The organism is Psychroflexus salinarum (genome assembly GCF_042677225.1).
Taxonomy (GTDB): Bacteria; Bacteroidota; Bacteroidia; order Flavobacteriales; family Flavobacteriaceae; genus Psychroflexus; species Psychroflexus salinarum.
Map to the genome: position 1 here is coordinate 56,519 of NZ_JBHTIV010000010.1, position 230,686 is coordinate 287,204.

Annotated in this window: 232 protein-coding genes and 2 other RNA genes (2 of these 234 cut by a window edge); 115 read left to right on the forward strand and 119 right to left on the reverse strand. The window is 34.2% G+C overall.

The window, feature by feature from the left end; all coding sequences use genetic code 11:
• Window positions 1-305 carry the beginning of a 5'-nucleotidase C-terminal domain-containing protein gene (locus ACFQ0R_RS09480; protein ID WP_379658131.1) on the reverse strand. Its footprint begins 448 nt before the window's first position, so the window shows 305 of its 753 coding nt (coding positions 1-305); its start codon is at window positions 303-305; the stop codon falls past the left edge of the window.
• Window positions 306-468: 163 nt separating this feature from the next.
• On the opposite strand from ACFQ0R_RS09480, the gene ACFQ0R_RS09485 reads away from it, so the two are divergent.
• From ACFQ0R_RS09485 to ACFQ0R_RS09560, 16 genes are all read left to right on the forward strand, one after another.
• Window positions 469-2,472 carry a cation:proton antiporter domain-containing protein gene (locus ACFQ0R_RS09485; RefSeq protein WP_379658132.1) on the forward strand — a complete coding sequence of 668 codons (2,004 nt, stop codon included), beginning with the start codon at window positions 469-471 and terminating at the stop codon, window positions 2,470-2,472.
• Between the two features lie 52 nt (window positions 2,473-2,524).
• Entirely contained in the window at window positions 2,525-4,384 is a 1,860-nt protein-coding gene (locus tag ACFQ0R_RS09490; protein WP_379658133.1) for a M61 family metallopeptidase, read from the forward strand.
• A gap of 53 nt (window positions 4,385-4,437) precedes the next feature.
• Complete coding sequence (locus ACFQ0R_RS09495; protein ID WP_379658134.1) at window positions 4,438-4,935, forward strand: DUF6913 domain-containing protein; 498 nt, start codon at window positions 4,438-4,440, stop codon at window positions 4,933-4,935.
• Between the two features lie 7 nt (window positions 4,936-4,942).
• Window positions 4,943-5,821 carry a 4-hydroxy-tetrahydrodipicolinate synthase gene (dapA, locus tag ACFQ0R_RS09500; RefSeq protein ID WP_379658135.1) on the forward strand — a complete coding sequence of 293 codons (879 nt, stop codon included), beginning with the start codon at window positions 4,943-4,945 and terminating at the stop codon, window positions 5,819-5,821.
• 64 nt (window positions 5,822-5,885) lie between these two features.
• Window positions 5,886-6,704 (forward strand): outer membrane protein assembly factor BamD, encoded by an 819-nt coding sequence (locus ACFQ0R_RS09505; RefSeq protein WP_379658136.1) that lies wholly within the window; start codon window positions 5,886-5,888, stop codon window positions 6,702-6,704.
• Entirely contained in the window at window positions 6,701-7,036 is a 336-nt protein-coding gene (locus ACFQ0R_RS09510; protein WP_379658137.1) for a DNA-directed RNA polymerase subunit omega, read from the forward strand. Before ACFQ0R_RS09505 ends, ACFQ0R_RS09510 begins: the two co-directional genes overlap by 4 nt.
• 12 nt (window positions 7,037-7,048) lie before the next feature.
• Window positions 7,049-8,245, forward strand: a complete 1,197-nt coding sequence (gene coaBC / locus ACFQ0R_RS09515; protein WP_379658138.1) for a bifunctional phosphopantothenoylcysteine decarboxylase/phosphopantothenate--cysteine ligase CoaBC — start codon at window positions 7,049-7,051, stop codon at window positions 8,243-8,245.
• Entirely contained in the window at window positions 8,245-9,132 is an 888-nt protein-coding gene (gene porD / locus ACFQ0R_RS09520; RefSeq protein WP_379658139.1) for a type IX secretion system protein PorD, read from the forward strand. The genes coaBC and porD overlap by 1 nt, the downstream gene beginning before the upstream one ends.
• A 65-nt stretch (window positions 9,133-9,197) precedes the next feature.
• Window positions 9,198-10,850, forward strand: coding sequence for a DNA repair protein RecN (gene recN, locus ACFQ0R_RS09525; RefSeq protein ID WP_379658140.1), 1,653 nt, complete (start codon window positions 9,198-9,200; stop codon window positions 10,848-10,850).
• A gap of 33 nt (window positions 10,851-10,883) precedes the next feature.
• The gene (locus ACFQ0R_RS09530; protein ID WP_379658141.1) at window positions 10,884-11,696 is read left to right on the forward strand and encodes an enoyl-ACP reductase FabI; all 813 of its coding nucleotides are present in this window, start codon (window positions 10,884-10,886) and stop codon (window positions 11,694-11,696) included.
• 192 nt (window positions 11,697-11,888) lie between these two features.
• Complete coding sequence (locus ACFQ0R_RS09535) at window positions 11,889-14,519, forward strand: GEVED domain-containing protein (RefSeq protein ID WP_379658142.1); 2,631 nt, start codon at window positions 11,889-11,891, stop codon at window positions 14,517-14,519.
• Between the two features lie 74 nt (window positions 14,520-14,593).
• Window positions 14,594-15,601 carry a glycosyltransferase gene (locus ACFQ0R_RS09540; RefSeq protein WP_379658143.1) on the forward strand — a complete coding sequence of 336 codons (1,008 nt, stop codon included), beginning with the start codon at window positions 14,594-14,596 and terminating at the stop codon, window positions 15,599-15,601.
• Entirely contained in the window at window positions 15,598-16,548 is a 951-nt protein-coding gene (locus ACFQ0R_RS09545; RefSeq protein ID WP_379658144.1) for a hypothetical protein, read from the forward strand. Before ACFQ0R_RS09540 ends, ACFQ0R_RS09545 begins: the two co-directional genes overlap by 4 nt.
• On the forward strand, window positions 16,545-17,132 hold the full coding sequence (coaE, locus tag ACFQ0R_RS09550) for a dephospho-CoA kinase (RefSeq protein WP_379658145.1): 588 nt from the start codon (window positions 16,545-16,547) through the stop codon (window positions 17,130-17,132). Before ACFQ0R_RS09545 ends, coaE begins: the two co-directional genes overlap by 4 nt.
• 69 nt (window positions 17,133-17,201) lie before the next feature.
• On the forward strand, window positions 17,202-18,767 hold the full coding sequence (locus tag ACFQ0R_RS09555) for a sensor histidine kinase (RefSeq protein ID WP_379658146.1): 1,566 nt from the start codon (window positions 17,202-17,204) through the stop codon (window positions 18,765-18,767).
• Window positions 18,768-18,771: 4 nt separating this feature from the next.
• Window positions 18,772-19,494 (forward strand): response regulator transcription factor, encoded by a 723-nt coding sequence (locus ACFQ0R_RS09560; protein ID WP_379658147.1) that lies wholly within the window; start codon window positions 18,772-18,774, stop codon window positions 19,492-19,494.
• Window positions 19,495-19,558: 64 nt separating this feature from the next.
• Here ACFQ0R_RS09560 and miaA read toward each other — a convergent pair whose 3' ends face one another.
• Genes miaA through ACFQ0R_RS09585 form a run of 5 tightly spaced genes read right to left on the reverse strand, consistent with a single transcriptional unit; the run spans window position 19,559 to window position 25,150 of the window.
• Complete coding sequence (gene miaA / locus ACFQ0R_RS09565; protein ID WP_379658148.1) at window positions 19,559-20,464, reverse strand: tRNA (adenosine(37)-N6)-dimethylallyltransferase MiaA; 906 nt, start codon at window positions 20,462-20,464, stop codon at window positions 19,559-19,561.
• Window positions 20,461-21,291 (reverse strand): ion transporter, encoded by an 831-nt coding sequence (locus tag ACFQ0R_RS09570; protein WP_379658149.1) that lies wholly within the window; start codon window positions 21,289-21,291, stop codon window positions 20,461-20,463. The genes miaA and ACFQ0R_RS09570 overlap by 4 nt, the downstream gene beginning before the upstream one ends.
• 43 nt (window positions 21,292-21,334) lie before the next feature.
• Window positions 21,335-22,045: a potassium channel family protein gene (locus ACFQ0R_RS09575; protein ID WP_379658150.1), complete on the reverse strand. Its 711-nt coding sequence runs from the start codon at window positions 22,043-22,045 to the stop codon at window positions 21,335-21,337.
• A 2-nt stretch (window positions 22,046-22,047) separates the two neighbouring features.
• Complete coding sequence (locus tag ACFQ0R_RS09580) at window positions 22,048-23,784, reverse strand: TrkH family potassium uptake protein (RefSeq protein WP_379658151.1); 1,737 nt, start codon at window positions 23,782-23,784, stop codon at window positions 22,048-22,050.
• Between the two features lies 1 nt (window position 23,785).
• Complete coding sequence (locus ACFQ0R_RS09585; RefSeq protein ID WP_379658152.1) at window positions 23,786-25,150, reverse strand: exonuclease domain-containing protein; 1,365 nt, start codon at window positions 25,148-25,150, stop codon at window positions 23,786-23,788.
• A 313-nt stretch (window positions 25,151-25,463) separates the two neighbouring features.
• Between ACFQ0R_RS09585 and ACFQ0R_RS09590 the strand changes: the two genes are divergently transcribed.
• Window positions 25,464-25,892, forward strand: a complete 429-nt coding sequence (locus ACFQ0R_RS09590; protein WP_379658153.1) for an Hsp20/alpha crystallin family protein — start codon at window positions 25,464-25,466, stop codon at window positions 25,890-25,892.
• Between the two features lie 191 nt (window positions 25,893-26,083).
• Here the strand turns inward: ACFQ0R_RS09590 and ACFQ0R_RS09595 are convergent, their stop codons facing one another.
• From ACFQ0R_RS09595 to ACFQ0R_RS09610, 4 genes are read right to left on the reverse strand one after another with little or no spacing between them, the layout of a single operon-like run.
• Window positions 26,084-26,740 (reverse strand): YggS family pyridoxal phosphate-dependent enzyme, encoded by a 657-nt coding sequence (locus ACFQ0R_RS09595; RefSeq protein ID WP_379658154.1) that lies wholly within the window; start codon window positions 26,738-26,740, stop codon window positions 26,084-26,086.
• Window positions 26,741-26,751: 11 nt separating this feature from the next.
• Window positions 26,752-27,990: a DUF1015 domain-containing protein gene (locus ACFQ0R_RS09600; RefSeq protein ID WP_379658155.1), complete on the reverse strand. Its 1,239-nt coding sequence runs from the start codon at window positions 27,988-27,990 to the stop codon at window positions 26,752-26,754.
• A gap of 3 nt (window positions 27,991-27,993) precedes the next feature.
• Window positions 27,994-28,884: a 3-hydroxybutyryl-CoA dehydrogenase gene (locus ACFQ0R_RS09605; protein WP_379658156.1), complete on the reverse strand. Its 891-nt coding sequence runs from the start codon at window positions 28,882-28,884 to the stop codon at window positions 27,994-27,996.
• 21 nt (window positions 28,885-28,905) lie between these two features.
• Window positions 28,906-29,871, reverse strand: a complete 966-nt coding sequence (locus ACFQ0R_RS09610) for a Gfo/Idh/MocA family protein (protein WP_379658157.1) — start codon at window positions 29,869-29,871, stop codon at window positions 28,906-28,908.
• Between the two features lie 376 nt (window positions 29,872-30,247).
• Here ACFQ0R_RS09610 and ACFQ0R_RS09615 point away from each other — a divergent pair, with 376 nt between their 5' ends.
• The 6 genes from ACFQ0R_RS09615 (at window position 30,248) to ACFQ0R_RS09640 (ending at window position 34,403) form a co-directional block, all read left to right on the forward strand.
• The gene (locus ACFQ0R_RS09615; RefSeq protein ID WP_379658158.1) at window positions 30,248-30,595 is read left to right on the forward strand and encodes a cupin domain-containing protein; all 348 of its coding nucleotides are present in this window, start codon (window positions 30,248-30,250) and stop codon (window positions 30,593-30,595) included.
• Between the two features lie 307 nt (window positions 30,596-30,902).
• A complete protein-coding gene (locus ACFQ0R_RS09620) occupies window positions 30,903-31,394 on the forward strand; it encodes a DUF305 domain-containing protein (protein WP_379658159.1) in 492 nt (163 codons plus the stop codon).
• A 193-nt stretch (window positions 31,395-31,587) separates the two neighbouring features.
• On the forward strand, window positions 31,588-31,977 hold the full coding sequence (locus ACFQ0R_RS09625) for a DUF302 domain-containing protein (protein ID WP_379658160.1): 390 nt from the start codon (window positions 31,588-31,590) through the stop codon (window positions 31,975-31,977).
• 10 nt (window positions 31,978-31,987) lie between these two features.
• On the forward strand, window positions 31,988-32,782 hold the full coding sequence (locus ACFQ0R_RS09630; protein ID WP_379658161.1) for a cation transporter: 795 nt from the start codon (window positions 31,988-31,990) through the stop codon (window positions 32,780-32,782).
• A 1-nt stretch (window position 32,783) separates the two neighbouring features.
• Window positions 32,784-33,671 (forward strand): cation diffusion facilitator family transporter, encoded by an 888-nt coding sequence (locus ACFQ0R_RS09635; RefSeq protein WP_379658162.1) that lies wholly within the window; start codon window positions 32,784-32,786, stop codon window positions 33,669-33,671.
• A gap of 90 nt (window positions 33,672-33,761) precedes the next feature.
• Entirely contained in the window at window positions 33,762-34,403 is a 642-nt protein-coding gene (locus ACFQ0R_RS09640) for a protein-L-isoaspartate(D-aspartate) O-methyltransferase (RefSeq protein WP_379658163.1), read from the forward strand.
• Between the two features lie 6 nt (window positions 34,404-34,409).
• Here ACFQ0R_RS09640 and ACFQ0R_RS09645 read toward each other — a convergent pair whose 3' ends face one another.
• Window positions 34,410-36,884, reverse strand: coding sequence for a DUF5686 and carboxypeptidase regulatory-like domain-containing protein (locus ACFQ0R_RS09645; protein WP_379658164.1), 2,475 nt, complete (start codon window positions 36,882-36,884; stop codon window positions 34,410-34,412).
• 20 nt (window positions 36,885-36,904) lie between these two features.
• On the reverse strand, window positions 36,905-37,369 hold the full coding sequence (smpB, locus tag ACFQ0R_RS09650) for an SsrA-binding protein SmpB (RefSeq protein WP_224486847.1): 465 nt from the start codon (window positions 37,367-37,369) through the stop codon (window positions 36,905-36,907).
• A 79-nt stretch (window positions 37,370-37,448) separates the two neighbouring features.
• Here smpB and ACFQ0R_RS09655 point away from each other — a divergent pair, with 79 nt between their 5' ends.
• Window positions 37,449-38,198, forward strand: coding sequence for a DUF6503 family protein (locus tag ACFQ0R_RS09655; protein ID WP_379658165.1), 750 nt, complete (start codon window positions 37,449-37,451; stop codon window positions 38,196-38,198).
• Here the strand turns inward: ACFQ0R_RS09655 and ACFQ0R_RS09660 are convergent.
• From ACFQ0R_RS09660 to ACFQ0R_RS09670, 3 genes are read right to left on the reverse strand one after another with little or no spacing between them, the layout of a single operon-like run.
• Window positions 38,185-38,412, reverse strand: coding sequence for a hypothetical protein (locus tag ACFQ0R_RS09660; protein ID WP_379658166.1), 228 nt, complete (start codon window positions 38,410-38,412; stop codon window positions 38,185-38,187). The two genes, ACFQ0R_RS09655 and ACFQ0R_RS09660, sit on opposite strands and share 14 nt — an antisense overlap.
• Entirely contained in the window at window positions 38,402-38,761 is a 360-nt protein-coding gene (locus tag ACFQ0R_RS09665; RefSeq protein WP_379658167.1) for a histidine phosphatase family protein, read from the reverse strand. Before ACFQ0R_RS09665 ends, ACFQ0R_RS09660 begins: the two co-directional genes overlap by 11 nt.
• Complete coding sequence (locus tag ACFQ0R_RS09670) at window positions 38,762-39,790, reverse strand: esterase-like activity of phytase family protein (protein WP_379658168.1); 1,029 nt, start codon at window positions 39,788-39,790, stop codon at window positions 38,762-38,764.
• Between the two features lie 135 nt (window positions 39,791-39,925).
• Here ACFQ0R_RS09670 and ACFQ0R_RS09675 point away from each other — a divergent pair, with 135 nt between their 5' ends.
• Window positions 39,926-40,114, forward strand: coding sequence for a CsbD family protein (locus tag ACFQ0R_RS09675; RefSeq protein WP_379658169.1), 189 nt, complete (start codon window positions 39,926-39,928; stop codon window positions 40,112-40,114).
• 108 nt (window positions 40,115-40,222) lie between these two features.
• Here ACFQ0R_RS09675 and ACFQ0R_RS09680 read toward each other — a convergent pair whose 3' ends face one another.
• Genes ACFQ0R_RS09680 through ACFQ0R_RS09690 form a run of 3 tightly spaced genes read right to left on the reverse strand, consistent with a single transcriptional unit; the run spans window position 40,223 to window position 42,834 of the window.
• Entirely contained in the window at window positions 40,223-41,272 is a 1,050-nt protein-coding gene (locus ACFQ0R_RS09680) for a peptidylprolyl isomerase (protein WP_379658170.1), read from the reverse strand.
• Between the two features lie 12 nt (window positions 41,273-41,284).
• On the reverse strand, window positions 41,285-41,821 hold the full coding sequence (gldI, locus tag ACFQ0R_RS09685; protein ID WP_379658171.1) for a gliding motility-associated peptidyl-prolyl isomerase GldI: 537 nt from the start codon (window positions 41,819-41,821) through the stop codon (window positions 41,285-41,287).
• Window positions 41,818-42,834 (reverse strand): DHH family phosphoesterase, encoded by a 1,017-nt coding sequence (locus ACFQ0R_RS09690; protein WP_379658172.1) that lies wholly within the window; start codon window positions 42,832-42,834, stop codon window positions 41,818-41,820. Before ACFQ0R_RS09690 ends, gldI begins: the two co-directional genes overlap by 4 nt.
• A gap of 72 nt (window positions 42,835-42,906) precedes the next feature.
• On the opposite strand from ACFQ0R_RS09690, the gene ACFQ0R_RS09695 reads away from it, so the two are divergent.
• A complete protein-coding gene (locus tag ACFQ0R_RS09695) occupies window positions 42,907-43,962 on the forward strand; it encodes an alkaline phosphatase D family protein (protein ID WP_379658173.1) in 1,056 nt (351 codons plus the stop codon).
• 66 nt (window positions 43,963-44,028) lie between these two features.
• Window positions 44,029-44,448: a nucleoside-diphosphate kinase gene (locus tag ACFQ0R_RS09700; protein ID WP_379658174.1), complete on the forward strand. Its 420-nt coding sequence runs from the start codon at window positions 44,029-44,031 to the stop codon at window positions 44,446-44,448.
• A 67-nt stretch (window positions 44,449-44,515) separates the two neighbouring features.
• On the opposite strand, the gene ACFQ0R_RS09705 is transcribed toward ACFQ0R_RS09700, so the two are convergent.
• The 5 genes from ACFQ0R_RS09705 to ACFQ0R_RS09725 form a co-directional block, all read right to left on the reverse strand.
• The gene (locus ACFQ0R_RS09705; RefSeq protein ID WP_379658175.1) at window positions 44,516-45,013 is read right to left on the reverse strand and encodes an outer membrane beta-barrel protein; all 498 of its coding nucleotides are present in this window, start codon (window positions 45,011-45,013) and stop codon (window positions 44,516-44,518) included.
• Between the two features lie 379 nt (window positions 45,014-45,392).
• Window positions 45,393-46,955, reverse strand: coding sequence for a ribonuclease Y (gene rny / locus ACFQ0R_RS09710; protein ID WP_379658176.1), 1,563 nt, complete (start codon window positions 46,953-46,955; stop codon window positions 45,393-45,395).
• 46 nt (window positions 46,956-47,001) lie between these two features.
• A non-coding RNA gene (gene ssrS, locus ACFQ0R_RS09715) (6S RNA) lies at window positions 47,002-47,115 on the reverse strand.
• Between the two features lie 51 nt (window positions 47,116-47,166).
• A complete protein-coding gene (locus ACFQ0R_RS09720) occupies window positions 47,167-47,460 on the reverse strand; it encodes a cell division protein ZapA (protein ID WP_379658177.1) in 294 nt (97 codons plus the stop codon).
• A gap of 1 nt (window position 47,461) precedes the next feature.
• The gene (locus ACFQ0R_RS09725) at window positions 47,462-47,752 is read right to left on the reverse strand and encodes a hypothetical protein (protein WP_379658178.1); all 291 of its coding nucleotides are present in this window, start codon (window positions 47,750-47,752) and stop codon (window positions 47,462-47,464) included.
• Between the two features lie 145 nt (window positions 47,753-47,897).
• Here ACFQ0R_RS09725 and ACFQ0R_RS09730 point away from each other — a divergent pair, with 145 nt between their 5' ends.
• Genes ACFQ0R_RS09730 through ACFQ0R_RS09745 form a run of 4 tightly spaced genes read left to right on the forward strand, consistent with a single transcriptional unit; the run spans window position 47,898 to window position 53,136 of the window.
• The gene (locus tag ACFQ0R_RS09730) at window positions 47,898-49,136 is read left to right on the forward strand and encodes a M48 family metallopeptidase (RefSeq protein WP_379658179.1); all 1,239 of its coding nucleotides are present in this window, start codon (window positions 47,898-47,900) and stop codon (window positions 49,134-49,136) included.
• Between the two features lie 25 nt (window positions 49,137-49,161).
• The gene (locus ACFQ0R_RS09735) at window positions 49,162-51,381 is read left to right on the forward strand and encodes a RelA/SpoT family protein (RefSeq protein WP_379658180.1); all 2,220 of its coding nucleotides are present in this window, start codon (window positions 49,162-49,164) and stop codon (window positions 51,379-51,381) included.
• Between the two features lie 18 nt (window positions 51,382-51,399).
• Window positions 51,400-51,861 (forward strand): Fur family transcriptional regulator, encoded by a 462-nt coding sequence (locus ACFQ0R_RS09740; protein WP_379658181.1) that lies wholly within the window; start codon window positions 51,400-51,402, stop codon window positions 51,859-51,861.
• A gap of 3 nt (window positions 51,862-51,864) precedes the next feature.
• Complete coding sequence (locus ACFQ0R_RS09745) at window positions 51,865-53,136, forward strand: adenylosuccinate synthase (RefSeq protein ID WP_379658182.1); 1,272 nt, start codon at window positions 51,865-51,867, stop codon at window positions 53,134-53,136.
• 99 nt (window positions 53,137-53,235) lie between these two features.
• On the opposite strand, the gene ACFQ0R_RS09750 is transcribed toward ACFQ0R_RS09745, so the two are convergent.
• From ACFQ0R_RS09750 to ACFQ0R_RS09815, 14 genes are all read right to left on the reverse strand, one after another.
• Window positions 53,236-53,817, reverse strand: coding sequence for a cytochrome b/b6 domain-containing protein (locus tag ACFQ0R_RS09750; RefSeq protein WP_379658183.1), 582 nt, complete (start codon window positions 53,815-53,817; stop codon window positions 53,236-53,238).
• Window positions 53,818-53,863: 46 nt separating this feature from the next.
• A complete protein-coding gene (locus ACFQ0R_RS09755) occupies window positions 53,864-55,477 on the reverse strand; it encodes an ArnT family glycosyltransferase (RefSeq protein WP_379658184.1) in 1,614 nt (537 codons plus the stop codon).
• On the reverse strand, window positions 55,470-56,099 hold the full coding sequence (locus tag ACFQ0R_RS09760; protein ID WP_379658185.1) for a lipid-A-disaccharide synthase N-terminal domain-containing protein: 630 nt from the start codon (window positions 56,097-56,099) through the stop codon (window positions 55,470-55,472). Before ACFQ0R_RS09760 ends, ACFQ0R_RS09755 begins: the two co-directional genes overlap by 8 nt.
• Window positions 56,093-56,815: a glycosyltransferase family 2 protein gene (locus ACFQ0R_RS09765; protein ID WP_379658186.1), complete on the reverse strand. Its 723-nt coding sequence runs from the start codon at window positions 56,813-56,815 to the stop codon at window positions 56,093-56,095. Before ACFQ0R_RS09765 ends, ACFQ0R_RS09760 begins: the two co-directional genes overlap by 7 nt.
• A complete protein-coding gene (locus ACFQ0R_RS09770; RefSeq protein WP_379658187.1) occupies window positions 56,802-57,758 on the reverse strand; it encodes an NAD-dependent epimerase/dehydratase family protein in 957 nt (318 codons plus the stop codon). Before ACFQ0R_RS09770 ends, ACFQ0R_RS09765 begins: the two co-directional genes overlap by 14 nt.
• Before the next feature lie 32 nt (window positions 57,759-57,790).
• The gene (locus ACFQ0R_RS09775; RefSeq protein WP_379658188.1) at window positions 57,791-59,080 is read right to left on the reverse strand and encodes a DUF3570 domain-containing protein; all 1,290 of its coding nucleotides are present in this window, start codon (window positions 59,078-59,080) and stop codon (window positions 57,791-57,793) included.
• A gap of 9 nt (window positions 59,081-59,089) precedes the next feature.
• The gene (locus tag ACFQ0R_RS09780; RefSeq protein ID WP_379658189.1) at window positions 59,090-59,302 is read right to left on the reverse strand and encodes a DUF4266 domain-containing protein; all 213 of its coding nucleotides are present in this window, start codon (window positions 59,300-59,302) and stop codon (window positions 59,090-59,092) included.
• Window positions 59,299-60,282 carry an FAD:protein FMN transferase gene (locus tag ACFQ0R_RS09785; protein WP_379658190.1) on the reverse strand — a complete coding sequence of 328 codons (984 nt, stop codon included), beginning with the start codon at window positions 60,280-60,282 and terminating at the stop codon, window positions 59,299-59,301. Before ACFQ0R_RS09785 ends, ACFQ0R_RS09780 begins: the two co-directional genes overlap by 4 nt.
• Window positions 60,272-60,703: a thioredoxin family protein gene (locus ACFQ0R_RS09790; RefSeq protein WP_379658191.1), complete on the reverse strand. Its 432-nt coding sequence runs from the start codon at window positions 60,701-60,703 to the stop codon at window positions 60,272-60,274. The genes ACFQ0R_RS09785 and ACFQ0R_RS09790 overlap by 11 nt, the downstream gene beginning before the upstream one ends.
• A 74-nt stretch (window positions 60,704-60,777) precedes the next feature.
• On the reverse strand, window positions 60,778-62,160 hold the full coding sequence (locus tag ACFQ0R_RS09795; protein ID WP_379658192.1) for a sensor histidine kinase: 1,383 nt from the start codon (window positions 62,158-62,160) through the stop codon (window positions 60,778-60,780).
• Entirely contained in the window at window positions 62,157-62,840 is a 684-nt protein-coding gene (locus ACFQ0R_RS09800) for a response regulator transcription factor (RefSeq protein ID WP_379658193.1), read from the reverse strand. The genes ACFQ0R_RS09795 and ACFQ0R_RS09800 overlap by 4 nt, the downstream gene beginning before the upstream one ends.
• A 15-nt stretch (window positions 62,841-62,855) precedes the next feature.
• Window positions 62,856-63,986, reverse strand: a complete 1,131-nt coding sequence (locus ACFQ0R_RS09805) for an efflux RND transporter periplasmic adaptor subunit (RefSeq protein ID WP_379658194.1) — start codon at window positions 63,984-63,986, stop codon at window positions 62,856-62,858.
• 4 nt (window positions 63,987-63,990) lie between these two features.
• The gene (locus ACFQ0R_RS09810) at window positions 63,991-68,313 is read right to left on the reverse strand and encodes a CusA/CzcA family heavy metal efflux RND transporter (RefSeq protein ID WP_379658195.1); all 4,323 of its coding nucleotides are present in this window, start codon (window positions 68,311-68,313) and stop codon (window positions 63,991-63,993) included.
• Window positions 68,314-68,364: 51 nt separating this feature from the next.
• A complete protein-coding gene (locus ACFQ0R_RS09815; RefSeq protein ID WP_379658196.1) occupies window positions 68,365-68,745 on the reverse strand; it encodes a hypothetical protein in 381 nt (126 codons plus the stop codon).
• Window positions 68,746-68,915: 170 nt separating this feature from the next.
• Between ACFQ0R_RS09815 and ACFQ0R_RS09820 the strand changes: the two genes are divergently transcribed.
• The 4 genes from ACFQ0R_RS09820 (at window position 68,916) to ACFQ0R_RS09835 (ending at window position 74,916) form a co-directional block, all read left to right on the forward strand.
• Window positions 68,916-70,493 carry an NADP-dependent glyceraldehyde-3-phosphate dehydrogenase gene (locus ACFQ0R_RS09820; protein WP_379658197.1) on the forward strand — a complete coding sequence of 526 codons (1,578 nt, stop codon included), beginning with the start codon at window positions 68,916-68,918 and terminating at the stop codon, window positions 70,491-70,493.
• A 92-nt stretch (window positions 70,494-70,585) separates the two neighbouring features.
• Window positions 70,586-72,289, forward strand: coding sequence for an OstA-like protein (locus ACFQ0R_RS09825; RefSeq protein WP_379658366.1), 1,704 nt, complete (start codon window positions 70,586-70,588; stop codon window positions 72,287-72,289).
• Entirely contained in the window at window positions 72,279-73,475 is a 1,197-nt protein-coding gene (locus ACFQ0R_RS09830) for an aspartate aminotransferase family protein (protein ID WP_379658198.1), read from the forward strand. The genes ACFQ0R_RS09825 and ACFQ0R_RS09830 overlap by 11 nt, the downstream gene beginning before the upstream one ends.
• 79 nt (window positions 73,476-73,554) lie before the next feature.
• The gene (locus ACFQ0R_RS09835) at window positions 73,555-74,916 is read left to right on the forward strand and encodes a tetratricopeptide repeat protein (protein ID WP_379658199.1); all 1,362 of its coding nucleotides are present in this window, start codon (window positions 73,555-73,557) and stop codon (window positions 74,914-74,916) included.
• Between the two features lie 4 nt (window positions 74,917-74,920).
• Here the strand turns inward: ACFQ0R_RS09835 and ACFQ0R_RS09840 are convergent, their stop codons facing one another.
• Together ACFQ0R_RS09840 and ACFQ0R_RS09845 are read right to left on the reverse strand one after the other, a co-directional pair.
• A complete protein-coding gene (locus tag ACFQ0R_RS09840) occupies window positions 74,921-75,589 on the reverse strand; it encodes a class I SAM-dependent methyltransferase (protein ID WP_379658200.1) in 669 nt (222 codons plus the stop codon).
• Window positions 75,589-77,682, reverse strand: coding sequence for a DUF349 domain-containing protein (locus ACFQ0R_RS09845; RefSeq protein ID WP_379658201.1), 2,094 nt, complete (start codon window positions 77,680-77,682; stop codon window positions 75,589-75,591). Before ACFQ0R_RS09845 ends, ACFQ0R_RS09840 begins: the two co-directional genes overlap by 1 nt.
• A 196-nt stretch (window positions 77,683-77,878) precedes the next feature.
• On the opposite strand from ACFQ0R_RS09845, the gene ACFQ0R_RS09850 reads away from it, so the two are divergent.
• Window positions 77,879-80,296: a TonB-dependent receptor domain-containing protein gene (locus ACFQ0R_RS09850; protein ID WP_379658202.1), complete on the forward strand. Its 2,418-nt coding sequence runs from the start codon at window positions 77,879-77,881 to the stop codon at window positions 80,294-80,296.
• A gap of 75 nt (window positions 80,297-80,371) precedes the next feature.
• Here ACFQ0R_RS09850 and ACFQ0R_RS09855 read toward each other — a convergent pair whose 3' ends face one another.
• Window positions 80,372-80,542, reverse strand: coding sequence for a hypothetical protein (locus ACFQ0R_RS09855; protein WP_379658203.1), 171 nt, complete (start codon window positions 80,540-80,542; stop codon window positions 80,372-80,374).
• A 140-nt stretch (window positions 80,543-80,682) separates the two neighbouring features.
• Between ACFQ0R_RS09855 and fumC the strand changes: the two genes are divergently transcribed.
• Complete coding sequence (gene fumC / locus ACFQ0R_RS09860) at window positions 80,683-82,077, forward strand: class II fumarate hydratase (RefSeq protein WP_379658204.1); 1,395 nt, start codon at window positions 80,683-80,685, stop codon at window positions 82,075-82,077.
• Window positions 82,078-82,132: 55 nt separating this feature from the next.
• Here fumC and ACFQ0R_RS09865 read toward each other — a convergent pair whose 3' ends face one another.
• From ACFQ0R_RS09865 to prfB, 3 genes are all read right to left on the reverse strand, one after another.
• Complete coding sequence (locus ACFQ0R_RS09865; protein ID WP_379658205.1) at window positions 82,133-83,113, reverse strand: CTD-interacting factor; 981 nt, start codon at window positions 83,111-83,113, stop codon at window positions 82,133-82,135.
• A gap of 56 nt (window positions 83,114-83,169) precedes the next feature.
• Window positions 83,170-83,511 (reverse strand): arsenate reductase (glutaredoxin), encoded by a 342-nt coding sequence (arsC, locus tag ACFQ0R_RS09870; protein WP_379658206.1) that lies wholly within the window; start codon window positions 83,509-83,511, stop codon window positions 83,170-83,172.
• Window positions 83,508-84,615 (reverse strand): peptide chain release factor 2 gene (prfB, locus tag ACFQ0R_RS09875; protein ID WP_379658207.1). Its coding sequence is split into 2 segments (ribosomal slippage): window positions 83,508-84,551 and window positions 84,553-84,615, totalling 1,107 coding nucleotides; the frame shifts between segments, so codons are not numbered across the junction. Before prfB ends, arsC begins: the two co-directional genes overlap by 4 nt.
• Before the next feature lie 81 nt (window positions 84,616-84,696).
• Here prfB and ACFQ0R_RS09880 point away from each other — a divergent pair.
• Window positions 84,697-85,716: a threonine aldolase family protein gene (locus ACFQ0R_RS09880; protein WP_379658208.1), complete on the forward strand. Its 1,020-nt coding sequence runs from the start codon at window positions 84,697-84,699 to the stop codon at window positions 85,714-85,716.
• A 59-nt stretch (window positions 85,717-85,775) separates the two neighbouring features.
• Here the strand turns inward: ACFQ0R_RS09880 and fsa are convergent, their stop codons facing one another.
• The 3 genes from fsa to ffs form a co-directional block, all read right to left on the reverse strand.
• Entirely contained in the window at window positions 85,776-86,429 is a 654-nt protein-coding gene (fsa, locus tag ACFQ0R_RS09885; RefSeq protein ID WP_379658209.1) for a fructose-6-phosphate aldolase, read from the reverse strand.
• 23 nt (window positions 86,430-86,452) lie between these two features.
• Window positions 86,453-87,256: an SDR family oxidoreductase gene (locus ACFQ0R_RS09890; RefSeq protein ID WP_379658210.1), complete on the reverse strand. Its 804-nt coding sequence runs from the start codon at window positions 87,254-87,256 to the stop codon at window positions 86,453-86,455.
• Window positions 87,257-87,329: 73 nt separating this feature from the next.
• An RNA gene (gene ffs, locus ACFQ0R_RS09895) (signal recognition particle sRNA small type) lies at window positions 87,330-87,429 on the reverse strand.
• Window positions 87,430-87,517: 88 nt separating this feature from the next.
• On the opposite strand from ffs, the gene ACFQ0R_RS09900 reads away from it, so the two are divergent.
• Window positions 87,518-88,564: a glutaminyl-peptide cyclotransferase gene (locus ACFQ0R_RS09900; RefSeq protein WP_379658211.1), complete on the forward strand. Its 1,047-nt coding sequence runs from the start codon at window positions 87,518-87,520 to the stop codon at window positions 88,562-88,564.
• A 40-nt stretch (window positions 88,565-88,604) separates the two neighbouring features.
• Window positions 88,605-90,149 (forward strand): hypothetical protein, encoded by a 1,545-nt coding sequence (locus ACFQ0R_RS09905; protein WP_379658212.1) that lies wholly within the window; start codon window positions 88,605-88,607, stop codon window positions 90,147-90,149.
• 55 nt (window positions 90,150-90,204) lie between these two features.
• Here ACFQ0R_RS09905 and ACFQ0R_RS09910 read toward each other — a convergent pair whose 3' ends face one another.
• Window positions 90,205-91,488, reverse strand: coding sequence for a serine hydroxymethyltransferase (locus ACFQ0R_RS09910; RefSeq protein ID WP_379658213.1), 1,284 nt, complete (start codon window positions 91,486-91,488; stop codon window positions 90,205-90,207).
• A gap of 118 nt (window positions 91,489-91,606) precedes the next feature.
• Between ACFQ0R_RS09910 and fahA the strand changes: the two genes are divergently transcribed.
• Window positions 91,607-92,887 carry a fumarylacetoacetase gene (gene fahA, locus ACFQ0R_RS09915; protein WP_379658214.1) on the forward strand — a complete coding sequence of 427 codons (1,281 nt, stop codon included), beginning with the start codon at window positions 91,607-91,609 and terminating at the stop codon, window positions 92,885-92,887.
• A gap of 71 nt (window positions 92,888-92,958) precedes the next feature.
• On the opposite strand, the gene ACFQ0R_RS09920 is transcribed toward fahA, so the two are convergent.
• Both ACFQ0R_RS09920 and ACFQ0R_RS09925 read right to left on the reverse strand, forming a co-directional pair.
• Complete coding sequence (locus ACFQ0R_RS09920) at window positions 92,959-93,375, reverse strand: thiol-disulfide oxidoreductase DCC family protein (RefSeq protein ID WP_379658215.1); 417 nt, start codon at window positions 93,373-93,375, stop codon at window positions 92,959-92,961.
• Window positions 93,375-95,549, reverse strand: a complete 2,175-nt coding sequence (locus ACFQ0R_RS09925; RefSeq protein WP_379658216.1) for an endonuclease MutS2 — start codon at window positions 95,547-95,549, stop codon at window positions 93,375-93,377. Before ACFQ0R_RS09925 ends, ACFQ0R_RS09920 begins: the two co-directional genes overlap by 1 nt.
• Before the next feature lie 44 nt (window positions 95,550-95,593).
• Here ACFQ0R_RS09925 and ACFQ0R_RS09930 point away from each other — a divergent pair, with 44 nt between their 5' ends.
• A complete protein-coding gene (locus ACFQ0R_RS09930) occupies window positions 95,594-96,259 on the forward strand; it encodes a uracil-DNA glycosylase (RefSeq protein WP_379658217.1) in 666 nt (221 codons plus the stop codon).
• A 253-nt stretch (window positions 96,260-96,512) separates the two neighbouring features.
• On the opposite strand, the gene ACFQ0R_RS09935 is transcribed toward ACFQ0R_RS09930, so the two are convergent.
• From ACFQ0R_RS09935 to ACFQ0R_RS09950, 4 genes are all read right to left on the reverse strand, one after another.
• Window positions 96,513-97,358, reverse strand: a complete 846-nt coding sequence (locus ACFQ0R_RS09935) for a substrate-binding domain-containing protein (protein WP_379658218.1) — start codon at window positions 97,356-97,358, stop codon at window positions 96,513-96,515.
• Between the two features lie 15 nt (window positions 97,359-97,373).
• Complete coding sequence (locus ACFQ0R_RS09940) at window positions 97,374-98,246, reverse strand: nucleoside phosphorylase (protein ID WP_379658219.1); 873 nt, start codon at window positions 98,244-98,246, stop codon at window positions 97,374-97,376.
• A 104-nt stretch (window positions 98,247-98,350) separates the two neighbouring features.
• Window positions 98,351-98,686 carry a translation initiation factor gene (locus ACFQ0R_RS09945; RefSeq protein ID WP_379658220.1) on the reverse strand — a complete coding sequence of 112 codons (336 nt, stop codon included), beginning with the start codon at window positions 98,684-98,686 and terminating at the stop codon, window positions 98,351-98,353.
• Window positions 98,687-98,689: 3 nt separating this feature from the next.
• Window positions 98,690-99,646, reverse strand: coding sequence for an isopenicillin N synthase family dioxygenase (locus ACFQ0R_RS09950; RefSeq protein WP_379658221.1), 957 nt, complete (start codon window positions 99,644-99,646; stop codon window positions 98,690-98,692).
• A 118-nt stretch (window positions 99,647-99,764) separates the two neighbouring features.
• On the opposite strand from ACFQ0R_RS09950, the gene ACFQ0R_RS09955 reads away from it, so the two are divergent.
• From ACFQ0R_RS09955 to ACFQ0R_RS10020, 14 genes are all read left to right on the forward strand, one after another.
• Complete coding sequence (locus ACFQ0R_RS09955) at window positions 99,765-101,741, forward strand: alpha-ketoacid dehydrogenase subunit alpha/beta (protein WP_379658222.1); 1,977 nt, start codon at window positions 99,765-99,767, stop codon at window positions 101,739-101,741.
• A 59-nt stretch (window positions 101,742-101,800) separates the two neighbouring features.
• A complete protein-coding gene (locus ACFQ0R_RS09960; protein WP_379658223.1) occupies window positions 101,801-101,962 on the forward strand; it encodes a DUF1328 domain-containing protein in 162 nt (53 codons plus the stop codon).
• A gap of 72 nt (window positions 101,963-102,034) precedes the next feature.
• The gene (locus ACFQ0R_RS09965; RefSeq protein ID WP_379658224.1) at window positions 102,035-102,508 is read left to right on the forward strand and encodes a hypothetical protein; all 474 of its coding nucleotides are present in this window, start codon (window positions 102,035-102,037) and stop codon (window positions 102,506-102,508) included.
• 2 nt (window positions 102,509-102,510) lie between these two features.
• Window positions 102,511-103,206 carry an OmpA family protein gene (locus ACFQ0R_RS09970; RefSeq protein WP_379658225.1) on the forward strand — a complete coding sequence of 232 codons (696 nt, stop codon included), beginning with the start codon at window positions 102,511-102,513 and terminating at the stop codon, window positions 103,204-103,206.
• A 68-nt stretch (window positions 103,207-103,274) separates the two neighbouring features.
• The gene (locus ACFQ0R_RS09975) at window positions 103,275-104,390 is read left to right on the forward strand and encodes an NAD(P)/FAD-dependent oxidoreductase (RefSeq protein ID WP_379658226.1); all 1,116 of its coding nucleotides are present in this window, start codon (window positions 103,275-103,277) and stop codon (window positions 104,388-104,390) included.
• Entirely contained in the window at window positions 104,387-105,097 is a 711-nt protein-coding gene (locus ACFQ0R_RS09980; RefSeq protein ID WP_379658227.1) for a methyltransferase domain-containing protein, read from the forward strand. Before ACFQ0R_RS09975 ends, ACFQ0R_RS09980 begins: the two co-directional genes overlap by 4 nt.
• Window positions 105,094-106,146 (forward strand): type III polyketide synthase, encoded by a 1,053-nt coding sequence (locus ACFQ0R_RS09985; RefSeq protein ID WP_379658228.1) that lies wholly within the window; start codon window positions 105,094-105,096, stop codon window positions 106,144-106,146. Before ACFQ0R_RS09980 ends, ACFQ0R_RS09985 begins: the two co-directional genes overlap by 4 nt.
• Before the next feature lie 52 nt (window positions 106,147-106,198).
• Complete coding sequence (locus tag ACFQ0R_RS09990; RefSeq protein WP_379658229.1) at window positions 106,199-106,981, forward strand: SDR family oxidoreductase; 783 nt, start codon at window positions 106,199-106,201, stop codon at window positions 106,979-106,981.
• A gap of 13 nt (window positions 106,982-106,994) precedes the next feature.
• Entirely contained in the window at window positions 106,995-107,435 is a 441-nt protein-coding gene (locus ACFQ0R_RS09995) for a 3-hydroxyacyl-ACP dehydratase FabZ family protein (protein ID WP_379658230.1), read from the forward strand.
• Between the two features lie 2 nt (window positions 107,436-107,437).
• The gene (locus ACFQ0R_RS10000; protein ID WP_379658231.1) at window positions 107,438-108,712 is read left to right on the forward strand and encodes a beta-ketoacyl-[acyl-carrier-protein] synthase family protein; all 1,275 of its coding nucleotides are present in this window, start codon (window positions 107,438-107,440) and stop codon (window positions 108,710-108,712) included.
• Window positions 108,702-108,935 carry a hypothetical protein gene (locus ACFQ0R_RS10005; RefSeq protein ID WP_379658232.1) on the forward strand — a complete coding sequence of 78 codons (234 nt, stop codon included), beginning with the start codon at window positions 108,702-108,704 and terminating at the stop codon, window positions 108,933-108,935. The genes ACFQ0R_RS10000 and ACFQ0R_RS10005 overlap by 11 nt, the downstream gene beginning before the upstream one ends.
• Before the next feature lie 98 nt (window positions 108,936-109,033).
• Complete coding sequence (locus ACFQ0R_RS10010) at window positions 109,034-109,288, forward strand: phosphopantetheine-binding protein (RefSeq protein WP_379658233.1); 255 nt, start codon at window positions 109,034-109,036, stop codon at window positions 109,286-109,288.
• Complete coding sequence (locus ACFQ0R_RS10015; protein ID WP_379658234.1) at window positions 109,285-109,806, forward strand: 4'-phosphopantetheinyl transferase family protein; 522 nt, start codon at window positions 109,285-109,287, stop codon at window positions 109,804-109,806. Before ACFQ0R_RS10010 ends, ACFQ0R_RS10015 begins: the two co-directional genes overlap by 4 nt.
• Window positions 109,807-109,941: 135 nt before the next feature.
• The gene (locus tag ACFQ0R_RS10020; RefSeq protein WP_379658235.1) at window positions 109,942-110,535 is read left to right on the forward strand and encodes a hypothetical protein; all 594 of its coding nucleotides are present in this window, start codon (window positions 109,942-109,944) and stop codon (window positions 110,533-110,535) included.
• Here ACFQ0R_RS10020 and recQ read toward each other — a convergent pair whose 3' ends face one another.
• Complete coding sequence (gene recQ / locus ACFQ0R_RS10025) at window positions 110,536-112,623, reverse strand: DNA helicase RecQ (protein WP_379658236.1); 2,088 nt, start codon at window positions 112,621-112,623, stop codon at window positions 110,536-110,538.
• 81 nt (window positions 112,624-112,704) lie between these two features.
• Here recQ and ACFQ0R_RS10030 point away from each other — a divergent pair, with 81 nt between their 5' ends.
• Both ACFQ0R_RS10030 and ACFQ0R_RS10035 read left to right on the forward strand, forming a co-directional pair.
• Entirely contained in the window at window positions 112,705-113,142 is a 438-nt protein-coding gene (locus tag ACFQ0R_RS10030) for an RrF2 family transcriptional regulator (protein ID WP_379658237.1), read from the forward strand.
• A gap of 87 nt (window positions 113,143-113,229) precedes the next feature.
• Window positions 113,230-115,026 (forward strand): SLC13 family permease, encoded by a 1,797-nt coding sequence (locus ACFQ0R_RS10035; protein ID WP_379658238.1) that lies wholly within the window; start codon window positions 113,230-113,232, stop codon window positions 115,024-115,026.
• Here the strand turns inward: ACFQ0R_RS10035 and ACFQ0R_RS10040 are convergent.
• The 6 genes from ACFQ0R_RS10040 to ACFQ0R_RS10065 all read right to left on the reverse strand — a co-directional run bounded on the left by ACFQ0R_RS10040 (window position 115,023) and on the right by ACFQ0R_RS10065 (window position 119,261).
• Window positions 115,023-115,382, reverse strand: a complete 360-nt coding sequence (locus tag ACFQ0R_RS10040) for a DoxX family protein (protein ID WP_379658239.1) — start codon at window positions 115,380-115,382, stop codon at window positions 115,023-115,025. The two genes, ACFQ0R_RS10035 and ACFQ0R_RS10040, sit on opposite strands and share 4 nt — an antisense overlap.
• A 6-nt stretch (window positions 115,383-115,388) precedes the next feature.
• On the reverse strand, window positions 115,389-115,796 hold the full coding sequence (locus tag ACFQ0R_RS10045; RefSeq protein ID WP_379658240.1) for a DUF2752 domain-containing protein: 408 nt from the start codon (window positions 115,794-115,796) through the stop codon (window positions 115,389-115,391).
• A gap of 5 nt (window positions 115,797-115,801) precedes the next feature.
• Window positions 115,802-116,110 (reverse strand): CD225/dispanin family protein, encoded by a 309-nt coding sequence (locus ACFQ0R_RS10050; protein WP_379658241.1) that lies wholly within the window; start codon window positions 116,108-116,110, stop codon window positions 115,802-115,804.
• A gap of 67 nt (window positions 116,111-116,177) precedes the next feature.
• Complete coding sequence (gene hemL / locus ACFQ0R_RS10055; protein WP_379658242.1) at window positions 116,178-117,467, reverse strand: glutamate-1-semialdehyde 2,1-aminomutase; 1,290 nt, start codon at window positions 117,465-117,467, stop codon at window positions 116,178-116,180.
• Between the two features lie 4 nt (window positions 117,468-117,471).
• Entirely contained in the window at window positions 117,472-118,329 is an 858-nt protein-coding gene (locus ACFQ0R_RS10060; protein ID WP_379658243.1) for a glucosaminidase domain-containing protein, read from the reverse strand.
• Entirely contained in the window at window positions 118,326-119,261 is a 936-nt protein-coding gene (locus ACFQ0R_RS10065) for a 1-aminocyclopropane-1-carboxylate deaminase/D-cysteine desulfhydrase (RefSeq protein ID WP_379658244.1), read from the reverse strand. Before ACFQ0R_RS10065 ends, ACFQ0R_RS10060 begins: the two co-directional genes overlap by 4 nt.
• Window positions 119,262-119,335: 74 nt before the next feature.
• Between ACFQ0R_RS10065 and ACFQ0R_RS10070 the strand changes: the two genes are divergently transcribed.
• From ACFQ0R_RS10070 to ACFQ0R_RS10080, 3 genes are all read left to right on the forward strand, one after another.
• On the forward strand, window positions 119,336-119,503 hold the full coding sequence (locus ACFQ0R_RS10070) for a DUF5522 domain-containing protein (RefSeq protein ID WP_379658245.1): 168 nt from the start codon (window positions 119,336-119,338) through the stop codon (window positions 119,501-119,503).
• Window positions 119,504-119,613: 110 nt separating this feature from the next.
• A complete protein-coding gene (locus ACFQ0R_RS10075; RefSeq protein ID WP_379658246.1) occupies window positions 119,614-120,150 on the forward strand; it encodes a DUF4136 domain-containing protein in 537 nt (178 codons plus the stop codon).
• Between the two features lie 95 nt (window positions 120,151-120,245).
• A complete protein-coding gene (locus ACFQ0R_RS10080) occupies window positions 120,246-120,740 on the forward strand; it encodes a GreA/GreB family elongation factor (RefSeq protein WP_379658247.1) in 495 nt (164 codons plus the stop codon).
• Between the two features lie 104 nt (window positions 120,741-120,844).
• Here ACFQ0R_RS10080 and ACFQ0R_RS10085 read toward each other — a convergent pair whose 3' ends face one another.
• A complete protein-coding gene (locus ACFQ0R_RS10085) occupies window positions 120,845-121,486 on the reverse strand; it encodes an alpha/beta hydrolase (protein ID WP_379658248.1) in 642 nt (213 codons plus the stop codon).
• Window positions 121,487-121,690: 204 nt separating this feature from the next.
• Between ACFQ0R_RS10085 and ACFQ0R_RS10090 the strand changes: the two genes are divergently transcribed.
• From ACFQ0R_RS10090 to ACFQ0R_RS10105, 4 genes are read left to right on the forward strand one after another with little or no spacing between them, the layout of a single operon-like run.
• Entirely contained in the window at window positions 121,691-122,110 is a 420-nt protein-coding gene (locus tag ACFQ0R_RS10090) for a PaaI family thioesterase (protein ID WP_379658249.1), read from the forward strand.
• Window positions 122,110-123,210, forward strand: a complete 1,101-nt coding sequence (locus ACFQ0R_RS10095; protein WP_379658250.1) for a chorismate-binding protein — start codon at window positions 122,110-122,112, stop codon at window positions 123,208-123,210. The genes ACFQ0R_RS10090 and ACFQ0R_RS10095 overlap by 1 nt, the downstream gene beginning before the upstream one ends.
• A 51-nt stretch (window positions 123,211-123,261) precedes the next feature.
• Window positions 123,262-125,019, forward strand: coding sequence for a 2-succinyl-5-enolpyruvyl-6-hydroxy-3-cyclohexene-1-carboxylic-acid synthase (menD, locus tag ACFQ0R_RS10100; RefSeq protein ID WP_379658251.1), 1,758 nt, complete (start codon window positions 123,262-123,264; stop codon window positions 125,017-125,019).
• A gap of 51 nt (window positions 125,020-125,070) precedes the next feature.
• On the forward strand, window positions 125,071-125,910 hold the full coding sequence (locus ACFQ0R_RS10105; protein ID WP_379658252.1) for a CvfB family protein: 840 nt from the start codon (window positions 125,071-125,073) through the stop codon (window positions 125,908-125,910).
• A gap of 1 nt (window position 125,911) precedes the next feature.
• Here ACFQ0R_RS10105 and ACFQ0R_RS10110 read toward each other — a convergent pair whose 3' ends face one another.
• Together ACFQ0R_RS10110 and ACFQ0R_RS10115 are read right to left on the reverse strand one after the other, a co-directional pair.
• Window positions 125,912-126,418 (reverse strand): hypothetical protein, encoded by a 507-nt coding sequence (locus tag ACFQ0R_RS10110; RefSeq protein ID WP_379658253.1) that lies wholly within the window; start codon window positions 126,416-126,418, stop codon window positions 125,912-125,914.
• Between the two features lie 19 nt (window positions 126,419-126,437).
• Window positions 126,438-127,340: a tryptophan 2,3-dioxygenase family protein gene (locus ACFQ0R_RS10115; RefSeq protein ID WP_379658254.1), complete on the reverse strand. Its 903-nt coding sequence runs from the start codon at window positions 127,338-127,340 to the stop codon at window positions 126,438-126,440.
• A gap of 205 nt (window positions 127,341-127,545) precedes the next feature.
• Between ACFQ0R_RS10115 and trxB the strand changes: the two genes are divergently transcribed.
• Window positions 127,546-128,529, forward strand: a complete 984-nt coding sequence (gene trxB / locus ACFQ0R_RS10120) for a thioredoxin-disulfide reductase (protein ID WP_379658255.1) — start codon at window positions 127,546-127,548, stop codon at window positions 128,527-128,529.
• Window positions 128,530-128,546: 17 nt separating this feature from the next.
• Here the strand turns inward: trxB and aroB are convergent, their stop codons facing one another.
• Window positions 128,547-129,620: a 3-dehydroquinate synthase gene (aroB, locus tag ACFQ0R_RS10125; protein ID WP_379658256.1), complete on the reverse strand. Its 1,074-nt coding sequence runs from the start codon at window positions 129,618-129,620 to the stop codon at window positions 128,547-128,549.
• A gap of 92 nt (window positions 129,621-129,712) precedes the next feature.
• Between aroB and ACFQ0R_RS10130 the strand changes: the two genes are divergently transcribed.
• The 4 genes from ACFQ0R_RS10130 to xseB are packed head-to-tail and all read left to right on the forward strand — an operon-like array spanning window position 129,713 to window position 133,039.
• Complete coding sequence (locus ACFQ0R_RS10130) at window positions 129,713-130,906, forward strand: proline dehydrogenase family protein (protein WP_379658257.1); 1,194 nt, start codon at window positions 129,713-129,715, stop codon at window positions 130,904-130,906.
• Window positions 130,907-131,431, forward strand: coding sequence for a DinB family protein (locus tag ACFQ0R_RS10135; protein ID WP_379658258.1), 525 nt, complete (start codon window positions 130,907-130,909; stop codon window positions 131,429-131,431).
• A gap of 2 nt (window positions 131,432-131,433) precedes the next feature.
• The gene (gene xseA / locus ACFQ0R_RS10140; protein WP_379658259.1) at window positions 131,434-132,834 is read left to right on the forward strand and encodes an exodeoxyribonuclease VII large subunit; all 1,401 of its coding nucleotides are present in this window, start codon (window positions 131,434-131,436) and stop codon (window positions 132,832-132,834) included.
• A complete protein-coding gene (gene xseB, locus ACFQ0R_RS10145) occupies window positions 132,821-133,039 on the forward strand; it encodes an exodeoxyribonuclease VII small subunit (protein ID WP_379658260.1) in 219 nt (72 codons plus the stop codon). Before xseA ends, xseB begins: the two co-directional genes overlap by 14 nt.
• Here the strand turns inward: xseB and kdsA are convergent.
• Window positions 133,036-133,854 carry a 3-deoxy-8-phosphooctulonate synthase gene (gene kdsA, locus ACFQ0R_RS10150; protein WP_379658261.1) on the reverse strand — a complete coding sequence of 273 codons (819 nt, stop codon included), beginning with the start codon at window positions 133,852-133,854 and terminating at the stop codon, window positions 133,036-133,038. The genes xseB and kdsA overlap by 4 nt on opposite strands.
• A 130-nt stretch (window positions 133,855-133,984) precedes the next feature.
• Between kdsA and ACFQ0R_RS10155 the strand changes: the two genes are divergently transcribed.
• Window positions 133,985-134,827 carry a DUF2911 domain-containing protein gene (locus tag ACFQ0R_RS10155; protein WP_379658262.1) on the forward strand — a complete coding sequence of 281 codons (843 nt, stop codon included), beginning with the start codon at window positions 133,985-133,987 and terminating at the stop codon, window positions 134,825-134,827.
• 20 nt (window positions 134,828-134,847) lie between these two features.
• Here the strand turns inward: ACFQ0R_RS10155 and ACFQ0R_RS10160 are convergent, their stop codons facing one another.
• The 8 genes from ACFQ0R_RS10160 to ACFQ0R_RS10195 all read right to left on the reverse strand — a co-directional run bounded on the left by ACFQ0R_RS10160 (window position 134,848) and on the right by ACFQ0R_RS10195 (window position 143,385).
• Window positions 134,848-136,545: a sodium:solute symporter gene (locus ACFQ0R_RS10160; RefSeq protein WP_379658263.1), complete on the reverse strand. Its 1,698-nt coding sequence runs from the start codon at window positions 136,543-136,545 to the stop codon at window positions 134,848-134,850.
• Window positions 136,546-136,669: 124 nt separating this feature from the next.
• Window positions 136,670-139,150 (reverse strand): PIG-L family deacetylase, encoded by a 2,481-nt coding sequence (locus tag ACFQ0R_RS10165; RefSeq protein ID WP_379658264.1) that lies wholly within the window; start codon window positions 139,148-139,150, stop codon window positions 136,670-136,672.
• 63 nt (window positions 139,151-139,213) lie between these two features.
• Window positions 139,214-139,759, reverse strand: a complete 546-nt coding sequence (locus tag ACFQ0R_RS10170; RefSeq protein ID WP_379658265.1) for a mechanosensitive ion channel domain-containing protein — start codon at window positions 139,757-139,759, stop codon at window positions 139,214-139,216.
• A gap of 4 nt (window positions 139,760-139,763) precedes the next feature.
• Window positions 139,764-140,648, reverse strand: coding sequence for a septum formation inhibitor Maf (locus tag ACFQ0R_RS10175; RefSeq protein WP_379658266.1), 885 nt, complete (start codon window positions 140,646-140,648; stop codon window positions 139,764-139,766).
• A 6-nt stretch (window positions 140,649-140,654) separates the two neighbouring features.
• Window positions 140,655-141,233 carry a Maf family nucleotide pyrophosphatase gene (locus tag ACFQ0R_RS10180; protein ID WP_379658267.1) on the reverse strand — a complete coding sequence of 193 codons (579 nt, stop codon included), beginning with the start codon at window positions 141,231-141,233 and terminating at the stop codon, window positions 140,655-140,657.
• The gene (locus ACFQ0R_RS10185; RefSeq protein ID WP_379658268.1) at window positions 141,230-142,123 is read right to left on the reverse strand and encodes a geranylgeranylglycerol-phosphate geranylgeranyltransferase; all 894 of its coding nucleotides are present in this window, start codon (window positions 142,121-142,123) and stop codon (window positions 141,230-141,232) included. The genes ACFQ0R_RS10180 and ACFQ0R_RS10185 overlap by 4 nt, the downstream gene beginning before the upstream one ends.
• A gap of 19 nt (window positions 142,124-142,142) precedes the next feature.
• Entirely contained in the window at window positions 142,143-142,646 is a 504-nt protein-coding gene (locus ACFQ0R_RS10190) for a KdsC family phosphatase (RefSeq protein WP_379658269.1), read from the reverse strand.
• Window positions 142,633-143,385, reverse strand: a complete 753-nt coding sequence (locus ACFQ0R_RS10195; protein ID WP_379658270.1) for a Rossmann-like and DUF2520 domain-containing protein — start codon at window positions 143,383-143,385, stop codon at window positions 142,633-142,635. The genes ACFQ0R_RS10190 and ACFQ0R_RS10195 overlap by 14 nt, the downstream gene beginning before the upstream one ends.
• A gap of 275 nt (window positions 143,386-143,660) precedes the next feature.
• Between ACFQ0R_RS10195 and ccsA the strand changes: the two genes are divergently transcribed.
• Window positions 143,661-146,882: a cytochrome c biogenesis protein gene (ccsA, locus tag ACFQ0R_RS10200; RefSeq protein WP_379658271.1), complete on the forward strand. Its 3,222-nt coding sequence runs from the start codon at window positions 143,661-143,663 to the stop codon at window positions 146,880-146,882.
• A gap of 206 nt (window positions 146,883-147,088) precedes the next feature.
• Here the strand turns inward: ccsA and ACFQ0R_RS10205 are convergent, their stop codons facing one another.
• The 4 genes from ACFQ0R_RS10205 to gldA are packed head-to-tail and all read right to left on the reverse strand — an operon-like array spanning window position 147,089 to window position 150,715.
• Window positions 147,089-147,817: a shikimate dehydrogenase family protein gene (locus tag ACFQ0R_RS10205; RefSeq protein ID WP_379658272.1), complete on the reverse strand. Its 729-nt coding sequence runs from the start codon at window positions 147,815-147,817 to the stop codon at window positions 147,089-147,091.
• Window positions 147,818-147,820: 3 nt separating this feature from the next.
• A complete protein-coding gene (locus ACFQ0R_RS10210) occupies window positions 147,821-148,837 on the reverse strand; it encodes a DUF368 domain-containing protein (protein ID WP_379658273.1) in 1,017 nt (338 codons plus the stop codon).
• Entirely contained in the window at window positions 148,824-149,759 is a 936-nt protein-coding gene (locus ACFQ0R_RS10215; RefSeq protein WP_379658274.1) for a DUF368 domain-containing protein, read from the reverse strand. Before ACFQ0R_RS10215 ends, ACFQ0R_RS10210 begins: the two co-directional genes overlap by 14 nt.
• 56 nt (window positions 149,760-149,815) lie before the next feature.
• The gene (gene gldA / locus ACFQ0R_RS10220) at window positions 149,816-150,715 is read right to left on the reverse strand and encodes a gliding motility-associated ABC transporter ATP-binding subunit GldA (RefSeq protein WP_379658275.1); all 900 of its coding nucleotides are present in this window, start codon (window positions 150,713-150,715) and stop codon (window positions 149,816-149,818) included.
• A gap of 146 nt (window positions 150,716-150,861) precedes the next feature.
• On the opposite strand from gldA, the gene ACFQ0R_RS10225 reads away from it, so the two are divergent.
• The 7 genes from ACFQ0R_RS10225 to queA all read left to right on the forward strand — a co-directional run bounded on the left by ACFQ0R_RS10225 (window position 150,862) and on the right by queA (window position 156,358).
• On the forward strand, window positions 150,862-151,941 hold the full coding sequence (locus ACFQ0R_RS10225) for a chorismate mutase (RefSeq protein ID WP_379658276.1): 1,080 nt from the start codon (window positions 150,862-150,864) through the stop codon (window positions 151,939-151,941).
• Between the two features lie 31 nt (window positions 151,942-151,972).
• On the forward strand, window positions 151,973-152,929 hold the full coding sequence (rsgA, locus tag ACFQ0R_RS10230) for a ribosome small subunit-dependent GTPase A (protein ID WP_379658277.1): 957 nt from the start codon (window positions 151,973-151,975) through the stop codon (window positions 152,927-152,929).
• Window position 152,930: 1 nt separating this feature from the next.
• Window positions 152,931-153,383, forward strand: a complete 453-nt coding sequence (gene dtd / locus ACFQ0R_RS10235; protein WP_379658278.1) for a D-aminoacyl-tRNA deacylase — start codon at window positions 152,931-152,933, stop codon at window positions 153,381-153,383.
• Window positions 153,384-153,398: 15 nt separating this feature from the next.
• Window positions 153,399-153,725: a nucleotide pyrophosphohydrolase gene (locus tag ACFQ0R_RS10240; RefSeq protein ID WP_379658279.1), complete on the forward strand. Its 327-nt coding sequence runs from the start codon at window positions 153,399-153,401 to the stop codon at window positions 153,723-153,725.
• The gene (locus tag ACFQ0R_RS10245) at window positions 153,726-153,983 is read left to right on the forward strand and encodes a hypothetical protein (protein WP_379658280.1); all 258 of its coding nucleotides are present in this window, start codon (window positions 153,726-153,728) and stop codon (window positions 153,981-153,983) included.
• On the forward strand, window positions 153,980-155,200 hold the full coding sequence (locus ACFQ0R_RS10250; protein WP_379658281.1) for a 3-phosphoshikimate 1-carboxyvinyltransferase: 1,221 nt from the start codon (window positions 153,980-153,982) through the stop codon (window positions 155,198-155,200). Before ACFQ0R_RS10245 ends, ACFQ0R_RS10250 begins: the two co-directional genes overlap by 4 nt.
• Window positions 155,201-155,308: 108 nt before the next feature.
• A complete protein-coding gene (queA, locus tag ACFQ0R_RS10255; protein WP_379658282.1) occupies window positions 155,309-156,358 on the forward strand; it encodes a tRNA preQ1(34) S-adenosylmethionine ribosyltransferase-isomerase QueA in 1,050 nt (349 codons plus the stop codon).
• A 55-nt stretch (window positions 156,359-156,413) separates the two neighbouring features.
• On the opposite strand, the gene rlmH is transcribed toward queA, so the two are convergent.
• Window positions 156,414-156,887 (reverse strand): 23S rRNA (pseudouridine(1915)-N(3))-methyltransferase RlmH, encoded by a 474-nt coding sequence (rlmH, locus tag ACFQ0R_RS10260; RefSeq protein ID WP_379658283.1) that lies wholly within the window; start codon window positions 156,885-156,887, stop codon window positions 156,414-156,416.
• Window positions 156,888-156,934: 47 nt separating this feature from the next.
• Between rlmH and nadC the strand changes: the two genes are divergently transcribed.
• The 7 genes from nadC to ACFQ0R_RS10295 all read left to right on the forward strand — a co-directional run bounded on the left by nadC (window position 156,935) and on the right by ACFQ0R_RS10295 (window position 164,955).
• The gene (gene nadC / locus ACFQ0R_RS10265) at window positions 156,935-157,792 is read left to right on the forward strand and encodes a carboxylating nicotinate-nucleotide diphosphorylase (protein ID WP_379658284.1); all 858 of its coding nucleotides are present in this window, start codon (window positions 156,935-156,937) and stop codon (window positions 157,790-157,792) included.
• A gap of 1 nt (window position 157,793) precedes the next feature.
• The gene (locus ACFQ0R_RS10270; RefSeq protein ID WP_379658285.1) at window positions 157,794-158,720 is read left to right on the forward strand and encodes a YihY/virulence factor BrkB family protein; all 927 of its coding nucleotides are present in this window, start codon (window positions 157,794-157,796) and stop codon (window positions 158,718-158,720) included.
• A 4-nt stretch (window positions 158,721-158,724) separates the two neighbouring features.
• Window positions 158,725-159,285: a chalcone isomerase family protein gene (locus tag ACFQ0R_RS10275; protein ID WP_379658286.1), complete on the forward strand. Its 561-nt coding sequence runs from the start codon at window positions 158,725-158,727 to the stop codon at window positions 159,283-159,285.
• A gap of 4 nt (window positions 159,286-159,289) precedes the next feature.
• Window positions 159,290-159,715 carry a DUF2147 domain-containing protein gene (locus ACFQ0R_RS10280; protein ID WP_379658287.1) on the forward strand — a complete coding sequence of 142 codons (426 nt, stop codon included), beginning with the start codon at window positions 159,290-159,292 and terminating at the stop codon, window positions 159,713-159,715.
• Window positions 159,716-159,732: 17 nt separating this feature from the next.
• Window positions 159,733-162,195 (forward strand): replication restart helicase PriA, encoded by a 2,463-nt coding sequence (gene priA / locus ACFQ0R_RS10285; RefSeq protein ID WP_379658288.1) that lies wholly within the window; start codon window positions 159,733-159,735, stop codon window positions 162,193-162,195.
• An 86-nt stretch (window positions 162,196-162,281) separates the two neighbouring features.
• A complete protein-coding gene (locus ACFQ0R_RS10290; protein ID WP_379658289.1) occupies window positions 162,282-163,238 on the forward strand; it encodes a hydrogen peroxide-inducible genes activator in 957 nt (318 codons plus the stop codon).
• Between the two features lie 193 nt (window positions 163,239-163,431).
• Window positions 163,432-164,955: a SulP family inorganic anion transporter gene (locus ACFQ0R_RS10295; protein ID WP_379658290.1), complete on the forward strand. Its 1,524-nt coding sequence runs from the start codon at window positions 163,432-163,434 to the stop codon at window positions 164,953-164,955.
• Window positions 164,956-165,033: 78 nt separating this feature from the next.
• Here ACFQ0R_RS10295 and rho read toward each other — a convergent pair whose 3' ends face one another.
• Complete coding sequence (rho, locus tag ACFQ0R_RS10300; RefSeq protein WP_379658291.1) at window positions 165,034-166,869, reverse strand: transcription termination factor Rho; 1,836 nt, start codon at window positions 166,867-166,869, stop codon at window positions 165,034-165,036.
• A 170-nt stretch (window positions 166,870-167,039) separates the two neighbouring features.
• On the opposite strand from rho, the gene ACFQ0R_RS10305 reads away from it, so the two are divergent.
• Complete coding sequence (locus ACFQ0R_RS10305) at window positions 167,040-167,450, forward strand: DUF4293 domain-containing protein (protein WP_379658292.1); 411 nt, start codon at window positions 167,040-167,042, stop codon at window positions 167,448-167,450.
• Window positions 167,451-167,756: 306 nt separating this feature from the next.
• On the opposite strand, the gene ACFQ0R_RS10310 is transcribed toward ACFQ0R_RS10305, so the two are convergent.
• Window positions 167,757-168,272 (reverse strand): metallophosphoesterase family protein, encoded by a 516-nt coding sequence (locus tag ACFQ0R_RS10310; RefSeq protein WP_379658293.1) that lies wholly within the window; start codon window positions 168,270-168,272, stop codon window positions 167,757-167,759.
• An 85-nt stretch (window positions 168,273-168,357) separates the two neighbouring features.
• Here ACFQ0R_RS10310 and truA point away from each other — a divergent pair, with 85 nt between their 5' ends.
• Both truA and ACFQ0R_RS10320 read left to right on the forward strand, forming a co-directional pair.
• Window positions 168,358-169,107 carry a tRNA pseudouridine(38-40) synthase TruA gene (gene truA / locus ACFQ0R_RS10315; protein WP_379658294.1) on the forward strand — a complete coding sequence of 250 codons (750 nt, stop codon included), beginning with the start codon at window positions 168,358-168,360 and terminating at the stop codon, window positions 169,105-169,107.
• A gap of 4 nt (window positions 169,108-169,111) precedes the next feature.
• Window positions 169,112-170,881 carry an ABC transporter ATP-binding protein gene (locus ACFQ0R_RS10320; protein WP_379658295.1) on the forward strand — a complete coding sequence of 590 codons (1,770 nt, stop codon included), beginning with the start codon at window positions 169,112-169,114 and terminating at the stop codon, window positions 170,879-170,881.
• Here ACFQ0R_RS10320 and cdaA read toward each other — a convergent pair.
• Both cdaA and folP read right to left on the reverse strand, forming a co-directional pair.
• On the reverse strand, window positions 170,878-171,657 hold the full coding sequence (gene cdaA / locus ACFQ0R_RS10325) for a diadenylate cyclase CdaA (protein ID WP_379658296.1): 780 nt from the start codon (window positions 171,655-171,657) through the stop codon (window positions 170,878-170,880). The genes ACFQ0R_RS10320 and cdaA overlap by 4 nt on opposite strands.
• Before the next feature lie 3 nt (window positions 171,658-171,660).
• Entirely contained in the window at window positions 171,661-172,488 is an 828-nt protein-coding gene (gene folP, locus ACFQ0R_RS10330; protein WP_379658297.1) for a dihydropteroate synthase, read from the reverse strand.
• Window positions 172,489-172,593: 105 nt separating this feature from the next.
• On the opposite strand from folP, the gene ACFQ0R_RS10335 reads away from it, so the two are divergent.
• Window positions 172,594-172,827, forward strand: coding sequence for a DUF5652 family protein (locus ACFQ0R_RS10335; RefSeq protein ID WP_379658298.1), 234 nt, complete (start codon window positions 172,594-172,596; stop codon window positions 172,825-172,827).
• Here the strand turns inward: ACFQ0R_RS10335 and gldG are convergent.
• From gldG to ACFQ0R_RS10355, 4 genes are read right to left on the reverse strand one after another with little or no spacing between them, the layout of a single operon-like run.
• The gene (gene gldG / locus ACFQ0R_RS10340) at window positions 172,824-174,482 is read right to left on the reverse strand and encodes a gliding motility-associated ABC transporter substrate-binding protein GldG (protein ID WP_379658299.1); all 1,659 of its coding nucleotides are present in this window, start codon (window positions 174,480-174,482) and stop codon (window positions 172,824-172,826) included. The genes ACFQ0R_RS10335 and gldG overlap by 4 nt on opposite strands.
• Window positions 174,483-174,493: 11 nt before the next feature.
• Window positions 174,494-175,225, reverse strand: coding sequence for a gliding motility-associated ABC transporter permease subunit GldF (gene gldF, locus ACFQ0R_RS10345; RefSeq protein ID WP_379658300.1), 732 nt, complete (start codon window positions 175,223-175,225; stop codon window positions 174,494-174,496).
• Window position 175,226: 1 nt separating this feature from the next.
• The gene (locus ACFQ0R_RS10350) at window positions 175,227-175,523 is read right to left on the reverse strand and encodes a putative quinol monooxygenase (RefSeq protein WP_379658301.1); all 297 of its coding nucleotides are present in this window, start codon (window positions 175,521-175,523) and stop codon (window positions 175,227-175,229) included.
• Window position 175,524: 1 nt separating this feature from the next.
• The gene (locus tag ACFQ0R_RS10355) at window positions 175,525-176,355 is read right to left on the reverse strand and encodes an SAM hydrolase/SAM-dependent halogenase family protein (protein WP_379658302.1); all 831 of its coding nucleotides are present in this window, start codon (window positions 176,353-176,355) and stop codon (window positions 175,525-175,527) included.
• A gap of 95 nt (window positions 176,356-176,450) precedes the next feature.
• On the opposite strand from ACFQ0R_RS10355, the gene ACFQ0R_RS10360 reads away from it, so the two are divergent.
• Together ACFQ0R_RS10360 and ACFQ0R_RS10365 are read left to right on the forward strand one after the other, a co-directional pair.
• Window positions 176,451-177,404, forward strand: coding sequence for a PhoH family protein (locus ACFQ0R_RS10360; RefSeq protein WP_379658303.1), 954 nt, complete (start codon window positions 176,451-176,453; stop codon window positions 177,402-177,404).
• A 3-nt stretch (window positions 177,405-177,407) separates the two neighbouring features.
• Entirely contained in the window at window positions 177,408-178,358 is a 951-nt protein-coding gene (locus ACFQ0R_RS10365; RefSeq protein WP_379658304.1) for a phosphoribosylaminoimidazolesuccinocarboxamide synthase, read from the forward strand.
• On the opposite strand, the gene ACFQ0R_RS10370 is transcribed toward ACFQ0R_RS10365, so the two are convergent.
• From ACFQ0R_RS10370 to ACFQ0R_RS10400, 7 genes are all read right to left on the reverse strand, one after another.
• The gene (locus tag ACFQ0R_RS10370; protein WP_379658305.1) at window positions 178,355-178,756 is read right to left on the reverse strand and encodes a DUF4174 domain-containing protein; all 402 of its coding nucleotides are present in this window, start codon (window positions 178,754-178,756) and stop codon (window positions 178,355-178,357) included. The genes ACFQ0R_RS10365 and ACFQ0R_RS10370 overlap by 4 nt on opposite strands.
• Window positions 178,757-179,008: 252 nt before the next feature.
• Window positions 179,009-179,227: a hypothetical protein gene (locus ACFQ0R_RS10375; RefSeq protein ID WP_379658306.1), complete on the reverse strand. Its 219-nt coding sequence runs from the start codon at window positions 179,225-179,227 to the stop codon at window positions 179,009-179,011.
• Between the two features lie 32 nt (window positions 179,228-179,259).
• The gene (locus ACFQ0R_RS10380) at window positions 179,260-179,820 is read right to left on the reverse strand and encodes an RNA polymerase sigma factor (RefSeq protein ID WP_379658307.1); all 561 of its coding nucleotides are present in this window, start codon (window positions 179,818-179,820) and stop codon (window positions 179,260-179,262) included.
• Entirely contained in the window at window positions 179,811-180,911 is a 1,101-nt protein-coding gene (locus ACFQ0R_RS10385; protein ID WP_379658308.1) for a glycosyltransferase, read from the reverse strand. Before ACFQ0R_RS10385 ends, ACFQ0R_RS10380 begins: the two co-directional genes overlap by 10 nt.
• Window positions 180,912-180,930: 19 nt before the next feature.
• Entirely contained in the window at window positions 180,931-181,137 is a 207-nt protein-coding gene (locus ACFQ0R_RS10390) for a membrane or secreted protein (RefSeq protein WP_379658309.1), read from the reverse strand.
• 85 nt (window positions 181,138-181,222) lie between these two features.
• A complete protein-coding gene (murB, locus tag ACFQ0R_RS10395) occupies window positions 181,223-182,236 on the reverse strand; it encodes a UDP-N-acetylmuramate dehydrogenase (protein WP_379658310.1) in 1,014 nt (337 codons plus the stop codon).
• Window positions 182,237-183,430, reverse strand: a complete 1,194-nt coding sequence (locus ACFQ0R_RS10400; RefSeq protein ID WP_379658311.1) for a pyridoxal phosphate-dependent aminotransferase — start codon at window positions 183,428-183,430, stop codon at window positions 182,237-182,239.
• 252 nt (window positions 183,431-183,682) lie between these two features.
• Here ACFQ0R_RS10400 and ACFQ0R_RS10405 point away from each other — a divergent pair, with 252 nt between their 5' ends.
• The gene (locus tag ACFQ0R_RS10405; protein WP_379658312.1) at window positions 183,683-184,912 is read left to right on the forward strand and encodes an aspartyl protease family protein; all 1,230 of its coding nucleotides are present in this window, start codon (window positions 183,683-183,685) and stop codon (window positions 184,910-184,912) included.
• Here the strand turns inward: ACFQ0R_RS10405 and ACFQ0R_RS10410 are convergent.
• Window positions 184,909-185,280 (reverse strand): DUF1573 domain-containing protein, encoded by a 372-nt coding sequence (locus ACFQ0R_RS10410; protein ID WP_379658313.1) that lies wholly within the window; start codon window positions 185,278-185,280, stop codon window positions 184,909-184,911. The genes ACFQ0R_RS10405 and ACFQ0R_RS10410 overlap by 4 nt on opposite strands.
• A gap of 114 nt (window positions 185,281-185,394) precedes the next feature.
• Between ACFQ0R_RS10410 and ACFQ0R_RS10415 the strand changes: the two genes are divergently transcribed.
• Window positions 185,395-188,022 carry a valine--tRNA ligase gene (locus tag ACFQ0R_RS10415; RefSeq protein WP_379658314.1) on the forward strand — a complete coding sequence of 876 codons (2,628 nt, stop codon included), beginning with the start codon at window positions 185,395-185,397 and terminating at the stop codon, window positions 188,020-188,022.
• 57 nt (window positions 188,023-188,079) lie between these two features.
• Here ACFQ0R_RS10415 and ACFQ0R_RS10420 read toward each other — a convergent pair whose 3' ends face one another.
• From ACFQ0R_RS10420 to rsfS, 6 genes are all read right to left on the reverse strand, one after another.
• Window positions 188,080-188,385, reverse strand: coding sequence for an acyl-CoA-binding protein (locus ACFQ0R_RS10420; RefSeq protein ID WP_379658315.1), 306 nt, complete (start codon window positions 188,383-188,385; stop codon window positions 188,080-188,082).
• A complete protein-coding gene (locus tag ACFQ0R_RS10425) occupies window positions 188,386-189,045 on the reverse strand; it encodes a phosphatidylserine decarboxylase family protein (RefSeq protein WP_379658316.1) in 660 nt (219 codons plus the stop codon).
• The gene (locus ACFQ0R_RS10430) at window positions 189,035-189,835 is read right to left on the reverse strand and encodes a phosphatidate cytidylyltransferase (RefSeq protein ID WP_379658317.1); all 801 of its coding nucleotides are present in this window, start codon (window positions 189,833-189,835) and stop codon (window positions 189,035-189,037) included. Before ACFQ0R_RS10430 ends, ACFQ0R_RS10425 begins: the two co-directional genes overlap by 11 nt.
• A 3-nt stretch (window positions 189,836-189,838) precedes the next feature.
• Window positions 189,839-190,468: an LUD domain-containing protein gene (locus tag ACFQ0R_RS10435; protein ID WP_379658318.1), complete on the reverse strand. Its 630-nt coding sequence runs from the start codon at window positions 190,466-190,468 to the stop codon at window positions 189,839-189,841.
• An 84-nt stretch (window positions 190,469-190,552) separates the two neighbouring features.
• Window positions 190,553-192,616, reverse strand: a complete 2,064-nt coding sequence (ftsH, locus tag ACFQ0R_RS10440) for an ATP-dependent zinc metalloprotease FtsH (protein WP_379658319.1) — start codon at window positions 192,614-192,616, stop codon at window positions 190,553-190,555.
• Between the two features lie 17 nt (window positions 192,617-192,633).
• Window positions 192,634-193,005 carry a ribosome silencing factor gene (gene rsfS / locus ACFQ0R_RS10445; RefSeq protein ID WP_379658320.1) on the reverse strand — a complete coding sequence of 124 codons (372 nt, stop codon included), beginning with the start codon at window positions 193,003-193,005 and terminating at the stop codon, window positions 192,634-192,636.
• Window positions 193,006-193,094: 89 nt separating this feature from the next.
• Between rsfS and ACFQ0R_RS10450 the strand changes: the two genes are divergently transcribed.
• Window positions 193,095-193,826, forward strand: a complete 732-nt coding sequence (locus ACFQ0R_RS10450; RefSeq protein ID WP_379658321.1) for a biotin--[acetyl-CoA-carboxylase] ligase — start codon at window positions 193,095-193,097, stop codon at window positions 193,824-193,826.
• A 90-nt stretch (window positions 193,827-193,916) separates the two neighbouring features.
• A complete protein-coding gene (rpsU, locus tag ACFQ0R_RS10455; RefSeq protein WP_224453900.1) occupies window positions 193,917-194,111 on the forward strand; it encodes a 30S ribosomal protein S21 in 195 nt (64 codons plus the stop codon).
• A gap of 57 nt (window positions 194,112-194,168) precedes the next feature.
• On the opposite strand, the gene ACFQ0R_RS10460 is transcribed toward rpsU, so the two are convergent.
• The gene (locus tag ACFQ0R_RS10460) at window positions 194,169-194,966 is read right to left on the reverse strand and encodes a DUF2797 domain-containing protein (protein ID WP_379658322.1); all 798 of its coding nucleotides are present in this window, start codon (window positions 194,964-194,966) and stop codon (window positions 194,169-194,171) included.
• Window positions 194,967-195,018: 52 nt separating this feature from the next.
• Here ACFQ0R_RS10460 and ACFQ0R_RS10465 point away from each other — a divergent pair, with 52 nt between their 5' ends.
• The 4 genes from ACFQ0R_RS10465 to ACFQ0R_RS10480 all read left to right on the forward strand — a co-directional run bounded on the left by ACFQ0R_RS10465 (window position 195,019) and on the right by ACFQ0R_RS10480 (window position 198,330).
• Window positions 195,019-196,536, forward strand: a complete 1,518-nt coding sequence (locus ACFQ0R_RS10465; RefSeq protein WP_379658323.1) for a GH3 auxin-responsive promoter family protein — start codon at window positions 195,019-195,021, stop codon at window positions 196,534-196,536.
• A gap of 33 nt (window positions 196,537-196,569) precedes the next feature.
• The gene (locus ACFQ0R_RS10470; RefSeq protein WP_379658324.1) at window positions 196,570-196,773 is read left to right on the forward strand and encodes a hypothetical protein; all 204 of its coding nucleotides are present in this window, start codon (window positions 196,570-196,572) and stop codon (window positions 196,771-196,773) included.
• Entirely contained in the window at window positions 196,770-197,315 is a 546-nt protein-coding gene (locus ACFQ0R_RS10475) for a Smr/MutS family protein (RefSeq protein WP_379658325.1), read from the forward strand. The genes ACFQ0R_RS10470 and ACFQ0R_RS10475 overlap by 4 nt, the downstream gene beginning before the upstream one ends.
• Window positions 197,316-197,397: 82 nt before the next feature.
• Window positions 197,398-198,330 (forward strand): peptidylprolyl isomerase, encoded by a 933-nt coding sequence (locus tag ACFQ0R_RS10480; RefSeq protein WP_379658326.1) that lies wholly within the window; start codon window positions 197,398-197,400, stop codon window positions 198,328-198,330.
• Between the two features lie 61 nt (window positions 198,331-198,391).
• Here ACFQ0R_RS10480 and ACFQ0R_RS10485 read toward each other — a convergent pair whose 3' ends face one another.
• Window positions 198,392-199,831: an L-serine ammonia-lyase gene (locus ACFQ0R_RS10485; RefSeq protein WP_379658327.1), complete on the reverse strand. Its 1,440-nt coding sequence runs from the start codon at window positions 199,829-199,831 to the stop codon at window positions 198,392-198,394.
• 190 nt (window positions 199,832-200,021) lie between these two features.
• On the opposite strand from ACFQ0R_RS10485, the gene dnaK reads away from it, so the two are divergent.
• Window positions 200,022-201,929 (forward strand): molecular chaperone DnaK, encoded by a 1,908-nt coding sequence (gene dnaK, locus ACFQ0R_RS10490; RefSeq protein WP_379658328.1) that lies wholly within the window; start codon window positions 200,022-200,024, stop codon window positions 201,927-201,929.
• A 51-nt stretch (window positions 201,930-201,980) separates the two neighbouring features.
• Here dnaK and ACFQ0R_RS10495 read toward each other — a convergent pair whose 3' ends face one another.
• Entirely contained in the window at window positions 201,981-203,210 is a 1,230-nt protein-coding gene (locus ACFQ0R_RS10495; protein ID WP_379658329.1) for an Nramp family divalent metal transporter, read from the reverse strand.
• A gap of 139 nt (window positions 203,211-203,349) precedes the next feature.
• Between ACFQ0R_RS10495 and pyrR the strand changes: the two genes are divergently transcribed.
• The 8 genes from pyrR to ACFQ0R_RS10535 are packed head-to-tail and all read left to right on the forward strand — an operon-like array spanning window position 203,350 to window position 210,235.
• The gene (gene pyrR / locus ACFQ0R_RS10500; RefSeq protein ID WP_379658330.1) at window positions 203,350-203,889 is read left to right on the forward strand and encodes a bifunctional pyr operon transcriptional regulator/uracil phosphoribosyltransferase PyrR; all 540 of its coding nucleotides are present in this window, start codon (window positions 203,350-203,352) and stop codon (window positions 203,887-203,889) included.
• Window positions 203,890-203,898: 9 nt separating this feature from the next.
• The gene (locus tag ACFQ0R_RS10505) at window positions 203,899-204,837 is read left to right on the forward strand and encodes an aspartate carbamoyltransferase catalytic subunit (RefSeq protein WP_379658331.1); all 939 of its coding nucleotides are present in this window, start codon (window positions 203,899-203,901) and stop codon (window positions 204,835-204,837) included.
• Entirely contained in the window at window positions 204,827-205,159 is a 333-nt protein-coding gene (locus ACFQ0R_RS10510; RefSeq protein WP_379658332.1) for a ribonuclease Z, read from the forward strand. Before ACFQ0R_RS10505 ends, ACFQ0R_RS10510 begins: the two co-directional genes overlap by 11 nt.
• A gap of 4 nt (window positions 205,160-205,163) precedes the next feature.
• The gene (locus tag ACFQ0R_RS10515; RefSeq protein ID WP_379658367.1) at window positions 205,164-206,072 is read left to right on the forward strand and encodes a ribonuclease Z; all 909 of its coding nucleotides are present in this window, start codon (window positions 205,164-205,166) and stop codon (window positions 206,070-206,072) included.
• A gap of 57 nt (window positions 206,073-206,129) precedes the next feature.
• The gene (gene pdxH, locus ACFQ0R_RS10520; RefSeq protein ID WP_379658333.1) at window positions 206,130-206,780 is read left to right on the forward strand and encodes a pyridoxamine 5'-phosphate oxidase; all 651 of its coding nucleotides are present in this window, start codon (window positions 206,130-206,132) and stop codon (window positions 206,778-206,780) included.
• Window position 206,781: 1 nt separating this feature from the next.
• Window positions 206,782-207,267, forward strand: coding sequence for a SixA phosphatase family protein (locus tag ACFQ0R_RS10525; RefSeq protein WP_379658334.1), 486 nt, complete (start codon window positions 206,782-206,784; stop codon window positions 207,265-207,267).
• Entirely contained in the window at window positions 207,267-209,339 is a 2,073-nt protein-coding gene (ppk1, locus tag ACFQ0R_RS10530; protein WP_379658335.1) for a polyphosphate kinase 1, read from the forward strand. Before ACFQ0R_RS10525 ends, ppk1 begins: the two co-directional genes overlap by 1 nt.
• 2 nt (window positions 209,340-209,341) lie before the next feature.
• On the forward strand, window positions 209,342-210,235 hold the full coding sequence (locus ACFQ0R_RS10535) for a Ppx/GppA phosphatase family protein (RefSeq protein WP_379658336.1): 894 nt from the start codon (window positions 209,342-209,344) through the stop codon (window positions 210,233-210,235).
• A 34-nt stretch (window positions 210,236-210,269) separates the two neighbouring features.
• Here the strand turns inward: ACFQ0R_RS10535 and ACFQ0R_RS10540 are convergent, their stop codons facing one another.
• The 3 genes from ACFQ0R_RS10540 to ACFQ0R_RS10550 are packed head-to-tail and all read right to left on the reverse strand — an operon-like array spanning window position 210,270 to window position 212,485.
• Window positions 210,270-210,782 (reverse strand): DUF4136 domain-containing protein, encoded by a 513-nt coding sequence (locus ACFQ0R_RS10540; protein WP_379658337.1) that lies wholly within the window; start codon window positions 210,780-210,782, stop codon window positions 210,270-210,272.
• 57 nt (window positions 210,783-210,839) lie between these two features.
• A complete protein-coding gene (purE, locus tag ACFQ0R_RS10545) occupies window positions 210,840-211,319 on the reverse strand; it encodes a 5-(carboxyamino)imidazole ribonucleotide mutase (RefSeq protein WP_379658338.1) in 480 nt (159 codons plus the stop codon).
• 2 nt (window positions 211,320-211,321) lie between these two features.
• Window positions 211,322-212,485, reverse strand: coding sequence for a 5-(carboxyamino)imidazole ribonucleotide synthase (locus ACFQ0R_RS10550; protein WP_379658339.1), 1,164 nt, complete (start codon window positions 212,483-212,485; stop codon window positions 211,322-211,324).
• A 117-nt stretch (window positions 212,486-212,602) separates the two neighbouring features.
• On the opposite strand from ACFQ0R_RS10550, the gene ACFQ0R_RS10555 reads away from it, so the two are divergent.
• Window positions 212,603-213,754, forward strand: a complete 1,152-nt coding sequence (locus ACFQ0R_RS10555) for a sensor histidine kinase (RefSeq protein ID WP_379658340.1) — start codon at window positions 212,603-212,605, stop codon at window positions 213,752-213,754.
• Here the strand turns inward: ACFQ0R_RS10555 and obgE are convergent.
• From obgE to ACFQ0R_RS10575, 4 genes are all read right to left on the reverse strand, one after another.
• Window positions 213,751-214,773 (reverse strand): GTPase ObgE, encoded by a 1,023-nt coding sequence (obgE, locus tag ACFQ0R_RS10560; RefSeq protein WP_379658341.1) that lies wholly within the window; start codon window positions 214,771-214,773, stop codon window positions 213,751-213,753. The genes ACFQ0R_RS10555 and obgE overlap by 4 nt on opposite strands.
• 23 nt (window positions 214,774-214,796) lie before the next feature.
• Complete coding sequence (locus tag ACFQ0R_RS10565) at window positions 214,797-215,372, reverse strand: adenylate kinase (protein ID WP_379658342.1); 576 nt, start codon at window positions 215,370-215,372, stop codon at window positions 214,797-214,799.
• Window positions 215,365-215,904 carry a hypoxanthine phosphoribosyltransferase gene (gene hpt, locus ACFQ0R_RS10570; protein ID WP_379658343.1) on the reverse strand — a complete coding sequence of 180 codons (540 nt, stop codon included), beginning with the start codon at window positions 215,902-215,904 and terminating at the stop codon, window positions 215,365-215,367. Before hpt ends, ACFQ0R_RS10565 begins: the two co-directional genes overlap by 8 nt.
• A gap of 131 nt (window positions 215,905-216,035) precedes the next feature.
• Window positions 216,036-217,442 (reverse strand): trypsin-like peptidase domain-containing protein, encoded by a 1,407-nt coding sequence (locus ACFQ0R_RS10575; RefSeq protein WP_379658344.1) that lies wholly within the window; start codon window positions 217,440-217,442, stop codon window positions 216,036-216,038.
• Between the two features lie 124 nt (window positions 217,443-217,566).
• Here ACFQ0R_RS10575 and dapF point away from each other — a divergent pair, with 124 nt between their 5' ends.
• From dapF to mltG, 3 genes are read left to right on the forward strand one after another with little or no spacing between them, the layout of a single operon-like run.
• On the forward strand, window positions 217,567-218,358 hold the full coding sequence (gene dapF / locus ACFQ0R_RS10580; RefSeq protein WP_379658345.1) for a diaminopimelate epimerase: 792 nt from the start codon (window positions 217,567-217,569) through the stop codon (window positions 218,356-218,358).
• Window positions 218,345-218,872: a GNAT family N-acetyltransferase gene (locus tag ACFQ0R_RS10585; protein ID WP_379658346.1), complete on the forward strand. Its 528-nt coding sequence runs from the start codon at window positions 218,345-218,347 to the stop codon at window positions 218,870-218,872. The genes dapF and ACFQ0R_RS10585 overlap by 14 nt, the downstream gene beginning before the upstream one ends.
• Complete coding sequence (mltG, locus tag ACFQ0R_RS10590; RefSeq protein ID WP_379658347.1) at window positions 218,862-219,905, forward strand: endolytic transglycosylase MltG; 1,044 nt, start codon at window positions 218,862-218,864, stop codon at window positions 219,903-219,905. The genes ACFQ0R_RS10585 and mltG overlap by 11 nt, the downstream gene beginning before the upstream one ends.
• A gap of 82 nt (window positions 219,906-219,987) precedes the next feature.
• Here the strand turns inward: mltG and ACFQ0R_RS10595 are convergent, their stop codons facing one another.
• Window positions 219,988-221,619 (reverse strand): ABC-F family ATP-binding cassette domain-containing protein, encoded by a 1,632-nt coding sequence (locus ACFQ0R_RS10595; protein WP_379658348.1) that lies wholly within the window; start codon window positions 221,617-221,619, stop codon window positions 219,988-219,990.
• A gap of 134 nt (window positions 221,620-221,753) precedes the next feature.
• Between ACFQ0R_RS10595 and ACFQ0R_RS10600 the strand changes: the two genes are divergently transcribed.
• On the forward strand, window positions 221,754-223,157 hold the full coding sequence (locus ACFQ0R_RS10600; protein WP_379658349.1) for a hypothetical protein: 1,404 nt from the start codon (window positions 221,754-221,756) through the stop codon (window positions 223,155-223,157).
• A 129-nt stretch (window positions 223,158-223,286) separates the two neighbouring features.
• Complete coding sequence (typA, locus tag ACFQ0R_RS10605) at window positions 223,287-225,083, forward strand: translational GTPase TypA (protein WP_379658350.1); 1,797 nt, start codon at window positions 223,287-223,289, stop codon at window positions 225,081-225,083.
• Window positions 225,084-225,180: 97 nt separating this feature from the next.
• On the opposite strand, the gene ACFQ0R_RS10610 is transcribed toward typA, so the two are convergent.
• The 8 genes from ACFQ0R_RS10610 to ACFQ0R_RS10645 all read right to left on the reverse strand — a co-directional run.
• A complete protein-coding gene (locus ACFQ0R_RS10610; RefSeq protein WP_379658351.1) occupies window positions 225,181-225,870 on the reverse strand; it encodes a DUF2490 domain-containing protein in 690 nt (229 codons plus the stop codon).
• A 58-nt stretch (window positions 225,871-225,928) separates the two neighbouring features.
• Window positions 225,929-226,435: an NADPH-dependent FMN reductase gene (locus ACFQ0R_RS10615; RefSeq protein ID WP_379658352.1), complete on the reverse strand. Its 507-nt coding sequence runs from the start codon at window positions 226,433-226,435 to the stop codon at window positions 225,929-225,931.
• Between the two features lie 42 nt (window positions 226,436-226,477).
• Entirely contained in the window at window positions 226,478-227,227 is a 750-nt protein-coding gene (locus ACFQ0R_RS10620; protein ID WP_379658353.1) for a LytR/AlgR family response regulator transcription factor, read from the reverse strand.
• Entirely contained in the window at window positions 227,224-228,258 is a 1,035-nt protein-coding gene (locus ACFQ0R_RS10625; protein ID WP_379658354.1) for a sensor histidine kinase, read from the reverse strand. The genes ACFQ0R_RS10620 and ACFQ0R_RS10625 overlap by 4 nt, the downstream gene beginning before the upstream one ends.
• A gap of 165 nt (window positions 228,259-228,423) precedes the next feature.
• On the reverse strand, window positions 228,424-228,918 hold the full coding sequence (locus ACFQ0R_RS10630; RefSeq protein WP_379658355.1) for a hypothetical protein: 495 nt from the start codon (window positions 228,916-228,918) through the stop codon (window positions 228,424-228,426).
• A 204-nt stretch (window positions 228,919-229,122) separates the two neighbouring features.
• A complete protein-coding gene (locus ACFQ0R_RS10635; RefSeq protein WP_379658356.1) occupies window positions 229,123-229,734 on the reverse strand; it encodes a porin family protein in 612 nt (203 codons plus the stop codon).
• 67 nt (window positions 229,735-229,801) lie between these two features.
• Window positions 229,802-230,116: a hypothetical protein gene (locus ACFQ0R_RS10640; protein WP_379658357.1), complete on the reverse strand. Its 315-nt coding sequence runs from the start codon at window positions 230,114-230,116 to the stop codon at window positions 229,802-229,804.
• A 291-nt stretch (window positions 230,117-230,407) separates the two neighbouring features.
• On the reverse strand, window positions 230,408-230,686 hold the final stretch of the coding sequence (locus tag ACFQ0R_RS10645) for a carboxypeptidase-like regulatory domain-containing protein (RefSeq protein WP_379658358.1). 1,197 nt of this gene lie beyond the right edge of the window; only the last 279 of its 1,476 coding nucleotides appear in the window; the start codon falls outside the window, past its right edge; its stop codon occupies window positions 230,408-230,410.

The following is a 230,686-nucleotide window of genomic DNA, read 5'->3' on the forward strand; positions in this document are numbered from 1 at the left end:
TTCCCTGTTCTTTCTTTGAAAATAGGGTTAGCCATCTCAAGAACAGCATCAGCCATCATGTTCCCTATAGGTGTATTGAATTGAAAATCAGACTTATTCATAGCTTCTGGAGTGAAAGCAAGAGTACCTTCCATTTCTTCTTTGATTCTATTTCGATATGGAGCTATGAAGTTTTCCAGTTCTTCATTCTTTTTGATAGAATCTGATATCCGAACTTGTTTCCCTTCGATTTTGGCAAGTTTTTGTGGTGCATCTGCACAAGACCACAAACTTAAAATCAAAAGGAATATCCCGAGTTTTTTCATTTAAATCAATTTTGGTGTAAATATAAATAAAACCCATAAAGAGTTGATACTATCAAGGCTTAGCCAGGATATAATTTGAAGTTTTGGTATTTTTTTATTTAGCATTAGCAAATGATATTAAGAAGTTTATTTTGGTATTTTTGCAAAACTCTTAAATAATACCATGGAAATACCTCTGCTCAAGGAAATCGTTGTCGTTTTAGGCATTTCAATTGTTATCATTTTAGCTTTTCAAAAGCTGAAAGTGCCTTCTATTCTAGGGTTTTTATTTGCCGGTATTATTGTAGGACCAAGTGCGTTTAATCTTCTAAGTTCAAGACATGAGGTAGAGTTACTTTCAGAAATCGGGATTATTTTTTTGTTGTTTATTATCGGTATCGAATTATCCTTTAGTGGATTGATGAAAATTAAGAAAACCGTATTTATTGGTGGTGGACTGCAAGTAGGGGGAACAATACTTGTTACTGCTTTAGCAGCAATGGCTTTGGGTGTAGAGATTAATACTGCAGTATTTATAGGCTTTTTGATTTCCTTAAGTAGTACAGCGATTGTTTTGAAAATGCTACAAGAGAAAGGGGAGATAAAGTCTCCGCATGGTAGAGTAGCCTTAGGAATTCTTATCTTTCAGGACATCATAGTGGTTCCTATGATGTTGTTGACACCAATATTAGCTGGAAAAGCAGATAATGTTGGGATGACCGTTCTTATACTCTTAGGTAAACTTGTAGGTGTTGGAGTAGTCGTCTTTGTTCTTCAAAAATTCATTGTGCCTTTCATATTTAAATTGGTCGTTAAATCTAAAAATAGAGAGTTATTTATCTTAACGACGATTGTGTTTTGTTTTGGTGTAGCTTGGCTGACTTCTTCTGTTGGACTTTCATTGGCACTGGGCGCATTTTTTGCTGGCTTAATTATATCAGAATCTGAGTATAGTCATCAGGCTACAGCAAATGTGTTGCCGTTTAGAGAGATATTTATCAGTTTCTTTTTTATCTCTGTCGGTTCTCTTTTAGATATTAACTTCTTTATAAAAAACGTAGTTTACATTTTACTTTTTGTTTTAGCTGTTATGGTAATCAAAATGTTAATTGTAGGACTTGTAACCTTGTTCTTGAAAACTCAACCTCGAACTGTTTTTATGTCGGCTTTTAGTATTTTCCAAGTGGGTGAATTTTCATTATTGCTTTCAACCGTTGGTTTACAAAATGATATACTCCCGAATGAAATGTATCAGTATTTTCTTGCCGTTTCTATAATTACTATGGCTTTGACGCCTTTTGTGTTACAGAAATCTCATAGCATGTCAGATTTCCTTTTGAGAGCTGCTATTCCAAAACGTGTGAGAAAACGTATGAACAAACGAAAAATTGATAATAGCAGTCAAGAGGTTGACCAAGATCAAGATTGGAAAGATCATGTTGTAATTGTGGGGTATGGTATAAATGGCCAAAATATTTCTAGGGTGACTTCACATATTGACATTCCTTATGTTATCGTAGATATGGATTATGATGCTATCAAGATGGCAAAACAAAAAAATCAACCTATTGTATTTGGAGATGCTTCGGATCCTGAAATTTTGAAACATATAAATATTCAAAAAGCAAGGGTGGTAGTAATCGCTATTTCAGACCCTAATGCTACTAAAAAGATTATTTCTTCGGTTAGATTATTTTCTCAAACCGTTTATATCATTGTAAGAACCCGTTACGTGAAAGAGATTGAAGAAAACATGAAAGTAGGTGCTGATGAAGTTATTCCTGAAGAATTTGAAACTTCCATTGAAATATTTACCCGAGTTTTGAGACAATATATGGTGACTCAAGGTGATATAGAAAATATTGTGACTAGCATTCGGTCATCAGACTACGAAATGCTGACAAGTATCAAACCAACTTCAACCAATGCTGTGTTCCAACAACTTAATATTCCAGATAAAGAAGTGGCAACGCTTCATGTTCAGCATGGAAATAATAATATTGCAGGCGCAACTATAGGTGAGTCAGGAATTGGAAAAAATTACAATGTGACCGTTTTAGCCATAAAGCGTGGTAGAAAATATATTTCAGACATCCAGCCTGATACCAAGATCGAAATCGATGATTTAGTGTATATTTTTGGAGCTTCAAGTGATATAAATGCATTAAATAAAGTGATAAAATTTTAAGCTTATAGCGTAACAAATTCAGAATAAAGAGTCCAATAATAAATTGAAAATCATGAAAAAAATAATTTTAGCCTTTACAATTTTGATAAGTGTAGTTGGCTGCAAATCGGTTTCTCAAAAAGAGAGTGACCTTATAGTTGTAGATGTTTTTCTCCATGAGGTTGAAAATGACAGAGTAAAAATAACTGTGGATCCAGGATCAATAGCTCAGGATTCAATTAAATTCTATTTGCCAAAAACAGTTCCTGGCACTTATGCTATTAACGATTATGGTCAATTTTCCAGCGATCTTGTTGCTTTAGATTATGATGGAAATAACATGAACGCGACCCGTCAAGATGATAATACATGGGTAATTACTAATTCTTCAGATTTTGATAAACTAAGCTATTACGTAGAAGACACTTATGATATTGAAGGTGAGGGAGGTGTGTTTTCACCAGCAGGAACAAGTTTTGAAGCTGGAGATAATTTTATGCTGAATTTGCATGCGATGGTTGGTTATTTTGAAAATTCTAAGGAAACACCTTATAAAATAAATGTTCACAGACCTTCCAGTCTAGTAGCTTCGGCTTCTTTACCAGTTATCAACCAAACTGATAAAGAAAACTACGTGATAGATGAATTTTCTACAGACCGATATTTTGGTGTTATAGATCATCCTATTTTGTATTCTGAGCCAGACACCACAAGTTTTGATATTGAAGGAATGAAGGTGTTGTTGAGTATTCATTCTCCAAATAATGTTCATTCTACTGAGGATCTAAAGCCTGCTTTAGAGAAAATGGTCCAGGCTCAAAAATCCTTTTTAGGAGAAATTGATAATACCAATGTTTATGCGATTCTTCTGTATTTATCTGATATGGAAGCTGCAGATGCACGCGGGTTTGGAGCTTTGGAGCATCATACTTCTACAAGTGTTGTTTTACCAGAAACTATGACTTTGCAGCAGCTCGATGAATCGATGACAGATGTAGTTTCTCACGAATTTTTCCATATCATCACTCCTTTGAATATTCATTCCAAAGAAGTACATTATTTTGATTACAATGACCCTGAAATGTCTCAGCACTTATGGATGTATGAAGGTGTTACAGAGTATTTTGCAAACTTATTTCAGATTAATCAAGGTTTAATTTCTGAAGAGGAATTCTACCAGAGAATGAATGAGAAGATTCAAACCTCAATGGCGTTTGATGATACGATGTCGTTTACAGAAATGAGCGAGAATATTCTTGATGATAAATACAAAGACAGTTACTATAATGTTTATCAAAAAGGCGCGCTTATAGGAATGGCGCTTGATATTAGGCTTAGAGAACTAAGTGGTGGTGAAATGGGGGTTTTGGATTTGATGAAAAAATTGATTTCAAAATATGGAAAAGACACTCCATTTGAGGATGATGAATTAATCGCAGAAATCGTTGACTTGACTTATCCTGAAATTCAAATCTTTTTTGATAAGCACGTTAGTGGAAATATACCAATACCATATGATGAGTTTTTCGCTAAAGTAGGTGTAGAAAAAACTGAAAGCTTATCTAAAACAGGGTATTTTTTAAACGGTAGAACACCATTTATAGATGCTAACCAAGATAAGGGAACTGTATTTTTTAGAGAAAGTTATCCAATGAATTCTTTTTTCAAAGACTTACGAGTTCAAGGTGGTGATGTTATAAAGTCTATTAATGGCACTAAATATACTTTAGAAAATATAAGACCACTTATCATGACATCTATGGGGTGGCAGGAAGGAGAAGATTTTACTATGACTGTGATAAGAGACGGAGAAGAAATGACTTTTGAAGGAAAAACTTCTCAGCCTTACATCGAGAAAACAACATTACAATCTGTTGAATTGGAAAGTGAAAATCCTAAATTCAAATTAAGACAGGCCTGGTTAAAAGGCTAAGCTTATTTTCTGACAATTTATATAAAAACTTATATTTGATCCAAAATTTAAAGGTGCTTACATCAATTCAAAATTTTTTTCTTAATAAAAAACTGGAGTCTTCAAAATCGTCTAAACTCGACGATTTTGCAGGATCAAAAATTGGGATATTATTCAACGATGATGTTTCAGATAGATATCAATTACAGCAATTAATTGAAAAGAATTTTGATGTTGATCCATCAGAAATTAATTTTTTAGGATTTAGCAGGCATCGGTATGATAGAGTTGAAAAGCCTGGTTTCGTTTTTATTCAGAAAGATTTTTCTCTTTTTGGCCAACCGAAATCAGAAGTGATTAATAATTTTACACGTCACAAATACAAGTTGTTGTTCAATTTTTTTGGAGAAGAGGAGCTTTGCTTAGAGATTGTAGCACAACTTACTGAAGCAAAATTAAAAGTGGGTTTAAGCGAATCAAACGAAAAAATAAATGATCTCTTATTGGCTTTAGATTCCAAAAACCTTGATTTTTTTAAAGAAAGTTCAAAATATATAAAACATATAATATAGTTAATAAATGAAACAATTCATAGGTACGGGAGTTGCTTTAGCAACACCATTTGATAGTGATAAAAAGGTAGATGAAAGTGCTTTACGACGTTTAGTTCAGTTTCAGATTAAAAATGGAGTAGATTATATTGTAGTTTTAGGAACTACAGCAGAAAGTGCTACATTAAATAAGAAAGAAAAAGAACAAGTAAAAGATATTATAAAGGATGAGAATAATGGTAAGCTTTCTTTGGTGCTAGGTGTTGGTGGAAATAATACGTCACAAGTTGTGAAAGATATTTCTGCTGAAAATCTTGATGGTTTTGATGCAATATTGTCAGTTTCTCCTTTTTATAATAAACCAAGTCAAGAAGGAATTTACCAGCATTTTGCCGCGATATCTCAGGCATCACCACTTCCGATTATTCTTTACAATGTTCCAGGTAGAACAGGTTCTAATATGTTGCCACTTACAGTTACCAGATTAGCAAATGATTTTGATAATATCATTGGAATAAAAGAAGCAGCAGGGGATATTGTTCAAGCCATGCAAGTGATACGGGATACACCGTCAGATTTTCTAGTTATTTCTGGGGATGATATGATTACCTTGCCTATGATTCTTTCAGGTGGCGCTGGAGTAATCTCAGTTATGGCACAAGGTTTTCCTTCTGAATTTACTAAGATGGTCAATTTCGGCCTACAGGAAAAAGTGAATGAAGCATACCAAATTCAATTTCATTTGATGGATGGAATTGACCTTATTTTCAAAGAAGGGAATCCGGTCGGGATAAAATCTGTTTTAGAGCTTAAAAAATTAGCTGGAAGTGACGTGAGATTACCATTGGTGAATGCAAGTTCAGAATTAAAGTCTGCTTTGAGTGTTTTCATTAATCAATTGAAATAAGGCAGAATATATTGCGTTTTTATTATCGAAGATTTATCCCTAATTTTGCACGATATTTAAGTTTATGAAGCGATTAATTGTTTTACTTATACTAGCTCTTGGCTTCACTTCATGTAGTGAATATCAAAAGGTCTTAAAAGAGAAAGAAATTCTCCCAAAATACGAACTGTCTAAGGAGTTCTACGAAAAAGGTATTGAGACAGGTAAGAACAAATATTTTCGCAAAGCTATACGTTTGTTCGATCAAATTTTGCCCCAGTATAAGGGTAAGCCTTCTGGAGAAACAGTAAGTTACATGAACGCCAATGCTCATTATTTAGTTGGGGACTACTTCCTGTCAGGTTATCTTTTTGAGCGTTTTTCAAAATCCTATCCTAATAGTGAAAAGGTAGAAGAGTCTTTTTTCAAAAGTGCAAAAAGTTATTACGAAGTATCTCCTATCTACAGTAAAGATCAAGAAGACACTCGTACTGCTATATCTAAACTTCAATTCTACATCAATACATATCCTGACGGTGAGTATTTTGCAACTGCCAATGAGATAATTCAAGAATTGAGTGTTAAAATAGAAAAGAAATTTTATGAGATAGCAAAGCAATACCACCATACAGAGCGATATAAAGCAGCTATACAATCATTTGATAACTTTATACTTAAGTTCCCAGGCTCAAAATTTAGAGAAAAAGCTTTTTTCTATAAATTTGAATCTGCATACTTATTAGCAATTAATAGTATTTCATCTCTCGTTCCAGAACGATTGGCAGAAGCTAAGACTTACTACGAAGATTATATTAAATATTTTAGCGGGACTGAGCTATCAGAGCAAGCTAAGATATACGCAATAGACATAGAAGAACGAACAAATACCTTAACAGAATTATGAATTCAAATATCAAACACACCAATGCTCCGTTAAGCACAACTACTATCAATAAGAATAAAGTTGATGCTGCTACAGGGAACATTTACGAAGCAATTTCAATTATTTCTAAACGTTCCAACCAGATTAATGTCGAGATGAAGAAAGAGCTTTTGGAAAAATTAGATGAATTTGCAACTTACAACGAAAACCTAGATGAGGTTTTTGAAAACAAGGAGCAAATTGAAGTGTCTAAATATTACGAAAGATTACCTAAGCCACATTCTATAGCTATGGATGAATGGTTAGATGATAAAATTTACTATAGAAATACTAAAGAAAATACTGAAGAATAACAAGTATTGCTAATGAGTATTTTAAGCGGCAAAAATATCCTATTAGGAATTACGGGTGGTATTGCCGCCTATAAATCTGCTTTTCTTGTAAGACTTCTCAAGAAAGCTGGAGCTGATGTGAAAGTTGTTATGACTCCAGAATCAGAGCAATTTGTAACTCCACTTACGCTTTCCACACTTTCTGAAAATCCAGTAGTTTCCTCCTTTACAGATGAAGAGAAAAACTGGAATAACCATGTAGATCTTGGATTGTGGGCAGACTTTATGTTGGTTGCTCCTGCAACAGCAAACACTTTGTCCAAAATGGCTTCTGGGAGTGCCAATAACATATTACTTACCACTTATCTATCTGCAAAGTGTCCTGTCTATTTTGCACCTGCAATGGATCTTGATATGTACAAACATGCATCTTCAAAAGCAAGCATTGACAGATTAATAAGTTTTGGAAACAAATTTATAAGACCAGAATCTGGACAACTTGCGAGTGGACTTGTAGGTGAAGGAAGAATGGCTGAGCCAGAAATTATTGTGGAATTTTTGGAAAAGGACATTTTATCCCAGCTACCACTTTCAGGTAAAATGGTTACAATTACAGCGGGTCCAACTTATGAAGCTATAGATCCTGTGCGCTTTATCGGGAATCATTCTAGCGGGAAAATGGGTTTTGAGCTTGCTCACCACGCCTTAATCCTCGGAGCTAAAGTAAACCTTATTACCGGACCTACACATTTAAGCCTGGATCACAGTAACTTGAACAGGATAGATGTAGTTAGCGCTCAAGAAATGTATGAAGCAACAATATCTTATTTTGAAAAATCAAATATAGTCATAGCTGCAGCCGCAGTATCAGATTACAAGCCAAAACAACAATTTGATAAAAAATTAAAGAAAAGTGAAGATACGATGCATATCGATTTGGAGCCGACTCCAGATATTTTGAAGTCTTTAGGTGATAAAAGGACTCATCAAATTTTAGTTGGCTTTGCACTAGAAACCAACAATGAAGAAGAGAATGCAAAAGCTAAACTGGATAATAAAAACTTAGATTTTATTGTTTTAAATTCACTCAATGATAAGGGGGCAGGTTTTAAAAAGGACACCAATAGAATTAAGATCATAACAAAAACTGAAATAATTCGTTTTGAAACTAAGCCTAAATCTGAGGTTGCCATCGATATTATAAATTATATTTTGAAAATTGCTGATTGATGAATTTAAAATATTTAATACTTACAATATTTTTTCCTTTTGTAGTTTTTTCTCAAGCTATTGAAGCTGAAGTTTTTCTTGATGCTCAACAAACAGGAAGAAGTCAATTATCGATTTTTTCAACTTTGGAAAGAGACTTATCCGAATTTATTAATAATACACAATGGACAGATTCCAATTTAAAATCTCATCAACGTATTAAATGTAGTTTTAATATTATTATTCAAGGTTACGATTCAGACAATTTTCAGGCTACTCTTCAGGTACAATCATCGAGACCAGTGTTCGGTTCATCCATGAATTCAATTTTATTGAATATCAAAGACAATGATTTTAATTTTAGATATAAGGAGTTTGAACCCCTAAATTATAACCCAAATGTATTTACTAATAATCTAATTTCTACGATTAGTTTTTATGTGTATACCATTTTAGGATACGATGCAGACTCATTTGTAGAAGATGGTGGAAGTGAATTTTACGAAGAAGCTAGAAAAATTGTGAATGCCGCAAGTCAAAGAGGTGGTAACGGCTGGACAGAGTCTGGAGCATCTCAAAGTAGATTTGGAATAAACAGAGATTTACTCTCTGGAAATTTTTCAAATTTCAGAAAAGCATTGTACGTCTATCACAGAAAAGGTTTGGACGTTATGCATCAAGACGTCGAAGCAGGTAAAGAAAATATTCTTAGTGCTATAAACTTGATTTCTGAAAATTCTAAAAGCAGGCCTAATGCAGCATTGTTCAGAATTTTCTTTGATGCAAAATCAGATGAAATCATGCAAATACTTAATGGTGGACCTGAAATGAATATTGACTCTACTGTGAGTACTTTAAATCAAATAGCTCCAGTCCATAATCGAAAATGGCGAATGATAGCCAACTAATTGTGGTGAAGATCTCTCAATATTTAGTAGATTAGCTACTAAATTAATTTCTAAATTATTTATTTGTGCTAAGAGTTCTTGGGATAAAAAATTTTGCACTTATTGAAGACATAAGTCTTGAGTTTACAGATAATTTTTCGATTATAACTGGTGAGACTGGTGCAGGTAAATCTATTATACTTGGAGCTTTATCCTTGTTATTGGGTAAAAGAGCAGACTTAAATTCTATCAGGAATTCTGATAAAAAATGTGTGATAGAAGGACATTTTTCTGTTGGTGCATTTCATTTGCAATCTCTATTTGAGAGTTTGGATTTAGATTATGAAGAAGAGACTATCATCAGGCGAGAAATATTGCCTTCAGGTAAATCTAGGGCTTTTGTAAATGACACTCCAGTAAGACTTTCAAATTTAAGCGAACTTGGTGTTCACCTCATAGACATTCATAGTCAGCATGAAACTCTGTCAATTGGAAACCAGGATTACCAATATGACGTTTTAGATACAGTAGCCCAAAATTCAGAATTGAAGGTTGATTATTTAAAGAATTATAAACTTCTGAATAGATTCAGAAAAGAATTTGATGAATTAAAATCTAAGCAAGTCAAAGCTGATGAAGCTTACGACTACAATGTGTTTTTGCTTTCAGAATTAGCCGAAGCTAAGCTCAAGCCTGGACTCCAGGAAGAGCTGGAGTCTATGCAAAGCAAGCTAAGTCATGTAGAAGAACTACAAGAGAAATTAGGTCAATCCTACCAACAGCTAGACGATGAATCTATTGGTGTAGTAGCTCAATTGAGAGAAATTAATTTGCAATTGAGAAAAGCCTTTCAATTGGATTCAAGTCTTGAAGAACTTCACCAAAGGGTAGAAAGCATGTTGATAGAAGCAGAAGATATCAGTTCTGAAACTCAAATTCAACTAGAATCTTTGGATGCAGATCCAAAAGCATTGGAAGAGGTGAATGAAAAGCTTCAACTGATTTATACCTTACAAAAAAAGCATCATGTTTCAGACGTTGAAGGCTTGCTTCAAGTTAAAGAGGACCTTGAAATACAGGTTTCAGTAAAAGAAAATGCAGAAAAAGAACTTAAAGAGGCTGAATTACAAATTTCAAAACAACAAGAGAAACTATCAAAACTTGCTAAAGAACTCTACGAAAGCCGATTGAAAACAACATCTACTATATCTAAAGTTGTGGAAGTTATGTTAAGTGAATTGGGAATTCCAGATGCTAAACTTAAAATCCAGGGTAGCTTAAATTCGACTTTCAGTTCTAAAGGCGCAGATGATTTTGAGTGGTTGTTTTCTGCTAACAAAGGTAGCGCGCCTCAGGATATCAAACGAGTGGCTTCTGGTGGGGAGTTGTCGAGAATAACGTTGGCTATAAAAAGCCTTTTGGCACAATACGAAAACTTGCCTAGTATCATTTTTGATGAAATTGATACCGGAGTTTCTGGAGATGTAGCCACAAAAATGGGAGTGATTATGAAAAAAATGTCAGCTTCCTTACAGGTGATTTCGATTACACATCTACCGCAAATTGCTGGTTTGGGACAACAGCATTTCAAAGTATTTAAAACTACACAAAACGAGAAAACGCAATCCAATATAAAAGTTCTTAAAGATCAAGATCGAGTTGTTGAGCTCGCTGAAATGCTTGGAGGTGATAAAACCTCTGAATCTGCTCTTGCTCATGCTCAATCTTTGTTAAAATGATTAACTTTACAGCATTCAAATAAAAATTTAACTATGTCATATAATTTATTGAAAGGAAAACGAGGAATTATCTTTGGAGCTTTAGATGAAAACTCTATAGCATGGAAAACTGCTGAAAGAGCACATGAGGAAGGAGCTCAATTTGTACTTACCAATGCTCCAGTAGCTTTGAGAATGGGAACCATTAACTCACTTGCTGAAAAAACCAATTCTGAAGTGATTCCTGCAGATGCTACCAAGGTTGAGGATTTAGAAAACCTGATTGAAAAATCTCAAGAACTCCTTGGGGGTAAATTAGATTTCGTTTTACATTCTATCGGTATGTCCATCAACGTGAGAAAAGGCAAACACTACACCGATCAAAATTACGATTGGACTCACAAAGGTCTTGACGTTTCTGCAATGTCTTTTCATAAATTGATGCAAACGCTTTATAAAAAAGACGCTATGAATGAGTGGGGAAGTATTGTGGCGCTTACTTATATGGCTGCTCAGCGTGTGTTTCCAGACTATAATGATATGGCTGATAACAAAGCTTATTTAGAATCTGTAGCTAGAAGTTTTGGTTACTTTTTTGGAAAAGATAAAAAGGTGAGAGTTAATACCATTTCTCAATCGCCAACACCAACCTCTGCAGGTCAAGGCGTGAAAGGGTTTACAGGCTTTATGAATTATGCAGAAAAAATGTCACCACTTGGTAATGCTACAGCATTAGAATGTGCAGATTATACCTTGACACTATTTTCAGATTTGACAAAAAAAGTGACTTTACAAAACCTATTTCACGATGGAGGATTCTCAAATATGGGAGTAAGTCAGGAAATCATGGAAGCAATGGAAGAGTAGTGTTTTAACATTTACGGAATTATTTAAAAACCCTCCTAGTGAGGGTTTTTATTTAAGCAAAAATTAATAATATTTAGCATTAATGAGTTAATTTAACAACTTTGTCTGAATGTTTAGTTAAAAATCAAAGTAAATATTTCGTAATTTGATAAATAATTAACTATATTAGTCTTGAACTAAAAATAATAAATTATGAAAAGAATTACAATGACGCTTTTTAGTCTTGTTTTTGCATTATCACTAAATGCGCAGGATTACTCAGTGAAATCAGTCAAGCCTGCAATGGCTCCAGAAATTCCTAAAGAAGTTTTGTTTGATCAATCAAATCCGCCAGATGTTACAAATGGCATAGTCTCTGATTTTTCCAACTTGGATAATGCTGGTGTTTGGTCTGCAGATGATTTTGTATTAACAAGCGAAAATAACATCACCTTTATTTCAGCTTTTGGCTTTAATAACAGTGGAGCTTTTTTAACGGATGCTACAGGTATTAGTGTTTATATTTATGCTAATTCAGCAAGTAATACTCCTGACGGTGATCCTACTCAAGCTGGGTCTGGACTTTTGGAGATTGTTGATTTAGATCCAACTGGTCCTGCAGTAGATGTTACAAATCCAGGGGAAGGTACATTCAATATTAAAATTGATATTGAAGAAGCTTTGGGGACTACTTTTACTTTACCAGCTGGAAATTATTGGCTTGTTGTAGCTCCTAGCATGGACAATATAGGTGGTTTCAACGGAGACAATAGATGGAACTGGTATAGTGCCGGTCCAGGAGCCTTTGGAAATAGTGAGGCGTATTTGATAGATCCAAGTAACGCTTTTGGAGGAGGATTTACAGATTGGACGGCGTTTTCTGTATTAGGCTTAGATTTTCAAAGTACCGCATTTGTAATTGAAGGAGAGACAACTTTAGTATTTCCAGAACCTTACTGTGGTCCATTAGACTTTACTGATGGAGTAGAACCTATTTCCAATGTAGAATTTGCGGGTATTGCTAACGCTTCAGATCCTGTTGTAAACGGATCTCCAGGTCACGAAGATTTCACTTCTGTAAGCGGTGATGTGTTGGCTGGTGAATCCTATGATATTGCTATAGAGGGTAATACAGATGGTGGTACATTTACTAACAGATTTGCTGTCTTTATAGATTGGAACCAGAATGATGTTTTAGATGATGCTGGTGAGGTTTATGAAATTACGCAGACTTTAACTGGTTCTGATGGACAAGATGGTCAACAGGTTGTTCAAACACTAGATGTTCCGATTGACGCTCTAGAAGGTCAAACTAGAATGAGAGTTAAAAAAATATTTGGGACCACAGATTATCTTGACCCATGTCTTGGAACTGAATACGGTCAAGTCGAGGATTACTCAATAAATGTATCTATTCCTACTGCAAGAGCGCAAGTGGTTCATAATTCTCCAGATCCAGCTGCATCAGTTGTTGATGTTTATTTAGGATCAGATTTACTTTTAGATGATTTCGAATTTAGAACTTCTACACCTTTCGTAGATGTGCCAGCTAATCAGGAAGTTACTTTAAGCGTTGCCCCAGGGACAAGTACAGATGTATCTGAAGCTTTATATAGTGTTGATGTGACGCTTGTTGACGGAGAAACTTACATTGTAGTTGCAGATGGAGTTTTAGATCCAAGTCAATTTAATGCTTCAGTAAATGCAATAGATTTCGGATTACAAGTTTATGCGGGCGCTAGAGAAGCTGCTGCAACAGTAGGTAATACAGATGTTTTAGTTCATCATGGTTCTCCAGATGCTCCTACAGTAGATGTTATGAATCAAGCTGATGGTAGTGTATTGGTTGATGATATAAGCTATCCAGAATTTCAAGGCTACTTAGAATTACCAACTTCAAATTACTTTTTAGATATAACTACAGCGGATAATTCAGTAATTGTAGAAAGTTACTTAGCACTTTTAACTAGTTTTGGTCTAGAAGACCAAGCCATTACAGTTTTGGCTAGTGGATTTTTAGATCCTTCGGTAAATCAAGATGGTCCTGATTTTGGACTTTGGGTATCTTTAGCTAGTGGTGGTGCTTTAGTAGAGTTGCCTACAGCAGACGTAGATCCTGGATTCCCAGGTTTTTATTGTGGACCTTTAGAATTTGATTTCAGTGTGGAGCCAATATCTAATGTTGAATTTTCTAACATGGCAAATTCTTCAAACCCTGCTATTGATGGATCTCCTAGTCATGAAGACTTTACAACAATCGTAGCTGATGTTACAGCTGGAGAATCATATGAGATTACATTAGAAGGTAATACAGGTGGTGATTACTCTAATAGTTTTGCAGTTTTTATAGACTGGAACCAGGATTTCTTATTTGATGGCCCAAATGAAGTCTATGAGATTACACAAACGCTTACAAACTCAAATGGACAGGATGGTCAACAAGTAACTCATATTATTGATGTGCCTGCTGGTGCTATGGAAGGACCAACTCGTATGAGAGTTAAAAAGATTTATGGAACAGGAGATCTTTCAAATCCATGTGTAGGAGCTAGTTTTGGACAAGCTGAAGATTACACAGTAAGTGTAGGAACGTTGTCAAGTGATAACTTTGATTCTATAGACTTTAGCTACTATCCAAATCCAGTCAAAGATATACTTTCTATTACAACAGCATCATCTGTTGATAATATCAAAGTATATAATATGATAGGACAATTGGTTAAAGAAACTGCACCAAGATCTGCTAATCCAAAAGTTAATTTAAGTGAATTCAATTCTGGGGTTTACTTAGTGTCTTTGGAAGTAGAAGGACGTGTAGAGACTTTTAAAGTTATGAAGCAGTAAGATATCTTACCATTAATTAAATATCAATCCCGGAGCAAAGCTCCGGGATTTTATATTTATAATATCTTTACCGCATGGTAGAGCTTTATTTTTCATTTATTATCCCCGTCTATAACAGACCTCAAGAAATAAAAGAATTGCTGGAAAGCCTGTCTTTGATTGATAATGCTTTTGAAGTGGTGATTGTAGAAGATGGTTCTCAAAACACTTGTGAAGATGTAGTTGACGAATACAAGGATAAATTAAATATTTCTTATTACTTCAAGGAAAATTCAGGACCAGGAGATTCTAGGAATTTTGGAATGCATAGGGCTAAAGGTAATTATTTTATCATTTTGGACAGTGATGTTATAGTGCCTGAAAAGTATTTGAAAACGGTTAGTACGGCTTTGTCCACCAATTATTTGGATTGTTTTGGTAGTGGTGATAAGGCGCTCGATTCGTTCTCTTCAGTTCAAAAAGCGATAGATTTCTCAATGACATCGTTAATAACTACTGGTGGTATAAGAGGAGGCAAGCAATCTAAAATTTCAAGATCCTACGAGCCTAGAAGTTTTAATATGGGAATCTCAAGAGCTGCTTTTCTTGCGTCTGGAGGTTTTGGCAGGATTCACCCTGGTGAAGATCCAGATCTATCAATTCGATTGAAAAAGCTAAAATTTAAAGTTGGATATATACATGGTGCACATGTTTACCATAAGAGAAGAACAGATTTTAATAAATTTGCTTTACAGGTTTATAAATTTGGTCTGGCAAGACCAATTTTAATATCACGCTATCCTGAAACTTCGAAGCTCACCTATTGGTTTCCTTTTTTTTATACAATAGGTCTACTTATTGGTTTAGTTTTACTTTTATTCAAATTATATTTCATAATATATTTTTATGCTCTTTATAATTTTTTAGTTTTTGTAGACTCTTTTGTAGACTATAAAAACTTGAAAATTGCATTATTAAGCTTAATAGCTACTAATATCCAATTTTCAAGTTATGGCTTAGGATTTATTTCGAGTTACATAAAAATATGTATATTAAAAAAAATACCTGAAAAAACATTTCCGAAATTATTTTTTGATAAATGAGTAAATACAAGCAGATTGACAAACTTAAGACCAATTTCAAAAAAAGAAATTATAAGGCATTTTTCTTTTTTATAGGGTTTACCTTACTTATTTGGATTTTTGTTCAGATGTCAAAAGTATATGATCATGAGGTGAAACTATTATTTCAACTTGAAGAAATACCTCAGCATATTGTAATCGAAAATGAAACGCAAAGTACATTAGTACAGGTAAAGCAAACTGGCTTTAAAATCTTATCAATTAATCTTTTCAACTCAACTCTCAAGCTGGATTTTAATGAATTAGATTCTGTACAAGGTGGTTATATATTCCATCTTGAAAAGAATAAATCTAGAATAGCTAGACCCTTAAATGTTTCGACCAGTGAATTAGAAATTCTTCAAGACAGTCTTTATTTCAATTTTTTTAGGCTGGCAACAAAAAAATTAAAAATTAAACCGAACTTTAAGGTTAGTTTCAGCAGAGGATATGACTCTATCAAAAATTTCAGTTTTGAACCAAGTTATATAGAAATTTCTGGTAATGACTCAATTTTAAAAGATCTCGAGTACATATCAACGGAAAGGAAAAACCTCAAAGAGGTTTCAGATACATTATTTGGTGCTGTTGATATCCAAAAGATAGATAGCATTTCTATTAATTATTCAGTTGAAACCATAAATTACACATTACCTGTAGCAAAATTTACAGAAGGTAGTTTTGAAATTCCAATAGAGGTAATCAATACTAAAGTAAATGAAGAGCTTGTAATTTTTCCTAAGAGTGTGAATGTGAACTTTAAAACAAGTTTATCTAACTATGAGAAGATAGATGAATCTGGCTTCAGGGTGGTTGCTAAGTACGTTCCTGATGAAGATTTTATGATATTAGAACTCGTCAAGCAACCAAAGCTTGTGAAGAATGTTTCTCTCGAGAATTATAAAGTTGATTATTTAATAAAGCGATGATAAAAATTGGACTTACAGGAGGTATTGGAAGCGGTAAAACTACGGTGGCTCAAATGTTTCAGGATAAAAATGTTCCCGTTTTTACTGCTGATATTGAAGCGAAAAAAATACTAGATCGTCCTGATATTGCTTCTGAAGTTTCTCAAGTTTTTGATATAAAGCTGAATTCTGAAGGATTAGTAAACAAGCCTGAGCTTGCTTCATTAGTTTTTAGTGATAATGAAGCTTTACAAAGATTGAATTCTATAATTCATCCTGAAGTACATAAATATTTTGAAAGCTGGCTTTCAAAGCAAACCGCACCTTATATCATCTACGAAGCTGCTATTATATTTGAAAAAGATAGAGCTTCAGATTTTGATTATACAATTCTTGTTACCGCTCCGGAAAAAATTAGGATAGAGCGTGTGATGGCTAGAGATACTGCAAGTGCTGAAGCTGTGAAGTCTAGAATGAAAGCTCAATGGGATGAATCAAAAAAGAAGAAATTAGCTGATTTTATCATAGAAAATATTAATTTAAAAGAAACTCAGCAAGAGGTTGGTAAACTTCATGAAAAGTTTCTAAGCTTTTCAGATAAATAAAGACATTGCCCTGTTAACTTTCGGTTAAACATCAAGAAAGCATTTTGTTAAAACTGTAATTTTGGCAAAATGAACAAACGTATATTTACATTCATAATTGTATTGATGAGTGTTTCCTTAATAGGAATCATCTTCGTTCAAGGCTATTGGATTAAAAACACAGTAGAGAGCAACGAAGAGCAATTTTCTATGGGAGCTAAGCAAATTCTCATAAACGTTGTTCAGCAATTAGAAAAGGAAGAAATCGATAAATATTATTTCAAATTTGCTTCCATTGCAGATTCTGAAACACCAGTAAGAACTCAGCTTAGTGAAATATTTCAACTGCCTGATGATGGTATTTCAACTGAATACTTTATGTATTCCAATCGTTTGTTTCAAGAGGATTACAAAGTAGCTTCTCCTTTCTTAGCAGAAAACCAAGATTCTATTGAATTCAAAAAATTTATTAACCGAAAGGTTACTGCTGTAATGAGAAGAGATGGAGTGGATGGAACTTCTCTTAACGCTATGGAGCGTTTTGAACGCATCAACAATTTAGAGGAAGAGCAAAAGTATCTTTGGTTGGACGCGATTAAAGAAATGGCTTCTAAAATACCTATACATAAACGTGTTGATACTCTAGAAATTAAAAAATTGATTGATGAACAAATGAATAAACGAAATCTGAAATCTGATTATGATTTTGGTATTTATAGCAACGCCTTGTCTACTAAAGTAAGAACATCAAGTTTTGAATTAAACTCACCTTCAACTTATGGTATTCCTGTTTACAGTTACAATGACGAATTTTCAGATTATCAGTTGTTTATCAATTTCAAAGACAAAAATCAGCAGATTTTATCTTCAATTGCTTTAATGGGTGGACTTTCTGTTATGTTTACATTAGTTATAGTTTTAGCATTTTCTTCAGCTATAGGGCAATTGATAAGGCAAAGACAAATATCTCAGATTAAAACTGATTTTATAAATAATATGACGCATGAGTTCAAAACACCTATAGCAACTATTAATTTGGCTCTAGATTCAGTAAAAAATCCTATGATTTCCAAAAACCCTGAAGCAGTTGATAGGTATATGAACATGATAAGAGAGGAAAATAAGAGAATGCATGCACAGGTAGAAAATGTTTTGAGAATTTCTAAACTTGAGAAAAACGAGCTTGATATAGAAAAAAGTAAATTAAATCTTCATGAAATTATTGAAGATTCTATAAGCCACATTAGTTTAATTGTGGAAGACAGAGAAGGTCATATTGAAACTAAATTTGAAGCAAAGCGGGATAGTATTCTTGCCAATGATTCTCATTTTTCTAATGTGATCGTTAATATTTTGGACAACGCAGTTAAGTATTCAACTGAAGCTCCAAAAATAAAAGTAACTACTGAAAATGTAAACAATTACATCATTCTTATCATTTCAGACCAAGGAAACGGAATGACAAAGCAGGTTCAGAAAAAAGTATTTGATAAATTTTACAGAGAGCATACAGGTGATGTACATAATGTAAAAGGTCATGGACTTGGTCTAGCTTATGTGAAACGAATTATTGAAGACCATCACGGTGAAATCTCCGTAAAAAGCGAAAAAGGAAAAGGAAGTTCATTTATAATTAAATTACCATTAATATCATAAATATATGGAAACTGAAAACAAGAAAATTTTATTAGTAGAAGACGATCCAAATTTTGGAATTGTTTTGAAGGACTATTTGTCCATGAATAATTACGATGTAACTCATGCTAAAAATGGCATGGAAGGCTTCGAAAAATTTAAAAAAGGAAATTATGATCTATGCATTTTAGATGTCATGATGCCCTACAAAGATGGTTTTACCTTAGCAAAAGAAATTAGAGCTAAGAATGAAGATATTCCAATCATATTCCTTACAGCAAAGGCTATGAAGGATGATGTATTAAAAGGCTATAAGGTAGGTGCGGATGATTATTTAAACAAGCCATTTGATAGTGAAGTGCTTTTAATGAAAATAAAAGCTATTATGCAACGTAAAAATTCAGATACACTTGCTGATAGTAAGCAATTTGAATTTGCTGTTGGTAATTTCCACCTCAATTCTAAGCTAAGATTCTTAACTTATAAAGATGAGGAGCCAATAAAACTATCTCCTAAGGAGAATGAATTGTTACGTTTACTTGCATTGTATGAGAACGATTTAATGCCAAGAGAACTAGCATTAACTAAGATTTGGAGAGATGACAATTACTTTACTTCAAGAAGTATGGATGTTTACATCGCCAAATTGAGAAAATATCTGAAAAAAGATGATACTGTGGAAATTTTAAACATCCATGGTGAAGGTTTCCGTTTGGTCGTAAAAGGCTCTGATGGGAAAAGTGCTTAATACACTCACTTTTTTCAGTTCCAAATAGATATCAAAAGACTAATCGTCGAGGACGTTTAGTCTTTTATGTTTTTAAATCAGATAGTATATCTTCTAAGGGTGTCTCGAAATGGAACCATTGAATATCTGAATCTTTTTTAAACCACGTCATTTGTCTTTTTGCAAACCTTCTAGTATTCTTTTTTATTTCTGAAATAGCTTCAGCTAGACTTAATATTCCCTCAAAATGAGCGAATAATTCTTTGTAACCAACCGTTTGTAGGGCATTGAGATGTCTGAAAGGATATAACCTTCTCGCTTCTTCTATCAAACCCTGCTCAATCATAAGGTCCACCCGTTGCTCTATTCTGTTGTAAATTACTTCGCGAGGAGCATCCAGGCCAATCTTGGTTATTTCAAATGGGCGTTGTTTTTTATTTTGATTTTGAAAACTGAAGAAAGATTGACCTGATACTTCGATGACTTCCAAAGCTCTTGTTAATCGTCTAGGATTCGAAAGTTTAATAGTCTTATAGGTTTCAGGGTCTTTTTCCTGAAGTAAGGCTTGTAATTTTTCAAGGCCTTCAGTTTTTAAAATAGTATTGTATTTCTGTCTAATTTCTGAAGGGATTTCAGGAAAGGAGTCTAAACCTTCGGTTACTGCTTTTTGATAAAGTCCACTTCCACCCACTAGAATAGCTTTGGAGCTCGATTCAAAAATATGATTTAAAACTTCAATAGCATCTTCTTCAAATTTACCGACATTATAGTCATCCTGAATTGAAATGTGTTGAATAAAATGATGTTTTGCTAGTGATAGTTCATCTTCCGAAGGAACGGCAGTTCCAATAATCATTTCCTTGTAGAACTGTCTGGAGTCTGCCGAAACAATTTCAGTAGAAAAATGAGAAGCCAACTTTATGCTCAAGGCTGTTTTGCCTATGGCTGTGGGGCCGACGATGCAGACTAAGGATGGTTGGTCCGTTTTCATTTTTTAATCTCTTTTTTCTCTTCTTTACCCCTGTTGAGATTATAGCCGCAGTTGTGACAGAATTCTGCTCTATCCTTATGTTCGTCTTCACCGCAATTATAACAAACCTGTGTGTTGGATCGCATGTTTTCTTTAGCCATTTCTGCAGTGACAATACCAGTAGGTACAGCTATAATACCATAACCAAGTAACATAATAAGCGTAGCAATGAACTGACCCAAGGGCGTTACAGGATGTATGTCTCCAAAACCAACTGTAGTAAGGGTAACAATGGTCCAATAAATACCTATGGGGATAGAGGTGTAACCATTTTCAGGGCCTTCTACTAGATACATAATGGTCCCCGCTATAAATGAGATGATGATAACACTGTATAAAAAAATAAGAATTTTTGGTAAACTCTTTTTTAAAGCAACTAAAACGACAGAACCTGCTCCAGTATATCTAGCCAATTTAAAAATTCGAAAAACCCTAAGCAATCGTAAGGCTCTTAAAGATAATAAGGCTGCAGACCCAGCAAAAATCAAAGAAATATAAAGCGGAATTGTAGAGAGAAAATCAACTATGCCATAAAAGCTAAAAATGTAATTCTTAGGGTTTTTTATACTGATGATTCTTAGAATGTATTCAAGGGTGAAAAAGATAGTAATGATCCATTCTAAAGTGATAAATAAGGAATGATATTCGATGCTAATGTGATTAACGGAGTCCAAAACTACTAAAGCTAAACTTACAAGAATAACTATTAATAAAGCAACATCGAAAGCCTTGCCTGCAGTGGTATCTGCTTCGTAGATGACTTCATGAACTTTTTCTCTCCAAGTCATAGGTGCAATTTAAATGGGTTGAGTGTGTTTGTAGACCCTGAGTCTAGTCGTCTTGATTTTCTTCTGATGATTTTTCACCTATAAAAGAATCTATACTGGAGTTTTTTCCAAAAATGACCAAAATATCTTTTTCTTCCAATTCCACATTCGGATCTGCGATTCCTTCAATTTTATCGACTTCCTCTTTCTCACCAATCTGCGTCGTTTTTTCTTCTCTCTGGATAATGGTTAGAATAAGCAGGTCATGTTCTTCTCTGATTTTTAACTCCTTGATGGTTTTTCCCACATATTTTTTGGGAACCTGTGCTTCAATAATGCTAAAGTCGTCGTTGAGTTCAAAGGAATCAATTACGTTTTTTAAATGAAGTTTATTAGACCATCGCTCTGCGGTTTCTGATTCCGGATGTACGATTTCATCGACCCCAATGGCTTCAAGAACTTTTTTATGTAAAGGATTTATGGCTCTGCTTATCAGTCTTTTGGCGCCTAAATTTTTAAAGAGAGCGGTCGCCATAAGATTTGAACCCTGATCTTCCCCGATAGCGATTAAAACAATATCGGTTTCATCGAAAGGCAAATCGGAAACGGCAAGCTCATCGGTAGCATCCATGCGGATGGTGTGGGTTACTTTTTCTTTGAAGTGTTCTACCTTTTCCATGCTATCATCAATGGCAATGACTTCGTTGCCAAGAGCCGTTAATTTCTGAGCCAGAGAAGATCCAAAATTGCCCAAGCCTACTATGATATATTTCATGTTTAGTTGATTGTTATTTCCTCGGTTGGATAATCATAATTCTTTTGTTTTATTTTCTTAAAAATAGCGATTACAACCGTAAGCATACTCACTCGTCCTACAAACATAGTAAAAATGATTACGGCTTTCCCTAAATCGCTTAGCTGTCCGGTGATTCCCAGGCTCAATCCTACTGTAGAATAGGCGGAAATGGTTTCAAATACCAAATCGAAAAGACTTAAGTTTTTATCGCTAATACTTAAGATCAGGACAGAAAAACCTATCACTATCAAAGATAAAGCAATAATGGCATAAGATCTTCTAACCGATACACTGGATATTTCTCTTTTAAATACTTCTATTCTGGATTTGCCTTTAGCTAAGCTCAATATATTTAAAACAGAAATGGCGAGGGTGCTGGTTTTGATACCGCCACCAGTTGAAGCTGGTGAAGCCCCAATCCACATCAGTAATAAAACTAATAACAAGGTCGGCATGCTTAATAAGGCCGTGTCTACCGTATTAAATCCTGCGGTTCGGGGAGTGGCTGCTGTAAATAAGGCAGTCACTATTTTTCCAAAACCAGTGTGTTCAGCAAGGGTGTTTTCATATTCTAAAACATATACGGCGACCAATGCAATTGCCGTTACTGTAAAGGTGGTTATCAATGTAATCCTGCTGTTGATATTCAACACCCAGGGTTTGAAATCTCTTCTTCCGCTAATCAATCTTTTAACGCTGTACTTGAGATACTTATCGATGTTTTCAACAATAGGAAATCCAAGTCCGCCTAGTATAAAAGATATAATGATGATAAGTTGTAGTCCATAATTAAACCGAAAGCCTTCCTCATAAAAGCTGCTGGACAAAGTTGAAAACCCTGCATTACAAAAAGCTGATATCGAATGAAATACGGAGAAAAAGGCTTCCTCTATAAAACCGTCAAAGTCGGCACTATCCAGTGAGGTGTAAATAAGGGTTGCTGAAATCAGTTCTATTCCAAAAGTAATCACAATAATGTACTTCAATGTTTTAAAAACAGTGTTTAAGGATTTAGAGCTGGTAATACTGTTTAAAGTCAGTTGATTTTCATAGGTGGAACCTCCCTTGAAAAAATAACTAAAAAAACTGGTAAAGGTTAGAATTCCAAGACCGCCAATCTGTATCAAACAAAGGATAATGGTTTGACCTAAGCCCGTAAAATAGCTTCCGGTATCTACTACGATAAGCCCTGTGACACAAACTGCACTGGTGGACGTAAATAAGGCATCGATAAAACTGATTCCGGAATGTGTGGCATTGGGAAGCAGGAGAAGCAGGCTGCCCAGAAAAATAATAGTCAGAAAACTCAGTATAAAAAGTTGAGCCGGATTGAGTATGGTGCGATCTACGGAAATTTTAATGTCAGACGATTCTCGGATAAACGTCAAAAGAATGGCAAACTTTAACCAATAGTCGTCAATGGAAAAACTTTCCAGAAACGAAATATCCAGGAGCATAAAATGCCTAACGAGCACAAAAACAGAAAATAAAATCGACAACACATCAAAAATAACAACTTCCTTTTTTGGCAGGCTCTTGTTTTGATAATACCTGATTGAGGTAGAGGTAATTCCCAGGACTAAAACAACTGCATAAAAAACAGTATAGATAGTGGTCAAGTTCACAGGATGCTCGAAGCCTAGATCAAAAATCAGTATTGCTAAACCTAAAAGACTCAGCAAAAATGAAATGCTATGAACAAGGGTGTTTTTACTCATTTTAGAACTTAAGGATCTTTAAGTGGTGATTGCTTTTTCTCAAATAACTCTGTATGATATGTTGAGAATCTCTGTCGTTTTGCATTGGATTAATAATATTTTTGAGGATAGACATATTTTCAATTTGAAAATTTAATTCGGTATATCCTACACCTGTAAGTTCTCCGTTTTCGATTAAAACTACACTTTTCTCACTGGCATGTCTTCCCTTGTCCTGTATAATCATGTTTTTATTTTGGTAATCATAAAAGTCAATAAGCTGTCTGACTCTCTCATTGTAGCTTTCCGGTGATTCCTCATGAACACATGCACCATGACAAAGTTTGATGGTATAGTTAAAACAAGCGCCTTTGGTCTTATGAAGTCCCGTCAGCTTCTGGCAGAGGTCGTAGGTTTCTACTGCCCGTTCCATAAAAGCTTTACCCTGCTGGTAATTGGTAAAACTTGTAATGTAGTTTTCTTTGGATTTTAGTTTTGACACCGAAAGATTGATATAGCCATTTTCATCTTCAGAAGCATAAAGACCATGCGTAAATAAGCTTTTTTTGAGAGCCGAATTAAACTTTGGCTTTAGTTTTTTAATAGACTGATTTTCCTTGAGTAAAGCTAGAAGTTCATTGCCAGTTCTTTCAAAATCTATTGAAGTTACATGCTCCTGTATTTCTCTGGATTTGGGTGCATCGCTCGTAAAATGCTGGTTAGCTCGTTTTTTAATGTCTTTACTTTTGCCTACATAAATTATTTCACCTTTATGATTAGAAAAGTAATATACACCCACAGTATTTGGTAATTCATTTATTAGTCGAATCAATTTTTGATCAACACTACTTATAGAGTTCAGCTTTAAATTTGAACTTATAATCTCTTTATCAGTATCTTTTTCTAGCAATAGCTTAAATAACTTGACAGTAGCCAAAGCATCACCGTTGGCTCGGTGTCGGTCGGTGATAGGAATCCCTAGGTTTTTCACCAATTTACCCAAACTATAAGAGTCGAACCCTGGCAATAATTTTTTAGATAATTTCACGGTACACAAAGTTTCACGCTCAAACGCATAGCCTAACCGGTCAAATTCTAGCCGTAGCATTCTGTAGTCAAACTTCGCATTATGAGCAACGATAATACAGCCTTCGGTAATTTCGACAATACGTTTGGCGACCTCGTAAAACTTAGGCGCTTGATAAAGCATTTCATTATTGATGCCTGTCAGCCCAATTACAAAAGACTGTATTTTTCGTTCAGGATTTACCAGAGAGATGAATTGATCCACAATCTCATGTCCGTCAAATTTATAAACAGCAATTTCCGTAATTCCCTCTTCGTTATATTTCCCTCCCGTGGATTCTATGTCTAGTATGGCGTACAATCTAATTTTTTGAAATATTCTATATAAGCTACAAAAATAAAGATATAATTCTGTTTCAAAGCTTTATAGCTAAAAGTTTAAGCTTGAAAAAACCTGTTTTTTATTCTGATTTTGATACTGCTAAATGAAATTGTTCAAGACAAAATGACATGACATAGCTAAGTGATTCAGAACTGCCAGTTTGACGTAATACTGAATTTAACTTCTTAAATTTCTGCTATTTATAATCAAAAAAACATTATATATGTCTGAAAATCAGTGCGGTACGTATTTTGATTAATTTATATCATATAAACCTTTAAACCATAAGACTATGTTACCAACACGATTCGCAAACCAGGATGTAAGTCTTTTTGATAGACTTTTTAACAACGACATGTTTAACGGAGATTTTTCTGATCCTAACTCAACTCTACCTTCGGTAAACGTGAAGGAAGACGAAAACAAATTTAGTGTAGAAATGGCTGCACCAGGACTCAACAAGAAGGATTTTAATATTGAGCTTAATAATAACGAGCTCAGCATTTCTTCAGAAAAAAAGGAAGAAAAAGAGCACAAAGAAGGTGAACGCTACACACAAAAAGAGTTTAGCTATAGGTCGTTTAAAAGATCTTTTACATTACCAAATATTGTGGATGGCGATAATATTTCTGCTCAATACAAAGACGGAGTGTTGCATGTGGATATTCCAAAACTAGAAGAAGCTAAGCCAAAACCGCCAAAGCAAATTTCAATTAAATAACTGATTTGGTTTCATTTTAAATTAGCTAGATTTTAATTTGACACCCTGAACTTGTTTCAGGGTTTTTTAATTAAAGTTTTTGTCAGATTGAGTATTTGACTTTACTGATAAGGAGAGAGAAATAAAGAGCCTTAACTCTTAATTCATAACAGGAAAACTCATAATACTAATATTGTTCTTTCTGTAATTTATTATCTCGCCCCAAAAATTGAACTTCCTATCCTTACCATATTGGTTCTATGTTCCATAGCGATTTTATAATCACCACTCATGCCCATGGATAAAATGCTGAAATCTGATTGAGTTTTTGAAGTCTCCTCATAAAGATTCTCCAAAACTTTAAATTCTCTATGAATCTGTTCTTCATCATCGGTGAAGGTGGCCATTCCCATCAAGCCTTTTAGTTTGACATTCTTCAATTCTGAGAGTTTTTCGTCTTTCAAAAAGTTTCTTAACTCGTCAGGTGACATACCATATTTAGAATCTTCCTCAGCTATTTTTACTTGTAATAAACAGTTGATGACGCGATCGCTTTCTTTGGCGCGTTTGTTTATTTCTTTCAGCAATTTCATTTTATGAACGGCGTGAACAAGATCCACATAAGGTGCCATGTACTTTACCTTATTGGTTTGAACGTGCCCAACCATATGCCACTTGATGTCTTTGGGAAGGGCTTCCCATTTATCGGTCATTTCTTGAACCTTGTTTTCACCAAAAATCCGTTGACCAGCATCATAAGCTTCCATCAAGTCTTCGTTGGGTTTTGTTTTAGAAACGGCAACCAGGTCGATGTTTTCACCAAGCTCATCTTTGAATGATTTGATATGTTCTTTAATAGTTCCTTCCATGTAGTCTTGTTTTAAAATTCGTAAATTGTAATACCACTCCTTAATCTTGGTTCAATAAACGTCGTTTTCGGTGGCATTTTCATGCCTTCATCGGCAATTGTTTTCATCTCGTCAATTTTAGCAGGATACATACCAAAACCAACTTCAAACTCTCCATTATCAATCATTCCTTTCACGTATGCCATATCTTTTTGCCCTTGACTATACTCAAGCCTTTGATTATTTCTCAAATCATCTATGCCAAGTATTGGCTTTAGAATAGTTTGATACAAAATCTGAGCATCTAATTTTGACAAGGCATCATGAAAATCATAATTCCTGAATCTCAAATTCAATTCGTAAAAGTCTCCATCAAGGTACATACTAAAGTGATGAGGTTTTGAGGGCTTATAATAATTTTGCTTAAGATTTTCAATCTTGAACTGCTCATCGAGCCTAATCAAAAATTCATCTTTGCTTAAACCGTTCAAATCCTTAACAAGTCTGTTGAATTCGTGAATTCTCAAATGACTTTCAGGAATAAAAAAGCCCATAAAATAGTTGTAAGCTTCAGCACCTGTATGTGAATCATTATCCGCCTGAAGCTTTTTCTTTAGATCAATAGAAGATAAACTTCTGTGGTGACCATCAGCGATATAAATATGCTCCATAGCTTCGAATTCAGCTTCAATTTGCTTTTGCAGCTGCTCATCTTCAATCACCCAAAAGTGATGCGTTTCTCTGGACGTTGTGGTAAATTCATATTCTGGTCGTTGTTGCATTAACTTCTGAGAAATACCTTCCAGGACTTTGTTGTCTGGATAGGTAAGAAGTACAGGATCTGCATTAAACCGAACTGTTTTTAAATATTCTGTAAAGATATCTACCTTCTCTTTTAGCGTGTCTTCATGTTTTCTGATGATATTGTTTTCATAATCTTCGGTGCTTGCTGCTCCTACAAAACCCACAAACTGAATTTCATTTCTGTAGATGATTTTGTGTAAATAGTAGCAAGGCTTTTCATCTTGCTGAAAACTTCCATCTTCCTTAAATTCTTCAAATCTATTTTTGACAAGACCAAAACGTTCTTTACCAGAGATTTCTTTGTTGTATTTGTACCCAGGGTTTACAATATGCAAAAATGAAAATGGATTGTTGTCTAACCGAGCCTCAATCTGAGCTTTGGTATAAGTATCGTAGGGTTTTGAAGCTATAAGACCTACTTTATCTCGAGTAGGTCTAGTAGCTTTAAAGGGTTTTACAACAGGCATGTCTTAAGATAAAAATTGTGAAGACACTTTTTCAGCTTTTTTACTTTCGCTGTAATCGTAGAAGCCTTCACCGGATTTTACCCCTAGTTTACCAGCTCTTACCATATTGACTAATAATGGGCAAGGGGCATATTTTGGATTTTTAAATCCATCGTACATAACTTCAAGAATTGATAAGCATACATCTAAACCGATGAAGTCAGCTAATTGGAGTGGCCCCATAGGATGAGCCATTCCCAGTTTCATAACGGTGTCTATTTCCTCAACTCCAGCTACATTGTTGTATAAAGTTTCAACGGCCTCGTTGATCATCGGCATCAAAATACGATTGGCAACAAATCCAGGATAATCATTCACTTCAGTAGGGACTTTACCTAGGTTTTTAGACAATTCCACTATTGTTTTGGTAATCTCATCACTGGTGTTGTAACCTCTTATGATTTCTACCAATTTCATTATTGGCACTGGATTCATAAAGTGCATTCCAATGACCTGCTTTGGTCTATCTGTGACGGCAGCAATTTTAGTAATTGGAATCGAGCTTGTATTTGAAGCTAAAATTGCTTCAGAAGGACATATCTTGTCGAGTTCTCTGAAGATATCTAACTTGATTTTCTCATTTTCCGTAGCTGCCTCCACAACAAGATCAGCGTTTTTAGCGCCATCAGCTATACTCGTATGAGTTGAGATGTTGGCCAATGTCCTTTTTTTATCGTCTTCACTTATTTTTTCCTTGTTCACCATACGGTCTAAGTTTCTGGTGATGGTAGCTATTCCTTTGTCTAAGCTGTCTTTAGAAACATCGATTAAATTGACTTTGTAGTCAAATTGAGCAAAGGTATGTGCGATACCGTTCCCCATTGTTCCAGCTCCTATAATTGAAATATTTTTCATGAAATGTATATTTTAAAGTTATTAATTATCAAATGCTTTTATAATTTGTATTGCAACTCTCAACGCTTCTGAGCCTTGTTCCAGAGTTACTATAGGTCTAGTGTCGTTTTCGATAGCTTCAGCAAAAGTTTCCAATTCGTCTAAAATTGCATTGTTGGTTTCAACTTCAGGATTATCAAAATAGATTTGTTTTTTTACTCCTTCCGCATTTTGAAGAATCATGGCAAAATCATCTGGTTCTTTTGGAGCGTCTTTCATTTTCACAACTTCGGTGACCTTCTCTAGAAAATCTACAGAAACATAAGCATCTCTTTGGAAAAAGCGAGATTTACGCATATTCTTTAAAGAAATTCTGCTAGCGGTTAAGTTGGCGACACAACCATTTTCAAACTGAATTCTTGCATTGGCAATGTCAGGCGTTTCTGAAATAATTGAAACACCACTGGCATTGATGTTTTTGACTTTGGATTTGACTACGCTTAAAATTGCATCGATGTCGTGGATCATCAAGTCTAAAACTACTGGCACATCTGTGCCTCGCGGATTAAATTCAGCTAAACGGTGAGATTCGATAAACATCGGGTTATCTATTTTATCAATCGCTGCTCTAAAGGCAGGATTGAAGCGCTCCACATGACCTACTTGTCCTTTAACTTTGTGTTCTTTTGCTAATTCTATTAAGTGTTCCGCTTCTTCAACAGTAGAAGTAATAGGTTTTTCTATAAAAACATGGACTCCAGCTTTAATAGCTTTTTCTGCCATTTTATGGTGATTGGTGGTAGGGGTGACAATGTCGATCACATCTACTTCCTTAAGTAAGTCATCATAATTTTCAAAATAGCTATAGCCAAACTCTTTTTCTATGGCCAGGGCATGATCTTTATTTGTATCGTGAAATCCAATAAGCGAATATTTTTTGGACTCGTTGAGCAATCTAAGGTGAATTTTACCTAGATGTCCTGCTCCCAAAACACCGACTTTTAGCATAAATATTAAGGTTTTACACAAAAGTAACATTTCTTTTTCAGTAAACTAAACTCCCTGAAGTCTTATAGGATTTCTTTTAGAGTTTGCTAGATGATTTTGATTTTGAAATCTCAAATTTTAATTAGTTACTTTAATATTTCTATTTATGGAGATAAACATTTAAATTAGAGATCTACAAGCTGGTAATTATAAAAATAAAGGCAAGCTTATGGGAGGGAGCAGTAATATTTTTACTTCTTTACAAAACATTTGTGCTGTTCAAGGAAGAGCAAGCTTAATAAAGTCTGATTCGAAAGATGAAAGAACTCAAGTTGAACAAATCTGCTTCAAGACAAGCTAACTAAACTCAACACACTTAAAACTTAAACACCAATCTATGAAAACAGCAAACTTTAACAACGATAAGATTTTTGGAGATAAAATTGTGACGAAAGTCATTCTAGAATCAGATTTTTCCAAAGAAATCCGGATTTTATTAGGTGCTGGGCAAGTTATGAAAGAGCATGAAAGTAAATTCCCAATTGTGATTCATGTATTGAGTGGGTCAATTGATTTAGGCGTGAAAAAAAAGACTCATAAACTTAATAAAGGTGGGATAATTGCTCTGGAAGCTAATGTTCCTCACGATTTGTCCGCTTTAAAAGATAGTGTCATTCGATTGACCTTGTCAAAGTCTGATTCAGTTGAGCGTGTAAATAGTGTAGCAGATAATTCCGTAAAATGATCTATTCAAGTTTTGTTCTGCTGTTTTGATTTTTTGAAATTGAATTGTTCTGGCTTTGTGAACTATTTACTGCTAAAGTTATTTTTCAATAACATATATCTGAGAACTGCTGGTGCATGCAAATAAATTTAAATTTGGATTGATGCTTATTAGGGGTAAAGTTTTTGTGTGATTTATTTATGCCGAAAGGCATTAAAATATCGTTTATATATTGATTATTCCAGGTTTTTTTGATGAAAATTGAATTATATGGAGGTGAAATGAGTTATCTTCAATAAGAATTCAAATTATCTTAAACAATTTAAACATGGATGATCATCGTGAAACAAATCAAAAAAAGGAAAGTAAAAATCACTACGCTAAGTTACTAGGGATGCTGCTAGGGTCTTTTATAGCAATGTATATTACAATGTATTTTAATACTTACGAATTCGGACACGTTTATTTTAGCCTAACCCGATTTTACATGGCTTGCTTAGGAATCTCTGCCATGGCCGTCATAATGCTGTTGTTTATGTTAAATATGTATAAGAATAAAAAGAAAAATATGGCTATTGTTTTAGGCAGTGTAATTCTTTTTGCAAGTGCATTAACTTTAGTAAGAACACAAACTCCTGTTGGCGATATTCTTTATATGAAAGCAATGATTCCACATCATTCAATAGCTATTCTTACAAGTGAAAGAGCAGAGATAAAAGACCCAGAAGTAAGGAAATTGGCTGATGATATTATAAAAGCACAGGAAAAAGAAATTGCAGAAATGAAAGCATTGATCACAAGATTACAGTCAGAAGAATAATTCGCAGATCTTTTACGGTCTCTAAATTAAGACAGAAAGCATTGGCTAAGGAATAGACTTTTTCCTTAATATATTATTTCAAATTATTGAATATAGGTCTTAAATGAGCTTTAAAACTTTTTTGCATTCGGATTGTAATATCTATATTAGAGAATTAGCTAGAAATTTAATAGAAAATCAAAACATATATACCATGCAATATTATCATTCAACCTTGTTGAAAAACAAATCTTTTGATCAAGCCATTGACTTAATTACAGAATCCCTTAAAGAAGAAGGCTTTGGAATTCTCACAGAAATAGATATAAAAGGGACCATGAAGAAAAAGATGGACGTAGATTTTCGTCAATACAAAATTTTAGGAGCTTGCAATCCACCATTTGCTCTCAAAGCACTTATGGCCGAAGATAAAATTGGTACCATGTTGCCTTGCAACGTCATCGTGCAGGAATTGGATGAAGGTATCGAAATTGCAGCTATAGATCCAGTAGCTTCTATGCAGTCTGTAGGTAGTGATAGTTTGTCTGAGATCGCAAATGAAATCAGAGACAAATTGAAAAAAGCTGTTGACAAGCTAAACTAACCCTACTAATTTGAATAAAACGACCTTCCTTATAAGTCAAATGGATTGTTCTTCAGAAGAACAGATGATTCGAATGAAGCTGGAGGAGTTAGATGAGGTCAAGCAACTTTCATTTGATATTTCTCACCGAAAATTAGAAGTCTATCATACAAATAATCTGGAAGGTATTCATCAGGCGATTCATGAGCTTGGTCTCAAAGACGAATTAAAAGGAACAGAAAAAGCAGAGTTGCCTTTTGCCAGTGATAACGATGCTCAACAACGAAAAATTCTTTGGTGGGTATTGGGTATCAATCTCACTTTCTTTGTTGTCGAAATGACTACTGGTTTGATTTCCAACTCTATGGGTTTGATAGCTGATTCTTTAGATATGCTTGCGGATTCAATAGTTTATGGATTAAGTCTGCTGGTGGTTGGTTCAACAGCAATTCGGAAGAAAAAAGTGGCTAAATACAGTGGTTATTTTCAAACGATTTTGGCTTTAATCGGTTTTTCAGAAGTTTTGAGACGGTTTTTTAGCGACAGTGAAGCGCCTTTGTTTCAATTTATGATCATCGTTTCTGTTTTTGCTTTATTAGGAAATCTGATTTCACTTTGGCTTATTAATAAAAGTCAAAGTGATGAAGCTCATATGCAAGCTAGCGCTATATTCACATCAAATGATATTATTGTAAACGGAGGAGTTATACTTGCTGGTGCTTTGGTTTATTTCTTGAATAGCAAATGGCCAGATTTAGTTATAGGCGGAATTGTTTTTGCTTTTGTGCTGAAAGGTGCTATTAGGATTTTAAAATTATCTAAATAAAATGCCACATAACCACGATCATTCTCACGGCACTGGTAACTTAAAAGTTGCCTTTTTTCTGAATCTAGGTTTTACAATTATAGAAATTATTGGTGGACTTTATTTCAATAGTTTAGCTATTCTGTCTGATGCCTTGCATGACTTGGGGGATAGTCTGAGTCTAGGACTTTCTTGGTACTTTCAAAAACTTTCAAATAAAGGGCGAACCAAAAATTATTCATACGGCTATAAGCGTTTTTCTTTACTGGGAGCAATCATTAATGCCGTTGTGCTAGCAGTGGGATCTATATTCATTCTTGCTCATGCAGTACCGCAACTTTTCAATCCAGAAGAAACAAATGCTGAGGGCATGTTTTACTTAGCGATTCTTGGGGTAATTGTGAATGGCGCAGCAGTTTTAAAATTGAGAAAAGGTGAATCCATGAACGAAAAAGTAGTGTCTCTGCACTTACTCGAAGATGTACTCGGATGGGCTGCGGTTTTAGTTGGAAGTATTATAATGATGTATTTTGATGCACCGTTTATCGACCCGCTTTTATCTATTTTGATATCACTATATGTGATTTACAATGTTTATAGAAATCTGAAGAAAAGTATGTTGATTATTTTACAAGCGACACCATCAGAGATTTCGATGGAAGAGGTTAAAAGTCAGCTTTTAGAATTGACTGAAATTATAGAAATTCACGATCTGCATGTTTGGTCATTAGATGGAAACTATAATGTGATGTCTGTACATGTGAGATTAGAACAAGATTATAAACTTTCAGAATTATCAGATTTAAAAGAAAAGATACGTTCCAAACTCCATGATAAATCTATCGAACATGTCACTATTGAAATTGAAGCAAAAGATGAAGACTGTAGTTACCTGGAGTCAAAACTTTAGATACAATCTGGATTTTTAAATTCTTCAATACACTTAATTTACCTAGATTTTTTTCTACTTTTACTTTATTATTAGTCAAAATATAAACTCTTGGAAGACAGTTACAGACAGCAAGGAAAACGCAAATTACTCGTGGAATTGATTCGGGAAAAAGGCATCAAAGATGAAAAAGTCTTGAGTGCCATCAACGCGATTCCAAGGCACTTGTTTATGGACAGTAGTTTTGAAGACCACGCCTACCAAGATAAAGCCTTTCCTATTGCTGCTGGGCAAACTATTTCTCAACCTTACACAGTTGCTTTTCAAACGGAACTACTTCAGGTAAGGCCTGGAGATTTAGTTCTAGAGGTAGGGACGGGCAGTGGTTACCAAGCGGCTGTTTTATGTGAACTGGGGGCCAAAGTCTATACCATAGAGCGTCAACAAAAACTCTATAAGAGAACTAAAAACTTTCTTCATCAATTAGGTTATAGGCCTAAATTTATGAGTTTTGGAGATGGCTATAAGGGCTTGCCAGAGTATGCGCCTTTCGATAAAATCATTGTCACCGCGGGTGCTCCATTTATCCCTAAACCTCTTTTATCTCAACTTAAAGTAGGAGGAAGATTAGTGATTCCAGTTGGTGAAGAATCACAGATTATGACTTTAATAAAAAGAACATCCCCTACAAAGTTTCAGAAGGAAACTTTTGGAGAGTTTCGTTTCGTACCGCTTTTAGAAGATAAAAATTAAGGAAAATCAGAATTGATCCAATAACTTAATACCGAATATAATAGCTCCATTCTGCCACCCATCCTGATAGGGTTTCACATAATCTATTCTGAAAAATCTAAACTGACTAAATCCTAAATTATCTAAGCCTACAGAAAATTCAGAATAAGGTCTATTTGAATCTGTAAACAAGCTTTTGGCACCAATTACCAAATTGAAATTCAGTTGATTAATTAAAGGGATCTTATTCAGAAGATACCCTTTGAAATTGTGTTCTAAATGCATGTCTGCATAATCAGAATTGGTGGAAAGTTCGTAATAAGGTAACAAATTGAATTTGTTGAGGTAAGAATTTGAAGTTCCAACTCTCGTCTGATTTCCATTAAAATGTTTGTAGTCCAAAAAAGAAATATTCTCTGCATTAAAAAACAAACCTCCGTTCAGGCTATATCCCAATTCACCAAATCTTGAAAGTGTTTTGGTTTGGGAAAGTCTGGCTTTTACCAAATCATAATTAAAATCATCAATGTCTGAAGCAAAACCCTTTTCATAACTAAAAGTCAGCACTGGGAATCTATCGCTAAAGGTGTTGTATTTTCCATTGGGAGTCAACACATATTCTTGATCAAAATTTATTCTCCCAGAGATTCTTAGTTTTCCTATATTGTGTGAAGGGAAAAGTAATGAACCGAAGGCTTCTGGGGCTAGTGGGTTATTGGCAGTAAAGCCTCCATTTTTGTTGCTGATAATTGGAGAGTTGGTTGAGTTGGTCAAAGCACGCCTTCTTTCAAACCCTAATGTCGCACTCATTCTGAACCCATTAATTACCTCCTGACTATAATTTGCTTCGCCAAATATCTTTTCATATAATTTGAAATAGTTTCTCTCGAAAAAGATGGATGCTATGGAAGATAACCTCTCATTGATAGGATTGGTAGAATTGATTTCTTCTAGTTTAGATCCACCTGATAGGGTAATGAAAGGCTTTGAAAAATTATTGAATTTTTTTGTAAAACTTCCGTAGACTCGAAGCTTTTCTTCAGAAAAACCATAGTCAAAATATGAGCGAAGTTCCCAGTAATTTCTATAGGTGCCAGTTGTATCTTTCTGTCTGAAATACACATCAGATTTTATGTTAAAACCCTGTACTGTGTTGTAATTGACATCGGTAAGTCCGCTAAATCCAGCTTCTTGATGAGTTGTCGAATTCTGCCAAGAATATCCAAAAACAGGATCTGTAATGCTGAATTTGTTTCTAGCTGCATCTATTGAATCTTTATAAGCTTGAGAATTTTTAAGCGTTTGAATGCTGTCTTTGAAGGTGTAGTCTTTTAATTCTAAACTCGTCAATGGGACTGGTCTGTTTTTGTCCCAAAATAAACTGTCTTTTGTATTAGCTTCTTTGTCAAAAACAATCACCGCATTGCTGAAATCTTTTTTGGTGAGCTGTGGATTGAAATTGTAGTTGTTGTAAGAGGCTACAAAATTACCACTTCCTGAAATTCCAAATATTCCCCAACTGAAAGACACATCTTGAGAAATTAATACCCAAAACTTATTGTCTTCGCTATAGCTGAAGGTTTGGTTAAGGTTGATTTCTTCGACTACCTCAATTTGAAGTGATTTCCCCGTGGTTTTTAGTTCCACGCCAAAAACCTCCCAGGTATCTTCTAGGATATAAATGTGTCCGCTAAAAACTGCGTCATTTGGCCTTTTGGGAATGACTTTAATTTTATTAACGAGAAATCTATCGTTATCATAAAAAGTGCCGACCAATTCATAATCGTAATAATTCATCGCGAAATTAGCGATAGGGGATACCAAGTTGTTTCCAAGATCGAGAGTGTTTTCGTAAACAGAAAAGTTAAAATCTTCAGCAGAATTAAAACTAAAACCCCTGTCGTTTCCACTTACTTTAGAAGCAATTACGTTTTCTTTAAATTGATTTGGTGCTTTGTAAGCAATTTTTGAAACCGTTTCGCTGAGGTAAACCACACCACTTCTTGTAGAATCCAAACCGCCACCTAGATCACCAACCTCTTGGCCGAGTATTTTTTCTGGAGCATTTTGAATTTCCCAAATGCCTTTGGAATAAAAATCAGCCTTAAATTCTTTGATTTTTGCTAGATTTTTTTTGCGTTGAGCAATTGCACTTCTAATGATAGCATAAGCAGGATCTTCGTTATTGGCTATTACCACATCATCCAGACTTGTCACTTTTTCAGTTAATTGAACTTCTAGAAAGGAATTTTTATTATTTACGGTTCTATTTTCAGTTTCAAAGCCTAGAAATTTAAAAACTAAAACTTGTTCTTTAAGAGAATCTATGTTTATTCTGAATTCTCCGTTAGCATTAGTTGTCGTTCCGTTGAAAGTTCCTTCTACATATACATTTACGTTTTGTAAAGGCAAGTTTTCAGTATCAGTTACTTTTCCAGTAATCTGAGCTTGAGTTATACTTGAGAACAGAAAAAAAGTAAAAAGCAGAAGATTAAATTTCATTAAGACGAGCTAAAGGAGAATTAGGTGTTGTAAGTTTTGTTGATTCGGTTGAGTTTCCTTTTCGTATCTCTATCTTTTATGGTTTCACGTTTATCATGAAGTTTTTTACCCTTACAAAGAGCAATTTGCAATTTAGCAAAACCTCTGTCGTTGAGAAATAATCTTAGCGGAATGATAGTAAGCCCAGTGTTTTTGACTTCTTTGTAAAGCTTTTTCAGTTCTTGCTTATTCAGTAAAAGTTTTCTGGCATTCTTAGGCTTATGGTTGAAGTGAGTGGCGTGAGAATACTCCTGAACGTCCATATTAATCACAAATAACTCACCTTTATCATTAAACTCACAAAAACTTTCAGCTATGTTGGCTTTGCCTTCGCGAATGGATTTGATTTCGGTGCCTGCCAAAACAATTCCTGCTGTATATTTGTCAAGAATTTCATATTGAAATCTTGCTTTCTTATTTTTTATGTTGACTTTATTTTTTACCATAGAATTTCAAGTAATTCATTCAAAAATAAGACTTTTGAAAGGATAGAGGTAAGTAGTGACTAATATTTAAACTAATACTATGATAAAATATATTTTTGGTCTTTTAATAATTGCTCTAGTGAGTTGTCAAAATTCTGAGAAGAATTTATCTTCAGAAGAAATTATAGATAAAGCTATAGAGTATTCTGGAAAATCTAAGTTGAATGAAAATATATTGAAATTTACATTTAGAGCTTATGATTATAAAGCAACTCCAACCTGCGATGGATTTAAATTTGAAAGGCTTTCAAAAACAAAACCCATTAGAGATGTTTTAGTGAACGATGAATTGACTCGTTATTATAATGACTCAATCGTAAAGCTAGCAGATACAACAGCTTTCAATTATTATGAGTCAGTAAATTCTGTACATTATTTTACTCAACTTCCTGTTAGACTCAAAGATGAGGCTGTAAATTTATCCAATCTTGGAAAGGAAAAAATCGAAGATAAAACCTATCATAAACTCGAAGTTAAATTTTCTGAAAATGGAGGAGGAGTCGATTTTGAAGATATTTACATCTATTGGTTTGATGTTGAAGATTTTTCTATGGACTACTTAGCTTATAGTTTTATTGTAAATGAAGGTGGTTTGCGTTTCAGAAAAGCGATCAACAGAAGAACAATAGACGGCGTTGTCTTTCAGGATTATGAAAACTATAAACCTAGAGTTAAATCTAAAAAGCTTGAGGATATCGGTAAAATGTTCGAAAATGATCAACTTGAACTTTTATCCTTAATTGAAAATGAAGATATTGAGCTTAGCCCGGTCAAGCTTAATTGTAACTAAAATCTTCAGGAACTTTTTTGGTGATCTTTGTGTCTTTGACAGTTAAGTCTTTATCAATTTCAACTTTGAAAAAGACATCGTAGTTGTTTTCGTCTAATTCTTGATATTTCTTTTCTGCCAAAATTTCGTTTACAAATTTTGGGTTTGTATTGCTATGTCCTATCACTAAAACATTTTTCCCATAAGTTTTCTTCCAAAACTCTTCAGTAAACAATGTTTTTTTTCGCGTCGTAGCTTTGGATATTCCCTTTGTATTTGTGTATGGTTGGGATTAGAGTCTGTATTGTTCTGCTATAATCTGTAGAATAGAATAACTCTAACTCTTTGTCATCAAAATAAGTCGCTAAGTAGTTAGCACGTCGAATTCCTTCCTCAGTAAGTTGCGGGTCGTCGTCTTTAGGATTTGTGGTGTCCTTTTCGGCATGTCTAACAAAATAATAAGTCGTTTTTTCAATGTCTTTCCCTTGAGGAATGTCAAATTGAAAATCATATTCGTTGGATTGATTACAGGAGCTCATCATGACTAATATGAAAATGAATAAGTAAAGGTATGTGGATTTCATCTAATTTGATTTTAATTCTAAAACTATAAACTGATTGAGCTGAAACCCAAAGCTATTAAAATTATCATCTGATGCGATAATAAGAGTTCTATTTCCATTTGGTAGAGTGGGGCCAAAGCACAAGCCTTCCAGATTATCAATAATATTATTTGTCAGTTTAGACTTGATGTTTTTAAAGTCAAAAAGCAGACTTTTTTTGGTATAAATAATTTCTTCTGAAGTGCTTTTGAGCTGCTTTATATCTTTTGTATTTGTAGCATCACTAATGTCCACCAAAAAGAGCTTCACCCTGTTACCCTGACTCTTATGTCCTGCTGAATAAGCTCTTTCCAAAACTAAAAATTTATTGTTTTCTAATTGTAAAATTTCAGTCAAGCCATTAATGGCGAAAGGCAGAAACGGGATTTTTGAGATTCTGTCTAGGTCCATGACGTATTGACGAGTCACCTGATTTTGATCTCTATCAAAATAGCTAATGCGAATTGGTGAATTTGTATTGTAAAGTTTTGGAGCTTTACCGTCATTTTCCAGCGGAAGTTCATTTGCAAACCAAAATCCTTTTGAATTTAAAATCATAGTTAATCCTTCAAAAACACCGTTTTGTCGTGGATAATTATTCCCTTTCGGAAGAAAATAGTCTGGTAATGGATAATTTTCAATAAATTTAGCTTTGTTGCTAATTTTAAAAATTCTTGGCGATAGATTTTTATTGATATTTCCTTCAGTAGAAATTAAGTAGTCCTTCCCGTCAAAACGAATGGACTCCATGTCTAAGGCATTTTCTTTAAAAAACACGTCACCTTTTAGTTTTAAAACAGAAGTAAAAATAAGAGTATCTAGTTTTAAGCCATCGAGATTAAGTTCAGCAGTAAAGATTAAAGGATTTGAAGGTGAATCGTTGACCATGATGAGTTCACCATTTTTAAAATCAATTCCAGAAATCCCTCCAAAGATTTCATTTTTATATTCAAAATTAGTGGGAAGGGTATATTCGTCTATGAATTCTACTTTATAGGTTGGGTTCTTCAAAGTTTTAGTGGTACTACATCCAGCTAATAAAATTAGAACAAAACTCAAACTTAAAAGTTGAGTTAAATAGGAGCGTGTTAACATAAATAAAACAATTGATTAATATATTAGTGTGCAACTTTAAAATTAAACATTATGAACTTAGATCAATTAGAAGGAAAATTTAAAGAAAATAAAGGTAAATTAAAACAAAAATATGCGGAGCATATTTCTGATGACGATTTACAATACTCGGAGGGTAAATTTGAAGAAATGCTTGGTAAACTTCAAGCTAAAACAGGAAAAACAAAAGAGCAACTAGAAGAGGAAATCGATAATTTATAATCGATATTCAAGTATTAAAAAAGCCCCATTTTTAATGAAAATGAGGCTTTTTATTTTACCTAAATAGAGCCTGTAAATATCAAGTTCTAACAGGTTGTATTTGGTTGATTATTTATTTTTTTCAACTTCTAATAATTCAACTTCAAATTTTAAAATTGAGTTCGCAGGAATTGGTCCGGCTTTTCTTGCTCCATAAGCTAATTCCGAAGGAATAACCAATTCAGCTTTTTCTCCAGTTTTCAAAAGCATAATACCTTCATCCCATCCTGGAATCACTCTACCTGTTCCAACTGGAAATTCAATAGGTTGATCTCTATCTAAAGAGGAGTCAAATTTTGTTCCATCTAGAAGATATCCTGTATAGTGAACTTTTACTAGACTTCCTGCTTCTGGAGCTGTCCCGCTTGGGTTTTCTTCGATGATTTTATAACGAAGTCCACTTTCAGTCACATCAAACCCTTTACTGGCTTCATTAAGTCTTTCTTCTCTTCTTGCATAAGCCTCTGCTTCAGCTTCTTCAGCTAATTTTACTCCTTCTTTGAAAGCTTCAACTGCATCAAAATCTTTGGCTTCACTTCCTTTTCTTAGAATATTTATAGTTTCTATAACTACATCTTCAGCAGGCTTATCTCCCGGTGTAGTCTGAGTTTTGCCGATGCTGTCTACAACTTTCTCACCAACGACTAATTTCCCAAATACACTATGCTTACCGTCTAAATGTGGTGTAGGTGCAAGCGTGATGAAAAACTGACTTCCATTTGTGTTTGGTCCAGCATTAGCCATAGAAAGAACTCCTTTTTCATGTCCTAACTTCGGAGTAAACTCATCTGCAAATTTATAACCAGGTCCACCTTGACCAGTGCCATCAGGATCTCCTCCTTGAATCATAAATCCTTCAATCACTCTATGAAAGATAATACTGTCGTAGAATTTTTCACCTTCATATTTTTCGTCGACAAGAGGGTGGTTTCCTTCTGAAAGCGCTACAAAGTTACCAACAGTCATAGGTGCTTCTTTGTAGTATAATTCGGTTACAAATTCACCCTCAGAAGTTTCGAATTCTGCATAAAGCCCATCTTCCAAATCTGGGTATTTGGCAGAACAGCTATAAATAAGTAATCCCAATAATGCAATTAGTGATAATTTTAGTGTTTTCATCTTATTTTAGTTTTAATCGTTTTTAATTTTATTTAAAGTAACAGTGGATTTAAGTGCGATGTGAGTCCCTATTCTATCATTATCTCCATAATAGCCGTAAGCTTGATGAGATGGAAATAAAAAAGTAACTGTTTCACCTTCTTTCATCAATTTTAGCCCTTGGCGCAAACCTGTGAAAATCTCTTCCTTGTCGATGACATAAGCTCTTTCACCGAGCTCTTCTCTGGAATAAATAGTATCACCTTGTAAGGTTAGAATATTGTAGTTGAATTCTACTTCGTCACCGAATTTTGGTGTGATAGAATCTTTTTCATTTTGAGAATTGTAATAATACCAAAATCCGTCTGCAGATGTAATGTATGTGTTTGCAGAATCTTTCCGTATCATATCTTGAATATATGACTCCTCCTTTTCTACAATGGCCTTATTAATTTTTAAAGATTTGTTTGTAAAACTTTTGGAAGCCCTACTAATTGGTTTCCTTGGTTCAGGCGATTTGCAAGCCTGAAATAAGAAGAGACAAAAAACTAGATAAAGTAATTTTTTCATGTAAGTGCTTCTCTGTAATTATTTAAAGTGTTTTCAAATTTTTCCAAAGTTGAATTGAGATCCAGATCACTTTTTCCTCCAGCGGCATTTTTGTGACCACCTCCACTATAATGTTTTCTTGCAAATGTATTGACATCAAAATCTCCAATAGATCTAAAGGATATTTTCACAATATCTTCAGCTTTATTTTCAATAAAAATCACAGCAAATTTAATCCCTTTTAGGGATAAAGCATAATTTACAAAACCTTCTGTATCTCCTTTCTTAAACCCGTTTGCATTAAGGTCTTCCTGGGACAAGAATGTATAAGCTGTGCTGAATTCTCTTATCACTTTTAAGTTTTGAAGGGCTTTGCCCAACAGATGAAGGCGACTTTCAGCATTATTATCATAAGTGTCTTGATGAATCTGACTGTTATTTGCTCCTGCATCAATTAAATCTGCAATTATTCTATGCGTTTTGCTTGTTGTGGAGGGAAATCTAAAAGATCCTGTATCTGTCATGATACCTGTGTAAAGACAACTTGCGATGTCTGCCGTCAATTCAACTTCTGAATATTGTGTCGTTACAAACTCATGCACGAGTTCGCAAGTAGAAGCTACCTGTGTGTCAACAAGCATAAAAGAAGCATAGTCTGCAGGTTCTTGATGATGATCTATCATGATAAATCTCGAGTCTAAATTTTTGAGGAAATTACCAAGACCACTACCAGTTCTGTCTAAATGATTGAAATCTAAAGTAAATATAAAATCAGAGTCCTGTAGGACTTTTTCACATTCGGTTTTATCCGTATCATAGCATAGTATTCCATCAACAGCAGGTAGCCATTTGAGGAAATCCGGGTAACCATTTGGCATAATCACCTGAGAAGAAATTCCGAGTTGTTTTAAAAATAAAGATAGACCCAAAGTCGACCCTAGGGCATCACCATCTGGATTTTTATGACCAATAATGCTTACTTTTGATTTTGTATTTAGTTGGCTTTTGAGACCAGATATTGTATTTTTCCTCATAAGATTCAAATGTACGAATTCTTAATAATGCAATAACACTGGAAGTTATAGATTTGTTGAAAATACTTAATCATGAAAAAAATATACCTGTTTTTAGTTCTAGTTTCATTTTCTCTTTTGTCTTGTAAATCCAAGTCTGATGAAGAAAATCAAGAAAAATCTACTAAAAATGAACAGACAACAAGCTTTAGAATTGCTCTGGGAAGTTGTAATCGCCAGGATATGTCGCAAGAGTTCTGGTCTACAATCGAAAAAGATTCTGCAGATATTTTTATCTGGGGTGGGGATAATATTTACGCCGACACACCAGATATGAAGTTGATGGAAGCTAAGTATGACACGCTCAAGAATAATAACTATTATCAATCTTTTGTGAACCAACTTCCTTATGGGACCATAGGTGTTTGGGATGACCATGATTACGGTAAAAATGACGCAGGTAAAGAATGGAAGTATAGAGATGAAGCGAAGTCGCTTTTTATGGATTTTTTTGATATAGATTCTTCGCATGCCATGGCAAGTAGAGGTGGAACTTATCAGTCTGAAGTTGTTGAGATTGGTGAAAAAAGCATAAAATTTTACTTATTAGATACTCGTTATTTTAGAGATGGATTAAAGGAAGCTGAAGAATCTAATAGGAGATATCAACCTCACAAATCCTCAGATTCCACGCTTCTTGGAAGCGAGCAATGGAAATGGCTGGAACAAGAATTTAAAAATTCTGAATCTGATTTTAATATTATTGTTAGTAGTATTCAGTTTTTATCTAGCGAGCACGGTTTTGAAACATGGGGGAATTTTCCACATGATGTTGAAAAAATGGAAACTTTACTCAAAAAATATCAGCTTGATAATGTTTTGATGTTGAGTGGTGATAGACACATTTCTGAATTTTCTCAGAAGCAGGTTGAAGCCTTAGATTATCCTTTAACTGATTTTACCTCTAGTGGTTTAACGCATTCTTATACTTCTTATGATGGTGAGCCAAATCAATATAGAATAGGAGAGGTTACTGCAGAAACAAGCTATGGAATAGTAGATTTAGACTTGATAGAAGAGAAAGCAGATTTAAAAATAAAATCTACAGAAAACGGACGTATTTTACAAAATTTAAGCCTTGAGTTCTAATATTCTTACTTAATTTTAAAGTCTAAAGAATTGTTTACTTTTGCACTCAAAATAAAAAATATTACAATGGCAGGAACTAAAACATTCACTATGCTTAAGCCAGATGCAGTATCTAAAGGCTATATTGGTGATATCCTAAAACAAATTACTGGCTCAGGTTTCAGAATTGTTGCGCTTAAAATGACGCACATGACAGAAAATGACGCTAAAGCTTTCTACGAAGTACATAAAGAAAGACCATTTTACGGAGAGCTTGTAGACTATATGACAAGCGGACCTATTGTCGCTGCTGTTCTTGAAAAAGAAAATGCAGTAGATGATTTCAGAACTTTAATTGGTGCAACCAATCCAGAAGAAGCTGCTGAAGGAACAATTCGTAAAAAATACGCAACTTCCATCAGCGAAAATGCTATCCACGGAAGTGACAGTGATGAAAATGCGATGATAGAAAGCAACTTTCATTTTTCGGGAAGAGAGCAGTTTTAACTCTAAAACTACTTTTAAAAAATAAAAAGGGCTGTTTTTGATTTGAAACAGCCCTTTTTTATTTGAATCATAATCCAAATTCAAAGCCTAAGGAGAGAGCATCAAAAGAACCTCCGTCTAGGCTTACACCTCTGTAAGAGAGAACAATATCTATTAATGGAGTTAAACCGTATTGAACCTTTGGAGCATAATAAAAGCCGCCATCATTCCCATCAGGATTTAAACCTATAGCATATCCTACATCTGCACCAATGGTAAATTGCTCAGTAGCATTAAAACGAGCTGCCGCAGCAATTGGAAGAAATCCAAAATCTTCTGCCTCTACTGTACCAAAGCCTTCTAAATCAATATCTTCACCAAAATAGTGATGATAACCAGCTGTAAGACCTAGATCAAACTGTTCAGCTACTGCCCATAAATAATTCAAATCTAGGTTAAGACCAAATGTGGTAACGTCTCCAGCATCACCAGTTGGTAAGGCTCCACTTAGACTAACATTAGATTCTTGGGCAGTCATACTTAAAGTTGATATTACAAGTGCTGTAATTAAGATAAACTTTTTCATAATTATTTGATTTTTAAGTTATTACAATCTAAATTATGATTTTATTTTAATTTTAACAAACTTATACACTATATTTTAATATAAATTAAATTATTTGAGTCAAGCTTAATGGAATTATTAATTCTTTACTTGGTGTTATGTGATGTTGTGATTTACTGATACTTTTACTTAGCTTGAGTAATTATCATTTCATCTAAGGCAGACGATTATATATTGAGGAGAAAGAGAGGGCGTAAAAATTAAATTCAGTTTTCACAAAGTGTTATCAATTGGGAGGATGTTACTTAAGTCTTATGTTTTGTAATAATTAAGTATAGATATATAAACAAAAAGGGTTGTTTCGAACGAAACAACCCTTTTAAGTCATTAAAATTTATATCTACTTGGCGATATTAATTGCTCGTGTTTCTCTAATTACAGTCACCTTCACCTGGCCTGGGTAAGTCATATCGGTTTGGATTTTTTGAGAGATTTCGAAAGATAAAGCAGAAGCTTTTTCATCGGTTACTTTTTCACTTTCTACGATGACTCTCAATTCTCTGCCCGCTTGTATGGCGTAAGCTTTTTTTACTCCACCAAACCCAAAGGCAATCTCTTCAAGGTCTTTAAGTCGCTTCACGTAAGAGTCTAGAACTTGTCGTCTTGCGCCTGGTCTTGCGCCACTTATAGCGTCACAAACCTGAACTAGAGGAGAAAGTAGTGAAGTCATTTCAACCTCGTCGTGATGAGCTCCAATCGCATTACAGATTTCAGGTTTTTCACCGTATTTCTCTGCCCACTGCATTCCTAAAATAGCATGTGGAAGTTCAGTTTCATTTTCGGGAACTTTACCGATATCATGAAGTAATCCGGCCCGCTTTGCAAGTTTTGGATTTAGTCCTAACTCTGATGCCATGATCCCGCAAAGGTTTGCTACTTCTCTTGAGTGTTGTAGAAGGTTCTGGCCGTATGAAGATCTGTATTTCATTCTACCAACCATCTTTACCAGCTCAGGGTGTAAGCCGTGAATTCCAAGATCAATGATTGTTCGTTTACCTATATCTATTATTTCTTCGTCAATTGCTTTTCTAGTCTTCTTGACAACTTCTTCGATCCTAGCTGGGTGAATTCTACCGTCTGTGACCAGTTTATGTAAAGATAATCTAGCTACTTCACGTCGAATGGAATCAAAACAAGACAAAATGATAGCCTCTGGAGTATCATCGACTATAATCTCCACTCCGGTAGCAGCTTCAATTGCCCTTATATTACGACCTTCACGGCCTATTATTCTACCTTTTACATCATCGCTTTCTAAATTGAATACAGAAACACAATTATCTATAGCTTCTTCAGTTCCAACTCGCTGGATCGTGTTAATAACTATTTTCTTAGCTTCCTGTTGAGCAGTCAGTTTAGCTTCTTCAACAGTATCTTGGATCATCTGCATAGCTTCTGCTTTTGCGGTTTCACGCAGAGACTCCATGAGTTGAGTTTTAGCTTCTTCTGCACTAAGTCCGCTTAGTACTTCAAGTTGATTAATTTTACGCTGAAGGATTTTATCTATTTCTTCTTGTCTTTTTTCTAAATATTCCGTCCTGTAGTTGTAATCCTTTAATTTTTCTTCAAGGTCAGAATTGAGTTTTTTGTTTTTAGAAAGTTCGTTAGAAACTTGGGACTCTTTGTCTTTAGTTCTTTTTTCGGCTTCGTTTATTTTTTGATCTCTTGAAAGAATAACCTTTTCATGCTCAGACTTCAGTTCAATGAATTTCTCTTTAGCCTGAAGTATTTTGTCTTTTTTAAGGCTTTCTCCTTCTTTTTCAGCTTCTTTAAGAATTTTATCAGCTTCTTTTTCTGCTTTTTTTAAAGTGCCGGTTGCACTTTTACTATCAATCGTTTTTGATATGATAAAACCGATGATAAGTCCAGCTATTGCTGCTATTATAATAAATGTAATCTCCATAGTTGTGTATATATAAAAAAAGCCTGCATTAGCCTAGTTTTGTATAAAACTCCGTGTAAACAGGTTTAGGGATACTCAGTTGATCAAGGATCCGCTGCACCGAAGTGGCGGCTTGCTTTAGCAACTGAAACTCACCCTTTTTAAATAGTAAATGTTGAGTTTATCAAAAAGGTACGACTAATACAGGCAGTGTCGATTTATGTAATGAACGTTAGTTTAATTGTTTTTTGAGCATTTCATCCAATTCTTCAAGTTTAATTTCTGCATTTTTTAACTCCGAAGAAGAAGATAATTGATTTTGTTCAATTTCTGCAGCAAATTGCAAAGCACTCATTGCTAATACATCTTGCTTATCTCTAACTGCATAATCTTGCTCAAATTTTTTAATAACTCCATTTATTCTTTTAGCTGCTTTTCTTAAACCTTCTTCCTGTTCTGGTCTGATGGTTAGTGGATAAACCCTATCTGCAATCGATAATTTTATTTTGAGTTTATCTAAAGCCATTTCATTCTGCTAATTGAATAATACAAGTATCTATTTCCTTAATTAAACTATTTATTTTAAGTTTTGTCTCTCTTTTGTGCTCGGTACTGCCTAGCATTGCGTTGGCTGTTCTGAGTGTTTTATTTTCTTGTCGTAATCGTTCTATTTCCGAATTCAATTCTGAAATAGAATTTGATTTAGAATTAAACTGGTTTTTTAAATCATTATGTTGAATCTTTAGATCTTCATAATTAGAAATCAATTTTTTTAAATTGACTTCTAATGATTCAACGCTTGTTACCAATTTACTCATTTACAACTTCCGCATTGCTTTAAAGCAAATTTAGCATCTATTAATGAATATGACAACCTACTTTGCATAAAATTCAAAATCAATTGTGTTGTTGTTTTATAATCAAATTCCGAAACATGATTTAGATTTGCTCAAAAATTAAAGAATGTCTCCAGAAAATGTTTTCTATCTCATCATAGCTATTATTGTTTTCAATTTCTTGCTTGATAGCTTTTTGGACTATCTTAATTATAAGAGATTTGATTCAAAGCCACCTAAAGAAGTTCAAGACCTCTACGATGAGTCTGAATATAAAAAATCACAGAATTATAAGAAAGATAAATTCAGATTTGGTTTAATTCAATCCACCTTTTCTGTGATTCTGATTCTTGTTTTTTTAAGTTTTGATGGTTTTAAAATTGTGAATTCCATAGCTCATCACTATGTAGATCATTCAGTTTTAGTTTCTCTCCTCTTCTTTGGTATTCTATTTTTAGCTAGTGAACTTCTTAGCTTACCATTCGATTATTATTTCACATTCACTATAGAGGAGCGTTATGATTTCAATACATCTACTCGGCTTTTGTTCTGGAAGGATAAATTAAAGTCATTGCTTTTAACTGTTATCTTAGGGGGGATTATTCTTGGCTTGATTGTAGTTTTCTACAATTATGTGGGAACAGATTTCTGGTGGTATACCTGGATTTTAGTGACAATTATTTCTGTATTGCTGAATATGTTTTATGCCAAATTATTTGTTCCAATATTCAATAAACAAACTCCGTTAAAGGAAGGTGACCTGAGGTCTAAAATTGAAAGGTATGCTCACAAAATGAACTTCAATTTAGAAGATGTTTTTGTTATTGATGGTTCTAAGAGAAGCAAAAAAGCCAATGCTTATTTTTCTGGCTTTGGTAAAGAAAAGAGGATCACTCTTTTTGACACTTTAATTGGTGATTTGGAAGATGAAGAAATTGTTGCCGTTCTTGCACATGAAGTTGGGCATTATGAGAAGAAGCATGTCATTATAAATCTATTTGTTTCAATAATTACTGTGGGTTTTACCTTGTGGTTGCTTTCTTTGTTTGTAAGTGAACCTTTATTGGCTCAGGCTTTAGGTGTTGAAGAACCAAGTTTTCACATTGGTCTAGTTGCATTCAGTTTTTTGTATGCCCCTATTTCCTTGGTATCGGGCATTTTTACAAATATTTTATCACGTAAATTTGAATTTCAAGCAGATAATTTTGCAAAATCTACTTATTCCGGTGGATATTTGAGCTCGGCACTTAAGAAATTATCAAAAAATAGCTTAAGTAATTTGACACCTCACCCTGCATACGTATATTTTTACTTTTCTCACCCACCACTGGCAAAAAGGCTAAGAAATCTGGAAAATAATTCGTAATTTCATTTAAATAAGAGACAAGATTATGGAGATCACCGATGCATATCTAGAGCATGAAAGCAAAGAGATTACAAAAGAATACAAGGAGCTTTTGCGCATCAGTTACAGAACTTTAAGCAATAAAGATAAAAAGCTAATTCGCAAGGCTTTTGAAACCGCAGTAGAAGCCCATAAAGATCAAAGGCGTAAATCTGGAGAAGCTTATATTTTTCATCCTATTGCTGTGGCAAAAATTGTAGCTTACGAAATAGGTCTTGATGCTACTTCCATTGCTTCAGCTTTATTGCATGATGTTGTGGAAGATACTCGCTATAGTTTATCCGATATTGAGCGTATGTTTGGCGAAGTAGTCGCTCGAATTGTTGATGGATTAACGAAAATTTCTAGCCTTAAGAAGGACGGGGACATTTCCATGCAGGCAGAGAATTTCAGGAAGATGCTGTTGACTCTCAATGATGATATACGAGTAATTATTATCAAAATTGCAGATAGACTCCATAACATGCAAACTATGGATGCTATGCGCCCTGATAAGCAGGTGAAAATTGCAAGTGAAACACTTTACATTTACGCACCTCTAGCTCACCGTATAGGCCTTTACAATATAAAAACTGAGTTGGAAGATCTTAGTTTGAAATACACTGAGCCAGAAGTTTATAATGATATTTTAGGAAAAATAAAAGAGAGTAAAGAAGAACAAGATCAATACATTAAAGATTTCTCTAAGATATTATCTACGGCCTTAGAAAAAGAGGATATTAATTTTGAAATTAAGGGGAGACCAAAGTCAATATACTCAATAAGGAAGAAAATTGTAAATCAAAATATATCATTTGATGAGATATATGACAAGTTTGCACTTAGAATTATCTATGAATCTAATCCTGAAAATGAGAAGTTTCTAGCCTGGAAAATTTATTCTATTGTTACTGATTATTTTAGGCCCAATCCTACAAGACTTCGTGATTGGATTTCTTCACCAAAGACTACTGGATATGAAGCATTACATATCACTGTCATGGGACCCAAAGGAAAATGGGTAGAAGTGCAGATCCGTAGCGAGCGGATGAATGAGATAGCAGAAAAAGGCTATGCTGCTCATTACAAATACAAGCATAAGGATGAATCTCAAGACGAGCAAGGTCTAGATTTATGGCTTAATAGGCTTCAGGAAGCTTTAGAGAATAATGAGATGAATGCTGTAGACTTTGTAGAACAATTCAAACTGAACTTGTACTCTAAAGAGATTTTTGTTTTCACTCCGCAAGGGGATTTAAAGTCTTTGCCAAAAGGCGCTACAGTATTAGATTTTGCATTTTCTATTCACACCGATATAGGATATCAAACTCGTGGAGCAAAAGTAAATGGTAAAATTGTGGCTTTAAGTAGAGTGCTAAAAAGTGGTGACCAAGTTGAAATTATAACTTCTTCAAATGCAAAGCCAACCAAAAACTGGCTAGACTATGCAACTACAGCAAGAGCTCGAACTAAAATAAAATCAGCACTTAGAGAAAAACGTAAACTTATTGCTGCTGAAGGCAAAGAAATTTTGAGGCGAAAATTGAAATCACAGCGCATTAGCCTAAACGAAAGAACTGTGAACGAAATGGTTGTTTTCTTTAAATTGAAAACAAGTCTTGATTTATTTTACAGGGTTGGTATTGGTACCATCGACAATAAACAAATAAAAGACTATGCATCTTCAAGAAGTAATGCTTTGGTTTCCTTTTTCAAAAATAAAATTAGGCGTTCACCAACCAAAGACACTACACAAGAAGAGGAGGATGTAACAAGTAATTATGATCAACTCGTATTTGGAGATGACGAGCAAAAATTAGATTATAAACTAGCTGCATGTTGCAATCCAATTCCTGGGGATGAGGTTTTTGGTTTTACTACCATAAAAGAAGGGATTAAAGTACATAAGAAAAATTGTCCAAACGCGATTCAGCTTCAAAGTAATTACGCCTATCGTATATTGAAAGCAAAATGGATTGATTCTTCTCAAGAGGAATTCAGCGCAACCATAAGACTTACAGGAATTGACGACCTTGGCTTGGTAAGTATTATTACTAATGAGATCTCTAAAAACTTGAATGTAAATATTTTAAATATTGCCTTCTCAAGTAATGATGGTGTTTTTGAAGGTAAACTCGTTGTAAAAGTGACAAACAATTCAATATTGACAACACTTATAGAAAGATTGAAAAAAATCGATGGTATCGATAAGGTTAAGCGTGAATAAAAGTATATTTTTGTAACTATGGTAAATAAAGATAATTTGAAAAACGATTTAGCTGTTGTAAAAAATGTATTTACAAAATTCCTAGAAAACAACGGGCATCGCAAAACTCCAGAAAGATACGCTATACTTCAAGAAATTTACGAAAGTGATGACCATTTCGACATTGAGTCTCTCTACATCAAGATGAAGACGAAGAACTACAGGGTGAGTAGAGCAACTTTATATAACACTATAGATCTACTTTTAGATTGTGGTTTGGTAAGAAAACATCAATTCGGCAAAAACCAAGCTCAGTACGAGAAATCTTATTTCGACAAGCAACATGATCACGTTATTCTCACAGATACAGGTGAAGTAATCGAATTTTGTGATCCGCGAATCGAGTCCATCAAGAAAACAATAGAAGAAGTGTTCGACATATCCATAGATCGACACTCATTATACTTTTACGGAACTAAAAACGAACCTAAGACAGATTAAAACATGGCAGTAGACTTACTACTTGGACTCCAGTGGGGAGATGAAGGCAAAGGAAAAATTGTTGACTATCTAACCAAAAATTATGACATTATTGCAAGATTTCAAGGAGGTCCAAATGCTGGGCACACTCTTGAATTTGATGGTATAAAGCATGTTTTGCATACTATTCCATCAGGCATTTTTCACAAAGATGCTGTAAATGTAGTAGGGAATGGAGTGGTGATAGATCCAGTTATTTTTCAAAAAGAATTAAATGCTCTTGATAAGTTTAATTTAGACTTTAGCGAAAGTCTTTTAATTTCAAGAAAAGCCCATATCATCCTGCCTACACACAGATTACTGGATGCAGCTTCAGAAACTTCCAAAGGTAAAGCTAAGATTGGCTCTACACTTAAAGGTATTGGTCCGACATATATGGACAAAACTGGCCGAAACGGCTTGAGAATAGGAGATTTAGAATTTGATAATTGGAAAGAGAAATATAGACAACTCGCCAATAAACATCAAGCACTTATAGAGTTTTACAATGTAGATGTTCAGTATAATTTAAAAGAACTCGAGCATGAATTTTTTGAGGCCGTAGAATCTATTAAATCTTTAAAATTTATTGATTCTGAAGAATATCTTCATCAAGCTCAAGTCAACAACAAAACAATTTTAGCCGAAGGAGCTCAGGGATCTTTGTTGGATATTGACTTTGGAACTTATCCTTTTGTTACTTCTTCAAATACAACCGCTGCCGGGGCTTGTACAGGTTTAGGTATTGCACCAAATAAAATTAAAAACGTATTTGGAATTTTTAAAGCTTATACTACAAGAGTTGGTAGTGGGCCTTTCCCAACAGAACTTTTTGATGAGGATGGTGCAAGAATGGCCAAAGTTGGTAACGAATTCGGAGCAACTACAGGTCGTCCAAGACGTTGCGGTTGGTTAGATTTAGTGGCTTTAAAATATGCAGTTCAAATCAATGGTGTAACAGAATTAATGATGATGAAATCTGATGTGTTAAGTGGGTTTAAAAGATTAAAAGTGTGTACTGCTTATAAATACAATGGAAAAGAAATTCAGCATTTACCTTATAACATAGAGTCTGAAAATTTAGAACCAGTTTATAAAGAATTCAAAGGATGGAAAGAAGACATTTCTAATCATTCTTCTTTTGAGACTCTCCCAGAAGCTTTAAAAGATTATATCAAATTGATAGAAGATGAACTCAATGTTCCTGTCAAAATCGTTTCAGTAGGTCCCGATAGAAAAGAGACTATTCTTAGATAAGCACAACTATTTTATTATAATGAACAAAGCCTTCAAATTTTTTGAAGGCTTTGTTCATTATAGATATTAATAAGTCTCTGAATGTGAAATCTTACAATTCTATTTTTTATTGGAAATGCTTTTCCCACTTACAATTCTTGAAAGAATACCTTTTTGGTTGGTAAATTCTGCTATGAGAACTCCCGATATATGAATGATGATATAAGCTACTAAATAATAGATAGAAAGTTCATGTATTTCTTCGGTTATTTCTTTCCATGATTTCGGTCCAAATTCAATTAATAAACCTGTAATTAAAGAAGTGACAACACCTATATAAAAAAAGATATAAGTCCATTTTTGGAATTTTTCTTTAGCACTTAAATTTCTTTCTAATGGATTTTGAATTTTCATTTTTCCAAATAATGGAAGTAAAAATCGTAAACTAAAAAGACCAACTAATACATAGCCCGTGTAAATGTGCCACTCCCACATTGGTTTCCTGATTTGCTTTGCTAAAACGATTAACTGATCTTGAGATAAAACTTGTCCGTTTTCGTTAAGGAAACTTCCTATTATGTCAGCCATATGTTCCTTTTCCATCCACGTTAACCTTAGGAAAATGGTCATCAATAAAAAAGAAAATGATATGGCAATGGCCCAGTGGAGGATGCGGTAAATTTTTGAATATGTCCTTTTCATGATGCTTTAGTTCAAGATTATTTTCTATCTAAAAGTGTTTTAGAAATTATTCTGTGTTAGACTTAGTTTGAATTGTATAAATAAAAATAACATACCGATCTCGAAATTTCCTATCGTCTCTCTCTTTAAAATAATTTCTATCGAAACTATCTATTGATAGCACAGTATATTTTTTCTCAATTCTATCTTCAAATTCCTGAGCGGTATTTTTATTGACGATCACTTGAATTTGTTCTTTGACATTTGGGGTTTTTGAAATCTTAAAAGGTTTGGATTTAGTTCCGGATTCCCAAATGACTTCAGGTCGGATTCCATGGTAGTAGTATAAAGGATTTTCTATCTGGAAAGAAGCTAAGGTTTTGTAATTTTCGTTTTTCTTTAAAAATTTGATACCGTAAGTTCCAATCGATGTAATGATTACAATTAAAAAAATATTCGAAAGAAATAATTTCTTTGGCTTGAGTGGACTAAAATTAAAGAAAATCAATACTGAAACTCCAAACATTAATATTATAAGCACATAGTACCAAATCCAAAATTCAGTTGTTTTTAACTCAATAAAATAAGGCAGAGTAACTACAGAAATGCCAATCAAAAACAAGATCAAATAATGAAATTTCATCATGTATTTGCTAAGCTCGTCAAGTTTTTTGGTTTTAAATTGATAAACTAGAATTTGAGCTATATTCAATGCTAAGGGAAACAAAACAGGCACTAAGTAGCGCGACTTTTTTTCTGGAATAATTGATAAAAGTATCACGACTCCAATAGTCCAAAGCCAGCTAAAAAGATATAATTTTTTGTTCTTTACTTTAGTCTTGAAATAAGGGTAAATCAAACTAAGAAATGCAGGAATGGTCCAAATGCCAGATTGTATAAAAAAGCTCCAGTAGTAATAAAAAGGTCTTACATTATAACTAGACCAGTTATTGGTTTCCTCATTAGCTATTTCTAAAAACACTTCAGGGTTTTCTAATCGAACATATAGATACCAACTTGCTCCTAGTACTGTGCCTAAGATTAATAAGACTAAAGTGAGTACTTTATGTCTAAGTGTAGATTTATACGTTATCCAATAAGCTATAATAAAAGGAAGAAAAAGAGCGTATAAGCTTACTGGCCCTTTGGATAAAACTGAAATAGCAAAGCCTAAAATCGCAAGAAGTGCATACCAAAACTTAAGTTTTGCAGCCTGTAAAGCTTTCACCATAAATAAAAGACCTCCAATCATGGCCACGTGTGTGTAGGTGTCTGATGGTGCTTCAAACCTTATGGCTATATAATATAATGAAGTGCCTAAGATTAACCCGGCTATTAAAGCTAGTTTTTTGCTGGCACTCAATACTTTAAACAGATAATAACTTAGTAAAACACCAAGCGTTGCCATTATGCTTGTTGGTAGTCTATTTAAAACGACGGAGTTGATATCAAATTGAATAAATGGAGTACTAAACCAGGCAGGAAAAGGAGGCTTTTCATATCGTGGAACATCATTCATGGTCGTTAACAACCAATTGCCTTCAGTCAGCATTTCTCTGGCGACATTAAAATTTCTTGCCTCCATAATACTAATGGGCAAATCAGCTAGGTTAAAGAAAAATAGTAAAATGGAAGTTACTAAAAGGACTAAAACAGGGTAATCGTATATTTTATTAAGCATATTCTTTTTTTATCAGAAACAAATTGCGACTATATATGGCGATACCAAAAAAATGCCCTAAGAGTAAGACAGGGTCTTTTCTGAAAATGGCGTAGATAAAAATTAATAGGGAACCAATTAAACTCAACACCCAGAATCCTTTCGGTAATTTTGAAATTTTAATACGCTCAGAATAGATCCACTGATATACAAAGCGAAGAGTGAAAGTAATCTGACTTAAGATTCCAAGCCATAAAACTGAATTTGAAAATTCTTTTTCAAAAAGGAGCTTTTCTATATCGAATGTATTGTTATTGTAGTAATAGATTACTACTAGAATAGGAAAGAGCAAAAGAAAAACCCTTGATACTAGTGGAAATTTATACCACTGATTTTCCAATTGAATATTACGGATGTAAATAAAATAGGTAAGACTCTGGCCTAGCATAATGGCAAAATCATTTCTTAAATAGCCATAGACAAATAACAGAATAGAAGCAAGCAAACTCATTTGCCAGAAGAATCGAGGGGCGATTACTTTTTTTTGTTTTTCAGAGATGAGCCATTGATAGAATGTCCTGCTGGAAAAAAGAATCTGAGCTATAAACCCAATGCCATATATGTAAGCTGAAGAGTCTAGCATGATTTTGATTCTACTTCATAAGTGATGTATTTCTTTTTCATCCATAAATAAGCAAAACAATCCATTAGCGGCCCAAGTAGTCGATTCATCAAACCGAATTTGGCCTGTCCCGCGATTCTGGGAAAATGCCGAACATCTACTTGTTTTATTTTACCCTTTTGAAGCAGAATCATAGCAGGTAAAAAACGGTGAAGCCCTTTGAACATGGGTATTCTCTTAGCATAACTTGTTTTGATAACTTTTAAAGGACAACCTGTGTCATCCATGCCATCGTTTGTAAAAGCTCTTCTTATGCTGTTAGCAATAGTAGAACTCATGTTTTTCACGAAAGTGTCTTTTCTATTGTTTGAACGATTTCCAGTGACTAAATCGTAAGTACTAACATACTCTAGAAGCAGTTCAAAATCTTCAGGGTGAGTTTGTAAGTCAGCATCAATATACCCTGTCAATTCTGTAGTCACATGATCAAATCCAGCTTTTATAGCAGCACTCAGCCCACAATTATATTTAAAATTGACATAGTCGAAAACATCGTTTTGAGCACATAGCGATTTTATGATAGAAAGACTTTCATCTTTGGACCCATCGTTTATAAAAAGAAGTTTTATGTTATGTTTAGTCTTTTCTATATAAGCAGTGAATTCTTCCGCAACGCGGTGTAGATTTTCAGCTTCATTATAAACTGGGACAATAACAGTCAAATTATAATTCTCCATACTTTTCAGTTATTTCTTTATACCATTCAATTTGCTGTTTGAGTCCTTCTTTAAGATCAGTTTTTGGAGAATAACCGAGCAGATCTTTTGCTTTAGAAATATCTGCAACTGTCTCTTTTTGATCTGCTTCGCGTGGAGGTTTTATTTCTAACGAAATATGTTTCTTTAATAACTCCTCTACATATAAAATTCCATTTTCGGTTGTTTCCTGTTGATTATGACCAATATTGATAATTTCAAGGTTGGTTTTTTTATAACTTTTGAGGCATAAATAAATGCCTTTTACAATATCATCTACGTAGGTAAAACTTCGTTTATGAGCTTTGCTTCCCTCAAAAAGCGGGAATTTCTCATTCTTGAGACCCGATTTAATAAGCTTTGTATAGAGTTTATCAGGTCTTTCGCGAGGCCCATAAACTGAGTATAAACGCAGAGAACAAGCCTTAAATTCATTCTTTCTTGCTTCAGCAAGGACTAATTGTTCTGCCGCTAATTTTGTAACTCCATAATGTGAAGTAGGTTGAGGTAAAGCCGTTTCACTTTTGGTGGCAAATTCACCGTAAACTGATGATGTTGAAATGTTTATAAACTGAACTAACTGCTTTTGTTGTTTTGCAAATTCAATTAATCTTTGAGTAGCAATAAAATTATTCTGAAGATAGCTTTCAAAACTACTGCTGGCAGAAATGCCAGGCTGAGCTGCAAAATGAATGATAAATTGATAGTTTAGAGATAATTCTTCATAGGTTTTATTGTCATTAAGATCTCCTTCAAAAACTTTGATTCCATATTTAGTAAGATTTTTGGCATTTATTCGTTTAAGTTTTTTAGAGTAGTAAGGATTAAAATTATCTATTCCATCAACTTTAAAATCTTTATTTACTAAATATTCTGCCATGTGGGATCCAATAAAACCCGCAAGACCAGTGATAAGTATATTCATGTTAGCTTTGTTAGTTCGCAAATATATTAATTTTAATTTCCAACAAAATTGAAACTGATAGATGTGATATTGGCATTAAAATTCAATGAGGTTCTTGAGTAATAATTATACTCAAGACTGATGCTCTTTAAACCAAAACCACCAATTTTAAATTTATTTAGCGGGTCATAATATTTTATGCCCAAACCATATTGATGCGCATCATATTCAGCCAGGTCATAATCTGAAGTATAAAATTCCTGAGTAGATAATAAGGTGTTGAACTTTCCAAAGGAGTCCGCTTCAGTTTGAGTATAATATCGATAGCTCGGGTAAAGTGTATAATTCATTCCTATTTTCACAGGTAACTCGGCTTTAAATGTATGCGAATCTATGTTCCAATCATCTGTATAATAGCGATAATAGGTTCTTAGAATAAAGGTTTGATTGATGTAAAAACTAGTTCGATTGCCAAGAGCGATTTTAGATCTCGTATCTGGTAAACGTTCGATATCATTGCCAAGGATGAAACTTTCTATCCTTGTGTCATCGATGTCCGAAAAGTAAACACGTTGATGTGGAGTAGAAAGCAGTCCATCCTGATAAACAAAATCTGCCATAAAAGCGGTTTGAATAGATTTTGAAAGAATTTGAGAAAAATTGAAACCAACACTATAAGAGTTTCTGTTCAGCGAAGTAAAATCAGTATACGTTGCAGCAAAATCAGCTTCGCCATTAAAATCAAAATTAGTGAGACTGAAATTGTTCCTAAATTCAATTGGATATTGCGGGCTCCAGGTGTCAAAATAAACGTTGGCTTTAAGTTGAACTTCTGTGTTTTTTTGATTAAAAAGCTTGGTTAGACTTCCGCCAAACCCAAAGGATGTATAATCGTATTCATTGGCAAACGAAACATTTCCACTCAAAATGGTATTTCTATCATCCGAAGAGTGGACATAATTGGCGGTTAACCCAAACCAAGTGTCTTGTCGTGAGGCTCCAGATGAAGCTACAAAAGGATCGGCTGGCTGGTTACCATCAAAAGGATCAATATTACTCGATGAGGCTGAAGTATAAGCTGAAACGGTAGCGTCTATGGCTAACACATCGTCATCATTGATTGGGATAGCTACATTTATAGACGGGGCGAAGTCGGTCAATTCTTCTGTCCCTCGACCTCCTGTAACAGCAGCATTACCACCATCTTGTGTATAATAACTCGATAATAAGTTGACTTCTATAGTTTCTAAAACACGTTTTTTATAGTCTGTAGATTTGCTTTCTTGTGCGAATAAGTTTACTGTGAAGAGCAAACCCATTGAGTATAGAATGATTGTTTTCATGAATTTATTTTAGTTGCAGCCACAGCCGCCTCCTGTTTTACCTCCATTTGCTCCTGCCGCTGCTTCACGGTAAGACTGAAAAGTCGATTTATATTTATCCAGATCCCTCTCAGATAGTTTCATGTCAGGATCATTGATGTGTATTTTTTCATACTCTTTTACCGCCACGCAGGAAGTGAAGAATAAGCTTATTAATGCGAGTTTAGTGAGGGTTTTTATCATTTTGAAGATATGTTTAGGTGAGTTGAAGTGGCAAGACTGCCATCACTTTTCACTATGATGGTTTCCACTTCAGGAATCTGGTTAATAATATGAAGCCCTATATCAGTACCCATCACAAAAACGGAAGTTGCTAAGGCATCTGCCAGCTCTGCTTTTGGTGCAAAAACAGTCACACTCAAAATACCCTTGGTTGGCATTCCTGTTCTTGGGTCGATAATGTGGGAATATCGTTCGCCATCGATGAGGGTGAATTTTTCGTAATTTCCAGAAGTCACCACCGCCCGATTTTCAAGATCAAAAAGCCCATAGCTTTTAGATTTATCCATTGGATTTGTGATAGCTACTTTCCAAGGCTTTCCGTTGGGTTGGACTCCCCAGGTATTCATGTCTCCTGAGGCATTGATAATTCCGCTAACCACGCCATTATCGATCAAAAGTTGTTTGGCTTTGTCTGCAGCATAGCCTTTTCCAATGGCACCAAAACCGATTTTCATATCTTTTTTGGATAGGAAAACAGTTGAATTCACTTCATTTAAAACGATATGCTCGTAGCCTATAGCTTCAACAGAAGCCGAAATTTTATCCTGATCTGGAATTTCAATATCTTCACCATTGAAATTCCATATCTTATATATGGCGGCGAAACTAATATCGAATGCACCATCTGTAATTTTTGATATATTTATTGAGCGCTGTATCAGTTGAAACAATTCACAATCAACTTTCACGGGCTTCAATCCCGCATTCCTGTTGATTTTCGAAGTTTGAGAAGTGAATTTCCAAGAAGATATTAAGTTTTCAATGCGTTGTATTTCTTCTACAGCTTCATCTATATAAGTGTTGGCTTCTTCTTTTGAATTTGCTACAACTGTAATATCAAACTTACTGCCCATCAAGCCTAAATCCCTTTTGAAAATGGACTGGCTTTGTACTGAAATTCCTATTAAACAGAAAGCTGTTATTAGTATTTTACTTCTCATAAATCGCTTTTATATAGTCTGACGGGGGTAAATTTTTGTAACCTAGTTTATTCAGAACTTCAGCCTTTTGGTTGAGTAAAACTACCAGAGGGAAATAACCATAGGTATTGTATTGTTCAGCCAGAGCATTATTTTTTTTCTGTTGTTCTTCGGGTAATTGATTGTTTTTTCGTTTAGGAAAGTCAGCTCTTACTAAAACTAGATGTTTTTTGGCATACGTTTTAAATGCTTCACTTTGCCAGATTTGATTGTCTAGTTTTATGCAAGGCGCACACCAGTCGGAGCCAGAAAACACCAAAAGAATATCTTTTTGCTCTTTTTGTGCTACTTCTTTAGCATGATCTAGATCATGGGTCCATTCTTGAGCAGTAGACACAAGATTTAATAAAAAGCAAAAGCTTATAAATATTGATTTCATCATTTTCTTGTATTTCTTTACAAAAAAACGCCGAAAATCTAATGCAAATACATAATCACCTGATTCTTAAGCGAATCTTAAGTTAGAGGAAGTTTAGGAATTTTAAGGCTAAAACAAGTTTGCTCTTCAGAATAGACTTGAATTTGAATATTGAGTTGTTTGGAAGCTTTGGCTACAATAGCAAGCCCCAAACCATAGCCTTCCTGGAAGTCTTCATGATCTTTATTTCTATAAAAAGGATTGAAAATATCGTTGAATTCTTCAGTTTTTATCTGTGGCCCCTTATTACAAATACGGACTTCAAAATGAGCTTTGGTTTCTAGAATAGAAATAGTAATGCGGGTGTTTTCGTATGCATATTTTACAGCATTAGAAATTAAATTATCAAAAATTAAATTCAGATATGTTTTATGCACCATTACTACTGATTCTGTAGTTTCAAAACTAATACTTAACTGCTTTTTTAAAATCTGAAGTTTGTAATTTGTAAGAATAACTTCAATTTGTTTATTTAATGAAATGTTTTCTAAATCATTATAAGCCGTTTGATTACTATCGAGACGAGCCAATACTAATAGCTTTTCAACAGCATCGGTCATCTCATCAATTTTTTGAATATTGTTTTTTATGGTCTCAACATATTCTTCTGGTTGTCGAGGTTTTCTTATCAAAACTTCAAGATTTCCTTTCAGGACTGATAGTGGAGTCCTGAGTTGATGAGAAGCGTCGGCTGTAAATTGTTTTTCTCTTTTTATAGCTGCATCTATCCTGTCTAGGAAATCATTTATAGCATTGGATAAAGTTTCCAATTCATCTCCATTGTTCATTTCAGGTACACGTTTGGTTAAATCACTGGTTTTGATTTCTTGTACTGTTTTTGCAATGGATGTAATGGGTTTGATTGTAATTCTAGAGATAAATCGAGACGTGAAAAAAGTGATAATCAGTAAGATGGGGAAAATAATGAGCAAACTTTCCTGAAGTGATTTTATAACCAGTTCGGCATCTCCCAGAGGAACTGCAATGACAAAAAATCCTTCAAGTTCTGAATTATGTTTTAGAGAAACCTGAATTTGCCTTACATTTTCTCCACCTAAACGCTCATTTGAAATTTGCGAGTTTAGCTGATTCAAATCCAGATTCATTTCTTTGGATTGAAGATTTGGTGATTTATCCAGGCTTTCTCCTTTTTCATCAAAAAGTTCAACAAATAAAGGATAAACTTCAATCTCTAGATGTTCACGTTCCAGCCACTCATCTTTATAGGCAAAATAAACACTGTCTTTATCGTAAATGACTTCATTTATGTGTTTTTGGGCTTCAAACTTTAGTTTTTCGTCAATTTCATTATATACCGTTTGTTTTACAGTGAAGTAAATAGCGATAAAAACAATAGTCGATAAGCCCGCAATTCCAATAACAGAAAATAAAGCAATTCTATTTTTTATCGAGAGTTTCATTCGTTTTCAATAGCTATAAATCCAACACCACGGACGGTTCTTAAAAGTTCTTTTTTATTTAGATTTAGCTTCTTTCTTATGGCATTCATATAGACGTCCAATACAGCTGTATCATAGTCAAAATGAATATCCCAAACTTGTTCTATGATAGAGTGCCGGTCACAAACCTGACCTTTGTTCTTAATAAGATGAGCCAGGAACTTGAATTCTTTTTCCGTTAAATTGATGATCTCATTATCTTTTTTGACTTCATATTTACTCATATTTAAACGAATATCTCCCAACTCCAAAATATCATCTATTTTGAAATGCATGCGCAGATGAGTTTCAACTCTAGCCAGAAGCTCACCAAAATTAAATGGCTTTTTGATGTAATCGTTTGCACCACTTTTTAGACCTTCTATGGTGTCTTCTACAGTATCTCGAGCCGTAAGGAATATAATGGGAATAGTAATATGTTGTTCTCTTAGCTGCCTGCAAACATCAATTCCTTTGAGTTTTGGCATCATCCAGTCCAAAAGTACTAAGCTTACAGATTGTTGTTTGACAATATTCAAAACATCCAAACCATTTTTTACAGCCAGGCATTTGTAGCCTTCTTCAGTTAAACCTTGTTTTAAAAATTTAGCAATATCCAACTGGTCTTCGGCAATTAGAATTGTGAACTCAGACTTATCCATTTTAAAATTTACTGTTTAATTAGCTGAAGTCACAATATCAAATACACCTTTGGTTAAAAACTGTGAATTAGCATTGATCATTTCAGAATTTAAAATCGGTTTATAACCATTCTGTGGTGCAGTTGTTTCCACCTCTATTTTTTTAAACTTAAAGCCTTCTTTTTTTTCTTCTTCGAGCTTTAATACATAAGTTTTGTCATCAAGTTCAGTAAATGCTGTTTCTGGCAAAGCTAATTGCTTTTTACTATCGGTTTCAAAATAAGCATTTACAAACATGCCTACTGTGAAATTAGTATCTTTATCTAGAGGATGTGCGTGTATTCTCACTTTTCTATTTTCATTTATCTCTGCTCCAATAAGACGCACGTAAGCAAGGAAATTTCGCTCAGAAATTTCGGGAATTTCAAACCTCAAGCTGTCCCCTTTCTGAATTTTCAAAAGATCTTTCTCAAAAACGTCCAGTTCTAAATGAACATGATCTACATCAAGAATTTCTAAGATCATTTCAGATTTCCCAACAAATTTTCCCTGAGCAACATTTAGTTTTGAGATTTTACCATCAATGGGCGCGAAAATCTTGATTTCTGAAGTAAAATTTCCCTCTGCAACCTCCTCCGGATTAAGGTTCATTAATTTAATCTGTTCTTTTGCTGAGGCTAGTTTGGCGTTGGCTTGTAAATAATCATTTTTTGTAGACTGAAATACTTTTTGAGCAATAATTTGATCTGCAAACAAGTTTTGTTTACGCTTAAATTCAGAGCTTAAATACTTCATATTGCTCAAAGCTTCTACATAGTTTTGCTGTACTTTAATAAAGTCTGGATGTTTTAACTTCACTAAAACATCACCTTTCTTAACTTTATCACCAACTAGAAGTTCGGTTTCAGTCACATATCCATCAAAATAGGAGGTTACAGCAGCACGGTTTTTTGGTGGCACATCTATCATTCCCGTAACTTCAAATTCTTCTGAAAAGGTTCTTTTTTCAGGTTTCCCTATAGCCAGGTCATTTTTTTGAAATTGTTCTTGTGTTAATTCAACAAAATTTTCATCAGATTTTTCCTCTGTAGATTCTGCTTGTTTTTCTCCACAAGACATTAGTGTCAAATTAAGAATTACTAGAGTAATATATATATAGCGTTTCATAAGTTTAGTTTAATAAGAAATAATTTAAAGCAATTATGGTTTGGTTGTATTCTCCTAATTTACTTAGGTAATTAAGTTTGATGCGCTGCGCTTGTTCAATGCTTTGCACATATCTGAAAAAGTCGATTTCGCCTGCTTTATAGCTTAATTTTGCTGTTTTCAGTAACTCATCGGCGACTTTAAGTTGATTGGATTCATAAGTAGTTAATGCTTTTTGTAGAACTGAAAGCTGATTGATAAGTTGTTCTTGAGCATTCTTAAATGTTATTTTTGCATCTTCGAGATCAGCTTGTTTGGCACGAGCATTGAGTTCTGCCGATTTAATTTTAGATCGATCACCAAAAAATAATAATGGAACATTTAAACCTATTTGATAGCCATTAAAGTTTTTGTCAATAGCAGAATTGGTTCTGATAAAATAACTAGCCGAAATACCTGGAAGCATTTGATGCTTTGCTAAGATAGAAGCTTGCTCTGCTAATTTCTGATCTAAATTTAAAGCAGAAATACTTAGATTCTTTTCGCTATTGAAAACTGACTTAGGTTGAAGTTTTTCAAGTCGGTTACCTCTTAAAATTAAACTGTCTTCGGTTTGTATCAAAGCTTGAATAGCTTTCCTGCTCGCATTTATATCCTGCTCCAGTTGAGTGATGTCTAATTCAATCTGACTTGCTTTAGACTCAGCAGTAATCTTTTCTAAATAATTAGATTCACCTTCCTCAAATTTGCGTTCGGCCATTCGAGAAAATTCAGAGTAAATTTCATAAATACTATCATAAATGGCTAATTTGACTTTAGCTTCTAGGTAGCTTTGGTAATGGATTTGAAGGTTTTTTATTTGTCTGAGTTCGACAATATTATACTGATTATCAGATATTTCAGTTTTAACCTTATTTAGTTTTAACTTTTTGGAATACACTGTTGGGAAATCAAACTGTTGAACAATGCCCCACTGATAAAGCGGTTGATTGGCAATTGGATCAGCTTCAGCTTCGTCATAATTTTGATAGATCTGTGCTTTATCGAAACTGAATGCCTGACCTTCTGCAGCTTCTAAGCTTTTAGTTTGCAGTCTTGCAGATTTTAATTTGTTATTAGTTTCAAGCATTTTAGCTTTTAAAGTTTCAAATTCGTTGTCTTGTGCAAAACCTGAAAAACTTGTACCTAAAAATAAGATGATTAGTAAACCTAATTTGCCTTTAAATTTCACTTTAGATTTTTTTATGGTGACAGCATATAATACTGGTAAAACGATTAAAGTTAGTAAAGTTGAAGTAACCAAACCACCAATAATTACTGTAGCCACAGGTCGTTGAACTTCTGCACCCGCACCTGTAGAAATAGCCATAGGCAAAAAACCTAAAGCAGTTGAACTTGCCGTAAGTAAAACAGCACGTAAGCGGTCTTGCGTAGCATCGATGATATGTTTTACACTCAATTGATTATGTTCTTTTAAAATGTCTTTAAAATATTCTACCAAAATAATTCCATTTAGAACAGCAATACCAAATAAGGCAATAAAGCCTACACCTGCAGATATACTAAAAGGCATGTCTCTAAGCCACAACAAGAAAATTCCCCCAACAGCAGAGAAGGGTATAGCTGAATAAATAAGCAAAGCATCTCTATGCTTATTAAGGGCAAAGTAAAGTAGGATGTAAATAAGGAGTAAAGCAATAGGAACCGCTATCTTTAAACGTTCTTTTGCACTTCTAAGGTTTTCAAACTGGCCACCATAAGTAATAGTGTATCCAACAGGTAAAGAAATATTTTTTCCTACGACATCTTGAATGTCTTTTACCACCGATTCCAAATCTCTATTTCTTACGTTAACACCAACTACTATTCGGCGTTTAGTATCATCTCGTGAAATTTTTGCAGGACCTTTATCATAATTGATTTCAGCAACTTCATTTAATGGGATTTTTCCTGAAGTTGGTGTGTCAATCATTAAAGATCTTAAGTCGTTAATTCCTTGCCTTTCAGATTCCTGAAGTCTAACAACCAAATCAAACCTTTTCTCGCCTTCAAAGACAACCCCCGTTGTTTTACCAGCAAACCCAGCAGTGATAACTGTATTAATATCTTCAATGTTTAAACCATACCTTGCTATTTTTTCTCGATTAAAATTTACGGCTAACTGTGGCAGACCCACGATTTTTTCAACTGAAATATCAGCTGCACCTTCAACATTTTCGATTAAATCCTTAATCTCATTTCCTTTTCTTGATAATATCTCAAGATCTTCACCAAATATTTTGATAGCAATATCAGATCGAACTCCGGTTATTAGTTCGTTAAAACGCATTTCTATTGGTTGAGTGAATTCTAATTCCATTCCAGGAATAACGGCCAGGGCTTCAGTAAATAATTCTGCTAATTCCTCTTTTGTTTCTGCAGAAGTCCATTCCGATTTAGGTTTTAAGCGAACTATGACGTCAGAATCTTGCATAGACATTGGGTCTGTAGGGACTTCTGCCGCACCAATTCTTGAAACCACCTGAGTGACTTCGGGAAATTGATCTAGTAAAATCTTTTCAATCTCTGTAGTTCGTTCTACAGTACTCTTTAAAGATTTACCAGTTTTCAAAATGGGTTGTATAACAAAGTCACCTTCGTCTAAAGTTGGGACAAATTCACCTCCCATTTTAGTAAATGTAAAGATGCCTAAGGCTAATATGATTATCGCAGAGATTATGACTGCTTTTGTATGATTTAAAGCCCATCTTATAGAAGGTAGGTACAAACGTTTGATACCGTTGATAAGTTTTGTTGAAAATTTAAATGTTGAAGCGTCAGGTTTTAAAATTAAACTACAAGCTACAGGAACCCAAGTAAAGCCCATGATCATCGCACCAATAAGAGCAAAACTGAAGGTTAGCGCCATAGGTCTAAACATTTTACCTTCTACACCGCTTAGTGATAAAATAGGAATAAATACAATCAGGATTATCACTTGACCAAAAATGGCAGAGTTTAGCATTTTTGAAGCACCTTTAAAGGTGATTTTATCTTTTAATTTTTTTATTTCTGAAGATGATTTATTTTTAAATTCATTGGAACGTTGCCATAACTTAAACGCAACAAATTCAACAATAATAACTGCGCCGTCTACTATAATCCCAAAGTCTAAAGCTCCTAAACTCATTAAATTGGCATCTATATTGAAAATATACATCAAACTAATAGCGGTAAGGAAACTCAATGGGATTATGGATGAGATCACCAAGCCAGCTCTCCAGTCACCAATAAGTAGGATTACAATAAAAGCGACTACTAAAAAGCCGAGCAGTAAATTTTCTGCGATGGTTGAAGTCGTTCTTCCAATCAATTCTGAGCGGTCCAAGAAACCATTTATATAAACACCTTCTGGTAAGGTATTTTCAATTTCAGATATTCTTAATTTTACAGCATCTATTACACTTTTGGAGTCAGCATCTTTAAGCATCATCACCTGGCCAAGAACCTTCTCTCCGTCACCATTTCCAGTTATTGCTCCGAAACGCATAGCGTGACCATAACCTACTTCTGCAATATCTTTTATATAAATAGGCTGATTATTACGTACAGTGACCACTACATTTTTGATGTCTTTCAAACCGGAAATCAACCCTTCACCACGAATAAAAAAGGATTCGTCATTTTTTTCAATATAACTTCCACCAGCTATCGAGTTATTTTTCTCTAAGGCTCGGAAAACATCACTGATGAGAATATCATTGGCTTGTAAGCGAGATGTGTTTATACTCACCTCATATTCCTTAAGGAAACCACCCCATGTATTGATTTCAACAACACCAGGAATTCCAGAAAGTTGACGTTTTACAATCCAGTCCTGTATAGTTCGTAATTCTGTAGCATCATACTCATCTTCGTAGCCTGGTTTGGTTTCCAGAGTATATTGATAAATTTCGCCCAGACCTGTGGTTATTGGTCCCATTTGGGGAGTACCAAAGTTTGCAGGAATTTTCTTGGCGGCCGACTTCAATTTTTCTGAAATCAGTTGTCGAGGGAGATAGGTGCCTAAATCATCTTCAAAAACAATAGTGACTACAGAAAGTCCAAATTTTGAAACGGAACGGATTTCAACTACACCAGGCAAATTTGCCATTTCCAATTCTACAGGGTAGGTGATAAATTGTTCTACATCGCTCGTAGATAGGTTGCGAGAAGTCGTGATGACTTGTACTTGGTTGTTAGTTATGTCTGGTACCGCACCAATAGGTACATTCATAAGGGCATAGGTGCCAAAACCGATAATACCACAAACAAATAATATAATGAGAAATTTAGATTTTAAACTAAATTCAATGAGTTTTGATAACATAGTGTTACAAATAATGAATTAAATATTAATACGAAGTTTTGGATAAACTCACTAATATTTTGGAGGCTGAAGGATGTCGGTTTCGTTTAAAAGTGTGAAACCAAATTTGTAGTTAAAATTATGCTGAATTTCTTCATCAGGTTTAAGCAAATCTATATTTAAAAATCCTGAATTTACAAAATAGAAATTTGTAGATATGGACTGATTTTGCTGAAAAGGTAAATTTTCATGGTCTTTATGCTCATCTTCATGCGCTTGTTTTTGGGTACCATAATGCAAATCCAAAAATTCAATAACTGAATTATTATATTCAGTTTTATGGAGTTGGTAGTGCTCTACAAGGTCCGGGAGATTAATTAAGCTTAATACTCCCAGGCTTAATGGTTGAAAACCAATGATGCTTATCAAAAAATAAATGACAAAAGATTTCATAGTTACAATATTACTATTTTAAGTTGCTTTCGAAACTAAAGATTGCCTAAAGATTTTAGTTTGATTCTTTTAATCATGAAGCTTAACAAATTATTTCATTTAGTTATTGAAGAGTAAAGAGTTATTTTTTTTAATTTGTAAATTATTAATAATGAAACTCTTAAAAAAATATGACAAATTCAAAAATTTATGTAATTGATTCTTTACTTCATCAGAAAACTTATCTCAATAATGGAGAATTAGTCTCCTGGGATGGTAAAATGGACGATGTGTATTCAACTATATCGACTGAAGAAGAATATAAACCAACATTACTAGGAACAGTTCCGCATATGGATAAGCCAGCAGCTTTAGGGGTTTTAGATTCTGCGGTTAAAGCCTACGATCAAGGGAAAGGAGATTGGCCAACCATGCGCGTAAAAGATAGATTGGCCTGCATGACTTCTTTTGTAGAAATCATGAAAACCAAGCGATCTGAAGTCGTCAAATTGCTCATGTGGGAAATCGGTAAAACGCTAGCAGATTCAGAAAAAGAATTTGACAGAACAGTTGAATATATTTATGATACGATTGAATATTATAAGCAGCTAGACAGAGATAGTTCTAGATTTAAAAAAGTAGGTGGTATAAACGCACACATCAGAAGAGGCCCGCTTGGTGTGGTGTTATGTTTAGGACCTTATAATTATCCATTGAATGAAACTTTTGCTTTACTTATTCCTGCATTGATTATGGGTAACACAGCTGTTTTTAAACCAGCAAAGCATGGCGTCTTATTATTGTATCCTTTATTGGAAGCGTTTCAAAAGAGTTTTCCTGCAGGTGTTATCAATGTTATTTATGGTAGAGGAAGAGAAGTGGCTGCTCCTATCATGAAAACTGGAAAAATTGATGTACTTGCCCTAATAGGTAATTCTAAGTCGGCAATAGCTTTACAGGATCAACATCCTCATAAAAATAGACTAAGACTTATTCTTGGTTTGGAAGCTAAAAATCCTGCTATAATTCTACCGAGTGCAGATTTAGATTTAGCTATCGATGAATGCATTAACGGAACCTTGTCTTATAATGGTCAGCGTTGTACAGCGCTTAAAATTGTTTATGTACATGAGGACATTAAAGATGAATTCAATAAACGGTTTTCCAAGCGTGTGGATGAATTGAAGTTTGGTCAGCCCTGGGAAGATGGAGTAAAATTGACGCCGCTTCCAGAACCTGACAAACCAGCTTATATTCAGGAATTAATAGATGATGCCAAAGAAAAAGGAGCAAAAATACTCAATGAAAAGGGTGGAAAAACAACCGATAATTATATCTATCCAGCGGTTTTGTATCCAGTGACTGAATCTATGCGAGTGTACCAGGAAGAGCAATTTGGCCCAGTAATTCCTATCAAACCATTTGATGATATTCACGATCTTCTTGACGAAATAGCAAAATCAAACTACGGGCAACAAGTCAGTTTGTTTGGAGATAATGTAGATGCTCTTGCACCACTTATAGATGTTCTGGTGAATCTTGTGTGTAGAGTAAACCTGAACAGTTCTTGTCAGCGAGGTCCAGATGTCTTACCGTTTACAGGAAGAAAAGATTCTGCTGTAGGAACCTTGAGTGTGCATGATGCTTTAAGGTCCTTTTCTATACGGACTTTTGTAGCTTCAAAAGACAACCCCAAAAACAACAAAATTATTCAAGAGCTTTTAAAAAGTAACTCGTCTAATTTTGTAAATACAGATTATTTGTTGTAAAGTAACAGTAATTATATTTAAATCTTAAAGCAGCGAATGAACGCTGCTTTTGTTTTTTTAAAAGCGTAATTTTGCAATTCAACACATTAGATTTGAAGCAACTTATATTAATACTTTCTTTTATTCTTTACAGCAGTTGTCTGTTTGCACAGGAGGGCAAAAAGATAGATTACACTAGTGATAGAAGTCGAGTAGATCAGGAAAATTACCCCGATGCTTTTATTTTATCCAAGGTTCAAAATCAGGTGTATTTTTTACACCAAGGCATAGAAGTGTGGTGCGATCGCGCTATTTTTTACCAAAACGACAACTTTTTCAGGGCTTTTGGTAATGTCAGAATGAAGCAAGGTGATACGGTAAATATGACGAGTAAGTATGCTGAATATAATGGAAATACTCAATTTGCATTTGCCAGTAATGATGTTCTTTTGACTACACCGAGTAATAGGCTCACAACAGATTCTTTATTCTTCAACAGAGTCAAACAAGAAGCGTTCTACCGAAGCGGTGGGAAAGTTCAAGATTCTGCTTCTACGATCACCAGCGTGAGAGGAAGGTATTTCATGAATCAAGAAAAAATTTCTTTCAAACAAAATGTAAAAGTTAGAAACCCTGAGTACGATATCGATTCTGAAAATTTAGAGTTTTATTCTGAAAAGGGGCATGCATACCTGTACGGTCCGTCAACAATTACCAGTGAAACAAGTGTTGTTTATTGTGAGCGTGGTTTTTATGATACTAGAAATGATAACGGTTTTTTTGTAAAAAACTCTAAAGTTGATTATGAAAACCGAAAGCTTGAAGGCGATAGTATTTATTTTGATAGGCCAAGTGGTTTTGCTTCAGCCACCAATGATATAAAAATCACAGACACTATAAATCAGTCTGTTATTACCGGCCATTATGCGGAGGTGTTTAGGAAAAAAGATTCATTATTGATTACTAAAAACCCTATTGTAGCTATAAAACAAGAAAATGATTCCGTTTACTTGGCAAGTGATACACTTATGGTTACAGGTAAGGTTGATGATAGAGACATTAGGGCTTTTTATGATGCCAGGATTTTCAAGTCAGATTTAAGCGGTAAAGCAGATTCGATACACAGCAGTGAAAGAACTGGATTGACCAAACTGATACGAAACCCCGTTCTGTGGTCAGGTGAAAGTCAAATTACAGGAGATACTATTCATTTAATTAGCAATACAGAAGCTGAAAAACTAGATTCCTTAAGAGTTTTCGAAAATGCGTTTATGATCCAAAAAGATTCTATCGAAGGTTATAATCAAATTAAAGGAAAAGAACTTTACGGACTTTTTGAAAATAATGAAATTTATGAAGTAGATGTCATAAAAAATACAGAATCCTTATTCTATCTAAGAGATGATGGCGCAGATCTTATAGGTATCAACAAAACACTATCTGCCAAAATCAAAATACTTTTGGAGAAGCAAGAAATTCTTGATATTATCTATTATAATAATGTAGATTCAAATACTTTTCCAAGTTCTCAATTTCCAGAAAATTCCAAAGAATTAAAAGGATTCAAGTGGCGTGGGGAAGAAAGATTGACTAGCAAAGCCGATTTGCTAAAGGGCAGAAGCCGTTTCGAATTGCCCAAAATAAAAGGAATTAAAGATCCTGAGGTTTATGAAGACTTCTTTGAAGATGTAAAAGAATTGAACTCAAATTCGAATTTAAATAGTTCTTCAGTAAAGAAATCAAATGAAAACAAAACACCTAAAACCCTTCAGAAATCACCTAAAACTAAAGCTATAAAACCAGTTGATGAACAGTGATTTTCTAGAATATCAAGCCCAAACTACGCCACATCCGCTAGGTATGGAAATAAGCCACGCTGAAGGTTCTTTTATTTATACAACAGATGGCCATCGGCATTTAGATTTTGTAGCTGGAGTGTCGGCTTGCGGACTTGGACATCGACATCCAGTTGTAATCAGAGCGATCAAAGAACAACTAGATAAATACATGCATGTGATGGTTTATGGTGAGTATATCCAATCACCCGCGGTAGAGTTTACTAAACTACTCGCAGAACATTTACCAGAACCTTTATCCCAGACTTATTTAGTTAATAGTGGAACTGAAGCTATTGATGGGGCCATGAAGTTGGCAAGAAGAGCAACAGGAAGGAGCCAAATTATTTCAGCAAGAAATTGCTACCATGGAAATTCTTACGGAGCTTTAAGTTTAATGGACTATGAAGAACGGATAGCACCATTCCGTCCTTTGGTTGGAGATATCACTCATATTCAATTTAATGAAGAAACCTGCCTAGATGTCATTACAAAAAACACAGCTGCTGTCATATTGGAAACCATCCAGGGAGGAGCTGGGTTTATAATTCCTAAAAACGACTATTTAAAGAAAATAAAGCAGAGATGTGAGGATGTTGGAGCATTGTTGATTTTGGATGAAATTCAACCTGGGTTTGGGAGAACTGGTAAGCTTTTTGGGTTTGAACATTTTGGAGTAATTCCAGATATTTTAGTCATAGGGAAGGCGATGGCTTCCGGTTTGCCAGTTGGTGCTTTTACTGCATCTAAAGCTTTGATGGGTTTGCTAAGTGATAAACCTAAACTTGGTCATATCACAACATTTGGAGGGAATCCTGTAATTGCATCTGCTTGTAAAGCAACTTTGGAGGTTTTGACAACTTCAAGCATTATCAAAGACGTTGAAAAGAAAGAAATTTTATTTAGAAAACTCCTTTCACATGAATTAATTACCGAAATAAGAGGAAAAGGCTTAATGCTTGCCCCAATGTTTAAGACTTCTGATATTGCCAATCATTTAGTTTTGCAAGCTAAAGAAAAGGGACTTATTTTATTTTGGTTACTGTATGAAAATAAGGCAGTAAGAATATCACCACCTTTAACCATTTCAGAAGAAGAAATAGCCTTGGGCTGTGGCATTATAATTGATATATTGAACTCATATTCAAAATCCACAATAAATGAATAACTTGTGGATAACATTTTTAAAAATTCTACTCTCTATTGAAAAAAGACGTTTATCTTAACCTAAAATTAAATCATTTTATATGCAATTAGGATCCTCTCATAACGAAGACTTCGATTTTCCTATAGAGAAATTTGAAATGATGCTTAAGACCAACGAGGTTTTATTCTTTGATGCTGCTGAATTTGAGAATATTATAGGTCATTATATTGATAGTGGACGTTTAGCTTTAGCAAAAAAAGCTTTAAAACTTGCATTGGATCAGCATCCAAAATCAGTTAATTTACTTTTGATGAAAGCTGAGCTTTTTACTTTTGAAGACAAGTTCGAAAAAGCTATGGAGTTACTTGAGAGTCTTAAGGCCTTAGAACCAAATAATGAAGAAATATACATTCTAATTGCGAATATTTATTCAAAACAAGATTCTCATTTTGATGCAATTGAAATCTTGAAAGAAGCTTTAAATTTTGCAGATGATCTTATAGAAATCCATAGTATTATGGGAATGGAGTATTTATTCCTTGAAGATTTTGAAAACGCAAAGCAAAGTTATATTCAATGTCTAGAGAATGATGAAAATGATTATACTGCTCTCTATAATATTATTTATTGTTTTGATTTTTTAGATCAAAATGAAGAAGCTATCGTATTTCTTAAAGATTTTCTAGATCGCCAGCCTTACTGTGAAGTTGCTTGGCATCAATTAGGAAAAATATATTTTGAAAATAAACAATATGAAAAAGCTCTAGAGGCTTTTGATTATGCTATTATTTCAGATGATTACTTTATCGGAGCTTATCTCGAAAAAGGTAAAGTTTTAGAAAGACTAAGCCGTTATAAGGAAGCTATTGAGTGTTATACATTAACTCTTCAAATTGACGATCCAACCGCTTTTGCTTATTTAAGAATTGGTAAGTGTTTTTTGAAACTAAACGATCCAGAGAAAGCACTAAAACATTATAAAAAGGCATTACATGAAGACCCACTTCTGGATAAAGTTTGGTTAGCACTTTCAGACTATCACGTCAAAATCAAGGATTATAAGAAGGCGCTTTACTATATCAATAAGGCCATCAATATAGACGAAGAAAACGTTTTGTATTGGAAGCATTTTGCTATTATCAATCTAGAATTGGACAATATTAAAGATTCTGCTTTCGGTTTTAAGAAAAGTTTAGAACTGGGTAATTACGAGTTAGAAACGTGGATTACACGCATTGATATTCTTGTTCAATTGAAACATTTTGAAGATGCTTTACTAACTTTAAATCAGGCCGAAGATTTTTTCCCACACTTTGCAGAACTAGAATATAGGTATGCAGGTGTTTATTTTGAACTAGATGCATTAGAAGATTCTAGAGATCATTATGAAAAGGCTGTATTTTTAGATCCTAATTATAGCTTTATTATGAATGATTTGTTCCCGAAATTTAATTTGGGGTAAATTTTTAACCGAAAGTAATCAGTTTTGAAGCAATTTGGATTTGATAAAACCCAAAAGTTTTAGCTATAAATTCAAGTGTTTTTGATGTATAAAAAAATACATGAGTCGGGTCATTGTTGTACCACCAATCCTTGAAGTAATCTTCGTCAATGTCTTCTTTTAAAATACTTGTTTTGCAGAAGAGTTTTCCAGAAGGCTTGAGCAAATCCCTAAAAAGTGCAAATTCTTTTTTAGGATCAAAAAAATGTTCCATTACCTCACAGCAAATGATGAAATCATAAGTTTTTGAAAGATTTTCTTCATTTGGCTGAAAAAAGGGATCGTATAATGCTATTTCTTTAAAACCACTCTTTTCCAACATTACTGATGCAACTGGTCCAGTGCCACACCCATAATCTAGCCCGTCTGCAGTTTTTGGGAATTGAGCTATGATAGCATCTGTGATAGGACTTACGAATTTCTGATATCTTGGGTCTTCTACATCGTTGTTGTGTTCTTTATATCTTGATTTTTCTGAAGCATCATCGATGTATTTATTTGGGGTGAGAAAAACCGAATCACAAGTTTTGCACTTGTAATAATCTCTTCCTTTTTTGCCTATAGAACAAAAATAATCCGCTATGTTGTTGCATAACGGACATTTATGAGTTGATTCTGGTTTTTGAATTTTCACTAGAGCTCTTTTATTTTCTTTAATTTGGTTTTCCACATCTCTAGATCTTCTTTTAACTTATCTATATTATCATAAACTTCTTTTACAAGAGGATTACTTCTATCAGCATCAGCAGAGAAAAATTGAAGGTTATTTTCCAGCTGTTGAAGTTCAGATTTAGTTTCATCTATTTTCTTTCTTAGGAAAGTTTGTTCTTTATAGATGCGTTGAGAATCGTCTGATTCCTCCAGATTTTGAAGTCTGTTTTGGTACTTCATCAATTCAGCATCAGTCTTACTGATATCGATTCTCTTGAAAATCTGGTCCAGAGCTCTATTGAATTTATTTTCAACATAGCGTTTGTTAGCAGGCACCATTCCAACTTCATTCCACTTTGAAATATAAGACTTCACAAGCGCAATTGTTTTGTCTTCATCATCACTTACTTTTTCATCTTTGATTTTTTGAATAAGCTCTCTTTTCTGATTGAAAGCTTTCATCTCCTCATCATTCTCGTTGTTTTTATTAGCGTGAAATCTATCGAAATAATGATTGCATGCAGACTTGAATTGCTTCCAGACTTTATCGGAATCCTTTCTTGGAACGTGACCAATTTTTTTCCAATCGTTTTGAATCTTTTTCATAAGAGGAGTAGTAGCCTTGAAATCATCACTATCCTTATGTTCTTCAGCAATTTTTATAAGCTCTTTTTTCTTTTCAAGATTAGCATATTGTTCTGCCTTTAAATCCTTATAAAAATCGTTTTTATTCTTATTGAATTCTCTAGTAGCTTTTCTGAATGCATCCCAGGTTTGATCTTGCTTTTGTCTGGGAACACTCCCAGCTTTAAAGAACAAATCTCTCAATTTGTTCACATTTTTTATGCGTTCCTGAGCGTCTTTATGCTGAGTTATTTTACTTTCAGTTAATTTCTGAATTTGCTCAATAATCTCTAATTTAACTTTTAAATTTTCCTCACGCTTTTCGTCTAGCTTCTCAAAATGGGCTTGACGCTTGTCGTGAATGAGTTTTGTGGCACCGCTAAATTTATCCCAGATCTCATCTCTAAACTCTCTTGCTACAGGCCCCAATTCCTCTTTCCACATTTTATGAAGCAATTGCAGTTCTCGGAAAGCTCTATTGACATCTTCTTCCTGAGTCAATTCTTCTGCGCGATTTATAATTTTGAGTTTTTGATCCAAATTATATTTGAAATCCATGTCTCTAAACTCGCGATCTAGATGAAGAAAATCATAAAAGCGTTCAATATGGTGGTGATAATTATTCCAAACCGTATTGTAGTCGCTTCTAGGTACTGAGCCTGCATTCTTCCAGCGCTCTTGAAGTTCTTTGAATTGCTTAAAGCTTGAAGTCATGCTTTCTCCAGAACCAATCATATTCTTAAGCTCTTCAATTATGCCAAGTCTTGTTTTTAGGTTGGTGTTGAGGTTTTTCTTCAGCTGAGAGTAATATTGATCTCTCTTCTCACGATAGTCAAAGTAAATGGTGTTAAAGTTTTTCTTGACTGGAGAAGAATAATGGAAATCTATAATATTACCACCTTCAGCGATGAACTCCTCTTTCTTTTCTTCTATGATGTCATTGAATTTTTTATCAAATTCAATTTTAATATTATTGACATGATCCTTTATGGATTGAACTTTTTCCTTTTTAACAAGACTTTCAAGCTCGAGTACAAGTTCATCTAGAGACATCGCATGATAATCTTTCATTTCTATCTCATGCCTTCTCGCCACATCTTGATCCTCGCTATCTTCGGCATTTGCCTCATCAACATCCTGATCTTTTGCCTCTTGATCATCCTCTGCATGATCTTCAGATTCATCAATTGATTCGTCTCTTTCATCTGAATTTGTTGTAGGTCTATTATATGTTTCTCCATCTTTAGAAGTTTTGGGAGAATCATTTTCAGGAGTTTCATCAACTGGTTTTGAGACGTTTTCTTTTTTGCCTTCTCCTTCTAAATTTGCTACATCTTCACTAGGTGCTTTCTCATCTTTAGAAGTTGCAGTAGCATTATTATCTGGAGTGTCATCAGTTGGTTTTGAGACGTTTTCTTCATTTAAATCCTTTGGATCTTTCTGTTCTGACATGTCTTTCAATGTTAAGGTTCGTAAATTCGTTGAAATATAACAACTACTCAGTTACCTGACAAAAATTTAGTTGAAATTCCCTATAAAACAGTAGTAAAAAGTGTTAACTCAACTTTAACGACAACTGATTAAACTGAAATTACTTCTCCAGGTCTTAAGTATGAACTAAAAACGAAAGATAGTGTACAAAAAGATAATGATTATACTCGCATTTCTACCTATAGTAGGATTTGCTCAGAAGTATGAGTTGACAGGAAAAGTAATTGATAAATCTATGGATTATCCTTTGGAATATGCATCTATTTCTGCCAAAAGCATTGAAGATGGAAGCATTGTAAATGGAGGAGTTACCAATCGAAAAGGGGTTTTTTCAATTCAATTAGAAAAAGGCACTTATAATCTAGAAATAGAATATATTTCTTTTGAAGTTAAAGAAATCAACAATTTTACAATAAATAAGGATACTGATCTAGGGACCATAGGGCTTGGTGCAAAAGCAGGAGAGCTAGATGAAGTAACAGTTGTAGCAGAAACCACCCAAGTAGATGTAAGGCTAGATAAGAAAATTTATAACGTTGGAAAAGATCTGACTACAGCTGGAGGAACCGTAAGTGATGCTTTAGGTAATGTTCCATCTGTAACAGTAGATATTGATGGAGCAATTAGTTTAAGAGGAAATTCTAATGTGAGAATTTTAATAAACGGAAAGCCATCATCTGTGGCGGGTTACGGAAGTCAAGACGTTTTTCAACAGCTTCCAGCAGAAGCTATAGAATCTGTGGAGGTAATCACAAGTCCTTCAGCAAGGTACGATGCTGAAGGGACTGGGGGTATAATCAATATTATTTTAAAGCGTGAAAAAACTTTAGGATTCAATGGATCTGTAAGAGGAACTGTTGGAAGCCCAAGAAATACCGGTATCTACACAGATGTAAATTTAAGAAGTGACAATTTTAATATATTTAATAGTTTAGGTTTTTCTGACAGAAAAAGACCAGGTAATGCTGTTTTTGACAACAGATATCCAAATGGAGAGTCTTTCGACAGAATTCTAGAAACTAGAGAGTATGATCGTTCTGGAGAGAATTTTAATTTAAATACTGGAATTGAATATTTTATAGATGATATGTCATCCCTAACAGGAAGTTTTTTCATGAGATTGGGAGATGATTTGGATGTAACTACAAATGATAGTCAAAGATTTTTAGATGGAAACTTTATTGATAGATCATTAAGAAGTGAAGGTGAGACAGAAGAGGATGCGCGATATCAGTATTCTTTCAATTACGAAAAACGCTTTGATAAAGAAAACAGGGATCATAAATTGACTGCGGATATTCAGTATTCTTCAAGTGACGAAACAAAGTCAGCTATAATTGATGAGACATTAGAGACCATACCTGGTCAAGATATTCTAGAAACTGAAGATGAAAAAAGTTACTTAGTCCAGGCGGATTATGTAAGACCTATGGGTGATGCACAGTTTGAAGCAGGTTTCAGAGGTGACTATTCAGATCAAACCCAAGGATTTTTAGTGGAACGTTTTAATTTTGAAACTAATGAATTCGAAATTGATCCTGATATATCAAGTGATTTTGACTTTCAACAAAATGTAACTGCTGTTTATACTCAATATGGTGATAAAATGGGTAAATTTTCTTATCTCTTAGGTTTAAGATATGAGAATACGCAGTTAAAAGGTAAAACTACACCACTTGTACCTGAGAATTTTGATAGAAACTTTGATTTTGATAAAAATTTCGACGGCATATTTCCTACAGTAAATTTAGTTTATGAACTTGGAGAAGAAGAAAACGTAACTTTAGGATATAACAGAAGAATTAATAGACCTAGAAGTTGGTACTTAAATCCATTTCCATCTCAGTCGAGTAGAACAAATGTATTTCAGGGAAATCCGGATTTGAATCCATCGTTCGCAAATGCCTTTGACTTAGGATACTTAAAGCGTTGGGAAAAAATCACATTAACGAGTTCTGTTTATTTCCAAAGAGAAACCGATGCTTTTGAACGAGTACAGAGAGATACGGGAAGAGATACTCAAGATAATATAGACATTATTGAAAACATTCCCATCAATTTATCTACGGAACAACGCTATGGAGCAGAACTTGGTGTTTTATACAACCCTGCTAAATGGTTGAGAACTAACTTAAGTTTCAATTATTTTAAATTTGAAACTGATGGAAATTTCGAAGGCATAGATTACGGAGCTACTAACGAAAGTTATTTTGGAAGATTTAGCTCCAATATCATTCTGCCTTGGAAAATTCAGTGGCAAACCAATGCTTTTTATAGAGGACCACGTGAAAATGCTCAAACTAAAACAGATCCTATAGCTTCTTTAGATTTAGCTTTTAGTAAAGATATTTTAAATGATAATGCAACAATTTCTTTAAATGTAAGAGATCTTTTCAACTCCAGAAGAAGAGATCAGTTTACAGTTACAGATAATTTTATATCAGATAGCTCTTTTCAGTGGAGAGAGAGACAAATTACGGCAACGTTGGTTTACCGTTTCAACCAAAAAAAAAGAGAACAAAACCGAAGAGGAGGCGATAGTGGAGGTGATGATGATGGTGACTTTGGAGGATAATAAATAACAGGCAGAAACAAAAAGGCAGGAAATTGAATAATTTCCTGCCTTTTTGTTTTCAGTAATATGTTGAGTTTAGTCTTTTTCCTTCTTCTTTTTACCTTCTTTAATTTCTTTTAATCGTTCCATCAAAGATCCTCCAATCCAGTAAGGAATGATGGCAGTTAAGAAAATCAATAACCAAAAACCGATGGTTAAGATGAGTAAGAAAAGTAAAAACCCTAAATATTGATCAAATTCGAACATCAGATTAAATTTTGTTTATGCAAAGATAATTAAAGAATGAAATACAAGCCTAGTATTCTACAAAATAATTGTTCACTAATTGAATCTTAAGCTTAACTCAACCTAATATTTATTAAATTTGACAAACAAAAAACTATACTATGTCTTACAGAATAGAGAAAGATACTATAGGGGATGTGAAAGTTCCTTCAGATAAACTATGGGCTGCTCAGACAGAGCGTTCAAGGAATAATTTTAAAATCGGGCCACAAGCCTCCATGCCTTTAGAAATTATTTATGGTTTCGCTTATTTGAAAAAAGCTGCCGCTTTCACCAATGCAGAATTGGGAGTTCTTGAAGAAGAAAAAAGAGATTTGATTGCTCAAGTCTGTGATGAAATCCTAGAAGGTAAACATGATGACCAGTTTCCTTTAGTGATATGGCAAACAGGCTCTGGAACGCAAAGCAATATGAATGTGAATGAAGTGATTTCTAATAGAATTCATCAGCTTCAAGGACATGAATTAGGCAAAGGTGATAAATTTGTTTCGCCAAATGACGATGTGAATAAATCCCAATCTTCCAATGATACATTTCCAACGGGGATGCACATTGCGATTTATAAAAAAATAATAGATGTAACAATTCCTGGTGTTTCCCAACTGAGAGACCAACTACAAAATAAAGCTGATGCCTTTAAAGATGTAGTTAAAATTGGTAGAACTCATTTCATGGATGCAACTCCATTAACGCTGGGACAAGAATTTAGTGGATATGTTTCCCAGCTTAATCATGGTCTAAAGGCATTGGAAAACACTTTGCCTCATTTGCAAGAATTAGCTCTTGGTGGAACTGCTGTAGGAACTGGATTAAACACTCCAAAAGGATATGCTGATAAAGTAGCAAAATATATAGCAGACTTTACTGATTTGCCATTTGTTTCTGCCGAAAATAAATTTGAAGCTCTCGCAGCTCATGATTCTTTAGTGGAAACTCACGGCGCATTGAAACAACTTGCTGTATCGCTTAATAAAATTGGGAACGATATCAGAATGCTGTCTTCTGGACCAAGAAGTGGAATAGGTGAGATTACAATTCCTGCCAATGAACCAGGTTCTTCCATTATGCCAGGTAAAGTAAACCCGACTCAGTGTGAAGCTTTAACTATGGTTTGTGCTCAAGTCATGGGTAATGATGTTGCAGTAGGAGTAGGAGGAATGCAAGGTCAGTTTGAATTAAATGTTTTCAAACCGGTTATGGCTTCCAATGTCCTGCAATCTGCTCAATTAATTGGTGATGCCTGTGTTTCTTTTGATGAAAATTGTGCTTCAGGAATCGAGCCAAATCAGGAGAGAATCGATGAGTTATTGAGAAATTCACTGATGCTGGTTACGGCTTTAAATACAAAAATTGGATATTATAAAGCAGCAGAAATCGCCAATACTGCTCATAAAAATGGAACTACATTGAAGGAAGAAGCGGTCAATTTAGGCTACACAACCGAAGAGGAATTTGATAAATGGGTAAGACCAGAAGATATGACAAATTCTAAATAATACTAATCCTCTATGATTTTAAAAAAGCTGTCTTTCGATTAAAAGACAGCTTTTTTTATTTTGAATAGCCTTTTAAAATTTCTTCAGCTGAAAAACCTTCCAGCTTTCCATATCTATGAATACAGACATCTACGGGTAATGGTTTCATTATACCTTCTAAACCCTCATAAAAGTGGATATCCTTTTTTAGTAAGACTGTTTCGTCCGGAGTATTAGCGGGAGTATGGCTTTCTGGAATAATAAGTAAAAAACTCAAATCTTTATAAGTTACTAACCATTCTTTCAAAATAGAATCAACTTTGGTCATTAATTCTGTGGTAAATGGTGGATCCAAGCACCAATGACCAGGATTTGTAGGTTTATTTAGATTGAAAAAACTTCCAGCACTACCAAATACCTCATCAGTATCTTTAAAAAGACTGTAAAATTGAGCTTCAGATTTTCCTAGTAATCTTGCATTAAATGGTGAAGCAAAACCTTCATTTCTCACTCCCCAGTCATAGAACAAATCATAAACCTTTTGTGGTGGTCCAATGTGTCTAGTTTCAGCATAAATAGAAGCATACCTTAAAGCTGATCTTAAAACTGCATTTGTTGCTGTTTCTTCATTTGATTTTGAATCAACAAAATTGAAAGCTTTGTCGATGTATTGATTTCGCTTTAGTTTGAAACTTCCAATTTCAAAAAGATTAGAGTCAATTTTCGCTTCTGTTTGGATTTCAATAGCTTCAAAATAGGTTTTGACTGCATCTTGAATCAACTGAAAGCAATGGTGAGTTTCGTTTTCAGTTAAAATTAAGTCAGAATATTTAAAGCCTGCCTTGATCGTGTCATAATCAATTTTTAAAAACAAATCCTTGCCAATAGTTTGATGGCTTGAAAGCGTGTTCATTAAAGCATTTTCTAGGCCAGCTTTAACTTGAGGTCGAGTTCCCTTTAGAGATAAATACTGAAAAATATCTTCGAGTATTTTTTGACTTAACATCCAATGTTTATATTCTTTTTTGACTTCAGAATCTATAGTAAATGATTTCATTTTTGTGTTTTTAAGATTCTGGGTTTACAGAGCTGTTTAGCCAGAATTATTTATTTCTAGAGAATTTTTTTTATATCTCCAGGTGGTCTGCCAATCACTGCTTTATTATCCTTTATGACAATTGGTCTTTCAATCAATTTTGGATGTTCATGAAGAGCTTTTAAGATTTCAGGATCTGAAAGCGTTTTATTTTTATAATTTTCTTTCCAAATCTTTTCTTGTTTTCTTACAAGATCAATTGGAGAAACTTCAAGCTTATCAATTATGGATTGAATATCATTTACAGAAGGAATGTCATCCAAATATTTGATAATTTGAAAATCCTTTCCTGATTCTTCTAAAATGGCTAAGCCTTCTCTAGATTTCCTGCATCTTGGGTTATGGTATATTTTTATCATAAGCTATCGGTTTCTTTTTTTTGTCCGCTACTCATGAGGAAAGTTTTCAAAAATGAATCGATATGACCATTCATGACATCGTCAACATTTCCGCTTTCGTGACCCGTCCTAACGTCTTTAACGAGTTTATAGGGGTGCATCACATAATTTCGAATTTGGGATCCCCATTCTATACTTTTCTTTTCAGATTCGATTTCGGTTCTGGCTGCTTGTTGTTTTTTCAACTCAATTTCATAGAGCTGAGATTTCAACATTTTCATCGCCTTTTCTCTATTTTCTAATTGAGATCGGGTTTCAGAATTATGAATTACAATGCCACTAGGGTGGTGAGTAAGAATCGCTTTGGTTTCTACTTTGTTCACATTTTGACCTCCAGCACCACCAGATCTAGCAAAATCCCAATTGATATCTGAAGGATTGATATCGATTTCTATGGTATCATCTACCAAAGGATACACATATACTGAAGCAAATGAAGTATGTCGTTTTGCATTACTGTCAAAAGGAGAAATTCTCACCAAACGGTGAACACCATTTTCACCTTTTAACCATCCAAAGGCGTATTCTCCTTCAATTTCTAATGTCACAGTCTTGATACCTGCAACATCACCAGATTGGTGGTTGAGTTCTCTTACTTTAAATCCTTTGCGCTCAGCCCACATGACATACATTCTCATGAGCATTTCTGCCCAATCACAACTTTCGGTGCCTCCAGCACCTGCTGTAATTTGTAATATAGCTGTCAAAGGATCGCTTTCTTCAGAAAGCATATTTTTGAATTCTAAATCTTCAATAAGCTCTAAAGCTCCATCATGCTTTTCTTTAATTTCATCTTCGGAAACGTCTCCATCTTCATAAAATTCAAATAAAACATTAAGGTCTTCAACTCTTTGTTTTGCCTCATCAAAACTTTTGATCCATTGCTTCTCATTATTGATGGCTTGCATCAACTTTTGTGCTTCTTGTGGTTTGTCCCAAAAATCTGGAGCAAATGTCTTTTCTTCTTCGTTGGCGACTTTTATACGCTTAGCGTCTATGTCAAAGATATTGGTTTAGGGAGGTGATACGATTATTAATAGTCTTAATAGATTCGGAATTAATCATAATTGAAATTTTGTCAAATTTAAAAATTATCTCCCGTGTCATCAATCTAATTATGTTTATTTTCGAATAAAAAGTACTTAGATGAAAATTGATTTAAGAAGTGATACTGTAACAAAGCCAACTAAAGAGATGTTGGAATATATGATGTCGGCAGATGTCGGAGATGATGTTTATAAGGAAGATCCATCTGTCAATCAGCTTGAAACTTATCTGGCAGACCTATTTGGAATGGATTCAGCTTTGTATTTCCCTACTGGTTCTATGTCCAATCAGGCTGCTATAAAACTTCATACTCAACCCGGAGAGCAACTTATTTGTGATAAATGGGCTCATGTTTACAATTATGAAGGTGGAGGAGCTTCATTCAATAGTGGTGTTTCTTGTAAATTAGTTGATGGTGATAAAGGTAAAATTACTGCAGACTTAGTCGAGGAAGCTATTAATCCACCAGATTTTTACCACAGTCCGTTAACGTCTTTGGTATGTTTGGAAAACACTACAAATAAAGGTGGAGGAGCTTGTTACGATTTAGAAACCATTCGTTCAATTAGAGCTGTTTGCAATAAACATAGCTTGGGATTTCATCTCGACGGTGCTAGGCTTTATAATGCTATCGTAGCAAATAATCATGATCCTAAAGATTTTGGGAAAGAATTTGACACAATTTCTCTTTGTTTATCTAAAGGTCTTGGTGCTCCAATGGGGACAGTGCTAATGGGTAATGATAAACTTATGAAAAATGCTATGCGAGTTCGCAAGGTGTTAGGCGGAGGCATGAGACAGGTTGGGTATATGGCTGCTGGAGCTTATTATGCTTTACATCATCATGTAGACAGGCTGAAAGTTGATCACAATAGAGCTAAAGATATAGAAAAAACCTTAACTGATCATCCACTTGTAAAAGCAGTTGATCATGTCGAAACCAATATTGTTATTTTTTATTTACAGCCTCATCTCGACGAAATTAAATTCATGAGGGAATTGGAGGAGAAAGGAATTAGAATCAGTAATATGGGAAATGGTAAAATGAGATTGGTAACTCATTTGGACTATACTGAAGATCAACATGAATATTTTCTGAAGACCTTAAAATCACTTTAAAAACAAAAAAAAGCTGACTCATCCAAGAGTCAGCTTTTAATTTTAGATAACAAGTATAGTTAATTATTCTTGTTATAATCTGCTAAGAACTTTTCTAAACCACTATCTGTTAAAGGATGTTTTAAGAGTCCTTCTATAGAAGATAATGGGCCAGTCATTACATCAGCTCCGAGTTTTGCGCAGTCAATAATATGCATAGTATGTCTTACTGAAGCTGCTAGAATTTGTGTTTCGAACATATAATTGTCATATACCAATCTTATGTCTTCGATTAGATTTAATCCGTCTGTAGAAATATCATCCAATCTTCCTATAAATGGAGAGACATAAGTTGCTCCTGCTTTTGCAGCTAAAAGTGCCTGACCAACTGAAAATACCAAGGTACAATTAGTCCTGATTCCTTTTTCTGAGAAATATTTGATGGCCTTTATACCTTCCTTTATCATTGGAACTTTCACAACGATTTGGTCGTGAAGTTGAGCTAATGCCTCACCTTCTTTTACGATTCCTTCAAAATCTGTAGAAATCACTTCAGCACTCACATCACCGTCAACTATTTCGCAAATTTTGATATAGTGATTTTTAATATTTTCTTCTCCAGTGATGCCTTCTTTAGCCATCAATGATGGATTAGTAGTTACGCCGTCAAGGATACCCAGATCTTGTGCTTCCTTGATCTGATCGATATTAGCTGTGTCGATAAAAAATTTCATATGAATGTGTTTTGTTTACAAATTTACAGTTTATAGTGTTTAAGTAGTAGGTTTTCGAAAACTTTATCAGGTAGAATGTGTTTTAAAAACACTGATATTTTCTGAGTGAAATCACCAACTTTATAATGAATTTTTGGATTTGACTTTTGCATAATGGCATGAACGCTTTTTGCCATTAGATTAGGATTTTTACCATGATCTACATGTTCATCCATAAGTCTTAAGCTTCTTTCGTAAACCTCTTTATAAGGTGAGTTTTCTCGAATAGGAGCATGGTATCTTCCTGCGGCAATATTGGTTGCAAAATCTCCAGGAGCGATATTACACATTTTTATACCAAAGGCTTTCAACTCCATTCGATAGGCTTCTGTGGTTAACTCCAAAGCTCCTTTAGTTGCAGAATAAAAACCGCGAAAAGGCAGTCCCATGTGGCCAGCAATAGAAGTAATATTTATGATAAAACCAGATTTTCTGGATCTCATATGGGGCAAAACCGTGTTGATAACTCTTAAAGGACCGAAATAATTGGTTTCAAATATTTTTTTCTGTTCGAGTTCTGGAATTTCTTCAAGCGGACCAGTGATACCAACGCCAGCGTTATTTATTAAAAAATCAATTTTGCCTTCTTTTGATATGAGGATGTCAATTGCATTTTTAACGCTTTCGTTATCAGTGACATCAAGTTTTATCAAGTTAATTCCATTGAGTTTTTCGTGTTTTGGATGTCTACTAGTACCGTAAACTTTGTAATTGAAAGTGGCAAGATATTCACCTATAGATTTTCCAATTCCTGATGAAGCACCAGTAATCAAAACGATTTTTTGCATGGATGATTGAGTTTTAGCAAATATCCAACTTATAGGCTTAAGAAAAAAATGGAAGGAAATGTTTGGAAATAAAAAAGGGCAAGCGACCTACATCACACCGCTACGACTATCTACCCTTGCTGCGTTCCCGCCCTGGGGGGATTCGAAAGGAGCTGGTTGTGTAGGACTTGCCCGACTGCAAATATACAATCTTATTTAAAGTCAACAAGTTGTTTTCTAGTCAAATTCCCTATTTTTACTCCGTATTTCAAATTTAGAATCATGCGAATTATTAAATTACTGGCAGTCACATTTTTAACGCTTAATTTATTCTCTTGTGATGAAGATTTATCTAAAGATTTTAAAGTTTTAATAGAGGGTAAATCCAAAACTTTTAATAATACTGAAGTTTTAAAAGGAAATTTAAAGGCTTTAAAGGATCATGAGATAAATTCAGTTGAAATAAGATTTCAAAATGAAATCATTTCAGATCTTCAATTTTCTGAGTCTTTTTCTATCGATTTATCTCAAGCTAAACTGGGAAATCATGATCTCCAGGTTATTCTTGACGTGAATGGAGAAGAGGTGAAATTTTCTGAAACTATCAAAATCTTAAATAGTGAAAAGCCGAAAATTTATTCATACGATGTTGTTAATACTTACCCTCACGATATATTAGCATACACTCAAGGTTTAGAATTTCACAGTGATACTCTATATGAAAGTACTGGGCAACGTGGTGAGTCTAGTTTGAGGAAAGTGGACTATAAAACTGGGGAGGTTCTTAAAAAGGTAGAATTGGATCAATTTTATTTTGGCGAAGGTTTAACGATTTTAAATGGTAAGATATATCAACTCACATGGCAATCTCAAGAAGGTTTGGTTTATGACTTAGAAACTATGAACCTGCTTAAGAAGTTTGCATACTCTGAAAGTAAAGAAGGCTGGGGACTTTGTAATGATGGTGAACAACTGTATAAAAGTGATGGTACAGACAAAATCTGGATATTAAACTCAGAGAGTCTTGAAGAAGAATCGTACATTCAACCTACAACCAACAATGCTATTTTAAATCAGGTAAATGAGCTGGAATGGGTAGAAGGAAAAATTTATGCAAATACTTATCAAAAAGATGGAGTTGTTATTATAAACCCAAATACTGGAGCTGTGGAAGGTGTTGTTGATTTTAGAGGACTTCGGGATAAAGTAAAACAACACTCTAGACTTGATGTTCTCAATGGTATAGCATATCATAAGTCTTCGCAACGTCTTTTTGTTACAGGAAAAAATTGGAACAAACTCTTTGAAGTGAAACTTACGGAAAAATAAATCTCCTATTATTGACGTTTAACCTCTCTCATACATTTTTATGAAACAGTTTTTTATTTTTTTTCCTATAATAGCTTTAATTTCATTGAGTTCCTGTAGGGATGATTTTGAGCTGGAACCAAGCTTTGGAGAATTGGAATTTTCCCAAGACACTGTTTATTTAGATACCGTTTTTACCAATATTGCTTCAAGTACCTATAAAGTAAAGGTATACAACAAAAGTAATCAAGATATTAGAATTCCAACAATTCAGCTGAATCGTGGAGAAGACTCAAACTTTAGGTTAAATGTTGATGGAGTTGCTGGAAAAAGAATTAACGACATCAATATATTAGCAAGAGATAGCATTTTTGTTTTTGTAGAAGTCACAGCCGATATTGAAGCATTGAGTCAAAATCAGTTATCATTTCTTTATACAGACCAAATCAATTTTGATTCTGGATCCAATAGGCAACAAATTGAACTCGTAACTTTAATCCAGGATGCCCATTTTTTATATCCAGAACGATTTGCAGATGGCTCTACTGAAACTTTAAGTCTTGGAATAGATGCAGAAGGGGAAGAAATCCAAATAGATGGATTTATTTTAGATGATGAGTATTTGACATTTACCAATCAAAAGCCTTATGTGATTTATGGATTTGCCGGGGTTCCTTCGGGTAGGACTTTAAATATTGAAGCTGGCGCTAGAATTCATTTTCATGATAACAGTGGAATTATTGTTTCCAACGGTGCATCTATGAAAGCAAATGGAAGTTTAAGTTCTGATACTGATCTCTTAGAAAATGAAATAATTTTTGAAGGAGACCGGCTAGAACCAGAATTTTCTGATGTTCCTGGACAATGGGCAGCTATTTGGCTTACTGAAGGAAGTACAGGCCACGAATTTAACTACGTTACTATTAAAAACTCAACAGTGGGAATATTGATGGATTCCAATGATGGGTCTTCTGATCCAACTTTAAAAATTAAAAATACTCAGATCTACAATTCGGCTAATGTAGGATTACTGGCACGGACTGGGTTTATAGATGCAGAAAATGTAGTAATTAACAACAGTGGTCAGTCATCCTTAAACCTCTCTCTTGGCGGTCAATATAATTTTAGACATTGTACTTTTACCAATTACTGGCGAAGTGGTTTTAGACAATTTCCTGCAGTTCTCATAGAAAACAACTTACAAGTAGGTGAAACTCTTTTTGTTTCAGATCTAGACGTCAATTTTAGTAATTGTATTATTTATGGTAATGAATCAATAGAACTACTTTTAAATGAATCTGATGAAGCTGAATTCAATTATAAATTTCAAAACACTTTGTTGCGTTTTAATGACTTTAATAATCAGTTTGCTGATAATGAATTGTATAATTTTGAAAATTCAGATTTATTTGAAAACGTAATTTTAAATGAAACTCCTGAGTTTTTAAATACTGAAGAAAATCAAATGATTATTGGAGAGGATTCTGCTGCAAATGGAATGGGTGATCAGACCACAGCAAACCTAGTTCCATTTGATATTTTAGGTAAGAACAGAATTCAAAGTCCAGATTTGGGAGCTTATCAAAGTACTCAGTTTGAAGAATAAAAAAAATCGCTTTTGTACACAAAAGCGATTTAATATTATACTATCAGTTTTAATCCTAACTTTTTACAATTTCAGCAAATAAGGGTCTTTGACTCATCATTTCATGTACTTGTTGCTTAATAGATTCAAGGTGAGAAGTGTTTTCAAAATTCATGATGACGTCATCGATTAAATCGACAATTTTTTCCATTTCTTCTGTCTGTAAACCTCTAGTAGTTATAGCTGGAGTTCCTATTCTTATCCCAGATGTTACAAATGGGGATTTATCATCAAAAGGAACCATGTTTTTATTTACAGTAATACCTGCAGTGCCTAATGCTTCTTCTGCTTGTTTGCCAGAAATATTTTTATTTCTAAGATCAATAAGCATCATGTGGTTATCAGTTCCACCTGAAATAATTTTATAATCTTTATCCATAAATGCTTTTGCCATAGCAGAAGCATTTTCAATTACCTGTTTTTGATACTCTATAAATTCATCTGTAAGCGCTTCTCCAAAAGCAACAGCTTTTGCAGCTATAATATGTTCTAATGGTCCACCTTGATTTCCAGGAAATACTGAACTATCAAGCATACTTGACATTTTCTTGAGTTTCCCATTTTTAAGCTTCTCGCCAAATGGATTTTCAAAATCTTTGCCCATCAAAATAATCCCCCCACGAGGTCCACGTATAGTTTTATGTGTCGTTGAGGTGATAATATGACAATGATCTATTGGGCTTTGTAGCAATCCAGCAGCAATAAGTCCAGCTGGATGAGCCATATCTGCTAGTAAGATTGCTCCAACTTCATCTGCAATTTCTCTAAAGGTTTTATAATCGATTTCTCTAGAATAGGCAGATGCACCAGCTATAATCATTTTCGGTTTTTCTCTATGGGCGACTTCTCTCACCATATCATAATCGATAAGGCCTGTAGATTCATCAACTCCATAAAAAACAGGATTATATAGCTTACCGGAGAAGTTTACTGGTGACCCATGAGTTAAGTGCCCACCATGTGAAAGGTCGAAGCCTAAGATTTTATCCCCAGGTTTCAAGCACATAGAAAATACTGCGGTGTTGGCTTGTGAGCCAGAATGTGGCTGAACGTTTGCGTATTCTGCTCCGAATAGTTTTTTTAACCGTTCTCTGGCAAGATCTTCAACTTTATCTACTACTTCGCATCCACCATAGTAGCGTTTACCTGGATAACCTTCAGCATACTTATTTGTAAGTACTGAGCCAGCAGCATCCATAACATCTTGGCTTGCAAAATTCTCACTTGCTATTAATTCCAAACCGTTTGTCTGCCTATTTTTTTCTTCAAGAATTAAGTCTGAAATAGCCTTATCTTTCATCTTTATATTTTAAAGTTAAATGTGATTCAAATTTAACTATTTTAGATGGTTAATACAGTTAAAATAATATATTTGAAGGAAGTTTTAAGATTAATTTCAAATCCAAAAACCTTAATTTATGTCTCTAAAAGCAAATGATCCATCAAGAAAAACATGGTTGGATCTTCCAGATAATACCGATTTCCCTATTCAGAATATTCCTTTTGGTGTTTTTCTCACACGTGATGATATCATCACAATAGGTACCAGAATAGGCGATTACGCCATAGATCTAGGGGCACTCCATCAACTTGGATATTTTAAAGATATTCCTCTTACAGATGATATATTTTTACAGGATACTCTCAACGACTTTATAGCAGACGGACGTAAAACCTGGAGATCTGTAAGAAACAGAGTTGCAGAACTGTTTGATGCGACAAATGATGAGCTGAAGTCTAACCAAAAGGATAGGGAGACGATTTTGTTTACACTTGATGAAATCGAGATGCAAATGCCTGTTCAAGTTGGAGATTACACCGATTTCTATTCCAGTAAAGAACATGCAACTAATGTTGGTAAAATGTTCAGAGATCCAGAAAATGCTTTATTACCTAACTGGTTACACGCTCCTATAGGATATCATGGTCGTAGCTCTTCAATAGTTCCAAGTGGCATTCCAATCCATAGACCTCAAGGTCAAAAATTACCAAAAGGATCTGATGAACCAATTTTCGGTCCGACACGTCATTTAGATTTTGAACTTGAAATGGCATTTATTACAACAGCTAGCAATCATCTTGGAGAGCCTATTCCTTCTGAAGACGCCGAAGGTTATATTTTCGGTATGGTACTATTTAACGATTGGAGCGCAAGAGATTTGCAAAAATGGGAATATCAACCTTTGGGACCATTTTTAGGAAAAAACTTTGGATCTTCCATCTCACCTTGGATTGTTATGCTTGACGCATTGGAGCCTTTCCGTGTTGAAGGTCCTAAACCAGTAAAAAAACTATTGCCTTATTTGAAAACTAATGGGAAAAAGAGTTTTGACATCAGTTTATCAGTTGGAATAACACCAGACAGAGGTGAAGAAACTATAATCACCAAGTCAAATTTCAAATACATGTATTGGAATATGAGTCAGCAACTGGCTCACCACACTGTAAACGGATGCCCTGTAAATAGCGGGGATTTGATGGCTAGTGGTACTATCTCAGGACCAACCCCAGAGTCTTATGGATCAATGTTAGAACTTTCCTGGAATGGTTCAAAACCAGTGAAGCTTGACGATGGTCAGGAAAGACGCTTCATAGAAGATAATGATACAGTAACTTTACGAGGTTACTGCCAAAATCACGAAGTAAGGATTGGTTTTGGTGAGGTGTCCACAAAAATACTTCCGATATTTAAGTCTTGATTTTTTTAAATCAATTCAGATAATCTCTGAGAAATATATACCCCGATAGCTGAGCTTCGGGGTATTTTATTTTAAACATCAAGAAATTTAGATTGTTCTTGTTCTGATGGCATTGGACAAGTTTCTGACTTCCCAAACCACTGGTAACGATTTTTCGCGACAAAGTCATATATCAAGTTTCTGAAACCTTCTGGTAAAAATAAAAAAACACTTAATGTAGGATACAACCCACTTAAGTCTTTACTAATTTCTAGAGCTGCTGTAGATTTAATGTAATAAGCATTTCCCGGATCAATTAGAATAATGGAGTCAATTTTAGAAGTATCGATTTTTCGCTCTGAAGTTAATTTTTGTCCTAAATCACTCTGTAAAGATGCAAACCTGAAAATATCTTTCTTATCTCTTTTGATAATGAATCTTACTGAAGCATTACAAAAATTGCAAACCCCGTCAAAAAGTACAATTTTTTTATTTTTTGGTAAATCCATTATTTGGCACGCTTTACAAGTTCAAGTTGATCATCTGAAACACTTGTAGTGAACATTCCATAATTGACAACTACTTTTCCTTTTTCAAATTTATCGATAGTTCCAACAGCTCGTCCGTCTTGCATCCTTACTGAGTCGCCCTCTTTTAATTTTGGTCTCTTTGGAGTTTTGGAACCTTTTTCTTCCTCTTTAATTTTTTCTTTTTTCTTTTTAGTTCTTATTTTTTCAACTTTTTTTTGAGCCTCTTCCTTTACTTTTTTATCTTTTTCTCTTTGGATTTTTTCCTCTTTACGTGTTTGCTTAATTCGTTTTGAATTTTCCCGCTCAATGATTTTTAAAACATTGGAATAGAGTTCCTTCTTGTTTTTATTATTGAAATACTGTAATCCTATTTTATCTATCCTCTCACCAATACCAATCATACGCTGATTACTATCGTAAAGCTCTTGGTAACTTTCTAATTTCTGCTGAATTTTTAAATTGATCTCATCTAATTTTTCTTGCTCTTTACGTGTTTCGTCAGTTTTTGACTTTAATTCTGAATTTGTCTTAGCAAGCTTAGAACGTTCCATCTGAAGCTTAGCAATACTCTTGTCAAATCTGATTTTACCACGCTCAACTTTTTTCTTGGCTCTGTTAATTAAACTGAAAGGGATTCCATTTTTCTGAGCCACTTCAAAGGTAAATGAGCTTCCTGCTTCTCCGAGTTTTAATTCAAATAAAGGCTCCATTGTATAACTATCAAAAGCCATATTAGCATTGACAATTTCAGGATTTTCATTGGCCATCATTTTCAGATTGGCGTAATGTGTTGTAATAATCCCGTAAGCTTTTTTCTCATGAAAAACTTCAAGAAAAGTTTCAGCCAAAGCACCACCAAGTTCAGGATCGGATCCTGTTCCAAATTCATCGATTAAAAACAAAGTTTTGTCATCACATGTTTTTAAGAATTTTCGCATATTCTTTAACCGATAACTATAGGTGCTTAAGTGATTCTCAATACTTTGGTTATCGCCAATATCTGTAAGAATTTTATCAAAAAAGCAAATCCTAGAGTATTCGTGAACAGGGACAAGCATTCCTGCTTGCAGCATAATTTGTACGAGACCAATGGTTTTCAAAGTGATGCTTTTCCCACCTGCATTAGGACCAGAAATCACGATAATTTGTTGAGATTCATTTAAAGTGATGTCTTGGGGATAGGTTTTTTCACCAATTTTATTATGGTTGATTAGTAAAAGTGGATGGTAGGCGTCCTTGAGGTAAATTTCTTTTTCAGTTGTGATTTTTGGAAGTAAGCCTTCGTAAAGTTCTGCATACTTTACTTTAGCAGAAATTAAGTCGACTTCGCTTAAGTAATTTTGATATTGTTTCAAAAGATCTACAAAAGGTCTCAGGAAATTGGTAAGTGCTTTTAGAATTCTGTTGACCTCTTCTTTTTCCTCATATTCAGCCTCATCAAGTTCCCGTTCAGATTGCTGGGTTTCTTCTGGCTGGATATAAACGATATTCCCCGATTTGGAACTTCCTAGCATGCTGCCTTTTGCCTTTTTTTTATGCATTGCAGTCACAGCCAAAACCCGTACATTATCTACCACTGATTCTTTTATTTCATCAAGGTAGCCGTAACTGCTGTATTTTGATAAAGCTTTCGAAAAACTAGAATTGATCTTGCCTTTTGCAACATTTATTGTCTTTCTTATTCTAAAGAGCTCAGGTGTTGCATCATTTTTGATGTCACCAAACTTATCAATGATTCGTCGAATTTCGTCAACAATTGCAGTTGTGTATTCTATAGGCTGAGTAGATTTGTAAAGGTTTGGGTATAATTCTTTGTATTTCTGAAAATATTTGATGTGAATATTGGTAGTTTCAGAAAGATTTAAAATTTTTCTGAAACCATTGAGTTCCATCATAGAACCTTCAATATTTAAAATTTTTATGGCTTCATCAACACTTTCAAATCCATGGTTTGGAATAGGTTTTTCCTGCAGAGCAGAAGATTTATATTCCTCAGTTTGATGCAGGTGAAAATAAATGGATTTATAAGAAGAATAAGGAGTAAGCTTTAAAGCTCTTTCCTGCCCTTTATCTGTTATACAATAGTGACTCAATTGTGAGCAAACTGTTGGAAATTCTAAATCTATTAAGGCTTTTTCGCTAATGTTTATCATACTAAAATTCTACATTCGTAGTCTCACAAAAATACGTATAATATATGGAGGTTGAGATTGAAGCAAATTGGAAAAATATCTTAAAAGATGAGTTTGAGAAACCTTATTTTGAGTCGCTTATTGGCTTTGTGAAATCAGAATATAAGAATCATGATTGTTATCCTAAAGGATCTGACATATTTAATGCATTTGAGTTTTGTCCTTTTGATGAAACTAAAGTTGTTATTCTGGGGCAAGATCCTTATCATGGACCAGGACAAGCTCACGGATTATCTTTTTCAGTTCCAAAAGGAATATCTATACCACCATCACTTTCGAATATTTATAAGGAACTTAAAGATGACTTAGATGTTCAGCCGTATAGCCATGGAAATCTAGAAGCCTGGGCTCGCCAAGGTGTTTTACTACTGAATGCAACTTTGACTGTTCGAGCTCATGAAGCAGGAAGTCATCAAAATAAAGGATGGGAAATTTTTACAGATGAGGTTATAAAAAAACTATCACAAGGAAAAGAGAATGTAATTTTTCTATTGTGGGGTGGATTTGCAAAAAAAAAATCAAAACTTATAGACTCTTCGAAGCATCATATTTTAACCTCCGGCCACCCTTCGCCATTAAGCGCTAACAGAGGATATTGGTTTGGTAATAAACATTTCAGCAAAGTTAATAAGCTTTTACAAGAACAGGGTGATATTCCAATCCAGTGGTAATTTATTTGTCAGCAAAAACACGATCAGAACTTGATTCTTGATGAGACTGTAACCAAATTTTTGGAGTATTAATTTTTAATTTCTTTTTAGTCAATTTTGACTTTACATCCCCACAGTCACAACTGAATCTAAGAAGAAGAAAGTTTATAACAATAAGGCTAGCTATCGCAATAATGTAAATCATATAAAAGAGCTTTTAGGATAAAGTTTTTCTTTAATTAATAGATGTAATAAAAAGGATTGGTTGCGTATTTTAAAAAATAAATTCAGAATATTTCTTTTCTTGGTTCACGAGATTAAGATCTTTTAACTTTTTTTGTGTAAAATAAACATCTTTTTCGGAAAGTTGTTTTTGACTCCATTCAGTTATTTTTAGCCATTCTTTTACATCATTAATTTCTAATTGATAACGTTCAGAAATTTGCTTTTCGATTCGATTTAAACTCTTCAAAGATTTGCTTTTTTGATTTAGAGGTTCTAATAATGAATTAGTGATCTCAGGATTATTTTTCAAAAATTCATTCGTAGTCACAATCACGAAGCAGGGCCATGGTGTAGGTTCATCTCCAAGTCTTCGGAAGGTGCCATTATCAACTAGCGGTTTGGTTGTGAAATGTTCCCACAAGAAATAATCTGAAGAACCTTCAGCTAAGGATTCTTTTGCCCCAGAGAGATTTTGTGTAGTTTCAAAATCTAAATGTTTTGTATCCCAATCTTGATTATGAGCATGAACATAAGTCATAAGATGAGATCCAGAACCAAACCGGCTAATGGCAGCAGTTTGGTTTTGTAGGTCTTCAATCTTTTTGAAGCCTGAATCTGCATGTACATGAATGCCCCACATGAGCGGACTTTTTACATAAGTTTGAATAATCTTGAATGGACTCCCGTCGCAAATTTCTTTTATGGAACCTTCAGTGAGCATTACGGCAATATCGATACTTCCATTTTTTAAAGCTTCACTCATTTCGCCAGTGCCACCATGAAAATCAATCCACTCAACATCTATCCCTTTCTTTTTAAAGCTCCCATCTTCAATGCACAAATGCCATGGTAAATTAAAGTGTTCTGGAACTCCACCAATTTTTAATTTTATCATATAAAAATTCTCTTTTTAGAGTTTGGTAAGCTTGTCTAATGTAAACTGAATTAAAGAATCGACGGCAGCTTTAGGGTCTTTGCTGAAATTTCCTGTAGACCTATTAGCAATTATTGCATTCATAGATAAAGCGCCATGTCCAAGAAGTTTAGCTAGTCCATAAATGGCACTAGTTTCCATTTCTAAATTGGTAATGGTTTTGCCTTTAAATTTAAAGTTAACTAACTGGTCAATGAATGTTGGATCTTGAGTCTCTAGCCTAAGAGTTCTACCTTGTGGACCATAAAAGCCTAAGTTAGTTCCCGTAAAACCAGAGATTACTTTTTCGTCAGTGTTAAAAAGATTAATTAAATCAATATCTCCATCTACAATGTAGGGTTGTGGTTTTTTTGAAGAAATTTTTAGATGCTGACAAAGAGCATCAGTAACTTTCTGATTTATGATATCGTTCTTGTAATAATGAAGTAAGCCATCAAAACCAACTCCAGCTTCACTCATTACGAATTTATCAAGTTCAGCATGTGGCTGAATACCACCTGAGGTTCCGACCCTTATAAAATTTAATTTATGATGCTTTTGTTTAATTTTTCTAGTTTCAAGATTAATATTTACAAGAGCATCCAATTCATTAATTACGATATCAATGTTGTCGATTCCTATTCCAGTAGAAATAACAGTCATTTTTTTACCCTTATAAAATCCAGTTTGAGTTTTGAATTCTCTTTTCTGAGTTTCAAATATGATTTCATCAAAATAGGAAGTCACTTTTGCAACTCTATCTTGGTCACCAACGGTAATAATAATATCAGCAATATTCTCTGGTTTTAAGTTGAGGTGATATATACTACCGTCTGGATTTAAAATTAATTCTGATGATGCTATTGACATATTTTATATTTTAAAAAAGGCTTGAATATGAAATTCTTAACCTCATTTTATAATGTTTTTTTAGGCAAAGCCTGATTAATAAGAAAGAAAGTCTAATCTAAGATTTAACCTCCAACTCGCTTCACCTTAAAACCAAGATTTTTTAATAATTCCATGATTTGATCTCTATAATCTCCCTGAATGATGATCTCTTCATTTTTATGGCTTCCACCAACACCAATCTCTTTCTTAAGATACTTGGTTAGGTTTTGAAAATCATTCTTAGCTCCGGTATACCCCTTTATCAAAGTGTTAGCCTTGCCTTTTCTTTTAGAAAATTCACAGATAAGTGGATCTGATTGCAGCCAAATGTCAAGCTCATCAGTTTTTGAAACCGTTTTTTCCTCTTCTTTAGTCTCATGATCTGGAAATAAATCTTTCAATTGATCTTTTAGATCCATACTTTATTCTTTTATCAGTCCAATTTCAACTAGGCGTTGATGAAGAAATTCGCCAGCTGTGATGTCTTCGTATTGTTTAGGGTTATCTTCATCGATACACTCCTCGAGACAGTCTAGTCTCATATCGCTTCTGGGATGTAAGAAAAACGGAATGGAATATCTTGGTTTGTCCCATTCTTCTTTTGGTGGATTCACAACTCTGTGAATCGTAGACCTGAGTTTATTATTGGTATGTCTTTCCAGCATATCCCCAACATTGATGACGAGTTCGTCTTCTTTTGGCTTAGCATCTATCCATTCACCATCTTTACGCTTCACTTGCAAACCTCCTGCTGAAGCACCCATTAGTAGAGTTATCAGATTGATATCTCCGTGAGCACCTGCTCTTACAGCACCTTTAGGTTCTGTTTCTATTGGTGGATAATGAATTGGACGTAAAATAGAATTACCGTTACTCGCCCAGTGGTCAAAGTAGTATTCGTTCAGGCCTAAATAGAGAGCCAGAGCTCTCAATACATAGATGCCAGTTTTCTCCAGCATTCTATAAGCTTCCATTCCTACTTCATTAAATTTAGGGAGCTCCTTTACTTCAATGTTTTCTGGATACTTTTCAGTAAGCTTCGCATCTTTATCTGGTTCTTGACCAAAATGCCAAAATTCCTTGAGGTCACCTTCTTTCTTACCTTTCGCATGCTCTTTTCCGAAGGAAACGTAACCACGTTGACCACCCAAATCTTCTCTTTCATACTTTTTTTTGGTTCCTTCCGGGAGATCAAAAAAAGCTTTTACTTGGCTGTATAATTCGTCAACTAGTTTTTTATCTAGAAAATGATGATTTAAAGCTACAAAGCCAATTTCTTCATATGCTGATCCAATTTCATTAACAAATTTTTGCTTTCTTTTTGGGTCTTCTGATAAAAAATCTGAGAGGTTAACGCTCGGTATATTTGTAATGGACATGTGATAAATTTTATAAAAACAAATTTAATCAATTTTATTCAACAAGAATTTTAGGTTTCTGTTTAATTATGAGTTTTCATTATGATACATTTGGATAGTTAGATAATATATATAATTTATGAATTTCGACAATCATTCTTTATCAAAAGAACAACATATAGATCTATTTAAAGGTATACTAAAGCCTCGACTTATAGAAGAGAAGATGTTAGTGCTACTGAGGCAAGGCAAAATATCTAAGTGGTTTTCAGGAATAGGCCAGGAAGCCATAGCTGTGGGAGTTACAAAAGCTTTGAAAGCAGACGAGTATATTTTGCCGATGCACAGAAATCTTGGTGTATTTACTGAAAGAAAAATTCCTTTACATCGACTATTTTCACAATGGCAAGGAAAAATGGATGGTTTTACAAAAGGTCGGGATCGTAGTTTTCATTTTGGAACTCAAGAATATAAAATTATTGGAATGATTTCACATTTGGGTCCACAGCTTGGTGTTGCAGATGGTATTGGTTTGGGACATAAACTGAAAAAAGAAAAAGCGGTAACAGCCGTTTTTACTGGTGAAGGAGGAACAAGTGAGGGTGATTTTCACGAAGCTCTCAATGTGGCTTCAGTATGGCAACTTCCTGTATTGTTTTGTGTAGAGAATAATGGATATGGGCTTTCAACACCAACAAATGAGCAATTCAATTGCGAGCATATCGCAGATAAAGCATTGGGTTACGGAATGGAGTCTCATATTATTGATGGTAATAATATTGTTGAAGTTTTTGCTCAGGTAAATGAAATAGCAGAAAGTGTAAGACAAAAACCAAGGCCTATACTTCTTGAATTTAAAACTTTCAGAAGAAGAGGGCACGAAGAAGCAAGTGGAACCAAATATGTCCCAGATGAACTCATGGAACATTGGGAGAAATTGGATCCTGTAGATAATTATGAGTTATTTATTTTAGATTCTAACTTCTTAAATCGAGAAGAAATCAATTTAATCAAATCTGAAATAAAATCTGAAATTGATGAACATCTCAAAATAGCAAATGAAGAACTTGAGATTGAAGCTGATGAAACTATTGAATTACAGGATGTTTATAAACTTCATGAGTTTAAAAATCAAACACCCTCTTCAGAAAAAACTGAATTACGCTTCATCGATGCTATTTCTGATGGCTTAAAGCAAAGTATGGAAAAGCATGATGACTTAGTCATTATGGGGCAGGATGTCGCTGAGTATGGTGGAGTTTTTAAGATTACAGCAGGATTTGTCGAAAAATTTGGTAAAGAAAGAGTTAGAAATACACCAATTTGTGAATCCGCTATTGTTTCAGCAGCTATGGGGCTTTCTATTAAAGGGATTAAATCTATTGTAGAAATGCAGTTTAGTGATTTTGTAAGTTCTGGATTCAATCCAATTGTTAATTATTTAGCTAAAGTTCATTACAGATGGGCTCAAAATGCAGATGTAGTCATAAGAATGCCTTGTGGTGCAGGAGTAGGAGCTGGACCTTTTCATAGTCAAACCAATGAAGCTTGGTTTACAAAAACACCAGGTCTTAAGGTCGTCTACCCCTCAAATCCGCAAGAAGCTAAAGGTCTTTTATTAGCTTCAATTGAAGATCCGAATCCAGTTTTATTTTTTGAGCATAAGGCCTTATACAGAAGCATCAGAGGAGAGGTTTCAGATGATTATTTCACGGTTGAGCTAGGAAAAGCTAATCTTATAAGTGAAGGAAATGATCTTAGCGTTATTACTTATGGGGCTTCAGTTCATTGGGCTAGTGAGGTTTTGCAGAAACATCCTGAAATTTCTGCAGAACTAATAGACTTAAGAACATTGTCACCACTTGACGAAGAAGCTATTTTCAAATCGGTTAAGAAAACAGGAAAAGTTATCATTCTTCAAGAGGATTCCATATTTGGGGGAATAGCCTCAGATATTTCAGCTTTGATTTCTGAAAATTGCTTTGAATATCTAGATGCACCTATAAAACGTTTGGCAAGTCTTCCAACTCCTATACCTTTTTCCAAAAATCTAGAAGAACAATATTTGTCTAAATCAAAATTTGAAAATGCATTGATAACATTAAATAAATACTAAATAAATCTTAAGATGGATTTATTAAAGTATATTAGACATCGAACCAAAAAATAAAAATCATGATACGATGGATAATTACTTTTCTCGTTATTGCATTAATTGCTGCTATTTTAGGCTTTGGTGGAATCGCTGAAGGAGCTGCGGATATTGCAAAAATTATTTTTTACATTTTTATTGTTTTGTTTGTTATTTCTTTAATTGGAAGACTTTTCAGACGATAAAAAATTTTAAGTCCGTAAATTTGTTCGATATGTGAGTTTACGGATTTTTTAAATAAATTAAACAAAATACTTATGAAATATATACTACCTATAATTGTGATTTTTTTAATTACTTCTTGCGGGCCATCTTATGTTGCAAATCAAGTAGAAAAAGATTTTAAAGGAGACTGGGTTTTGGAATCAATTTCATACCCCAACTCTTCAGGTCTTTTTGATGTTGAAATTCTAGATATTGCCAGTGTCTCTTGTTTTGAAAATTCAGTTTGGAGTTTTATTCCAAATAATAGCTCTGGGAGTTTTATTTTAGATGGTAATGACTGCTCTAAGACTGAGCAACAATTTACTTGGTATATCGACAAAGCAACTGCACAAAATTTAAATTCTGAAATGCTATTAAAAGTGACTACCGGGCAGAAAGCTAGAAAAGTCGATACTGGAACAAGAATAAAGATTAAATCTTTGTTAGCAGACCATATGGTTTGGGAACAAAACGCTATGTTTAGAGGAGAACAAATTAAAATTCAAATGACATTTACAAAATTATAATTATGAAAAACTTTCAGAGTAAAATATTAATAATCTTAGTAGCCTTCGCTTTTTTATTTAGTTCCTGTGAGGCTACAAAAAATACTAATAAAACCCAGCGTGGAGGTGCCGTTGGTGCCGCAAGTGGCGCTGTTATTGGTGGTGTGATTGGAAACAATACAGGCGATGGTGATAACTCAGTTCTTGGGGCTATTATTGGTGGTGTCGTTGGTGGTGCCGCTGGCGCTTATATCGGAAACAGGATGGATAAGCAGGCCAAAGAAATAGAAGAAGAAATTCCTGGAGCTGAAGTGACTAGAGTTGGTGAAGGTATCAATGTTACTTTTGATGAAAACTCTGGTGTTTACTTTGCTACTGATAAATCAGAAATTGCTGGGGATTCTGAGATTTCATTACTGAAATTAATCAATATTTTTCAAAAATATCCTAAAACCAATATCATTGTTGAAGGTCATACAGATTCTACAGGTAGAGATTCATATAACATGAACTTATCAAAAGAGCGTGCTCAGGCAGTAACAAATTATTTGACAAGTAATGGAATAGATAGTTCTAGAATTCAAACCAATTGGTTTGGTGAAGAACAACCGAAATTTGACAACTCTACTGCAGAAGGACGTGCAAAAAATAGAAGAGTGGAGCTCGCTATTGTTGCCAACCAAGAATTAAAAGAAGAGGCTAAACAAAAAGCTCAATAATATTTAAAATAATCAACATGAAAATCCTAATACTGTATTAGGATTTTTTTTATGCCTAAATTTCAGCAATGAAAATTTATGATGTTATAATTATTGGTGGAGGTCTTGCTGGATTGACATCAGCAATCGATTTATCATTGAGTGGGTTTGAAGTCTTAGTCATAGAGAAAGACGAATATCCCAAACATAAAGTGTGTGGTGAATATGTCTCCAATGAAGTTTTACCTTACTTAAAACGTTTAGGTATTGATATTGAAAAAACAAATGCAGATCAAATTGATCGATTGACTTTAAGTAATCGGAATGGTAAATCCGTGAATGTAAAATTGCCGCTCGGTGGATTTGGAATGTCCAGGTATGCTTTAGATTATCTACTATATGAAAAGGCAAAGTCAAATGGAGTTAAATTTCAATTTGATACGGTTACTGATGTTGAATTTGAAAATGAAAAATTTTGCATAAAAACCAATCGTAAAGAACTTTATTCTGAATTAGCGATTGGAAGTTTCGGTAAACGGTCGACACTAGATAAAAAACTCGAAAGAGATTTTATTCAATATAAAACTCCTTGGATAGGAATTAAAGCTCACTATAGGAGCGATGATTTTCCAAGTGGGGAAGTGCAACTCCATAATTTTGAAGGTGGGTATTGTGGACTTTCCAAGACCGAAACTGGTGCGGTGAATTTTTGTTATTTAACACATTACGATAGTTTCAAAAAAGAAGGCTCTGTTGAAAATTTCAACACACATATTTTAAAAAAAAATCCTGAATTGAAATCCTTTTTAGATAATTCTGAAATCATTTTCGATAAACACATAGCGATTTCGCAGGTGTCTTTTCAAAACAAAAGTGCAGTTGAAAATCATATGCTGATGGCTGGAGATTCTGCTGGACTCATTCATCCGCTTTGTGGTAACGGAATGGCGATGGCGATACATTCGGCTAAATTACTTTCAGAAGAAATTAAAGCATTTAGAAAACATAAAAACAGAAATCAATTGGAAGAAAATTACTCGAAAATTTGGAAGCAGACTTTTCGAAAAAGACTTACTTTCGGTTCATTATTTCAAAGACTTCTTTTACAGCCGAAACTCACAAACATTGGGATGTTAGCTGTTTCTAAGTCTCCGTATCTACTCAAGAAAATGATTCAACAAACCCACGGAAAGCCTATTTCATGAAACAAATTTCAACAAAAACTCGAAGTCGAGAAGATGAAATCATGGATAAATTTGACTTTAAGGGTGAAGAGCTAAAAAATGTACTTCGTACCATCGATAAAATTAACACCAAACTTGGTGGACATCGAGTGACAATAAAAGGAATCCAAAAACTATTAGAGAACCACTCCAAGAAGCATCTGGTCATTGCAGATCTAGGTTGTGGTAGTGGAGATGCATTGAGACAAATTTCAAAATGGGCAAAAAAACAAGGCATCAATGTTCAACTTATTGGCATAGATGCCAATCCTTTTACTATCGAGATTGCAAGGGAATGGACTAGAGACTACAAGAATATTTCTTACAGAGTTATAGATGTTTTTAGTGAAGATTTTGATGATTTTGAGGCAGATATTATTACTTGTTGTCTGACACTTCATCATTTTGAAGATGATGTTATTAAGAAATTACTTCCTATTCTTTCTGATAAAGTTAGTTTAGGCTTAGTCATTAATGATTTGCATAGACATAAATTTGCTTACCAATTATTCAAGTTATATTGCTCAGTCTTTGTAAATTCAGACATTGCAAGAAAAGACGGACTAACCTCAATTTTAAGAGGATTTAAGTCAGATGATTTTGAGAATTACGCAGAACAATTAAATTTAAAGCACCACTTCAAATGGTATTGGGCATTTCGGTACCAGTGGATTATTTATAGCTCATGAGTGTAAAAATAGAAACAGTGGCGACACAAACGCCTCAATATTTTAAGGAAACTAAAGATATTATTCCTTTTGTAGAGATGTGGCTAGCCAATGAAGATGAGAGATTTCGTAGGAAAGTAATAAAGATTTATGAAGGCGCACAGGTAGATAAACGCTACTCCATAATGGATCCTGAAGAGGTATTTTCAGTAACATCTTTTGAAGATAAAAACCGAATATATACTCGAGAAGCCAAAATCTTAGGAAAAAAAGTTTTGGAGAAAGCATTAGACAAGGCTGGGTGGTCTCCCCAAAGTTTGGATTACATCATAACCGTGAGTTGTACGGGGATTATGATTCCATCTCTGGACGCCTTCCTTATCAACGATTTGGACTTACGACAGGATATTGTGAGACTTCCAGTGACAGAAATGGGGTGCGCAGCAGGAATTTCTGGGATGATTTATGCCAAGCAATTTTTACAAGCCAATCCAGATAAAAGAGCAGCCATTGTAGCTTTCGAAGCACCTACAGCCACCTTTCAGCTGGATGATATGTCGATGGCAAATATGGTAAGTTCAGCTATTTTTGGAGATGGTTCTGCATGTGTTTTAATGAGCTCTGAAGAGGCTTGTACTGGTCCGAAAATCCTTGGAGAATCCATGTATCATTTCTACAATGACACTCACATGATGGGTTTTGATTTGACCAATTCTGGATTGAAAATGATCCTTGATATTGACGTTCCCGAGAAAATAAGTGAACATTTCCCACAAATTATTCATCCTTTTTTGGAATCAAATCAGACCAAAATTGAAGATATAGACCATCTCATTTTCCACCCTGGTGGCAAAAAAATCATCAATACAGTTGAAGCACTTTTTGGCGCAATGGGCAAAAATATAGATGACACCAAGGAAGTACTTCGTCTTTATGGAAATATGAGTAGTGCAACTGTGCTTTATGTGCTGGAGCGCATGATGCAAAAACCAATTGAAAAAGGAGAAAAAGGATTGATGTTGAGTTTCGGACCAGGATTTTCTGCTCAGCGTATTCTTTTGGAATGGTGATTACTTCGGAATTTAATACAAGTAAGATTTAATATTTAAAGATATCCAGCTTATGTCCAAATCATCACTTAAACATTACGCTTTAGTTTTAGGAGGAAGCCAAGGTCTTGGTTATGCTTCAGCTTTGAAGTTAGCTCAAAAAGGCTGGGATCTGCTCATTATTTATAGAGATAGAAAAAGTAATTTACCAGAAATCGAATCTAGATTTGAAGCTATTAAGCAGTATGGAGTTGATCTAAAAGCCTTTAATCTAGACGCGACAAATTCAGAAAAACGAAAAGAATTTATAGCTCAACTTCCAGTACTACTAGGCGAATCAGGGAAAATAAAATTGCTACTCCACAGCATCGCTAAAGGTAACCTGAAAGCAATGACAGGAAATGCACCTCTCAGTCAAACTGATTTACAAATTACTGCCAATGCTATGGCTTATAGTTTTTATGATTGGTCGAAAGACATCTTGGAGGCAGGTTGTTTTGCAAAAAACACCAAGCTTTTAGCCTTTACAAGTGAAGGAAATCAACGGGTATGGAAACATTATGCAGCTGTTTCTGTGGCTAAAACTAGCCTAGAAACACTTATGAAGTATATGGCAGCTGAATTCGCTGAATTTGATATGACTGCTAACTGTATTCAAGCCGGTATGGTAGAAACTCAATCTTTCCAGATGATTCCTGGTCATGAACAATTAAAAAAAAATGCTATAAAGCGCAATCCATTTCATCGTTTGACTCAACCTGAAGATGTTGCAAACGTGGTTTATCTTATGAGTTTAGATGAATCCAGGTGGATTAATGGTTCTGTAATAAAAGCTGATGGCGGAGAAAGCTTGTAAAAATAGAGGGATAATGAAATCATCCAAAATCATTTCGAAATTACCATATCAGGAGCCTTTTCTATTCGTGAAAACCATCGATGATGTGTCAGAAAACTCAATCAAAGGTAGTTACAGGTTTAAAGCTTCTTCGTGGTTTTATAAGGGGCATTTCAAAAACAACCCCATCACGCCAGGGGTTATCCTTACCGAATGTGCCGCTCAAATTGGTTTGGCAAGTTTTGGATTGTACCTGTTATCCCAACAAGAAAATGTTGATTTAGAGCAAGTGAAATTAGCAATGACTTCAACCAATATCGAATTTCTTAAACCTGTTTTGCCTGATGAAAAAGTGATTGTGGAAGCTGAAAAAATGTATTTTAGATTCAATAAATTAAAATCTTCTGTCAAAATGTATAATCTGTCTGGAGACCTGGTGCTTCGTGGAGAACTTGCAGGTGTTATTTTACCTTAGTTATGAACAAAAAAAGAGTGGTTATTACAGGAATGGGAGTAGTTGCTCCCAATGCTACTGGGCTTGCTCAGTTTGAGCATGCAATAAAAGCTGGTAAAAGTGGCATTGAATTTCATCAAGAATTAAAAGATTTAAAATTTAGCTGTCAGATTGGTGGGGTGCCAGAAGTTTCTCAGGAACTTTTGGATAAAAATTTTACAGCTCTTGAACAACGAGGTCTTTTGGCGACAGGTTTGATTTATGGTGGAATTGCTGGTCAAGAGGCTTGGAAAGATGCTAAATTGGAAATAAAAGATGAACTCGATACAGATACTGGAATTATTTTCGGAACCGGAGTTCTTGGAGTTGAGAAATTGAGAGAGGCTTTTAATAAAATAGATGATAAGCAAGTTAGGCGGTTGGGAAGTACCAGTGTTCTGCAGACGATGGCTAGTGGAATTAGTGCGTTTTTAGGAGGGAAATTGGGCTGTGGAAACCAGGTGACATCTAATTCTTCGGCCTGTTCTACAGGAACTGAAGCTTTATTAATGGGTTTTGAGCGTATTCAATACGGGAAAGCCAAACGCATGCTGGTAGGGAGTTGTAGTGATTCTGGACCTTATGTTTGGGGAGGTTTTGACGCCTTACGGATTTTACCTCATCAATATAATGATGCTCCAGAATTAGCTTCTCAACCCATGTCCGTAACTGCTGCAGGTTTTGTGCCTTCGAGCGGGGCAGGAGCTTTGGTTTTGGAAAGTTTAGAATCTGCTTTAGAAAGAGACGCCACTATTTATGCAGAAGTTCTAGGCGGACACATCAACTCTGGTGGCCAGCGAGAAAAAGGAAGTATGACTGCTCCCAATTCCACAGCGGTTAAAAGCTGTATATCCGAAGCTTTAGAGGAAGCGGGGGTAAAATCAAAAGAAATAGACCTTATTAATGGTCACCTCACAGCAACTGCTATGGATGCCACAGAAATTGAAAATTGGTCTCAGGCTTTGGGCTTATCTGGCAAAAATTTCCCTTATATTAATTCGTTAAAAAGTCATGTTGGTCATGCTTTGGCAGCGGCTGGAAGTATTGAACTAATAAGTTCTGTTTTGGAATTAAAAGGCGGATTTATTTTCCCAAACATCAATTGTGAACATATTCATCCTGAGATTTTGAAACTCGTCGATGAAGATAAAATTCCAAGTAGTTTAATTGAAAAAAAAGTAAATATTTTGGCTAAAGCAAGTTTTGGTTTTGGTGATGTTAATGCCTGTGTTATCATAAAATCTTACAATGATGAATAAGAAAAACCTTAAAAAACGTTATTGGATTTATGGTGGAGTAGGGACTGCTCTGCTAGGATTCGGGTTATCTGCTTTGGTGGAGAGTGGATTTTTGAAGCATAGTGAAGCTCCAGCTTGGCAATGGGTTTTGGCAGGAACTTTATCATTAATCATCGTGATGACTGGAGTGAATTTCTTGTTTGAGAGTTTTAGGTGTAAACAGAAATTGAACGATAAGTTTTAGAGTTTTACCTTTTCTCTTTTCTGATTTTGATACTGCAAAGCTTAGAGTTTTGAGACTTATTTATAAAAACTAATTAGTAAATTGCTTTCAAAAAATTTATGACTTCTGAAGCTATACAAGAGCGTTTAAAGCCAATCGTGAAACTTTATGTTAACAATCAGGAAAATTTTAAAAATCTAACGCTTGAATCTAATTTTATCAATGACCTTGAAATCAACTCAGCCAATTTGGTGGATATCGTGCTTGATGTTGAAGATGAATTCGACATCCGTATCGAAAATGACGACATGGAAAAAATGACCAATGTAGAAGCTACTGTTAAGGTGATACAGAAAAAACTTGCTGCAAAGTGATTGGAAATGATATTGTCGATTTGGCAAAGGCTAAAGAAGAATCGAATATTTTTCGACCACGATACCTTGAAAAAGTTTGCTCTACCACAGAAGTTAATTTAGTTTTATCTAATGCCAATTCAATCACTAATTTTTGGAGAATCTGGACGATGAAAGAATGTGCCTATAAGGCTTTTCAAAGAAAATTTAGTATCAAAACTATATTCAATCCATTTGCATTTACTTGTCAATTTGAAGATTCTGAATTTGGAAGAGTTAGTTTCCAAAACTATCAACTTTCAGTGGAGACCATCCAAACTGATGAGTTTATGTATTCTGAAGTGATAAATTCTAAAACAAATCAACGTTTTTTTGGTTCTACATTGGATTTCCTTTTAGACTTGAAAACAAAACTAAACCTCCAATCACTACCCGAAGTTTCAAAAACAACAGAGGGTATTCCAGTATTGAATTTGCCAAATAAGACTTTGCCTATTTCCAAAACCCATCATGGGAAATTCCAAGTCTATCTCTACTAATGAAGTTTATCAGTATTAATAATTTAATAAAGAATTGGTCTCTGGTACAATTCATGTTATTAGTTTAATATATTTGTTTTTATGAGATGTTTTAATTACACATTTTTAATTCTTTTAATAAGTTCAATTGGACTTATGAATGCTCAGAATCGTGATTTTCCAACGCGAGGGTCGGAAGTGAACAATAATCCAAAATTTAAATCTTCGAGTTCTAGCTCAGGTATGAATCGGCTAGGTTTGCCTAACCGAAGCAAAGTCAAAGATATTTTTGCTAAAAATGAAAAGGGTAAAGACTTTAAGCCAAAAACTCAGTTTACCAATCCAAGTGATCTTTGGACCGACAAGCTCAACAAAAAGCCTGAAGACGAAAACAAAGGCATGAGAGAGGAATGGGGTGAAGATATGAACCTTGGCGATTTTGTAACTTCATCGGATAAGATGACTTTTATTTGCCGTGACCATATGATGTTTGACGGTGACAGGGTTCAGATAAGAGTTAATGACAAAGTTATTGTTGAAAACTTACTTTTGGAAAATGCTTATAAAGAAATCACTATTCCCCTTGAAATAGGTTTTAATAAAATCGAATTTATAGCGCTAAACCAGGGAGAAGCTGGTCCAAATACTGCTGAATTGAAAATTATTGACGGTTCCAAATTGCTTTCCAGGAATGTATGGAATTTGTTAACCGGAGTAAAAGCCAGTACTGTTATCGTCAAAAATGAATAATCATTTTTCTAATAAGGCTATAGCAATTCTAATTTTGCCATAACTCATCTTTTCATCTAAGGCTTCAAATATTGGTTTTAATGCTCCTTCATATTCTATTTTTTTAAGAACAGTTTCCACCTCCTTTACTTCTGATTTTGAAACGTGTTTGCTTAATTCAATAGGTTTGCCTTCAGAATGAAGCTTACATAAATGAGAGATTATAGTTGTAGATTTTAAATTTCGTTCTTTTGCTATTTCTTCAATACTCTTGCCTTTTTTGTAAAGCTCATAGGTTTCCGTGTAAGTTGAGATTTTCTTTTTCCTTTTCTTAATGTTGAATAATTTGATGACTTCAATAAATTCATCAGCATATTTTTCAGCCTTTAAGATGTTGACACCACTTATAGATTTAAATTCTTCTTCGCTTTGTGGTCTTTCTTTTTCAATTTCTTTCAGCGTAGCATCGTTGAAGACCAAATATGGTGGAATATCTTCTTCAACAGAAATCTGCATTCTCAGTTGTTTTAACTGATTGAACAAATTAGAAGTTTTAGAAACTTTTTTTATTTCTGTTCCGCCTGTTTGTTCTGCTTTCGGCTTGGTTAACCAAACCTGTTCATTCTCAAATAAAACCTTTTTAGCCAAAGGTGTAAATTCTAAAGCATTTTTTCTATGGAATGCAATTTCGATATATCCTAGATTGATGAGTTGTAAAATGTAATGTTGCCAATCTTTCCAGCTTATATTTGTTCCAATGCCGTAAGTCTTCAAATCTTGATATCCTTTATCGTAAATGCTTGCATTTTTTGCTCCTCTCAATATGTCTATTATAGTTCCAATTGGTTCTTCTTGCTTTACTCTTGCTACAGCTGAAAGTGCTTTTTGAGCAATGACTTTAGCATTAATAAATCGTGGTGGATTTTTACACACGTCACAAAATCCACAATTGTCTGTGAGGTGTTCGCCAAAATACCCAAGTAAAATTCGTCGTCTACAGGAAGTAGCTTCTGCAAATTGTTTCATCCTCTCTAGCTTAGCTTCTTGGACTTCTTTGTTTTTGCCATCTTCGATAAACCGTTTATATTGAATCACATCTGCATAAGAATGAAACATCAATGCATTTGCGGTAAGTCCGTCTCTACCAGATCGACCTATTTCTTGGTAATAACTTTCTATATTTTTGGGCATGTTGTAGTGAATTACCCAACGCACGTTTGATTTATCGATGCCCATTCCAAAAGCTACAGTTGCACAGATGATTTGAGTTTTATCATAGACAAACTCTTCTTGTATTTTGCTTCTTGTCTCGGAATCTAAACCAGCGTGATAAGCTTTTGCTTTAAATCCTTTTTGAGTAAGGTCTTTCGCTAATTTCTCTGTTGATTTACGGCTTAAACTATAAACAATCCCGGCTTCATCTTTTCTTCTGAGTAAGAAGTTTTCAATCTGCTTTAAACGTTGATTGGCAGTTCTTACTTCTAAAAAAATATTTTCCCTATCGAAAGAAGACAAGAACACTTTTGCTTTAGGAATGCTAAGTTGTTTTAAAATGTCTTTTCTTGTGGTTTTATCTGCTGTTGCTGTTAAAGCTAAGACAGGCGTGTTGGGTAAGGATTTTTTCAAAAACCCGAGCTGTTGGTATGAAGGTCTGAAATCATGACCCCAGGATGAAATGCAATGTGCTTCATCTACAGCGATACAACTGATGTAGTTTTCGTTTAAGATTTCTTGAAGGCCAGAAAGACTTTCAGGTGCTGTGTAAAGGAGTTTTAATTCTTTATTGGCTACTTTAGACTTGATTTCTTGTTGAGTTTCTGGAGTTTGGGTGGAGTTAAAAAACTCAGCTTTGATACCGTTGCTTCTGAGTCCATCTACTTGATCCTTCATCAAAGCGATCAGCGGTGAAATAACCAATGTCACGCCCTCAAACTCCAAAGCTGGTAACTGAAAGCACATAGATTTCCCACCTCCCGTTGGCATGACAACTAAGGCATCATTTTTATTTAATACATGCTCGATAATTTCAGATTGATTTTTTCTGAAACTATCATATCCAAAATAGGTTTTTAGATGTGAAAGACTATTCTGAATCAGTTGAGAGGCCATGTAAGAGTTTTCCGAATTGAAGCCGCAAATTACAATTTCAGTTTTAGTTTTTTAAAGTTCAATAATGATATATTTGTAGAAATGATATCAAAAAAGACAAAATACGCTATCAACGCTTTAGTTTTTCTTGCCAAAAGAGAAGGACAGGGTCCAATAGTTATAAGTGAAATCGCTGAAAAAGAGCATATTCCAAGAAAATTTTTAGAATCTATTCTGCTTAATCTCAAAAAAGCAGGAATTTTAGCTAGTAAAAAGGGTAAAGGTGGCGGCTACTACCTTTTACAAGATCCTGACGAAATTAACTTAGCCGATGTGATGCGACTTTTTGATGGCCCTATAGCTTTTCTACCTTGTGTGACTTACAAGTACTATGAGCGTTGTGAAGAATGTAAAGATGAGGAAACCTGTGGCATTAGAGATGTCTTTTTCGAAGTCAAAAAGAAAACCGTTGAGCTTTTGAAACAAGCTAGCTTAAGCGAGATCATAAAGCGTGAAAATCGTTTGATTAGCCTACTCTAATTACTAAAGAATTTAAAAAAAATATTTTACTCTGATAAAGTCTATAGATTTAGTAGACTATTATATATTTGGAGAAAATATTTTTCAATGACCACCGCTGCAATTATTACCATTTGTGTCATTATTCTTGCAATCATTCTATTTGCTACAGAAGCTTTACCAATCGATTTAGTAGCTATTACGATAATGATTATTTTGATATTAACGGGTGTCATCACACCTCAAGAAGGCGTTGAAGGTTTTAGTAATAAAGCCACGATAACAGTTGCTTTTATGTTTGTATTAAGTGCTGCTCTCCTTAAAACAGGAGCTCTCCAAGTTTTGGCTCATCGCCTGTCTAATATATTTCGATACAATTTCAACAGTGGAATTTTGATGATGATGTTTATGATAGCCGTCATTTCTGCATTTGTAAATAATACTCCTGTGGTTGCTGTTTTTATCCCAGTGGTTATTCAGATTGCTCATACCTCTGGTCAGAGTCCATCAAAAATGTTGATTCCGCTTTCTTTTGCCTCTATTTTTGGAGGGATGTGTACTCTTATTGGTACCTCCACCAATATTTTGGTAAGCGGGATTGCAGAAAAGGAGGGAGAAAAGGCAGTAGAAATGTTTCAAATGAGTCCAGTGGCTGGGATACTTTTAGTGGTTGGCGTCATTTATATGTCAGTTTTAGGCATCAGGCTTCTTCCAAAATCCAGACGCTCTAAAGATTTAAAAGAAAAGTATGAAGTTAATAACTACATCACTTTAGTGGAGTTGTTATCAAATTCAACCTCAATCGGAAAAAAAATTATGGAATCTGAATTGATAACAGAATTCAATATGGATATTATTGAGGTGCGACGTAATGGAAGTCAATTTACTTTGCCTCCTGGTGATTTTGAATTGAATGAAGGTGATGTGCTTAAGGTGAGGTGTGATGTTGAGAAACTGAAATCATTAAAAGGCAAGACCAAAACTTTGTCGGTTTCTCCGCTCAAAATTGGTGATAACGATCTTTCCGGAACAAATTCTGCTTTGGTGGAAATGGTGATTACATCTTCATCAGAAATTCATGGTAAAACGCTTAAGGAATTAGATTTTAGAAGGCGATTCAGAGCAATTCCTCTGGCGATAAAGCATAGGGAAGATATAAAGCATGATGATTTATATGATATAAAACTTAAGTCTGGAGACGTGATTCTTGCTGAGGTAAAGTCCCATTATGTTAAAGAATTGAATAAACTGGAATCTGGTCAAAACACTCCTTTTGTGTTATTGTCTGAAAATCACCTCACAGATTTTGACAAGAAGAAATTTAGCATTGTTATTTCTTTAATAGGAATCATGGTAATTCTGGCAAGTATTGGTTTTTTAGACATCATGGTTGGTTCTATTTGTGCCGTAATTATTCTGGTATTTGCTAGAATCCTTAGCATGAAAGAAATCTACGAGGCCATCAATTGGAAGATTATTTTTTTGCTGGTAGGTGCTTTAAGTTTGGGCTTGGCTATCAGCAAGACTGGTCTGGATACGCTTATCGCCCGAGCTCTACTTGATCAGTTAGAACCACTTGGCATTATTGCTGTAATTTCTGGCTTATACTTAGTGACTTCTTTACTCACAGAAGTTATGTCCAATAATGCTTCAGCAGCGCTTATGACACCTATTGCTATTGCCATCGCTCACAATTCAGGAGTGGATGTTTTACCATTTCTGGTTACAGTAATGATTGCAGCCTCTGCTACTTTTATGACGCCTATTGGCTATCAAACCAATACCATGGTGTATAGTGCTGGGAATTATAAGTTTAGAGATTTCTTTAAAGTAGGCTTTCTTCTGAATATAATGTTCTGGATCATTTCAAGCTTTACGATTCCTTGGTATTTCAATCTGATTTAATATAATTCGAATAAGCTATAGAACCTAAAGGCTACAAACAGATTGAGTAAGGCGAAAAACAGAGAAGGAAAAGATTGAACGAAGTTGTCTTTGATCTTTAGTCGAACCCCAAAACCAAGACTCATTAATAGTATGAGTCCAATTGCTGCTAAGAATCCTACAAGGGGCATAAAATAATAACCACCTAACAAACCTAAGGCTCCAGCAACTTGAAAAAAACCTGTGAGCTTTCTTTGAATAGGGGAGAGTCCAAACCTTTCAAACTCTTTATACATTTTTGGACTAAAAAAACAGCCAAGTCCATAAAAGAAAAATGAAATGCTTATAAATAAAACCAAGATTTGTAAAACAATCATATCAACTTAAGGTGCTAGGATTAGAAACGGTTCCAAAGGTATGTTTCTTAAAATCCAAAACCCCAAGACGAATGCTAAAATTAACCATGGTGCAGCATTATGATGAAGTAAATTTTTGGTGGGTTTGGAGTTTGTAGAGTTGATGTATGATACATAAAACTTATAGGCTATAATCAAAACAGCGAGCAAAATCAAAAAGTTGTGCTGTAAACCTGTCCAAATGTTACCATGAAGAATATCATGTAAAGCTCGTTGTGTACCACAGCCAGGACAATGATAACCGGTAAACAGATGAAATGGACATTTTGGGGTAAAGGCAAATGTAGTTGGATTTACTGTATAATAAAATATACCCAAAGCCAGTATGACGATGGGTATACCTATTTTTATTAGTAAATAATAATTCCTTGTCACTAATCTTATCGATTTACTTTTTGCATTTCTGCTTCATAAGCTTCCATAAATGCATCGCCACCAACAATTGCAATAAATATGATGTAGCCTATTATCACTACAAGACCTGACACTATGGCAACTATCCACCATGTTTTAGCATTTTTTGAAGCTCTAAGTGCTCCTTCATAGTCTCCAGCATTGTATTTTGAATTGACCTGAGAAGCATATATAATGCTTACAATTCCAGCAGGTAAACAACATAGAATTGTAGTAATAATAGATAAAGCCAAATGATTTGGCGGCATTGGCGGTTGGTTTTGGTTAGTTTCCATAATATAAAGTTTTAGTTTGGTTAAAATTAACACTTCAAACCAAACTACCTAAATTTTTGTAAAAAAATTATTTCAGTTCGTGTACAAACTCAGCTAGTGCTTTTACTGTATGATCTATATCTTCATAAGACAAAGCATCATTCAAGAAATAACTTTCAAAAGCACTTGGCGGCATGTAAACTCCACGATCGAGCATACCATGAAAATAAGTTTTGAATTTATCATTATTCCCATGAGCTGCAGATTTAAAATCAGTTACAGGTTGTTCACAAAAGTGAATAGATATCATAGAACCTACTCTGTTAATTTGATGCACAACTCCAGCATCATCAAGGACTTTCTTCATGCCTTGGTGTAGATGTTTTGTTTTTTTATCTAGACTTTCAAATATGTCTCTGTTGGAATTCAGTTCAGTTAGCATAGCGTACCCCGCAGCCATAGCCAAAGGATTCCCGCTCAATGTTCCAGCTTGATAAACGGGACCATCTGGAGCTAGATGATTCATAACTTCTGTTTTTCCAGCAAAAGCACCAACGGGTAAACCTCCTCCTACAACTTTTCCAAAAGTTACTATATCTGCTTTTACCCCTAAAAGCTCTTGTACTCCGCCTGGAGCCAGTCTAAAGCCTGTCATGACTTCATCAAAAATTAAAAGGATGTTGTTTTCATCACATAGCTGCCTTAAGCCTTCTAAAAAGCCATCTTTAGGGATAATACACCCCATATTACCAGCAATAGGTTCTATGATAATACAAGCAATATCACCTTCATTTTCTTTAATAAGAGTTTTCACACTCTCCAAATCATTATAATCTGCTAAAAGAGTGTCTTTAGCTGTACCTTTTGTTACTCCTGGTGAATTGGGTTCCCCAAATGTAACAGCACCACTTCCTGCTTGTATGAGGAAAGAATCACTGTGGCCATGATAACAACCCGCAAATTTGATGATTTTATCTTTTCTGGTATAACCTCTGGCTAGTCTTACAGCACTCATACAGGCTTCTGTACCACTATTTACAAAACGTATTTTATCTATGTTGGGTACCATCTCCACAGCTAACTTTGCAATTTTAGTTTCCAACTCTGTAGGAATACCAAATGAAGTACCCTTTTTAGTTTTATCAATAACTGCGTCTACAACAGAAGGAAATGCGTGGCCCAAAATCATAGGACCCCAAGATGAAATGTAGTCTATTAACTTATTCCCATCCTCATCATGTAAATAAGCACCTTTTGCTTCTTTAACGAAAATAGGGTCTCCTCCAACAGCATTGAAAGCTCTTACAGGAGAATTTACGCCCCCTGGAATATATTTTTTGGCTTCATCAAATAATGCGCTACTTCGTTTATATATCATAATACTAGTTTTTTACTTTTAGTTGTTGACCGATTTGAATATGGTCACGATTTAGTTTATTAATTAGTTTCAATTCTTGTACTGAGATACCAAATTTCTCAGAAATATTATAGAGAGTATCTCCTTTTTTTACATTGTAAAATTCTGGACCTGTTATCATTAATCTTTTAGGTTTAGGTAAAGGAATATCGGCTGCTTTACCCAAAACCGCTTTGTCAAATTCGTAGAGATGGTAACGTTCTATTAAGCTTATCAGTTTTTGAGGGTATCTTGGATCTGTAGCATATCCAGCTCTTCTCAAGCCCCGAGCCCAAGCCTTGTAATCATCGCTATCATAATCAAATAAAAAACCATAACGGCTTCTTTCAAATAAAAATAAGGAGTGATCTCTAAATGAAAATTGAGGATCTGCATATTTTCTGAAACACTCTTGAGCTTCATCATCATCATGATATACTTTCTCACCTTCCCATCCATTACATTTGATTCCAAAATGATTGTTGGAACGCTGTGTTAAATTTCCATTACCAGAGCCAGATTCAAGAATTCCCTGTGCTATAGTAATGCTAGCAGGAATCCCGTACAATCTCATTTCTTCTTGAGCTATTCCAGCATAATTGTAAATATATAGCTCAACTGCATTTAGATTACTCAATTCCGAATCTTGAATTTCTTCATCCAGATGGTCTTCTAAATCAATATTATTATTATTATTATTAGGCTGAGACTGTTTTCTTTCATTTGTTGTTTGCGATTGTTGAGTTTGGTTATTTTCTACTGAAACAGTTTTTGTTTTCTTTGACGTTCCACAAGACATCATCATGAGGAGAGACAAAAAACTGAAGGCTAAAGTATATTTCATAAACGATTGATAGTTTGTAATCCTTTTTGTTCTAAACTACGGTTCATACCTTCAACACCCTGAAGACCGCCAGTATGAATTGCTAAAATACGAGTATTTTTAGTAAAAAACCCAGATCGAATCATGTCAAAAATACCATAAAACATTTTTCCAGTATAAATAGGATCGAGAGGAATGTTATAATCGCGCTGAAAAGCATTGATAAAATGAATTAATTCTGAATTTAACTTTGCATAACCTCCAAAATGATAATCAGTTTGAAGAGACCAATTGTTTTTTTGTGTCCATTTTGATATTTCTTTTTCAAGAAAATCACCCTTTAAAGCACTAAATCCAATGCAGTGTTGATTGTTCTGTGCGCCTTCAATAAGACCAGCAATAGTTCCTCCAGTTCCTACAGAGGAACATACTACATCAAAATTATTATGCTTTTCTAAGATTTCTTGGCAACCTTTTATGGCGAGTGAATTGGTTCCACCTTCAGGAATTATGAAAATAGAAGCATTTTTCTCAATTAATGATTTTACAATAGGGATATCTTCTTTAAGCCTGAAATCACTTCTAGAGGCAAAAATAAATTGCATTCCTTTTTGATGTGCAAAAGCCAAAGTTGAATTAGACGATAATGTTTTTTCTAAGTTTTGTCCTAACTCTTCACCACGAATTACTCCGATAGATTCTAAGCCTAAGATGTGACATGCTTCTGCAGTCGCTGCAATATGATTGGAAAAAGCCCCTCCGAAAGTCAAAACCTTGGAGTTTTTGTCCTTTTGAGCTTCAAGAAGGTTGTATTTTAGTTTTCTAAACTTGTTCCCTGAAACAATTGGATGAATAAGGTCTTCACGTTTTATGTATAGGTCAATTTCATTAAGAGTTCCAATATGCTCTGTAGCAGAATCATAGTTTTTTTCGAAAAAAGAAATTGAACTCATAGTGTCTTCTAAAATAAAACTCAAAATTAAAGCCTTATCTTCGATTTAAAGGAAGGTTTAATTAAATTTGATAAATGAATTATTTTAAAAAGCAAATTCCACTTGAGGAAGGAGACTTTTATTTGACGAAGGAAGGATATAGATGTTTTACCGAACAATATCACTTGAAAAGAGGTTACTGTTGCAAGAGTGGATGCAGGCATTGTCCATACGGTTTTGATAAAAAAAATCATAATACTTAAATATCATAATTACTCTTCATGGTCAAAACATTTTCAATATGTAAGAATGGCATGCTAATTGTTTTATAGTATATACTATTTTGGACTTAATTTTTTAAAAATTAACAATCATGAAATCATTAAAAATTATTATAGCTTTATTAAGTATCATTTCTTTTACATCATGTTCTTCTATAAAAGTTGCAACAGATTACGATAGGGAAATTGATTTTACAACATATGAATCTTTTGCTTTTTATAAACCTGGAATTGATGCTGCAGAAATTTCAGATTTAGATAAAAAAAGAATTCTTAGAGCTATCGAAAGAGAGTTGGTATCCAAAGGAATGGTAAAAACAACTGACCCGGATTTACTCATAAGTATTTTCACTGAAACTACAGAAAATGTAAATATCTATCAAAATAATTTTGGATATGGTTGGGGATGGAATCCTTATTTTTGGGGACCAGGAGGCTATAACTCTGTATCTTCCAATATTGAAGGAACACTTTATATTGATTTAATTGATGCTGAAAAGAATGAGTTGGTTTGGCAAGGATTAGGCTCTGGAATTTTGAGTTTAGACATGGATGAAAAAGAGAAAAAAATTAACGAAATCGTAAATAAAATAATGGAGAAATACCCTCCAGAAAGAGACCAGAAGTAAGTTCATGGTTGTTTATTTAGTTTGTTAGGTAAAGCTGTACAAAAATGTTATATTCATTTTGTACAGCTTTATTTTTAATAGAAAAACAGAAAGATATGAGCAGAGGATTTGTAAAAGAGAGTGATCAAGAAGAACCGATAGTAGTTCCTCCAAGGGCTTCATTACCAGAAAATGAAACTAATTATGTTACTCCGCGCGGTAAAGAGATATTGAATGAAGAGAAGGTTTTTTTAGAAAAACAACGCGTAGAACTTGATGCAAAAGATGAAACTGAGCGAAGAAGAGAATTATCTTTGATAGATGGTAAACTTAAACTGCTTACTGAAAGATTGAAAACCGCTCAAATAATTGAACCAAAAAATCAAAATCAAAATGAGGTAAGATTTGGCGCTAAGGTGAAATTTAAAATGAATGGAAATATACAAGAGTTTAAAATTGTTGGTGTTGATGAAGCAAACGTAAAACAAAAGAAAATAGCATTTACTTCACCACTGGCAAAAGCAATGACTTCCAAAAAAGAAGGAGATAAATTTGATTTTAAACTTGGAGAAGAAATTCGTCTAATAGAGATCATAAGTATAAAATACTAACTAAGACATTATTCTTTTTTAATTTGAAACAGAGGTGATTTCTTGAATGAAATCACCTCTGTTTATTTAAAAATTTTCTTAACCTTTTCTACTTCTTTTGTAAATCAATCTTCACTAATTTTTTTAATACTTTCTTGGTGCATCACATGTTTCCCATCAAATTTGATCACCTCTGGAGTGTTAGGGAAAATATACTTAGCTAGTTGGATTTGAGTCTGAATTCTTTCTTCTGATAGATATTCGTCTTCAGTTCCATAAATGATGGAAGTTTTTAATCTGGGAAGGTAAGCGAAACTTGTTGAGTCAAATTCAGCAGGGATGCTTCCTGAATGAATGACCAGATGATCACAATTAATCTTTCGCTGTACCAGCCATCGTGTTACCACAGAAACCCCTTGTGAAAAACCAAGAAGGGTGATCTTTTTGTCAGAGGGTAATTTCTCATTTTCTAAAATTGCATCTAAATAATTAAGAACATTTTCTGTCTCCAACTCCCTGTTTTCTTTAGTAAGCCAAGATGCGCCAACATACTTGTAGGCTTTAGTTTGATAATATTTTGAAGGTGCCTGCGGTGCAATGATATAGTTCAATTTTGGGTCGATATTTTCAAAATAACTGATAAAGAATTTACTTAAAAAGCCAATGCCGTGGCACACTATCCAAACATTTTCAGTGTCTTTGGTAAGTTTGTTGAGAGTTGAGTAGGTATTGGTAGTTTGATAACTAACTTTTTTAGTAAAACTCACTTTATTCTAATTTTAAAAATTCCAACTCAAAGTAAATGTTTAATTCTGTTATGCATGAATAATTTCAGATTTTATTTAATTTTCTTTTTTGAATATTGTTTAATCTAAATTTTCAATCAAATTCCATAAAAGTGTTTTAAAATACTCTGGATAAATAGTGGTGATAGCTTTGCTTTCGTAATTTTGTTAATTCAAATTATTATAATGGATAAACAAAAAATATTAAATCAGTGCAACGCCTACAATAAGAATACTTTGATGGAAACATTAGATATTACTTATGTAGATGTAGGGGAGGACTTTCTCATAGCAAAAATGCCAGTTACTCCAAAAGTTCATCAACCAGATGGGGTTTTACATGGTGGTGCCATGGTAGCTCTCGCAGAAAGTGTGGGAAGTGCTGCCTGCTTTGTATTTCTAGATACTGATAATTTCATGATTCGCGGTTTGGAAATTTCAGCAAATCATGTAAGAAGTTTAAGCGAAGGCGATGTGTTTGCTACTGCAAAATTTATCCATAAAGGCAGGACAACTCAAGTATGGGATATTAAATTGACAGATGTTGAAAGCAGACTTATTTCAGCGGTCAAGTTGACAACTATTGCTCTACCTAAAGCAAGCTAATGCAAAAACTACGCGAACATATTGAGGAGAGATGGTCTTCACAAATGCCTTTTGTGGCCTACCATCTTCCAAATGCTACAGATGTACGCTGTTTTTTTCCGAAAGATTCAGAATTACACTACCTTCAGCGTTATGACGAAGCTGGTTTTATATTTTCATCTTTTGAACCTTCATCCCAACCCATCGTATTTCCAGAAGTTACTTCTAAGGTTTTAAAATTTAAACTTATCGATTATGAAGTGGAATCAAAGAGCAAATTCAGAATAAAAGAAAATCTTAATGAAAAGGAAGGCTATTTAAAATTACTCACCGATGCTATAGATACAATAAAAGCTGATGAGCTTATAAAAATTGTGGTTTCCAGAAAGATTTCAGCTGAATATGACTTGCAAAACCCAGCTCAATTGCTTTTGGAATTAATACAGTTTTATCCTGAAGCTTTTACTTATGTATGGTTTCATCCTGATGTAGGTTTGTGGGCTGGAGCATCTCCAGAATTTCTGGCAAAAACTTATAGAACACAATTTAAAACTATGGCACTTGCTGGGACAAAGCGGGCAGGAGAAGACAGAGATTGGACTGAAAAGGAACTGGATGAGCAACAAATCGTGACCGATGAAATTGTAAATGGACTAAAAAAGCATAGCAAAACCTTGGAGGTTTCTGAGCGAAAAACAGATAAAGCAGGTGGGCTTCTGCATTTGAGAACAGACATTACGGCGACTTTGGAGTCTGCGAAGCTGGGTGATATACTGAAAGAATTACATCCTACTCCGGCTGTTTGCGGTTTACCTAAAGAAAAGGCTTACAAATATCTACAAGCTAATGAAAATTACGACAGACGGTTTTATACAGGATATTTCGGTGAGTTAAACATGCCGCATCATAACCAAAGATCCAGCAGAACCAGAAACCAGGAAAACCAAGCTTATAAATCTATAGTGAGAGCTTCTAATTTGTATGTTAACTTGCGTTGTATGAATTATGAAGATGGAAAGATCAATATTTATGTAGGTGGTGGCATCACAAAAGATAGTATTCCTGAGGAGGAATGGACAGAAACGGTCAATAAATCTAGGACCATGTTAAAAGTGCTATAAGAAATCACTAGACTAAGGCCATTTAGAAATTCTCTCTCTTATTTTTGCATTATGAATCAGATCTATTCTACCATTCCAACAGCTCAATTAATTGCTGAACTTTGTGTTCAAAATGGTATTGAGCATGTGGTGATTTCTCCTGGTTCTAGGAACGCACCTTTAACGATTACATTAGCAAATCATCCAAAAATAAATACATATAGTATTGTTGATGAACGTTGCGCTGGTTTTTTTGCACTTGGCATGACTCAGCGTTTTAATGCGCCAGTTGCGGTAGTTTGTACATCGGGATCTGCTTTGCTGAATTATTATCCAGCAGTTTCTGAAGCTTTTTACAGTAATTTACCATTAGTGGTTATATCTGCAGACAGGCCACCGCACCTTATAGATGTTGGTGATGGACAAACAATAAGACAGCCTGATGTCTTTAAAAATCACATTCTGTATTCTGCAAATTTAAAAGGTGATTATCACAATTCTGAAGATCAATCCATTCTAGGTTTCAATACTCAAGAAACTCACAAAGCTCTTCAAACCGCTATATGGAATCAGGGGCCAGTTCATATTAATGCTCCCTTCGATGAACCACTTTATAACAAAACTGATAAGTTGAATATAAAGATTCCTAAGTTGAACTCTTTACAGCCTGGAAAAACTGAAATTGACGCAACAGATTTTATTAAATCTTGGAATTCTTCAGTGAAAAAACTGGTTTTGGTAGGAGTGAATTTGGATGAGCAAATCGAAGAAGAGGTTTTGAAAATGCTATCAAGCGATCCGTCTATAATTGTAATGACAGAAATAACATCTAATATTTCAGATAAAAATTTCTTTACAAATATAGATTCGATATTAGCTCCAATAGAGTCTGAGGCAGATACTGAAAAATTATTTGAGGCATTACAGCCAGAAATGCTTATTACTTTTGGAGGATTAATTGTTTCGAAAAAGATTAAAAAGTTCCTGAGACAATTTCAGCCTCAAAGTCATTTTCATATTGATCCCCGAGAAGCAAACGATACGTTTTTCTGCTTAACGCAGCATTTTGAAACCTCCGTCAATTCTTTTTTTGACCGTGTCAATTCATCATTAAATAAAATTGACTCTTCCTATTTTGAATTCTGGAATGTGCTCAGGCTGAAAACCTTGCAGTATAGAAAGCTTTATAAGAATGAAATAGGATTTACTGATTTTGCTTTTTATTACAGTTTATTCGAAAATTTGCCACAAGATGAAACGGTTCATTTTGCAAATAGTTCCAGTATTCGATATGCCAATTTATTTGATTCCAAGAGAGAAATTAAAGCCTTTGCCAACAGAGGCACAAGTGGTATTGACGGTAGTACCTCTACGGCTATAGGTTATGCAGTGGCTAGTCAGGAACCAACAACTCTGGTAACTGGCGATTTGAGTTTCTTTTACGATTCCAATGGACTTTGGAATAATTATATACCTAGAAATTTCAAGATTATTCTTCTCAATAATGCCGGCGGAGGAATTTTTAGAATTCTTCCAGGAAATAAGGAAGAAGACTATTTTGCCAATTATTTTGAAACTACCCACAACTTGAATGCAAAGAATTTGTGTGAGATGTATAAGATTCAATACACAGAAGCACATAGTTTGGAAGAAGTAGATAAAGAATTACCTCTTTTTTTTGAGAGAAATGAAACTCCTCAACTTATCGAAATTTTCACGCCAAGGCTTGAAAATGATAAGGTGCTTCTTGGGTATTTTGATTATCTGAGAAAGCATATTGACTTTCAGTCGGTTTTAAATTCCAAATCAATTGAGTCTGCTCCAAACTAAGCCAGTTTCAATTTTAAAATTGATTACTTTTGCAATCTAAATTATTATTGAATGTTAGACTTAGGCATAAAGCATACCTTAACCATAGATAGGGACACTCCTCCAGGATTATTTTTGAAAAATGAAGCGGGAGATGAAGTTCTTCTTCCCAACAAATATAAACCCAGCCAATTTGAAATTGGAGATGAGATAGAGGTTTTTGTTTACCTGGATTTTGATGAGCGTCCAGTGGCTACAACACTTGAGCCTAAGGTAATGTTAGATGAATTTGCTTATTTAACATGTGTTGACAGTAATGATTTTGGAGCTTTCCTGGATTGGGGATTAGAAAAACATCTTTTTGTTCCTCATATGGAGCAGGCATACAAAATGCTAAAAGGAGAGCAGTACCTTATTTTTTGTTATCTAGATGAGCAAACTAATCGTCTTGTCGCTTCAAGTCGTGTTAACAAGTTTGTTGACAATTCTATTCTAACGGTTGAGCATTTTGATGAAGTAGACTTAATTGTTACCAACCCTACAGATATGGGTTATAATGTCATTGTGAACGAAATTCACATCGGATTGCTTTATAAAGATGAAGTTTTTCAAGATTTGAAAACTGGTGATCGTCTTAAAGGAATTATTAAAAAAATAAGACCTGATAATAAAATTGATGTTTCATTACAACGTCCAGGCTATAGAGGTATTGAGCCAAATGCTAAAAAAGTCATGGAAGTTTTGGAATCAACTGAAGATGGATTTTTACCACTACACGATAAATCCAAACCTGAATTGATTTATGATACAGTTCACTTAAGTAAAAAAGCTTTCAAAAAGGCAATAGGAACCTTATACAAAGAGCGTCAAATTACAATTGAAAACGGAGTTGGTATTTTTTTAAAAGGGTAAGTTATCTACTTAAATAGAATACTGGTCTTGACCTTCTTCCGTTTGGAGAAAGTTGGTAAAATGGAGACATTCTACTGAACTTATCACCTAAATCCTCATAAGCAGAGTTTTGTATGCGGTTAAGGCCGGAATAAATTGGCTGTTGGTGGTAAGATGGTGACCAAGGCGATGAAGAACTATTATCAAACTTTGGCTTAAACTTACTAAACATAGCCGACTGTCTCTCTACAAAAGAGAATTCTTGTTTTTGCTGTTGCTGAGCTCTGTATGCTTTTCTGTTTGCAGCAGCTACCATATCAATTTCTGGTCGCTCAGCAAATTTATCTCTAAAAATATTAACTTCAGGTAGATTAAATTCTTTTCCAACAGTTACAGTACTGAAAGGATCTGAGTTGAAACTTAATGAAATAATAGACCTAGCCTCAAAAATTTCGAAGTCAGTTTGAGCCTTAGTTTTAGAAAAACTAAAAATAAGAATTAAACCAAAAGTGAACTTTAATAATTTCATACTACAACATCAACAAATATTATACCCAATCTAAGATTTCCAAATCTTTCCATAACTCTGGAAAAAAACTTCTTTGCTGATGTTTGGGATGAAGGTATTTTTTCCACGGAGAACTTCCGGTACCTTCTTTGGTTTCTCCCTTTTTTTCTAAATACTTTGAAGCTGTTTTTAGATGAATTTTAGGCCATTTGACGTTGTATTGATGGTCAAAATCTTTCATTCTGAAAATTAAATTATCAGAAGGACTTTCAAATTTCTGAAATTGTTCCCAAAGTGTATTTCCTTTTACTTTAGCTGTTAGGTCTTTAAAACTTTGTAAATATTTTTTTTCAAAAGCCATTAAAGTATGAGAAGTTTTGCCAGATTCTCTGTTGTAACCAGCATCTCTCCAATAGATGTTTTCAAAAACTTCATCTACAGAAGGCTCGTCAGAAAGCCTTTTATGTCCTTCCTCATTGACAAGGTTTAATACTGGTGTGCTCATCAATTCTAAATATCGAAATTGAGCACTTTGAAAACCACTAGCGGGAGTAAGAGACATTCTGAATTTATTATAATCTTCATAATCCAAGCCTTCAGTCATAACTTCAAAAGAAGTAATGAGCATGTCCGTGTATCTTATAAGTCGTCTTATTTTTTCAATAAAAACTCTTTCTGAATCAAAGTCCTTAATTTTTATTAGCTGCTTGATTTCATGAATCATGAGTTTCAGTGTAAGCTCCGTGATCTGATGATAGACAATAAATACAGTTTCATCTTCAAAATGAGTTTTTGGCTTTTGTAAAGATAACAGCGTATCTACTTCGATATAATCCCAATAATTCACAGGTTTTGAATACAGAAGTCCTTTGAGGTAGTTATCAGGGTTTTCTCCAAGAGCTTTAAATTTATCCTCTAGTTGTTTTAAAAGCTCGTTATTCATCAGGTAAATTTTTATTCAAATTTATTAAAATATGTCAAGTTTATAGTAATCTTTGATTTTTATATGGGTTTGTTCTTTTATTTCTTTTGTGTTTGAATTAGTTCGAGGATACACATAAGATGTAATTATAGTTATATGTTAATAAGGAATTTAAACTCTTATAGGAGACCTAAAATCTTTCTATCTTTGTATAAAATTTGAAATTATGTCAGAAAATATAGAACGTATTAAATGTCTCATCATAGGATCCGGACCTGCAGGATATACAGCAGCAATCTATGCTGCTAGGGCAGATATGAAACCTGTTGTTTACACTGGAATGGAACCAGGAGGACAACTTACAACTACAACCGAGGTTGATAATTTTCCTGGTTATCCAGAAGGTATTGATGGCCCACAGATGATGGTGGAACTGCAGAAGCAAGCTGAACGTTTTGGTACGGATGTTCGTATAGGGATGGTGACTAAAGTTGAATTATCTGATGAAGTCGGAGGTATTCATAAAGCTCAAATCGATAATAAAACATGGGTAGAAGCTAGAACAGTGATTATTTCCACTGGTGCTTCTGCAAAATATCTTGGTTTACCTAGTGAACAACGTCTAAGAGGCGGTGGAGTTTCTGCCTGTGCAGTTTGTGATGGTTTTTTCTACAAAGGCCAAGATGTTGCTATAGTAGGTGGTGGAGATACTGCATGTGAAGAAGCAACCTATCTTGCCAAGATTTGTAACAAAGTAACCATGCTGGTGAGAAAAGGGGAGATGAAAGCTTCAAAAGCAATGCAGCATCGCGTAGAAAATACAGAAAATATTGATTTACGCTACCATAGTGAAGTGGATGAAGTTTTAGGAGAACAAGTTGTAGAGGGCTTACGAATACTAAACAATCAAACTAACGAAAAAGATGAAATCAATATAACTGGATTATTCATTGCCATTGGACATAAACCCAATACAGATATTTTTAAAGGCTTTTTAGATATGGATGATGTAGGTTATATCATCACAAAACCAAAAACGACAAATACCAATTATCCAGGCGTTTTTGCATGTGGAGATTCTCAAGACAAAGTTTATCGTCAGGCAATCACCGCTGCAGGAACGGGTTGTATGTCAGCTTTGGATGCAGAGCGATACTTGTCTAGTTTAGAGACGACAGAACGATCTGAGCCTCAGGCTGCTCTGAACTAGTTTGAAAATTTATTTTTTTATTGAAGGCTTTTGTAATACGCAAAAGCCTTTTTTATTTGTTCGTCACTGACTTTACAATTGATTTTTGGCTGACCAAAATCTTCCAAAAGCACAAAATTAACATTGCCAGCAGAATTCTTTTTGTCGTGTTTCAGATAAGTTTTTATGCTTGTAATATCATCTTCTGAAAACTCAACAGTTTTAAAATAAGTTCTTATGATTTGACTTGCTTTATCACATTTGTTACTATCAAATTGAAGAACTTCAACTGAAAGTTTTAATGCTAAGATCATACCTATAGCAACAGCTTCTCCATGGAGCAACTTGGCTTTAGATGTAGATTCCATATGATAGGATTCTATAGCATGACCTAATGTATGACCAAAGTTAAGAGCCATTCTGAGTCCGTTTTCAAACGGATCTTCTTCAGCGATATTTGTTTTGACTTTTATAGAGTCTCGAATTAATTCAGGTAATTTATCAACTTGAAACTGAGATAGATCTTCAAAAGAAAAGAAATCATCTGCATTTGCAATCAACCCATGTTTGAGCATTTCTGCAAGCCCACTCCTCATTTCTTCAGGCGGAAGTGTAGCAAGATAACCTACGTCTACTAAAACCAATCTGGGAGGTCTTATTATTCCAACTTGATTTTTTAAACTATCTAGATTTACCCCATTTTTTCCACCAATGGCAGCATCCACCATTCCGAGGAGTGTTGTTGGAACGTGTACAAAGTCAATTCCTCTTTTAAAACAAGATGCAGCATAGCCACCAATATCTGTAACGATTCCGCCACCTAAGTTGATGAGCAAAGACTTTCTATCAGCACCATTTTCAGAAAGAGTTTTCCAGATTTCATTACAAGTTAAAATGGTTTTATGTTCCTCTCCTGGCTCAATTTCAATCCATTCTATCTCTACATTTGCTTCAATTTTTTCTGAAAGAAATTTCGAACAAAACTCATTAGTATTGGTGTCTACTAATATAAATATAGAGGAATAAGATTGCTTTTTTATAAGTTGATTGAGTTCTATATATGCTTGTTCTTGAAATGCTATCTTGTAAGTTTCTAGTTGTAGAGTGTTCATCCTTAAAAAGCTGTGTTAAGATTATTAGAATTGCTTGTTTACAATGCGAAAATACTACATCAATAACTATATTTGACCACAACTTTTTAACTATGATTGATACTAAAATATTTAATGATACTAAACATGCCTTTGTCTTAAAATCTGATGAGGATCTTAAACGATCTTTATTTCTTTTTTCAATGATGAATGTGCCTTATTTCGTCCCAATATCTACAGCAGCTACCAACTTTGCTCTTAAGATAAAGCTTCCAATTGAGCCTATAGTTAAGGCTACAATTTTCAAACAATTTTGTGGGGGAGTAAGCCAAGACGACTGTATGTCTCTAGTGAAGAAAATGCGGAAGGAAAATGTTTACAGCGTTTTAGATTACTCTGTAGAAGGTAAAGAAAATGAAGAAGAGTTTGATAAAGCAGCTAATACTAAAATTGAAATAATAAAATATGCTGCAAGTGCTGAGGAAATACCATTTGCCGTGGCAAAGCCAACAGGTCTAGGTCGTTTTGAAATTTGGGAAAAAGTAACTGCTAACGATACTTTAACTGATGAAGAACAAGAAGAATGGGATAGAATAAAGAAAAGATTTGAAAGAGTTTGTAAGGCAGCCTATGATAACGACACCAAGCTACTTATAGATGCTGAAGAAACTTGGATGCAGGATGCTGCGGATAACTTTATTGAAGATATGATGAGAAAATTCAATAAAGAAAAAGCAATCATATTTAACACATTACAATGTTATCGTTGGGACAGGTTGTCTTATGTAAAAGCAATTCATGAAAGAGCTCAAAAAGAAGGTTTTAAACTTGGTTTCAAGACAGTTCGTGGTGCTTATATGGAAAAAGAAAATGCAAGGGCAAAAAAATATGGTTATCCAACGCCAATCTGTGAGGATAAAGAAGCTACAGATGTGAATTTTAACGCCGTCATGTGTTACATCATAGATAATATTGATGACATCTCTCAATTTATAGGCACGCACAATGAGGTGAGTACTTACATGGCTCTACAATTGATGAGTCAAAAAGATATTCACTTATCAGACGATAGAATTTGGTTTGGTCAATTATACGGAATGAGTGACCACATAAGTTTTAATTTGGGAAGAGTTAATTCCAATGCTATTAAACTTGTACCATTTGGACCAATAAAAGATGTAATTCCCTACTTAATCAGAAGAGCTCAGGAAAACTCTTCAGTTCAAGGTCAAACGGGTAGGGAGCTTGCTTTACTGAGAGAAGAAAAGCAAAGAAGGGATGGTCAGTATGTGAAACGTGTTGAATAAATGACAAAGAAAGGAAACATCTCTGTAAAAGAATACCAACCCTATTATGATTTATATCTTAATAGGGTTTCTTCAAAAACTACCCTTTTTGAGGCATTAGAACAACAAAATGAATTGATTGATTTCTTTAATTCTATCTCTGCAGAAAAGCATGAATTTCGCTACGAACCAGAGAAATGGACTCCAAAACAAATCCTTCAGCATCTTATTGATACAGAACGTATTTTTACTAATCGAGCTTTAAGATTTGCAAGAGAAGATTTTACAGAACTGCCAGGATATGATGAAAATGACTACGCAGAACATTGCTTTTCCAATCAACGATCAATCGAAGACTTATTAGAGGAATATAAGGTAGTAAGATCATCAAGTATTTTTCTATATAAAAGTTTTGATAACCAGGTTTTGACAAATATTGGCCAGGCTAGTGGTGGACCATTTTCTGTAAGAGTAATTCCATTCATTTTATGTGGTCATCAAAAACACCACATTCATATCATTAAAGAACGTTACCTCAATAACTAAGAATGTCTTCAACTTCTAAAACTTCTGTTTATACACTTTTGGACATCGGCAGAAGTTTGCAGAGGATGATAAATACGCACTACAATAAGCCTTACTGGATAAAGACCGAAATAGCAAAATTAAACGCCTATACCAAAAGTGGACATTGTTATCCAGACCTTGTTGAAAAGCAAAACGGTCAAGTTTTAGCACAAATGCGAGCTACAATCTGGGCAGATACTTACAATAGGATTTCTCAGCAATTTGAAGAGATTACCAAAAAACCAATTTCTGAGGGAATGACGGTTTTGGTTTTAACCAAAGTTAATTATCATCCCAACTATGGCTTTTCTCTCAATATTCTAGACATTGACGCTAGCTTTACCCTCGGCGAGATGGCCAAAGAAAAACTCGAAAGTCTAAAGCGATTAAAAACAGAAGGAATTTTCGACTTGAATAAGTCTCTCACTTTTCCTAAAATCCCCCAACGAATAGCCGTTATATCCGTGCAAACGAGTAAAGGCTATCAAGACTTTATCAATATAATCACAGAATCTTATTCTAAATTAAATTTTGAAATAGAATTATTTCCAGCTTTATTACAAGGAGATAAAGCCATAACTTCTATTGCAGAAGCATTAGAAAATGTTAAAAACAGGAAGCAGGAATTTGATGTTGTCACCATCATAAGAGGTGGAGGAGGGGACGTAGGACTCAGTTGTTACGATAGTTTTGTGTTAGCTTCCAAAGTAGCAAGGTTTCCACTGCCAGTGATTTCAGGGATAGGTCATTCTACCAACGAAACTCTTGTAGAAATGGTCACTTATACCAATAAAATCACACCTACAGATGTTGCTTATTTTTTCATTAAAATATTTCAAGAACGTTTGGTTGAACTTCAGAATCTTCACTTACAATTCAAAAACCTAGTCAAATTCAAACTAAAAGAAGAAAAGCAAGAATTAAAATATCTACACCAAGATTTTAAAACACAGGTAAACACGCTTTTGCAAAATCATAATTATGATTTGAAAGAGCAAAGACAACGTATCAAATCAACCATTCCGTCACTTTTAAAAGCAAAACTTGATGGTTTAGATCGCTTTAGCTACAGGCTAAATTGGATTTCAAAACAAAAGTTTCAGAAGCAAGAGCAAGATTTATCTTTATTATCAAAGACATTAAAAAAAGAGACCAAAAGTCAGATTGAAAATCAACATCAACAAATAAATCACTTATCGTCCACACTCAATCTTTTATCCCCAGACCGTTTACTTCAGCGTGGTTATACATTGAATTTGGTAAACGATAGAATTATAAAATCTTCGACAGAACTTAAGTCTGGTGATCGTTTAAAAACGATGTTTGCAGACGGATATGCTGAGAGTGACGTCGTAAAAATTGAACCTAATGAAAAAAACTGAAAGCTACGAAAGCGCACTACAAGAACTAAAAACCATTGTATCAGATATAGAAAACGATTCAGTTTCTGTAGACGAACTTACCAAAAAAGTAAAGAGAGCTTCAGAGTTGATTAAATTTTGTAAAAATATACTCACCAAAACAGAAGTTGAGGTAAATTCTGCTTTAGATGATATGGTAGATCTTAATGAAGAAAAGGAAGACTAAAACTGGTTTATTGTTTTTCTAATATCTACCAATCTGGTTAGCAGACCTTCAAGTAATTCTAAGTCAAGCATATTGGCACCATCACTTTTTGCAGTAGTAGGGTCAAAATGAGTTTCTATAAATAATCCGTCTACGTTATTTACGATACCTGCTCTAGCAATGGTCTCTATCATTTCTGGTCTTCCACCAGTAACTCCAGAAGATTGGTTCGGCTGTTGTAAAGAATGCGTAACATCTAGAACTGTAGAAGCATAACGTCTCATAGTGGGAATCCCTCTAAAATCGACAATTAAATCTTGGTAGCCAAACATAGTACCTCTGTCTGTAATCATCACTTTATCATTACCAGAATCTTTAATTTTTTGAGCAGCGTGTTGCATGCTTTCTGGGCTCATAAATTGTCCTTTCTTAAGATTGACAACCTTTCCAGTTTCTGCAGCAGCGACCAGAAGATCGGTTTGTCTAACCAAAAAGGCAGGAATTTGTAATATATCCACATATGCTGCAGCCATAGCGGCATCGCTTTCCTGATGAATATCTGTAACCGTAGGCACATCAAAAGTTTCACTTACTTTTTTAAGAATTTTCAGAGCTTTTTCATCACCTATTCCAGTAAAACTATCTATTCTACTTCGGTTTGCTTTTTTGAAAGATCCTTTAAATACAAAAGGGATTTCCAGTTTATCAGTAATTTTTACAATGCGTTCTGCAATTTTTAAAGCCATTTCCTCTCCTTCAATGGCACAAGGCCCGGCAAGGAGGAAGAAATTAGAAGAATCAGTATGTTTTAACTTAGGAATGAGATTAAGTTTCATTTTGAAATTTTTTACAAAGATAAGTATTTACAAAAGGTTATTCTATTAGTATTTTTTAATGATGATAGATTTTCGGAATGCTTTAATCCTTATCTTTAAGATTCGAAATTAATTATAAAAATATTCAGATATGAGAACAATTTTTACCGGGCTAGCATTAGTTTTGACAGTTTTTGCATACTCTCAAATACAGACTCCACAACCAAGCCCCAATTCTAGCCTAACACAAGTCGTAGGCCTTTCAGAAGTTAGTGTTGCCTATTCAAGACCTTCCGCAAATGGAAGGGTTATCTTCGGCAATCTAGTTCCTTTCAATAAACGATGGAGAACAGGCGCCAACGAAAACACTATTATCACATTTTCTGATGATGTTGAAGTTGGAGGTCAGTTGCTATCCGCCGGTAGTTATGCGATTTACAGCATTCCAAAGAAAGGCAGCTGGGATGTTTTTTTCTATGAAGAAACTGAAAACTGGGGATTACCATCCACCTGGAATGAGAATGCAGTAACTGCTATGATTAATGTTCCTGTAAAAACTCTTAATCATCACGTGGAGACCTTTTCCATAGGATTTGATAATATCAGTCTTCAGAAAGCTCATTTGAAAATGTCCTGGGAAAAAACAATGGTAGAAGTTCCTGTTGAGTTTCCAACCGACGAATTGGTTATGGATAATATCAATTCAGTAATGTCAGGCCCTTCTGCAAATGATTACTTTAATTCGGCAATTTATTACTTAAGTGCCAATAAAGATCTTGATAAAGCTGAAGAGTGGATGGAGAAAGGAATGTCAATGTCCGAAAATAAACCTTATTGGATGCTAAGACAACAATCTTTGATTTATGCAGCTAATGGTAAAAAAGACAAAGCTATTGAGACTGCAGAAGCTTCTTTAGCTGCAGCTAAAAAAGCAGGAAACGCAGACTATATCAAGATGAATGAAGATTCCTTAAAAAAATGGAAGGCTAACTAATTAAAACGACAATTATATTTCTAAACCGATTCAACATGTTGAATCGGTTTTTTTGTGAAAAATTGTATTAGTATAGCAATACCAATTACAAGTGCACAGCCAAATAAATTCAACCATAAATATGGCATCCAATCTTCAAAATAGCCAAACAAAACAAGTGCTTGCGTTATAATTGCCGCAATAAACACTGCTCGGCTTTTCACATAGGTAATGAAAAAAGCTAACAGGAAAATCCCTAATACATTTCCATAAAATATAGACCCTATTATATTTACTAGCTGAATTAAGTTATCAAATAAACTAGCGGTACAAGCAAAAATGATTGCGAAGATTCCCCAACCAAGAGTGAAAAGCTTTGTTGAATCTACATAATGCTTTTCACTTTGTGCAGTTTTTTTGTTCCTTTTGTATAGGTCAATAGTCGTAGTAGAAGCTAAGGCGTTCAATTCTGAAGCTGTAGAAGACATAGCTGCAGACAAGATAACTGCTAGTAATAATCCAACCAAACCACGCGGTAGATTATTAATGATAAAATGGATAAAAACATAGTCCTTATCATTGGTTTCAATTTTTTCGTCTACTTTAGAGATGATGTCTTTAGCATCATCTCTAAGTTGAAATTCTTCTGTATTAAGCTGTCTAAGTTGGGATTGTAACATATCGCTTTTAGCTGGAGATAATTCGCTGGCAAACTGATTGGCTAAGACTGTTTTCTTATCCTGAACAGTTTTTAGTTGAGTTTCTAAAGCTTCAAATTCATATTTATATTCAGAAGTTGTAATGGCTTCTTGAGCTGCCGGGTTGAAATTTATAGGTGAATAATTAAATTGATAAAAAACAAAAACCATAACACCTATGAGCAAGATAAAAAATTGGAGCGGTACTTTTAAAATAGCATTAAAGATCAACCCCATTTGACTTTCTCTGAGGCTTTTGCCAGAAAGATAGCGCTGCACTTGACTTTGATCTGTTCCAAAATAGGATAAGGCAAGAAAACTTCCACCAATGATTCCGCTCCAAAACGTATAACGATTATCAAAGCTGAAAGAAAAGTCTAAGACATCAAGTTTGTTATTTGCCCCAGCAATTTTCATAGCCTTGCTAAATGTTATGTCGTCTGGTAAAAAGGAAAAAATAAGAACAAAAGCGGTGATTAGACCCAAAAAAATGACAGCCATCTGTTGTTTTTGTGTCACATTAACTGCTTGTGTGCCACCTGTTACAGTGTAAATGATCACCAAAACCCCAATCATTATATTGAGATAAAATAAATTCCATCCTAAAACTGCAGAAAGAATTATAGAAGGTGCATATATTGTAATCCCAGCAGCAAGACTCCTTTGAATAAGAAATAATCCAGCTGTAAGACTTCTTGTCTTTAAATCGAAGCGAGATTCTAAATATTCATATGCAGTATAAACTTTAAGCCTATGATAAATTGGGAGAAAAACCAAACAAATAATAATGATGGCAATTGGCAACCCGAAGTAAAACTGGACAAAGCCCATCCCATCATGAAAGGCCTGACCTGGAGTAGACAGGAAGGTGATGGCGCTTGCCTGAGTAGCCATTACAGATAAGCCAACTGTCCACCAGCGTGATTGGTTACCACCTTTTATAAAATCGTCAACATTGGCATTCTTTCTAGACTTTAAACTCCCATAAATAACTATAAATGCAAGAGTTGCAAAAAGTATAATAAAATCTATTGTCCCCATGAATTTGTTTTAGTTTCGGAACCAATTCATGAATATATAAAACCCCAGAATGTAAATTGCATTACAGATAAGTATCCAGGTGTAAGCAGATTTCCAAACGTATTTTTGAGGCTTTTCAGACATATTATTCTATTGAAATTAAGTTAGCGAAAAGTTTATAGGCTCCAGGAACTCCAGCAGGTAACTCTCTGAAAAAGCTTAAACCTGTATAAATATAATGTCCACTTCCGTAATTACCGATTAAAATACTACTGTCTTTTGGAGTCTCATTTTTATCATTCATGGATAAAACGGGTATCAATTCTTTAGACCATTGGTCAGGGAAATAAAGACCGCGTTCTTGTACCCAACCTTCAAAATCTTCTTTTGAAATTTTATTTGGCGAATTAAGAATTGTATGTTCTGAGTTGATGAATCTTACTTCTGCTTTTTCTTCAGTCACTCGGTCTCGAGAAATTCGCATGTTAAAAGGAGCTATATTTTCAGTTTTTAAGCCACGATTGGTGTTGTATTGTACAATCATTGTTCCTCCATTTTCAACAAACTCAAACAATACATTTTGCTTATAAGATAAGACATCATAGATATTATAAACTCTTATTCCCATGATAGCCACATCAAAATTCGCCAGCAATTCTCTAGTAATAGACTCTGGAGAAAGTTCCTCAACATCAAATCCAAGATCTCTTAAGTTGGAAGCTACGCTGGAACCAGCACCATTGATATAGGCCACTTTTTTATCACTGATTTGGATATTTAGATTTACTAGTTTAGCAGCAGATTCTTCAAGAAGATTATGAGTACCAATATGGTCGTAGTTGATTTTGGAAACTTTTTTACTAATTGTTTTTTCTGCCAATTTCAATTCTGGAGTGACTTCCATTTCTCCATAAGTAGTAGGTGTGATTTCAAAAGTAAAAGTTTTGCTTTCTCCCCTGTTCTCCAAATCTACCTGATGAAATCTTGGAGAGACCATCCAGTCTTCAGGAATATTTAGTTCTAGTTGCCCAGATAATTCATTTGTATAGGCTTTAACATCGACTTCAATTGTCTTTTGATTTGAGTTTTTAAAAACATAAACCGACTCTTCCAAACTTAAAGAAGCTTCCGGTAGGATTTCAAAATCCTGATAAACTTCACCCTTTACCGGGTCATTATATTTGTAAATAAGTGGTTTCTTGATTTTGAATGGAATTCCATCAATATCAAATTCAAAAGTGAATAATAAGGGTTTCGGTGATTCTGGTAGACCAATAAGCTCTCTATCGTTGACAGTATAGAGTCCCAATTTTGGCTTCTTTTCAAGCCAGTAGGGTGTTGTGAAATTTTCTTCGGAATTTAATACTAACTGATTTGAAAATTTATAATTCATATTATTTTCTAACAAAGTCGAACTGATAGCAAAGGATTGACCAGTGTAAGAAATCGACTTGAGTTGAATCTTTTCTGGACTTCTGTTGATTACTTCAAACTCAATTTCAATAGCATCACCTGGATTTGCATAAGGATCATTACTCCTTGCTTCTGTAAAAAGTCCCAGGGAAGCAGTTATGATAGATTTGATTTGTTTACTCTTTTGAGTTCTCCAAAATTCATCTTCAATTTTATCAATTAACATTTTAGCTTCAAGTAGTTTTGGAATAGATTTCCAAGGATGTTTAAAATCATAGTCTTGTTCTACCTGATTTAAAATCTCACCAATTTCTTTTCCTTCTGGGATACGGTTCCAAGAGGTGTCTATACCTGAAAATGGATCATTTCCTTCAAGTTTATTACCTTTTATAAGCTCAATATATTCAATTTTATCACCTCGTGAACCAGTGTTGCCAAAGCCTTGAGACTTGTGCTGACTTCTACTTAGAGCAGAAATTTCATTGTTGGACAAACCTTCCAAAGGATAATACTTATTGATTTCCAATTCAATAAGGTTGGATTTATCTGCCTTTTCAAAAGCCTCTTGACTACCGTAAAACCACCATGAGGTATTAAAAAAAGCTCGTTTAGGAGACCAAGGGTTTACGAATTCTAACTGAGAAGTAAATTTATCTTTTTGTCTAGCAAGTTCAAAAGCCTCTGTGCTTAATAGTGCAGAAGAAGTATGATGACCGTGAGTGTTTCCAGCAGTTCTATGGTCAAACCTATTGATGATGACATCGGGTCTGTGTTTTCTAATTGCCCAGACTACATCGGAAAGGATCTTATCTTTATCCCAAATTTCTAAAGTTTCTTCTGGAGTTTTAGAATAACCGAAGTCAATAGCTCTAGAGAACCACTGCTGTCCGCCATCAATATTTCTGGCCTTGAGCAATTCTTGAGTGCGAATCATTCCCAGTTTTTCGCTTAGTTCAGAGCCGATGAGATTTTGTCCGCCATCTCCTCTGGTCAAAGAGAGGTAGGTGGTTTTAGCATTGATTTCTTTGGAAAAATAAGTAATTAAGCTTGTGTTTTCATCATCAGGATGTGCAGCGATATAAAGCACATTCCCAAGAAAATTCAAGGCTTTGAGTTGTTGATAAATTTCAGAGGAAGAGGGTTTTTTAGGTTCTTGTGCATTACTGATTATGCTAACCAATATTAAAAAACTACAAATAAAATTTCTTATCATTATAAAAAAAATTTGATCAAATATACAAGCCTAAAAATTTTAATGCCCTGTGTTGAAAGCTTTTTAACGATCGATGTTTTCACCACGTTCTAGCATTGCGTCTTTTTTGAGTAAGCTAACTGATTTTTGCAAAAAAAGATTATTAGGATAAGTTACTAATTCTCCTTCATCTGTCCTCAAGTGGAGCTGAAAGGCTTTTATGTCTTCTATTATTGCAGCCAAAGGAAAATCCTTATCGTGAATTTGGATTTTATCGCCAATCTTATAAGGAAAATTGAAAAACATAATCACCCCTGAAGTGATGTTACTTAGTATAGACCATACAGCAAAAAGACCTATACCTATCACTGCGAAAACTGAAGAAAATATGACTGTTAATTCTCTAACTTCGACACCCCAAATGAGAAGCAAAGAAAAGATGGCGATAAAAGAAACCAATACATTTATATACTTAAAAATAAGTCTAGTTCTTGCAAAGTTAAGTTCATCTCTTCTGGCAATACGTTTAGCGGATTGCTTGAGTCCAAATCTTAGAAATAACATCCCCAAAACAACAATAGTTGTCCAAATAATTTGGTTTTCAAATTCATAGAAGATCGTTTCTATCATAACATTATAAGCTTAAACTGTCACGCAAATGTAGATATTTACTTGAATTTTGTTCCCAATATTTTGTTTTCAAAGTTTTAATTTTTCTAGCTTTAGAAATAAGCGTATCTGTTGGGGTGATCTCAGTCTCTTCCCATTTTTCAATAGAAAAAGGGAAGCTTTTTTGCTGATATATACTTACAGTTCTTCCTAAACCTTTATAAGTGATGTTGGTTTTAAGATATTCTCCTTCAGATTGCTTCAACTCTGCTTTATAACTTTTGAATTTTTTATGATTGAGTTGAAGGTAAGAAAAGTCAGGAAGAACTTCTTGTTCTCCAAGCTCTAACTGCTTTGGATTTATTCTTAACTGTATCCATATTTGGTTTTCGGACAGTGTGGGATGAATTTCGAAAGTTGAATCTGCTTCCCCTTCAAAATAGGAATGAGCTTCTATTTCAAAATCTCCTCTGTGGTTTAGTTGAGCGTAAGATTGACCACACCATTCTTGAATACTAGACGTTAATTTCAAAACTGGTACTTGGTTTTTTAATGGTAAAAAAGCACTTTGCATAATGCTATAAGGATAAATGCCAGTATTGAACTTTTTTGTAGAATTCAATTTCATTACAGAAATAGTATTTTCTGATGGAGAATTGGCCTTCACCTGAGCGTCTTTTAGAAAATCTTCGGTTACAAAAATCAGCATGGCTTTACCTTCTCTCTTTTCACCGTAGCGGTAAAATTCCAACTCATAACTACTCAATTCAGCTTCACCATTATACCAATAAGACTTGAAGGTTTCAGATAAATCTCTTCGCTCAGCATCTGCATTAGACCTAGAATCAGTTTGAGGTTCTGTCTTGCAGCTGCAAATGCTTACTAGTATTAAAATCAGAATATATTTCATGTGTTATTAGATTTCGGATAATTTTTTATAGACTAAATGAATTGGAAATCCCATGACCGTGTAAAATGATCCTTTTATTTCTGAAATGCCTATTTGTCCAATCCACTCTTGAATGCCGTAAGCTCCAGCTTTATCAAAAGGCTGGTAGTTGTTGATGTAGTGCCAGATCTCATCTTCTGAAAGTGATTTGAATTTTACTTGAGTAGAATCAAAAAAAGTTTCTGTTTTTTCTGAAGTTTTAAGGCAAAATGATGAAATGACTTCGTGAGTTGTATTAGAAAGGGATTGCAGCATTTCAAAAGCTTCCTCTTCGTCATTTGGCTTATTAAGTGCTTTGCCCTGGTGCCAAACAATAGTGTCTCCAGTGATAAGGATATCGTTTGGTTTTAAATCATCAAACTGTTCGGCTTTGAGTTGAGCCAGATAATCACTGATTTCATGATGTTTCAATTTATCGCTAAATACTTCATCTACAGATCTAAGTTCAACCTCAAAATTTACGCCTATGGATTTCAGAATTTCCTGTCGTCTGGGCGAACCCGAAGCTAAAATAATGCGTTTGTTTTTTAAAGTGTTTAAAATCATAGAATTAAAAATGTAAGCATGGAACAAATACCGGTTAAAAATACGAGTTTCAAATGGAAACTGATTTTTTTATAATCTTTTTCGGAAGTTGCTTCCAAAACTTTTTTTGAAATTAGGATTAAAGGTAAGATAACAAGTGTGAAGACATAAAATATTACCACGTTCAAATTCAGGAAATAGCTTAAAACAATGGATAGCAAAACCAGAATAATGAAGGTTAGCAATCCAAATATGATGTAATTGGTTCGTTTTTTCCCAATTAAAATGGGTAAAGTTTTCATTTTACAGAAATTGTCTCCTTGGATATCTTCAATATCTTTAATTAATTCTCTGCTCAAATTCAGTAGAAATGCAAGAAAAGCATAAACGACGATGGTAAAGAAAACCACCGGGTTTTGGTCTTCATTTATCAAGGCTGTTCCTAGACAAAATATACTTAAACCTACAAGTAAACTTACAAGGACATTTCCAATAACTGCTAATCTTTTAAGCCAGATAGAGTAGGCGATAAGCGCCAATGGAGAACATAAGATAATGTAAAAAATTAATCCAATTTGCTCAAAAGGATTCGTCAATAAAAGATAAAATGCTAGACCAAGGCCTAGCACATTGATTACAAAATAAAGCTGTAAAGCACTTTGTCTTGTGATAAATTTATCAATCAAAAGTTTATTGGGTTTGTTGATACTATCTGTAGTGATATCAAAAAAATCGTTGATGATATTTCCACCGGCAGCGATGCAAAGTATTGAAAAAACAAGAAATGAATAGTGAACAAAGTCCATTTGGACACGAGTTTCAAAACCAGTAACTAAAGCAAATCTTATAAGTATAGCCGAAAAAATAAGGATCAGTAAATTTTTCCATCTTATAAGATTGAAGATATGCATAAAAATTAGAGGTTTAGGCTTAGTACTTCCATTTTCCCTGAGTTTTCATCACTTGCTCGATGAGGTCTCTCACGCAGCCTTCTCCGCCTTTTTTGTGAGAAACATATCCAGAAACAGCTTTGACTTCTGGAACTGCATCTTGTGGACAAGTTGGGAGTCCTACCATTTTCATAGGATAAATGTCTGGAATATCGTCTCCCATATAAGTGACGTGTTCAGGTTTGATGTCATAAACATCCAGAAATTCTTCTAGACACTCTACTTTATCCGCAACACCCAAGTGGATGTTGGTTATTCCTAAAGCTTTGAGTCTTGTTTTTACCATTTCATTGGTACCTCCAGATATGACGATGATCTCGTAACCAGCTTTCAAAGCTTCTTTTACGACAAAACCATCTTTTACATTCATGGTTCTTATCAAGTCACCAGAGGTAGAAATTTGAAGTGAACCATTGGTAAAAACGCCGTCAACATCAAAAGCAAAAGTGGTGATTTGGTTAAGCAGTTCCTTATAATTTGTCATGTTTTTGTTTAATTGATTGTGTAAGAAGTTGATAAATTTCTTTGTGATTTTGATCTTTAAGTTGACTTAGATGTCTTTTTATAGTGCTTTCATCTTTTCTTATGGCAGGACCTGTTTGAACTTCGGAAGGTGGATTGATTTGAACTTTAGCAGAGGTTTCCTGAATCAAAGCTTTCAAAATATCGAAAGGCATGTCATCTTCCTTGCAAATGCTTTCGCCAATCGCATACAGATGGTTGGTGAAATTGCAAACAAAAACAGCTGCAAGATGCAGAGTTTGACGCTGAGCAGAACTGATCTCAAAAACTTCAGGAGAAATGCAGCTGGCGATTGTTTTTAAAATCTGTAAATTTTCTTCTGAATTGGCCTCGAGGCAGAAGGGGATCTCAGAATAATTGAGCTTAGAGCCTTTAGAAAAGGTTTGAAGCGGATAAAATACAGCTGAATTTGAAGATCTTAAAATAGATTGACTTCCAGAGGTGTGTGCAATGATTCCAGACTTAGTTTGAATTTGCTCAGCTATAGATTCGATTACATCATCCTTTAAGCAGAGCAGATACATGTCAGCTTCTATCAATTCTGATAATTCTGTGGTCGTAGCGGTTAATTTTTCAAAAGCTTTTAAAGATTCAGGTCGATGATTATATACTTGAACAACGGAGCAATTGCCTGATGCTTGAAAAGCTTGAAACATATGAGTTGCTACATTACCAGCGCCTAAAATAACTATTGAAAACATCTAGAAAACTTTTAATCTAAGGAACAAAGGTAAGGTTCATTTTTAATAATTAAGAGGGAACTTCTGTCATCTATAACTTTAAAATTATTGCAATTATTAAAAATAATAGAAATTGTTAGTAAAATGTTTTTAACTGAGTTTATTATTCAAAATATTAACGTCTAAATTTTTAAATTCAAATCTTTTAATTAACACAACTTCAACGTTCGTAACCGAGGCTAAGCTTTACAAATCCTCCTATATTGAGTATCTTCGCACCCATTATAAAAGAAATTATGTTAGAGAAAAAAATCAAAGATATATTGTTTTCTACAAGGCTTATGGCGGTCTTATTTATAGTTTATGCTGTCGCTATGGCTGTGGGAACTTTTGTTGAGAATTCTTATACTACAGTCACTGCCAGAGAATGGATTTACAATGCGTGGTGGTTTGAGGTGATTATGGTGTTTTTTGTCATCAATTTCATCGGAAATATTTTCAGATACAAACTATTGCGAAAGAAAAAATGGACAACGCTTTTGCTTCATTTGTCGTTTATTTTAATTTTAGTAGGGGCATGGGTGACGAGATATATTGGGGAAGAAGGTATTATGCCTATTCGTGAAGGTGAAGTTGAAAACACTATGCTTTCAGAAAAAACCTATTTGTCAACTTATATTGATGGTGAAATTGATGGTGAACCTTTGAGGAAAAAACAAGATTTTCAAATCAATTTAGGTCCTGCAATTACCTCAGGTAAAAGCATTAAGACAGATTATAACGGAAATCCAATTAAAATTGATTTTTTAGAATTTATACAAGGAGCTGAAGAGGGTGTTGTCGAAGCTGAAGAAGGAGAATACTTTTTAAAGATAGTAGAGGCTGGTGACGGTGAAAGACATGAGCATTATTTGAAAGCAGGTGAGGTTGCCAATGTTCACAATGTGTTGTTTGCTTTTAATAAACAAACTGATGGAGCCATAAATATTGTCGGGAACAATGAAGTTGGATTCACCATTAATTCACCTTTTGATGGGGATTGGATGCGAATGGCAGACCAGGCTAGAGGAGATTTAGTTCAAGATTCTATACAGGAATTGCAAATGCGCTCATTATACAATCTTGGTGGAATGCAATTTGTAATTCCAGATCCGGCAATAAAAGGACGTTATGACCTGGTTCAAAAGGAAATGGTCAATAAAAATGACCCTGATGGAATTTTTATTCAAGTTACAGCGAATGGAGAAACTGAAAAAGTTGGATTACTCGGCGGTAAAGGTTTTCAGATGGACATGAAAAAACTGAGTGTTGGTGGTTATGAAATTTATATGAACTATGGGAGTAAAGATGTCGAGCTTCCTTTTGCACTAAAGTTGAATGACTTTATCGCTGAAAAACATCCAGGCACCGAAGACAGAAGACAACCAAGTTACGAATCTTTCATGAGTAAAGTAGAGGTGGTAGACGGCAGTAATTCTTATCCTTATGATATTTATATGAATCATGTGTTGGATCATAAAGGTTATCGTTTTTTTCAATCGTCTTTCGATCCTGATGAAGGTGGAACAGTTTTGTCTGTTAATAATGACTGGTGGGGGACTTGGATTACTTACATCGGTTACTTTTTACTTTATATAGGATTAATGGCAATTATGGTGGATAGAGGTTCAAGATTTGGAGAATTGAGAAAAAAATTAGAGAAAATTAAACAGAAAAAAGCAAAACTAACCAGTATTTTGATTCTGCTTTTTGGAATGTCGGGTTTTGCTCAAACCGAAAACGGAAATGTGGTTGACGAGCCAAGTCAGGTTCAAGATAGTGTTGCCAATGTTAATCATGGTCATGAAATGATGCCTGAAGTCAATTATGACAAGGTCATCAAGATGATTCAAGCCAACAAGGTAGATGAAAAACATGCTGCCAAATTTGGTGAATTGATTATTCAAGATTATGGTGGCAGAATGAAACCTATCAATACTTATTCTTCAGAATTACTGAGAAAACTGGGTAAAAAGGATGATTATAATGACTTGAATAGCGACCAGGTTTTGCTTTCCATGATCGAGAATCCGCAGATTTGGTATTCTGCACCACTTATCTCTATAAAAGCTGAGAATGATAGTATTCATCATGTATTAGGTGTTGAGGAAAATAAAAAATACGTATCCTTAACTGACTTTTTTGACCCAAAAACAGCAGAATACAAATTAGGTAAATATTTAGATTTAGCTTACAAAGCTGCTGTACCCAATCAATTTCAAAAGGATTTTATTAATGCAGACGAAAAAGTCAATCTGATTTATAACACTTTACAGGGTAAACAGTTTAAAATATTTCCTATTCCAGATCACCCCAATAATAAATGGGTAGCTTATCCAGAACTGGATGAAGAAAAGTATTTTGCAGGTGTAGATACGCTTTATACAAAGCAAATTCTTCCATTATATATGCAATCCTTGAGAAGTGCAAGGCAGACTGGAGATTATGAACAGGCAAACGAACTTCTTTTAAGTTTAAAGTCTTTTCAGAAAAAATATGGTTCAGAAGTCATGCCAGCAGACGAAAAAGTTAAAGCTGAAATTCTATACAATAAGATTGATATTTTCAATCTCTTATTTCAGCTCTACCTTTATGTGAGTTTAGTTATGATTGTTTTCGTCATCTTAAGGATTTTCAAAGAAAACAAACTCAATAAATATGCAATTAACTTAAGTAAAGTTCTTCTTGTTATCTTATTTACAGTTCATACCGCTGGACTTGCAGCCCGTTGGTACATCTCTGGTCATGCTCCCTGGAGTAATGCTTACGAAAGTATGATTTATGTAGCTTGGGCAACTATGTTTTTTGGTCTGGCTTTTGGTCGTAAAAGTGATTTAACCATGGGGTCAACAGCTTTCGTGACTTCTATTATTTTAATGGTAGCTCACTGGAACTGGTTAGATCCCACTATAGGAAACTTACAGCCTGTTTTAGATTCATATTGGTTAATGATTCATGTAGCTGTGATTGTAGGCAGTTACGGCCCTTTTGCTTTGGGAGCTATCATAGGTTTGGTGTCACTTATGCTTATTATTGCCACGACTAAGTCAAATTTTAAAAAGATGAAACTCAATATTCAGGAGTTAACCATCATTAATGAATTGGCTCTGACTGTTGGTTTGGTGATGTTGACTATTGGTAATTTCCTTGGCGGTCAATGGGCTAACGAAAGCTGGGGCAGATACTGGGGCTGGGATCCAAAAGAGACCTGGGCTCTGATTAGTATTTTTGTCTATGCCTTTGTCATCCACATGCGACTCGTGCCTGGCTTGAGAGGATTGTTTGCTTTCAACTGGGCCGCTGTGATTGCTTTTGGGTCTATTTTAATTACTTATTTCGGTGTGAATTTCTATCTAACAGGTTTGCACTCTTATGCTAGTGGTGATCAAATTATCAGTTATCAATTCATCATTATAGCTCTTGTAGCATGGGTCTTAATCGGAGTTGCCGCCAAGTATAAATACAAGAAATATTATTGATTATCATTCTCGATAATTTAGCTGACATAAGAGGCTAAGATTAATAAAATACCCCGATGGCTTGGCTTCGGGGTATTTTGTCTTACTGAATTGTTTTTTTCTTTGGTCTATTTATATCATTACTCATCTAGATATTATTCGATCAAGATTATTACTTCACCAAAGAGGCTCAGAAAATATTGAGTTTTGCAAGTGATATTTATCTTTTACTCATTCCAAATTTCCCAGGCTTTTTCAGCTTGAGCGATGAGCATTTGCTCTCCATTAATAATTTGTGCCCCTTTTTCTTTACCTTGAGCTAGAAAACTTGTGATAGATGGATTGTAAATGAGGTCGTAAAGTAGATGTCTTTCATCAATAAATTCATAAGGTATGGGTGGAAATTGATTGACATCGGGATGTGTTCCAAGAGGTGTACAATTCACTATAAGCTGGTGACTTTTTATAATATCTGAGGTTAAATCATCATAGGTATAGTCACCTTTTTCTTTATCTCTTGATACAAAGTTTATATTATATCCCATCGAAACTAATGCATGTCTTATTGCTTTAGCTGCACCTCCAGTGCCTAAAATTAAGGCAGCTTCATGATTTGGTGCAATAAGAGAAAAAATTGACTTGGTAAATCCAAAAACATCTGTATTGTAACCAATCAATTTCTTATTCTCTATTTTGATTGTATTTACAGCTCCTATTCGCTCTGCTTGTGGATCAATTTCATCTAGAAAAGGAATCACAGCCTCTTTATATGGTATTGTAACATTAAGCCCGGCCAACTCTATGGAATTGTTGACGATCTGTTTTATTTCTTTAATGTTTTCAATATCATAATTGATGTATTTAGCTTTTATAGCTTCATTGTTAAATTTGGTATTGAAATATGATTTTGAAAAAGAATAATCTATATTTTTTCCAATAAGTCCGTATGTTTTCATATGTTATCTAGATTTACTTTGCCTGTCGTACCAAGCAAGACTCAAAACTATTAAAATTCCTAGTATAATAAAAGTGAAGGCAATCCATGTACTTGTTTCTGCTAAATCTGGCCAGAATCTAGAGTAATTATCCAAAACAGGGTCTCCACTGGTGTCTTTTATAATATCTCCAGCTTCATTTGTTTTGAAAATCTTTTCTTTCCAGGGCCAAACTACGCCTAAACTTCCAGTTATAAAACCGATGATGATTGAAAAAGTAATTTTTCTATAATTTTTAAGCACAAAATTGAGTAAGTGAGATAGAGTTATCAAACCAAATAAAGACCCCGCTGTAAAAGAACTCAATACTTGAAGTAATCTCATTCTTTTAGTGTTTTCAGTAAAAGAAAAATCAAATTTCACTAAATCTGCAATAGTATCATAGAGTGCATTTACAGAGTCTACCAACAATAAAACGTAATTGCCAAGTAAAATAAGAATGAAAGAGCCGGACAATCCTGGAAGCGTCATCCCAGAAACGCTTATGATGCCGCAGAAAAAAACAAAGAGTAAGTGATCATTTTCTGTAGCAGGCTTTAAAAAACTGATGCTAAGACCAGCCAAAATTCCCAAAACAATAAAAACAATAGTTCTAAGTGATCTTATTCTGAAATCTTTTCCAATATAATAAATCGAACCTACAATCATTCCGAAAAAAGTAGACCAAACATATAATTCGTAGTGCTTTATAAAGTAGTCCAGTAACTTGGAAACACTAAAATAACTGAATATCATTCCTAAGATGAGAATGAAAAGAAATTTTGCATTGATGTATTGAAAAAAGCTTACAAACCTTGCATTAAGAAGTAGCTTTAAAGACTTTAGATTAAATTTTTGAAGTGAATAAATAAACTCCTCATAAAAACCAGCTACAAAAGCAACTACCCCTCCAGAGACTCCAGGAACTTTATTTGCAGCTCCCATCGCGAGTCCTTTAAGAAAAAGAAAAACTTTATCACTAAATGTTCTAGTGCTTTGCATTTGAAAGAGGGTGTTGGTCTGCTACTTTCTCTAATAATAGGATAAGTAAAAATCCTAAAATAGCTGCTACGATAGCAAACAATAGTTGTGGATCGCCATTAAAATTTTGAGGTAAGACTGAAGTCTCATCTAAGATGATGACTTTATTTTTTATGATTTCCGAATCTAAAACATTTTTCCAAGGCCAAATTTTGTTTAAAGAACCTGCAATGAAGCCTGTAAGAATAGCCAGTGTAATCAATCTAAAGTGATTGAAAAGCCATTTAAGAATCTTAGAAAAGCTTAATATGCCGATTATAGCGCCCAGTCCTACAAGTCCAATCACTTGAAAATTAAATTCCGAAACAGCTTCAGTAATGGATTTGTAACCTCCCATTAATACAAGAATAAATGCTCCAGAGATACCGGGTAAAATCATAGCACATATAGCAACAGCTCCACATAAAATAAAGTATAGTGGATGGTCTATACCTTGAGCAGGTGTCATTAAAGTAATCCCAAAAGCGACGAAAAAACCTATAAGCGCAAAGACGATCAGCTTTACAGTCCAGCGATCAATTTGTTTACCAACATACCAAACGCTCGCTAAAACTAGCCCAAAGAAAAAAGACCAGACAATGACTGGATAAGCTTCAAGCAGGAAATTAGTAAGTCTCATCAAAGTGAAAACACTTATAGCAATACCAATGAGCAAGGCCAAAATAAAATTCCCATTCAATTGCTTCCACATGTCTCCAAAACCTTCTTTTTTCCAAGTTTTTAGTAAATTCAAGTCTACATTGGCTATGGTAGTCACCAGTTCTTCATAAATACCTGTTATAAAAGCTATGGTTCCTCCAGAAACACCTGGTACGACATCAGCGGCTCCCATGCCAATACCTTTTAAGCTAATAGTAATGTATGATTTTAAATTTCTTTTCATATAAAATTTGAAGTTTTCAAGAGTGGTTTCAAAGGGTTTATAATGTTTTTTTCAACTTAAGAGTCCTTTGTTAAATCGATAAATAAACTCTCGAGGTTCTTATTTTTTTTGTGAAGCTCTATGATTTTTAACCCTTTATCGTGAGCAAAATCAAAAACATCAGGACGTTTGTCTATCGAAGTATTAAAAGTAATCTCATATTTAAACCTTGTGGTATTTAGAACATTAATCACTTTTCCAATTTCTTTTAATGCAACTTCTTCGATTCTGTAATTGAACTCTACTTCAATAACTTGCTGTGAAGAATCGTTGAGGTCTTCAAGTTTTTTGTCTGAAACTATCTCACCTTTATTGATGATAATGACTCTATCACAAATTGCTTCAACTTCTTGCATAATATGGGTGGATAAAAGAATTGTTTTGTTCTTACTAATGGATTTTATTAAGTCTCTTATCTCAATAAGTTGATTTGGATCTAGGCCTGTTGTGGGCTCATCAAGAATGAGAATATCTGGATCATGTAATAAGGCAGCCGCAAGGCCAACACGTTGCCTGTAACCTTTGGACAACTGGTAAATCCGCTTTCCAATTTCTTTTGTCAATTTTGTTTGTTCTATAACTTGATCAATCCTTTCCTTTGGAGTTTTAAAAATCTTTGCGTGAAAATTAAGATACTCTTTGATATACATCTCCAAATAGATGGGGTTATGCTCTGGCAAGTATCCAATCTGTTTTTGAATTTCAGTTTTTGCTTCTGTCAATTTTAAATTATTGATGCTGGCTTCACCAGAACTTGGACTGATAAAGCCAGTTAAGATTTTCATAAGTGTAGATTTCCCAGCACCATTAGGTCCAAGTAGGCCAACAACTTCTCCTTTAGAGATCTTAAAATTGATATTTTTTAAGACAGTCTGATTCTTGTAAGATTTTGAAATAGACCTAACTTCAATTGACATTTTAAAACTTTTGTTCAAAAATACAAATTATATCTCTTTACAATTTCAGAATAGATTTAGTATTGCAAGTATTTTAAGAACTTTTCGAAACTTAAAAGCAATTAAAATGCCTTTGTTATCTGACATTAAAAGTTAATTTTGTGGATATGAAAAATGATAAAAATCTAAGAAATTGGTTAACGGAGATGAATTTGGATCATCCGTTAGTAATTGCAGGGCCTTGTAGTGCAGAAACAGAAGAACAAGTTCTTAATATTGCTCATCAACTCAAAGATTCCGACGCTACTGTGATGCGTGCAGGTATATGGAAACCTAGAACACGCCCGGGTAATTTTGAAGGCGTTGGCGCTATTGGTCTTGAGTGGCTAAAAAAAGCAAAAGAAGAAACTGGGCTTATGATTGCTACTGAAGTTGCCAATAAAACACACGTTGATCTGGCACTTAAAGCCGATGTAGATGTGCTTTGGATTGGTGCCAGAAGTACGGTAAGTCCCTTTATCGTTCAAGAAATTGCAGATGCTCTTCAGGGAACAGATAAAATTGTATTGGTGAAAAATCCAGTCAATCCCGATTTAGCTTTATGGCTTGGAGGAGTCGAGAGACTTTATAATGCCAATATTAAAAACCTAGGGGTCATTCATAGAGGGTTTTCTACCTATGAAAAAATAAAATACAGAAACAATCCTGAGTGGCAAATAGCTATTGATTTGCAAAATCAATTTCCAGATTTGCCGATACTGGTAGATCCTTCTCATATTGCCGGGAAAAGGGATTTGGTTTTCGATATTTGTCAGACTGCTTTAGATCTCAATTACGATGGTATGATCGTAGAAACTCACCACACGCCAGATAAAGCATGGAGCGATGCAGCTCAACAAATCACACCAGATTTCTTGAAGCAAATGACAATAGATCTTCGTATAAGGAAAAAGGAGGGAGCAGAAGAATTCAATAAAAAGCTTAATGTTCTTAGATCAAAAATTGATGTAATTGATAATCAAATTATTGATTTTCTTGGCAAACGAATGATTGTTGCTGACGAGATTGGTGAGCTGAAAAAAGAAAATAATGTAGCAATTCTTCAGCCTGAACGCTGGAGTAAAGTTTTAAACAGGTTGACAGAAGACGGAGAAAAAAATCAATTATCCAAAGATTTTGTAGAGCGACTTACAAAAGCAATCCATGAAGAATCCATTGCGCACCAGCACAAAATTATTAGCCAATAATGATAACTGAAGCTCATTTAAATTCATTAGTATGAAAGCTGTGGTTTATAAATCTACAGGAAGTTGGTACCACGTCAAAGCTGAAGACGGGATGATTTATAATTCTAGGATAAAAGGGAAATTTAGGATGAAAGGTATTAAAAGTACTAATCCTGTTGCTGTCGGAGATCACGTAGAAATTGATACTGAAAAGAAAGGAGATGATACCGTTGGTATCATAAAAGAGATTTACGATAGGAGGAATTATATCATAAGAAAGTCTGTGAATCTTTCAAAACAAACTCATATTATCGCAGCTAATATTGATTTAGCCTTTTTACTCATTACGCATAACAATCCACCCACTAGTACAACTTTTATAGATAGATTTTTGGTTACAGCAGAAGCGTATCATATTCCTACTGTTATTTTGATAAACAAGGTAGATGCCTATAGTCTTGAAGAATTTGCTGAGATGAAATTCCTTGCAGAACTTTACAGAGATATAGGATATATGTGTATTGGCATATCTGCAGAAACTGGTGAAAATATCGATAAGGTTAAGGCCTTAATGAAAGATAAAGTGAGCGTTTTTGCAGGGCATAGTGGTGTTGGAAAATCTACTTTAGTGAATTCAATTGAACCCACTCTTAATATTAAAACTTCAGAAATTTCTGAACAACATAGACAAGGACAGCACACTACAACATTTGCAGAAATGCATGAGTTACATTTTGGAGGTCAAATTATAGATACTCCTGGAATTAGAGGTTTTGGTGTTGTAGATATAGACAAATATAATCTTGATAACTATTTTCCGGAATTTTTCAGACTAAAAAATAATTGTAAATTCAATAACTGTATACATGTAGATGAGCCTCATTGTGCCGTAAAGGATGCTTTAGCAGAAGATAAAATAGCATACTCTAGATACAAGAGTTACTTGCAAATTATGGAAGGTGAGGAGGATGAGAACTTTAGAAAAGATCCATATCAAGATTTGAGATAATATGAGAATAATACTACAAAGAGTAAAAGAAGCTTCTGTAGAGATAGATAACCAAATAGCTGGAAGCATAAATCAAGGCTTTCTCATTTATTTAGGTGTTGAAGGAGAAGACCAGCAAAAAGACATAGACTGGTTGGTGAAAAAGGTTTCTAATCTTAGAATTTTTTCTGATGAAGATGAAAAGATGAACCTAAACATAAAGGATGTGGAAGGTGAGATTTTGATAGTAAGTCAATTTACACTCTATGCTTCTACCAAAAAAGGGAACAGACCAAGTTTTACAAAAGCAGCAAAGCCAGATTTAGCTAAAGAACTATATCAATCTTTCATTGATTCAATGAATGAAGATTACCATGGTAATATTCAAACAGGAAGATTTGGCTCAAATATGCAAGTAAGTTCTATTAACGATGGTCCTCTGACTTTTATTTTGGACTCAAAAGAAAAGGATTGATTTAAAACTACAATTATGAATATAGAAGATGCTCAACTTGCTGTTGATGAATGGATAAAAGAACATGGAGTTCGATATTTTGACGAGTTAACCAACATGGCACAACTAACAGAAGAAGTAGGTGAGGTAGCCAGAATTATTGCAAGGCGATACGGTGAGCAAAGTGAAAAAGAAAGCGATAAGTCCAAGGATCTTGGGGAAGAACTTGCAGATGTAGTCTTTGTTGTTTTATGTTTGGCAAATCAAACAGGAATCGACTTGCAATCTGCTTTTGATAAAAAACTTGATTTAAAATCTAAACGGGACCATGATCGACATAAAAATAATCCAAAACTTAAGTAAATGTTTCAAAGAGTAATTTCTACCAAAGGCTTTTGGAGATCTGTAATAATTTTAGCAGTTGGTTTTATATTCATATATAACATTATCGATGTATGGTTTGCTTATGATTTTGACTGGACGTTATATGCAGAAAATAGATTTGCAAAAGATAATTTGTTGAGATTTTTTGTAGCTAATATAATGAGTGGATTTGTTTATGGTTTTGTTGTTACTTTTCTGAAATTTAGAGGTAATATAAAAAAAAACGATTCTAAATGAAACTGAGCTATAAACCAGTAAAAACAAATCATTTCCAATTTGATATTACGGGTTCCAAAAGTATTTCCAACAGATATCTGATTCTAAAAGCATTATTTGCAAATTTAGAATTGAAAGGATTATCCAATAGTGATGATACCCAAGTGCTTCAAAAAGCATTATCAAAACCACTTAAGGAAACAAAAGAAATAGACATTCATCATGCAGGAACCGCCATGCGATTTTTGACGGCATATTTGTCTACTAATGCTGACGCAAACTTGGTGCTTACTGGTAGTCAGCGCATGCAGGAACGGCCAATAGGCATTCTTGTAGAAGCGCTTAGGTCTCTCGGTTCATCCATAGAATACGTCAAAAATGAAGGTTATCCACCATTGAAAATTTCCGGAAAATCACTTCAGAAGGAAGAGATATCTATCTCGGCAGATGTAAGTAGTCAGTATATTACAGCTTTGATGCTCATCGCTCCATCATTAAAAAATGGTTTAAAAATCACCTTAGAATCTAAAGTTACCTCAAAACCCTACCTCAAGATGACAGCTCACGCTCTTGAATCTGTTGGAGTTAGGGTTGATTTTGACAGTAACTCGATTAAAGTTTATTCTAAAACTGAGATTCAACCCACTCAAATTTCAGTAGAATCCGACTGGAGTTCGGTGTCTTATTTTTATAGTTGCTTAGTGTTGATGGATGCTGGAACTATGGAAATATCTACCTTTTATAAGGATAGTCTTCAGGGAGATTCTCAAGTTGCTGAATTTTATAGACATTTTGGTATCGAGACTATATTTGATAAAGAATCGATTCAACTTTCAAAAGTTGATAATTTTGAACTTCCAAAGAAAATAGAATTACATCTCAATGATACGCCAGACCTTGCTCAAACTATAGCCGTAACCTGTCTAGGGCTTGGAGTTGAATGTCTTTTGACAGGTCTCCACACATTAAAGGTGAAAGAAACAGATAGGTTAGTGGCTCTTAAAAATGAAATTGAAAAATTTGGTGCTGAGGTAATTATAACCGAGGAATCTCTTCACTTAAAACCTGGTTCGGGATTAAATTCAGAAGTAAAGATAGAAACCTATCAGGACCATAGGATGGCTATGGCTTTTGCACCTTTAGCTATAAAAAAGGATTTGGAAATCTTGAATCCCGAAGTGGTTTCGAAATCTTTTCCAGACTTTTGGGAAAAAATGAAAGTGATCGGTTTACAGTAAAAACGCTCGTTTGCAGGCTATAAAGGTAAATAAACTATAAATTACTTGACAACGCCTATCTCGCGGTCGTATATTTGCACTCTTTTAAAAAAATACTAGACTATGGGAATGAAACTTTCACAATTCGAATTTACTTTACCTGAAGACCTTTTGGCAGAATTTCCGTCGGAGCACAGAGATGAAGCTAAGCTAATGGTAGTAAATCGTAAAGATGGTTCTATTGAGCACAAGATGTTTAAAGATGTGATCAACTACTTTGACGAAAAAGACGTCATGGTATTCAATAATACCAAAGTTTTCCCAGCGAGATTATACGGTAATAAAGAAAAAACTGGTGCAAAGATTGAAGTTTTTCTTCTTAGAGAACTCAATCCAGAAACAAGACTCTGGGACGTGCTAGTTGATCCTGCAAGAAAGATAAGAATTGGTAACAAATTGTATTTTGGTGAAGACGAAAGCCTTGTAGCTGAAGTTATTGACAACACGACTAACAGGGGTAGGACTTTACGTTTTCTTTATGATGGGTCTTATCAAGATTTTAGAAATAAATTGACAGAACTTGGTCAAACGCCACTTCCTAAGTACATAAAGCGTGATGTAGTACCAGAAGATGCTGAGCGTTACCAGACGATCTATGCAAAAAATGAGGGAGCTGTTGCAGCGCCAACTGCTGGCCTTCATTTTTCTAAACACCTGTTAAAGCGTTTAGAAATTAAAGGAATTGACTTTGCAGAAGTGACCTTGCATATTGGTTTGGGAACTTTCAACCCTGTAGAGGTTGAAGATTTGTCTAAGCACAAAATGGATAGTGAGGAAATAATGATTGATAGCAATGCGACAAGCATTATAAATAATGCTAAATCCGAAAAAAGAAAAATTTGTGCTGTTGGAACTACAGTGATGAGAACTTTGGAAAGTGCTGTAAGCTCAAACCACAGACTGAATGAATATAATGGGTGGACTAATAAATTTATTTTCCCACCACACGATTTTAGTATTGCCAATTGTATGATTACAAACTTCCACATGCCAAAATCTACTTTGTTGATGATGATTTCTGCCTTTGCTGGTCATGACCTGATGGAAAAAGCTTATAAAGAAGCAATTAAAGAAAATTATAAATTCTACTCTTACGGAGATGCAATGCTTATTTTATAATAAGATAGTTTTAAAGTGAATAAGAAGCTGACTTGTTTTTACAAGTCAGCTTTTTTTATTCGTGATGATAGGGCAGATTACCTAAAATGGTAAAGGCTCTGTACAATTGCTCGGTAAAAAACAATCGAATCATTTGATGAGAAAAAGTCATTTTAGACAAGGATAATTTTTGATTGCCTCTGGCATAAACTTCTTGAGAAAATCCATATGGTCCACCAACTACAAAAACCAAATTTTTCAGCCCTGTATTCATGCGTTTTTGAAGCCAGCCAGCCAATTTTGTTGAGGAATACTCCCCGCCATTTTCATCCATCAGGACAACAAAATCTGATGTTGATATTTTTTTCAAAATAAGCTCTCCTTCTTTTTCTTTTTGAAGCTCGATTTCCATATTTTTCCTTTTCTTAAGGTCAGGAATAATGATAATTTCAAAATTTACAAAATGTGATAAGCGCTTTTTGTAATCGTCGATTAACGCTTCCAAATGGTGATTATCAGTTTTGCCTACAAGCACTAATGAGATGGTCATCCGTATAAAAAAGTTTAACTTTGTTTGAGACAAAAATAGATATCTAGATGATTAGTGAAAAGAAATTGGATGAAGAAATCCAAATCATTATTGAAAACGCAATAAGAGAAGATGTTGGTGATGGAGATCATTCTAGTTTGGCATGTATTCCAGAAGATGCAAAGGGGAAAGCCATGTTGCTTGTGAAGGAAGATGGAATTCTTGCCGGAGTAGATTTTGCGAAAAAGGTTTTAAAATTTGTAGATTCTTCTCTAGAAATCGAAAGCTTAATGAAAGATGGAGATTCTATGACTTATGGAGATATTGCGTTTTATGTTTCTGGTCAAAGTCAATCTATACTTAAGGCAGAGCGTTTGGTTCTCAATGCGATGCAACGTATGAGTGCAATAGCTACTAAGACTAATCAGTTTTCAACATTGTTGAAAGGTTATAATACTCAAATTCTAGATACGCGTAAAACAACTCCTGGCTTTAGAGCTTTAGAAAAACAAGCAGTAAAAATTGGAGGTGGTGAAAATCATCGATTTGCACTCTATGATATGGTTATGTTAAAAGACAATCATATAGATTTTGCGGGAGGAATATCAAAAGCAATTCAGAAAACTGTAAAATATCTGGCAAAAAATAAATTGGACCTTAGAATTATTGTAGAAGCAAGATCACTTTCAGAAGTAGAAGAGATTTTACATAATGAGGGAGTTTATAGAATCCTTTTAGATAACTTCAGTTTTCAGGATACTAAAGACGCTGTAAAACTTATCAATGGAAAATGTTTTACAGAGTCTAGTGGAGGAATTACTCTTGAAAATGCAAAATCTTATGCTGAATGTGGAGTAGACTATATTTCCAGTGGAGCGCTTATACATTCGGTTTATAATTTAGACCTTAGCCTAAAAGCTGTATAATATGGCAACTGAAATTAGCGATTCTCTTAAGAAAATTCCAGTAATTTGTAGCATTGCCTATTGGATGAACCAGACAAAATTACCTGGTTTTGATGGATTTACGCTTTACGATCTCTTCAGTCTCTATGTTATTGGGATTTTGAAGGGAACCTTTTCAACTCGTGCAGGTTCTATAGCTTTTAGTTTTTTCATGGCTATTTTTCCCTTTTTACTTTTTATATTAAATTTAATCCCTTTTGTATGGTTTATAGATAATTTTCAACAAGAATTACTAAATTACTTGGAAGAATTGCTACCACCACAAACCGCTGGCTTGTTTCAGGACATATTTTATGATATAGCTAACAATCCCAGGGCTGGCCTGCTTTCATTTGTTTTTTTACTATCAATTTTTTTGATGTCCAATGGAGTGAATGCTATCTTTACAGGCTTTGAATTTTCATATCACACAAGAATCAATAGAACAATAATTAAACAGTACATGGTTGCAGTTGGTGTAGCCTTAATTGTCGCAATACTTCTGTTGATAGCTGTAATTGCTACTGTTTATTTAACATTTGTCATAGATCAGTTCCAAAGTATTGGTGTAGTTGGAGATTCGCTGCTACTTGCTAAATACGGACGCTTTGCGATTTTGGTTTTGGTCTTAATTTTAGGAATTTCTACTTTATATTATTTCGGAACAAAAGAAGGTAGGAAAACACGCTTTTTTTCTTTAGGTACTTTTTTTACAACAATTTTAATTATTTTAACCACATATTTGTTTTCCATTTACGTTGAAAATTTCAGTGCATACAATAAACTATATGGCTCAATTGGGGCCTTGTTAATTCTCATGTTATATATTTGGTTAAATTCAAATATACTTTTACTGGGGTTTGAGCTTAATGGATCACTTTATAACCTTAAACGAAAATCAAAATATTAAAACTATGAAAACAACCTTTTTTATGATAGCAGCCCTAATAATGGCTACTACTACATTTGCACAAACTGAAATTGCTGGAGTTGAACTCCCTAACACTTTTCAAGTTGGCCAAACAGAATTGAGCTTAAATGGTGCAGGAGTGAGAGAAAAATTTTGGATGGATATGTACGCTGGCGGTTTGTACACAGATAAAAAAATGAAGGATTCTCAAAAAGTTATGAATGCAGATGCTCCAATGGTGATAAAACTTCACATTGTATCTGGATTAATTTCAAGCAGTAAAATGAGTTCTGCTGTTGAAGACGGTTTTGAAAATTCAACTAAAGGCAACACCAAACCTTATAGAGCCAAAATAGACAAATTCATTTCATTCTTTTCTGATGAAATTACCAAAGACGATGTGTTTGATATCACATACACTCCTTCAGAAGGTGTTGTTGTTTTTAAAAACGATAAAGAACTCGGTACTATTAAAGGTTTAGATTTCAAAAAAGCTCTTTTTGGAATCTGGTTTTGTGATAAGCCTGCCGATAAAAATCTTATGAAAGGAATGTTAGGATTATAGACGTATGAAATTTTTAATATTGCTTATGGGTTTCCTGTATGGAAACCTTATTTTTTCTCAAGAAGTTTTCGGAGAATGGAAAACAATAGACGATGATTCGGGTATTGCAAAATCTATTGTAGAAATCTATAAAAAAGAGGGAGAGGTTTATGGAAAAATAAATAGAATTTTTAGAGAAGACAAAAGAAACCTTCGATGTACAGAATGTAAAGGAGAATTAAAAAATCAGAAGGTCGAGGGTATGGTGATTTTGAAAAATCTTTCTAAAAATGGAGACAAATATGAGGATGGAACTATTACTGATCCTGAAAATGGAAAGGTTTACGATGCTAAAATTTGGCTTAAAGACAATAAACCAAATACGTTGATGGTAAGAGGTTATCTCTCTATATTCTATAGAACCCAGGAGTGGGAAAGATTTGAAAACTAACGGATAACAGTTGTTTTATGCCTTTTTTTATCGATGTAATTGTTCCCTTACCTTTAGAGCAAAGGTTTACATATTCTGTCACAAATAAGGAGCATGAGCTTTTGCAAATAGGGATGAGGGTAGCTGTGCCTTTTGGTAAGCGTAAGGTATATACTGGTATTGTTGCCAAAATTCACAATACTCCGCCAATTCGTTATGAGGCAAAGCCGGTTGAAGAACTTCTTGATGAAACACCAACAGTTACTTCATATCAACTTAAACTTTGGAAGTGGATTGCAGATTATTACTTATGCACGGAGGGTGAAATTCTGAAATCAGCCTTACCAAGTGCGCTTTTGATTGAAAGTGAAACTGTCATTGAGCCCCATCCTGACTATGATATTAATACGATTGATGAGGATGAAAGCCTTAACGATAGCGAATATTTAATACTACAAGCACTTCAAAAGCAAAGCTTATTAAAAATTAGTGAGATTACATTAATCCTTGATAAAAAAACTATTTTTCCTGTCATCAATGCAATGGCAGAAAAAGGATTAATTTTAATTAATCAAGAATTAAATAAACAATACAAGCCCAAGCTTCAGAAATATATTAAACTTTCAGACCACTATTCTTCAGAGATAGAATTACCAGGTCTGTTAGATAGTTTAGAAAGAGCTAAAAAACAAAAGCAAGCTCTTCTGAAATTGTTTAGTCTAAAAGCTCAAACACAGAAACCTATATCTGTAAAGATGCTAAAAGAGGAGGCCGGGGTCTCTGAATCGGTAATTAAGTCTCTTGTTGAGAAGTCAATTTTTGAAGAGTATTTTATCAAGAAAGATAGGATACAATATGATGGAGATTCATCTTCAAAAAAAATTATTCTCAATGAATATCAGTCTAAAGCCTTAGATGACATTGAAAATGGCTTCAACATACATCCAGTGTGTTTGCTCAAAGGGGTTACCTCTTCTGGTAAAACTGAGGTTTATATTAAACTGATTGAAAAAGTAATACTAGAAGAAAAACAGGTACTATACTTATTGCCAGAAATTGCGTTAACTACTCAACTCATTCAGCGTTTACAAGATTATTTTGGCGACCAAGTTTTAGTTTATCACAGTAAATACTCTGTCAATGAAAGAGTTGAGGTTTACAGACACGTCCTCGATGGGATTAAAGGTAAAATAGTGATTGGTGCCAGATCCTCTATTTTTTTACCATTTCAAGATTTAGGTCTCATCGTAGTCGATGAGTCTCATGAAAGCAGTTTCAAACAGTTTGACCCTGCTCCTCGATATCATGCACGAGATGCAGCTATTGTTTTGGCTTCTTTTTTTAAAGCTAAAACACTTTTAGGAACAGCAACTCCAAGTGTTGAGAGTTTTTATAATGTAAAACAAGAGAAGTACGCCTTTACAGAATTGACAAGGCGTTTTGGAAATGTGGTTCCTCCTAAAATTGAACTTGTTGACTTGAAAGATCAGCAGAGAAAGCAGAAGATGACTGGTCATTTTTCTGAGACACTTCTAAATGCTATCAAAGAAACTCTAAAAGAAGGTCAACAGGTTATTCTTTTTCAAAACAGAAGAGGGTTTTCACCAATTTTGGAATGTAACACTTGCGGCCATGCTCCGCAATGCCCTAATTGTGATGTGAGTCTTACTTATCATAAGCATAACAACACATTAAGGTGTCACTATTGTGGTTATCATATAGCGATGCAAACCAAATGTATGGCCTGTGGTTCAACAGATGTCACTACCAAAGGTTTTGGTACTGAGCAAATAGAGACAGAACTGCTTGCTATGTTTGAAGATAAGGTTATCAAGCGTATGGATCTCGATACCACTCGTGGTAAATATGCTTACGAAAAAATTATTTCAGCTTTTGAAAACAGAGAAATCGACATTTTAGTAGGAACACAAATGTTGACTAAAGGTCTTGATTTTAGGCATGTGAAACTTGTGGGTGTAATGAATGCAGATAGTTTATTAAATTTTCCTGACTTCAGAGCTCATGAGAGAAGTTTTCAACTATTGGTACAGGTTGCGGGTAGGGCAGGGCGAACTGATGAGCAAGGTCAAGTTCTTATTCAAACTTACAATCCTTATCACAGAATATTACAACAAGTAACCACCAATAGTTATGATGAAATGTTTAAGGAACAGTTAGATGAAAGGAGACATTTTAAATATCCGCCTTTATTTAGAATGATCAAGATCACTTTCAAATCTCGAGATTTGAACAAAATGAATGAAGCTTCAGATTGGCTTGCACTGTATTACAGACAAATTTTCACAACTAATGTACTTGGACCAGAATTTCCTGCTATATCCAGGATTAGAAATCAATATCATAAGAATATATTGATTAAAATTCCCCAGGAACAGTCTTTAGCAAAAACTAAAGCTTACGTGAAAGCTGGTGTCGATAAGTTTAAGTCTATCGCTCAATTTCGTGCCATAAAAGTAGTAGTGAATGTAGATCCTTACTAAGATTTTCATCATTAAATCATAATTACAGCTTATAGAGTTATATGAATCTGTAATACTATTGTATTTTTATAAAAAATTATTCAGCAATGACTATTACTCAACTTACCTATGTGCTTGCAGTAGCAGAGTATAAGAATTTTACTAAAGCTTCAGAAAAAGTATTTGTTACCCAACCTACGTTGAGTATGCAAGTTCAAAAACTTGAAGAAGAACTCAATGTGAAAATTTTTGATAGAACCAAAAAACCTATCAAGTTAACTCCAGTAGGTGAGAAAATAATTGAGCAGGCAAAAAATATAGTTAATGAAAGTGTAAGAATACAAGACATTGTCGATCAACAAAAAGGCTTTGTAGGTGGTGAGTTCAAGCTAGGAATCATACCTACAGTAATGCCTACTTTACTGCCTATGTTTTTGAAGAATTTTGTAAATAAGTATCCTAAAATCAATTTGAAAATTGAAGAGCTTCATACTGAAGTAATTATTGAAAAATTAATTGACGGACATTTGGATGCTGGCATTGCAGCGACTCCACTCGGAGATGAAAAAATCAAAGAAAAGCCGTTGTATTATGAGCCATTTATGGCCTATATACCAGAGCAACATAGATTATTTAATTCTAAAGATATTGTCGCAGAGGATCTTGATGTAGATGAAGTCTTGTTACTAGAAGATGGACATTGCTTTAAAGATAATATTCTTAATCTCTGTAAAAGCGTTCAAAATTTACCTGATCAAAGACGGTTTTATCTTGAGAGTGGAAGTTTTGAAACACTTATAAAATTATCTGATGAAGGTCTTGGTATGACTTTGCTTCCTTACTTACATACTTTAGACCTAAAGCAAGGCAAGCAAGGAAATATTAAGTTTTTCAAAAAACCTTATCCTTCAAGGGAAATAAGTTTGGTTCATCATAAAAATGAATTGAAATCCCATATCATAAAAGCTTTACACGAGTCAATCAACTCAATCGTTAAAGCCGCCATCCAATTTCAGGATATTGAAATTATTAGCCCGATAAATCAAAATAAAAAAAATAGTTAACTGATAATGAATTGATTGCGTGTCTATCTTAATCAATTTAAAAAAGTTGATTCAGCTTCTGTTTATTTTATTTTAAGCCATAAATTTGCAGACTTTTTACAAATGTCAATTACCGTTAGTTTATAGCAGAATTTAATATTCGTCTTTTCTTACTGTAATTCAAAACAGAGATTATTAAACCTTAAACAGACAGATGAAAAAGTTATTTAATTTATTCGATTTTAGACAAAAAGTAGATTACAAGATTGAAATCATGTCGGGTCTAACTGTAGCTTTAGCGCTTATTCCAGAATCCGTCGCCTTTTCTTTAATCGCTGGCTTGTCACCACTTACCGGTTTGTATGCTTCTTTTGTCATGGCATTGGTAACTTCTATTTTTGGTGGTCGTCCCGGAATGATTTCAGGGGCAACAGGCGCTATTGCCGTAGTCATAATTTCTCTTGCTAATAGTCACGGTGTTGAATATGTTTTTGCAGCAGTTGTTTTGGCAGGTATTATTCAGGCGCTTGCTGGTACTTTGAAACTCGGTAAATTGATGCGATTGGTACCACATCCCGTGATATTTGGATTTGTTAATGGACTGGCCATTATTATATTTATGTCCCAGTTAGATCAATTTAAGGATGCTTCCGGAGCCTGGCTCACAGGAAGTAACTTATTTATTATTCTTGCATTGGTCATTTTAACCATGCTTATCATTTGGCTGTTACCTAAATTGACTCGAGCAGTTCCGGCCTCATTAGTAGCTATTCTTGTGGTTTTTGGGATTGTATATTTCGGTGGAATATCTACCAACACAGTGGGAGATTTGGCTTCCATAAGTGGTGGGTTTCCTCCCTTTCATATTCCAGAAATCCCTTTTACACTAGAGACTTTAATGTTGATTTTACCCTATTCAGCAATCATTGCAGGAGTAGGACTTATTGAAAGTTTATTGACACTAAATATTGTAGACGAAATTACAGAAACACGTGGGAACGGAAACCGTGAAGCCATAGCACAGGGAAGCGCAAATGTTTTATCTGGATTTTTCTCAGGAATGGGAGGGTGTGCCATGCTTGGTCAGAGTTTGATTAACATTTCCAATGGTGCCAGAGCCAGACTTTCCGGAATAATAGCAGCTGTCGCATTGCTGGCTTTCATTATGTTTGGTGCTGGAATTATAGAACAACTTCCTATGGCTGCTCTTACAGGTCTTATGATTATGGTTGCCATTGGAACCTTTGAGTGGGCGAGTTTGAAGACATTGAGACGTATGCCAAAATCTGATATTTTAGTAATGGTTTTAGTTATGCTTGTTACCGTTGTTCTTCATAATTTAGCTTTAGCTGTGTTGGTAGGAGTTATTATAGCAGCATTAGTTTTTTCCTGGGATAATGCAAAAAGAATTAGGGCAAGAAAACGCATCGATGAAGAAGGTATAAAACATTATGAGATCTACGGCCCGTTATTTTTTGGTTCTACAACTGTCTTTGCAGAAAAGTTTGATGTTTTAAATGATCCTGAAGATATTATTATAGATTTTAAAGAGAGTAGAGTAGTAGATATGTCTGCGATTGAAGCTTTGAATAAAATTACAGAGCGTTACCATAAAGCAGGTAAAAAGGTTCATCTTCAAAACCTTTCTACAGATTCAAAGGCTTTACTTGTAAAAGCTGAAAAAATTATTGACGTTAACATTATTGAAAATTCAGAATATGATGTGGCTACAGAATAATCTTTGCTATATTTAATAACTAAAAAATCCCCGATTGAAATTTCAATCGGGGATTTTTTAGTTATTAAAAGAAGAATCTTAGCCGTTCATCGACATTAAAAACTCTTCATTAGATTTGGTGTCTTTTATTCTCTGGTTTAGGAATTCTATAGCTTCAATAGGATTCATATCTGCCAAATATTTTCTCATGATCCACATCTTCTGAATTTGATCATCACCTAGTAAAAGATCATCTCGACGTGTACTGGATGAAGTAAGGTCAATAGCAGGGAAAATTCTTCGGTTAGCAATTTTTCTATCGAGCTGTAGCTCCATATTACCAGTTCCTTTAAATTCCTCAAAGATGACTTCATCCATTTTAGAACCTGTATCTGTAAGTGCTGTAGCGATTATAGACAGAGAACCTCCGTTTTCAATATTACGTGCTGCACCAAAGAAACGCTTTGGTTTATGAAGTGCGTTTGCATCTACACCACCACTCAATACTTTACCACTAGAGGGTTGTACGGTATTGTAAGCTCTAGCAAGACGCGTAATAGAATCAAGTAAGATAACAACATCATGACCACACTCCACAAGACGTTTAGCTTTTTCAATGACTAAGTTAGCAACACGTACATGTTCGTGAGCTTCTTTATCAAAGGTAGACGCTACAACTTCCCCACGTACATTACGTTGCATGTCGGTAACTTCTTCTGGACGTTCATCAATCAGTAAAACGATTTGATAAACTTCCGGATGGTTCGCAGCTATCGCATTAGCGATATCTTTGAGTAGCATTGTTTTTCCAGTTTTTGGCTGAGAAACAATCATACCTCTTTGTCCTTTACCTATTGGGGAGAACAAATCGATAATTCTCGTAGAAAGTGTGCTCTGCTTTTCTGCCAATCTGAATTTTTCCTGAGGGAATAGAGGCGTCAAGTGTTCAAAAGAAACACGGTCTCTTACAATCTTAGGATCTAATCCGTTGATTTTTTTGATTTTAATAAGTGGAAAATATTTCTCTCCTTCTTTTGGAGGTCTTACTTCTCCAAGAACAGTATCTCCAGTTTTCAAACCAAAAAGACGGATTTGAGACTGAGATAAATAAATATCATCAGGGGATGATAGATAATTATAGTCAGAAGATCTCAAGAATCCATAACCATCTTGCATCAAGTCCAAGACTCCTTCACTTTCGATTATAGAATCAAACTCAAAGTCTGGATCCTTGTATTTGTTACGACTATCTCTATTCCCATTTTTATCACTCGACTTATTGTCGCTCCTAGATTTAGGATTTTGATGTTTTGGGTTTTGAGATTTTTGAGAAGGTTGATTCTTTTGGGAATTGTCCTTATTAGTATTCTTGTGCTCGGGCTTTTTATGTTCTGGTGCCTTTTTTTCTTTTGGATCTTTCCCCTTAGGTGCGGGTTTACTTTCCTGAGAAGATTTAGGGCTTGGTTTTGGTTTCTGGCTAGAATCAGGCTTTGAGTCTGGCTTTTCTGGAGCATTTACTTTGGATTGACCCTTGACTTCAGAATTATCTTTGTTCTCTTCTTTTGATTTATCATTTGCTTCAAAAGGATTCTTTGGAGCTTTTTTAGGCTCTCCTTTCTGAACTCTCTTCCTAGGTTTTTTTGAAGCTTGATTGTCTTTATCAGTTTCACTATTCTTTTCTTCAGAAGGTTTGTTTTCTTCTTTCTTTGGAGAAGAATCTGCTTCTTTAGATTTCGTTTCTGAGCTAGAAGACTTGCCTTCTTTTTCCTTACTAAGAATCTCTTTCATCTTTTCTGGGTTGGCTGCTTGGTAATCCAAAATTTGGTAAATGAGGTCTAATTTTTTTAGACTTCTAAATTTTGGGACTTTCAATTCTTTAGCAATTTCTTGTAAGTCTGAAAGTTTTCTAGACTTTAGTTCAATAATTTCTAACATTGATATTTTTTGAAATTAAATAGTTTCGAGAGAGATTCGAATTTAAGTTGATGATTTGTAACTGCTTAGGTAAGCAGTTGTCTTGAGACATTGCAATTATACAACTTTATTTTATTTATAAATATTAATTCTCAAATATTCTACTATTTTTGCTGTTCAATTATTGAAAGATGATACAAAGAATTCAAAGCTTATATTTGGTTATTGCAATTTTGCTCAATGGGATACTTAGTTTTTATTTGCCTTTGTGGATAAATTCAGAAAATACGGAAATTTATGCTCTATCTCAACCTGTAGCCATATCTTTGTTTTTATTATCAGTTCTTATTTCGATCATAACTCTATTTTCATTCAAAAAAAGAAAACGTCAATTCGTTTTAGGACGAATTAATATCATATTAAACTTTGTTTTAGTAGGTGTTTTTGCATATTGGACACTAAGTTTACCTGGAGAGATGGATATCTCAGAGAAGGGTATTGGGATGCTTCTTCCAATAATTTCTATCGTTTTTATTGCTCTAGCCAACAAGGCTATCAAGAAGGACGAAGATCTTGTAAAATCTGTGGATCGATTGCGATAAACCTGAAATCTTAGTAATGTTAGTGCATGAAAACCCCGAGCAGCCACTCGGGGTTTTTTGCATTCAAGATAGTTTTCTTTTTAGTTTCTTATTCTGATTTTATCTTCGTTAGCTTATAGTTATTTATAAAGTAAGCTTAAAACCTTTAAGTTGAATTTAATCTTTGGATCTCTTGTGGAAGATGGCTTTAAGAACTATTATTTATAAAACCTAGTGTTCATCGGATGGCTAATATATAAATCTCCTTATATTGATCTGCTCTATTATATACTCAGTTTTAAATCTTACAAGTAGACATAAACTTGTCTAAGAAGAGACAGACTTTCCTCTTTTCCCAAAGTCAATGACTTCTAGATCTTTTATTTTCCCATTATCAAGCACAAATTTCAGCATGGTTCTTTTTTGATGAAAACCATGAATGCCTACGGCTCCCGGATTCATATGCAGTAACCCCAGTTTTTTATCGTTCATCACTTTCAAAATATGAGAATGACCGCTTATGAATAATTTTGGAGGATTTAGTTTTATTTCATCTTTCACCTCTTTGCTGTATCTGTTAGGATAACCTCCAATATGAGTCATCCAGATGTCAACTCCTTCCAGCACAAAACGTTGATTCAGTGGAAATTCACTTCTCAGTTCGTGTCCATCTATATTTCCGTAAACCGCTCTAAGTGGTGTTGTAGCTTTTAAAGCGTCAGAAACGCTTTGGTCTCCGATATCTCCAGCATGCCAAACTTCATCAGCTTTTGATGTCCAATCCAGTATTCTTTCGTCTATATATCCATGTGTGTCGCTTAGCAATAAAATAGATTTAGCCATTCCTTTTTTAAGAGCAATATAAATAAAGCTTTAGATTTAGGTCTGTTCTCTATTGTTATATTTGTTGCTCAAAATTTTTCTATCTGTGAGGTACTTCATTCAACTTTCCTATTTGGGAACTCAATATCATGGTTGGCAAAAACAGCTGGATAGTATAAGTGTACAGTCTCAGGTAAATCATGCTCTTCAGACAGCTTTACAAGAGTCTGTTGATGTGGTAGGTGCTGGAAGAACTGATGCCGGTGTTCATGCGTCTGGATATGTAGCTCATTTTGATAGTGAACAAAACATTGTTGATTATAAGAAACTCATCTTCAAATTGAACAGTATTCTACCTGCTGACATAGCCGTACATGATTTTAAAAAAGTTCACAAGGATTTTCACGCCCGTTTCGATGCAATTTCTAGGTCTTACGATTATTCTATTGTTCAGTATAAAGATCCTTTTTCTTTAGGGAAAAGCTATTTTGTGAAAAATGAACTGGATGTAAACGCTATGCAACAGGCTTCAAATCTCTTATTTAATCATAAAAATTTCAAATCTTTTTCCAAAGTTAAAACTGATGTTTATACATTTGACTGCGAAATAAAAAAAGCGATTTGGCATCAAAATGGGCATTTTCTTCTTTTTGAAATTTCAGCCAATCGTTTTTTGAGAAATATGGTAAGAGCTATTGTTGGAACTCTAGTTGAAGTAGGACTGCATAAAATTTCTGTAGAAGAATTCAACGCAATTATTCTTGCCCAAGACAGGTCCAGGGCTGGAAAATCTGTACCAGCACATGCTTTAGTTTTGAAAAATATAGAGTATCCGGCAGGGTATCTTGATAAGTAAATAAATGGAAAAAAATAGCGGTAACGCCTTTGATACTAAACTCTTTAAGAGACTCTTAAAGTTTACAGACCCCTACAAAAAAACTTTTTATTTTGTAGGCTTTGCGGCTATTGCTCTTTCTGGACTTGGCGTGCTAAGACCTTATTTATTAAGATTAACTATCGATGACGGTATTACCAAAAGTGACGCAGATAGCTTAATTTTTTACGTCAGCACTATGTTGGTAGTGCTTATTTTTGAAGTGATCTTCCAATTCAGTTTTATTTTTTATGCCAACTGGCTTGGACAGGAGGTTATAACTGATATTCGGATAAAGCTTTACAAGTACATGATGAATTTCAAAAAGCAATATTTTGACAATTCATCTGTAGGTAGATTGGTGACTAGAGCTGTAAGTGATATAGAAACTATTGCAAGTATTTTTAGTCAGGGCTTATTTATGATAATAAGTGATTTATTAAAAATGATTGTGGTTTTAGGATTTATGTTCTGGCAAAGTTGGCAGTTGACACTGCTTGTTTTGACAGTTTTACCATTCATTATTTATGCTACGCGTGTTTTTCAAAAGAAGATGAAAATCGCTTTTGAAGAAGTAAGAACGCAGGTTTCAAACTTAAACTCTTACGTTCAAGAACACCTTACTGGTATGAAAATCGTTCAGATTTTCAATAGAGAAAAAGAAGAATACAATAGGTTTAAAGACATCAATAGAAAACATAGAGACGGCTGGATCAAAACGGTTTGGTATAATGCTATTTTCTTTCCTATCGCAGAAATGTCAACATCTATCACTATTGGTTTGATTGTTTGGTTTGGAGGTTTGCGTGTCGTTGAGTCGGACATGTTGTCTTTAGGTATTATCGTGATGTTTATAGAATTGTCTCAAATGTTGTTTAGACCGCTCCGGCAAATTGCAGATAAATTTAATTCGTTGCAGATGGGGATGGTTGCTGCCAATCGCGTTTTTAAAATTTTAGATACTGATTCTCAAATCGAAAATTCTGGTACTATTGTTCCAAAAAAAATGCGAGGTCATATTACATTTGAAGATGTGAGATTCAATTATATTCCCGATGAAGAAATTTTAAAGGGTATATCTTTTGAAGTTCAGCCTGGAGAAACAGTAGCCATAGTTGGGGCGACTGGAGCGGGGAAAAGTACAGTAATTAATTTATTGAGTCGTTTTTACGAAATAAAAAGTGGAAAAATAACTGTTGACGGTGAGGATCTCAAAAATTATGAGCTTACTGCTTTAAGAAGCCAAATTGCTGTAGTTCTTCAAGATGTATTTTTATTTGCGGATAGTATTTTGAATAATATTACACTTAATAAAGAAGAAATTACAGAAGAGCAAGTGATTTCTGCAGCAAAAGATATAGGCGTTCATGAGTTTATTTCCTCTTTGCCAAATTCATATCATTATAATGTAAAAGAAAGAGGAGTCATGTTATCCTCTGGTCAACGACAATTGATCGCTTTTTTAAGAGCTTATGTTACCAATCCCAGTATATTAGTTCTGGATGAAGCGACATCATCAGTTGATAGTTATAGTGAACAACTCATACAAGAAGCTACAGATAAGTTAACCAAAAATAGAACTTCAATAGTAATTGCTCATAGATTGGCAACTATTAAGAATGCCGATAAAATTATAGTCATGGATCTCGGAAAAATTGTTGAGACCGGGAAGCATTCAGAATTGCTTAATAAAGAGAATGGATATTATAAAAATCTTTATGAAGCTCAATTTCAATATGAAGAAAAAATTAACTAGCTTAAATCTTCTTTGATTTGATCGATTAATTTTTCTAAATCTTCAAAAATATTAAATTCTCCATTTTTTAGGTAAGAGATTTGTCCAGTTTCTTCACTAACTACTAGTGCCACTGCATCTGTTTTTTCACTTATACCTACTGCGGCCCGGTGTCTAAGTCCAAATCTCAAAGGTATATCTCTATCATTACTAACAGGTAAAATTACTCTGGTTGCTGTAATTCTTCCATCCTCAATTACTATAGCTCCGTCATGAAGAGTACTGTTTTTGTAAAAAATAGATTCGATAATAGGTCTGTTGACTTTAATATCCATATCATCTCCAGTGTTTTTTACAAAATCGAGTTTTGTGTTCCTTCTTATAACGATAAGGGCTCCAGTTTTAGTAGTTCCCAATTTTTTGCAGGCTTCAACTATAATATCGACATAGTTTTGAGTTTTATTTTCTCGGTTAGAGAAATTTAGCTGAAACCAATTATTCTTTCCGCTAAAGTTTGTTGAGCCAATCATAAGTAAGAATTTTCTTATTTCTTGCTGAAATACCACAATCAAAGCAAACATTCCTACTCCTATGAATTCTCCCAAAACACTACTCAGCATTTCCATCTTGAGTAATTGGGTGAGTTTCCAAATCAGATAAATGATAACAATTCCTGTAAAGATATTGATGGCAGCAGAGCCTTTAACCAATTTATACACATAATAGAGAAGTACAGAAACTAATATGATATCTAAAATATCTAAAAATCTAAACTCTAAAAAATCTAAACCTATCATACTTTAGTTTTCTTTCAATTTTTGGTACAAGATAATGCATTGCTTAGCTTCGAGCACATCATGTACTCTCAATATTGAGCTTCCATTCATAAGCGCTGCCATATTCAATGCTGTAGTTCCATTAAGAGCTTGGTCAGCTTCTATAAGCAAGGATTTATAAATCATAGACTTCCTGGAAAGTCCCGTAAGTATTGGGACATCAATATTTTTTAAGACTTCGAGATGATTAAGCAATTTGAAGTTTTGGGTAATATTTTTGGCAAAACCAAAACCTGGATCAATTATCAAGTCATTAATACCTTTTTTTCTTGCTTCAGCTATTCTTTCAGAAAAGTAAAAAACAACATCTTTCACTAAGTCATTATAATCTGTAAGCTCCTTCATGGTCTTAGGTGTTCCGCGCATGTGCATCATGATATAAGGGACCTGATATTCTGCAATTAAATCCAGCATTTTATTATCTAGATTACCAGCAGATATATCATTTATAATATGAGCACCTTGGTCTAAACTTTCTTTAGCTACTTTACTTCTGAAAGTGTCTATGGATATAATTAGATTTGGAAATTCGGTTTTTACTTGTTTCAGAACTGAACTTAATCTCTGCAATTCTTCGTTTTCACTGATGTCATCTGCACCAGGTCTAGAACTATATGCGCCTATATCCAAAATATCCATTCCATCCTGAATGTTCTTTTCAACTTGCAGAAGCGCTTCTTTTTCATTCTTGAATTTGCCGCCATCATAAAATGAGTCTGGAGTCAGATTCAAAACACCCATTACTTTAGGTAGTGATAAATCAAGTAATTGTCCTTTACAGTTAATTGTCATGGAAACAAATTTATAATTTTAAAAGGTTTACTAAACTCATTTTTCCAACTCCTTTTAGATTTATTTTAGTTTTTATATTAAATTGTCTCATCAAACATTTTAATTATGAACAATTCTACGCCAGATTTTCAATCCTTTTACGAAGAATATTCAACACTTATAGGTGTTGTGCTTTTCTTTATTGTTGTTGACGCAATTTTAAAGCTAATCACTTTATGGCAATCGGCAAGACGTAAGCAGGTAGCTTGGTTTATTTTCTTAGCGCTTATTAATTCTTTGGGTATTCTGCCTTTGATATATCTAATAGTCAATAGGAATAAGGATAAATTCAAGCGTTAATCCTTGCTGTATTTTCTTTTTCTCCAGATATGAAACGCAGCCCCGAAAGCAAACATGGAGAGGATAGGAACTGCTAAGTTGAAAATTTGCCAGGTTAATTTTTCAGCTTCAAGTTTTTTCAAATCCATTTCATCTAAGCTTATTGATTTGTTTCTTGTTTTCACTAAATCTTCATCACCAAGAAGATAATTAACTGTGTTTAGAAGAAAGGTTTTGTTTCCATAAGTTATTCCTGAGTATCTGTCAAAGCCTAATTCTAGTGGTTTTCCAGATTGAAGCTGATTTTTGATGACATCACCATCAGAAATAAAGACTTGTTGTGTCACAGGACTTTTGTCTAAAGTATTTTTTAGCTGAAATGGTTTTAGTTTAGCTTGAAAGGCTGAAGTAAACTCTCCTTCAACTAAAACTGCCATCGGAAATTTGCCTGAAGTGTATAGTTCTTGGTTTGGTTCTTCATTGATTTGGTTCAAATTGATTTCAGAAGGAACTCCAATTTTTCTTGAAAGTTCTGAACTTTCAAGCAATATTGTTTTATTGAGATCAGACTTTAAAGTATCTATCGGATTTGCAAACTCAAATTTTACTGGATTTAAATTACTTGTAATTGGGTGTTCGTCAGCAATGTTTCCAAGCGGATCGTAAAACCATGGAAATCTGGAAAGCTGAGTAGAATTACCACTACCTGAGGCTAAAACGATGGGAGCAGAATAAAGATCATTCACAAGTTGTGGATTGATTCTGATTCCATATTTGAAGAATAAATTATATAAGTTCAAATTTCTAGGTAAAGCCAATGCAGATTTTGAAGCTCTGTAAAGACTATCTTTTTCAACATTTACATGTTCTGTAAGCCAAAGTGCCTTCCCACCACTCATTAAATATTGATCTATCGCATAATTTTTTTCTTCACTGAAAGGCTGTGTTGCTTTTGCATCTATGATAAGATCGTAAGTTTTAAGCTGGTTGACTGTTCGTTTAGGATTACTTTTGACAGAATCTAATGTAAAAGGTGCAATAAGATAATATTCTTTAAGTGTAGTCAAAAAGTCTGAAATGTATTTATCCTCAAGCTCTCCTTGCCCTTTTAAAATAGCGATTTTCTTACTTCTTTTGCGATTCAGTTTTGTAATGGCATCCACAAAGCCATATTCTAAATTCTCTATAGATTTTTGAATTAATTCAGAATTACTTTGTGTCAAAGTTTTTTGCAGGAGTTTTATTGAAGCCTGCTTATTTTCGTAATTAGCCACAGCCCATGGAAATATGACGCGTTCGGTAAGTTTTCCATTTTCACGAATATTCAGTGATTCTGGAGGCATACCTTGCTCGTAGAAGAGGTTTGCAACTTCCATAGCCTCAAGGTTGCTATCTAGAGGATCTATAAATTCGAATTTAATATTAGAATTATAAGCTCGAAGTTCTTCCAGCATATAGCGAGTTTCTGTCTGTAACCTCTTAAATTCCGAAGGTAAATCTCCTGTAAGAAAGACTTGTATCAGAATTGGACTTTCAATAGATTCTATCAATTCTATTGTAGGTTTTGATAGAGTATATTTTTGGTCTGAAGTGAAATCTACACGTGTAAAAAACTTTGAAGCCAATACATTCAGCAGTAATATCACTATTACAGTTCCTAAAATCTTTTTTAGCATTGGACTTGTTTTCATCCTGAAATAGTTTTTAGTTGAAAACGTGTAAGTGCTAAAAATAGAATACTAATGCTAAGTAAATAAACCAGATTTCTACTGTCTAAAATTCCTCTTGAAATACTTTTAAAATGATAGTTAATACCAAAATAATCCAAAGTATATAATTGTGAATCTCCAATAGAAATTGAACTTAACCCATCAAAACCAAAATATAGAAATAAACTAATAACAGCTCCCCAAATAAAGGCTATAATTTGATTAGTACTCATAGAAGATGCGAAAATCCCGATAGAAGTAAAGCAGGAAATAAGTAAAACCACTCCAAAATATGAGCTAAAAATAACACCATAATCAACACTTACATCTTTGGCAGTAAGTGCAGATAAGCTTATTAAATATAAAAAAGTAGGTAAAATCGCGATAATAGTTAAGCAAAAGCATCCAAGAAATTTACCAAACACCAGTTGATTAAGGCTTAAAGGTTTTGTAAGTAAAAGTTCCATTGTGCCTTGTTTTCTTTCTTCAGAAAAACTTCGCATGCAGATTGCAGGGATTAAGAAAGCAAAAACCCAGGGTAAAGCTTCAAAAAATGGAATAAGATTAACATAGCCTGAATCGAAAATATTAAACGGTCCTGGTATTATCCAAATTAAACTCCCTATAGAAACCAAAAATAGACCAGCAACTATATAACCGATCGGGCTAGAAAAAAAACTGTTGAATTCTTTATTGAATATTGCTAACATATCAATCTAATTCTACAAGTTTATTTAAGCTCCAAGCTTCAGCTTTTTCTGAAAACCTTGCTTTAGTAGCTTTCCAGACTTCAGCAAACAAATCGGAGTTACGGTAAGCATTTAAATGAGACTCAGATTCCCAATAACTATAAGTGAAAAATATAGACTTGTCCTTTTGGTCTTGATAAAGTTCCAAACGTTGGCAGCCCCCAAACTGGCGAATTTTCTCTTTATTTTCTTCAAATAGATTCCGAAAGCCTACAATAGCTTCGGGGTTAAATTGCATTTTCACTATTCTTACTAGCATTCTATAAAAATTTAACGGTGAGGGTGTCCAAATATTTTATTCCGAATAAACTAGAAGCACAACCTACACTCAAGGGGTTACTTTTATAGATGGCAAGTTCTAAAAAATCTGATGAATTAAACAAAGCAATTTTCTTTCCTTCCATCTCTCTATTTTCTCTTGGAACATTGAAATTAATTGCATCGGAATAATTGGAGTATACATTTTTAAACTTAGTAGACCTAGCAGAGATTAATACTTCTCTTCCTTTTGCAACAGATTTAAAAAGCTTTTTGCTAATATTAGAAACTACATTTCCAAAATTATCAATGTAGATGATATGGCCAATAATCTGATCTTCCTGTTGATTCACGATTGGTTTCACATGGGTAAGCTCGTTCATATTTGGAATAGCCTTTCCGACTACATCTAAGTCACCACCTCTACAAATATGTGTGGCTACACTGATGAATACATCAAGGATTTTGGATTTCCTTTCAAATTTATTGTGAATATTAATTTCAACAATCTTATCTGGTTTTATTTCAGAAGAAATCAAAGATAAAATTCCATTATCAGCACATATAAAATAATGACCATCTAAATAAATAGCAAGGTGTTTATTCTCTGGAGTTAATTCAGAATCTACTCCTATGATGTGAATGGAGTTTTCTGGAAAATTATGATAAGCGTTTTTAATGATATAAGCTGCCTCTGTATAATTGAAAGGAGAAATTTCATGAGAAATATCTACAATTTGGACATTCTCTAGCTCATTGTATAAGGCGCCTTTAACAGCTGCCACAGAGTGATCTTTTAGTCCGAAATCTGTAGTAAGAGTGATGATAGGCATTTAATAGACAGTTAATAGTTGTGAGCTCATTTTCGTCAAAAAAATGCGTAAATTTGCTATGCGAATTTATTATTTTTAACCAAAAATCATCGCTTTTGAATGAACTTATTTTAGAACTCTCAGAAATAAACCCAAGAGAATTTTTTGGACATCATAATTTTAATATTGAACTCATTAAAAAATATTATCCGCAACTTAAGCTTGTAGCGAGAGGGAATAAAATAAAAGTTTTTGGTGATGATGAACGATTAGAAGAATTTGAGCAGCGTTTTGAGATGTTGACAGATCATTTTTCGAAATTCAATTCGTTAGATGAAAATGCCATAGAAAGAATTCTTACAAGTCAGTCTAAGGCAGATTATGACGCTCCAATTTCTACTGGAGATATTTTAGTACATGGAGTAGGAGGAAGACTCATAAAAGCGCAGACAGCAAACCAGCGTAAACTCGTACAGTTGATGAATACCAATGATATGGTTTTTGCTATAGGACCCGCAGGTACTGGTAAAACCTATACAGGTGTAGCTTTAGCAGTGCAAGCCCTCAAAAATAAACAGGTAAGAAGAATTATTTTGACTAGGCCAGCTGTTGAAGCAGGAGAAAATCTTGGATTCCTGCCAGGGGATTTGAGAGAAAAGCTAGATCCTTATATGCAACCGCTCTACGATGCATTACGAGATATGATTGCTCCAGAAAAACTTGAGAGTTACATTGAAAAAGGGACGATACAGATTGCACCTCTTGCATTTATGCGGGGAAGAACATTGGATAATGCTTTTGTGATTTTGGATGAAGCTCAGAACACTACTCATCCACAGATGAAAATGTTTCTTACTAGAATGGGGAAAAATGCAAAATTCATGATTACCGGAGATCCTGGTCAGGTAGATTTGCCAAAGCGGGCTATTTCAGGTCTTAAAGAGGCTTTATTGGTGCTTAAAGACATTAAAGGCATTGGTATGGTTTTTCTGGATGATAAAGATGTAATTCGTCATCGACTTGTTAAAAAAGTAATTTCAGCTTATAAAGCGATAGAAAATCAAGATTAAATTATGAGTAAAACACTTACATCTACTCAATTTCAACTACCAAACCAAGTTGATTTTTATAAAGGTAAAGTTAGAGAAGTATATACGCTTTCCAACGATAAAATTGTAATTGTAGCTACAGATAGGTTAAGTGCTTTTGATGTAGTTCTACCTCAAGGTATTCCCTATAAAGGTCAAATTCTTAATGAAATAGCTTCAGAAATGCTTAAGGCGACTGAAGATATCGTCCCAAATTGGCTAGAGGCAGTTCCAGATCCTAATGTAAGCATTGGAGTGAAATGTGAGCCTTTCAAAGTTGAAATGGTTGTTAGAAATTACCTGGTAGGTCATGTTGCTAGAGAATACTTAGCTGGGAAACGTGAGTTATGTGGTGTGAAGCTTAAGGAAGGATTAAAACTCAACGACAAGTTTGACATCCCAATTATTACTCCAACTACTAAAGCAGAGCAAGGCGATCACGATCAGGATATTTCTAAAGAAGAAATACTCATACAAGGCATTGTAAGCCAGGAAGACTACAAAATTCTAGAAGATTATTCACTAAAATTATTTCAAAGAGGTACAGATCTTGCTAATGAAAGAGGTTTACTTTTAGTAGATACCAAATATGAATTCGGTAAAACACCAGAAGGCAGGATCGTCGTTATAGATGAAATCCATACACCCGATTCTTCCCGCTATTTTTATAAGGATGGATACGGAGAAAGACAAGCTGAAGGAGAAAAACAAAAGCAATTGTCCAAAGAATTCGTTAGAGAGTGGTTGATGGATAATGGATTTCAGGGAAAAGATGGACAAGAGATTCCAGAGTTAACGCCTGAGGTTGTGTCTTCAATAAGTGAAAGATATATAGAGCTTTATGAAAAAATCACCGGTAAACCATTTGAAAAAGCGGATGTCATTTCCATAAAAACAAGAATTTTGAATAACATCAAAGGTTATTTAAAGTCTTAATTTCTTCGCATTTCTGCCTGTCGCATAGGCATGCTGTCTACTATTTCGAAGATTTCTCTGGGATCGATCACTTCTGAAAATGTTTGCTTTACAGTTTGATCAAGCCCGATTAAAAAAACGTGAATAGATGAAGAAGTTGGGTAACTTGTCTTGTTGTTTTCAACAAATACTTTACTCTTTTTACTAGCGTTAAAAATTGAAGTTAACTCTCCATTTACCAAAGTAAATACGGCTAGTTTTCTTTCTTCGAGTTTCATGGGGTTTTTCCTAAGTTTATCAATTTGTTCTTTGACTCTCGAATTGAGGTCTTCTGCAGAGAGGACTATTATTCTTCTATAATTAAAATCCTGTGACATATTCATAAAGTTAAAAAGTAAAAAAGCAATAATCGTTTTCATAATTAATTATTCGTTTAATCCATTAACCATTCAAAGAAAAAAATATTTATTTGAATGTTCCGCAAGTCTAAAGTTCAGATGTATTTCTAATAGCGCATTTGACTCCCGTCTATAGTTGCAAACAAACCCCGTAGCTGAAAAACGTTGTTATACTGTCTTAAAAGACTCCCATGCAAATCAATTAGATATGCTTTAGGATTTGAAGTTTGAGTATAATTCTTTTTGTTTCTTTCTAAAAATTTATCGGTTTGTTCACTGGAGTTTAATACAGCTGTAATCTCTCCATCTACTAACGTGTAAACAGCAGTTCTTCTTTTTTTCTATTTGCATAGAGTTACGATCTACCCAATTTAAATAATTTTGAAACTCAGTATTTTTTTCTGAAGCAGTAATGATAACAATGCGTCTGTCTATGTATACTTGTAGTAAGGTTGATAGACCAAGTATAAGTCCAATGAAAGTTAATTTCATGGTATATAAGTTTTATATTTAAATATAATAAATTAAAGCTTATTATGCTTTTGATTTATGATTTCAGCTAGTAACTTTTTGGCCCTCAGTAATCTCACTTTTACATTGGTGATGGGTTGTTCTGTTCGGACAGCAATTTCTTTGTAACTCATCTCCTTGAAAAATCTCAACTCGATTACCTCTCTATAATGTGGCTGTAATTCTTTGATTTGACTTAGAAGGTTACTTAGGTTTTGTTCTTTGATGATCTTGTCTTCTACTGTTGGCTCGGCATCTGCTATTTGCGAAACACCAGAAGTTTCAATCTCTGATGTTTTGAGTTTTTGTTTACGCGTTAAATCGATGTGAATATTTTTTGATATCGTTATGAGCCATGTTTTGAACTTAAAACTGCTTTCGTAAGTTTCTATTTTATCAAAAGCCCTTGCAAAAGTCTGCACAGTGACCTCTTCAGCTTCATAAGTATCTTTTGTACGTTTCAATTGAAACCTGTAAACATCATCCCAAAAATAATTTAACAAAGCTCTAAACGCTTTTTGATCAGCTTTTTTTGCTTTGTTGATAAGTTCTTGTACGTCTGGTGTTACTGCCACGTTTTTTGTTTTTGAAGTTTACCCTGTATACCTAAGCCCAATTGCAAAAGAAGTAAACTTACTTCTAAGATAGGCCAAAGAAATAAAACTTCTTTAGAAACTTTTAAAACCCTCATATATGCTATCATAAAAAGGCTTTTTATGAGTATTGAAACTACAAAAATCATCAATACTGTTTTTGAATATTTACTAAAAGCTAAAATCAAAAAGCCAATCCAGAATATTAAATGAGAAAAATGATAAGTACCTAAGAATAATTGACTCTTTGTATCGTAATGGGCGGCAGTAGAATAGTGCCTTAACTTTTGTTTCCACCAGGTACTCCAGGATACTTTAGGTTTACTCAGAACAAAACTTTCTGGACTTAAACATACAGAAATCTTTGATTTATCTTCAATATTTTGAATCAATAAGTCATCGTCTCCTGAAGTTAAGTCCTTTTCATAATCGAATTTTTCACTTTTTAGAAATAATTCTTTAGTGTACATTACATTACGACCAACGCTCATGTATGCTTTGTTATCGATAGCTTGAGCTAAGTACAATCCAGCTGTTTGTAATGTTTCAAACTGAATAATTAAATTCAAAAAAGAAGATTGACGGATGTGAGGAGAATAACCAAGGACGCAAGACTTTGATCCTGAGAGTTCAGCTTTCATTTTCGATATCCAATTTTTTGAAATTGGTCTACAATCTGCATCTGTCAATAACAGTGTGCTATGCTGTGAAGCTTCAATACCTTGCTTCAAAGCACTTCGCTTGGAATTTGAATATTCAGCTATTGATTTAAGCAATTTTAAATTTGAAAATTCTTTCTGAAATTTCTGAACGATATCTGATGTGGAATCAGTTGACTTATCATCCACTATAATAACTTCAAACTGAGGATAATCTTGTTCTAATACAGGAATCAGATTTTGTAATAGGTTTGACGCTTCATTTTTTGCGCAAATAATAATACTTACGGGATCAGTATTTTGTAATGAACATGAAGAGGATTTTTTTTGCTTTAGTAATTTAAAAGCAATATTGTATTGCTGAACTAAAATATAGAGGATTGAAATCAGAAATAAAAAGAGTATGAATTTCAACCATTGAAGATTTAAATTGCTATTTGGTTTTATCTACTCCACCACAATCCGTTTGTTCATCTGGCATTTTACCACAATAGCTACAAGATTCACCGCTTTTATTTAAAAAAGGACTTTGACTTGCGCATGTTCCAGCAAATTTTCCATCTTTTTTACCCCAAATTTTGATAGCTATACCTGCTACAGCTAATCCTAAAAGTACGATTGATATAAGTAATAATTTCATAGTGCAAATTTAATAAAAGTCCAACTTATCGAAAGTGAAATGGGATATTATCTTGTTTTTTTAACTTAAAATTGAATTATTGCATTCAAAAAATGTTGACTTCAGTTTCTAAGTCGATATTAAATTTAATTGCAACTTCTTTTTTAATAAGTTCTGCTAATTCTTGAACCTCCTTACCACTTGCATTACCATAGTTTACTAAAACCAATGCTTGTTTAGAATGAACGCCAGCATCTCCTTTTCTGTGACCTTTCAAACCTGTTTTTTCAATTAGCCAGCCTGCAGGAATTTTTACAGAGTTTTTATCAATCTTATAAAATGGGACATCAGGAAAATTCCTTTGGATATTTTCTAAAATTGAAAACGGAACTATAGGATTTTTGAAGAAACTTCCACTATTCCCCATTTCCTTAGGATCAGGAAGTTTAGATTTTCTTATAGCGATTATGGCTTTAGAGACATCTTGTATAGTAGGTGAAGTAATTTCTTGAGCGTTCAATTCATTTTGAATTGAGCCATAGTCGATATGAAGTTTATGATTCTTTTTGGTTAGCTTAAAAACAACACTAGTAATGATGTATTGATTTTTAAATTTTGATTTGAAAATTGAATCTCTGTATCCAAATTGACAATCTTCTGCGTAAAACCGTTTCTTGCTTAGTGTTTGTCTATTGATTGTATCACAATATGACATTACATCTTTTAATTCTACTCCGTAAGCACCGATATTTTGAATTGGCGAAGTTCCCACATTACCTGGAATTAAAGACAAATTTTCTAATCCTCCATAGCCTTGCTCCAGACAGTATAAAACAAAATTATGCCAGTTTTCACCGGCATTAGCTTTAAGTAAAACAAAGTCATCATTCTCTTCTACAACTTCGATTCCTTTCAAATTGACATGCAAGACTGTTTCATTAATGTCTTGGGTGAGGAGCATATTGCTGCCACCACCCAAAACAAATAATTCTGAAGCATAAAAACGTTTTAATATTTCTAAAAGCTCTTCCTCACTTTGAATAGAAATGAACTGATGAGCTTTTACATCAATTCCAAAGGTATTGTAAGACTTTAAAGAAATATCTTTATCAAGCTTCATTTATTTACTGTTATAAGCCAGAAGCGCCATTTTCAATATTGAAACTGCTTTCAATAAGTTTTGTTTTTCTAGAACGTAGGCTATTCTAATTTGATTAAGTCCTGTCCCAGGTGTTGAGTAAAACCCAGCAGCAGGAGCCACCATCACGGTTTCGCCATTGACATCAAACTCAGAGAGCAGCCATTTAGCAAAATCTTCTGTGTCTTCTACGGGGAGTTCTGCAACGCAGTAAAAAGCGCCTTTAGGATTAGCTACTCTCACTCCATCAATTGCCTCTAATGCTTCAATAAGTGTGTCTCTCCTGTCTGTATATTCTTTATTGACTTCAAGGAAGTAATCTTTAGTTGTATCTAAGGCTGCTTCACTGGCAATTTGTGCGAATGTAGGAGGGCTTAATCTAGCTTGCGCAAACTTAAGGGCAGTAGCCATCAACTCCTTGTTTCTAGAGACCATACATCCAATTCTAGCACCACACATGCTGTAACGTTTGGAAACAGAATCTACCATAATAGCATGTTCTTTTAATTCTGGCAATCCCATAATTGAGTGATGTTCAACTCCATCGTAAACAAATTCTCTGTAGACTTCGTCTGCTACTAAAAATAAATCATGCTTAAGAGCTAAATCTGCTAATTTTTGAATTTCATCTTTTGTATATAAATAACCTGTTGGATTACCTGGATTACAAATGATAATTGCTTTTGTTCTTTCTGTGATTTGCTCTTCGAATTCACTGATAGGAGGTAGGGCAAAGTTATTTTCAAAATGAGACTCTACAGGTCTTACAGTGACCCCAGAAGCAACAGCAAATCCGTTGTAATTCGCATAGAAAGGCTCTGGAATAATCACTTCATCACCAGGATCTGTAATGCTACCCATTGTAAATAAAAGAGCTTCAGAACCGCCGGTAGTAACGATAAGGTCATCGGATGTGATGTCGATACCATTATTCACGTAATAGTTAGCTAACTTCTTCTTGTAAGATTCAAAACCAGAGGATGGGCTGTAAGACAAAATTTCTAAATCATTATTCTTGACAGCATCTAAAGCAACTTTTGGAGTGGCTATATCGGGTTGTCCAATATTTAAAAAATATATTTTTTTACCTTCTTCAATTGCTTTATCAGCAAAAGGAGCCAATTTTCTGATTGGAGATTGAGGCATTTCAAGCCCTTTAAAGGATAATTTAGGCATAATTTATTTTTTTACAAATGTGGTGATTTTAAATACTAACTGCAAGATTTACAATGTTCAAAACCATGTAAAAAAGCATTAAAGAGTTACTAAAATTATTCCTGAAGCTTTAATTCATACTATATTTAATATTTTATGAATATGTTGAAAAATAAAACTTTCTTTCTTTTAATTTTAATACTCCTGAACTTTAATTTAGTTCACTCTCAGAGTGAATTCAAATTTGATAATCAGCATAAAAGAGCTTTGAATTTGAAGTTCAAATCCGTCAATAACTTAATTATACTTACAGCTTTATTGAATGGTGAGTTTATCAATTTTCTTGTAGATACCGGTGTCAATAAAACTAAAGTTTTTGCACAAGTAAAAGATTCAACAGTTTTGGAGCATGCCGAATTTATATCATTGAGAAGTCTCGGAAGTTCGGAGCCTGTGAAAGCGTATAAAACATCGGATAATACTATAGATTTTGGGCCAATTATTGGCAAAAACCAAGAAGTCTATTATATTATTGATCCAAGATATGACCTTGCTAGTAAGCTAGGAATTAATGTTCAGGGAATAATAGGTTATGATTTTTTAAAAGATTTTATATTCAGGTTAAATTATAATCGAAAAAGCTTAAGGATTTATCAGCACGAAAAATTCAATCGAAAATTAAGACGTTTTGATAAGTTCAAATTCAGATTTATACGAAATAAACCTCACCTGAAATTACCAGTAGAATTTCTTGATGGTTCAAATCAGGAGTTAGTTTTTTTACTTGATACGGGCTCAAGTGATGCCTTTTGGATATTTGAAAATGAAGAGATAAGAGCACCAGGAAATTCCTTTGAAGATTATGTTGGATATGGATTAGAGCTGGTTGTGAGTGGTAAGAGATCTAAGCTTAAATCAGTGAAGATTGGTAAGTTTGAATTAGAAGATACTCGGGTTGCTTTTATAGATTCGGCCTCGGCTAAATTATTTACAGCAGATCGATTTAAAAATGGAATAATTGGCAGCGAAATACTAAGACGTTTCGTGACTTTTTTTGACTACAAGAATCAAAATGTTTTTTTTAAACCCAGCACTTCATTTGAAGATAATACCAATTATGATCGTAGCGGTTTAATTTTAATGTTTGTTGGTGAAGAAATAAGATCAGTGAGGACACCTATCTTAGTTAAAATAGATGAAGAATCAAACTATAGCAAAATAAACACATCAAAAGATTTTGATATTCGATTGGAAGTTTCAAAAATTCTTGAAGTAATAAAAATAAGGCCAAATTCTCCAGCTTCAGAAGTTGATATTCAAATTGGGGATCGGATTTTAAAATTAAATAGCAAGAGCGTAAATAGAATGGACTTAGAAGAAATAAATAGCTTGCTCAGTAGCGAAGAGGGCAAACGTATCAAAATCGAACTTAAGAGAGGAAAGGTTATTCTAAAAAGGGAAATTTTCTTAAGCTCTCAGCTCAATAGACTCCCTGCCAATTAATCTAAAACTTTACCAGTAAGTTTTAATGATACTGTATTATCTTTTTTAGATGTAAAAATACTTAGTGTTTTACGAATAGGGCCCTTGCAGTCAGAATTGTATGTAACTATAATTTCGCCCTTTTCGTTTGGAGCATACTTTCTTACACTTGAAGAATCAATTTCAATACAACGATTTATACCATGAATTTTGAAAATCTCAATAGTTGTGTCTGAAGTGTTCGTAAAGTCGAAAATAGCTTTAACATTAGAATTTGACGTTATAGTCCCAAAATCGTGAGTTGTCTTTTTAAAGCTTAAGCCGTTGTTTTCTTGACTAAAAAAAAGCAAAGGCATGAACGTAAAAAATAGGATTAAAAGATTTTTCATAAAGTAAATATACTTAAGATTTTTAAAACACTAAATACTTGTCATATTTCAAATCTTAATTTTTTTAGTTTAGTGACTTATCAGTAATTTCGCCATTCAAAATTACTTAATCGCATGTCAAGCAAACTAGAATATAATTCAAAAGAATCAGAACAAAAATGGTACTCTTACTGGGAAGAAAATAACTTTTTTCATTCTGAAGTAGATGAAAGGGAATCTTATTCTATCGTAATCCCTCCTCCTAACGTCACGGGCATACTGCATATGGGACATATGCTCAATAATACAATACAGGATGTTCTCGTGAGAAGAGCGCGTTTGCTTGGAAAAAATGCATGTTGGGTTCCAGGAACAGATCACGCTTCTATTGCTACAGAAGCTAAAGTCGTTGCAAAACTTAAAGCTGAAGGCATTTCAAAATCAGATTTAAGCAGGGAAGAATTTCTTAGTCACGCTTGGGAATGGACTAATGACTATGGAGGAAGAATTTTGAATCAACTAAAAAAGCTCGGTGCTTCTTGTGACTGGCAAAGAACAAAATTCACACTAGATCAGGACATGTATGAGTCAGTAATTCAGTCATTTGTTGATTTGCATAATAAAGGTTTGATTTACAGAGGTTACCGAATGGTGAATTGGGATCCAGAAGCCCAGACAACTCTCTCCGATGAGGAAGTTGTTTATGAAGAGAAGCAAGGTAAGCTTTACTATGTTTCTTATAGTTTAGAAAATTCTGATGAGAAATTAACTATTGCTACAACAAGGCCAGAAACAATTTTTGGTGATTCTGCAATTTGTATAAATCCTAACGATGAAAGATTTACTCATCTTAAAGGTAAAAAAGTTATAGTTCCACTAGTAGGAAGAAGTATTCCAATTATTGAAGATGAATACGTGGACATGGAGTTTGGTACAGGTTGTCTTAAAGTAACTCCAGCTCATGATGAAAATGATAAAATACTTGGTGAGAAGCATCAGCTTGATGTTTACGATATTTTTAATCCAGATGCAACGCTTAACAGTTTTGGATTGGACTACGAAGGTCAGGATCGTTTTGAAGCAAGGAAAAATTTTGTAAGCGATCTTGATAAGCAGGGATTTTTGCTAAAGGTTGAAGATTATACCAATAAAGTGGGTACATCGGAGAGAACCAAAGCTGTAATCGAACCTAGGTTGTCTGATCAATGGTTTCTTAAAATGAAAGACCTTGCTCAGCCTGCAATCAAAGCTGTTCTAGAAACTGATGATATAAAATTACATCCAAAAAAGTTTGAAAACACTTATAAACATTGGATGGAAAACATAAGAGATTGGAATATTTCTCGCCAATTGTGGTGGGGGCACCAAATACCAGCTTATTATTTTGGCGATGGTGAGAATGATTACGTTGTTGCTAAAACAAAAGAGGAAGCATTAAAAATAGCTATTGAAAAATCTGGAAAATCTTTAAGCTCGCAGGATTTGAAGCAAGACGAAGACGTCTTAGATACCTGGTTCTCTTCTTGGTTATGGCCTATGAGTGTGTTTGATGGTATCAGAAATCCTGATAACAAAGAGTTTAAATATTACTACCCTACAAATGATTTGGTCACTGGGCCGGATATTTTATTTTTCTGGGTTGCACGTATGATCATGGCAGGATACGAGTATACTGATCAAAAACCTTTTGAAAATGTATATCTTACAGGTTTGGTGAGAGACAAAAAACGTCAAAAGATGTCAAAATCTCTAGGCAACTCTCCAGATGCCTTAGAATTAATAGATAATTATAGTGCTGACGGTGTGAGAGTAGGTTTACTTCTTAGTAATGCAGCTGGTAATGATTTGCTTTTTGACGAGTCTCTATGCCAGCAAGGAAAAGGCTTTGGTAATAAAATTTGGAATGCTTTCAAACTGATTACCTCGTGGGAAGTTAGCGAAGAGATTAACCAACCAGAATCTTCTAAAATTGCTGTAGAATGGTATCAATCTGTCTTTCAAGAAAAATTGAGAGAGCTTGAAGATCATTTTAGCAAATACAGAATTTCAGACGCCCTTATGACAAGTTATAAGTTAGTTTGGGATGACTTCTGTTCATGGTTTTTAGAACTTATAAAACCAGACTATAAACAGCCTGTTGATAAACTTACATTAGATGCTGCAATTAGACTTTTCGAAGATAACTTGAAGGTTTTGCATCCTTTCATGCCCTTCATCACAGAAGAAATATGGCATCAAATTGAAGAAAGGACACCTAGTGAGGCGCTTACAATCTCATCTTGGCCCGCTCAAAAAGACTACGATGAGAAACTAATAACTGAATTTGCTTTTGCTTCTGAAGTTATATCTGGAATAAGAACTATACGAAAAGAAAAAAATATAGCCTTCAAAAACCAAATAGATTTAGTGGTTATCAACAACGAATCGGCTTCTAAGAATTTGGATCCTGTGATTTTAAAATTGGGAAACATTGAAAATCTTTCTTATACTGATTCTCCAGTTGAAGGAAGTCTTACATTCAGAGTGAAATCAAATGAATACTTTATACCAGTAGAAGGGGCTATAGATGTTGAGGCTGAAAAAGAGAAACTGAAAGAGGAATTGAAGTATTATGAAGGCTTTTTAAGATCTGTTGAGAAAAAACTTTCAAACGAAAGATTTGTAAGTAATGCTCCAGAGAAAGTTGTAGATATCGAAAAGCAAAAGAAAGAAGATGCTTTAGCGCAAATTCAAACTATCACAAAGAGTTTGGAAAATTTGTAGATTTAAGATGATATAAGATTGAACAAAAAAGAGCGACTAAATTTAGTTGCTCTTTTTTTATTCTATTTGAAACTCATCTCCCAAATATTTATTTGCGAGTTTTATATACTTTATTTTAGATTCTTTTTGAGAAAATTTTTTTACTTGAAACATAGCATTGGCTTTGAAAGCACTAATTAATTCTTTATCATTTATTGGATTTTGAGTAACTTTTAGGTCAGAATCACTTTTTGCATGTTTATAAAAGGCATAGAAATAGAGCAAGACATCTTGAGGGAATTTTTTATTGGTTCCACTTACTTTAGAATATGCTACTTTGAAAAGACGATCTAAATCTTCTTCAGAATATTTTTCTAGATTCATTTAAGCCATTTTTGAAATAATAGAATTACCACCTCTTACCACATCATTTATATTTACTGTAATTTCAGCATTAACGGGTAAAAACAAATCTACTCTAGATCCAAACTTGATAAAGCCAGAATCTTCCCCCTGAACAGCTATATCATCTTTTTTTGCATAGTTGACAATTCGTCTAGCTACAGCTCCGGCAATCTGCCTGTAAAGAACATTTCCAAACTTTTCAGTTTCAACGACTATAGTCGTTCTCTCGTTCTCTTCACTAGATTTAGGATGCCATGCCACCAGGAATTTTCCTGGATGATATTTGCTGTACAATATTTTTCCGCCTATTGGGTAGCGTGTAACGTGAACATTGATAGGTGACATGAATATTGACACTTGCAATCGCTCTTCGTTTATAAATTCTGGTTCGAAAACTTTTTCTATAGCCACTACTTTTCCGTCTACTGGCGCTAGGATGTGATTTTCGTTTTTGTCAATTTTTCGTTTTGGATTTCTGAAAAACTGAGCAATCAAAATGAATAATATAAATGATATACCAAAAATCATAATTTTTAGCCATTGCTGGCTTTCATCGATAAGTAAATTGGATAAAAGATTGATGATAATTACACCAATCAAACTTGAAACAAGAATTCTGTAACCCTCTTTATGAAACATAATCTAAAAGTAAAATAAAAATAAAAACAAATGTACTAGAAAAAAGCATACTATCCATTCTGTCAAAAATTCCTCCGTGTCCAGGCATGATTTTCCCACTATCTTTTACGTCTGCTTTTCTTTTAAATTTTGACTGAACTAAGTCGCCAAGTGTTCCGAAAACACTCACTATAATAGCGAGAATTATCCAGGCCCACCATGACAATAAATCGATGTACATAAAGATGAAATAACTTACAATAATTGAAGCTATTGCTCCTCCTAAAAATCCCTCAATTGTTTTTTTAGGTGAAATTCTTTCAAATAACTTTCTTTTTCCAAAATTTTTTCCAACTAAGTATGCAAATGAATCGTTCGTCCAAATTAAAACAAAAGTTCCTACGAGAACATATTCGTAGTTTTCTTTATAAACAGGAATCATGGTTAGAAAAATAATTGAAGGTACTATATAAAAGAGGGTAAGTAAATGTTTTCTCCCATCAAAGATAGGAATGTCATTAAGTGTGTATAAGTCCTTCAATAAAAAAACCTTTACAACCAATGTCATTGCCAAATACGTTAGTAACAGTGGTAAGTAAACTTCTGTAAAGTTGAAATAATAGAGAAGGACTACCAAAGAAATATAAGATATGATATTCCTAAATCTAAGTAATGTCTGAAATTCTCTAAGACATATAAAACCAACAATTGTAAAAAATAGAAGGAGTAAATAATGGCTCAAAAAAGCAGTAGATACTATTATGACAATATATAAAGCACCAGTAATGCTTCTCTTAAGAATTTCAGACATTCGCTATAAATCTTCTAATAGAAGCAAATATAAATTTTTTGGAGTACTTCCATAGTTCATAAAATCAGAATCTTTGTTTTCGTCAAAAGTTTTTATTGTTGTGATGTTTGTAGGAAGATTTCTGTCATATCGCTTATTTATATTTTGAAGTCCTTCGCCAATGGTTTTGATAAGCTGACTAGTTTTAGCAATTATTATGAAGTTGAGAGGTAGGTCTGATAGCTTTTTATCACCTAACTGACATGAACTCATGAGTATAGCGCCAGTATTTGATATTAAAAATTCACAATCTGATAAGAAAAAGCAAGCCCCAAGATTTTTATTGAAAGTTAGATGTGTATGATCAAAGTCTTCGCAAATTGATTTATTGCTACAATATGCTTCAGTGTGATCCCATTTATTTTCCTTTAAAATTTCAGAAAAGTTAAGTCTTAATTCGTTTTTGTTTTCACAATATAAGAACTTCCCTCCATTGTTTTTAAAATTATGCATGAATTCGTCGTCGATAGGGATTTCAGGTTTGGGCATAAATTTACCTATCTCGTTCCCATTTTCATCAGTTACTTCTCCTATTTTGTCGTTGCCAAAGAGGCGCTTGAGAAAGTTCATAAAAATTGCATAAATTTCATTCAAATATACATTATTTTAAATATAAAAAAAACCTGAGATTGATAATATCAGAATCAGGTTTTTTTAAAAGATTTTATGATGATTAGATTATTTATTAGATTCACTTTCTACTTTATCATCTTTCTCTGAATCTTTTTCATCATCTAAATTTTCATCGTTTGAAGTTGAGTCTTTTTTCTTTTGTTCAATTTTTTTCTCGTAAGAATTAATCATTTCCGGCTTTTTAAAAGGACGTTCACCAAAAATTTCTACAAGATTGTCTTTGAAAATGACTTCTTTCTCTAAGAGTAATTCAGCAAGTTCATTTAATTGTTCCTTATGTTCTTCAAGAATACTTATAGCCCTTTTATATTGTTCTTCAATCAATTTTGAAATTTCTTCATCAATTAACTCTGAAGTTTTATCACTATAAGGTTTTGTGAAATTATATTCAGATTGTCCTGAGGAATCGTAGTAAGTTAAGTTACCTATTCTGTCATTTAAGCCGTAAATAGTTACCATTGCTTTCGCTTGCTTTGTAACTTTCTCTAAGTCACTTAATGCTCCAGTAGATATCTTATTGAAAATAACTTTTTCTGCAGCTCGGCCTCCCATTGTGGCACACATTTCATCAAGAATCTGTTCTGTCCTCACGATTTGTCGTTCCTCTGGAAGATACCAGGCAGCTCCAAGTGATTGACCTCTAGGTACAATTGTAACTTTTACTAATGGTGCAGCATACTCTAGCATCCAGCTTACGGTAGCATGACCTGCTTCATGAAAAGCAATAGCTCGCTTCTCTTCTACAGACATAATTTTATTTTTCTTTTCAAGACCACCTACAATTCGGTCTACTGCATCCAAGAAATCTTGCTTTCCAACAGCTTTACTATTATTTCTGGCTGCAATCAATGCTGCTTCATTACATAAATTCGCAATATCAGCTCCAGAAAAACCAGGGGTTTGTTTTGCCAAAAATTCTGTTTCCAATTCGTCAGCTACTTTCTTAAGAGGCTTTAAATGGACCTCAAAAATCTCTTCACGTTCTCTTACGTCTGGTAAGTCGACATAAATTTGTCTATCAAATCTACCAGCTCTCATCAATGCCTTATCAAGAACATCTGCACGATTGGTTGCTGCTATAACAATTACATTTGTGTTAGTTCCAAAACCGTCCATTTCTGTGAGGAGTTGATTCAAAGTATTTTCTCTCTCATCGTTTGAGCCAGACATATTTCCTTTACCTCTAGATCTTCCAATAGCATCTATCTCATCAATAAAAATTATGGAAGGGGATTTGTCTTTTGCTTGCTTAAAGAGGTCTCTTACACGAGAAGCTCCTACACCAACAAACATTTCGACAAAATCCGAACCAGATAATGAGAAAAATGGAACCCCAGCTTCTCCAGCTACAGCTTTTGCTAATAATGTTTTACCAGTTCCAGGAGGTCCTACAAGTAATGCTCCTTTAGGAATTTTACCACCAAGATTAGTGTATTTGTCTGGATGTTTGAGGAAGTCAACAATTTCCTGAACTTCATCTTTGGCACCTTCTAAGCCTGCAACATCCTTAAATGAGGTCTTGATGTCTTTTTTTTCATCAAACAATTTCGCTTTTGATTTGCCAATATTGAAAATTTGACCTCCAGGACCACCGCCACCACCTTTACTCATTCGTTTCATGATGAATATCCAGATGCCGACAATCAAAATTATAGGCAGCAAACCAATTAGTATCTCACTAAAATAATTAGATCTTGTCTCGTAATAAACACGAGTATTTAGATTTTGTTCCTCTTTAATTTTTTCAATAGTATTTTCAAAATTTTGAAGATCTCCAAATTCAAAAGAATAATCTGGAGTTCCTGAAGAAGCAAAAACCTGGTCTTCATTTGTGCCTTTGTGTTCTGGCTTTGATTTAGCTTCGTTTGTTAGGAATATTTCAGCTACCCTGGTATTTTTAACGATATTGACTTTATCAACATCCCCATCTTTTAGAAATTTCTCAAACTGAGCAGGACTTGTTTTTTCAGGTTCGCTGAAACCACTACCTCCAAAAAGCTGTACACCTAAAAAGATAACTATAATTCCTATGTAAATCCAGTAAGAATTAAATTTTGGCTTTTTAGGATCTTTATTTTCGTTTTTTTTCTGCGTTGCTTTTTTAGCCATTCTCTCTTTTGTCTTATTTAGTAATTAGATTCGATAGAAGTTATCTTAGCGTCACCCCACAAGCTCTCAATATCGTAATATTCTCTTATTTGTTTTTGAAAAATGTGAACTACAACATCAACATAATCCATTAACACCCATTGTGAATTTTCTAGTCCTTCTACATGCCATGGCTTGTCTTGAATAGCTTTACTCACCACTTTTCTTACGGAGCTTTCTATAGCATCTACTTGTGTATTGGAATTACCAGAGCATACAATGAAATAATCACAAACCGTGTTTTCAATCTCTCTTAAATCTATAATTTCAACATTATTGCCCTTAACGTCTTCTATACCTTGTATTATATGCGTAATAAGTTGATCTATTTGTTCTTTTTTTGTACTCATTAAAATTTTGAATTTTAACGCAAAAATAGGTTTTTAATCCCTTTTTTTGCGACAGTTAACAAAAGATTATTCGATATCTAATCCTTCATATGAAAGTAGTCAAAGTTGATGCCACAAGTTCTACCAATAGCTTCTTAAAAGAGTTTGTGAAAACACATTCTCAAAAACAATTGTACTGTGTAGTCGCCCGCCATCAGGTGGAGGGTAGAGGGCAGAGAGGAACTGCTTGGTCGAGTGAGCCAGGGAAAAACCTTACTTTTAGTGTTTATCTGCCAGGATTGAAGTCTATTTATAAAGATACCTTTAAGTTAAGTGCTCTCGTTGCTTTAGCTATCAAGAAAGTACTAAACACGTATGACATCCCAAAACTTTCAATAAAATGGCCAAACGACATCCTGTCACGTCAGTTTAAAATTGGTGGAATATTAATAGAAAACATGATTACCCAAAATAAAGAAGGTGCTAGCGTAGTTGGAGTTGGTCTTAATGTGAATCAAGATCAATTTTCAAATCTTCCAAAAGCATCCTCAATGAAAATTATGAGCAACAGGGTTTTTGATCTTGATGTTTTATTAAGTGATTTATTAATTGAATTCGAAAAAATACCGCATCTATTCAATGCTTTAAGTTTAAAATCTATTCTTTCACTGTACTACGATTCTTTATTTAAATTTGAAAAAGTAACAATGCTTCAATTTCCAAACGGTGACCTTGCTCAAGGTTTAATAAGAGGAATAGATAATTATGGTAGGTTAGTGGTTGAATTCGAAGAAGATAGATTAGAATCTTACGATGTAAAAGAAATTCAAATTAAATATTGAAAAATATGATTTTGATGCTTTATTAATGAATGAAATACCTATATTTGCAATTCAAAAATTTTAAGTCAACTGTAAATAATTAATCATTATATGTTAGTAGTTAAAGTAAAAGATGGTGAAAAAATTGAAAGAGCTCTAAAACGCTTAAAACGAAAGTTTAGAGATACTAAAGTTCTTCAAACACTTCGTGACAAAAAACAATTCACGAAAAAATCTGTTGAAAAAAGACAAAATCTTAAGAAAGCACAGTACATCCAGTCTTTGAGAGAGAAGGAAAATATGTAGTAGTTTTTTTTAGTTTTATTATAACCCTGTGATAGTTTTGTCACAGGGTGTTTTTATTTATGATAATATTTCAAAATCTATTACATAACCTTCACTATTTCTCACATTAAATACAATGTCATTCTCAAAAATCAGATATTGTCCTTTGATGCCTTTCAGTCTCCCCCTATAAGTATTATTTTTTTCTAAATTGAGGCTTTTCAATTTTTTCGGATATTCTAGAACAGGGAAATTTATATTACATTCATGACTAGATGATAAATAATAATCTCTCGCCTCATCTGGTATGAATTCTTTCAGTTTTTCTCGTTCTTCTTCAAGATTCTTATCTTGAATTTCATTTTTGAGCATTGTTCGCCAATTGGTTTTGTCTGCTACATGCTTCTTTAATTCAACTTCAGTAATACCAGCTAAATACCGGTTTGGTGTTTCCAGAATCGCAATAGCTTCATGCGCACCTTGGTCAATCCATCGTGTAGGAATCTGGCTTTTACGGGTTACGCCTACCTTTATATTGCTCGAGTTAGCCAAGTAAACAATATGAGGTTGCAATTGAACTTTTTTCTCGTAGTCCAAATCTCTGTTTTCTTTATCCAAATGTGCCTTGCTCAATTCTGGATGCATGATCCATTCTCCAGCATTTGGGATTTCTTGAAAGCAATCGTAGCAAAAGCCCTGTCTGAATATTTTTTTATTTTTTCCACAATTGAGACATTGATATTCTACAAAATAGATCGCTATTTCTTTATCCAGAAGTTGATTTAGATGAATCACATCATCTTTAAATTCTAAAAAATAATCAACCTCCTCATTATTCTCAGTTTTCATTTTTCTTAAGACTCCTCTATATTGCATTTTTTATTATGTTTGATGAATTCTTGATTACCTTATTAAACTTATTTTATCTATGCCAATACCAATTGTAAATTCTATAGCTTCTTGGATATTAAAGAAGCGTATTCATCATATGGAATTGTTTAAAAAGCATCCCAATGAAGTTCAAAATGAATTATTACTTGATTTGGTTTATAAAGCCCAAAATACGGAATTTGGAAAAACCTATGGCTTTGATGAAATAAAAAGTTACGAAACCTTTAAGGAGCGTGTGCCAGTTCAAACTTACGAAGATTTTGAAGCCACTTTTGAAAGGTGTAGACAAGGAGAGAAAAATATAATCTGGCCTTCCCCTATTACAATGTTTGCAAAATCTAGTGGTACAACTGGATCCAAAAGCAAATTCATACCTGTAAGTCAAGAATCTCTGGAAGATTGTCATTATGCAGCCAGTAAAGATTTGCTTTGTATGTATTTAAATAACAACCCTGATTCAAAATTATTTACTGGTAAAAGTTTAAGATTGGGGGGAAGTAAGGAGATCTATCAAGATAAAGGAACGTCTTATGGGGATCTTTCTGCTTTACTCATATATAATATGCCATTTTGGGCAAGTTATAGTAGTACGCCGGGAAATAGTGTGTCATTAATGAGTGACTGGGAAACCAAAATGCAAGCTATTGTTGATGAAACTATAAAAGAGCGGGTGACAAGTCTTGCAGGTGTTCCATCTTGGATGCTTGTATTACTTAATGATGTGCTGAAAACATCTGGTAAATCTACCATTGATGAGGTTTGGCCAGATCTTGAGGTGTACTTTCATGGTGGAGTAAGTTTTGAACCTTATGTAAATCAATACGAGCACATAATACCATCATCCAAAATGAGGTATTATGAAATTTATAATGCTTCGGAAGGTTTTTTTGCAGCCCAAGACCTGAATGATTCTAAAGACTTATTACTAATGCTCGACTATGGAATTTTCTTTGAATTTATTCCTATGTCAACTTATGGAACTCCGAAGGAAAAAGTAATTAGTTTAAGTGAAGTTGAAATTGATGAAAATTACGCAATCGTCATTTCTACAAATTCTGGTTTGTGGAGGTATAAGATTGGAGATACAGTACGCTTCACGTCTTTAGATCCTTTCAGAATAAGAGTAACGGGAAGAACGAAACATCATATTAATGCTTTTGGAGAAGAACTAATCATAGAAAATGCTGAAGCTGCAATTAAGAAAACGGCTTGTGAGCTCAATTGTGAAGTTATGGAATACACAGCAGCACCTGTTTTTATGAACGGTAAAAAGAAAGGTGCCCATGAGTGGATCTTAGAATTCAAAACGCCACCAGAAAATCTTTCTGATTTTCAAATTCGTTTGGATAAAAATTTACAAGAAATAAATAGTGATTATGAAGCTAAGCGTTATAATAATATGACGCTAGACTTGTTGAAAATTCATCAGGCCAAACCAAAACTTTTCCAAAACTGGTTAAAACACCATAATAAATTAGGTGGTCAACATAAGATACCACGATTATCGAATAATCGCGAACACTTAGAAGAATTGTTGGCTCTAAACGAAAATTGACCCTATCTTTGTTCCCTAAGTAAATTTTCTTTAATGATAAATACCAAGAAACAAGCCTTATTTACAGCTTTTATTATCATAGGAGCCATTCTTATCATTTATGATCTTACGGGTGAAAATGAAAATGTCTATCTTAAAGTGGGAGGATTACTCTTACTTATGATTGGCTTGTATAATGCTACAAAGCAATGGGCAAAAGATAACCCAAAAGACGACCAAGATTCTTCTGAACAATGAGTAGGAAAAGTTTTCAAATAGGCGATAAAGTTGAACTTTTAGATGACAATGTTGCAGGAATTGTCACTAAAGTTGAAAGAGAGGAAGTAACTTTTGAAACCTCAGATGGTTTTGAAATGAAAGTTCCTTACTCTCTTATTGTTAAAACTGAAGGTCGGCTGGATATTGATCTTCAAGATGACAACTTAATTGAAAAGTTAAAATCAGATTTAAATCCTAAACGAAAAGGACCTTCTCAAAAGCCTAAACGTCAACAGCCAGCAATGGAAGTGGACCTGCATATTCATAATCTGGTCGATAAAACCTCGCATTTAAGCAATTATGAAATGCTCAATCTACAGCTGGAACACAGCAGGCGAAAAATAGATTTTGCCATTGAGAAGCGAATAAAACGTATTGTGTTTATTCACGGTGTAGGGCAGGGGGTACTGAAAGCAGAATTACACACTCTTTTTAGACGTTACGATCAGATTGAATCCTTTGACGCAGATTATCAAAAATATGGTCTTGGCGCTACTGAAATTTATATATACGATCAATAACCATTTTCCACTTTAGATTTTAAACTGAATTTAAGCCGATCTAAATTAGATTTAATCTTAAATTTGCAAAAAAATATAAATCATGGAAAACGGAATATACGCGCATTTTAATACAGGAAAAGGTAAAATTACTGTACAACTTACCTTTGATAAAACACCAGGAACGGTTGGTAATTTTATAGGACTTGCTGAAGGCAAAATTGAAAATTCAGCCAAAGATTTAGGAACACCCTATTATGACGGATTAGTCTTTCATAGAGTTATAGATAACTTCATGATTCAAGGAGGAGATCCTAAAGGTAATGGAACAGGTGGACCTGGCTACCAATTTGATGATGAAATTCATCCCGAATTGAAACATAATCAGTCTGGAGTTTTATCTATGGCCAACGCTGGCGCTGGCACAAACGGCAGTCAATTTTTTATCACTCACGAGCCAACTCCATGGCTTGACGGGAAACATACTGTTTTTGGATATGTTGTGGAAGGGCAAGATGTGGTTGATAGCATTGAAATGAAAGACAAATTAAATTCAGTAGAAATTGAACGTGTCGGCGAAAAGGCTAAAGCATTTAATGCTGTTGAAAGCTTCGAAAAATTCAACTCTTCAAAAGCTGAAAGAGAAGCGGAGCTGAAAGCTGAAGCTGCCAAAAAACTGGACGAAATTTCAAAAGGATTCAAAGAAACCAAAAGTGGTTTGCGTTATCAAATCATCAACGAAGGTTCTGGCGCGAAACCAAATAAAGGTCAAACGGTGAGTGTACACTACAAAGGAAGCTTGGTAGATGGAACTGTGTTTGATTCTTCGTATAAGAGAAAACAACCTATCGAATTTCCTGTTGGCGCAGGTCATGTGATTGAAGGCTGGGATGAAGGTCTTTTGTTACTTAACCAAGGGACTAAAGCCCAATTTGTTATTCCACCGCACTTAGCTTACGGTGATAGAGAAGTAGGGGGTGTGATTCCGGCAAATTCTATTTTGATATTTGACTTGGAATTGGTAGATATTAAATAGGTAAATTAATATAATAATAAACACCCCATAATTTCAATTTGAAATTATGGGGTGTTTTGGTTTAACAGTCACTCATATTGACTTTGATGGCAAGTCCGCCTTCAGAAGTTTCTTTATATTTTGAAGTCATGTCCTGAGCGGTATCCCACATAGTGGCAATAACTTTGTCCAGAGGGACTTTTGCTTTAGTCGCATCAGATTCCATGGCGATTTCAGCGGCGTTTATCGCTTTGATAGCACCCATAGCATTTCGTTCTATACAAGGTATTTGAACCAAACCTGCAATGGGATCGCAAGTCATGCCCAGGTGATGTTCCATGGCAATTTCACTGGCCATCAACACTTGCTCTGGTGTACCACCCATGAGTTCGGTGAGTGCCCCAGCAGCCATAGCTGATGAAACTCCGATTTCTGCCTGGCAACCGCCCATAGCTGCAGAGATGGTAGCTCCTTTTTTAAACAAACTTCCTATTTCGCCTGCAACCAGCATGAATTGTTTTAAATCTTCAAAAGTGGCATTATGATTTTCAATCACCATATAATACATCATTACCGCTGGTAAGGTTCCAGAACTACCGTTGGTGGGAGCAGTAACCACACGGCCAAGAGATGCATTGACCTCATTTACCGAGATGGCAAAACAGCTTACCCATTGTAATATTTGTCTGAATTTTACTTCTTTAGTTCTTATAGTCTCCAGCCATTCTTGCGGAGTATCGTAAGTTTCAAATTTATGTTCGAGCAGATTTTTATTCATCTTTGCTGCTCTTCGGTTCACATTCAATCCGCCAGGAAGAGTGCCCTCAGTGTGGCAACCTATGTATAGCGACTCCAGCATGGTTTCCCAGATTTTCTCTAAGCCTGAATGAATTTCAAGTTCATTTCTGAGCGATTTTTCATTTTCGAGAACGATTTCAGAAATAATTTTTTGTTCATTTTTACAATGTTCAATCAATTCTAAAGCAGAATTGATTTGAAAAGGAAAACTTTTTAATTCTTCCTGTTTTTGTTTGGCGTTTTCTCGATCTTCTTTTACAACAAAACCACCACCAATAGAATAGAATGTAGATTCTACAGATTCACCGTTTTCTAAAATTCCGATGTAAGTGATTCCATTAGGATGAAATTCTTTAAAATCTTTTTTGAAAATGACATCCTTATGAAAATCAAAATCGATAAAGCGTGAATTATCTAAATTTAATCGGCCTTCATTTTTCACTCTGTCGATTTCTATATCTATATGAGTAATATCCATGGTTACAGGATCATGACCACAAAGTCCTAAAATGGCAGCAATATCTGTAGCATGACCTTTTCCTGTGAGCGATAAAGACCCATAAAGTTGAATTTCAATGTTTTTGATTTTATCCAAAAGCTCATCTTCTCTTAACTCTTCGATCCAACGTTGAGATGCACGCCAAGGACCAAGAGTATGAGAACTTGAGGGTCCTACACCGATTTTTAGCATATCAAAAACGCTTATACATTCAATTTTCTTCATTCGTTTTAAGCTTTGTTTATGAATTTACAAATATTCAAGTTTTTTTCGAGATTAAATTCATAATCATTCAAAATGATGTGTTTTGTATTAAAAGACAAGTTGTGTGACAGTCTGTCAGATGGTTTTTGATGGCATAAAGATTGACTTTTATGATTCGAAATCAAATATTAAGAACACAAAAATAAAAATTATGAGTAAGATTATAGGTATAGATTTAGGAACAACCAATTCTTGTGTCTCCGTAATGGAAGGTAATGAGCCAACGGTTATTCCTAATGCTGAAGGAAAAAGAACAACTCCATCTGTTATAGCATTTGTAGAAGGCGGTGAAATTAAAGTAGGTGATCCTGCAAAACGTCAGGCGGTAACCAACCCAGAAAAAACGATTTCCTCTATCAAAAGATTTATGGGAAACAAATATTCTGAGTCAACTAAAGAAGTAGATAGAGTACCTTATAAAGTGGTGAAAGGTGAAAACGATACGGCTAGGGTTGATATTGATGGTAGAATGTATACACCTCAAGAACTTTCAGCTATGATTCTTCAGAAGATGAAGAAAACAGCTGAAGACTATTTAGGTCAGGAAGTGACTGAAGCTGTGATTACAGTTCCAGCTTATTTTAACGATTCTCAAAGACAAGCTACTAAAGAAGCTGGTGAAATTGCAGGTTTAAAAGTAAGTAGAATTATAAACGAACCTACTGCAGCTGCTTTAGCTTATGGCTTGGATAAAAAAGATACAGATCAAAAAATCGCAGTATTTGACTTTGGTGGTGGTACACATGATGTTTCTATCCTAGAATTAGGTGACGGAGTATTTGAAGTATTAGCAACTGATGGTGATACTCACCTTGGTGGTGATGATGTTGATGAAGTGATTATCGACTGGTTGGCAGAAGAATTTATAAAAGATGAAGATATCGATCTTAGAAAAGATGCTATGGCACTTCAGAGATTGAAAGAAGCAGCTGAAAAAGCTAAAATAGAATTGTCTTCTTCAAATTCAACTGAAATAAATCTTCCATATGTTACTGCAACACAAAGCGGACCTAAGCACTTGGTAAGAACCTTTACAAGATCAAAATTTGAACAATTAATTTCAGATTTAGTCAAAAGAACAATTAAGCCATGTGAAAAAGCTTTAAAAGCTGCAGGATTAAAAACTAGTGATATCGATGAAGTTATCTTAGTAGGTGGTTCAACTCGTATCCCTGCTGTACAAAAAGCTGTAGAAGATTTCTTCGGAAAGAAACCTAGTAAAGGTGTAAACCCTGATGAAGTTGTTGCAATTGGTGCAGGAATACAAGGTGGTGTATTAACAGGAGACGTTAAAGATGTATTGTTACTTGATGTAACTCCATTGTCTCTTGGTATTGAAACTATGGGTGGTGTAATGACCAAACTTATAGAAGCTAACACTACCATTCCTTCTAAAAAGTCTCAAGTGTTCTCAACAGCACAAGACAATCAGCCTAGTGTAGAGATTCATGTCCTGCAAGGTGAGCGTCCAATGGCAACCGATAATAAAACGATAGGTAGATTTCACTTAGATGGTATTCCGCCAGCGAAACGTGGAGTCCCTCAAATTGAAGTTACTTTTGATATTGATGCCAATGGTATCATCAAAGTAAGTGCTACAGATAAAGCCACTGGAAAATCTCAAGATATTAGAATTGAAGCTTCTTCTGGACTAACTGAAGAGGAAATTAAGAAAATGAAGCAAGAAGCTGAAGCGAATGCTGAAGCAGATAAAGAGGCTAAAGAAAAAGTAGATAAGCTGAATGAAGCTGATGCTATGATTTTCCAAACTGAAAGTCAAATGAAGGAATTTGGCGACAAAATTTCTGATGATAAAAAGAAGCCTATTGAAGATGCTTTAGAAGAATTGAAAGCAGCTTATGAAACTAAAGAGCTAGAGAAAATTACTCCAGCTTTAGACAAATTGAACGAAGCTTGGAAAACAGTTTCTGAAGAAATGTATAAGGCACAAGCTGAATCTCAACAAGGAGGCGCTCAACAGCCAGGACCCGATGCTGACGATTCAAAAGGAAGCGACGATAGCGATGTTGAAGACGTAGACTTCGAAGAAGTTAAATAATTTTAGCTTTCTGAATAAATATTTAAAACCGCTCTTTTTAGAGCGGTTTTTTTATGCGATAAATTCATAGATAAGATAGCCTAGACCAAAGCAAATCAAAAAGAATAAACAGATTTTGGAAAAAATTAAATAATTTGAACTCAATGTAATTTGATTCTTTTTCTGGGTCATCAATTTCAAATTGAACCAGGCCAAAACAGGAGAAGCCAAGAATGACAATCCCGCGGCAAAATCAACTAAATCGGTAAAGCTGCTTTTCAAGAAAAAAAGAATACCCATAGCTACTACTGGAATGACAATGATAAACGTGCGATAAACAGGAGTTTCCTTTTGAGATTGATTTTCACTCTGTAACAATTTTGACATGACTCTAGGGAAGGCATCGGTTACTGTAAGAGTAGTACTAAACATAGTAACAAAAGCGATGAATGCAATCAAAATTCGGCTCCATTCGCCTAAAGTTTGAGTGTACATTTCAATCAATTGTTTTGAAAAAGCTACACTACCAGAGGCAAAGCTAATGTCGCTGCTATTCATGAGAAACAGACCCATTACAAAAAATAAAACACCAAGTAAAGTTGCTGAGAGGTATCCTAAATTAAAATCGAAACTAGATTGTTTAGAATTTGGTTGTTGTTCAGTTTCTTTGGTTTTTTCCTGTGTCCATATGGAATGCCATACCGAAGCATCAATAGGAATCGGCATCCAGCCCATTAAGGCTATAATGAAACCAATTCCGCTAAGTGTCCACAACTCAGGTGATTTATTGAAACTAATCGTAGAATAATCAACCTGAAAGGCTGCAATGATCACAGAAAAAAGCGTAGAAACGGTTAAAAGGCTAACGACGATTTTCATCAATACATCCAGTTTTCTGTATTTTCCAATTATTAAAATCAGAATGCAAAAAATCAATAATAATAGGCTCCAGGTGAAATTAGACCAGCCAAATCCAAATAAATATTCGGCTAAGCCAGCAGAAACTATAGTAACCGCAGCTTGAATAATAAACATCGTTGAAATGGTAATCAATGCAAAAGCTATAAGGTACCAACGTCCAAGAGTTCTATACCCGTCTATTAAATTCTTGCCAGTAGCACCGGCATATCTCGATCCAAACTCCATAAATGGATATTTGGTAAGACAAGCTATTAATATAGCTAAGATTAAAACTATACCATAGTCAGCTCCGGCTCGAGTAGCCTGAACTAAATGAGAGACCCCAATAGCGGCACCAGCTAATAAAAAACCTGGTCCGATGTGCTTAAGTAAATCTTTCAAATTCTAAGATTTTGATTAACAATTCTATTACTATTTTTTTGAATACTTTATAATTTCCAGAGTTAAATCATAAATTGAATTTACTCTTTAACAATACAGCTTATTTTAATTACTTTTGTAAACCAAACGAATTTCAACGATGAGCCAAAAAATGCTTCTTAATGCGAAGGAAATCAATATCATTCTTCAGCGCTTAGCTTGCCAACTTGTTGAAAACCACAAAAATTTTGAGAATTCCGCACTCATCGGCATTCAGCCAAGAGGTAGTTTTCTAGCCAACAGGCTTTACGATATTTTAAATAAAGATTACGGTTTGACTTCCTTGTCTTATGGAAAATTAGATATTACCTTTTATCGTGATGATTTTAGACGTGGGGATAAAGTTTTGAAAGCTAATGAAACGGACATTGATTTTATTGTTGAAAATAAGCATGTGGTTTTGATAGATGATGTACTGTTTACGGGAAGAAGCATACGTTCTGCCTTAACGGCTTTACAGTCCTTTGGAAGACCATCCAAAATAGAGTTGTTGACTTTTATTGACAGACGATTTAGTAGACACCTACCTATTCAACCCGATTATAATGGAAGAAAAGTGGATGCGATAAATAATGAACACGTGAAAGTCTGCTGGAAAGAAAATGATGGAGAAGATGCTGTATACTTATTGAAAAACTAATTATAAACCATGAAAGAACTTAGTGTTTCAAATTTATTAGGAATCAAATACCTTACTGCGGAAGATCTTCATCTCATTTTTGAAACTGCAGATCAGTTTAAAGAAGTCATCAATAGACCTATTAAAAAAGTTCCAAGTTTAAGAGATATTACCATTGCCAACCTTTTTTTTGAAAACAGTACCAGAACACGCTTATCTTTTGAACTAGCCGAAAAACGCTTAAGTGCAGATGTTATTAATTTCTCAGCCTCTTCATCTTCAGTTACCAAAGGCGAAACACTTATAGACACTGTCAACAACATACTAGCGATGAAAGTGGATATGGTAGTGATGCGACATCCTAATCCTGGAGCTGGAGTTTTTCTTTCCAAACATGTGAAGGCAAGTATTGTCAATGCTGGAGATGGTGCGCATGAGCACCCAACTCAAGCTTTACTTGATGTGTTTTCTATTCGAGAAAAATACGGAGATATAGCAGGGAAGAAGATAGTTATTGTTGGGGATATTATGCACTCTAGAGTAGCTTTAAGTAATATTTTTACCCTCAAAAAATTAGGTGCAGAAGTGAAAGTTTGCGGTCCAAATTCTTTAATGCCAAAGCATATTGAAAGCTTAGGTGTAAAGGTAGAGCCTAACTTGATAAAAGCTCTTGAATGGTGTGATATCGCTAATATGTTGCGAGTTCAAAATGAACGCATGGAACATTCCTATTTTCCTAGCACAAGAGAATATGTCCAACAGTATGGAATTAATAAAACTTTACTGGATAGTTTAAGTAAATCTGTTACCATTATGCATCCAGGGCCAATCAATAGAGGTGTAGAGATTACTAGCGACGTAGCAGATTCAGAACATTCCATAATTCTGAATCAGGTCGAGAATGGAGTCGCTATTCGTATGGCTGTCATATATTTATTGGCTTCAAAAATCAAAAATTATGAAAACTGAACATAAAGACAATTATATTATTCTTCGAGATGAAAAAGATAATGTAAAGGATTTTGCAGACTTTCTTACTCGAACTCAGGATCAATTTAAAGATGATAATGTTGTTATCGATATTCAGAAATATGGAAAACTTACTTTAGACGAGCTTTTAAAATTTTTGAAACTTTCTTTTACTCATAGGAAAGGCAAAAAGTCTTTAGTGATTGTAAACGATACTATTGATATTGACAACGTGCCGGAGGAAATTCATGTCGTTCCAACTATGCAAGAAGCAGCAGATTTAATTGGTCTAGAAGAAATAGAAAGAGATTTGGGATTTTGATATGATGCAATTGACCATTTTAGGTTGCCACTCTGCAACACCAAAAGCAAATGCGCATCCTACGGCACAAGTTCTCGATATGAATGGCGAACTTATGCTTATCGATTGTGGTGAAGGAACTCAAGTCCGCCTGAGAAAACAAAAAGTCAAATTTTCTCGTATCAGTCACATCTTTATTTCTCATTTACACGGAGATCACTATTTCGGACTTATTGGCTTATTGTCTACGTTTAGTTTGCTAAGTAGAACTGCAGAATTACATATTTACGCTCCCCAAGGACTTGAGGAGATTGTAAAGCTGCAACTCAAAATGAGTCATGCATTCACATCTTATCCTCTGATTTTTCATCAGTTGGATTCTTATAAGCCTGAACTTATTTTAGACAATGACAAGTTGACTGTTGAAACCATCCCTCTAAAACATAGAGTTTATACCAACGGATTTTTATTTAAGGCTAAACCAGGTGATCGAAAGCTGTTGATTGATAAAGTACAGAATTTAGATATTGACAAGGTTTATTATACGAGTATTGTAAAAGGTAAAGATGTGGTGACGAAAACTGGGCGACTAATAAAAAATGAGGAATTAACAGAAGACCCTAAGCCAGCTCCAAGTTATGCCTTTTGTAGTGATACAGTTTTCAAACCTGATATTGTTCCGCAGATAACAGGAACAACTCTGCTTTATCATGAATCTACTTTTTTGGAAGACCAGGAAGATTTGTGTGATAAAACAAAACATTCAACAGCCAAACAGGCCGGTATTATAGCTCAGAAGGCTAATGTTCAAAAATTAATTTTAGGGCATTTTTCAGCTCGTTATAAAAATTTATCATTATTTGAAGAAGAAGCTAAAGTTGTTTTTAGTAACGTTGAAAATGCCGAAACAGGTAAAATATTCAGGTACGAATAGTCTCAATCTTTTTACAAATCCATTGCTCTTGAATCTTTAATTTTCTAATTTGCTACCATGGAAAATAAATTACACGACTACAGAAAATCCTACGAGAAAGCTAGCCTAATTCGTGAAAATTTAAATGAAAACCCAATTCAGCAATTCAGAACCTGGTTTTATGACGTTGAAAAGTTTGGAGGTGTAGATGAAGCCAACGCGATGACAATTTCTACAATCGGTGAAGATGGTTTTCCAAAAAGCCGTATTGTTCTTTTGAAATTTTATGACGAAAATGGTTTTGTCTTTTACACGAATTATGAAAGTGAAAAAGGAAAAGCTTTGTTGAATAATCCCAATACCTGTTTGTCATTTTTCTGGCCCAATACTGAAAGACAAGTTATTATAAAAGGTGTTGCAGAAAAAGTGCCTGAGCATGTTTCAGATAATTATTTTGCATCCAGACCGAAGGGAAGCCAGCTCGGTGCTTTAGTTTCCAATCAAAGCAATGTGATCAAAAATCGACAAGTTTTAGAAGAAGAACTGAATGCTTTAGAAAAGAAATATGCTAATGAGGAAGTTCCACGACCAAAAAATTGGGGAGGTTTTCTGGTAAGACCAGAATCCATTGAATTTTGGCAAGGCCGGCCTAATAGGCTTCACGACAGATTTCTATTTACAAAATCAGATTCTGGTTACGACTGGAAGATTGAACGCTTAGCTCCTTAATATGAAACGATTAATTTTTGTAAGACATGGTAAGTCTTCGTGGGATTCATCCGTTGAAGATAAAGATAGACCACTCAAAGAAAGAGCATATAAAGATGCAGATCATGTAACTTCTGCTCTTAAAGCGTACCTAAACTTTCCGGTTGAGGTGTTTTCTAGTCCAGCAAATCGTGCAAAAACAACTGCTGAATTATTTAAAACTGAACTTAATATTGAGGATCAGCATTTTCATATTAAGCCTCAATTGTACACATTTGATGCTGATGAAGTCCTTCAATTCATAAACAATCTAGATGACAAACTAGATAATGTTATGTTGTTTGGTCACAATCCAGCTTACACAACTATGGTAAATAAACTTGGTAGTTTGCCAATCGATAATTTGCCAACTACTGGCCTGGTCAGTATTGTTTTTGAAATTGAGTCTTGGAAACAAATTCAAAAAGGAGAGACTCATTTATATTTATTCCCTAAAAAATTACGCTAATGCGCGAAAATAAATATGATAACAGAGAATTAAGTTGGTTGAAATTTAATCAACGAGTATTGCAAGAAGCTGCAGATCCTAGCGTTCCTTTGATTGAAAGATTAAGATTTTTGGGTATTTTTTCTAATAATTTAGACGAGTTTTTCAAAGTTCGTTATGCAACGGTAAAACGAATAGATCTTGCTGGTAAAGCCGGTAAAAAAGTTTTAGGAGGATTTAATGCTGGACGCCTGCTTAAAGAAATCACTCAAATTGTGATTAAGAAACAAGCGGAAAGTTTAGAAATTTTAGCTTCAATACAGAATCAGTTAAAAGATCACGACATTTTTGTAATCGATGAAAGTGAAGTCACCTCAGAACAAGCAAAATTCTTAAAAGAATTTTTTCTTCAAAAGGTAAGTCCGGCTTTGGTCACCATTATGTTGAACGAAATAGATAAAGTGCCAAACCTTAAAGACTCTAAAGCTTATTTAGCCGTGAAAATGGTTCAATTGGAAAAAGACAGACTTTCCAATCGATATATTTTAATTGAAATACCTTCGAGTGTAGAACGATTTGTAGAAATTCCATCTACAAATGGAAAGAAGTATATCATATTGCTAGATGATTTGATTCGATATAATTTGGATGTGATTTTCAACATATTCGACTATGATAGTATTTCTGCACATATGGTAAAAATTACAAGAGATGCAGAATTAGATCTCGAAGGTGACTTGAGTAAAAGTTATATAGAGAAGTTGATGGATAGTGTGAAAGATAGAATTGAAGGTGATCCCGTTCGTTTTGTATATGATAAAGAAATTGAACAAGACACGCTTGATTTTCTATTGAAAAAGATGGAAATCGATACTACAGATAGTCTTATACCTGGTGGTAAGTACCATAATAGAAGAGATTATATAAATTTTCCAGATCTTGGTGCTAAACATCTGATATATGATAAAATTGAACCTTTACCAATTCCAGGATTAGAAATACAAGGAAGTCTGTTGGAAAAGATATCTAAGAAAGATTTTCTTCAGCATGTTCCTTACCAAACTTTTTCTTATACCGTGAAATTCTTAAGGGAAGCTGCCTTAGATCCTAAGGTGAAATCAATAAAGATCACTATTTATAGATTAGCTTCAGTTTCTCATATAGCAAGTTCACTTATCAACGCCGTAAAAAATGGTAAACGTGTCACTGTTTCTATAGAGTTGCAAGCGCGTTTTGATGAGGCCAACAACATCAAGTATGCTGAGAAAATGGAACGAGAAGGCGTAAAGCTGATCTTTGGGGTAACTGGGCTCAAAGTACATTGTAAAACTTGTATAATCGAACGTTTGGAAAACCAAAAAATTAAATATTATGGTTTTATAAGCACAGGAAATTTTAATGAAAACACAGCTAAAATTTATACTGATTATACCTTGTTTACTGCACATCAGGGAATTTTAAAAGACATTGATAAAGTTTTTGATTTCTTTGAAGTGAATTATAAAATCAAAAGATATAAGCATCTCATTGTTTCACCTCATTATTCACGATCAAAATTTTCAGATTTGGTTGAACAGGAAATCATAAACCATAATGAAGGGAAAAAATCTGGCATTTATTTGAAAATGAATAGTTTGTCTGATTATGGGATGATTGATAAGCTTTATGAAGCGAGTAGAGCAGGAGTGAAAATAAAATTGATTATAAGAGGAATCAACTGTCTTATCCCTCAGGTGAAAGGGATGAGTGAGAATATAGAATCTATAAGTATTGTTGATAAATTTCTTGAACACCCTAGATTATATATTTTTCAAAATGAGGAGTATCCAAAAGTATTTATCTCTTCTGCAGACTGGATGACTAGAAACATAGATCATCGCGTGGAAGTCACTTGTCCTATATATGATGAAGATATCAAACAAGAATTGATAGAAACTTTTGACATTTGTTGGAATGATAATGTGAAGGCTAGAGATTTTTCTTCCAAAACTGAAAATGACTATAGAAAAAAATCTGGTCCAGCATTTCGAAGTCAGTTTGAAACTTACACCTATTATCAGAAAAAACTTAAGGCATCAAAAAAAAATAATTAATTATGCTATCCATCAAAAAATTTGCTGCCATAGATATAGGTTCTAATGCTGTGCGATTGCTTATTTCAACAGTAACTGAACCAGATAATAAGCCAGTAACTTTTAAAAAGACATCGCTTGTAAGAGTTCCTATAAGACTTGGTCAAGATGTTTTTACAAAATCTTATATTTCTGATGAAAATACAGAAAGGATGGTAGACACCATGAAGGCTTTCAGTTTGCTTATGAAATCCCATAAAATTCAAGAATATAGAGCTTGTGCTACATCCGCAATGCGAGACGCAAAAAATGGAAAAGCAATTGCAGAAAAAATTGCAGCAGAGTGTGATGTAACTATTGAAATCATTGATGGGTCCGATGAAGCTTCAATTATTGCTGCGACTGACTTACACACTTTAGTCGACGACAATAAGACTTATCTATATGTAGATGTAGGTGGTGGCAGTACAGAGTTCACTTTATTTTCTGAAGGAAAAACAGTTGAATCCAAATCCTTTAAGCTAGGTACAGTGAGAATTTTGAATAATACTATAGCAGATGATGTCTGGAAAGATGCAGAGCAGTGGATAAAAAATGTAACCAAGCCGTATTCGAGGATAGAAATGGTTGGTTCTGGGGGTAATATCAATAACATATTTAAATCCAGTAATAAAAAACCAGGTAAGCCACTATCTTACTTTTACTTGAGCTCTTATTTTCAATTATTAAATTCACTAACATACGAAGAGCGTATATCCGAATTAAGTTTAAATGAAGATAGAGCAGATGTGATTATACCCGCGACCAAAATTTATTTATCAGCTATGAAATGGAGTGGTTCAAAATCTGTACATGTACCTAAGATTGGTCTGGTTGACGGTATCATTAAGTCTCTCTATCAGAATTCAAAATCCTAATCTGAAATTTTAATTGAAAATGACTTATAAAAGATCATTTCTCTGGAGGATACTTTTGAAGAATTTTGCCAACTAGTGAACGAAAAAATTCTTCTCGTTCTTTTCCTTTCAAGTTTTCATTAAAACTCGCTTCTACCACACCTTGCCAAAATAAATTGTTTGTAAGGCCATCTGCAAATTCTACAGTTAATGCAATACTTCTCTTTGTGTTTTGAGGTGAAATTGTTCCACCTATGCCTCCGTTATATCCACCTATTCCTATACCAAAATTACTGTTAGAGGTCTGGTTGAATACTTCTGCATAAAAATTGACTTTAAAATCTGGGATCAATTTTTCTTTAAAACCCTTAGCTGTAAGAGTATCTTGTATTGCCACAAAAATTCGATCTTCATCCAGTTGTGATAATCCTGAATTTTCAATGGCATAAAAAGCAAAACTCTTGTGCTCTTCAAATTCTACATCTGAGGCGTAGTCGGTAAACACTTTGGGTGAATTACAGGACAATAGGATTATAGGAAGTAAAATTAAACTTAAGCTTGCTTTCATTTTTTTATTCGAAATTTAGAAATTAGATTACAATATGTAATCCTTTTTAGCTAAATATTAAAGGTCTTCTCTCATTTTCTGGACTTTATCTTTAAGCTGACTCATATAATCGAGAATTTTAACTTGTACTTTTTCATCTTTTACACCAAGTATTTGTGCTGCAAGTATTCCTGCATTTTTTGCACCGTTGAGTGCTACTGTTGCTACAGGAACACCACCAGGCATTTGCAAAATAGACAGAATGGAGTCCCATCCATCTATGGAATTGCTTGATTTTACGGGAACACCAATGACAGGAAGGGGAGTGATTGAGGCTACCATACCTGGTAAATGAGCTGCTCCTCCAGCACCTGCTATAATGACATCAATCCCGTTTTTGTGAGCATTTTTTCCGAAATCCATCATGTATTCTGGAGTTCTGTGAGCGGATACAATATCAACTTCAGTTTCGATTCCAAATTCTTTCAATATATCTATAGCATCTTGCATGACTGGGAGATCACTCTTACTCCCCATAATGATGGCAACTTTATTCATAATTAGGATTTTTTTGATATAACCTTAATTTTTGATTTTACAGTTTCAGCAATGGCTCTTGCCTCGCTCAATTCTGAATGTATAACATTCACATGTCCCATTTTCCTGAAAGGACGTGTTTCTCTTTTTCCATAGATGTGTGGGGTAACTCCTGGCATAGCCATAATTTTCTCAATACCTTCATAAATTACATCTCCAGTATGATTTTCGTCACCAACTAAATTAACCATCACAGAATTAGTTTTACTTTCAGTACTTCCAAGAGGTAAATCTAGAATTGCTCTTAAGTGTTGTTCAAATTGATTAGTGAAACTACCTTCAATACTGAAATGTCCACTATTATGAGGTCTTGGTGCAACTTCATTTACTAAAACATCATCAGTTTTTGTGACAAACATTTCAACTGCCAGTAACCCTACATGCTCAAATTTACTTGAGACTTTCTGTGCCAAATCTCTGGCTTTGTTAGTCACATTTTCATTAATCCTTGCAGGACAAAGCACATATTCTACCTGGTTAGCTTCAGGATGAAATTCCATCTCTACAACTGGATAAGTTTTGATTTCACCAGAAACGCTCCTTGAAACAATCACAGCGATTTCAGTTTTAAAATCAACTAAATCTTCTGCAATACATTCTACATCTGGGAGTTCACTGATGGCCTTTTCAGATTTAACTACACTTACACCTTTACCATCATACCCGCCTGTGCTGCTTTTCCAGACGAAAGGGAGGCTGATATTTTCTTCAGAAACTGCTTTTTTGAGTGCAGTTAAGTTTGAAAAAATCTCAAATTTGGCAGTTGGTATTTGGTTTGAGTGATAAAAAGTTTTCTGAACAGCTTTATTCTGAATTTTTTTTAAGGTGTCTGCTGAAGGATATACTTTTTTGCCCAATGCCTCAAGGTCTTCTAAAGCTTTCACATTAACGGATTCAATTTCAAAAGTAAGGAGATCAACTTTTTTTCCGAAAGCCATGACTTTGTCGTAATCCATAAGGCTTCCAACTTCAAAATGGTTGCAAGCAAGTTTCGAAGGTGCCTCAGGATTAGCATCCATTACGTAGGTTTGAATATCAAATTTGCGAGTATCATAAAGCATCATTTTGCCCAATTGACCACCGCCTAAAATTCCTAGTTTAAAGTCTGAAGAAAAAAAATGTGTCATGAGACAAAAATAACAGATTTAGGTACTGTTCTGTAGTAAATCTAAAATAATTTCATCTTTAATAAGTTTATAGTAGAGCAATTTTGTTTTCATTATTATTGTATAAATATTTCCTTCATGAAATTTTTTGAGAATACCGTAAAAGTCAGGCTTTTCATTCTTTTTACGTCTATAGTTGTAATAGGAGTTGTGGTATGGAATATATCAGTATTCTATGAAGGTGTCAAAAATGAGGAGCGGGAGAAAATGAGAATCTGGTCTTCGGCTCAGGCCTCTGTAAACAAAGCAGGGGAGGAACAAGATCTTAACCTAGAATTGGAAATATTAAATACAATTAATGATATCCCAATGTTTATCGTTAACGAATCTGATGGATTTCAGGAGGTAAACAATATCCCTCAGCCAATTACAAATGATTCGTTGCGACTGAAACAGTACTTCGAATCTATTAAGGATCAAAATCAGCCTATTATTATAGATTTAGGCGAAGCCGGGAAGCAATATTTATATTATGGAGATTCATCAATTCTTACAAAAATCAAGTACTATCCTTTTATTTTATTGTTGATTATATTTCTTTTGCTGGGACTCATTTATCTGTATTATGTAACAGCTAAAAATAGTGAGAAAAACAAGCTTTGGGCAGGAATGGCCAAAGAAACTGCGCATCAAATAGGAACTCCACTATCATCTTTGGTAGGATGGATGGAAATATTAAGATCAGAAAATGTTAATCCAGAGTATATTTTTGAAATTGAAAAGGATATCGATAGGCTGAAAACTATAACTGAACGGTTTTCCAAGGTTGGATCAAAATTAACTCTCGAGATTTCAAGTTTAAATAAAGCTGTAGAAAATACATTTAACTATATAAAGGATAGGAGTTCTAATCTGATTCAATTTTCAATCGAATTACCAGAGGAAGACTTAAAATGCAAGCTAAATCCAGTCTTGTTAAGCTGGACTATCGAGAACCTTACAAAAAATGCCATAGATGCAATGAAAGGTCGTGGAAAACTGAAAATATCTCTTTTTGAAGATAAGAACTTTTATAAAATTCACGTGAGTGATTCTGGTAAAGGAATACCTGCTTTAAAATTTAAAACTATTTTCCAACCTGGATTCTCTACCAAAGATCGGGGTTGGGGCTTAGGATTATCTCTTTCCAAGCGTATCATTGAAGATTATCACTTTGGGAAAATTAAAGTATTATCCAGCTCTGCAGAATCCGGATCAGTATTCGAGATTAAACTACCAAAAGCTACCTAGTTTGTAGCCTTATCCTTGTCTTCATTCAAAGTTTTCCATAGCAAATCCTTCAGTGGTTGTAAACCTTGCTGTGCTATAGAAGAAATGAATACGTGAGGAATATTATCGAACGCGTTTTCAATTTCCTGAGCCAACTCAGCTTTTAGTTCATCATCGAGCAGATCTGCTTTTGAAATTGCAATGACTCTTGATTTATCTAGCAGCTCTGGGTTGTAACGGCGTAATTCGTCAAGCAGAACCTCATATTGTTCTTTTACACTAAGAGCATCTGCCGGAATGAGAAATAGTAAGGTAGAATTTCTTTCTATATGTCTCAAGAAACGATAGCCAAGACCTTTCCCTTCAGCTGCGCCTTCAATTATTCCAGGAATATCGGCGACAACAAAGGTTTTATAATCTCGGTACATTACAATACCAAGATTAGGTTTCAAAGTTGTGAATTCGTAGTTGGCTATCTTTGGTTTAGCAGCAGTAATAACAGATAATAAGGTTGATTTCCCAGCATTTGGAAAACCTACAAGACCAACATCTGCAAGAAGTTTCAATTCTAGAGTAATATCTTTTTCTTCACCGGGAATTCCTGGTTGTGCAAATCTTGGAGTCTGGTTGGTAGAACTTTTGAAATGGGCATTTCCTTTTCCTCCCATTCCTCCTTCTACCACTATGTATTCTTCTTCATGTTCAGTCATTTCCTTGATGACCTCATTTGTATTGGTATCTCTTATAATTGTTCCGAGTGGCACTTCTATGTATTGATCCTCTCCATCAGCACCAGTACTAGTTTGCTTGCTGCCATGTTCACCATGAGTAGCTTTTATGTGTCTTTTAAATTTTAAATGAAAAAGTGTCCACAAATCTTTATTAGCCTTAAAAATGATATGACCACCACGACCACCATCACCCCCGTCAGGACCACCTTTAGGAATATATTTTTCGCGTCTAAGGTGTGCGGAACCTTTTCCTCCGTTTCCAGATTTTAAATGGAGTTTTATGTAATCTACAAAGTTTCCTTCAGTCATAGTATAAAGCTAAATGCAGTGTGTTATTTTAAAGAATCAATGACGTTACTGATGCGATCTGTAATTTCTGAAATAGAACCTACGCCATCTACACCGTAATATTTATCTTCTTTTTTATAAAATTCTTTGAGAACTTCTGTCTCTTTGTAATAAACTTTAATTCTGTTTTTTATAACGTCTTCATTGGAATCATCTTTTCTTCCTGATGTTTTTCCTCGCTCCAAAAGACGTTCAACCAAAACTTTATCTGGAACTTCCAATGCAATCATTGCATCAATTTGTGAGTCTTTGGATTCCATCAATTCATTTAATGCTTCAGCTTGAGCTTTAGTCCTTGGAAACCCGTCAAAAATAAAACCTTTACTATCTAAATGTTCTTCTACTTTCGCATTAAGCATCTTGATGGTGACTTCGTCTGGTACTAAATCACCTTTATCCATGTAGGATTTAGCAAGTTTTCCAAGTTCAGTTTCGTTTTTAATATTGTATCTAAACAAATCTCCAGTAGAAATGTGTTTAAGATCATATTTATTTTTAAGGTTTTCTGCTTGAGTTCCCTTTCCAGCTCCTGGAGGGCCAAATAACACTATATTAATCATCGAGCTTTGATTTTAATTGATATATTTCAGAGATATTTCTTCCTAATCCGTTGTAATCTAGGCCGTAACCTACTATAAATTTATTTGGTATTTCCAGCCCTATATAATCTATGGGGAGTGATTTTTTATAAGCTTCTGGTTTAAAAAACAGACTTGCAATTTTATAAGATGCAACACCTTCCTTTTCTAAAACTTGAACAATGTGTTCTAAGGTATTACCAGTGTCTACAATATCTTCAACAATAATAACATCTCTGCCTTTCAGATTGCCTGCCCCAAGAAGTGTACTGACTTCACCTGTTGATGAAGTGCCTTCATAGGAAGCCAACTTAGTAAAGCTAATTTCGCAGTCGCCTTCATAGTATTTCATTAAATCTGATAAAAACATGAAAGCACCATTTAATATTCCCAAAAAAATAGGTGTTTTAGAATCGTAGTCTGCAGAGATTTGCTCTGCAAGTTTTTTTATAGATTGTTGTAACGTATTTTGATCAAGATAGGGTTCGAATTCCAAATCATGAAGCTTCACCATTGTCATAAATTTTATGAGCTGCAAATATAAGGATTCAAAATCTATAAAGTACGTTCATAAAACTTAAATAAAAAACTCCCAATTTTGATCTTTAAAGATGGAGTTTCATGCTTTTGAAGGTTGATATATTTTTATCTAAATACGTAAGTCTTCTCTTGCCCATTAAGGCTTAAGAACGTTACAAGCATTGGATCATCAGGATCTTTATTATCAATAATAGCTCTTACGTCTTCAATAGAATTCACTTTCTTTTCATTTATTTTAGTAATCAATAAACCACTGATGTCACTTTTAGTGAAACTATTAGGTAATACTTTGTTTATAAGTACTCCAGATTCTGCTCCATATTTTTTTAAATCTGCTTCAGAAATTTCTGTTACTTCTACACCGATATCTTTTATTTGATATACTTTAAAAATATCTAGAGTAACATCAGTAGTTAGCTGTTTATCATTTCTTAAATAACTCACCATGACAGTTTCACCTGGATTTTTAGAATTTAAATATCCAGTCATATCTGCAAACTTTCTGATTTTAATATCATCAATTGAATTTATAATATCTCCTTCTCGTAATCCAGCTTCATGTGCTCCACTACCTTCTTCAACATCTTTGATATAAACTCCCTGGGAACTTTCAACTTCAAGTTGTTTTGCAAATGCACTATTCAATTCTATTACCTTGACGCCTAAAATTGCTTTTCTAACGTTTCCGAATTCAATTAAATCCTCAACAATCTTTTTTGCGTTATTACTAGGTATAGCAAAAGAATAACCTATGAAAGAGCCTGTTTGAGAGGTGATGGCAGTATTAATACCAATGAGTTCTCCTCTAGTATTCACTAAAGCTCCACCGCTATTCCCCGGATTTACTGCTGCATCTGTCTGTATGAAAGACTGGAAATTGCTGTCGGACCTTCCTAGATCTCTTGCTTTTGCGCTCACGATTCCTGCAGTTACAGTTGAAGTAAGATTGAAAGGATTGCCAACAGCTAAAACCCATTCGCCGACCTGTACATCATTGGAATCGCCAAAGGCTAAGAAATCCAGTTCTGTAGCATCAATCTTTAATAAAGCAATATCATTACCAGGTGCTTTTCCTAAGACTTCAGCAACATAAGTTTTGTTGTTATTTAAAGTAACTTGTACTTCAGATGCTCCTTCAATGACGTGATTATTGGTAACTATTAGTCCATCAGGACTTAGAATTACTCCAGAACCTGCCCCTCGTATGGCTTTTCGAGTTTCACCACTACCGTAGCTGTAGTCAAAGGGATTTCGTGATTGTCGAAATGTGGTTACATTTTTGACGTGAACGACAGCATTTACTGTTTTTTTAGCAGCTTCAGTAAAATTTAATTCTGAAGTTTCTCCTGTGTAGGAAGCTAACTGCGTCTTTGTATTGTTGTTTTGGTTTTGCCAAGGAATTTTATATTCCTGAGTTACGGATTCTGACTCTTTGTCAAAAATTTTGTAACCGCTTATACTTAATACGCTAGCAAATAATGCAATTGATAATAATTGAACATTTTTCTTCATAATATGTTATTATTTTAATTTAAAATTAATTTTAAGCTATCTTTTCAAAACTCCATTTAACCCATTTTTAACCCCTAAACTTCCTTTATTAATTCCCTATATTTGTGAATTATAAACCTAAGTGATGGATTTGCATTTTTATAAATACCAAGGCACAGGAAATGATTTTGTTTTAATAGATAACAGATCACTTAATTTCAAAAATGATACCAAAACTATCAAAAAGCTTTGCGACAGACGCTTTGGTATTGGTGGAGATGGTCTTATTCTACTGGAAGACTCCTCATTGGAAATGTGTGATTTTAAGATGGTATATTTCAATGCTGATGGAAATGAAAGTTCCATGTGTGGAAACGGGGGTAGATGTATAGTTGCTTTTGCTAAGCAATTGGGTATAATTGATACTGAAACTACTTTTGATGCTGTTGATGGTCTGCATTCTGCTATAATAAAAGGTAATTCTGTCAACTTGAAAATGGCAGACGTTCCAACTGTTAATTTGAGTCGAGAAGCTTCATTTCTCGATACAGGTTCTCCTCATCATGTTGCTTTTGTAGATGATGTTTACGATTTTGATGTCTTTACTCAAGGGCGTCGCATTAGAAATTTGCCTAACTATGAAGGTATAAAAGGAACAAACGTGAATTTCATACAGGTTTTGGATGATAATGTCCATGTAAGAACTTATGAGCGTGGAGTAGAAGATGAGACCTTTTCTTGCGGTACAGGGGTTACAGCAGCTGCTATTACTGCTAAAATGTCGAATAAGATCGATAAATTACCGATAAAAGTTATTACTAAGGGTGGTAACTTAGAGGTTGATTTTGAAATTGATGGCCCCAACGCAGTGAAAAATATTTGGTTGAAGGGTCCTGCAACATTTGTTTTTGAAGGTGACTATCATGATAAAACTTAAAAGTTCACATATCTTACTTAGAGCATTGACTCCCGAAGATCTAGATTTTTTAGAATTGGTAGAAAATGATGAGAATCTGTGGCACTTAAGTGACACTCTTCAGCCTTTTTCTAGACCAATATTGAAAGAATATTTAGACCATGCACATAAAGATATTTATGAAGCAAAGCAAATGCGGCTAGTTATTGCTCTTCATAACAAGCAACCTATAGGCTTTATCGATCTATATGATTTTGATCCCAAAAATAAACGCGCAGGTTTAGGCATACTCATTTTGGAAGACTATCAGTCAAAAGGATATGGGACAGAAGCTTTAGAGCTGATGCTAGATTATGCATATGATGTTTTAGATCTACACCAACTATTTGCTTCAATTATGGAAGATAATAAGAGGAGCCTGAAGCTTTTTAAAAGTTTTGGATTTGAATCTATAGGTTTAAAAAAAGACTGGAGATATAATTCCGGAAGATTTCAAAATGAATATTTGCTACAAAAAATAAATCATGTATATTAAAAAAGTATTAGTTATTGCTTCTGTGGTTGGGCTGGTTGTTCTTGGTGGGATAAGCATTTACATATATAACATTATTTTTACCCCCAATACTTCTTTTGAAACAGAAACTAAATCAGTGTATATTTCTACAGGTAGTTCTTTACAAGATGTAGTGAATCAGTTACACCCTTTGTTAAATGACACAGACGACTTTATTACAGTTGCAAATAAAAAGGGATACGGAAACAATGTAAAAGCTGGACATTTTGTATTGAAAAGCGGCATGAATAATAATGAAATTATCAATACGCTCAGGTCTAGAAATGTTCCTGTAAAAGTAAGTTTTAATAATCAGCATAGATTAGAGAATTTAGCTAGTAGAGTTTCTGAGCAGATAGAAGCTGATAGTTTGGAGCTTTTACAGGCAATGATTTCTACCGAGTTTCTAGATTCATTGAATATTACTCCACTTGAAAGTTTAAAATATTACATCCCAAATACTTATGAGTTCTATTGGAATACTTCAGGAGAAGCATTTCGTGACAGGATGGTAGGTTATTTCAACGATTTCTGGAACAACCAAAGAAATGCAAAAGCTAGTAAGCTTAATCTTTCGCCAACTCAAGTCATGTCTTTGGCAGCTATAGTTCAAAAGGAAACAGCTAAAGTTGACGAGCGCCCAAAAGTTGCCGGAGTTTACCTTAACAGACTTAAAAAAGGAATGAAACTTCAAGCTGATCCAACAGTTATTTTTGCGATTCAAAATAAAAATCAGGATTTTGAAACTCCTATAAAACGTGTGCTTTATAAAGATTTAGAATTGGATTCTCCTTATAATACTTACAAATACCAAGGAGTTCCTCCTGGACTTATAGCTATGCCCGATGTTTCTTCTATAGAGGCAGTACTCAATGCAGAATCTCATGACTATCTCTATTTTGCTGCAGATACAGAAAATCCAGGATACCATAAATTTGCAAAAACTTTGTCCCAGCATAATCGTAATGCTAGAGCTTACCAAAACTGGATCAATAAACAAGAAATATATAGATAATCTAAGTTTCTTCTAAATAGAAAGGCCTTAAGAAATTGATCTTAAGGCCTTTCTATTTAGAAGTGTAAGCTTTTTTTTTTACTTAAGCTTCTACAGCATACATTTTTTCGCGTTGCTCTTTTATTTTGGGGTCAGACATGTACTCATCAAAGTTTGAGAATTTATCGATTACTCCACTTGGTGTAAGTTCAATCACTCTATTACCAACTGTTTGTGCAAATTGATGATCGTGAGTTGTTAATAAAATATTACCCTTGAAGTTGCTTAAAGAGTTGTTGAAAGCTGTTATAGTTTCCAAGTCCAGGTGATTGGTGGGCTCATCAAGAATTAAAACGTTTGCTCTGGTCATCATCATTCTACTTACCATGCATCTTACTTTTTCTCCGCCCGAAAGAACATCACATGTTTTTAAAGCTTCATCTCCACTGAAAAGCATTTTTCCCAAGAATCCGCGAATGTGTACTTCTTCTCGTTCTTCTTCAGTTTTTGCCCACTGTCTTAACCAATCTACAAGTGAAAGTTTGCTTTCAAAGTATTCACTATTATCGTTTGGTAAGTAAGATTGATTGGTAGTGACTCCCCATTTGTAGGTGCCAGTATCTGCTTCTGCTTTACCATTTATGATTTCGTAAAAAGCAGTAGTTGCTCTAGAGTCTTTTGAATAGATAACAACCTTATCTCCTTTGTTGAGGTTGATGTGAACGTTGGTGAAAATTTTCTCACCATCGATACTCGCCGATAAATTTTCCACATGAAGGATTTGGTCTCCAGCTTCTCTTTCCTTTTCAAATATGATGGCCGGATATCTTCTGTTGGAAGGTTTGATATTTTGAAAATCTAATTTATCCAGCATTTTCTTTCTGGAAGTAGCTTGTTTAGATTTAGCGACGTTAGCACTAAATCGCTCAATAAATTGCTGAAGTTCTTTTTTCTTTTCTTCAGATTTTTTGTTTTGTTGTGCTCTTTGTTTGGCTGCTAGTTGTGAAGATTCATACCAAAAGGTATAGTTGCCACTATAATGTGTGATTTTTCCAAAATCAATATCAGAAATATGTGTACAAACGGCATCGAGGAAGTGACGGTCGTGTGAAACGACGATGACTGTATTGTCAAAATTTGCCAAGAAATTTTCTAGCCAAGTAATGGTTTCATAATCTAAGTCGTTGGTAGGCTCATCCATGATAAGCACATCCGGGTTTCCGAAAATTGCTTTAGCTAAAAGGACTCTTACTCGTTGTTGACCATCAAGATCTTTTACTAGAGTGTAGTGATGCTCAGAACCTATTCCAAGATTAGAAAGTAGGGCAGCAGCATTGCTTTCTGCATTCCAGCCATCCATTTCTTCAAATTCTACTTGCAAAACTCCAACGCGTTCTCCGTCAGCATCACTAAAATCTTCTTTAGCGTAAATGTCATCCATCTCTTTTTTAATTTTAAAAAGAGGTTCATTACCCATTATCACTGTTTCCAATACATTGAAATTATCGTACATGGAATGATCTTGTTCAAGAACGGACATACGTTTTCCTGGCTCCAAGTGAACGTGGCCAGAAGTAGGATCCATTTTTCCTGAAATAATATTTAAAAAAGTTGACTTACCGGCACCGTTGGCACCAATAATGCCATAGCAATTACCAGAAGTGAAACTCGTATTGACTTCGTCAAAAAGGACTCGCTTACCAAATTGAACAGAAAGATTTGAAACTGAAAGCATAATAAAGCTGTATTTTTTGCAAAAGTACTCATTTTATCATAATTCGTAAAGAATTTATTATCCTGGTTTTTTAACGGTGGCTTAACATGCTTTAAATATTGGTAAAGTTAGATTTGTCGCATCACAATCAATTTATGAAGTATTTCTTTCTTTGTATTCTAATGATTTCTATAGGCTGTTCTTCAGAGCAGGATAAAGAATTGACTTTTATTGGTGGTCGGGTTGTTAATCCAAATTCTAATTATGTTACTTTAGAGCATAAAAATAAGGTCATCGATACCATTCCTTTAGATAATCAAAACAATTTTGGTTACAGATTTTCTTTAGATGAAGAATCCATTTATACCTTTAAGCATTACCCTGAATCTCAAAGTGTTTACTTAAAGCCTGGTGACAGTACGGTTTTAAGGGTGAATACATTAGAATTTGATGAGTCCTTGAGTTTTGGAGGTAGCTCTTCAAAAGAGAATAATTTTCTTGTCGATATGTTTCTTATGAATGAGCAGGGCAATGACTTGATCTTATCTTATTATAAAATAACTCCTGAAAGATTTATTGAGAAAACGGATTCTATAATGAGTCTTCGTTTTAAAAATTTTGATAAGTTAAAATCAAAGTCAGATTTCACTCCTTATTTTAAAAATATTGCTGAAAATACTATTAAATATGAGCATTATGACATGAGAGAGCGTTATGCTTTTTTGATGAAGAAGTATGTTCCAAGCAAGTTTGAGGAGTTTCCTGAACACTTTTTCGATTACAGGAGTAAAGTGAATTTTAATGATTCAGATCTAGTTTCAAATTTTAGTTACATGCGATTCTTAGACAATTACTTAAGAAATAAGTCTATCGAAATTTGTAAAACTGAAAACAGAGATTGCTTTGATTTGAATGATCATCAAAATATAAAACGCCGATTGAATCTTGTTCACCAATTATTTGATAATGACTATTTAAAATCAAATTTCTTTAATCGGTTTATAAGGAGAGAAATTGTTTTTTCTCAAACTGAAGAACAGCTAAAAGAAACTTTATCCATTATTAAAAAGTTTAATCTATCTGATTTAGACGAAGAAGAATTGTATCAACTCACTCAAATTCAAAACAAATATTTAGTTGGAAAAAACTTGAGTACTATGAGTTTGAGAACTCCTTCAATGGATACAATCCAGCTCCACCAAATTTCAAAGTCCGAGCCAACCGTCCTGTATACTTGGTCAGCCTTGTCTTTTAAAAACAAAAAAAATAACCTAAACAAGATTAAAGAATTCAGAGAAAAATATCCAGAGATAAATTTTATAAGTATCAACTTAGATTTTCAAAACATAGGCATATGGGTGAATGCGCTCAAGAGATTTAATTATACTTCACAAACGGAATTCCAGGTTATTTCCGACGCACCTACCAATACATATGGTTTTTTTAAAAATTACCTCAACAGAGTTTATGTTTTAGATAAACATTATAGGCTTACTGATAATTCTTTGAGTTTATTTGACCCAGAACTTGAAAGTCAAATTCTTAATATTTTAAATTAGGAATTGAATTCAAGTGACTGATTGCTAGATATCTTATTCAAATTCTTTTCATTAAATTATCATTTTGATAAAGCGGTTTTTTATATATAAAATAAACCTACCTTTGCACACTTAAAATTACGCCTTTTTATGAATATCAAGAACATTGCGATTATCGCTCACGTTGACCACGGCAAGACAACTTTGGTGGACAAAATCATGCACTACTGTAAATTGTTTCGTGACAACGAATCAACCGGAGACCTTATTTTAGATAATAATGATCTCGAACGTGAAAGAGGGATAACAATCGTATCCAAAAACGTGTCTGTAGTTTACAAAGACACAAAAATTAATATTATCGATACTCCTGGTCACGCCGATTTTGGTGGTGAAGTAGAGCGTGTGTTGAATATGGCCGATGGGGTTTTACTTCTTGTAGATGCCTTTGAAGGACCAATGCCTCAAACTCGTTTTGTATTGCAAAAAGCTCTAGACCTTGGTCTTAAGCCTTGTGTGGTTATAAATAAAGTTGATAAGCCAAATTGTACTCCAGAAGAAGTTCATGAGAAAGTTTTTGACTTGATGTTTGAGCTTGGTGCAGAAGAATGGCAGTTGGACTTTCCAGCGGTTTACGGTTCTGCATTGAATAACTGGATGAGTGAAAGCCCAGATGAAAAGACAGAAAATATTGAGCCTCTGCTTGATATGGTTGTAGAACATATTGATTCTCCTGAAGTAAAAGAAGGGAATACTCAAATGTTGATTACTTCTCTTGATTTCTCTTCATATACAGGTAGAATTGCTATCGGTCGTTTACATAGAGGAGTTTTAAAAGAAAATATGCCAGTTTCACTTGTGAAACGTGATGGCTCAATTACCAAGACAAGAATTAAAGAACTTCATACGTTTGAAGGTGTTGGAAGACGAAGAGTAGAAGAAATTGAAGCAGGTGATATTTGTGCAATAGTTGGTCTAGAAGGTTTTGAAATTGGTGACACAGTTGCTGATATTGAAAACCCTGAAGGATTGAAATCTATTGCTATAGATGAACCAACAATGAGTATGTTGTTCACGATCAATGACTCACCTTTCTTTGGAAAGGATGGGAAATTTGTGACTTCAAGACACATCAAGGATCGTTTAACAAAAGAACTTGAAAAGAACCTAGCATTAAGAGTAGAAGATACAGATTCTGCAGATAAATTCAACGTTTTTGGACGTGGAGTTATGCACTTGTCTGTTCTTATTGAAACCATGCGAAGAGAAGGTTACGAACTTCAAATTGGTCAGCCACAAGTTATCATCAAAGAAATTGATGGTGTAAAGTGTGAACCTGTTGAAGAATTGACTATTGATTTACCTGAGAATATTTCTGGTAAATCTGTAGAAATGGTGACTATGCGTAAAGGTGAAATGCTGAGCATGGAAGGTAAAGGAGATAGAATGACAATTCAGTTTTTAATTCCTTCTCGTGGAATCATCGGTCTAAGAAACCAATTGATGACGGCTACAGCTGGTGAAGCGATTATGGCTCACCGTTTTAAAGAATTTCAACCGCTTAAAGGTGATATTCCACAACGTCAAAATGGTTCTTTGGTGTCTATGGAAAAAGGGAAAGCTATTCCTTATTCTATCGATAAGCTTCAGGATAGAGGTAAGTTTTTCGTAGATCCGGGAGAAGAAATTTACGAAGGTCAGGTGATTGGTGAGAACTCAAGGTCTGATGATATGACAGTTAACATCACTAAAACCAAAAAACTATCTAACGTAAGATCTTCTGGTGCAGATGATAAAGCTAAGATTGTTCCAGCTAAGAAATTCTCTTTGGAAGAAGCTTTAGAATATATCCAGAAAGATGAATATGTGGAAGTTACCCCTCATTTCTTGAGAATACGTAAAATCTATTTGACAGAAACAGATCGTAAACGTTTCAAAATCATCTAGTAGCTATTTGATTTATATAAAGTAAAAAAGCCTGTTCAAATTATTTGAACAGGCTTTTTCATTTGTTGAAAGTTAATTTATAACATTCAGTTTTAGTTTAAAAATTCAAGTTGTGATGAAAACTAAATTGTAGTTGATTTTTAGTAAAGCTTTCAGTCTCCTGACGCATCCAGCCGAGTTGGACCTTTGAGCTGTTACTTATCACATATCCCAGCCCAAAGTAAGTTCGATTTCTGTCAAAAAGTTCAACTTCACTCAAACCATTGTTTCGTTCTCCATTAATGAACAATTCATTGTAGAAAGAAGCATATAAGGTTTTTGGTTCAAGTTCTTTGGAGTTTAAGCCTACATTTATAGATAAACTATAGCGTAAGCGGGTTCTAAAATCCTGATTTTCCACCCAGCGCTGTTCGTATCTAAATCTGTGGGTTAGATGAACTATTTGTAAAATCTTTTGACCGAAAAGGGCTTCCTGATATATTCTGCTTTCGTTAATCGTCGATGAGCTTTCTCCCGGAGTTCCCGTTGTAATATTGGCGTAGCCAAGAGTAAACAAGACAGAAGAATTGTCAGCTCTGTAAGTTATTCCAGATCTCAGCATCAGTTGTTCTAAATCCCCAAGTGTGTTCCAATTTCTATACTGAATGTCACCCTGAACTCCGAAGTTGGATTCTTCAAAATTGACATTGTAAAAGTACATATACCAACTCCCTAGTTTTGATTCTTCAACTTGGGAAAAGGCATTAAACGATAGAAACAGTCCAAGACTGAAAAATAAATATTTCATTAAAATGGGTTTAGTTTTGAATAAAAATGAATTGGCAAATTTAGACAAATAAAGAGGTTTATACTTCTAAAAGACCGTCAAACATCAACTTTATATCTTCTGGTAATAGGATGATATCATCTACAAACTGCACATCAGTTTTATAAAAATTTGCTTCAGAAATGATGTTCGCTTTTTGAGCTTTAAGACTCATTTGAAATGATCTAAGAGCGTGTTCTCCACGTGGTGCTTTCGGTGTAAAAGTAATGGGGAGTACTTTTTTACTAAACAGTTCTCCAGAATCTGTCAGCCACTCCAGCATATTTTTGAGAACTGCAGGCACATTGTGATTATATTCTGGAGTAGAAATAATAATTAAGTCTGCGTTTATAATTCTATCTCTTAATAAGTTGATTTGCTCAGGTACTCCTTCATTTAAGCGCTCTGGAGTGAATAATGGGAAGTTATAAAGTCCTTCATAAACTTCAGTAGTATGATGAGCTGACAGATGATTAGCGATTGCGTTTAGAAATTTGACATTGCTACTAGTTTTGGAAGCTGAACCTGAAATGCATAATATTTTCATTTTTTATTTTGAATATAAGCAATTTCAGACGTCTAGAGGCTATTAACCTATCCAAGTTTTGAAGTCTTTGACCCGCTCCCGACTTACGATAACAGGCTGATCTAAAGCTTTCAGATTGATTTTAATTCTACTAGATGAATAACTTACCATATCTTGTATAGCCTGATAATGAATGATATGACTTCTGTTTATTCTGAAGAAATCCTGGGTTGAAAGTTTGGGTTCAAGTTGATTTAAGGACTCATCTATCACATAATGCTTCCCTTCTAAAGTGACCAGGCAAGTTGCTTTGTCCGAACTTTCAAAACAGGCGACTTCTTCAGCTGAATAGGTTTTAAGTCGTTCGCCTATTTTTACTGAAAATCTGGTTTTATAAACTTTATCTTTCTGTGGCTGTAACAACATACGCTTAAGCAAATCTGCATCTATGGATTGTGATGATTTTCTTTTATCAAATTTCTTTAAAGCGAGTTGCAGCTCTTCGTTGTCGATAGGTTTTAAGAGGTAATCTATGCTATTCAGTTTAAAAGCTTTTAAGGCATATTCATCGTAAGCGGTAGTAAAAATCAAATCTGCTTCGATATCGACTTGTTCAAAAATCTCAAAGGACAATCCATCACTCAATTGAATATCTAAAAAAATCAAGTCAACTTCAGGTTCTTTCTGAAACCATTCTATCGCTTCTTCTACCGAGTATAATTTTTTGAAAACTGCATGATCAAGTGCAGTAAGTAATCTCTCAAGTCTTCTTGCTGCCGGTTTTTCATCTTCTACGATAACTATCTTGCTCATAAGTTTTGAGTTTGAATGAGAGGTAATTTTACAGTAAAGGTATCAGAATCTTTTTCAATTTCGATTGGACTTTCAGTATACACTTCAAATCGTTTTTTGATGTTTATTAATCCAATTCCATTTCTCTCAGAATCATTTACTTTGGGGTTAACATTGTTTTGGATAACTAAATGATCTTTAGTCTTAAAAATTTTGATGTGTAAGGGATGCTTTTCTGTCACTTTGTTGTGCTTTACAGCATTTTCAATCAATAGCTGAAGCGAAAGAGGGACAGTATAATCAGATTCATCTAAAACATCAATACTGAAGTTTAAGCTATCTTCAAATCGAGTAGATAACAGATTCAAATAAACTTTGGCAAAATTCAATTCAGAAGAAATGCTCACTAAGTCTTCTCGCCTTTGATCGAGAACATAGCGATAGACTTTGGATAGGCTTGTGGTAAATTCAGCAGCACGTTTTGGATCTTCTTCGATGAGTGAAGCTAAGACGCTAAGGCTATTGAACAAAAAGTGAGGGTCGAGTTGATCTTGAAGAGCTTTATGTTTTGCTTTGGTATGTTCTACGATTTCTTTCTGAGCTTTCAGTTCTGCCTCAACTCCAAATTTGTAAAAGTAGTAGGCATGAAAAGCCAGGCTAACAACAAGCGCAATTATTGCTGCAAAAATATAGTTGAATAGGCTTTCATTAGCTATGAAATTTTGAAAAGTGGTTCCAAAAAGTAAAACACCCTGGATGAGTCTGGCCATAAAAAATCCAAGAACAGATAAAATCATAGAACCAGGGATGCCAAGAATAATCATTATGAATGGAGCTTTACGCCAGGAATATTTTTTCTGAATAAGTGTGAAGAAAATCATATTCAATCCACCTATAAAGAGGGCAGAGGAGAAATTCATGATAAATCTTTTATAATCTATTAAATAATCTATAGAATTTGCGGACAAAAAATTGATAAAGTTTATCAGTACAGCTATTGCTAAAGATATACCTGCTAATTTATAGAATTGTTCAAGTTGTATTGTTTTCATGATTTTGATTTTGAGTCAAAAATAACCTGAGCGCTAATTTTTAAAACTATGAATTTGATGAGTTGACGAATTCACAAGACGAATTGAAGTTAAATCATTTTAAATCTTTCACATAAAAAAAGCCTCGAATTCTCGAGGCTTTCTATTGATCTTATTTTGACTTTATTAGAATTGGTAACGAAGAGCTAGAGCAATATCAAAATCCAAATCATTATTGTAGTTTCCAGAACCAATTTCAGGTCTGAAGTCTAAAGCAATAAGCAACGGAATATCAAAATTATATTCGATACCAATATTACCTGCACCAAACAGGAATACTTCGTTGTCATCATCAAAATCACCATTGGTATAACGGTCATCATAACTTACACTACCAAGACCACCACCAACTCCTGCAAACCAGTTAAATCCTCCTTCAATATTCCAAACCCACTGGTACAAACCAGTTAATTTGAAAGCATCAAAATTGTCATCGTTTCTCCAGCCTAAATCAATTTCAAGACGATTGTTGTCTCCTAAAGCATTTTGGTAAGAAATCTCAGCTCCATAACCATTATTCCCGCCAAATCTTAATCCAATAGCATGTTCAGCAATAGATTGTGCTTGAGATTGAAATCCGAAGGCAACCATAAAACATACTGCAATAAGTAACTTTTTCATAAAAAAATATTTATATTATTTGATAGTAAAATTAGGCTTAATGCTCAGCACTTTTACAAGTGTTAAGCCAATGTTAAGCCAATCTTTTTTATTTGCTTTACACCTATCACTCATTTATTCTTTTTAATTTATATCATCCCTAAATTTTGAGTATAAAAAAAGCGCACCAAGATGATGCGCTCGTCGTAATAAAACTTTTTCTAATTAGAATTCAAAAGCTACATAAGCTTGGAAAGTAGAATTTCTAGCTTCTATACCAGTAAATTGAGCAAAATCATTATCGATGATGTTTTGTAAACCGTAGTAATATCTTACACCCACTACAAGTGGTGCTAAATTAACATTTGTACCTACAGCTAGACCATAATCAAAATCTTTGAAATTGTCTGTACTGATCTCATCAGAAAATGAAGAGCCGTCTCTAGTTTCTCCAGAAATATTAGCATCTAAAAGATAGGACGCGTAAGCACCACCTTCCAGGTAAAATAAGTCTGCAATACTAAGAGAAGCCATGATTGGCAATTCCAAGTAACCAAGACCAAGCTCAGCCTCGCCGGCACTACCTTCAATTTTGGCTCCTTTGCCAGAATAGCCAAGTTCAGTTTGCAGATAAAGCACATCCTCTATCAATGAACTTCTGGAATATACACCGAAATGTAGTCCAGTTCTTAAATTTTCATCATCTACATTTTCAGTAAAAAAGTTAGAAAAGTTAAGTCCGCCTTTTACACCAAATGCACTTTCTTGCGCTTGTACAGTAAATGTCATCAGGCCCAACACCAGGGCACAGGTTAATTGTTTCAATCTTTTGTTCATGTTGAAATAGTTTTAATGTTATTAAAAATTTAAAAGGGAGTTGAAGTCAAAGACTTCGGTAATGAATTTATAACTGTGGTTGAGATTCACCTATAAATGTACCATTTTTATCAAACTTTAGGATATCCATATTACTATTGGAAATAAAATAACAATTGAAGAAAAACTGACCTCGAAAGTTGATTTTTTGGATCTTAGCGAAATTGTCCGGGAAATCTGCATAAAGTTGACCAAGGTCCGTGTATTTATAATCTGAATCCAATTCAGATAAATTTTCTATTTCTAAAGGCTCCAGTCCCTCGGCGGTATTTACAGATAATTGCGATGTTCCTGCACTTGTAAAATTTGCAACCTCATCTATCAAATCAAATGTCTCTTTCATAATCCAAATTTTACTTAATGACAGCAAAGTTAATTCCAACACTATCTTATTAGCATTCATTTAATTCTAATTTGTGACGAAAACCTTACTATTCTTAAATATAATACAACGCTTTTCTCTCTTCTGAATTCGCTTTCGTCAGCTTATTGGTCTTCAGACAGTAAGCTTAGCTGTTTTCAGTCAGTCAACTCGAAGTTTCAGTGTTCACTTGTTATCTAGAACTGGAGTCTTGTGAACATCCTGAACAAATCAATATGAGTTAATCTGAAAGCAGACTAAGTAATAAGAGCTTTACTCATACGTTTTTATCGCTTCGGTAGCTTCTATAATGTTATACTCATTCCAATAGCTGGCATCGTATTTTTCTACTTCATCTATAAGTATATAATCTTCAAAACTTAGAGAATTTAGAAGGTCTGCAGAGACACTTTGGTATTCAACTCCAACATATTCTACAATTTCCATCAAATTGAACTCCATCTCAAACTCAAATTTCAGTTTTTTACGCTCGCTTCTATTGGGATTGTTTTCTTTGAAAAGAAGACTGCGGTTGATGTAAGCATAATTCCC

Excerpts from the sequence above, each read along its gene's own strand:
- ACFQ0R_RS09485 (WP_379658132.1), top strand. The coding sequence starts at position 469 with ATGGAAATACCTCTGCTCAAGGAAATCGTTGTCGTTTTAGGCATTTCA.
- ACFQ0R_RS09490 (WP_379658133.1), top strand. The coding sequence starts at position 2,525 with ATGAAAAAAATAATTTTAGCCTTTACAATTTTGATAAGTGTAGTTGGC.
- dapA (WP_379658135.1), top strand. The coding sequence starts at position 4,943 with ATGAAACAATTCATAGGTACGGGAGTTGCTTTAGCAACACCATTTGAT.
- ACFQ0R_RS09505 (WP_379658136.1), top strand. The coding sequence starts at position 5,886 with ATGAAGCGATTAATTGTTTTACTTATACTAGCTCTTGGCTTCACTTCA.
- ACFQ0R_RS09510 (WP_379658137.1), top strand. The coding sequence starts at position 6,701 with ATGAATTCAAATATCAAACACACCAATGCTCCGTTAAGCACAACTACT.
- coaBC (WP_379658138.1), top strand. The coding sequence starts at position 7,049 with ATGAGTATTTTAAGCGGCAAAAATATCCTATTAGGAATTACGGGTGGT.
- porD (WP_379658139.1), top strand. The coding sequence starts at position 8,245 with ATGAATTTAAAATATTTAATACTTACAATATTTTTTCCTTTTGTAGTT.
- ACFQ0R_RS09530 (WP_379658141.1), top strand. The coding sequence starts at position 10,884 with ATGTCATATAATTTATTGAAAGGAAAACGAGGAATTATCTTTGGAGCT.
- ACFQ0R_RS09535 (WP_379658142.1), top strand. The coding sequence starts at position 11,889 with ATGAAAAGAATTACAATGACGCTTTTTAGTCTTGTTTTTGCATTATCA.
- ACFQ0R_RS09540 (WP_379658143.1), top strand. The coding sequence starts at position 14,594 with ATGGTAGAGCTTTATTTTTCATTTATTATCCCCGTCTATAACAGACCT.
- ACFQ0R_RS09545 (WP_379658144.1), top strand. The coding sequence starts at position 15,598 with ATGAGTAAATACAAGCAGATTGACAAACTTAAGACCAATTTCAAAAAA.
- coaE (WP_379658145.1), top strand. The coding sequence starts at position 16,545 with ATGATAAAAATTGGACTTACAGGAGGTATTGGAAGCGGTAAAACTACG.
- ACFQ0R_RS09555 (WP_379658146.1), top strand. The coding sequence starts at position 17,202 with ATGAACAAACGTATATTTACATTCATAATTGTATTGATGAGTGTTTCC.
- ACFQ0R_RS09560 (WP_379658147.1), top strand. The coding sequence starts at position 18,772 with ATGGAAACTGAAAACAAGAAAATTTTATTAGTAGAAGACGATCCAAAT.
- miaA (WP_379658148.1), bottom strand. The coding sequence starts at position 20,464 with ATGAAAACGGACCAACCATCCTTAGTCTGCATCGTCGGCCCCACAGCC.
- ACFQ0R_RS09570 (WP_379658149.1), bottom strand. The coding sequence starts at position 21,291 with ATGACTTGGAGAGAAAAAGTTCATGAAGTCATCTACGAAGCAGATACC.
- ACFQ0R_RS09575 (WP_379658150.1), bottom strand. The coding sequence starts at position 22,045 with ATGAAATATATCATAGTAGGCTTGGGCAATTTTGGATCTTCTCTGGCT.
- ACFQ0R_RS09580 (WP_379658151.1), bottom strand. The coding sequence starts at position 23,784 with ATGAGTAAAAACACCCTTGTTCATAGCATTTCATTTTTGCTGAGTCTT.
- ACFQ0R_RS09590 (WP_379658153.1), top strand. The coding sequence starts at position 25,464 with ATGTTACCAACACGATTCGCAAACCAGGATGTAAGTCTTTTTGATAGA.
- ACFQ0R_RS09595 (WP_379658154.1), bottom strand. The coding sequence starts at position 26,740 with ATGGAAGGAACTATTAAAGAACATATCAAATCATTCAAAGATGAGCTT.
- ACFQ0R_RS09600 (WP_379658155.1), bottom strand. The coding sequence starts at position 27,990 with ATGCCTGTTGTAAAACCCTTTAAAGCTACTAGACCTACTCGAGATAAA.
- ACFQ0R_RS09605 (WP_379658156.1), bottom strand. The coding sequence starts at position 28,884 with ATGAAAAATATTTCAATTATAGGAGCTGGAACAATGGGGAACGGTATC.
- ACFQ0R_RS09610 (WP_379658157.1), bottom strand. The coding sequence starts at position 29,871 with ATGCTAAAAGTCGGTGTTTTGGGAGCAGGACATCTAGGTAAAATTCAC.
- ACFQ0R_RS09615 (WP_379658158.1), top strand. The coding sequence starts at position 30,248 with ATGAAAACAGCAAACTTTAACAACGATAAGATTTTTGGAGATAAAATT.
- ACFQ0R_RS09620 (WP_379658159.1), top strand. The coding sequence starts at position 30,903 with ATGGATGATCATCGTGAAACAAATCAAAAAAAGGAAAGTAAAAATCAC.
- ACFQ0R_RS09625 (WP_379658160.1), top strand. The coding sequence starts at position 31,588 with ATGCAATATTATCATTCAACCTTGTTGAAAAACAAATCTTTTGATCAA.
- ACFQ0R_RS09635 (WP_379658162.1), top strand. The coding sequence starts at position 32,784 with ATGCCACATAACCACGATCATTCTCACGGCACTGGTAACTTAAAAGTT.
- ACFQ0R_RS09645 (WP_379658164.1), bottom strand. The coding sequence starts at position 36,884 with ATGAAATTTAATCTTCTGCTTTTTACTTTTTTTCTGTTCTCAAGTATA.
- smpB (WP_224486847.1), bottom strand. The coding sequence starts at position 37,369 with ATGGTAAAAAATAAAGTCAACATAAAAAATAAGAAAGCAAGATTTCAA.
- ACFQ0R_RS09655 (WP_379658165.1), top strand. The coding sequence starts at position 37,449 with ATGATAAAATATATTTTTGGTCTTTTAATAATTGCTCTAGTGAGTTGT.
- ACFQ0R_RS09665 (WP_379658167.1), bottom strand. The coding sequence starts at position 38,761 with ATGAAATCCACATACCTTTACTTATTCATTTTCATATTAGTCATGATG.
- ACFQ0R_RS09675 (WP_379658169.1), top strand. The coding sequence starts at position 39,926 with ATGAACTTAGATCAATTAGAAGGAAAATTTAAAGAAAATAAAGGTAAA.
- ACFQ0R_RS09680 (WP_379658170.1), bottom strand. The coding sequence starts at position 41,272 with ATGAAAACACTAAAATTATCACTAATTGCATTATTGGGATTACTTATT.
- gldI (WP_379658171.1), bottom strand. The coding sequence starts at position 41,821 with ATGAAAAAATTACTTTATCTAGTTTTTTGTCTCTTCTTATTTCAGGCT.
- ACFQ0R_RS09690 (WP_379658172.1), bottom strand. The coding sequence starts at position 42,834 with ATGAGGAAAAATACAATATCTGGTCTCAAAAGCCAACTAAATACAAAA.
- ACFQ0R_RS09695 (WP_379658173.1), top strand. The coding sequence starts at position 42,907 with ATGAAAAAAATATACCTGTTTTTAGTTCTAGTTTCATTTTCTCTTTTG.
- ACFQ0R_RS09700 (WP_379658174.1), top strand. The coding sequence starts at position 44,029 with ATGGCAGGAACTAAAACATTCACTATGCTTAAGCCAGATGCAGTATCT.
- ACFQ0R_RS09705 (WP_379658175.1), bottom strand. The coding sequence starts at position 45,013 with ATGAAAAAGTTTATCTTAATTACAGCACTTGTAATATCAACTTTAAGT.
- rny (WP_379658176.1), bottom strand. The coding sequence starts at position 46,955 with ATGGAGATTACATTTATTATAATAGCAGCAATAGCTGGACTTATCATC.
- ACFQ0R_RS09720 (WP_379658177.1), bottom strand. The coding sequence starts at position 47,460 with ATGGCTTTAGATAAACTCAAAATAAAATTATCGATTGCAGATAGGGTT.
- ACFQ0R_RS09725 (WP_379658178.1), bottom strand. The coding sequence starts at position 47,752 with ATGAGTAAATTGGTAACAAGCGTTGAATCATTAGAAGTCAATTTAAAA.
- ACFQ0R_RS09730 (WP_379658179.1), top strand. The coding sequence starts at position 47,898 with ATGTCTCCAGAAAATGTTTTCTATCTCATCATAGCTATTATTGTTTTC.
- ACFQ0R_RS09735 (WP_379658180.1), top strand. The coding sequence starts at position 49,162 with ATGGAGATCACCGATGCATATCTAGAGCATGAAAGCAAAGAGATTACA.
- ACFQ0R_RS09740 (WP_379658181.1), top strand. The coding sequence starts at position 51,400 with ATGGTAAATAAAGATAATTTGAAAAACGATTTAGCTGTTGTAAAAAAT.
- ACFQ0R_RS09745 (WP_379658182.1), top strand. The coding sequence starts at position 51,865 with ATGGCAGTAGACTTACTACTTGGACTCCAGTGGGGAGATGAAGGCAAA.
- ACFQ0R_RS09750 (WP_379658183.1), bottom strand. The coding sequence starts at position 53,817 with ATGAAAAGGACATATTCAAAAATTTACCGCATCCTCCACTGGGCCATT.
- ACFQ0R_RS09755 (WP_379658184.1), bottom strand. The coding sequence starts at position 55,477 with ATGCTTAATAAAATATACGATTACCCTGTTTTAGTCCTTTTAGTAACT.
- ACFQ0R_RS09760 (WP_379658185.1), bottom strand. The coding sequence starts at position 56,099 with ATGCTAGACTCTTCAGCTTACATATATGGCATTGGGTTTATAGCTCAG.
- ACFQ0R_RS09765 (WP_379658186.1), bottom strand. The coding sequence starts at position 56,815 with ATGGAGAATTATAATTTGACTGTTATTGTCCCAGTTTATAATGAAGCT.
- ACFQ0R_RS09770 (WP_379658187.1), bottom strand. The coding sequence starts at position 57,758 with ATGAATATACTTATCACTGGTCTTGCGGGTTTTATTGGATCCCACATG.
- ACFQ0R_RS09775 (WP_379658188.1), bottom strand. The coding sequence starts at position 59,080 with ATGAAAACAATCATTCTATACTCAATGGGTTTGCTCTTCACAGTAAAC.
- ACFQ0R_RS09780 (WP_379658189.1), bottom strand. The coding sequence starts at position 59,302 with ATGATAAAAACCCTCACTAAACTCGCATTAATAAGCTTATTCTTCACT.
- ACFQ0R_RS09785 (WP_379658190.1), bottom strand. The coding sequence starts at position 60,282 with ATGAGAAGTAAAATACTAATAACAGCTTTCTGTTTAATAGGAATTTCA.
- ACFQ0R_RS09790 (WP_379658191.1), bottom strand. The coding sequence starts at position 60,703 with ATGATGAAATCAATATTTATAAGCTTTTGCTTTTTATTAAATCTTGTG.
- ACFQ0R_RS09795 (WP_379658192.1), bottom strand. The coding sequence starts at position 62,160 with ATGAAACTCTCGATAAAAAATAGAATTGCTTTATTTTCTGTTATTGGA.
- ACFQ0R_RS09800 (WP_379658193.1), bottom strand. The coding sequence starts at position 62,840 with ATGGATAAGTCTGAGTTCACAATTCTAATTGCCGAAGACCAGTTGGAT.
- ACFQ0R_RS09805 (WP_379658194.1), bottom strand. The coding sequence starts at position 63,986 with ATGAAACGCTATATATATATTACTCTAGTAATTCTTAATTTGACACTA.
- ACFQ0R_RS09810 (WP_379658195.1), bottom strand. The coding sequence starts at position 68,313 with ATGTTATCAAAACTCATTGAATTTAGTTTAAAATCTAAATTTCTCATT.
- ACFQ0R_RS09815 (WP_379658196.1), bottom strand. The coding sequence starts at position 68,745 with ATGAAATCTTTTGTCATTTATTTTTTGATAAGCATCATTGGTTTTCAA.
- ACFQ0R_RS09820 (WP_379658197.1), top strand. The coding sequence starts at position 68,916 with ATGACAAATTCAAAAATTTATGTAATTGATTCTTTACTTCATCAGAAA.
- ACFQ0R_RS09830 (WP_379658198.1), top strand. The coding sequence starts at position 72,279 with ATGAACAGTGATTTTCTAGAATATCAAGCCCAAACTACGCCACATCCG.
- ACFQ0R_RS09835 (WP_379658199.1), top strand. The coding sequence starts at position 73,555 with ATGCAATTAGGATCCTCTCATAACGAAGACTTCGATTTTCCTATAGAG.
- ACFQ0R_RS09845 (WP_379658201.1), bottom strand. The coding sequence starts at position 77,682 with ATGTCAGAACAGAAAGATCCAAAGGATTTAAATGAAGAAAACGTCTCA.
- ACFQ0R_RS09850 (WP_379658202.1), top strand. The coding sequence starts at position 77,879 with ATGATTATACTCGCATTTCTACCTATAGTAGGATTTGCTCAGAAGTAT.
- ACFQ0R_RS09855 (WP_379658203.1), bottom strand. The coding sequence starts at position 80,542 with ATGTTCGAATTTGATCAATATTTAGGGTTTTTACTTTTCTTACTCATC.
- fumC (WP_379658204.1), top strand. The coding sequence starts at position 80,683 with ATGTCTTACAGAATAGAGAAAGATACTATAGGGGATGTGAAAGTTCCT.
- ACFQ0R_RS09865 (WP_379658205.1), bottom strand. The coding sequence starts at position 83,113 with ATGAAATCATTTACTATAGATTCTGAAGTCAAAAAAGAATATAAACAT.
- arsC (WP_379658206.1), bottom strand. The coding sequence starts at position 83,511 with ATGATAAAAATATACCATAACCCAAGATGCAGGAAATCTAGAGAAGGC.
- ACFQ0R_RS09880 (WP_379658208.1), top strand. The coding sequence starts at position 84,697 with ATGAAAATTGATTTAAGAAGTGATACTGTAACAAAGCCAACTAAAGAG.
- fsa (WP_379658209.1), bottom strand. The coding sequence starts at position 86,429 with ATGAAATTTTTTATCGACACAGCTAATATCGATCAGATCAAGGAAGCA.
- ACFQ0R_RS09890 (WP_379658210.1), bottom strand. The coding sequence starts at position 87,256 with ATGCAAAAAATCGTTTTGATTACTGGTGCTTCATCAGGAATTGGAAAA.
- ACFQ0R_RS09900 (WP_379658211.1), top strand. The coding sequence starts at position 87,518 with ATGCGAATTATTAAATTACTGGCAGTCACATTTTTAACGCTTAATTTA.
- ACFQ0R_RS09905 (WP_379658212.1), top strand. The coding sequence starts at position 88,605 with ATGAAACAGTTTTTTATTTTTTTTCCTATAATAGCTTTAATTTCATTG.
- ACFQ0R_RS09910 (WP_379658213.1), bottom strand. The coding sequence starts at position 91,488 with ATGAAAGATAAGGCTATTTCAGACTTAATTCTTGAAGAAAAAAATAGG.
- fahA (WP_379658214.1), top strand. The coding sequence starts at position 91,607 with ATGTCTCTAAAAGCAAATGATCCATCAAGAAAAACATGGTTGGATCTT.
- ACFQ0R_RS09920 (WP_379658215.1), bottom strand. The coding sequence starts at position 93,375 with ATGGATTTACCAAAAAATAAAAAAATTGTACTTTTTGACGGGGTTTGC.
- ACFQ0R_RS09925 (WP_379658216.1), bottom strand. The coding sequence starts at position 95,549 with ATGATAAACATTAGCGAAAAAGCCTTAATAGATTTAGAATTTCCAACA.
- ACFQ0R_RS09930 (WP_379658217.1), top strand. The coding sequence starts at position 95,594 with ATGGAGGTTGAGATTGAAGCAAATTGGAAAAATATCTTAAAAGATGAG.
- ACFQ0R_RS09935 (WP_379658218.1), bottom strand. The coding sequence starts at position 97,358 with ATGATAAAATTAAAAATTGGTGGAGTTCCAGAACACTTTAATTTACCA.
- ACFQ0R_RS09940 (WP_379658219.1), bottom strand. The coding sequence starts at position 98,246 with ATGTCAATAGCATCATCAGAATTAATTTTAAATCCAGACGGTAGTATA.
- ACFQ0R_RS09945 (WP_379658220.1), bottom strand. The coding sequence starts at position 98,686 with ATGGATCTAAAAGATCAATTGAAAGATTTATTTCCAGATCATGAGACT.
- ACFQ0R_RS09950 (WP_379658221.1), bottom strand. The coding sequence starts at position 99,646 with ATGTCCATTACAAATATACCGAGCGTTAACCTCTCAGATTTTTTATCA.
- ACFQ0R_RS09955 (WP_379658222.1), top strand. The coding sequence starts at position 99,765 with ATGAATTTCGACAATCATTCTTTATCAAAAGAACAACATATAGATCTA.
- ACFQ0R_RS09960 (WP_379658223.1), top strand. The coding sequence starts at position 101,801 with ATGATACGATGGATAATTACTTTTCTCGTTATTGCATTAATTGCTGCT.
- ACFQ0R_RS09965 (WP_379658224.1), top strand. The coding sequence starts at position 102,035 with ATGAAATATATACTACCTATAATTGTGATTTTTTTAATTACTTCTTGC.
- ACFQ0R_RS09970 (WP_379658225.1), top strand. The coding sequence starts at position 102,511 with ATGAAAAACTTTCAGAGTAAAATATTAATAATCTTAGTAGCCTTCGCT.
- ACFQ0R_RS09975 (WP_379658226.1), top strand. The coding sequence starts at position 103,275 with ATGAAAATTTATGATGTTATAATTATTGGTGGAGGTCTTGCTGGATTG.
- ACFQ0R_RS09980 (WP_379658227.1), top strand. The coding sequence starts at position 104,387 with ATGAAACAAATTTCAACAAAAACTCGAAGTCGAGAAGATGAAATCATG.
- ACFQ0R_RS09985 (WP_379658228.1), top strand. The coding sequence starts at position 105,094 with ATGAGTGTAAAAATAGAAACAGTGGCGACACAAACGCCTCAATATTTT.
- ACFQ0R_RS09990 (WP_379658229.1), top strand. The coding sequence starts at position 106,199 with ATGTCCAAATCATCACTTAAACATTACGCTTTAGTTTTAGGAGGAAGC.
- ACFQ0R_RS09995 (WP_379658230.1), top strand. The coding sequence starts at position 106,995 with ATGAAATCATCCAAAATCATTTCGAAATTACCATATCAGGAGCCTTTT.
- ACFQ0R_RS10000 (WP_379658231.1), top strand. The coding sequence starts at position 107,438 with ATGAACAAAAAAAGAGTGGTTATTACAGGAATGGGAGTAGTTGCTCCC.
- ACFQ0R_RS10005 (WP_379658232.1), top strand. The coding sequence starts at position 108,702 with ATGATGAATAAGAAAAACCTTAAAAAACGTTATTGGATTTATGGTGGA.
- ACFQ0R_RS10010 (WP_379658233.1), top strand. The coding sequence starts at position 109,034 with ATGACTTCTGAAGCTATACAAGAGCGTTTAAAGCCAATCGTGAAACTT.
- ACFQ0R_RS10020 (WP_379658235.1), top strand. The coding sequence starts at position 109,942 with ATGAATGCTCAGAATCGTGATTTTCCAACGCGAGGGTCGGAAGTGAAC.
- recQ (WP_379658236.1), bottom strand. The coding sequence starts at position 112,623 with ATGGCCTCTCAACTGATTCAGAATAGTCTTTCACATCTAAAAACCTAT.
- ACFQ0R_RS10030 (WP_379658237.1), top strand. The coding sequence starts at position 112,705 with ATGATATCAAAAAAGACAAAATACGCTATCAACGCTTTAGTTTTTCTT.
- ACFQ0R_RS10035 (WP_379658238.1), top strand. The coding sequence starts at position 113,230 with ATGACCACCGCTGCAATTATTACCATTTGTGTCATTATTCTTGCAATC.
- ACFQ0R_RS10040 (WP_379658239.1), bottom strand. The coding sequence starts at position 115,382 with ATGATTGTTTTACAAATCTTGGTTTTATTTATAAGCATTTCATTTTTC.
- ACFQ0R_RS10050 (WP_379658241.1), bottom strand. The coding sequence starts at position 116,110 with ATGGAAACTAACCAAAACCAACCGCCAATGCCGCCAAATCATTTGGCT.
- hemL (WP_379658242.1), bottom strand. The coding sequence starts at position 117,467 with ATGATATATAAACGAAGTAGCGCATTATTTGATGAAGCCAAAAAATAT.
- ACFQ0R_RS10060 (WP_379658243.1), bottom strand. The coding sequence starts at position 118,329 with ATGAAATATACTTTAGCCTTCAGTTTTTTGTCTCTCCTCATGATGATG.
- ACFQ0R_RS10065 (WP_379658244.1), bottom strand. The coding sequence starts at position 119,261 with ATGAGTTCAATTTCTTTTTTCGAAAAAAACTATGATTCTGCTACAGAG.
- ACFQ0R_RS10070 (WP_379658245.1), top strand. The coding sequence starts at position 119,336 with ATGAATTATTTTAAAAAGCAAATTCCACTTGAGGAAGGAGACTTTTAT.
- ACFQ0R_RS10075 (WP_379658246.1), top strand. The coding sequence starts at position 119,614 with ATGAAATCATTAAAAATTATTATAGCTTTATTAAGTATCATTTCTTTT.
- ACFQ0R_RS10080 (WP_379658247.1), top strand. The coding sequence starts at position 120,246 with ATGAGCAGAGGATTTGTAAAAGAGAGTGATCAAGAAGAACCGATAGTA.
- ACFQ0R_RS10090 (WP_379658249.1), top strand. The coding sequence starts at position 121,691 with ATGGATAAACAAAAAATATTAAATCAGTGCAACGCCTACAATAAGAAT.
- ACFQ0R_RS10095 (WP_379658250.1), top strand. The coding sequence starts at position 122,110 with ATGCAAAAACTACGCGAACATATTGAGGAGAGATGGTCTTCACAAATG.
- menD (WP_379658251.1), top strand. The coding sequence starts at position 123,262 with ATGAATCAGATCTATTCTACCATTCCAACAGCTCAATTAATTGCTGAA.
- ACFQ0R_RS10105 (WP_379658252.1), top strand. The coding sequence starts at position 125,071 with ATGTTAGACTTAGGCATAAAGCATACCTTAACCATAGATAGGGACACT.
- ACFQ0R_RS10110 (WP_379658253.1), bottom strand. The coding sequence starts at position 126,418 with ATGAAATTATTAAAGTTCACTTTTGGTTTAATTCTTATTTTTAGTTTT.
- ACFQ0R_RS10115 (WP_379658254.1), bottom strand. The coding sequence starts at position 127,340 with ATGAATAACGAGCTTTTAAAACAACTAGAGGATAAATTTAAAGCTCTT.
- trxB (WP_379658255.1), top strand. The coding sequence starts at position 127,546 with ATGTCAGAAAATATAGAACGTATTAAATGTCTCATCATAGGATCCGGA.
- aroB (WP_379658256.1), bottom strand. The coding sequence starts at position 129,620 with ATGAACACTCTACAACTAGAAACTTACAAGATAGCATTTCAAGAACAA.
- ACFQ0R_RS10130 (WP_379658257.1), top strand. The coding sequence starts at position 129,713 with ATGATTGATACTAAAATATTTAATGATACTAAACATGCCTTTGTCTTA.
- ACFQ0R_RS10135 (WP_379658258.1), top strand. The coding sequence starts at position 130,907 with ATGACAAAGAAAGGAAACATCTCTGTAAAAGAATACCAACCCTATTAT.
- xseA (WP_379658259.1), top strand. The coding sequence starts at position 131,434 with ATGTCTTCAACTTCTAAAACTTCTGTTTATACACTTTTGGACATCGGC.
- xseB (WP_379658260.1), top strand. The coding sequence starts at position 132,821 with ATGAAAAAAACTGAAAGCTACGAAAGCGCACTACAAGAACTAAAAACC.
- kdsA (WP_379658261.1), bottom strand. The coding sequence starts at position 133,854 with ATGAAACTTAATCTCATTCCTAAGTTAAAACATACTGATTCTTCTAAT.
- ACFQ0R_RS10155 (WP_379658262.1), top strand. The coding sequence starts at position 133,985 with ATGAGAACAATTTTTACCGGGCTAGCATTAGTTTTGACAGTTTTTGCA.
- ACFQ0R_RS10160 (WP_379658263.1), bottom strand. The coding sequence starts at position 136,545 with ATGGGGACAATAGATTTTATTATACTTTTTGCAACTCTTGCATTTATA.
- ACFQ0R_RS10165 (WP_379658264.1), bottom strand. The coding sequence starts at position 139,150 with ATGATAAGAAATTTTATTTGTAGTTTTTTAATATTGGTTAGCATAATC.
- ACFQ0R_RS10170 (WP_379658265.1), bottom strand. The coding sequence starts at position 139,759 with ATGATAGAAACGATCTTCTATGAATTTGAAAACCAAATTATTTGGACA.
- ACFQ0R_RS10175 (WP_379658266.1), bottom strand. The coding sequence starts at position 140,648 with ATGAAATATATTCTGATTTTAATACTAGTAAGCATTTGCAGCTGCAAG.
- ACFQ0R_RS10180 (WP_379658267.1), bottom strand. The coding sequence starts at position 141,233 with ATGATTTTAAACACTTTAAAAAACAAACGCATTATTTTAGCTTCGGGT.
- ACFQ0R_RS10185 (WP_379658268.1), bottom strand. The coding sequence starts at position 142,123 with ATGCATATCTTCAATCTTATAAGATGGAAAAATTTACTGATCCTTATT.
- ACFQ0R_RS10190 (WP_379658269.1), bottom strand. The coding sequence starts at position 142,646 with ATGACAAATTATAAGGAACTGCTTAACCAAATCACCACTTTTGCTTTT.
- ACFQ0R_RS10195 (WP_379658270.1), bottom strand. The coding sequence starts at position 143,385 with ATGTTTTCAATAGTTATTTTAGGCGCTGGTAATGTAGCAACTCATATG.
- ccsA (WP_379658271.1), top strand. The coding sequence starts at position 143,661 with ATGTTAGAGAAAAAAATCAAAGATATATTGTTTTCTACAAGGCTTATG.
- ACFQ0R_RS10205 (WP_379658272.1), bottom strand. The coding sequence starts at position 147,817 with ATGAAAACATACGGACTTATTGGAAAAAATATAGATTATTCTTTTTCA.
- ACFQ0R_RS10210 (WP_379658273.1), bottom strand. The coding sequence starts at position 148,837 with ATGCAAAGCACTAGAACATTTAGTGATAAAGTTTTTCTTTTTCTTAAA.
- ACFQ0R_RS10215 (WP_379658274.1), bottom strand. The coding sequence starts at position 149,759 with ATGAAAAGAAATTTAAAATCATACATTACTATTAGCTTAAAAGGTATT.
- gldA (WP_379658275.1), bottom strand. The coding sequence starts at position 150,715 with ATGTCAATTGAAGTTAGGTCTATTTCAAAATCTTACAAGAATCAGACT.
- ACFQ0R_RS10225 (WP_379658276.1), top strand. The coding sequence starts at position 150,862 with ATGAAAAATGATAAAAATCTAAGAAATTGGTTAACGGAGATGAATTTG.
- rsgA (WP_379658277.1), top strand. The coding sequence starts at position 151,973 with ATGAAAGCTGTGGTTTATAAATCTACAGGAAGTTGGTACCACGTCAAA.
- dtd (WP_379658278.1), top strand. The coding sequence starts at position 152,931 with ATGAGAATAATACTACAAAGAGTAAAAGAAGCTTCTGTAGAGATAGAT.
- ACFQ0R_RS10240 (WP_379658279.1), top strand. The coding sequence starts at position 153,399 with ATGAATATAGAAGATGCTCAACTTGCTGTTGATGAATGGATAAAAGAA.
- ACFQ0R_RS10245 (WP_379658280.1), top strand. The coding sequence starts at position 153,726 with ATGTTTCAAAGAGTAATTTCTACCAAAGGCTTTTGGAGATCTGTAATA.
- ACFQ0R_RS10250 (WP_379658281.1), top strand. The coding sequence starts at position 153,980 with ATGAAACTGAGCTATAAACCAGTAAAAACAAATCATTTCCAATTTGAT.
- queA (WP_379658282.1), top strand. The coding sequence starts at position 155,309 with ATGAAACTTTCACAATTCGAATTTACTTTACCTGAAGACCTTTTGGCA.
- rlmH (WP_379658283.1), bottom strand. The coding sequence starts at position 156,887 with ATGACCATCTCATTAGTGCTTGTAGGCAAAACTGATAATCACCATTTG.
- nadC (WP_379658284.1), top strand. The coding sequence starts at position 156,935 with ATGATTAGTGAAAAGAAATTGGATGAAGAAATCCAAATCATTATTGAA.
- ACFQ0R_RS10270 (WP_379658285.1), top strand. The coding sequence starts at position 157,794 with ATGGCAACTGAAATTAGCGATTCTCTTAAGAAAATTCCAGTAATTTGT.
- ACFQ0R_RS10275 (WP_379658286.1), top strand. The coding sequence starts at position 158,725 with ATGAAAACAACCTTTTTTATGATAGCAGCCCTAATAATGGCTACTACT.
- ACFQ0R_RS10280 (WP_379658287.1), top strand. The coding sequence starts at position 159,290 with ATGAAATTTTTAATATTGCTTATGGGTTTCCTGTATGGAAACCTTATT.
- priA (WP_379658288.1), top strand. The coding sequence starts at position 159,733 with ATGCCTTTTTTTATCGATGTAATTGTTCCCTTACCTTTAGAGCAAAGG.
- ACFQ0R_RS10290 (WP_379658289.1), top strand. The coding sequence starts at position 162,282 with ATGACTATTACTCAACTTACCTATGTGCTTGCAGTAGCAGAGTATAAG.
- ACFQ0R_RS10295 (WP_379658290.1), top strand. The coding sequence starts at position 163,432 with ATGAAAAAGTTATTTAATTTATTCGATTTTAGACAAAAAGTAGATTAC.
- rho (WP_379658291.1), bottom strand. The coding sequence starts at position 166,869 with ATGTTAGAAATTATTGAACTAAAGTCTAGAAAACTTTCAGACTTACAA.
- ACFQ0R_RS10305 (WP_379658292.1), top strand. The coding sequence starts at position 167,040 with ATGATACAAAGAATTCAAAGCTTATATTTGGTTATTGCAATTTTGCTC.
- ACFQ0R_RS10310 (WP_379658293.1), bottom strand. The coding sequence starts at position 168,272 with ATGGCTAAATCTATTTTATTGCTAAGCGACACACATGGATATATAGAC.
- ACFQ0R_RS10320 (WP_379658295.1), top strand. The coding sequence starts at position 169,112 with ATGGAAAAAAATAGCGGTAACGCCTTTGATACTAAACTCTTTAAGAGA.
- cdaA (WP_379658296.1), bottom strand. The coding sequence starts at position 171,657 with ATGATAGGTTTAGATTTTTTAGAGTTTAGATTTTTAGATATTTTAGAT.
- folP (WP_379658297.1), bottom strand. The coding sequence starts at position 172,488 with ATGACAATTAACTGTAAAGGACAATTACTTGATTTATCACTACCTAAA.
- ACFQ0R_RS10335 (WP_379658298.1), top strand. The coding sequence starts at position 172,594 with ATGAACAATTCTACGCCAGATTTTCAATCCTTTTACGAAGAATATTCA.
- gldG (WP_379658299.1), bottom strand. The coding sequence starts at position 174,482 with ATGCTAAAAAAGATTTTAGGAACTGTAATAGTGATATTACTGCTGAAT.
- gldF (WP_379658300.1), bottom strand. The coding sequence starts at position 175,225 with ATGTTAGCAATATTCAATAAAGAATTCAACAGTTTTTTTTCTAGCCCG.
- ACFQ0R_RS10350 (WP_379658301.1), bottom strand. The coding sequence starts at position 175,523 with ATGCTAGTAAGAATAGTGAAAATGCAATTTAACCCCGAAGCTATTGTA.
- ACFQ0R_RS10355 (WP_379658302.1), bottom strand. The coding sequence starts at position 176,355 with ATGCCTATCATCACTCTTACTACAGATTTCGGACTAAAAGATCACTCT.
- ACFQ0R_RS10365 (WP_379658304.1), top strand. The coding sequence starts at position 177,408 with ATGAGTAAAACACTTACATCTACTCAATTTCAACTACCAAACCAAGTT.
- ACFQ0R_RS10370 (WP_379658305.1), bottom strand. The coding sequence starts at position 178,756 with ATGAAAACGATTATTGCTTTTTTACTTTTTAACTTTATGAATATGTCA.
- ACFQ0R_RS10375 (WP_379658306.1), bottom strand. The coding sequence starts at position 179,227 with ATGAAATTAACTTTCATTGGACTTATACTTGGTCTATCAACCTTACTA.
- ACFQ0R_RS10390 (WP_379658309.1), bottom strand. The coding sequence starts at position 181,137 with ATGAAATTATTACTTATATCAATCGTACTTTTAGGATTAGCTGTAGCA.
- murB (WP_379658310.1), bottom strand. The coding sequence starts at position 182,236 with ATGAAGCTTGATAAAGATATTTCTTTAAAGTCTTACAATACCTTTGGA.
- ACFQ0R_RS10400 (WP_379658311.1), bottom strand. The coding sequence starts at position 183,430 with ATGCCTAAATTATCCTTTAAAGGGCTTGAAATGCCTCAATCTCCAATC.
- ACFQ0R_RS10410 (WP_379658313.1), bottom strand. The coding sequence starts at position 185,280 with ATGAAAAATCTTTTAATCCTATTTTTTACGTTCATGCCTTTGCTTTTT.
- ACFQ0R_RS10415 (WP_379658314.1), top strand. The coding sequence starts at position 185,395 with ATGTCAAGCAAACTAGAATATAATTCAAAAGAATCAGAACAAAAATGG.
- ACFQ0R_RS10420 (WP_379658315.1), bottom strand. The coding sequence starts at position 188,385 with ATGAATCTAGAAAAATATTCTGAAGAAGATTTAGATCGTCTTTTCAAA.
- ACFQ0R_RS10425 (WP_379658316.1), bottom strand. The coding sequence starts at position 189,045 with ATGTTTCATAAAGAGGGTTACAGAATTCTTGTTTCAAGTTTGATTGGT.
- ACFQ0R_RS10430 (WP_379658317.1), bottom strand. The coding sequence starts at position 189,835 with ATGTCTGAAATTCTTAAGAGAAGCATTACTGGTGCTTTATATATTGTC.
- ftsH (WP_379658319.1), bottom strand. The coding sequence starts at position 192,616 with ATGGCTAAAAAAGCAACGCAGAAAAAAAACGAAAATAAAGATCCTAAA.
- rsfS (WP_379658320.1), bottom strand. The coding sequence starts at position 193,005 with ATGAGTACAAAAAAAGAACAAATAGATCAACTTATTACGCATATAATA.
- ACFQ0R_RS10450 (WP_379658321.1), top strand. The coding sequence starts at position 193,095 with ATGAAAGTAGTCAAAGTTGATGCCACAAGTTCTACCAATAGCTTCTTA.
- rpsU (WP_224453900.1), top strand. The coding sequence starts at position 193,917 with ATGTTAGTAGTTAAAGTAAAAGATGGTGAAAAAATTGAAAGAGCTCTA.
- ACFQ0R_RS10460 (WP_379658322.1), bottom strand. The coding sequence starts at position 194,966 with ATGCAATATAGAGGAGTCTTAAGAAAAATGAAAACTGAGAATAATGAG.
- ACFQ0R_RS10465 (WP_379658323.1), top strand. The coding sequence starts at position 195,019 with ATGCCAATACCAATTGTAAATTCTATAGCTTCTTGGATATTAAAGAAG.
- ACFQ0R_RS10470 (WP_379658324.1), top strand. The coding sequence starts at position 196,570 with ATGATAAATACCAAGAAACAAGCCTTATTTACAGCTTTTATTATCATA.
- ACFQ0R_RS10475 (WP_379658325.1), top strand. The coding sequence starts at position 196,770 with ATGAGTAGGAAAAGTTTTCAAATAGGCGATAAAGTTGAACTTTTAGAT.
- ACFQ0R_RS10480 (WP_379658326.1), top strand. The coding sequence starts at position 197,398 with ATGGAAAACGGAATATACGCGCATTTTAATACAGGAAAAGGTAAAATT.
- ACFQ0R_RS10485 (WP_379658327.1), bottom strand. The coding sequence starts at position 199,831 with ATGAAGAAAATTGAATGTATAAGCGTTTTTGATATGCTAAAAATCGGT.
- dnaK (WP_379658328.1), top strand. The coding sequence starts at position 200,022 with ATGAGTAAGATTATAGGTATAGATTTAGGAACAACCAATTCTTGTGTC.
- pyrR (WP_379658330.1), top strand. The coding sequence starts at position 203,350 with ATGAGCCAAAAAATGCTTCTTAATGCGAAGGAAATCAATATCATTCTT.
- ACFQ0R_RS10505 (WP_379658331.1), top strand. The coding sequence starts at position 203,899 with ATGAAAGAACTTAGTGTTTCAAATTTATTAGGAATCAAATACCTTACT.
- ACFQ0R_RS10510 (WP_379658332.1), top strand. The coding sequence starts at position 204,827 with ATGAAAACTGAACATAAAGACAATTATATTATTCTTCGAGATGAAAAA.
- ACFQ0R_RS10515 (WP_379658367.1), top strand. The coding sequence starts at position 205,164 with ATGCAATTGACCATTTTAGGTTGCCACTCTGCAACACCAAAAGCAAAT.
- pdxH (WP_379658333.1), top strand. The coding sequence starts at position 206,130 with ATGGAAAATAAATTACACGACTACAGAAAATCCTACGAGAAAGCTAGC.
- ACFQ0R_RS10525 (WP_379658334.1), top strand. The coding sequence starts at position 206,782 with ATGAAACGATTAATTTTTGTAAGACATGGTAAGTCTTCGTGGGATTCA.
- ppk1 (WP_379658335.1), top strand. The coding sequence starts at position 207,267 with ATGCGCGAAAATAAATATGATAACAGAGAATTAAGTTGGTTGAAATTT.
- ACFQ0R_RS10535 (WP_379658336.1), top strand. The coding sequence starts at position 209,342 with ATGCTATCCATCAAAAAATTTGCTGCCATAGATATAGGTTCTAATGCT.
- ACFQ0R_RS10540 (WP_379658337.1), bottom strand. The coding sequence starts at position 210,782 with ATGAAAGCAAGCTTAAGTTTAATTTTACTTCCTATAATCCTATTGTCC.
- purE (WP_379658338.1), bottom strand. The coding sequence starts at position 211,319 with ATGAATAAAGTTGCCATCATTATGGGGAGTAAGAGTGATCTCCCAGTC.
- ACFQ0R_RS10550 (WP_379658339.1), bottom strand. The coding sequence starts at position 212,485 with ATGACACATTTTTTTTCTTCAGACTTTAAACTAGGAATTTTAGGCGGT.
- ACFQ0R_RS10555 (WP_379658340.1), top strand. The coding sequence starts at position 212,603 with ATGAAATTTTTTGAGAATACCGTAAAAGTCAGGCTTTTCATTCTTTTT.
- obgE (WP_379658341.1), bottom strand. The coding sequence starts at position 214,773 with ATGACTGAAGGAAACTTTGTAGATTACATAAAACTCCATTTAAAATCT.
- ACFQ0R_RS10565 (WP_379658342.1), bottom strand. The coding sequence starts at position 215,372 with ATGATTAATATAGTGTTATTTGGCCCTCCAGGAGCTGGAAAGGGAACT.
- hpt (WP_379658343.1), bottom strand. The coding sequence starts at position 215,904 with ATGGTGAAGCTTCATGATTTGGAATTCGAACCCTATCTTGATCAAAAT.
- ACFQ0R_RS10575 (WP_379658344.1), bottom strand. The coding sequence starts at position 217,442 with ATGAAGAAAAATGTTCAATTATTATCAATTGCATTATTTGCTAGCGTA.
- dapF (WP_379658345.1), top strand. The coding sequence starts at position 217,567 with ATGGATTTGCATTTTTATAAATACCAAGGCACAGGAAATGATTTTGTT.
- ACFQ0R_RS10585 (WP_379658346.1), top strand. The coding sequence starts at position 218,345 with ATGATAAAACTTAAAAGTTCACATATCTTACTTAGAGCATTGACTCCC.
- mltG (WP_379658347.1), top strand. The coding sequence starts at position 218,862 with ATGTATATTAAAAAAGTATTAGTTATTGCTTCTGTGGTTGGGCTGGTT.
- ACFQ0R_RS10595 (WP_379658348.1), bottom strand. The coding sequence starts at position 221,619 with ATGCTTTCAGTTTCAAATCTTTCTGTTCAATTTGGTAAGCGAGTCCTT.
- ACFQ0R_RS10600 (WP_379658349.1), top strand. The coding sequence starts at position 221,754 with ATGAAGTATTTCTTTCTTTGTATTCTAATGATTTCTATAGGCTGTTCT.
- typA (WP_379658350.1), top strand. The coding sequence starts at position 223,287 with ATGAATATCAAGAACATTGCGATTATCGCTCACGTTGACCACGGCAAG.
- ACFQ0R_RS10610 (WP_379658351.1), bottom strand. The coding sequence starts at position 225,870 with ATGAAATATTTATTTTTCAGTCTTGGACTGTTTCTATCGTTTAATGCC.
- ACFQ0R_RS10615 (WP_379658352.1), bottom strand. The coding sequence starts at position 226,435 with ATGAAAATATTATGCATTTCAGGTTCAGCTTCCAAAACTAGTAGCAAT.
- ACFQ0R_RS10620 (WP_379658353.1), bottom strand. The coding sequence starts at position 227,227 with ATGAGCAAGATAGTTATCGTAGAAGATGAAAAACCGGCAGCAAGAAGA.
- ACFQ0R_RS10625 (WP_379658354.1), bottom strand. The coding sequence starts at position 228,258 with ATGAAAACAATACAACTTGAACAATTCTATAAATTAGCAGGTATATCT.
- ACFQ0R_RS10630 (WP_379658355.1), bottom strand. The coding sequence starts at position 228,918 with ATGAAAAAGTTACTTATTGCAGTATGTTTTATGGTTGCCTTCGGATTT.
- ACFQ0R_RS10635 (WP_379658356.1), bottom strand. The coding sequence starts at position 229,734 with ATGAACAAAAGATTGAAACAATTAACCTGTGCCCTGGTGTTGGGCCTG.
- ACFQ0R_RS10640 (WP_379658357.1), bottom strand. The coding sequence starts at position 230,116 with ATGAAAGAGACATTTGATTTGATAGATGAGGTTGCAAATTTTACAAGT.